The organism is Lysinibacillus sp. NPDC092081, assembly GCF_044755845.1.
GTDB lineage: Bacteria > Bacillota > Bacilli > Bacillales_A > Planococcaceae > Lysinibacillus.
Genome location: NZ_JBIVRU010000001.1, coordinates 518,073 through 748,758, shown reverse-complemented (window position 1 = coordinate 748,758; position 230,686 = coordinate 518,073). Strand labels below are relative to the sequence as shown.

Genomic DNA, 230,686 nt, shown 5'->3' with positions numbered 1-230,686 from the left:
GAAGAACGGTAGCCCTGTGCTAACTGTCCAGTGGCTTGAGCATCTTCTTTATAAACATACGTCTGGTGAAGACCTAAGGGTAGAAATACCTGTTCCCTCATAAAGTCTTCATAGCTTTGTCGTGATACAATCTCAATAACCAAACCCAATACGTCATAATTAACGGTTCCATAGTTATATTGTTCACCGGGAGAGAACGCCAATTCAGCATCTACCAGCGTTTCCACAGTCTTTTGCAACATATCAGGCGTATTGCCTTGTGGAATATTTTGAGTATGTCTAATATTTGTTAAGCCGCTGGTATGGTGAAGGAAGTTATTTAGTGTAAGGCTTTGCATATCAACAGGTTTACCTTGATACTTTAACGTAAACCAAGGTAAATATTTTTGGATAGGGTCAGTCATTGATAGCAGCCCTTGCTCTTCCAATAGCAGAATCCCCATACCAGTAAAAGCTTTACTCACCGAGGCCAACTCATAGAGTGTATTTTCACTTGCAGACAACCCCTTTTCAAGATCTGCATACCCAGAAGAAAAGTAGAACACTTCATCATTAGCAAGTATTGAGATTGACATTCCAGGCACACCTGATGTACGAGAGGCATCATCTAGCAACGCTTGTATTGCCACAGATTTCGAATCTGACAACGCATAACTTTGTGTTGCGAATCCCGAGAATAATATAAGTATCGTTAATACAAAAACAATAGTCTTTTTCATAAACTCTCCTTTTTGAAGAATTATAAGAGTATAAAAAACTTATTTTTATAACTATAAACTAAATTCTAATTTATATTTCTACTTAACTATATAATATCAAGTAATTGTGAAGAGTTACACTTAAACTAACGGGTGCTTTAATTGAATATTCGCATCCCGAAATAATCAAACTTTGTTTCAAAACAGTTGGTTTCTTTCTGTATAAAATCAGCGTTTGCAACTTACTTTTAATCGAACTTTATTAAAAAGCTACATCTATATAAAAAATAAAAGCAGAATTAGTCCTTCAACTAATTCTGCAAAAAGCTATTATAATGTGTAACATTCTATTTGTCATGTTGTTAAATCTTTAACAGTAGAAAATAACTTGACTTTTAATTAAAAGTTGTTCCTAAGCTTTTTTGTTTTCAATGAAAGAAAAGTTATGAATATAACATTGATTTTTTATGTATTTAAAAAGATTCCTTTGTTGGCGTTTGGTACACTGAAGATATGCATCAAAAGAATCTTTTTTTGTATTACAGATGGGGTTCCGAAAATAATTTTGAAGATAAAAAGGAAACAAAAAAACCCCAGTGTAATACTGGGGAGACGGTTAGTCAGGTAAATCATTTTTACTTTTCTGGATAATCTACATGTAATGGCGGTGGCACTAACCAACCTTTAGTTTTATTAAGACGTAGTAGTTTAGCGCCGAGTTGAGCTTTTGCTGTATGGAATTGACCATACATTAGTCCAATGTCTTCTCTAGTTGACATACCCATTACTTGGCTACATGTAACTAGACCAGCAGCAATGTCACCTGTTAGAGCAGCACTAATCTCTGGATCATTAAATTTTGCACCAGGAGGAATATCCTCAATTCGTGCAACAGGTCTCTCTGGTGGTGCAGGAGGCAGAGCAACGCCGTTAGTTTTTAATATTTTTTCTAACTGTTTTGCTTCTTCTCTACAAGTGTCGATGATATCTTCTATAATTTTTCTTAAATCTTCATCACCAGAATGGTTGTAAAATGTTTGATACCCAGCTATGAAGCCATAATTCACTGTAAGATGTGTCCAGATACTAAATACTTCACCGTAGTGTAATGGTTCGTCTTTAGGGTTTCCACTAAGTATTCCCATACTTGCACTTCCTCTCTTATTTGAACATTTTTAAACATGGATAGTATGGGTGTAAAATGAAAAATAATTCGTTTTTTAAGAAATAAAAAAGGGTCACTTAGAGTGTGACCAACTATAAATCAATAAAAGATTTATGTTTTGAGATGAAAAAGAAGTATTTGTACATATTACATTTATAAATGCAATAAAAAACTGCGGCGCTCGCCAACGCCACAGTCTTTAGTTAGTTTGATACATCTAAGACATTCTTAGAATGTACAGATTTAAGGGAATTTATTCATTTAAAAAAGCTACAGCGTGTGTTTCTGTACAATATGACGAAAAGCCGTGACGGTCAACCAACTCCACAGCCTTTATAAGTGCGTGCGATACACTCAATTTTAATGTATGCAAATTAAGGTTACCTATACATTAAAAAAGCCGCATCATCACACCCTACAGCTCGGAAAAATGTTTGGAAAGGTAATTATGTAATAGTGGGATAGCGTTGTGCATAACAACTTGGGGCGATGCAATGCAACAGGTTGCTATCCCGAAACTAATGTATGTAATGGGATTTTAAAATATTTATAACACTATAAAAATGTCAGAAAAGGACGAAAAAAAGAGCCATCTCCTTAAAAAGAAATGACTAAATAGTAATTATGGTGTGATCGCAATTGTGGGATTGCTAAGCGTATTTGCTTAACACTACTATTTATATGATTCGATAACTAAGTTTGTATAGTTAATTGACCTAAAAAATAAAAAAAGGATCACTGCTGGTCCTTCAGCGATCCTTCGAGGAGGGAAGCAATATGCCTCTTTTATACTCTTCTAGATATGATATATGTAGTTTGCATTTTGCACAAAGTGAACTGTCCATAGGAAAGAAAATGCATAGAAAGGAATGGTTCTTTATGCAACAAACAATTGATTATATAAATGGATTGATCGAAGAATTATCTGACGTTAGTTGGGGAAATTCTGCAATTGTAGACTATAAAGAAGTTAAAGAAGATGATGATGTTTACACTGAATTAACTGATGGTTCTACATTTAAAAAACAAGATGATTATTATATACAACAAACTCAACATTGTGATGATTGGTTTTCGGGAACAATTATTTATCCAATAAATGAAAATAAAGCTTTGCAAATTAATTACAGTTGTTAACACGTTTTAGAAAGAAAATATACAGGAAGGGTGCATAGATCTGAAAAGAAAAGAGGAGTAATTCCTGCGCTAGAGGTTAATCACTCCTAACTACAAAATCTATTCTTTTGAAGTTTTGAAACCAAGAGTATCTTTACTGTGTATTTTATCTCTAGACAATTGGACTTAACAATTTAAGGATAATAGAAGCATTTACGTTTATTTGTGTGCCGCCCGCCAAGGTTTGCAGGGTAACTGCTGCGGCAGAAGAATGATTCCTAAGTGTAAGAATATCGCCGGATGCTATAGAAATTAATGCCTGACCAGTGTTTTGTTGAGTGCCAGCCCCTGAGCCATAGACAGCATCCGTAACCGGTGCACCATTTAAGAATAGTGTGAATTGGTTAGGTTCAACACCTGATACGATGAAAGTAACCTCATAGATTCCTGGTGTGGTAACAAAAATTTGAGAGGTTCCAGGAACGTGCGTAATTCCAGGTGTAACTATGCCTGTTGAATCAAAAATAATATCAGCCTCTATAGCTACAACTTCAGCACTTAAATTATATATATATCCGTATTCGCATAATCCACTACATGTTGTGGGTGGTGTTACTGGAGTGGCGCCAGCAATTCCACAGAATTCGACAGCTGTGAAAGGCCCTATTTGGCTTCCACATAAGCAAGAACGTTTATTACAGTTACTACAGTTATCCATTTTTCCACCTCCATTTGTAGTATTTTATTCGTGCAAAAAATGGAGTAAAGGGCAATCGGCTACAATCTACTATTTAATCTATAAATATTAAGTTACTGCACATTTTGAGATTATTGTTCTGAGGAAGTGAGTCAAAAATGAACAAAGAAACAAGATGAAAATAAAAGAGATTCAAAGTACAATACTGCTTATTAAAAATTGCTAAATAAGTTAAACACCTTTACAATAGTGCTAATTAAATCCAATTCATGAGATGGTTTTATGTCTTAAGATGTTTATCAATATCTCATGTGACAAAGACCGCACCATAATGATGACTTTAAGATAGAGATGAAGAGTCAACCAAATGCTTAAAAACGCAAACAGTCAGGGTGAGGTATTGGATACTGAGAATATTTTAGGAAAATATAAGGAGAATATAGAATTAATTCTACAGTCATTAAAACAACTTGAGCTGGTTATTACTAAAATGCCAAGTGATGGATTGGTTGAAATTGAAAAGTTGGCTAAGGAATTAAGTATGTTGCAGAAACTCTCAACGAGTATAGAATTTAAAGCTAAGTGTCTTATTTGTAATAACGGTGAAACCATCGAGACATCAACACCTGAATAAAAATCTAGACCATACCACATCCAAATAGGTGTGGCTTTTTATTATGCATAAAGCAAAACAATCATTATGTATTTTTTTATTTAATGTGTGACAACACTTATTTCAAGTGTCGTCATCTTCTTAATTTTTATTAGAAGAAGAGAATTTTTACTAAAAGCAAAAGAATTATTAGCTGGTTAAAGGATGGTTTTATTACCAACTTTAAATTCATTTTTATCACCACCTTTTTATTATTCTGTGTGATGAGGGTAATTTATATTCCAATTATGAAAGTTGTGAAGGTGTAAGGAAGATTATCCTAATAAGTATGAGCATTAGAGGTGGTATTGGATTTTATGTATTCAAAAAGATACTTTTGTTACGCTCGATACACTAGGAGCATGAACCAAAGAACCTTTTTAGTTAGATATAATATGAAGCGGTGGAAACATTAATACATGCTATCCAGCTAATATAGCTGAGGAGCTTAATTACAGTCCAAGATATATCTACAACAAGCATGCTCAAATTAAACGTATGATTGAATATGCACACGACTTAGTAACTTAACATGATGTGTAGTTCAGTACAATGCATGTTAACTATTGAAAATCCGTTATATGATAGTAGTATCAAAAAGCACACGGAAATGCGTAAACAAAACTGCCTTATAAAAACAAACACGTTCGCTTGTACGTGTGTTTCGAAAACAAGTATGAGAGGCTACTAAATTGGTAGTCTCTTTTTGTAATGACAATCCGTTCCATTTATCCTATGATATAGGTAGATGGGAAATTAATAAATGGCATGTATACTTAAAGACACTAAGATATGTTAAAGCGAATAAGTAATACATAAAGGTCACACTCACAATGAGTCGTGGCTTTTTATTATACCTTAGGAGGTTGAGTTGAAATTGAAAGAGGAAAATTTAAAAGGATCACCCGGAGGATAGTGACCCTTAGTAAAGATTTGGAGGTGTAAGGTTAAATTGGTATTACCTTACAATGGTTATGAGCATTTTAGGCGATATTGGGTATTAATAACCTCTATTCATGAAAGTAGCGCCGACAATAATCAGAAGAATGAATAGAACAACGACTAAAGCGAATGGGTTTCGTTCGCGACGCTCTTCGCGAAATTCTCCGCAGTATTCCATAAAATATCCCTCCTTTCTATAATATATAATATGTATAGTTTTCAAAAAGGATTGCGATATTTATCTTAGGATGCGTTAGAAAAATGTTTAAAAATAAATATGTTAAAAATAGGTATACACTATCAAGAAAAAATAATAGATGTTAGCTAAGTCATATCCAATCGGGTATGGCTTTTTATTATGCTTAAAGGAAGGTGAATCAAATGGATACTGAATCTATTTTAAAATCAATCGAATGTTTTATTGAAGTAATTAAAGGTACTGAATATGAAGAACAGGCTTTACAAATGAAGAAAGAAATCGAAGATGCGATTGATGATTATAATCTTGACCTGAGGGCGGAAGCTGAAAGGGAAGATTATTATTCACAATGAGAATATTAGTCATGTTCATATGAGCGTGGCTTTTTATGATGCTTAAAATGGTTGAGCATGACATTGAAAGAGGAAAAATATTTAAAAGGGTCACACGGAGGATAGTGACCCTTAGTAAAGATTTGAAGGTGTAGGAGTACCCTAGTAATTATGAGCATTAGAGGCAGTATTGGGTATTAATAACGCATGAAAGTAGCGCCGATAATAATCAGAAGAATGAATAGAACAATAAGTAGCGCAAATGCTGAACCGCCACCCCAGCCACCATAACCACCATAACCACCAAATTCCTGAGACATAATAATTTCCCTCCTTTCTATAATCTATAATCTATAATATGAATAGTTGTCAAAAGGAATTGCGATATTTATCTATTTTACAAAAATAAAGTCTTATAAATTGGAAAAAATGTTATGACATTGAGAATACAACGAAGAACAGTCTGATAGACTTTCACCTGATTTCTAATCAATATCAGGAAGGTTAAAATGAAAAGGATCACTCTGGTAAAAGTGACCCTAAAAAAATAAGGAGGTGTATGGCTAATTAACTTTATCCTATTATTTATTCCTATGTTGTGAACAAAAGAGGTTTTGAGATTAATACAAGAAAGTAGCGCCGACAATAATTAAAAGAATGAATAGAACAACAATTAGGACGAATGAGGAACCGCCACCATAGCCATCGCCGTTATAACCTCCGTAACAACAATTGTTGTTGTAATTGCCTAAATTATTTCCGAAGTATCCCATGTATATACCTCCTTTCTATTTCTATAATATGTATAGTTATAGAAAGTGAAGGAGGTATTCATCCTATTGAAAATATTTTTAGAATTAGGATGGGATTGCTCCTTTTAATGATGTTAAAAATATTGTTAACTAAAGGTCATATCCAAAAGGGTATGGCTTTTAATTTTGCAATGGTGGGACAGCAATGTAAAAAAAAACATGGGCGAGGTGAGAGTTTGCTATCCCGAATCCATTGTATGTAAATAAACAAATAGATATTACAAAGTAAATTGTAGTGGGTTGAACAATGAGTAAAGAAGCGTGCAAAAAATTTATCACGTTCATTTAAAAAGGTAAAAATAAGTGCAATTTGTACTTCAAATACAATGGAAACACTTTCTATTATCAAGATATAAAACGTAAATAGGTTAAATGTGAGATTCTTTTGTAGGCGTTCGTTACACCGAGTGTTGGCAGACATATATGTAACTCAACAGGCAAGAGACTACCTAATAGTCCACAGCAGAAGATTTTTGTCTATTTGTAATATGGTAACTAAACAACAACACTTGGAAGAGTTTCAAAGTAACCAATGGGGTTACAAAGTTTGGTTATAAGTGAAATATAAAGCCATTCCTAAAATCCATTAGATTCTTAGGGGTTAGTGGATTTCTTATTGGATATTTATGTTAATATTACTTTAAAGATTGTGAAGAAATGTACTTAAACTAACGGAGCAGGTTTGTTCAATAAGAACCTGAGTAGGTTTTAACCCAATCTCGTATTTCGTAAAAGCATATTCTATAAGAAATAATGAGGTGATATTTTGTCTGAAAAAAAGAAAATCACTAGAATAAAACCTAACAGATTTTGTCCGTTGGTTAAGTACACAGCAATTGATGCTTGTTGTCCTTCAGTCCCAGCCTCTTCGTGTCTTTGTGACTGTTGTGTTTCTCCACTTCAGTCCGTCTTACAACAACTTGTTGGGCAAACTGTAATTCTTGGTACTATTGCAGATGCACCTAATGTACCTCCTCTCCTTTTTTTATTCACTATTGTTGAGGTGAATGATTTTTTAGTTACTGTTACAAACGGAACTACAACCTATGTAGTAAATATTTCTGATGTAACAGGGGTAGGTTTTTTCCCACCAGGACCTACTATCAATTTGTTGCCACCTGTTGATTCCGGATGTGAATGCAATTGTCGCGAACGGCCAATTAGACAATTGCTGAATACACTTATTGGTTCAACAGTAAATCTTTTGGCAAGTAATGGATCTACTGCGGTAGATTTTAACGTGGAACAAACAGGTCTTGGTATTGTGCTAGGTACTCTACCAATAAGCCCTAATCAGCCAATCTTTAGATTTGCAATTTCAACTTGCAAAATTGTAGCCGTAGGGCAGACAAATTAATTAGTAATGATTAAAACAAATATTTAAGTAAGTAGTTTATTCTTGAACTCCCATGAAAGAACTTAATTATCTTTCGTTTTCTGTGGTGAAGAGCTTATTTTTGCGCTTCATGGATGGCTAACGGGGTGCTTTACTTCAAGATGGGAATCCACAGAGATCCCATCTTTTTCTTCTTCAACTAACGGCGCAGTTTAGTTGAATAGTGTTATTTAACTTGTTGTTCAACAATCGGGCCATATTATTGAATAACTGTAGAATTGAAATAAAGTGTTGCTATGTTTATAAAAAAGATACGATGTTTAAAATAAAGTTGCGACGAAACACCCCCTTGAAACAGAATAGGAGAGCAACATTTCAAATAATGTTCCTTGATATAATTCTCTATGTAATATAACTATGTTTGAACAAGGAGATGGAAGCATGAGTAAGTTAACAGGTAAAATCGCTTTAGTTACAGGATCAAGTCGAGGAATTGGCCGTAGTATTGCATTGCGTCTGGCACAAGAGGGAGCCTTTGTAGTCGTTCATTACGGGAAAAGACGTAATGAGGCAGAAGCAGTTGTTCACCAGATCGAACAAAGCGGAGGAAATGCTTGCGCGATTGGTGCTGACCTTAGTACTCTAGATGGTATTCAAGATTTATTTACTACTTTGGATGATACTATTCGGGAATATATGGGCGGTGGCGGATTCGATATTCTTGTCAACAATGCTGGAATTGGTCAAATTATCAGTTTAGAAGAGACGACGGAAGAATCATTTGACGAGGTAATGAAGATTAATGTTAAAGCACCACTTTTTGTTACTCAGCAAGCTTTGCCACGTTTAAAAGATGGAGGACGTATTATTAATATTTCATCTTTTGTGACACGTGCAGCTTCGCCAAGTGTCTTCTCGTACAGTATGTCCAAAGGTGCTATCGATACATTTACGCGTCTTCTAGCCAAACAACTAGGGAGCCGTAATATTACGGTAAACGCCATCCAGCCTGGAATTATTAATACAGAGATGAATGCTGAGACTTTGGAAAACCTTGATGGACAAAAATATGCGGCTGGTCTTTCAATCTTCAACAGATGGGGAGAACCCGAGGATGTGGCAGATATTGCCGCCTTTCTTGCTTCCTCGGACAGCCGTTGGGTAACTGGTCAATTGCTTGATGCAAGTGGAGGATCTCATCTATAGCATCTGTAAGATAACGAATTTATAAGGAACTTCAAATGAAGTGACCCCAAAAAGTTAGACACATATTTTAAGCAGTTACTGAGGAATGAACTCTGTATTGGACAGGGCTCATTCCTTTTAATTTTCCTTTAATTGGTTTGTTATTGTAAATAGTAAATGTACTTCTCCACCTTCTCCAATTCTGAAATGAAATGTTCCATACTTTCAAATTTTTGATGATAAAATAGTTCAGATTTTAATAGTCCTTCATTACGGAAGAATGTTGAACGACTGGCTCCATTTACAGGGGAAAATCCAGTTCTGGATTACAAGAAACAGAATGGATTTATCTATTCCCATCAATCGGAAATATAATTATTTTTCAAACTTTGTACGGCATGGTCTTCCGCAATCGGGCGCTTTCCTGGAAAAAGGGGAAGGCCCCTTTTCTAATTTTAACTGGTTAAAAAGACTTTAGAAATTATCAATATCTTAGCTTATTGAATAATCACTGTATGAAAAAGCCTCTCTCTGAACATAATAGAATATAGAATACTAGATTTAACCTTAGAAGGAGAGTGAAAGATAAATGTTATTATCCGAGGCGTGGAAAAAATACCAACAAGATAAAAAAATCGAGGGATATTCAACACTTACATTAAAAACATATTGTTTTCAATACAATCTTTTATTGCGGTTTTTTGGTGATATTGATATGAACGGATTTAGTACAGAAAAATTAAAAGAATACTTAATACAGTCAGGAAATCACTTAAAGCCTTCTAGTTTAGGGCATAGGATTCGTTGTGTTAAATCACTATTTAGATGGTCACATGAAGAGGGATATATTCTAAAAAATCCTGCTGCTAAATTGAAAGAGCCGAAATTAGGTAAAAGAATTCCTAAGTTTCTCTCAGAATTAGAGATTGAACATCTAAGGGAAGCTTGCCAAACAACGATGGAAAATGCGCTATTTGAATTTATGTATTCAACCGGTTGCTGTATTGGGGAGGTAGTAAAATTAGATCGTGAAGATATTGATTTTCGAACAAATTCCGTCATTGTACAAGGGAAAGGTGATAAAGAAAGAGAAGTATACTTTAATACTCGCTGCTCCATTTGGTTAAAAAGGTATTTAGATGAACGAGAGGATGAAGATCCTTGTTTGTTTATTACGAACAGAAAGCCTAAAAGGCGTATGAGCATTGATAATTTAAGATATATTATTAAGCGCGTATCAAATCGGGCTGGAATAAAAAAGAGTATACGTCCGCATCAATTACGACACAGCTATGCAACGCATATGATTAATAACGGTGCGCCAATAGATGTCATCCAAAGTTTACTTGGGCATGAAAAGAGTGAGACTACAAAGATATATGCTCAGTTAAGCGGAAAACTAAGACAAGATTATTACAGTAAATACTTTTAAAATTAAACTCTTAGTAATTCAAGACACCCATGTAAAAGTGCGTGTCTTTTCTGTTATAAGGCCATATTCTTGCAATAAAGCAAACAGATATTTTATCGAGAATTTTAGTATGGCTTGTGCATTGTATTTTATATATATACATTTAAAGCAGCTTGTGATTTAAATTCACAAGCTGCTTTTTAGTTTTTATTAAATCGCCCAAATATCTCATTCGAAATATTTAATAACATTCGTATATCACCTTCATCTTTATCTTCTAGTGTATTAAATAAAATTTTTAAAAGTTCTTCTTTTATATTTTCTCGTTCTTCAGTTGTCTTACTACTATCAGGAATAAGGACACTACCTGGTTCTACTTGTAGAGCATCTAAAATTCTATTTAAAGTTTGCAAAGTAATATTTCTTTCTCCACGCTCAACATCTGATAAATATGGGGATTGAAAATCACATTTCTCGGCCAATTCATCAATCGTCATATTTTGAGATTTTCTTATTGTACGTATATTCATTCCCACTCTTTTTGTTAAATCCATATTTAATCACCTCACTTTTAGACTAGGTGAGGTTAAATAAACATCACATACCAATTAAATATAAAAAATATAACTTTTAAGTTAATTTTAATTGATTTATATCATCTTTTAGTATTAAAATGATGTTACTTTTAATAAAAGGAGTGAAAAAATGAGTAATAATTTACCATCTAATATTGCGATTGAAAATGTAATCCAATCTAAAATGCGTGGTAGAGTAGCCTATCAGGGATTTGTATCTTCACAGGTAGCAGTTACTTTTTCATATTCTAAGTTATATAATGATCCTTCTGGAAAGGGGTATCAGCGACCAATTAATAAGAAGCGTTGTTCAGATTTTGCAGATTACTTATCTAAAGGTGAAGATTCACTATATACACCAATCTTATTAAATGCAGCGGGTAATTGGGAATTTCATGCTTATGATAAACATCGCCCAAATCTCGGAAGACTAATTTGCAAGAAGAAGGCTACCTTAATGGATGGTCAACATCGTCTTGGTGGTATAAAAGATTATATTAGTGAGACCGACAGTATGTTAAACGTGCCTTTTCTTGCATTCCATTATTTAGATGACGATGAGGAAATAAAATTATTTGATGTCATTAATACAAAAGCTAAGGGAATCGGGACGTCATTAAGCCGTTATTTAAATCGTGATAATGATGATGTTAGTTGGGTTGCAACTAATTTGATTTTAAGACCTGAAAGCCCATTTTTTAGTAAAGGTACACTCACTGGGAAACGAAGTAAAGAAAAGAATATTACCTTGCAAAATTTGTATAGCATGGTCAAACTATTAACAAAAAAATCGCCACTTGAAAAAATTTCAAAAGAGAAAAAGCTTAATTTATGTCTATTTTATTTCAATACAATTAAAGAATTATTTCCTGATGAATGGGAAGACAATTCACTTTATCGTATGACCCATGTCACATGTTTAAATGCACTTGCCATAGTAGGTAATCAGATTATAAATGACAATTACTTAGTCAAATCTCAACAGCCCGATTCAGTAAAAATAGCTCAGATACTAATGAATTTAAAAGAGATTGATTGGTTTTCCAATGGTGATTTAAAATATTTAAAAGGTGCTGCTGGATCTAAGGTTTTAGCTAGTGATATCTTGAATTGCATAAAAAAATAGCATTTATTTTTGTAAAGCCTTAAAGCTGTAAATCCATTTTAAGGACAGGTCGGGTTATTAAAAAAGACATACTTAATAATGAGATATTTAGAGCAAAATTAATTAAAATATAAAATTAGAGTACACGCTATTTAGTTTTGTAGAGATAGCGTGTATTTTTTACTGTCATTACATATTCAAGAATTCTTCCGATATACTAGATAACAATATGTAACAGGATTTATTAGTGAACAATAAATCGAGTGATATGATTGAATAACAGAATTTCAATATTGAGTAATTAGGCATTTTAATTATGAAGAATTTTCACTGAGATATACTCATTTTCTTGAACTGCCCTTTTAAAGGAGAATTTAAATTATGTTGAGAATTTGCATTTTAGAGACTACTCTATTATATAGGAAGTAATTTTGGGGTGACTGCTCTCTTGATGGACCAGAAGTAAAATGAAGTTATTGAAATATCAAAAACAATAATATGGAGTATTTTAAAAAAGTTTTAAAAGGAACTATGTTGGAAAATCTAAGAACTAAATCATATTCTAGAATAGACATTTATCTTAGATACTTTAAGCAAAGTCATACATATTAGTATGACGAACAGTTCAATATTACCTGAGTTCAAGTAGTTATACTTAGACAAGTTTGAAATAACGTATTCAGACAAAAATTAGTAGATAGATTAGGTGGAAATCCTAAGGTATCAAATCTTTCGGGTAACTCAAACGATATGTGTATGAGTATAAAAAGTGAAATAAGGCGTGGACCGTTAGCGGGGCCAGTAGTAACGGCTGCTGTTATTTTACCTGCAAACTGTGAGGCTCTAGTCGGATTAAATGATTCAAAGCAATTATCAAAAGATAAACGCAATAACTATGCTGCTTTAATAAGGGAGCATGCATTAAGTTATTTTATCCATTTCCAATCAGCACAACAAATCGATGAATTAAATATTTACGAAGCGACGAAGCAATCGATGAAAACAAGTGTAGAATCGTTATCTATTAAACCTAATTATGTGCTAGTTGATGCTATGACGCTGCTAATCTCTATTCCGCAGGATTCAATAATTAAAGGGGATGCGAAAAGCTTGGCTATTGCAGCTGCATCAATATTGGCGAAAACAGCTCGAGATGATTATATGGATCAATTGGACGAAGAATTCCCTATGTATGGTTTTGCTCAGCATGCAGGGTATGGAACAAAGCAGCATTTAAAAGCACTTGAAGAGTTCGGTCCAACTACTCATCATCGCAAGTCATTTGAGCCGATAAAGTCAATGCTTTAACTTGTTTCAGCAATGTTTTATGTAGCGAAAGCAAAGCGACAGCTACAAATATTTATTGTGCAAATATCCGCTGAAATAAGTTAATGCTCCGCGGATGTCATTTTGAAAACATAATAGCAAATAAAAAAGGCACATCAGCAAAAGTTAGAAATGACATTTGTTAAAACGTATATCATGTGGATAAGTTGATTGGAGCGGAGACTGGGCGACTCCTTGCGGCTCATCGGACGCCCCCAGGAAAGCGCCCAGTCGGAGCGGAAATCAACCCCACGTTAAAAAAATCGAAGCCAATTACGCCAAGGAGTAATTGATGAAAGGAGTACGTATATGACAGCCACATCTGTTAATCCGATTCAAATGCAACAAACTGCATTAACCTCATCTAATCAGCCACTTACTTTAAAACAAGGACAAGTATTTCAAGGAACAATCAAACAATTATATCCAGATCAAATGGCGGAAATACAAGTTGGCCATCAGAAGTTTATTGCTAAACTCGAAGTTCCACTAAAAGCAGGCGATGCCCATTTCTTTCAAGTAACGGGTACAAGCCCACAAACAGAACTAAAAGTTGTTACAGGTCCCATGGCGCAAACGGCTTCCCAAGGTCAACAAATTAATCAGCTACTTGAATCAATGAATTTGCCAAAAACAACTGAAATGCAGCAGCTTTTAGCTCATTTTATGAAAGCACAGCTACCGATTTCAAAAGAGCAGCTGATGCAGGCGGAAATGTGGTTAAAGGCATTACCAGAGGGCGTTACTAAAATGGATGCCCTGTTAGCCATTCAAAAAATGGTGGAGTTTAAAATGCCGATGACAAATGATGTTTTTCAAGCTCTTATGAGTGGACAAAAAACTACTGGCATGAATTCTGTAATGGAAAACTTTACGCAGCTTTTAACGAAGGATATAGCTTTACCAGAAAACCTTAAGCAAAATCTAATGCAACAGGTACAGGCAATTGCAAAGCCTTTTGAAGTAGAAACAGGTAGTTTAGTACTTGCCAAGTCCATACAAATATTAACGAATAATGCGTCTTCTATGAGTGACAAGATTCAAGCCATGAATATTTTAAAGGAGGCAGGGATACTTCCTCAGCAGGCAACCTTGCAAAACTGGTCTAGCCTCAGCGATGTAAAGCCAATACAGTCAAATCAGCTTCAACAGGCTGGAGAGGTTATTCAAACTATTTTATCGACAAATTCTGACAATATAAATCATCTAGTTGACCAGCTTAAATCATGGACAGCGAATCAAAGCTTGTTAACCGATGAACAAAAGCAGTCATTAAATCAACTTATCGATCGATTTAATCAGCTACCAGCAACTAAACAAACGCTAGAGATTTTTGCAAAACAGATGCAAGAACAACTTATAAAAGCATTTGCAGAAAATTCTTCGGAGCGTTTGTTTACACAAGACGCCAATACTCTTTCGGTGAAGGACCATTTATTATCGCTTTTAAAGCATGAAGCCACTACGGCGCTACAAAACGAAGCATTCATGCGAAGCCTTATGAAAAATAGTGTTGAATCCCCGCGATCAATAATTCAGCAGATTGTTACGCAAGCAGATGCCCATGTACAAAATTCTATGGACAGTAAAGCAATGGAACATGCACTTAAAACGGTATTAAAAAATCTAGGAGTTAGCTATGAAGCGACACTTAGTAATAAGTCAGCAGATTTACAGCAGATTGCCCATCAATTAAAACCTCAGCTACATACATTATTGCAGGAAACACATGTTACTCCGCAGCTGAAGGAAGCTGCCGAAATGTTAATGGCGCGTATGAACGGCATGCAGCTAGCATCAGGGGAGAATGGCCATCAGCATCAGCTTATTATGCAAGTACCATTGGAATTCTTTGGCAAGAAAATGGATGCAACATTACAGTGGAATGGACGCATGAAGGAAGACGGTAAAATTGATGCCAATTACGCACGTATATTATTTTATTTGCAAATGGAATCTATGAAAGAAACGGTTATTGATATGCAGGTTCAAAATCGTGTAGTTTCTGTGACAGTATTTAATGAAAATAATGATATTATTCCGCTTGCAGAACCATTAAAAGCAGCATTAAAAATAGGCCTAGCTGAAAAAGAGTATCAACTTTCAGGTGTTTTTATTAAACAATATGAAAAAGTCCAACCTGAAAAAAAACCTGTAGTAGAACAGCAGGAGGAACATAGTGGGGTGGATTTTCGTATATGAGTGAAGAAAAATTTACTCGAAAAGAGGCTATTGCTCTCACGTATAAGTTAGGACGTTTTGATAGTCCAACAGTCGTAGCAAAAGGAAAAGGGAAAATAGCAGAAAATATATTAGCACGCGCGAATGAGCACGATGTCCCGATTTATGAGGATCCTAACCTTGTTCAATTACTTGGACAATTAGATTTAAATGAGTCGATTCCAGAAGAATTGTACGAAGCTGTCGCTGAGGTATTTGCATTTATATATCGATTAGATCAACAACATGCGCAAAAAAACAGAAAAAACGAAGAATTCTGATTTTCGCAAAACTCTGTTTTAGTACAAGAAACAGAAGAAAATGTCATATTAAAAGATAAAAAATGAATAAAAGACAAAGTGTAGACTTTATCAGAATCTTTAGTTAGAATAGATTATGTTAGTAAAACAATTTTATGCAAATGTTTGATGGGAGGATGTATTATGAATATCCATGAATATCAAGGGAAAGAGATTCTTAGAAAATATGGTGTAGCTGTACCAAACGGAAAAGTTGCTTTTTCCCCTGATGAAGCAGTGAAAGTAGCGAAGGAACTTGGCTCTAACGTGACAGTAGTTAAGGCGCAAATTCATGCAGGTGGACGCGGTAAAGCGGGTGGCGTAAAAATCGCTAAAAACCTTGACGAGGTGCGTACATATGCAAAAGAATTACTAGGTAAAATTTTAGTAACTCATCAAACAGGTCCTGAGGGAAAAGAAATAAAACGCTTATATATTGAAGAGGGTTCTGATATTCAAAAAGAATACTATTTAAGCTTAGTATTAGACCGCGCAACATCCCGTGTAACAATGATGGGGTCTGAAGAGGGCGGCATGGATATTGAGGAAGTAGCGGAATCACAACCAGAAAAAATCTTCAAAGAAGTTGTGGATCCTGTTGTTGGATTAACAGGTTTCCAAGCACGTCGCATGGCGTTTAATATGAATATTCCAGCTAACCTAGTAGGGAAAGCTGTTAAATTAATGCTAGGCTTGTATCAAGCATTTATCGACAAGGATGCTTCTATTGTAGAAATAAATCCGCTTGTTGTAACTGGACAAGGAGAAGTTGTGGCATTAGATGCTAAATTTAATTTCGATGCAAATGCGTTGTATCGTCATAAAGATATTGTCGAATTACGTGATTTTGATGAAGAAGATCCAAAGGAAATCGAAGCATCAAAATATGACCTTAGCTATATTTCTCTAGATGGTAACATTGGCTGTATGGTTAATGGAGCTGGTCTTGCTATGGCTACAATGGACACAATTAGCTATTATGGCGGAAGCCCCGCTAACTTCCTAGATGTAGGGGGCGGTGCAACGGCTGAAAAAGTAACAGAAGCTTTCAAAATTATCCTTTCTGATCCACATGTAAAAGGCATTTTCGTAAACATTTTTGGCGGAATTATGAAATGTAACATTATTGCTGAGGGTGTTGTAACAGCTGCCAAAGAAATTGGCTTAGCTGTGCCGTTAGTTGTACGTTTAGAAGGTACAAATGTAGAACTTGGAAAAGAGATTTTAAATGCATCTGGTTTAAACATCGTTGCAGCAGATTCAATGGCTGACGGTGCACAAAAAATTGTGGGACTAGTAGGCTAAGGAAGGCAGGGAGAACAATGGCTGTATTTATTGATAAAGATACGAAGGTAATTGTACAAGGGATTACGGGCGAAACAGCGCTTTTCCATACGAAGCAAATGCTTGAGTATGGTACTAAAATTGTAGCTGGTGTAACACCAGGTAAAGGTGGTCTTGAAATCGAAGGAGTGCCTGTATTTAACACTGTAGTTGAAGCTGTAGCTGCAACAGGCGCAACAACTTCAGTTATTTATGTACCTGCTCCATTCGCGGCAGACGCTATTTTAGAGGCTGTTGAAGCTGAATTAGAATTAACAATTTGTATTACTGAACATATTCCTGTCCTTGATATGGTTAAGGTTAAACGTTATATGGAAGGTAAAAAGACACGTCTAGTAGGTCCAAACTGTCCAGGTGTTATTACGGCAGATGAATGTAAGATTGGTATTATGCCAGGTTATATCCATACGAAAGGACATGTAGGAGTTGTTTCTCGCTCTGGTACGTTAACATACGAAGCCGTACACCAATTAACACAAGCTGGTATTGGTCAAACTACAGCTGTAGGTATCGGTGGAGACCCTGTCAATGGTACAAACTTTATCGATGTTTTGGAAGCGTTCAACAACGATCCCGAAACATATGCAGTTGTGATGATTGGGGAAATTGGGGGTACTGCTGAAGAAGAAGCGGCAGAGTGGATTAAAGCGAATATGACGAAGCCTGTCGTTGGCTTTATCGGTGGACAAACAGCGCCTCCAGGAAAACGTATGGGTCACGCTGGTGCTATTATCTCAGGTGGTAAAGGAACAGCAGCAGAGAAAATTAAGGCAATGAATGCTGCTGGTATTGAAGTAGCAGAAACGCCATCTGTCATTGGTGACACACTTATTAAAGTAATTAAAGAAAAAGGGCTATACGAAAAGTGTAAAACCCATTAAAATGGAAGATGTAGCACATTGTGGCTACATCTTTTTCTTTAACTTCTTTCAGCGGGTGTTTGGACACCCGCTGAAAGAAGTTAAAGCCTCCGGCAGATGTCATGGAATCAGAAAGGAGTTCTTAGAGGATGTTAGCCTAAAATCATCGCATCCATGCGATAACGGCTAACTGACCTGCATCGGTAAAAACGTCACGTCCTGTGACATTACCGAAATGACCAACATCGTGTTGGCCCTCGGTAAAAACGTCACGTCCTGTGGCATTACCGAAATGACCGACATCGTGTCGGCCCTCGTGCAGGCCTAAGCACAAAGCAGATTCCAGACGCAATTATGCCGAGGCATTGCTTTAGACACGGCTTTCAAATGCTTCTAACGGAATTGTGTTCAAGAGATGCAAAACTTCCTACTTACTTTTTAAAAGGACCTTTTCTAAAAAAGCTGTGTCATTAAAAATGCGGTCATTTAATTTCTTCTATTAAAAGGAGGTCTTTAAATGATTTTTTCAGTCGATACACAGAGATTACTAGCTTTACATTATATATACCCATTACCACTTCAAAAACTTCAGCAATTATTGTCCCCGGTGGATATACTAAGTTATTTTGAAGAAGCGCCCCCCTACGAGATTGCAAAAGCACTGGAAATATCATCACACAAAGCATTAGAGATATCTCGTAACTTTCGACAAAATATGACATTGTCGTTTGAAAAAGCTTATGAACGGGCCGATATTTTCCCTATACCTTTTCATCATCCTTTTTACCCGGCGCAATTATTTGAAATATCCAGTCCACCTACTGTATTGTATGTGAAAGGTCGGTATTCTCTATTAACGAACGAAAAACAAGTAGCTATTATAGGCTCTAGAAAGGCTACAACTTATACAAAAACTGCAATGGACCTAATTGTTCCGCCTCTTGTTGAACACGGATATACTGTTGTAAGCGGGCTTGCAAGAGGGGCGGATACGATAGCTCATGAGACAACTATAAAAGTTGGAGGTTCCACAATCGCAGTGCTTGGACACGGGTTTAATTATATATACCCTAAGGAAAACCAGTCTCTCGCTGGGCATATGGCGGAGCATCAGTTACTTGTCACAGAGTATCCTCCATATATGAAGCCTGAGAAATGGCATTTTCCTATGCGTAACCGAATAATTAGCGGATTGTCCAAAGCTTTAGTTGTAACCGAAGCAGCATTAAGAAGTGGCACGCTTATTACAACAGAATATGCATTAGAACAAGGAAAAGATGTATTTGTTGTACCGGGTCCAATTAATGCGGAGCAATCAAAAGGCACAAATAAACTACTATTAGAAGGAGCTATTCCAGTGTGCAATGGTCACGAAATCGTTGAAACACTTGCGCTCTTTTCTAACAAAAATTGAAAAAAAGTTGCATTATCTTAAAATCTGTTATACATTTTGCAACAGGTAACTTAAAAAAATTAGCAATAGACCTCGCTAAGGGGGAGACATAGATGGCGGATTATTTAGTGATTGTAGAATCACCAGCAAAAGCAAAAACAATTGAACGATATTTAGGGAAAAAATATAAAGTAAAGGCGTCTATTGGACATGTTCGTGATCTACCACGTAGCCAAATGGGCGTTAGTCCTGAAAATAATTATGAACCTAAATATATTACGATTCGTGGTAAAGGGCCTGTTTTACAGGACTTAAAGTCTGCGGCTAAAAAAGTGAAGAAAGTCTTTCTAGCAGCCGATCCAGACCGCGAGGGGGAAGCGATTGCTTGGCACCTTGCGACTGCGTTAAATATTGATATTCATTCAGATTGTCGTGTCGTTTTTAATGAAATTACAAAAGATGCGATTTTAGAATCTTTTAAAAATCCACGTCCTATTAATATGGATTTAGTAGATGCACAGCAAACACGTCGTATATTGGATAGACTTGTTGGTTATAACATTAGTCCGATTCTTTGGAAAAAGGTTAAAAAGGGATTATCAGCAGGACGAGTACAATCTGTAGCACTACGCATGATTATTGACCGTGAAAACGAAATTAAAAACTTCCAACCGGAAGAATATTGGACAATTGAAGGTTCTTTTGAAAAAGGTAAGAAAACGTTCGATGCACTTTATTATGGTGATGGCAAAGAAAAAATTAAATTAACAAATGAAGAACAAGTTAAATCTATTTTAAAAAATGTTAAAGGTACAAGTTTTGAAGTTGTCAATGTATCCAAAAAAGAACGTAAACGAAATGCAGCACCTGCTTTTACAACATCTTCTTTACAGCAAGAGGCCGCACGAAAGTTAAATTTCCGTGCTAAGAAAACGATGATGCTTGCGCAACAATTATATGAAGGTATTGATGTTGGTAAAAAAGAGGGGACAGTCGGTTTAATCACGTATATGCGTACCGATTCTACACGTATTTCGGATACAGCAAAAACAGAGGCAATTGCCTACATTGAATCCAAATACGGCAAAGAATTCATCTCCACAGAGACGAAGCAGGCTAAAAAAGCATCCAATGCACAAGATGCCCATGAGGCCATTCGTCCAACTAGTACGATGCGAACTCCAGATGAATTAAAAGCAGTGCTTAGTCGTGACCAATTGCGCTTATATCGTTTAATTTGGGAGCGCTTTATCGCTAGTCAGATGTCGCCGGCCGTACTTGATACAGTTGCCGTTGATCTACAAAATGGTGATGTTTTATTCCGTGCAAACGGCTCACAAGTTAAATTTGCGGGCTTTATGAAGCTATATATTGAGGGTACAGATGATCAAACAGAAGAAACAACCAAGCTTCTACCTGAAATGGAAGTTGGCGATCAAGTAAAATCTCTTGAAATTGAGCCAAAGCAACATTTTACACAGCCACCACCACGTTATTCAGAGGCGCGTCTTGTGAAAACAATGGAAGAGTTAGGTATAGGGCGCCCGTCCACATATGCACCGACCCTCGATACAATTCAGCGCCGTGGCTATGTCGTATTAGATGCAAAACGATTTATGCCGACAGAGCTAGGAGAAATCGTGCACCAACTCGTACTTGAGTTTTTCCCTGATATCATAAATATCGAATTCACAGCACAAATGGAGCAAGATTTGGATCATATTGAAGAAGGCGATCGTCAGTGGAAAGAAGTTGTACATGAGTTTTATAAGGATTTTGAGGTCCATGTAAAATATGCAGATGAGGCTATGGAAAAGGTTGTTATAAAAGATGAACCGGCTGGCGAGGATTGTGAGCTTTGTGGATCTCCAATGGTCTTTAAGCTTGGACGATATGGGAAATTTATGGCTTGTTCAAACTTCCCAGATTGCCGCAATACAAAAGCTATTATGAAACCTATTGGCGTAAAATGTCCTTCCTGTGAAACAGGCGAAATTGTAGAACGAAAGAGTAAAACAAAGCGTTTATTCTATGGTTGCAATCAGTATCCTGAGTGTGAATTTGTTTCTTGGGATAAGCCAATTAGTAGACCATGTCCGAAATGTAGTGCATTATTAGTAGAGAAAAAAATTAAAAAAGGTGTGCAAATTCAGTGTACGAAATGTGACTATGAAGAGACACCTACTCAATGATAGAAAGATGGTAAGAACATGACTGAACAAGTAGTAAATGTAATAGGCGCAGGTCTTGCAGGCAGTGAGGCTGCTTGGCAAATTGCTCAACGTGGTGTGAAAGTTAGACTTTATGAAATGCGCCCAGTAAAGCAAACACCAGCTCACCATACTGATAAATTTGCAGAGCTTGTTTGTTCGAACTCACTACGTGCAAATGGATTAACAAATGCCGTAGGTGTGATTAAAGAAGAAATGCGTATGTTAGATTCTGTTATTATGAAGGCAGCAGATGCATGTTCAGTACCAGCAGGCGGTGCATTAGCAGTGGATCGTCATGAGTTTGCAGGCTATGTGACAGACTCAGTGAAAAAACATCCTCTTGTGGAAGTAATTCATGAAGAAGTCACTGAAATTCCAGAAGGTATTACGGTTATTGCCACAGGTCCACTAACATCGAAAGCTTTAGCTGAAAAAATTCAAGGCTTAACAGGTTTAGATTATCTATATTTCTATGATGCAGCAGCACCAATTATTGAAAAAGATAGCATCGATATGGAAAAGGTTTATTTAAAATCTCGTTACGATAAAGGGGAAGCAGCTTATTTAAACTGTCCTATGACAAAGGAAGAATTTGATCGTTTCCGTCAAGCGTTAATCGAAGCAGAGGTTGTGCCATTAAAAGAATTTGAAAAGGAAATTTACTTTGAAGGGTGTATGCCAATCGAAGTAATGGCTGCTCGCGGGGAGAAAACAATGTTATTTGGGCCGATGAAGCCAGTAGGTCTAGAGGATCCAAAAACAGGGAAACGACCTTATGCTGTTGTCCAATTACGACAAGATGATGCAGCAGGAACTCTTTACAATATCGTTGGCTTCCAAACACATTTAAAATGGGGACCGCAGAAAGAAGTATTGCAATTAATTCCGGGATTAGAGAATGTTGAAATCGTTCGTTATGGAGTAATGCATAGAAACACGTTCATTAATTCGCCGAAGGTTCTAGAGAAAACTTATCAGCTTCGCGAGCAAAAAAATATTTTCTTTGCTGGTCAAATGACAGGTGTCGAAGGATATGTTGAATCAGCTGGAAGCGGATTAATTGCTGGTATTAATGCGGCTCGATTAGCATTAGGACAAGAACAACTTATCTTCCCATTCGAAACGGCTTTAGGAAGTATGGCGCGTTATATAACAGAAGCACAATCGAAAAACTTCCAGCCAATGAACGTTAACTTCGGCATTTTCCCTGAACTACCACCAGGACGTCGTTCGAAACCAGAGCGTGCAGAGATGCATGCTACACGCGCAATAAGTACAATTCGTAATTTTGTGAATTCACAAACAATTTGATTGCAAAAAGCCTCTAAAAGTTGATATACTCTTAGAGGCTTTTTCTTTTTGTAGGTAAAATGCTAATTTACACGTATTTTATTATTTTGTATGGAGATTTTCTCAAAATATAAACATTTCTACTTGCTATATGATGAAGATAGGTATAGTGTCAGTATGTATGTTTATCTACATTAACGATACCCAAAGTGACACACTAAAGAGGATAAACGAAATTGCACATCCTTTTATTGGAACGTGTAAGTAATTTTGGCTCATCAGCTGTAATTTGAGAAGGTTATTAATTATCATTTGGTGGTGAATCTTTTAATGTTAGTTTCGTCCCAAGATGCACTTGAGCAGTTTATGCTTTATATTCAAATTGAAAAAAACTTCTCTGTTCATACAGTGCGAGAATATGAATCGGACCTACTAGATTTTTTAGCGTTTTTGCAAGCGGAAGGTGTAAATGATTTAGCTAGTGTTGAGTATATACATGCACGTCTTTATGTAACAAAGTTGTACGATGAAAAAAGAGCAAGGTCATCTGTATCAAGGAAAATCTCCTCAATACGCTCTTTCTTTCGCTTTCTAAATAGACAGTACGGATTAGATGATGGGGCATTTCGATCACTTTATCACCCCAAAAAAGAATCACGCTTACCTAGTTTTTTCTACGAAGAAGAATTGAAGCAGCTATTTGATGCGAATGTTGGCGATGATTTGAAATCATTAAGAAATACGGCTATATTAGAGCTGTTATACGCGACAGGTATTCGTGTAAGTGAGCTTACCTCAATTCAAGTAGAAGATGTTGATTTCCATTATTCAATTATTAGGGTAATGGGAAAAGGGCGAAAAGAACGTATTATTCCATTCGGGCAATTTGCGAGTTTAGCTATGCAGGATTACATAGAGCAAGCTCGTCCACGATTGATGAAAAACACAAGTCATCAGCAATTGTTTGTCAACATGCGCGGTGGGGAACTTACTCCTCGAGGTGTACGTCATATTTTAACTGAAATGATTGACAAGGCCTCGCTCCATACGAAAATATATCCACATATGCTTCGCCATACTTTTGCTACACATTTATTGAATAATGGCGCAGATTTACGTACGGTGCAGGAGTTATTAGGCCACGCTCATTTAACTTCTACACAAGTTTACACACATGTAACAAAAGAGCATCTTCGTCAAACATATATGAATGCTCATCCAAGGGCATAATAAGCTAAGGAGGAAGGCAAATGGGACAAATTCATGCGACAACGATATTTGCAGTTCATCATAATGGAGGTTGCGCTATGGCAGGTGATGGTCAAGTAACCCTAGGGAATGCGGTTGTAATGAAGGGTACAGCAAGGAAGGTCAGACGTCTGTTTAATGGGCAGGTGCTTGCCGGATTTGCAGGATCGGTTGCCGATGCTTTTACACTTTTTGAAATGTTCGAAGGAAAGTTAAATGAATACAATGGTAACTTGCAGCGTGCAGCGGTAGAAGTTGCTAAGCAATGGCGCGGTGATAAAATGCTACGTCAATTAGAGGCCATGTTACTTGTAATGGATAAAAGTACACTCCTTCTTGTTTCAGGTACTGGTGAAGTGATTGAACCGGATGATGGAGTTTTGGCAATTGGTTCTGGGGGTAATTATGCATTATCAGCAGGTCGTGCTCTGAAAAAATATGCAGGTGATACAATGTCTGCTCGTGAAATTGCCGAGGCAGCATTAGAAACCGCTGCCGAAATCTGTGTGTTTACGAATCATAATATTATCGTGGAGGCGCTTAACTAATGACAAAAAATAATTTAACGCCAAGACAAATTACTGAGCATTTGGATCGTTATATCGTTGGACAAAATGAAGCGAAACGAGCGGTAGCTATTGCGCTACGTAATCGATATCGTCGCTCACTGTTAAGTGATGAGATGAAGGCTGAAGTAATTCCGAAAAATATTTTGATGATTGGACCTACAGGTGTAGGAAAAACAGAAATTGCTCGAAGAATTGCAAAGCTAACAAATGCACCATTTGTGAAAGTAGAAGCAACGAAGTTTACAGAAGTAGGGTACGTTGGACGCGACGTAGAATCAATGGTACGTGATGTAGTAGAAGCTTCTCATCGTCTTGTGAAAGAAGAAATGATGGAGTCTGTGAAGGACCAAGCAGAAGAATTAGCCAACGAAGCTATCGTTAAGTTATTAGTTCCTTCCTTACGAAAAAAACAGTCCATGCAAAATCCATTTGAAATGTTATTTGGTGGGAAAGAACAGCAAGCCAATGACGATTCCTCTGAAGAAACTGAAGTACGCTCCAAACGTGCGCAAATCGCTATCGATTTACGTAATGGTAAATTAGAAAATGAATGGGTTACAGTTGAGGTAACGGAACAAAATCCTTCTATTTTTGATGCGTTACAAGGAACGGGCATGGATATGTCTTCAAACAGTGGCATGCAGGATATGCTATCTAGTTTGATGCCTAAAAAGCATAAGAAACGCCGTGTACAAGTGAAAGATGCGCGCCGTATTTTAATAATCGAGGAAGCGAATAAGCTCATAGATGCAGATGAAGTTGCACAAGAAGCCATTTCAAGAGCTGAACAGTCAGGCATTATTTTTATTGATGAAATTGATAAAATCGCTAGTAAGGAAGGTAACTCTTCTGCGAATGTATCACGTGAGGGTGTACAACGCGATATTTTGCCAATCGTTGAAGGTTCTACTGTAACGACGAAGTACGGTGCTGTAAAAACAGACTTTATGCTTTTCGTTGCTGCAGGAGCATTTCATATGTCAAAGCCATCAGATTTAATTCCTGAATTGCAAGGTCGATTCCCGATTCGAGTAGAGCTTGAAAAATTAACGAAACAAGATTTTGTACGTATTTTGAAAGAGCCAGATCAATCGCTTATTTTGCAATACAAGGCATTATTAGAAACAGAAGGCGTGGAAATAAACTTTACAGAAGACGCGATTGAGCGAATTGCGGAAATTGCAACCGAGGTCAATCAGGAGACTGATAATATTGGAGCTCGTCGTTTGCACACAATTTTAGAACGTTTATTGGAAGAATTATCGTTTGAAGCTGCAGAAATTGCACCTGCAAATATTCCGATCAATGCTGCATATGTAGATCGAAAGCTTGCGGGTATAGTAAAAAACAAAGATTTGTCACAGTTTATATTGTAAGATAAGGCTGAATAGTTTCATTCAGTTGTAAAAAACTTTAGAATATTAAGTAAATACTCATCGGATTATTTATAGGAGGAACATATAATGAATTTATTAGAAAAAACACGTAAAATTAACTCGATGCTTCAAGCATCTGCTGGTAAGCCAGTAAACTTTAAAGAAATGGCAGATACATTAGGAGATATTATAGACAGTAATGTTTATATTGTAAGCCGTAAAGGGAAGCTTTTAGGCATTTCAATTCACCAACAAATTGAAAACGAACGTATGAAAAAGATGTTCGAAGAGCGTCAATTCCCAGAAGAATATACACATAGCTTGTTTACAATTTCTGAAACATCTTCAAACCTAGATATTCATGACGAACATACTGCTTTCCCAGTTGAAAACAAAGAGTTATTCCAAAATGCATTAACAACGATTGTACCAATTGTTGGTGGTGGTGAGCGTCTAGGTACATTAATTCTTGCTCGTTTATCTTCACAATTCGAGGATGATGACTTAATTTTAGCTGAGTATGGTGCAACAGTAGTTGGTATGGAAATTTTGCGTGAGAAATCTGAGGAAATTGAAGAGGAAGCACGTAGCAAAGCTGTTGTACAAATGGCAATTAACTCTCTTTCATACAGTGAGTTAGAGGCTATTGAACATATCTTTGAAGAGCTTGACGGACATGAAGGCTTACTTGTTGCTTCTAAAATTGCAGACCGAGTTGGCATTACACGTTCAGTAATCGTAAACGCATTACGTAAACTAGAATCAGCAGGTGTAATCGAATCTCGCTCTCTAGGTATGAAAGGTACTTACATTAAAGTGCTAAACGATAAGTTCTTAAATGCATTAGCTGAAATTAAAATGAAATAATATAAAACGTCCTTTGGGAACGGTGTAAGGCATCTGGAATAATTGTTCCAGATGCCTTTTAACTTATTTCAGCGGCTGTCCAAACATCCACTGAAATATAGGAACTCAGTCTAAGAACGCCACGTCCTGTGGCAACGACAGAGTGACCAACTTCATGCCGCTGACGCTACGCTTTCGCGCAATAAACATCTGTTTGCCTAAAGCCTCCGGCGGATGTCACGAAATCGGAAAGGAGTGATTAAAGGATGTTAGCCTAAAATCATCGCATCCATGCGATAACGGCTAACTGACCTGCATCAGTAATAACGCCACGTCCTGTGGCATTACCGAAATGACCAACATCGTGTTGGCCCTCAGTAATAACGCCACGTCCTGTGGCATTACCGAAATGACCGACATCGTGTCGGCCCTCGCGCAGGCCTAAGTACAAAACCGATTCCGGACGCAATTATGCCGAGGCATAATTGATAGTGTGTTGAAAAACAAAATGGCAAAGGAAATCTTTATGAATACTGTGGCCATTTTATTTCCGTTCCAGGTTGCTCACTTTCCTGTGACGAGCGCCGAGCAGCTTCCTCGTATTTTTGTCGCTACGTAAGCATTGTGCTTTCACACGTAAAACCCCTAGAAAAGCGCTCAGTCTGTACGGATATCTCCTCCTTCGTTTGCGCGAAAGGTTATACTTTATTTAATAAGATCCCTAAATTTCATAGGTAACATGTAGGCAGCTGGAATATTTGTGTTTCAGCTGCCTTTTTGAACTTTTTCATAATTCGACGAGGATTCGACAAAATTTCCAGCTGATTGACATTGCATCTAATTATGTCAAACTATGATATAGTACTAAACAGGGGGGAAGAATCATCTATGTTTTAATCTTTTTTCTCATCTCCTATAGGTAAGATTTCAATAATCGTAGACGCTATCATTATTGCTTTCTCCCTAGATTAGATTTTTAGAATACGAAGTACTTATTGCATAAATCAAAAAAACAGATACTCCTATTGTTGCTTGTAAGACAGTCTAGAATCTCTATTCAGAATTTTTTGTCACATTTCAAGCTCACTATAAGTAGTAAAAAGGAACTCTAATTTAGACACTGTGTCTACTGCTGTTTTGTTAATAAAAGGAAAAAAATCGATCCCGAAACCGTAAACACTGCCACAATAGTGTAAATTGACTAGAAGCAAGCTTGGTTGCTTGAAGCCATGCGGCACAAGGGATACGGAAGTATTGTCCTGGTTACTTGTGAATAAAAATAGGGCATATATACTACTAGAAAATGACAAAAGACAATAGACACTACGTATCATCTTAATTACAATTGTATTATTGGATAAAATAAGAAGTACATAAATGAGGTGAATGTTTTGGATTTGTTTGGAGGAACTATTAGTAGCCTGGAAAACGGACTTTCCTATGCAACTTTGAATCATAAAACAATCGCTAATAACATTGCGAATGTCGATACGCCGAACTATAAGGCGAAAAGTGTAAGTTTTAAAGATATGTTGGAGAAAGAACAACAAATGTCAATTTCGGCATATCGTACTGATAGTAGACATTATGATTTCGAGATTCGACAATCTACGCCTGGCGTGAATAATGTTAATGGCTTACGTTATCGAAATAACGGTAATGCCGTGGATATGGATGCTGAACAGGCGAAGCTTGCGGAAAATCAAATTTATTACAACGCATTAATTGAACGTATGAACGGTAAGTTAAATACTCTAAATACGGTTATTAAAGGAGGTAGGTAATAGATGTCTATTTTTCATGGAATGAATACCACTGCCTCAGCTTTAACAGCACAGCGTTTAAGAATGGATGTCATTTCTTCAAATATGGCAAACATGGATTCAACGCGTGCTAAACAAGTGAATGGGCAGTGGGAACCATATCGCCGGAAGTCTGTGACACTTACAGCGCAAGAGGGACAGTTTTCAAAGTTCTTTAATGTCGCACTTGGTAAAAACGCAAAAAGTGGCGTTGGCAACGGCGTAAAAGTTACACAAATAAAAGAAGATAGAGAAACACCTTTCAAACTTGTGTATGATCCAACTCATCCAGATGCAAATGCAGATGGTTATGTAAATATGCCAAATGTAGATCCATTAAAAGAAATGGTAGATTTAATGTCAGCCACTCGTTCCTACGAGGCAAACGTAACTGTATTGAATGCAAATAAATCAATGCTGACAAAGGCTTTAGAGCTTGGAAAATAAATAAGTAGAAAGGAAGATACATAATGACAATTTCGTCCGTTTCACAAATGACACCTATGCAGGTTGTAAATGAAACAAATAAACTTAACACGACACCTTATGAAGCACAACAGAGCTTTGCGAACTCGTTAAAAGAAGCAATATCAAAAGTTAATGATCAACAAATTACTTCTGACAATCTTACTCAAAAGTTAATTAATGGTGGAGATGTAGAGTTGCACGACGTGATGATTGCATCACAAAAGGCGAGCATTACATTAAATGCAACAATTGAAGTTCGCAATAAGGTGATTGAAGCTTACCAAGAAATAATGCGAATGAGTGTCTAACTTTATTTGAACAAGTGATACATTCACTATTGAAGTAAAGAATATATCCCATAATTTAAACTTTTTTAATTGAACGATTGATGTGGAGGCTAGGTGACTCTCTTTGGGGTCATGTTACTGATAATACTCAGGAGCGAGACAATAAAGAAATGAAGGTTAAAAGTATCACGTCCTGTGATAATACTTTCGTGGCCAACATCCTGATGGCCCCAAGTGGCTCATCGGAAAAAGCCTAGTCAAAACGAAAATCAACCTGTTATGGTGATGATAATGATTGAATGTTATGGGATATCACTGTTTTCGCGAATTATTAGATGGATAGGTTATTCACTATAACCGGAGGATTCATAATGAATGAACGATTGACGAAAATAAAAAACGACACCAGCCAATTTTGGACAAGTCGTAGTAGAAAACAAAAATTCGTAATGCTTGGTTCAGTAGTAGGGGTTATAGCACTTGCTACCGTTATTACACTTTTTGCTACAAAAATTACATATGTACCACTTTATAAAGATTTATCGACAAGAGAAATCGGTCAAGTGAAGGAAGCGTTGGACTCTCAAGGTGTAAAATATGAAATTGCACCAGGAGGGACATCGATTTTAGTACCTGAAGATCAAGTAGATTCATTGTTAGTGCAGTTGGCATCGGAAGGATATCCACAAACAGGATCGATTGATTACTCTTTTGCCAATAGTTCTGGGTTTGGTATGACAGATAATGAATTTAATCTATTAAAAAAAGCAGCAACTGAAACAGAAATTGCAAAGCTCATTAAAAATCTAGATGGTGTAAAAGATGCAAAGGTAATGATTAACCTTCCAGAAGAGGGCGTTTTCTTAAAAGATGTTAAAGATGAAGCGACGGCATCTATTGTTTTGAATACGGATCCTGGTTATAAATTTACGGAGCAACAAATTGCCACTATGTACAATTTAGTAGCAAAAAGTGTTCCGAATTTAAACACGGATAATATTGTTATATCTAACCAATTTTCTGATTTCTTTGATCTACATGCTGCGACTACTGATGGAGCTTCAACAACGACAGCTGAAGGCCAGTTACAAGCGAAGAAATTGATTGAGCGTGACCTACAACGTCAAGTTCAAAATATGCTAGGTACGCTTATGGGACAAGACAAAGTAATAGTTTCTGTGTCAACAGACATTGATTTCAAAAAAGAAAATCGTGAAGAAAACCTAGTTACACCTGTTGACCAAGAGAACATGGCAGGAATCGCGATTAGTGCACAACATATTACTGAGCAATATACTGGTACAGGAGCTGCAGCTGCTGGTACGCCTGAAGCTGAAACGACGACAGATAACTTCACAACTTATAACGAAGGTGCAAATGGTAATGGGGATTACGAACGTGCTGAAGACACAGTTAATAATGAAGTAAACCGTATACGTAAAGATATCCAAGAGGCACCATATAAAATTAAAGATATGGGTATCCAAGTAATTGTTGAACCACCGACAGGAGCTGACGCGGGAACGTTACCAAATGGGGTTCAAGAGGATATTCAGAAAATTTTAAGTACTATTGTTCGTACGACGATTTCTAAAGACGTAACAGCTGAACTTACTCAACAACAAATCGATGAAAAAGTAGCAGTTTCAGTGCATCCTTTAAATGGTAAAGCAACAGAGGTAGCTAGCGAAAAATCTGTTATTCCATGGTGGGTTTGGGTAATCGGCGGCATATTACTAGCTGTAATATTATTGCTTGCATTCTTCATTGTCCGTTCACGTAAACGTGCGCAGGAAGAAGAAGAACTTAGTATCCTAGATGAACAAGAAGAACTAATGATTGAAGATATTAATGAAGAAATTGAAACGGAAGCTACAATGCGTCGTAAACAGCTTGAAAAAATGGCAAAAGATAAGCCAGACGATTTTGCGAAGTTACTGCGTAGTTGGATTGCGGAAGACTAACTAGGAGGTTCGACTGTGTCCAAGAAAGATAAAGAATTAACCGGAAAACAAAAGGCCGCTCTCTTGTTAATTTCATTAGGGCCTGAGGTTTCAGCTTCTGTCTATAAACATTTAACAGAAGAGGAAATTGAACGTTTAACATTAGAGATTTCAAGCGTTAAAAAAGTAGAAGCAAATGTTAAAGAGGAAATTATTGAAGAATTCCACAATATTGCACTTGCGCAAGATTATATTACACAGGGTGGTATTGGTTACGCGAAGACAGTATTGGAGAAAGCACTTGGTGTAGAACAGGCGCAAACAATTATTAATCGTCTAACATCTTCTTTACAAGTGCGTCCCTTTGACTTTGCACGTAGAGCTGATCCAGCACAAATTTTTAACTTTATTCAAAATGAACATCCACAAACAATTGCCCTTATTCTATCTTATTTAGAGGCAGGGCAAGCGGGCGTTATTTTATCTTCATTGCCACAAGAAGTACAGGCTGATATTGCTAAACGTATAGCTGTAATGGAATCAACTTCACCAGAAGTTATTAGTGAAATTGAATCTGTTTTAGAGCGTAAATTATCATCAACTGTGACACAGGATTACACAGAAACGGGTGGCATTGATGCAGTTGTTGAAGTGTTAAATGGTGTAGACCGACAAACGGAAAAAACGATTCTCGATGCACTCGAAATTCAAGATCCAGAGCTTGCAGAAGAAATCAAAAAACGTATGTTTGTATTCGAGGATATTGTTACGCTCGACAACCGCTCGATTCAACGTGTTATTCGTGATTGTGAAAATGAAGACTTACTGCTTTCAATGAAAGTTTCAAGCGAAGAAGTAAAAGATATTATTTTCCGCAATATGTCACAACGTATGGCTGAGACATTTAAGGAAGAAATGGAAATTATGGGACCTGTACGTCTGCGTGATGTAGAGGAAGCGCAATCTCGAATTGTTGCGGTTATTCGTCGCTTAGAGGATGCAGGTGAGATTATTATTGCACGTGGTGGAGGAGATGACGTCATTGTCTAGAATCATCCGTTCTGTATATACACAGTCCAATGGCGATCATGTCAAAAAGATTCAAATTCGTGACATGTTTGAGATGCAAGAGGTAGAAAACGGAGAAGTTCCACCTCAAAAACAAATTACTATCGAAGAAGTGTTAGAAGAGCGCGAACGTTTACTTGCAGAGGCTAGAGCTACTATACAGGCTGAACGTGAGGCTTATGAACATGAGAAGCAAATGTTCTTTCAGGAAATAGAACATTTAAAGCAAGGTTGGGAAGAAGAACGACCTAATCGAGTGCAAGAAGCGTATGATGAAGGATTTGGTCAAGGCTATGAGGATGGTACAAACAAAGCTAATGTAGCGATGGCACAATCTCTCCAAACGGCCAATGAAATAATTATTCATGCGGGGGAGAATGCTCGAAAATATATTGAAGATCAAGAATCGATTATTTTAGAGCTAGGCTTAACCGCTGCAGAGCGAATTATTGATGCATCTTTAGAGCGAGACAATGAATTATTTGTTTCAATCGTTCGTAGAGGACTTAAAGAAGCGAGAGAAATGAAAGAAATAAAAATCTACGTTTCACCGATCTACTATGCATTAATTACTGCCAATCGAGATGAACTAGCTGAAATGTTCCCAACTGACGTACCATTTATGATTTTTGTAAATGAAGATTTAGAAAATGAAACAGATTGCTATATTGAAACAAATCATGGCCGTATTGTTGTAAGTATTGATGAGCAATTAAACGAACTAAGATTGAAGCTATATGAAATATTAGAAAGTAAGGAATGATCTAGATGAAAACGGCTCAATTAATCGAACAAATTCCTCAAATACCAACCTTTAAAAAATTTGGTAGAGTAACTAGAGTTGTCGGCTTGATGATTGAGTCGCAAGGTCCAGATAGTTCTATTGGTGACGTTTGTAAAATTCATGTAGAAACTTCTAAAAACGGTCATCAAATCATCTTAGCAGAGGTTGTAGGCTTCAAAGATGAAATTGTTGTCTTAATGCCTTTTACCTCTCTTCGAGAAATATCAATTGGCTGCCTAGTCGAAGGTACAGGGGCACCACTTGAGGTAAAAGTAGGTCCCGAGCTAATCGGTAAAGTACTTGATTCCATGGGAAATCCAATAGATGGAACTGTATTACCGAAAGGATTATTGACAGTTCCGACTGAGCAGGACCCACCGAATCCGCTAACACGCCCACCTATTAATGAAAGACTTGAAGTAGGTGTTAAAGCGATTGATGGCATGTTAACAGTTGGTAATGGACAACGTGTTGGTATTTTCGCTGGTTCTGGGGTCGGGAAAAGTACATTGCTCGGTATGATTGCGCGAAATACCCAAGCGGATTTAAACGTAATCGCGCTAATTGGAGAGCGTGGTCGTGAGGTTCGTGAGTTTATAGAGCGTGATTTAGGATCAGAGGGTTTAAGTCGATCTATAGTTGTTGCTGCCACTTCTGATCAGCCTGCATTAATGCGAATTAAAGGAGCCTTTACTGCAACAGCAATTGCCGAATATTTTAGAAACCGCGGCTTAAATGTCATGTTGATGATGGACTCTGTGACCCGTGTTGCTATGGCACAGCGTGAAATCGGTCTTGCAACAGGTGAACCACCAGCTCAAAAAGGATACACACCATCTGTATTTGCGATTTTACCTAAACTATTAGAACGCACAGGTACTAATGAGAAAGGCTCTATTACTGCCTTTTATACAGTATTAGTAGATGGTGATGATATGAATGAGCCAATTGCAGATACTGTGCGAGGGATTTTAGATGGTCATATAGTCCTTGATCGTAACCTTGCCAATAAAGGTCAATATCCAGCTATTAATGTATTAAAAAGCGTCAGCCGTTTAATGAATCATGTGGCAGAGCCGGAGCACAAAAAGGCTGCAGAACGGTTAAGGGAGCTCTATTATACATATGACAAGTCAGAGGATCTAATTAATATTGGTGCTTATAAGAAAGGTACATCAAAAGAAATTGATGAAGCAATTTACTATGAACCTCTCATTACCGCATATTTAAAGCAGGGCTATTTAGATAAAGTGACCCTTGTGGAAAGTATGAATGAGTTAATTTCATTATCGAACGGTGGTGGAAACTAGGATGGTCAGCTATATATATCGTTTTGAAAAAGTGTTAACCATTCGAGAACAGGAAAAAAATGAAACTGAAATTGCCTATAAAGAATCTGTACGTTCTTTTGAAGAGGTAGCAACTAAGCTATTTGATTTGTTAAAAAAGAAAGAAGATTTAATAGAGTTTCAGCAGGAGCGTTTAGCTGTAGGTTCATCAATAGAGGAGGTTCATCACTATGCACGATTTATTGATAGCCTCGAAAAAACAATTGTTGATGTACAGCAGAAAGTTGTTCAAGCTCGTGCAAAAATGAATTGGCACGAAGAAAAATTATTAGAAAAAAACTTGGAAGTACGTAAATTTGAAAAAATGCGAGAAAAAGATTTTAAGGAATTTCAGCAAGAGCAGGATCGTATCGAAAGCATTTTTTTAGATGAGATTTCATTGCTTACGTATAACAAGAGAGAAATCAGGTGATTTCATGGCAAAAACAGACAATCGACTTAAAACAGAATTAGTAGAACAACCGCCTAAACGTAAATCAGGAGGCTTTCGTAAGTTTTTTACGTGGTTTGTAATACCTATCATGTTTGTAGCGGCAGTTCTACTTGTTGTTGCAACCCTTATGAATACGAATGTCTTTGATTTAGGGAAGAAGGCAGTTCAAAGCTTACCATTCGTTCCTTCAGAAGAACAACAAGCAAAAGATGCTGTAGTTAATAATGATTCGAAGGTTGTAAATTTACAAGCTGAAGTACAAGAAAAAGATGCGGAAATCGCTCAGCTGCAAAAGAAAATGGATACGGCAACAACTGAAAAAGAAAAGTTAACAACAGAAAATGAACAGCTGAAATTTGAAATTGAAAAATTAAATAGGGAGCAAAGTGACGTAAAGCGTGACTTTACTGATATTCTAAAAACATTTGATAAGATGTCCCCTAAAGCAGCAGCGCCAGTTCTTATTAAAATGAGCGATACTGAAGCACTCCGTATTTTAACAAACTTAAAACCAGATAAATTAGCAGCGATTCTCGAAAAAATGAGTCCACAAGATGCTGCGAAATATACAGAAATGATGGCTAAGCAATAAGAAAATCTGAAAGGAGGTGAAACAGGATGGATGTGGCGATGATGCAAATGATGTCTAAGGCGATACCAACTAAAACAGCGGCTACAAAACCTGCAACACAAGGCGATTCCAATGTTAAAGCAAATGGATCGTCGAACAAAGAGAATTTAGCAACGTTTGGGTCTGTTTTTGGACAAATTATTTCTTCTTCAAATCAAATGCAGCAGCCTACACAGTCAACAGATACAAAAGATACCTCTGATATGGCGGCAGTTTTAAATGCTGATTCTATAGAAGACGTACTAGACTTACTGGGTATTCCACACGACGATGGCTTGTTAATGCTGCAAATTGGTGATGAAGGCAAAGCTGTTGCTATGGATGAAATGTTAAATCTTGATAACCTAATGGATGCATTAGGGATTGATACCGAGCAACTTCAAAAGTTAGTACAACAGTTGCTAGGGGAGGATAAAGAAGCAAGAGATGTATGGGAGCTTTTAGCACTAGTAGATGCTCAAGCACCGATGCTTCAAACTCAGATCGTAGCAGCTTTACAGGGTGAAGGACAAGTGACACCGAAAGAAGTAGCGCCATTGCTTCAAGTGTTAAAGTTAGCACAGCTAGTTGGACAAAAGACGGACTTAACAGCTTCACAAGAAAAATTGCTAACTAACATAAAGAGTCTTTTGACAACGATGCAAACACAAGTAGAGACAATTCAATCTGAACAGCAAGTAACAACTAAAACAACAATGACACTTCCGTTACAAGGCTTTCAGAAAGTAGTCCAACAAGTCCAAGTTACAAAACAGACAGATACAAGTGCTAATGAAATAGTGACTCCTAATACAGTCCAAACAAAAGCAGACACGTTCCAAGTAACACTGCCAGCGGCAAAACCAGCACAGTCTGAGGCATTTTTAAAAGAGATGCAAGCAATCATCAATAGAGCCCAAATTTCTAATGCACAAGGTATTACACGCTTAACATTGAAATTGTATCCGGAGAATCTAGGAACAATACGTATCGAGCTTGTGCAAAATGACGGTGTCCTCACAGCCCGTCTACTAGCTTCAACAGCTCAGGGACGTGAATTACTTGATAGTCAGGCACATCAATTAAAGCAAGCCTTTGTTCAGCAAAATATTCAAGTTGATCGTCTTGATATTGCTCAATCATTGCAAGACGCTGATCGCCAACAACGCGATCAAAGCTTCTTCAATAATTTCTTTAAGCAACAACAGGAAGATGAGCAGGAGCAAAAAAGCGACGATGACGATGAAGGTAAATCGTTTAGTGACTATTTAATTAATGAGGAGGTGTAAGGATGGCAGATGCAATTACGAATACAAAACCAGTAAATACAAAACCAGTAAATACAAATGTAACGGATGAACTTTATTTTTCCAATTATAAGAAGCCAACGAAGCAGACGGGTAATAGTGATCTAGGAAAGGATGCTTTCTTAAAATTATTAATTACTCAATTACAACACCAAGATCCAACAAATCCAATGGACGATCGAGAATTCATTTCTCAAATGGCACAATTCTCTTCTTTAGAGCAAATGCAAAATATGACAAAAGCGATGGAATCATTACTTGCTTCACAAAAGCAAACACAGCTTATGAATTATACATCATTTGTTGGTAAGGAAGTAAAATGGCATGAGTTAACAGATAAGCTAGATGAAAAAGGCAAACCTGTTATTAATGAAGGAACAGGCACAATTAAATCGGTGAAGTTTGTCGACGGTGATGCGGTGTTTGTACTAACTGATGGTAAGGAATTAACTCCTGGTAATATCTCAGCTATTTTAGGAGGTTCAAGTGATAATGGAGTAACAGAATCTCCACTTGTACAAGCAAGCAAACTAATTGGTAAAAATGTTACGTATATGGAAGGCGAGCAAGAACTAAAAGGACGTATCGTTTCTGTAACAACTAAAGATGGCGTAACGCATTATGTCTTAGACAATGACAAAAAATTAACAGATAAAGAATTTACCGTAATCAGCGAATAAAGGTGGTGAAGAAGGATGGATAAGTTTTCAATTCATCGTGTACCATTGCATCCATCTATTCGCCAGGCACAACCTAAGCCAATAAACGCACAGCAATCGTTTAAAGCTCATTTACAAGAAGCTACCAATCAACAAGAGTTAAAAGTGAGCAAGCATGCGCATGAACGTATTATCGAGCGTAATATAGCGATTTCTGAACAAGAATGGCAGGCTGTATCGGACAAGGTATTTGAAGCGCACTCAAAAGGTGTCAAACAACCATTAGTCTTGATGGAACAAGCAGCTTTAATTGTCAGTGCTAAAAACGCAACTGTCATTACAGCGATGGACCGCACGGAAGCAAAGCAGCAAATATTTACAAATATTGATGGCACAATCGTGCTATAAGGGCTGGACCTTTGAAAGGAAGCCTAGGGTGTGCTGATTGATAGATGCACACAATATAAATGAAGGGAGAACGACATTATGTTACGTTCTATGTATTCAGGTATTTCAGGTCTTAAAAACTTCCAAACAAAGTTAGACGTTATTGGTAATAATATTGCTAACGTTAATACAGTTGGTTTTAAAAAAGGACGTGTTAATTTTAAAGATTTAATGTCTCAAACAACAGCAGGCGCAGCTGGATCTACTGCAACGCGTGGAGGTGTCAACCCAAAACAAGTAGGTTTAGGTTCACAATTAGCTGCTATCGATACTATCCACGGTGGTGGATCCTTACAGGGTACAGGACGTGGACTAGATTTAGCTATTGAAGGCGATGGTTTCTTTATGGTAGCAAATGCTAATGGCGCTCCAGACGCAGATACTGGCTTTATTGATGAAGAAGGTTTCAATAACACGTTATTTACACGTAATGGTATTTTCTACATGGACAACAATGGCTACTTAGTTAATGCAGATGGAAAATATTTAGTTGGTGTAACGGCTGGTAGTGATATTGTTACCGAGAAGGATGATACAGGTATTTTACCGGATGATGCACCAAATGCATCTGGTGATGAAGGTGCTAATTTATTTGATGATGAAGGAGTATTAACACCTGATGATGGTACTGTAGGACCTATTCGCATCCCGACAACAGCTAAAGAGATAAATATTGGACCTGATGGTACTATTACTTATCAAGATTTAAATGGTGATCTACAGTGGGCTGGACAGTTGGTAATGGCTAAATTCCCGAACGCTGGTGGCCTTGCTAAAACAGGGGGCAATTATTATCAACAAACTACAAACTCAGGTGTAGCATATGCACAAGTAGCTACTGTAGCAGGTATGGGCCAAGTTGTTGCGGGTGCTGTAGAAATGTCTAACGTAGACCTTTCAGAAGAATTTACAGAAATGATTGTTGCACAACGTGGTTTCCAATCGAATACGCGTATAATTACAACTTCAGATGAAATTCTTCAAGAGTTAGTAAACTTAAAACGCTAGATTAAATGAATTATTTTTAGTTCTGTCGCTAAGAATATTTAAAAATGCTTCATAAACGCATATATTACTGGGACATCATCCTAGTGAGGCTAGTGTTCAGATTGCAAAAACATAATTTCATATGAGGGAGGGTCGGGCCGGCTCTCGTGCTAGACCCGGCCCTATTTCAATGATTGAACTAACACGTTTAAATGGCAAAGCATTTACATTGAATGCTTTATACATAGAAACGGTCGAATCTTTTCCAGATACGACCATTACATTAACGACTGGAACCAAAATCATTGTTTTACAAAGTGAAGATGAGGTGCGACAAAAGGTAACAGCCTTTTATAAAAATATACAAATACTATCAAACCCGCATCTACGAGGTGAAGAAGATGAAGAATAACAAAATGTTAACGATGATTATCATCGTACTAGTAGCAATCATACTTATCGGGGGTATTTGCTTTGTGTTGTTTACTCAATTTAATAAGCCGGCAAAATCTCTTGAACCAACCATTGATGAAATCGTTGAAGCTTCTGTTGAAATTCCGGAAATTACAACAAATCTAGCTGATAACAAAATTGTACGCTTTTCGTTAAAAATTCAAACATCAAGTAAAGATGCTGCTGCAGAATTAACGAAGCGTGATTTCCAAGTGAAAAATATTGTTATTGAAGAGCTTTCCGAAATGGAGCAAAAAGATTTAGAAGGTAAGCAAGGGAAACAAATTTTCCAAAAATCATTAAAAACAAAAATTAATGAATTGATGCAAGAGGGAGAAGTTCAGGAAGTTTATTTTACCTCCTTCATCACTACCCAATAAAACAGAAACTGCTTGAAATGGAGGTGGGCAAATGGCAGGAGATGTGTTATCTCAATCCGAGATAGATGCGCTGCTTTCCGCAATATCAACCGGGGAAATGTCAGCAGACGACATAAAAAAAGAGGACGAGGGGCGCAAGGTTAAAGTATATGACTTTAAACGAGCACTACGTTTCTCAAAAGATCAAATCCGAAGTTTGACCCGAATACATGAAAATTTTGCACGATTACTGACAACCTTCTTTTCTGCACAGCTGAGAAGCTATGTGCAGATTACTGTTGCATCAGTAGACCAAATACCATTTGAAGAGTTTGTACGTTCGATTCCGAATATGACACTCATTAATGTGTTTGAAGTGCCGCCATTAGATGGTAATATATTGATGGAAATAAATCCGAACATTGCCTACTCGATGTTAGATCGTTTAATGGGCGGTAGTGGGGCGAGTCATAGTAATGTAGATAACTTAACAGAAATTGAAACTAAAATTATGACAAACCTTTTTGAACGTTCATTCGACAATTTACGCGAGGCGTGGGAAAATGTTGCGGAAATTGATCCAATTTTAGTAGAGCTTGAGGTCAACCCTCAATTTTTACAAATGATTTCACCAAATGAAACGGTTGTCGTTATTTCCTTAAACACGATCATCGGTGAGACAAGCGGTATGATTAATATTTGTATTCCGCATGTTGTATTGGAGCCAATTGTTCCAAATCTTTCTGTTCGCTACTGGATGCAGACAAATACAAAAGAGATGTCTCCAGAGCAAACAAAAATGCTTGAAACACGTGTGAAACAAGCAAAACTACCGGTTTCTGTTGAACTAGGTATTACAGACATTACCATTGAGGATTTCCTCACAATGCAAGTTGGGGATGTCATTCAATTAGAACAGAAAATTGAGGATCCACTACTATTAAAAGTTGGAACATTACCGAAATTTACAGTTCAACCAGGAAAGCAAGGCAAAAAATTAGCAATCCAGATTATCGACCCTTTGAAAGGAGGAGACGAAGATGAGTGATGAAATGCTCTCCCAAGAAGAAATTGAAGCGTTATTAAGGGGCGAGACGCTGGAAGATAAAAACAGCGACACTGAAGCTTCAACAAAAGAGGATATTAATGATTTAAAAGTAGAGGATTACCTTGATTCGTTTGCGCAAGATGCGTTAGGTGAGGTAGGAAATATATCATTTGGTAGCTCTGCCACAGCCCTTTCAGCGTTATTAGGTCAAAAAGTAGATATTACTACCCCAAGTATTTCAATGATTAACCGTAATAAATTAGAAGAGGAATTTCCTCATCCTTATGTAGCCGTACAGGTTGAATATACAATCGGGTTAACAGGTATGAATTTACTTGTTATTAAGCAATCCGATGCAGCGATTATTGCTGATTTAATGTTAGGTGGAGATGGCTTAAATCCGAAACCAGACTTAGGTGAAATTCAACTAAGTGCTGTTCAAGAAGCTATGAATCAAATGATGGGTTCTGCAGCCACTTCAATGTCGACAGTATTTAATAAAAAAGTGGATATTTCTCCACCTACTATTGATTTAATGAATATTTCTCAAAATGAAGGACGAGAAAATATTCCTGAAGATGATTTACTCGTAAAAGTATCCTTCAGATTGAAAATTGGTAATTTAATTGATTCGAATCTAATGCAATTATTACCGCTGAAATTTAGCCAAAACATTGTAAAATCTCTATTAGGAGAAACGGAATCAATCGAGGAACCTGTGGCTGCAACAATAGCACCTGAAGCGCCAGTAGCACCGACGCCTGTACAACCACAGGCGTCTATGCAACCACAAGCACCTGTAACACCACCGCCTGTGCAGCCAGTATATCAACAGCAGGCAGCACCTGTGCAGCAACCAATGTATCAAGAGCAACAACAGATTCCACAAGCAACAAGACCTATTCAACCGGTCAATGTTCAACAAGCACAGTTTGCTAGTTTTGATCCAAATGTTATCTCGCAATCTGAAGCTAGAAATTTAAATATGCTACTTGATATTCCATTGCAAGTTACTGTAGAGTTAGGACGTACAAAGCGTTCTGTAAAAGAGATATTAGAACTATCTAGTGGTTCGATTATTGAATTAGATAAATTAGCTGGTGAACCAGTTGATATTTTAGTTAATAGCCGTTTAATCGCTAAGGGTGAAGTCGTTGTTATTGATGAAAACTTCGGTGTCCGTATTACAGATGTTTTAAGTCAAGCAGAGCGTTTAAATAATTTAAGATAGTTTCAATTGGAGGAGTTAACCATGTCTAAAAGAATTTTGATTGTAGACGATGCTGCATTCATGCGCATGATGATCAAGGATATTTTATCGAAAAATGGGTTTGAAGTTGTTGGAGAAGCAGCTGATGGTTTACAGGCTGTTGAAAAGTACAATGAATTAAAGCCAGATTTAGTAACAATGGATATTACAATGCCAGAAATGGACGGTATTGCTGCTCTTAAAGCAATTAAGAGTTCACATCCAAATGCAACTGTAATCATGTGTTCAGCAATGGGACAACAAGCAATGGTAATCGATGCAATTCAAGCTGGTGCGAAAGACTTTATTGTTAAACCTTTCCAAGCTGATCGTGTAATTGAAGCGATTCAAAAAGCTCTAGGATGATCGAATGAAAATGTTAAAATCATTTCGTCAAACGATGATTTTCGCATTTCTTGTATCCTTCCTGTTTTTGTACCCTACAACGACTCCTGTGTATGCAGAATCTAACACAAATTATGTAAACGACTGCATCAAAGGAGATTGCAAAGAAGATAGTACTCCAGCTGCTAAGAAAGATTCAGATATACAAGCGGCTGGAGACATATCTGCGTGGGAATACATAAAAATGGTTTTGGCGCTTATTTTTGTTGTAGCTTTATTTTATGGGTTAATGAAGTTTTTAAATAAGAGAAATTTAAACTTTCAACGTAATCAATTAGTACAAAATTTAGGCGGTTTATCGTTAGGTGCTCAAAAGTCAGTACAACTATTACAAGTAGGTAAAACACTTTATTTAGTGGGGATCGGTGAGGATGTCCAACTATTACGTGAAATTACTGATCCTGAGGAAGTTGCAGCGCTTTTAGCACTTTATAATGAACGACAAGAACTTGCAACAACATCACCGTATATTGCAGAAGTATTTTCTAAGTTTAAGAGAAAAAATAATGAGAGTTCACCAGCACAGCAAAAACAAGGCTCTTTTGGTGAGCTATTTGAAAAAAAGATTTCCGAAATTAAACAGGAGCGCAGTGAAGAACTGGGGAAATGGAAGCAAAAGGAGAATGATGATAAATGAATGATGTATTCAGTGTTTTTTCCAACAGCGATCCTACTAATGTCTCTAGCGCTGTTAAGCTTCTCTTGTTGTTAACAGTTCTATCACTAGCACCAAGTATTTTAATTTTGATGACATCGTTTACGCGTATTGTTATAGTGCTATCGTTTGTTCGTACTGCGTTGGCTACACAGCAAATGCCACCAAACCAGGTCATTGTAGGTCTTGCCTTGTTTTTAACTTTCTTTATCATGGCTCCAACATTTCAAGAGGTCAATAAAGAGGCATTGCAGCCATTATTTTCTGAGAAAATCGGAATTGAAGAAGCGTATGATCGTGCCAGTGTGCCGTTTAAAGAGTTTATGAGTAAGCATACAAGGCAAAAGGATCTTGATTTATTTTTAAAGTATAATAAGGCAGATAAGCCAGCATCTGTAGAAGAAATTCCTCTTACAATGCTAGTACCTGCTTACGCATTGAGTGAGCTTAAAACAGCGTTTCAAATTGGCTTTATGATTTTTATTCCATTCCTAGTAATCGACATGATTGTCGCAAGTACTCTAATGTCGATGGGGATGATGATGTTACCACCGGTTATGATTTCATTGCCGTTTAAGATTTTATTATTTGTACTCGTGGATGGTTGGTATCTAGTGATGAAATCATTACTACAAAGTTTTTAGGGGATGATACAGTATGACAGGTGAATTGGTTATTTCAATTGCAGAGCGTGCCATTATGATTATCCTTCTAACAAGCGGTCCGCTACTATTAGTTGCTTTAATCACTGGTTTAGCGGTAAGTATTTTTCAGGCAACAACATCGATTCAAGAGCAAACATTAGCATTCGTTCCAAAAATCATCGCTGTATTAGCGGCTATCATTTTTTTCGGTCCTTGGATGTTATCACAAGTGACTAGCTATGCGAGAGACATTTTTGAGAATTTAACGCGTTATATAGGGTGAGTAGATGAATGAATTAATCCCGCATTTTACTGTTTTCTTATTAGTACTTGTGCGCGTATCGGCATTTTTTGTCACTGTGCCTTTTTTCTCGTACAGAACGATTCCGCCACAAGTTAAAATAACTCTCGCATTAGTTTTAGCTTGGATGATGTATTATACAATTGACGTCGAACCATTTGTATTTAATGGTGATTACATACTTTTAGTGATGAAAGAAGCGCTCATTGGACTGTTACTCGGTCTAGTAGGCTATATCATCATGTCGGCAATTCAAATTGCCGGAAGCTTTATAGATTTTCAAATGGGTTTTGCCATTGCCAATATTATTGACCCGCAAACAGGTGCACAAAGTCCATTGATAGGACAATTTTTTAATACGCTAGCAATACTCTTTCTACTAGCTATAAATGGACATCATATGATTCTCGATGGAATTTATTATAGTTATCAATTCTTACCGATAAATCAAGGATTTCCTAATTTCGCAAATGACAATTATATAGAGTTTATCATGACAACATTTACGGCTGTTTTTGCGATTGCCTTTCAAATGGCTGCTCCTGTTGTAGCAACTTTATTTTTAGTCGATTTGGCGCTAGGAATCACAGCGAAAACTGTACCACAATTAAATATTTTTGTAGTTGGTTTTCCTATTAAAATTGGAGTTAGTTTTCTAGTGTTATTCACAATGATGGCTGTAATGGTTCAAGTGATACAAAAGCTAATTACCATTATGATTTATGCTATGCGTGACTTTATGGCTATTTTAGGTGGTGGATAAAATGTTGCTACTGCTGGATTTAGATTTACAGTATTTTGCGGGAGAAAAAACGGAAAAGGCGACGCCCAAAAAACGACAAGATGCTCGAAAAAAAGGTCAGGTTGTCAAAAGTCAAGATATTTCCAGTGCGATTGTCATGCTCATGGTATTTATCTTTTTATACTTCTTTGCAGGTTCACTGCGAGACGATCTTTTAGCTTTTTTTAGGCAAACTTTTATTCATAACATACGCGTAGAATCGCTAACAATTGATAGTGTGATGCGCCTATTTACAGAAACATTAGCGCAAATGGCTTTTGTTATTGTTCCAATTATGGGAATTGCATTTGTTGGAGCATTGGCAGGGAACTTTCTACAATTCGGTTTTCTATTTACATTAGAGCCGATGAAGTTTGATTTAAAAAAAATGGACCCGATTAAAGGGTTGAAAAAAATATTTTCTGTTAAAGCCATTATAGAGCTTCTAAAGTCAGTATTAAAGATTGGCTTCATCGGTGGCGTTACGACAATTATAGTTTGGACGAATTTACCAGAAGTTTTGGCGTTATCCTTTAAAAGCCCATGGATAACTCTTATTACAGTGGGTAAGCTTGTTGGTATCATGGGGATTGCTGCTTCTCTCGTCCTACTTTGTGTATCCCTTTTAGACTGGATGTATCAAAAACATGATTACGAAAAAAATCTTAAAATGTCTAAGCAAGATATTAAAGATGAATATAAAAATAGTGAGGGCGATCCGCTGATAAAATCGAAAATCAAGCAACGCCAACGCGAAATGGCGATGCGTCGAATGATGTCAGAGATTCCAAACGCCGATGTTGTCATAACAAACCCAACTCACTATGCGATTGCCCTCAAATATGATGAGGAAAATATGGATGCCCCACGCATCGTTGCTAAGGGTACGGACTTTATCGCTCAAAAAATTAAACTGATTGCAAAAGAACATGATGTGATTATGGTTGAAAACAGGCCATTAGCACGAGCAATGTACGATCAAGTAGAAATCGGCGATCAAGTACCAGAAGAGTTTTTCAAAGCAATAGCAGAAGTGCTTGCTTATGTTTATCGAATTAAGCGGAAAATTTAAAGCTTTTTGTAGGAGGGACACAAATGAAAGTTCGCGATATAGGGGTTTTAGGTGCGGTTATTTTAATCGTTGCGATGCTCATCATCCCTCTTCCTCCGTGGATGTTAAGTTTCTTAATCGTCATTAATATTACATTAGGATTAATAGTACTGTTAACAGCAATGAGTATGAAGGAAGCGTTAGACTTTTCTATTTTCCCCTCAGTTATTTTATTGTTAACTTTGTTCCGACTCGGACTGAGCGTTTCTACAACACGTGCCATTTTAGCTAAAGGTGATGCTGGTGCTGTTGTTGAAACGTTTGGTGACTTTGTAGTCGGTGGGAATGTACTAGTAGGTTTAGTTGTATTCTTAATTCTTGTGTTAATTCAGTTTATCGTTATTACAAAAGGAGCGGAGCGTGTAGCAGAAGTAGCAGCACGTTTTACACTTGATGCGATGCCGGGTAAACAAATGAGTATTGATGCTGACTTAAATGCAGGAGTTATTTCTGAACGGGAAGCACGTGAACGACGCGATAAAGTAGCGGGTGAAGCGGACTTCTACGGAGCGATGGATGGTGCCACAAAATTCGTAAAAGGGGATGCCATTGCCTCAATGGTCATGGTTATTATCAACTTATTATTTGGTATCATCATCGGTGTTGTGCAGATGGGTCTTCCATTTGCAGATGCAGCAAATCGTTTTTCTAAGTTAACGGTTGGGGATGGTATTGTATCGCAAATTCCTGCACTATTGATATCTACAGCGACAGGGATTGTTGTAACACGTGCATCCTCTAAAGGTAGTCTTGGTGAAGATATTACAGGACAGCTTTTTGCTCAAGCGAAACTGCTTTATGTAGCTGGTGGAACAATACTTTTACTTGGATTTTTCACACCTATACCTCTCTGGATAACAATTCCAATTGGTGGTTCACTAATTGCTGGTGCTTATATGATGGATCATAAAAAACCAGAGGATGAAGAAGAATTACTTGAAATTGAGGAAGAAGTGGCAACTGACGGCATGAAGAGCCCTGAAAACGTTGTGAATTTATTAAATGTGGACCCAATCGAGTTTGAATTTGGCTATGGTTTAATACCGTTAGTAGATGCTGCTCAAGGTGGCGATTTATTAGATCGAGTCATTATGATACGTCGACAGTTAGCATTAGAATTAGGGATTGTCATTCCGGTTGTCCGTATTCGCGATAATATTCAATTACAACCAAATGAATACCGAATTAAAATAAAGGGTAATGAAATGGCGCGTGGTGAACTTCTGCTTGATCATTATTTAGCAATGAGTCCAGGAGATGATGATTCCATCGAAGGAATTGACACGGTTGAACCGTCATTTGGCCTACCTGCAAAATGGATTACTGAGCAAGTTAAAGAGGATGCCGAAATGTTCGGTTACACAGTTGTTGACCCACCGAGCGTTGTGTCGACTCACTTAACGGAAATGATTCGTGCAAATGCTTATGAATTACTCGGTCGTCAAGAGACGAAGCAGTTAATTGATCATTTACGTGAAACGCATCCAATTTTAGTCGAAGAATTGACGCCTACACCGTTATCGACTGGGGAAATTCAAAAAGTACTGGGTAAACTTCTACGAGAAAATGTTTCAGTCCGAAACTTACCAATTATTTTCGAGACGCTAGCAGACTATGCAAAGTTAACGAGCGATACCGATATATTAACTGAGTATGTCCGTCAATCATTGGCACGTCAGATTACTTCTCAATACGTAGGGGATAGCACATCATTAAAGGTCATAACTGTTTCGGGTAAAGTAGAGAAAATGATTGCTGATAGTATTCAACAAACTGATCACGGAAATTACTTAGCGATGGATCCACAAGATTCTCAAACTGTCTTGGAGACTATTGCTGCAGAAGTAGAACGCGTTTCCTTTATGGAGCAATCTGCTATTATCTTATGCTCTCCAGCAGTTCGTATGTATTTACGTCAACTAACGGAGCGTTATTTCCCGCAAATTCCAGTTCTATCATACAATGAACTTGATGCTACAGTTGAAATTCAAAGTGTTGGGGTGGTGAATGTTGAATGAAAATGAAAAAATATTATGCATCCTCCATACCAGAAGCGATGAAGCTTGTGCGTGCTGAATTAGGTGAGGACGCTGTCATTTTGAATTCAAAAGTAGTGATTACAAAAAAGTTTTTTGGAATCATTAAAAAGAAAAGTTTTGAGGTTGTTGCAGGGATTGATTCAATGGAGCCAAGTAATGCGGCTCCAACACCTGCAGTTTTACCTATAACAACACCTAAAAAAGAAAATGTAAGGTTACAAGAGATTACGAATGCTGTGCAAGCTAAAGTACACCCAGTACAGCCACAGAATGATGTGCCCTTACATGAGGAAACTGGCATTTCTGAAGATTTGAGGAAGGAAATTGCAGATTTAAAATCTTTAATGCATTCCATGCATAAGAAGACTATCCAAGATCAATATCCCGATGAACTCTTACCCTTCATTGAATACTTAAGACAGCAGGAGCTAAGTGAGGAGCTCATCACAACGATTGGTGATGAGCTTTTTACTCATTTCAAAGAAGCGTCAGAAATCAATTTTTCTCAATGTAAGATGATTACGAAAAATTTATTGCGCAAAGAACTAGAGAATCTCCCAGTCAGGGGCTTATCCTATGAAAAAAAATATATTAATGTTTTAGGTCCAACAGGTGTCGGAAAGACTACGACCATTGCTAAAATGGCAGCTAGAGCAGTTTTAGAAAAAAAGAAAAAAATAGGATTTATCACGACAGATACTTACCGTATTGCCGCAATTGAGCAATTAAAGACGTATGCTGGACTGTTACAAGCTCCTGTCGAAATTGCCTATAATGCAACAGATTTTGAACAAGCAATCCACCGATTGGCCCATTTAGATTTAGTGTTTATAGATACAGCAGGCCGCAATTATAAAGAGGTAAAATATGTAGACGATTTACAGCGTCTCATAAAGTTTGATGATCAAGCAGAGTCCTTCTTAGTACTTGCTATGACAACGAAAGAAAAGGACATGGCAAACATAGTAGAGCAATTTAAGCAATTACCAGTTGAAAAATTCATTTTTACAAAGATTGATGAAACAAATTCTATTGGCACAATGATTAATTTAATGATTAAATATAATAAAGGACTTGCTTACTACACGAATGGTCAAGAAGTACCAGAAGATATTGAAGAAGCTGATCTAGAAGCAGTACTAAATTTATTTTTTCAAGGTGAAGAAAAATGAGAGACCAAGCTGAAACATTACGCTTGAAAATGTTGGGGCAGCAGGGCGAATTAGGTAGGGCAATTGCGGTTGTAAGCGGCAAAGGTGGGGTTGGTAAAAGTAACTTCACTATGAATTTTGCAACTACATTGGCCAATAAAGGGAAAAAAGTTGTCATCGTTGATATGGATATTGGTATGGGCAATATCAATATTTTAATTGGAAAAAATGTTTCTTATAGTTTAAAAGATTACTTGGAAGGAAATAAGTTACTAGATGAGGTAATATTTGAAGGTCCTTACGATTTACAGTATATTTCAGGTGGTTCTGGTATGTCGGGCGTCTTAGAATGGTCACAGGAACTGTTTGAACGACTCATTCTTGCATTTGAGCAGCTTCAAAAAAACTTTGATTACATCTTATTTGATATGGGAGCAGGGGCTACTAGCTGGTCATTAGATTTACTAGCCTCAATAGAAGAAATCATTGTTTTATCAACAGCTGAGCCAACTTCTATAACAGATGCATATTCAATGATGAAATACATTCATATGCGAGATCCGGACAAGCAGTTTTATATACTCTGTAACCGTGCTTATAGTAAAGAAGAAGGACTGGAAACCAATGAACGCCTAAAGCGTACGATGAAACGTTTTTTGGACAAAGAGGTTACGATATTAGGCTCATTACCTGAAGATTCTGTTGTGCGTAAGGCTGTGCGTGAGCAAGTACCTTTTTCACTTGCCTATCCAGACGCACTTATTACAAAGACACTTCAACTTATAGTGGCGCGTTTTATGGAACACCGTGCGGAGGAAGTTCATGCACATGATCAGTCAGCGGGTAAATTCTTAACTAAATTAAGAAGTATTTTTTCGAAAGGACGTGATTAATTGGACTTTTTACATAAAAGCAAGCTATTAGTTGTTGATGATTCTGCTTTTATGAGAAAGCTAATTAGTGACTTTTTTGTTGGCAACTCGAAGGTTGAAGTAGTTGGAACAGCACGAAATGGGAAAGATGCGATAAAAAAGATTCAATCATTGCAGCCAACAGTTGTGACAATGGATATTGAGATGCCTGAAATGAATGGGCTTGATGCTCTAAAAGAAATTATGACGATATGTCCAGTACCTGTTGTTATGCTCTCTAGTACTACTCAACGAGGAGCAGAAAATGCCTTATCAGCAATTGAATTTGGGGCAGTAGATTTTGTCGCGAAGCCTAGTGGAACGATTTCTCTTGATTTACATAAAATCCAAACCGAACTTGTCCACAAGGTTGAACAAGCATCATTGGTACCTATTTCAAAATTAAAGAAACCTTCTGGTAGTAAAAGACAACAAGAACAGACATTAAAAGCGAGTACCATTAGAAGAGAATCACTTAGTGAAGGCAGAGTGGCTCCTCCAGTCAATGTTTTTCCGACAAGGGCAGAACTATCAAAGCCACATGTGGAATGGAGTAAAGTAGGTCGGAAAATTGTACTGATAGGTACTTCCACTGGCGGACCTAGAGCATTACAAGAAGTAATTACAAAAATCCCAAAATCAATTCAAGCACCAATTTTAATTGTCCAGCATATGCCAGCAGGATTTACAAAATCTCTTGCTACTCGTCTGGATCAATTGAGTGAGATTGCGGTAAAGGAAGCTGAGCAAGGAGATATTCTCCAAAACGGAGTGGCGTATATTGCACCTGGTGGGTATCATTTAAAACTTAGAAAAGTAGGTACCTCCTTTGGCATAGTCCTTGATAATAATGAACCACCTAGATTTGGACATCGCCCTTCTGTAGATGTGATGTTTGAAGATGTGAGCCAATTTACAGATTTTGATAAAGTGGCAGTTATTATGACAGGTATGGGCCATGACGGCTCTAACGGACTAAAAGCACTAAAAAGTACTGGAAATGTGATTGCAATCGCTGAGTCAGCTGAAACTTGCATAGTGTATGGTATGCCGAAAGCGGCAGTGGAAACGCAACTTGTCGATGAAGTAGCAGATGTAGATGATATTGCACAAACAATAATGAAATATTTGCCTTAAAGGGGTGTCCTCTTATGGAAGTCAATCAATATTTAGAGATGTTTATTGAAGAAAGTAAAGACCATTTACAAGCATGTAGTGAACATTTATTAGAACTAGAAAAAAATCCAGATGATTTGGCGATTGTTGGAGAAATTTTCCGCTCTGCACATACATTAAAAGGTATGTCTGCGACAATGGGCTTTGAAGATTTAGCGGACTTAACTCATAAAATGGAAAATGTGTTGGATGCGATCCGAAACGAGAAAATCCATGTTTCTCCTGAAATTTTAGATGTTGTCTTTGAGTCTGTAGACCATCTAGAAGAAATGGTGATGGACATTGCGAATGGTGGAGATGGAAAACGTGATGTATCTTCTACTGTTGCTCAATTAAAGCGTATTGAATTAGGTGAGGAAGCGGCTCCTGAAGTAGTAGGAACTACTGAGACTCCAGCTACTGCTGTAGCAAGTATGTTAGAGTATGACGGCTTCGAACAAACAGTTATTTCACAATCTACTGAGCAAGGTTTCAATGCATTTGAAATTTCAGTGAAATTACGTGAGGACTGTCTTTTAAAAGCAGCACGAGTATTTATGGTGTTCGAGATTTTAGAAAAAGATGGGGAAGTTATTAAATCAAATCCATCAGTAGAAAAGCTTGAAGACGGACAGTTCGACCAACAATTTTACGTAGCTTTCGTAACAAAAGAATCTGCTGAAGATATGCAGAAAAAGATTATGAGAGTTTCAGAAGTTGAAGAAGTGATTGTCGCAACTATTGAGACACCAACTACTGCTGTAGCAAGTGTTTTAGAGTATGACGGCTTTGAACAAACCGTTATTTCACAATCAGCTGAACAAGGTTTCAATGCATTCGAAATTTCAGTGAAATTACGTGAGGACTGTCTTTTGAAAGCAGCACGTGTATTTATGGTGTTTGAAATATTGGAAAAAGATGGGGATGTCATTAAATCAAATCCATCAGTAGAAAAGCTTGAAGACGAACAGTTCGATCAACAATTTTACGTAGCCTTCGTAACAAAAGAATCTGCTGAAGATATGCAGAAAAAGATTATGAAAGTTTCTGAAGTCGAAGAAGTGATTGTCGCAACGATCGAACAAAAGCAACATAGTGAAAAAGAACAAGCAATGCAAGAAGTAGTGGCAACAGCAACGGTAGAAGTTGGGGCTCAACCTGCTACTGCACCTAAAACAAATACTGCAGCACCTACACCTGCATCTGCAAAGGCAGCGGCTCCTGCTAAGGCTGATAAAAGCCATGCGCCTGTTGGTAATAAAACAATTCGTGTGAATATCGAGCGACTTGATATATTAATGAACTTATTTGAAGAGCTTGTTATAGATCGAGGACGACTACAGTCTATTGCAACTGAGGTTAACCATGGAGAGTTAAATGAAACAGTAGAACGCATGAGCCGTGTCATGGGTGACTTACAAACGATTATTTTAACGATGCGTATGGTTCCAGTTGAAACAGTATTCAATCGCTTCCCGAAAATGATTCGTCAGTTATCTCGTGATCTAAACAAGAAAATTAACCTCGAAATTATTGGTGCTGAAACAGAACTAGATCGTACAGTAATCGATGAAATTGGGGATCCTCTTGTTCATTTAATTCGTAATTCTGTTGACCACGGTATTGAAAATCCTACGGCTCGTCTTGCTAAAGGTAAACCAGAAGAAGGAACAGTTGTACTGCGTGCTTATCATAGTGGTAACTATGTCTTTATTGAAATTGAAGATGATGGAGCAGGTATTAACCGTGAAAAAGTACTTGCGAAAGCTATTTCTAAAGGCATTGTTACACAAGAACAATCATATGCAATGTCAGATAAACAAATCAATGAGCTTATTTTAGCTTCTGGTTTCTCAACGGCAGATGTTATTTCTGACGTATCAGGCCGAGGCGTTGGATTAGACGTTGTTAAAACAACAATAGAATCATTGGGTGGAAATATTTCAATTGAATCTACACAAGATGTAGGCTCAGTATTCTCCATTCAATTACCACTGACATTATCGATTATTTCTGTCATGCTAGTAGAAATCGAAAAAGAAATTTATGCAATTCCACTTTCATCAATTATTGAAACTTCAATTATCCGTTCATCAGAAATTATGAATGCGCATAATCAAAAAGTAATCGACTTCCGTGGCAAAGTAGTACCACTAGTATTCTTAGAAGAAATCTTTGAGGTACCACGCAAAGAACTACAGGATGACGAATTCCATTCAGTGGTCATCGTTCGAAAAGGTGAAAAGCTTGCTGGTTTAGTTGTGGATTCATTCATTGGCCAACAAGAAATTGTGCTGAAATCATTAGGAAATTACTTAACGAATATCTTTGCAATTTCAGGTGCAACAATTTTAGGTAACGGGAAAGTAGCCTTAATTGTGGATTGTAACGCACTTATTAAATAAGGTGAATGAATAAGAGAGGTGTAAACAATGACAAACGTAGTGGAACAAGAAAGTATTAAAGTAATTGTTTTTCAATTAGCAGATAAAGAATATGCGATTCCGGTGTCACATGTACAAGGGATTGAAAAACTAATGCATATTACACGTGTACCGAAAACGGCGAAATATGTAAAAGGTGTTATTAACCTACGCGGTGTCGTAACGCCAATTGTGGATTTACGTGAACGATTTGAATTACCTGTCTCTGAGCATGAAGAAACAACACGTATTATCATTATTTCATTAGAAGATATGGAAGTAGGTTTCGTCGTAGACTCTGCAAATGATGTGTTAGACATCCCAGCTGACTCAATTGAACCACAGCCCGAAGTGGTAGGTTCACTGGAAGAAGAGTTTATTTCAGGAGTGGCTAAAATAGATAAACGATTATTAATTTTATTGCATTTAGAGAAAGTACTAAATCCACTAAAGTAGGGATCGATAATGACATATAATCAAAAGATTACATCACTACATTTAGATGTATTGAAGGAAATTGGTAATATAGGTGCTGCACATGCTGCGACTGCACTTTCCAATTTACTTGCTAAAAAAATTGATATGCGAGTACCAAAGGTTGAAATGGTGTCATTTAATGACATGATGGAGCTTGCTGGAGGATCTGAAAATGTCGTAGTTGGGATCTATCTACGCATTGAAGGTGATGCTGAAGGTAGTATGTTCTTTATCCTGCCAATTGAACAAGCAAATCGTTTTATTCGTCGTCTCATATTTGATGAATCATTCGACTTTAAAAAACGGCCTGTTTCAGAGTTAGGTTTATCAGCTATGCAGGAAATGGGTAATATTTTATCTGGCTCTTATTTATCGGCGTTATCTGACTTTACAAATTTAAAAATTTACCCAACTGTGCCAGGACTAAGTGTGGACATGTTTGGTGCTATTATTAGTATTGGCTTGATTGAATTATCACACGTTAGCGATAATGTTATCGTAATAAACACATCCATTTTTGAAGACGGTGTAGAGGATCAGGAAACAGTAAGAGGGCATTTCTTCTTATTACCAGATCCAGACTCATTTGATGCTATTTTTAAAGCATTAGGAGTTTCTTAGATGATACTAAACAGTAGTAATGGGCAAGTTATCAAAGTTGGAATTGCACAAATGGATGTAGTAAAGTTACCAAATACGATAAGAACATCAGGTCTTGGATCTTGTGTAGGTGTTATCTTATATGATGAATCAAAAAAAATTGCTGGTTTAATACATGTGATGTTGCCGGATTCGAGTTTAGGTAGACAAGAGTCAATAAATGTGGCTAAATTTGCTGACACAGGCATTGCGGCAATGATTGACTTATTAAAGTTAGAAGGCGTTCAAAAATTCAAACTAAAGGCAAAAATTGCGGGTGGTGCGCAGATGTTTCAATTCACTTCAGATAAAGACTCGATGCGCATCGGGCCACGTAATGTAGAAGCTGTGAAGCATGAGCTAAAGCGTCATGGAATTCGTTTAGTTGCCGAAGACACGGGTGGTAATAGTGGTAGAACAATTGAATTTAATCCTGCGACTTCGGCATTACATATTCGAACGGTTAACCAAGGAGTGAGCGAAATATAATGTTTGGTTCTATTTTTTATAACCTATGGGGAGCGTTAATAGCCTTTTCTATATATTTTTTTAGTACATTTCTAAAACCTTATACACCACTACGTATTATCATAGGGTCATTTGTGGCGGGAATATTTGTGTTTTTCGTCATGTATATTGTAAGGTTTTTAATTGCCTACGTTTTATTTACACCAGAGGGCGATGAAGAAGTCGTTGAAGGTGAGCATGAAGAAAATGAATCCGACAATCACGAGGAAGAAAATCAAGAAACACCAACGGCCAACTCTGCCGTTGAGTTTCAAGATGAAAGCTCAGATGAAATTGCTCAGGTTGTACGAACGATGATGAATCGTGAGGATGATCCGCAAGTAAATAATGCTTAAAAAAGGAGTCGCGAGTAGCGGCTCTTTTTTATAGTTATCTTAATTCTTTTGCATTAGTAAGTTTTGACTATATCCATTAAAAAATGCCCGACACATAAATGTAAAGAATCTGTGATAGAGTAGGAGAAACAAATGAAATTATAGTCGATTTTTGTTATAATATAGGAAAGAATTACAGAATGAACTATTTAAAAAACAACAAGGTAATATAATACAGTGGCAAACAGACGCGTAAATGCGTTTTTCTTAGAGAGGTGGATTACATGACACAACCAATTCTGAACGATGAACAAAAGCTGTGGAACCGCTGGATAAATGAACGTGATCCAGACGCTGGTGATTTACTTATAAAAAAATATATTTCTCTAGTATCTTATCATGTACAACGCATTGGAGCGAGCTTACCAAAGAATGTATCGCGAGACGATTTAACGAGCTTAGGTATGGTAGGTCTTTTTGACGCGTTGAATAAATTTGATATTAATAGAGACTTGAAATTTGATACATATGCCTCTTTTAGAGTAAGAGGAGCAATTATTGATGGTTTACGTAAGGAAGATTGGTTGCCACGCTCCGCACGTGAGAAGGCGAAAAAGTTAGATGCACAGATTGAACAGTTAGAACAAAAATATATGCGTCATATAACGCCTGAGGAACTTGCGGAACATATGGCTTTACCTGTTGAGGACGTTTACCAAACTGTACAAGAGCATTTCTTTTCAAATGTTCTTTCCATTAATGAGCAGCAAGATCAAGATGAGACTGATGGAAAGTCATTTGTTATTCGTGATGATACGACTAAAACACCTGAGCAAGCTGTCGTTAAGTCAGAATTGCTTGGGGATTTAGCGGAAAATATCCAAAAGCTCAATGATAAGGAGCAGCTGGTGCTTAGTTTATTTTATTCTGAGGAATTAACATTAACAGAAATTGGAGAAATGCTTGAATTATCAACATCACGCATTTCACAAATCCACTCTAAGGCGTTATTAAAGCTACGGAAATTATTATCCAATGAAATGATTAATGCATAATAATCCTTATATACATATCATTGAAGGAGGGAGTCACATGAGTTTAAAGGGTGTCGAATTGCAAATAGCTATTCCAAAAACGTTTGAAGCAGGAAAAATGGCTGATCAGGCACAACAACAAACTTTGGCTCAGCAAGCGCATGCAAATGAAGCGTTAAAAAAAGAAATAGAACGCAAGCAAAAAGTTGTGAATACTTCAGAAGGTATGGATGGGATTAGTGAAGATGAAGAAGCAGGTGGCGAGTATATAAAAGGTACTCGAAAAAAGAAAAATAAGGATGACGAGAAGCGAGAAAAGCAGGCGCAGCATCCGTTTAAAGGAAATTTCGTGGATTTTAGTGGATAGGAGTTTACTATGACAATCATACTAATTGCGGTTCTATTTATTTTACAGCTAATTTCATTTTATTTCCTTATTATATTAAATACGAAGCTAGCAAAATTTAAGGACTTAGAAAAGAAACAGGAGCGCTTAATGCGTGAAATGGATGATACCATCAGTGTCTATTTAGCTGATATGAAAGATGAAAATGATCGCCTAATTCAAGAGCTGCAAAGAGTTTCTAAGTCTGAAACTCAAACGAATGCTGTGAAACAGGAAGAACAGATTGTGAGACAAAAGGAGCAGGTGCAACCACCTTCTTTGACAAAGGAAGAAAGCACAGTAGACGGTTCTATTAGTTTAGATGAACAGCGTATTTATGTGCCCAAAAATATCGTAGCCAATGCTTATTCACGTCAGCAGCAAACTGGGGCTAAAGCTGAAGCGAAGGTGGTACATTCGGACCAACAAGCAACTGATGCAACCAAAAAGCAAGAAGCTAAGCCATTAACAGTGGAACAACAGGCTGTTGAATTAGCGAAACAAGGTAAAACAGCAGAAGAAATTGCCAAGCAACTGCAAAAAGGGAAAACAGAAATCGAGCTTTTATTGAAATTTCATCACTAAAACAGTTGCGAATGGGCTAAAGCTATGATATAGTTGCAAATGGTGTTATTAATACACACGCATTTTGATGTAGTAAGTGGTGCTCTAAGCTTAGGGTAGCTTGTTGCAAGTGATAAATGCGGAGGATAAAAACCAAACATACTAGGAGGAAATACACATGTCAGTAATTTCTATGAAACAATTACTTGAAGCTGGTGTACATTTCGGTCACCAAACTCGTCGTTGGAACCCAAAAATGAAGAAATATATCTTCGTTGAGCGTAACGGGATCTACATCATCGACTTACAAAAAACTGTTAAAAAATTAGAGGAAGCTTATGACTTCATGCGTCAAGTTGGTCAAGACGGTGGTAAAGTTCTTTTCGTTGGTACGAAAAAACAAGCACAAGAAGCGATCAAAGATGAAGCTGAACGTTCAGGCAACTACTACATCAACCAACGTTGGTTAGGTGGTACTCTTACAAACTTCGGTACAATTCAAAAACGTGTTGCACGTATGAAAGCAATCGAAAAAATGGAAGAAGACGGAACTTTTGAAGTTCTACCTAAAAAAGAAGTAATCCAACTTAAAAAAGAACACGAACGTCTAATCAAATTCTTAGGCGGTATCCGTGATATGCACGCTCTACCAGACGTAATGTTCGTGGTTGACCCACGTAAAGAACGCATTGCTGTTGCAGAAGCTATTAAATTAAACATCCCTCTAGTAGGTATTGTTGATACAAACTGTGATCCAGATGAAATCGACTACGTAATTCCTGCTAATGATGATGCTATTCGCGCTGTTAAACTTTTAACTGCTAAAATGGCTGACGCTTTAATCGAGTCAAAACAAGGTGAAGAAGAAGCTCCAGCTGTAGAAGCTGCTGCTGAGTAATTCACGTTTACAAAAAGGTGATAAGTGGCTCAGGACCCTTATCACCTTTTTTAGAACCTATCACTAAAATTTGTACAACCAATTTGAGGAGGAAACACTAAATGGCAAACATTACTGCACAATTAGTAAAAGAATTACGTGAAAAAACTGGCGCTGGAATGATGGATTGTAAAAAAGCGTTAGTACAAACTGATGGCGATATAGATGCTGCAATCGATTTCCTACGTGAAAAAGGTCTTTCTTCAGCTGCTAAAAAAGCTGACCGTATCGCTGCAGAAGGTACAACTTACATTTTAGAAAATGGTAACGAAGCAATCATCCTAGAAGTAAATGCTGAAACTGACTTCGTTTCTAAAAACGATAAATTCCAAGTATTAGTTGCTTCATTAGCTGAACAATTACTTGCTGCTAAACCTGCATCAATTGAAGCTGCATTAGAGCTTGCAAATGCTGAAGGTGTAAAAGTTGTTGACCAAATTTCAACAGCAATTGCAACAATCGGTGAAAAAATCACTCTTCGTCGTTTCGAAGTGAAAACAAAAACTGATGCAGATGCATTCGGTTCTTACTTACACATGGGCGGCCGCATCGGTGTATTAGTTGCTTTAGAAGGTTCTACAGATGCTTCTGCTGCAAAAGATGTTGCTATGCATATCGCTGCTATTAACCCTACTTATGTTTCTCGCGATGAAGTTTCTGCTGAAGAAGTTGAACGTGAGCGTAAAGTATTAACTGAACAAGCTCTTAACGAAGGTAAACCAGAAAACATCGTAGCAAAAATGGTTGAAGGTCGTCTTGGTAAATACTTCGAAGATGTTTGCTTACTTGACCAAACATTCGTTAAAAACTCAGATCAAAAAGTACGTGACTTCGTTGCTTCAACTGGCGGTTCAGTAAACGGCTTCGTACGTTACGCTGTAGGTGAAGGTATCGAAAAACGTGAAGATAACTTTGCTGAAGAAGTAATGAGCCAAGTTAAAGGTAACTAATTTAGCTTGCGTTTGATCCTAACCAAATAATATCTAGATTTTCTAGACAAAAAATGGGGAACACAACATAGCGTGTTCCCTATTTTTCCGAAATGAGCAAAAAAAGATATAATTGGTTCATCCACCAATAGTTGAGAATGAAATTGGTGATGAGCCATATAATTTCCTATTCTGCCTTATTCATAACTAGCAATTATTGTTATTTATACTATAATGGAAAAGAGAATAGAGATGTATTAAATAAAGTCTGACGGAGGTTTACAATGAGTGTGCCACAATATAAACGAGTAGTTATAAAATTAAGTGGTGAAGCGTTAGCTGGAGAAGCGGGCTTCGGTTTATCACCAAAAATAATCAAGTCTGTTGCAGAAGAAGTAAAAGAAGTAGTAGATCTTGATGTTGAAGTTGCTGTTGTTGTAGGTGGCGGTAATATATGGCGTGGAAAAATCGGTAGCGAAATGGGGATGGATCGTGCTGCAGCCGACTATATGGGTATGCTAGCAACGGTTATGAACTCTTTAGCGTTACAAGATGCACTAGAGAAATTAGGCATTGAAACACGTGTGCAATCTTCCATTGTAATGACACAAGTAGCAGAGCCATATATTCGCCGTAAAGCAGTTCGCCATCTAGAGAAAAAACGCGTAGTAATTTTTGCAGCAGGTACGGGTAACCCATTCTTCTCTACTGATACTACAGCTGCGTTACGAGCAGCTGAAATCGACGCAGATGCGATTTTAATGGCAAAAAATAATGTAGATGGTGTTTATTCTGCAGATCCGAAAATAGATGCAACTGCCGTTAAATATGATACACTCACATACTTAGACGTTATTCAACAGGGCTTACAAGTAATGGATTCAACAGCTTCTACTTTATGTATGGATAACGATATTCCGTTAATTGTCTTCTCAATTACAGAACCAGGTAATATTAAACGTGCCGTACAAGGCGAGAAAATTGGAACAGTTGTTAGGAGGAATGCATAATGTCTAAACAAGTTTTAGAACAAGCTAAAGAAAAAATGAACAAAACAATTGCTGCTTTTACACGTGAACTATCTTCAATCCGTGCAGGCCGTGCAAATGCTGCTCTATTAGATCGTATTATGGTTGAATATTATGGTGCACCAACACCAATAAATCAGCTTGGTGGTGTTTCGGTACCAGAAGCACGTTTATTAGTTATTACACCTTACGATAAAACAATTTTAGGTGAAATCGAAAAAGCGATTATGAAATCAGATATTGGTATTACACCAACAAATGATGGATCTGTTATTCGTTTAATGATTCCTGCTTTAACAGAAGAGCGTCGTAAAGATCTTGTGAAGCAAGTGAAAAAAGAAGCAGAGGATGCAAAAATCGCTGTACGTAATGTTCGTCGCGATGCTAATGATGATCTAAAAAAACTTGAAAAAGCTGGCGAAATCACAGAAGATGATCTACGTGGCTACGGTGAAGATATTCAAAAATTAACGGATGAATTCATTGTTAAAGTAGACCAAGTAATGAAAGATAAGGAAAAAGAAATTCTAGAAGTGTAAGCAATTACTCGCTTTGCATATCTATGATGGAACTTTTTGATGAGATAAAGGCGTCCTATAAATATCAGGACGTCTTTTCTCTTTACTTTTAAATTATTATGTAAAAGATGTAGTAAAGTCTTATACATTAAACTTTAACTGTTTTAGGGAAAATACCTTTCATCTATTTTTGCTTTCTTTTAAGATTAAGAAGAACTGTTCTTTACTTAAGCGAAATACATTATTGAAGATTGAACGAATAAGGGAAACACCTCTTAATATGTTTTCTAGCCTTTCTTTATAAAGGGATCATCACCAAAAGCTGGGGATGACATTTTGTTAAAACGTATGTCATAAGGATAAGTTGATTGGAGTGGAGACTGGGCGACTCCTTGGGGATTAGCAATAGAGGAACAAAGGCTAAAACCATCACGTCCTGTGATAATGCCTTCGTGACCAACATCCTGTTGCCCCGACGCCCCCAGGAAGCTCTGCTCTGCGCGAAAGCGAAGCTTCAGCGGCAAATGTTTTCTGTGCGAAAGCGAAGCGTCAGCAACAAATGTTTTCTGTGCGAAAGCGTAGCGTCAGCAACAAATGTTTTCTGTGCGAAAGCGAAGCGTCAGCAACAAATGTTTTCTGTGCGAAAGCGTAGCGTCAGCAACAAAGCGCCCAGTCGGAACGGAAATCAACCCCACGTTATGGTGAGAATCCAAAAATGTGTGTAGTTCTAAAATAAGATAGTTCATACATAGTCAATTTAGAGGGAAAAAAAAGACAAAAAGCGCTTTTGTTTGTTATGATAGGTTAGTATACGTCCGATTAGTTGTAGTGGGGGAGTTAGCATGTTTAAAAAGCTATTAGGTAAACAAATAAATATGGATTCACTATCATTGGAGGAACGTGTTGCCCTTGCTAAAAACGAGCCGATTCCTGCCCATGTAGCGATTATTATGGACGGAAATGGACGTTGGGCGAAGAAGCGTGCCATGCCACGTATTGCTGGGCACCATGAAGGTATGAAGACGGTACGAAAGGTAACTAGATTTGCATCAGATCTAGGTATTAAAGTTTTAACGGTGTATGCGTTCTCTACAGAAAATTGGAAGCGACCAAAAACAGAGGTCGATTTTCTAATGCGTTTACCTGTAGAATTTTTAGGTTCCTTTTTACCTGAAATGATGGAACGCAATGTACGTGTTGAAATGATAGGCGATCCATCTTTGTTACCAGCACATACGCAAAAAGCGTTGTACGAGGCAATGGAGGAGACGAAGCATAATACAGGATTAATTCTAAATTTTGCTCTGAATTATGGAAGTCGTTCGGAAATGGTTAGCGCCATGAAAATAATGCTTCAAAAGGTGCAGGACGGTCAATTAACGATGCAAGACATAACGGAAGAATGCTTGACATCTCATTTAATGACGGCTCATCTGCCAGAGCCAGATTTATTAATTCGTACAAGCGGTGAAGTGCGATTAAGTAATTTTATGTTATGGCAGCTCGCCTATACAGAATTTTGGTTTACAGATACATTGTGGCCAGATTTTAGTGCGGAAAACTTACTGGAAGCGGTGGAAAACTACCAGAAACGTAATCGCCGTTACGGTGGGTTGAAGGGAGAAGAAACAACTTGAAACAACGAATTATCACGGCAATAATTGCAGCAGCGCTATTTATTCCATTTGTTATCTATGGAAAAGTGCCATTTACAATACTTGTACTTGCAATGGCTGTTGTCGGCTTTTATGAAATACTAAAAATGAAAGGTATTTCACTTTTTACAGTGCCTGGTTTTTTAGGGCTACTAACATTAATACTACTTGTTATACCAAAGGACTGGTCGAGTAAGGTAGTAGATGCAATTGGCTATTCCTCCGATTTAATGGTTGTGTATGGTCTAATGATGCTATTGCTCATATACGTAGTCCTTGTGAAAAATAAAATTACATTCGATGAAGTTGCATTTATTTTATTAGGTGCGTTTTATGTCGGGTTAGGCTTCCATTACTTAATCGAAACACGAAGCTATGGTCTAGAGTTTGTTGTATATTGTTTACTTGTAGTTTGGACAACTGATTCAGGTGCATATTTTGTTGGAAGAAAGATAGGCAAAAATAAGCTATGGCCTGAAATCTCACCGAAGAAAACCGTGGAAGGTTTTGTAGGTGGAATTGTCATTGCAGTAATCTTTGCTGTTGGGATGCAGGTAATTTATCCATTTGCGAATGGTTATGTCTCACTTATTTTCATTACAATCTTTGCGTCAATTATTGGTCAAATGGGCGATTTAGTGGAATCAGCTATCAAGCGTCATTTTGACGTAAAGGATTCAGGCAAAATTTTACCTGGACATGGCGGTATTTTAGATCGCTTTGATAGTCTATTGTTCGTCGTGCCTTTACTACATTTTTTACATCTTTTTGGTAACTAGGAACAATAGCGGCTCATCGGTCGCCTATAGGAAAGCGTCCAGTCGGAACCGAAATCAACTCTACGTTATGGTGATGTGCCATAACAATAGCATTTTCCTCTAAACAGAGTGATAATAATCGTGCTATATCATTTGCTGAGATAGAAAAAGGGGACAATTTGTCGTGAAAAAAATTAGTTTACTTGGTGCAACTGGTTCAATTGGTTGGCAAACCTATGATATTTTAAAAGAACAACGCGATGCCTTTCATTTAGTGGCATTTTCTTCTGGAAAAAATATCGAAAAAACTCGTGAAATGATTGAAACTTTAAAGCCTGAGCTTGTATCTGTTCAATTAGAAGAAGATGCAATTATTCTCGCTAAAGAATATCCACAAGTACACTTTACGTTTGGTGCAAAAGGGCTTGTAGAGGTCGCTACACATCCTGATTCAACGGTGCTTGTAAACGCGGTTCTTGGAAGTGTTGGACTAGAATCGACATTAGCTGCAATTCGCATGGGCAAAACAATTGCCATCGCCAATAAAGAAACACTTGTAACCGCTGGACATTTAGTGATGGCTGAGGCCAAGAAATATAATGCAGCAATTTTGCCGGTTGATAGTGAGCATTCTGCGATTTTCCAATCGATGAATGGTGAGAATCCGAAAAATATTGAACGTTTAATTATTACAGCTTCTGGAGGTAGCTTCCGTGACAAAACACGTGAGGAATTGAAGCATGTAACGGTTGCGGATGCACTAAATCACCCGAACTGGTCAATGGGTGCGAAAATTACGATAGATTCAGCTACAATGATGAATAAAGGACTAGAAGTCATTGAAGCACATGTCTTATTTGATATGCCTTATGATAAAATTGATGTACTTTTGCATAGAGAAAGTATTATTCACTCCCTAGTTGAGTATCATGATACTAGTGTCATTGCACAGCTAGGTACGCCGGACATGCGTGTACCTATCCAATATGCATTAAGCTACCCAGATCGTATGCCGCTGCATAACGGACAACGACTTAATTTAGCACAAATTGGTCAGCTGCATTTTAAAGAAATGGATGTTGAACGTTATCCAGCATTGCGACTAGCATATGAGGCTGGGCGCACAGGCGGTACAATTTTAACAGCGATGAATGCAGCGAATGAAGCGGCAGTTGCGGCATTTTTACAAGGGAAAATAACATTCCTTGAAATTGACGAAACGATTGAGCGTGTAATGCAAGCACATAACAACATATTAGTGCCAGATTTGCAAACAATTTTGCATGCAGACAGTGAAACAAGAAAAACAGTGTTAGACATGGTAAAATAAAGAGAGAAGATATCGTTAACTATTCGCTTTTAAAGGTGGGGTATTATGCAAACAGCTATTGCTTTTATTTTAATATTTGGCCTACTTGTATTCTTCCATGAATTTGGTCACTTCTTGTTCGCAAAACGAGCAGGAATTATGGTTCGAGAATTTGCAATTGGTATGGGACCAAAAATTTATGGGAAAACACATGGTGAAACAATCTATACGATACGTTTATTGCCGATTGGTGGTTACGTTCGTATGGCTGGTGAGGACATGGATGGCACTGAATTACAGCCGGGCTATCGAGTAGGGCTTATTGTAGATGAAGATAATGTGGTAAAGAAAATTATTTTTAATCAAAATAATAAGCAATTACCAGATCTGTTATTTTTAGAAGTTGAGCGTGCCGATTTAGAAAAGGATTTGTTTGTAGAAGGCTATGATGAAGAAGAAAAATTAGTTCGTTATAATGTTGCAAGAGATTGTATTCTCGTAGAAAACGGTAAAGAAACGTTAATAGCACCATATGATCGTCAATTTAACGCTAAAACAGTCGGTCAACGAGCAATGACAATTTTTGCAGGCCCGTTATTTAACTTTATATTAGCTTTTATTATTTATATGCTGATTGGATTGATTCATGGTGTGCCTACGTATGAACCAATCATCACAGAAGTAGTAGAAAATGATCCAGCCGCACAAGCAGGAATGCTTGCAGGCGATAGAGTAACTGCAATCGATGGACAAGTAGTTAATAAATGGCAAGATTTAGCTGCTTTTGTACAAGATCATCCAAGTGAGGATATTACTGTAACGGTTGATCGAAATGGTCAACAAGTTAACCTAAATATGAAGGTAAAAGAAAAAATAGAACAAAATGGCGAAAAATATGGTCAAATAGGGGTTAAGTATGAAAGCCCGCGTGAATTTAATCCATTAAAGGCTGTTGTTTATGGCGCTCAAGAAACTTATAATATGACTGCTCGAATATTTGAATTGCTTGGTATGTTAATTACCGGTAAATTCACGATAGATGCTCTATCAGGTCCAGTAGGAATTTACAAAGCGACAGAGCAGGTAGCTCAATATGGATTCATCAATTTAATGAATTGGGCTGCGATGTTAAGTATTAACCTTGGAATTATGAACTTACTACCGCTTCCTGCACTTGACGGTGGTCGTCTATTATTCTTTGGCTTCGAAGCAGTAAGGGGTAAACCAATCGATCGTCAAAAAGAGGGTCTTGTGCATTTTGTAGGTATCGTACTATTGATGATCTTAATGGTCGTAGTTACATGGAACGATATACAACGATTTTTCTTTTAATTAAATGAAGTAAAGTTAAGTTAAGTTTTTCAAGTAAAACATATTTAGAAGAAGCCCTGGCGACTGTGCAATTACGCCAAGGTGAAAATTGATTGAAAAAACATAGCTTTGAACGCAATATTTTTGAAACATTGCGTTCAAAGCTAAATTTGTTTATGCTAATTAGAGTATAAAAACTTATCTATTAAAAAGGTGGAACACTGAATGAAGCAAAGTAAAACATTTATCCCAACGCTACGTGAAGTACCTGCTGATGCAGAGGTAAAATCACATAAACAATTACTACGTGCAGGGTTTATTCGTCAAAATACAAGTGGGGTATACTCGTATTTACCGCTTGCAAAACGTGTGTTAACAAAAATAGAAAACATTATTCGTGAAGAGATGGAAGCAATCAATTCAATTGAGCTTTTAATGCCTTCATTACAATCTGCGGAACTTTGGCAGGAATCTGGCCGCTGGGAAAAATATGGTCCAGAATTAATGCGTTTAAAAGACCGTCATGATCGTGATTTCGCATTAGGGCCAACACATGAAGAAGTGATTACAACTTTAGTACGCGATGAAATTAAATCATATAAAAAATTACCATTAACACTTTATCAAATTCAAACTAAATTCCGTGATGAAAAGCGTCCTCGCTTTGGTTTACTACGAGGCAGAGAGTTTATTATGAAAGATGCATACTCTTTCCATGCTTCGCGTGAAAGTTTAGATGAAACATATGATGATATGTATCGTGCCTATTCAAATATTTTCTCTCGTCTTGGTTTAAACTATCGTGCAGTTATTGCAGATGCAGGCTCAATTGGTGGGAAGGGTACACATGAATTTATGGTGCTTTCTGAAATTGGAGAAGATACAATTGCATACTCTGACACGTCTAATTATGCGGCAAACATCGAAATGGCAGAAGTTCTTGTAGACTACCAACCATCAGATGAAGCATTAAAAGAGCTTGAAAAAGTGGCAACACCAGACCAAAAAACAATCGAAGAAGTATCAGCTTTCTTAAATGTTGAGCCTTCAAATGTCATTAAATCATTAGTGTTTGATGTTGACGGTGAATTAGTTGTTGTACTTGCTCGTGGAGATCACGAAATTAATGATATTAAGCTGAAAAATGCGCTTGAAGCTGGTTCTGTTGAACTTGCTAGTGAAGCGGCAATCCGTGATTTATTAGGCTGTGGAGTTGGTTCAATCGGTCCTGTTAAATTACCGGTAGACGTAAAAGTAGTAGCTGATAATGCTATTAAATCTATTCGTAACGGTGTTGCTGGTGCGAATGAAGATGGATTCCACTTAGTAAACGTTAATCCTGAGCGTGATTTTGCAGTGAATGAATACGTAGATATTCGTTTTATTCAAGAGGGTGATCCATCTCCTGATGGACAAGGTACTATCAAATTTGCAGAAGGTATCGAAGTTGGTCATATTTTCAAATTAGGAACAACTTACTCTGCAAAAATGAATGGTACATTCTTAGACGAACAAGGTAAGGCACAGCCATTTATTATGGGATGCTATGGTATTGGTGTATCACGTATTTTAGCTGCTGTTGCAGAGCATTTCCAAGATGAAAATGGTTTTGTTTGGCCAACACAATTAGCTCCGTATGATATCCATGTTGTACCTGTTAATACAAAGGATGAAACACAGGTTGCCTTAGCTGATGAGCTTTATGGTTTATTGAAATCATACCGTTATGATGTGCTATTAGATGATCGTACTGAGCGTGCTGGGGTTAAATTTGCAGATGCTGATTTAATTGGCTTACCTGTCCGTGTAACAGTAGGTAAAAAAGCAACTGAAGGTGTTGTTGAAGTAAAATTCCGTCAAACAGGTGAAACATTCGAATGGAAAAAAGAAGAGGTCATTGATCGCTTAAATGAATTTTTTCGCAAAAATTAACCTTTAGAATGGCTTGTCCCAAAAAGGATGTAAATGGCATTAAATAGATAAAAGATTCGCGCCACTTCTCGGGGACAGCGAGCCAAGCATGAATTCATAGATTTTTTGGATTTGTGAGGCTTGACGGTCACCCGTGAAAAGGGAGCGAATTTTTTCTTTGATTCGTAAACGTTGGTGAGGAAATAAAACAAGGGGCTTTAAGACTGCCTCTTTCTGAAAGTAGGTGTCAATAGATTGGAACAGCAACAAGAAGCAAGAACGAGGTTTCAAATGCTCTTGCAACAACTAGAGTTAACAGATGATGTGTATATGTCCTTTTTTGAGGAAGGTGAATTATCACGGTTAACTGTACACAAAAAGAATAGGCTATGGAATTTTTCCATTAAATTACGAGATGTACTTCCTTTTCCACTATACCAACTTTTTCGTACTCGTTTGACTGAAAAATTTTCAACTATCGCTCAAATCCACACAACTTTTGATACGGTAGAGCAAAATGTTACGGAGGAACTTGTCCAACAATATTGGTTAACAGTAGTAGAGCAAATTGATGAGATGGCGCCACCTTTAAAACATTGCCTAGCATCGCAAATACCTATGTGGAATGGGCAAAAAATTACTTTATCCTGCATGCAAGAAATGGAATTTATGATGTTGAAAACAAAGTATGCAGAAAAGCTTTCCGAAAGCTATAGTCAATTCGGCTTTCCACATATTGTGATAGATTTTGTTCTTCAAGATCAATCGGAAGAAATGATTGCGGCACAGGAAGCTTTCATGGAACAGAAGCGTTTAGAGGAGGCAGCTTTATCCCAGCAAGCGATACAAGATTACCAAAAACGTGAGCAAGAGAAGAAAGAAAATCCAGCTCTTGCGAACCTTGGTGACCGTCCATTCCAGCTGGGTATGTTAATTAAAGACGATGAAACAATGGAAATTAAACGCATTGTTGAGGAAGAACGCCGTGTTATCATTGAAGGATTTGTTTTTGATACGGAAATTAGAGAGCTGAAAAGTGGTCGCTCTTTATTACAAATTAAAATTACCGACTATACGGATTCTATCGTAGTAAAAATGTTCTCACGCGATAATGATGATGCAGAGCTAATGCAGCATTTGAAAAAAGGTATGTGGGTTAAAGTTCGTGGTTCTGTACAAACTGATACGTTTATCCGTGATTTAATCGTGATGGCAAATGATATTAATGAAATAAAAAAAGCAACACGTCAGGACCACGCACTAGAAGGCGAAAAACGGGTGGAGCTACATCTTCATACACCAATGAGTCAAATGGATGCTGTGACACCAGTTGGTAGACTTGTTGAGCAGGCTGCAAAGTGGGGTCATCCAGCCGTGGCTATTACCGACCACGCTGTTGTGCAATCCTTCCCAGAGGCCTATGCAGCAGGGAAAAAGCATGGCATAAAGGTTATTTACGGCTTGGAAGCTAATTTAGTAGATGATGGTGTACCGATTGCTTATGCATCTGAGCACCGCTTATTAGCTGATACTACCTATGTCGTGTTTGACGTAGAGACGACAGGACTATCAACTGCTTACGATACTATAATTGAGCTTGCTGCGGTGAAAATTAAAGATGGAAATGTGATAGATAAATACGAAAGCTTTGCCAATCCACATCACCTACTTTCAGCAACAACCATTGAACTGACAGGCATTACAGATGATATGGTACGAAATGCGCCAGAAGTGGAGCAAGTCATTAAGGAATTTCATGCATTTATCGGAGATGGCATAGTAGTAGCCCATAATGCATCGTTTGATATGGGCTTTTTATACACAGGCTATAAAAAATTTGGGCTGGAGGAAACAATTCATCCAGTTATTGATACGTTAGAGCTTGCCAGATTGCTTTATCCAACGATGAAAAACCATCGTTTAAATACACTTTGTAAAAAATTCAATATTGATTTAACCCAACATCACCGAGCTATATATGATACAGAGGCAACGGGTTACTTACTTTTACAGCTGTTAAAAGATGCAGATGAATTAGCTATCAAATACCACGACGACTTTAATAAGCATATTGGTGGTGGGGATGCTTATAAAAAGGGACGACCAATGCACTGCACAATATTAGCAGTAGATAATGTTGGTCTAAAAAATTTATTTAAAATAGTCACCCACTCCCATACAAAAACTTTCTATCGTGTACCTCGTGTAACACGGGCAGTCCTAGAGCAATATAGAGAAGGGTTATTAGTTGGATCAGGTTGTAGTAATGGTGAATTATTTGAGACCATGATGAATAAATCCCCAGAGGAAGCAGAGCAAGTTGCAAGATTTTATGATTATATTGAGGTTCAACCTAAGGCAGTGTATGCACCGTTAATTGAGCGCAATGTAGTACGTGATGAATGGACGCTTGAAGATATTATTCGCAAGTTAGTAAAGCTAGGGAAGAAAATCGATAAACCTGTTGTAGCAACTGGTAATGTGCATTACTTAGATCCGACAGATGGAATGTTCAGACAAATATTAATTGGCTCTCAAGGTGGTGCCAACATATTAAATAGATCAAAGCTACCTGAGGTTCATTTTAGAACGACGGATGAAATGCTTAAAGAATTTGATTTTTTAGGACCAGATCTTGCGAAGGAAGTAGTTGTTACCAACTCTCAAAAAGTCGCAGATATGATTGGTGATGTTAAGCCAATTAAAGATGATCTATATACACCAAAAATTGAAGGCTCAGATGATGAGGTCACAAATTTAACCTATGAAATGGCTCATCGTATATACGGGGAAGAGTTGCCGGAAATCGTGAAGGCCCGAATTGAAAAGGAACTAAAGTCAATTTTAGGCCATGGTTTCGGAGTAATTTATTTAATTTCTGCGAAGCTTGTGAAAAAATCATTAGCTGATGGCTATTTAGTAGGTTCCCGTGGTTCTGTTGGGTCTTCATTAGTGGCGACATTTATGGAGATTACTGAAGTAAATCCACTTCCACCTCATTATGTTTGTCCAGATTGTAAGCATTCCGAGTTTTTTAATGATGGTTCAGTAAGCTCAGGCTTTGACTTACCAAATAAAGATTGTACGGAATGTGGAACACCATATAAAAAGGATGGGCAAGATATCCCATTCGAAACGTTCCTTGGCTTTAAGGGAGATAAGGTACCTGATATTGATTTGAATTTTTCGGGGGAATATCAACCACAGGCTCATAACTATACAAAGGTTTTATTCGGTGAAGATTATGTATATCGTGCCGGGACAATTGGTACTGTTGCGGAGAAAACAGCTTATGGCTATGTAAAGGGCTATGCAAATGATAACAATCTACATTTCCGCGGTGCTGAGGTAGATCGATTAGTGCAAGGCTGTACAGGCGTTAAACGTACATCAGGACAGCACCCTGGAGGAATTATTGTAGTACCAGATTATATGGATATTTATGACTTCTCACCAGTGCAATTTCCTGCGGATGCACAGGATGCAGAATGGCGTACAACGCACTTTGATTTCCATTCCATTCACGATAATATTTTAAAGCTTGATATTCTTGGGCACGATGATCCGACTGTGATTCGGATGTTGCAGGATTTATCAGGGATAGATCCAAAAACCGTTCCAACAGATGATCCAGTTGTTATGAATATCTTTAGTTCTCCAGAAACTTTAGGTGTAACAGAAAAACAAATTGGCTGTAAGACAGGAACACTTGGCATTCCTGAGTTCGGTACCCGTTTTGTACGCCAGATGCTTGAAGATACAAAGCCGTCAACATTCTCAGAGCTTGTGCAAATTTCAGGACTTTCACACGGAACAGACGTATGGCTTGGTAACGCACAAGAGTTAATTCAAAACGGTACATGTGTGCTGAAAGAAGTAATTGGCTGTCGTGACGATATTATGGTGTATTTAATTTATCAAGGTCTAGAACCGTCACTGGCGTTTAAAATAATGGAGTCTGTGCGTAAAGGGAAAGGTTTATCTGAAGAGTTTGAAGCAGAGATGCTAGCGAATAAAGTACCAGGCTGGTATATCGAATCATGTAAAAAGATAAAATATATGTTCCCGAAAGCCCACGCTGCTGCTTACGTGTTAATGGCAGTTCGTATCGCTTGGTTTAAGGTGCATTTCCCGATTCTTTACTATGCAGCGTATTTCACAGTACGTGCAGATGATTTTGACTTAATTGCGATGGTACAGGGCTCGCAAATGATTCGTGCAAAAATTGATGAAATCAATATAAAGGGCTTAGATGCTTCAACAAAAGAAAAAAACCTATTAACGGTGATGGAACTAGCACTTGAAATGTGTGAGCGTGGTATGAGCTTCCAAAAGGTGGACTTATATCGTTCGCAGGCTAGTGAATTTGTAATTGATGGGAACTCTTTAATCCCACCATTTGATGCGATTCCTGGACTTGGTACAAACGTTGCTAAACAAATTGTGACAGCACGTGAGGACGGAGAATTTTTATCGAAGGAAGATTTACAGCAACGAGGTCGAGTATCCAAGACATTGATAGAATACATGGATCAATTGGGTTGTTTAGAGGGAATGCCTGATGCTAATCAGTTATCTCTTTTCTAAAATAGGAAGGTTAGTCTGAAGGCATCATCAGCAAAAACGAATAACTTATCTGCCTTATGTTCAAATTAAGGCTTATAAAGTTGGGAATGACATTTGTTAAAATGTATACTATGTATATGAGTTGATTGAAGTGAAGGATACACTACTCCCGGAAAGCGGCCAGTCAGAACGGAAATCAGCCCCATGTTATGGTGATGAGCCTAATTTAAGCACAAACTTCAATTTCCAGACGCAATTATGCCGAGGCATAATTGATTAGATGTCTAGAAAAAGGAGATTTGCATTGTGCTGTAAACTATGCTATTCTTATGGTAATAATTTGTTGATATTTTTCCAGCAAAAGAGTGGGGCCTTCCCGCTCTTTTCTGTTGTTATACCGTAGCAAAACAAATTTTTGACTAACAGCAGGTAAGACCGTTAAATTTCACCAAAGCTACTGGTGGAATTTCTGTTTTATTACGCCAGATTTTGATAGATACAGGAGGAAACAATGAGCAAAGTACCATCTTTAATTGAGGAGCTCGCCAAACCGATTGTTGAAGAGTTGAATCTTGAGCTTGTAGATGTCGAGTTCGTAAAAGAAGGACGTAACTGGTTTTTACGTGTTTATGTGGATACACCTGAGGGTGGAATTGACATTGAACAATGTGCCCAAGTTAGTGAACGACTAAGTTTGCTATTGGATGAAAATGATCCAATTACACAAAACTATTATTTAGAAGTTTCTTCACCTGGAGCAGAACGTCCATTAAAAAAAGATACTGATTTTGAAAATGCGATTGGCAAATTTATTTATGTAAAAACCTATGAGCCCATCAAGGACATGAAGGAATTCCAAGGCTACTTAACGTCATACGATGAACATACATTAGTGATGGAAGTACGCATTAAAACGCGTAAAATTACAGTAACAATTGAACAAGAAAAAATCGCATTGGCACGACTTGCCATCGATTTTTAAGCATATTGCATATTTAGGAGTGAAAACAAAAATGAGTAGTGATTTGTTAGATGCGCTAAATGCGCTAGAAGAACAAAAAGGAATTTCAAGAGATGTGTTAATTGAAGCAATAGAAGCGGCATTAGTTACAGCTTACAAACGCAACTTCAATCAAGCACAAAATGTCCGTGTTGACTTAAATTTAGATAAGGGCTCAATTCGTGTCTTTTCACGTAAAGATGTTGTTGAAGAAGTAGAGGATGATCGTTTACAAATCTCTGAAGAAGATGCCAAGGAGATCAATCCTGCATATCAATTAGAAGATATCGTGGAGCAGGAAGTGACACCTCGAAACTTTGGCCGTATTGCTGCACAGACAGCGAAACAAGTTGTTACACAACGTGTGCGCGAAGCAGAACGTGGCCTAATTTACGAGCAATATGTGGACCGTGAAGATGATATCGTAACTGGTGTAGTTGAGCGTCTAGATGCTCGTAATATTTACGTAGGTCTAGGAAAAGTAGAGGCTGCATTACCACAAAACGAACAAATTCAAGGTGAAACATATCATCCACACGATCGCATCAAGGTCTATATTACAAAGGTTGAACGTACAACTCGCGGACCACAAGTAATTGTTTCACGTACACATCCTGGTTTATTACGCCGCTTATTTGAAATGGAAGTACCTGAAATCTATGAAGGTATTGTAGAAATTAAATCAATAGCTCGTGAAGCAGGGGATCGTTCTAAAATCTCTGTTTATGCACACAACGAAGAGGTAGATCCAGTAGGTTCATGTGTAGGAGCAAAAGGCGCTCGTGTGCAAACAATTGTAAATGAATTACACGGCGAAAAAATCGATATCGTTGAATGGTCAGAAGATCCAGTTGTATTTGTAGCAAATGCTCTTAGCCCATCTAAAGTTTTAGATGTTCAAGTCAATGAAGAAGAAAAATCTACTACTGTTGTTGTTCCAGACTATCAATTATCACTAGCAATTGGTAAACGTGGTCAAAATGCTCGTTTAGCTGCTAAGCTAACTGGCTGGAAAATTGATATTAAGAGTGAAACAGATGCTCGTGAGTTAGGTATTTATCCATCTGCTACAAGCACTTTCATACCTGCTGAGGATGAAGAAAGTGATTTTGATGATGTGGCAGTTGACTTATATCAAGACGACGAAGAATAAGTAAGAAAGCCCGTGTGACTAGTTGGCTGCCATTATTCAGTGGGCGTAGCCTAACGCCCACTGAATAATGGCAGAGCCTACAATGGAAGATATTACGGTATTGATTTCAAATCCAAGTTTATAACCAATGTAGGGCATGACTAGTCCACCTCTTACGACAAGCTTCAGAGAGGAAAGGTAATTCTTATGGCTATTAATAAAAAAGTACCTCTTCGAAAATGTGTAGCTACTGGAGAAATGCTACCAAAGAAAGAAATGGTTCGTGTCGTTCGTTCGAAAGAGGGCGAGGTAAGTGTTGATATCTCCGGAAAAAAACCGGGACGTGGTGCTTATGTCTCTAAATCGGAGGAGGCGATTGAAATCGCCCGTAAGAAAAATGTTTTAGGGCACCAACTTGATATGAAAATCCCTGAAGAAATCTACGATGAACTTATTTTGTTGATTCGTAGGGAGTCTATTATATGATCAATCAAGCAGTGCATAATTTGCTTGGAATAGCGGCAAGAGCCCGTAAAGTGATTTCAGGAGAAGAGTTAGTAGTAAAGGAAGTCCGTAATGGTAATGCTAAGCTAGTATTGCTTGCAAACGATGCTTCTAAAAACTCTAACAAAAAAATTCAAGATAAATGCACGTACTACAACGTTGAGTATCATGTAATTGGTGATCGTTATGATCTAGGACATGCTACAGGTAAGGAGGCCCGCGTGGCTTTGGCTATTACCGATAAAGGTTTTGCAAGCAAATTGTCTAGTCTACTCAACGAAAAATAATCGGGGGTGAGCAGATGACCAAAATCAGAGTTCATGAATATGCGAAACAAGTGAATAAAACGAGTAAAGAGGTTATTGAAGCACTAAATAAAATAAATGTTAGCGTAACAAACCATATGTCAATGTTAGAAAAAGACATAGTGGCAAAGTTAAACCAAACATTTAAAAATATAAAAGAAGTGAAGCAATCTACTCAAAACGTATCGCAAAAATCACAGCAATCGGTGAAAAAGCAAGACGGGCAAAAGCAGCAATCTGCTACTTCTAAGCCTAAAGCCAATAATCAGCAACAAACGCATCAAAACTCAAATTCGTCTAACGAAAAATCTAAGAATACAAAAGGTAGTCAAAATCGAAATATGACAAATAATAATAATAATAATAATAATAATAATAATCGCAGAGGTGGCGGAGGTTACAACCAACGTCCAAAACCAGGAATTCATGGCGGAAAACGTCGCCATCCAAAAACACATCAACCAAGTCTACCAGTGAAACAGAAGGAATTACCAGAAAAAATTACTTTTGTTGAATCACTTTCTGTAGCGGAATTAGCAAAAAAATTACACCGTGAGCCATCAGAAATTATTAAAAAATTATTTATGCTTGGTGTAATGGCAACAATTAACCAAGAATTAGATAAGGATGCAATTGAATTACTTTGCGCAGACTATGGTGTAGAAGTTGAAGAAGAAATTCGTGTAGATATTACGGATTTAGAAACACACTTCGAACAAACAGAAGAAGTTAACGAGGCGGACTTATCAGAACGTCCTCCTGTAGTAACAATTATGGGTCACGTTGACCATGGTAAAACTACATTGTTAGACTCTATTCGCAATACTAAAGTTACAGCTGGAGAGGCTGGAGGTATTACTCAGCATATCGGTGCTTATCAAGTAACTGAAGGCGACAAAAAAATTACGTTCCTAGATACACCAGGACACGCTGCGTTTACAACTATGCGTGCGCGTGGTGCGAAAGTAACAGATTTAACGATTTTAGTAGTAGCTGCGGATGATGGTGTTATGCCACAAACAGTAGAAGCGATTAACCACGCAAAAGCAGCAGAAGTACCAATTATTGTTGCAGTCAATAAAATGGATAAACCTTCAGCTAATCCAGACCGTGTGATGCAAGAGTTAACAGAGCATGGCCTAGTTCCCGAAGCTTGGGGTGGCGAAACTATTTTCGTACCAATCTCTGCATTAAAAGGTGAAGGCATTGACACATTACTTGAAATGATTTTACTTATCGCTGAAGTTGGAGAATTAAAAGCGAGCCCTAATCGCTTAGCACTTGGTACAGTAATTGAAGCACAGCTAGATAAAGGTCGAGGCTCTGTTGCAACGCTTTTAGTACAAGATGGAACATTAAAAGTAGGGGACCCAATTGTTGTCGGCCATACTTATGGACGTGTACGTGCTATGGTGAATGACAAAGGCCGTCGTGTGAAAGAAGCTGGACCATCAACGCCAGTTGAACTCACAGGTTTAAATGATGTACCACAAGCTGGCGACCGTTTCGTTGTCTTTGAAGACGAAAAAACAGCACGTCAAGTTGGAGAAACTCGTGCAATGACAGCGATTCAAGCACAACGTTCAGAAAAACAACGCGTAACGCTTGATAACTTATTCGAACAAATGAGTCAAGGCGAAATGAAGGAGCTTAACTTAATTGTTAAAGCTGACGTTCAAGGTACTGTGGAAGCTATGGCTGCATCATTAATGAAAATTGATGTTGAAGGCGTAAACGTGAAAATTATTCACACTGGCGCTGGAGCGATTACAGAATCAGATATTTCTCTTGCTGCGGCTTCTAATGCAATTGTTATCGGCTTCAACGTTCGTCCAGATGTCAATGCAAAACGTGCAGCAGAAGAAGAAGGCGTAGATATTCGTCTACACCGCATTATCTATAAAGTAATCGAAGAAATTGAACAAGCAATGAAAGGAATGCTTGATCCAGAATTCGTAGAAAAAATTATTGGTCAAGCAGAAGTTCGACAAACAATTAAAGTATCAAAAGTTGGTACAATTGCTGGTTCATACGTAACAGAAGGTAAAGTAACTCGTGATTCAGGCGTACGTGTGATTCGCGATAATGTAGTAATTTTTGAAGGTGAATTAGATACACTTAAACGTTTCAAAGATGAAGTAAAAGAAGTTGCCCGTGGTTACGAATGTGGTATTACAATTACAAACTTCAACGATATTAAAGAAGGCGACATTATCGAAGCCTATATTATGGAAGAAGTTAAACGTGCATAATGATTGTTTATGCAGAGGTTGAATTCATGATTCAAACTGCCCATTCGTTGAAGGAAAAACGTGCTGTCCTACAGCGTATGCTTACCCGCACGAAACAAAAATTTAATGTATCCATTGCTGAAATTGACCATCAAAATGTATGGCAGCGCACGAAATTAGCGCTTGTTGCTGTTTCTTCTTCAAAAGAAGCAGCCGAGCGTGAAATTAATCACGCGCTCCACTACTTACAGTCAAATCCATCTTGGGAACAGCTTAATGTGTGGCGAGACTATCTATAAGTAACATTAGAAGTTGTGTTGTTTGATTTAACCATACCTTGCATGAAAATAGATGTGTAAGTGAGGACACAACTTTCTGTACATCGAAATTGAGGTGACAAACTATGTCTCTACGCTCAAACCGTGTCGCTGAGCAAATGAAAAAAGAGCTTGGCGAGATTATTGGACGTAAAATTAAAGATCCGCGTGTTGGTTTCGTTACTGTTACTGGTGTTGAGGTGACAGGTGATTTACAACAAGCGACAATTTATATTACAACTCTAGGCAATGAACGTGAAAAAGAGGAAACACTAAAAGCTTTATTAAAGGCTTCTGGTTTCATTCGCTCAGAAATCGGTACACGAATCCGTTTACGTCGTACACCAGAACTAATCTTTGAATTCGATTCATCGATTGAATATGGGAATCGTATTGATTCATTGCTACGTGGTTTACACGAAGAATAAGCTTAACTAAAAAAGTCTGCCATATGCATGTTCATGCAGGCAGACTTTTTACATTCATCGGAAATGCAACAGAATATTTTGCTTGATTTTAGGAGGGAATTTATGAACGGTATTTTACCGCTTTGGAAGGAACGTGGCATGACAAGTCATGATTGCGTCTTTAAATTACGAAAAATTTTACGTACCAAAAAAGTTGGCCATACAGGCACACTTGATCCGGGTGTTGAGGGAGTTCTTCCCATTTGTATTGGTCAAGCAACACGCATCGCAGAATACTTAACTGATGCAGGAAAAACCTATGAAGCCGTTATTTCTATTGGCCGTACAACGACAACTGAGGATGCAGAAGGAGAAACGGTTGAGCAAAATAGTACCAATAAAAAGTTCACACGTACTCAATTGCTTGAGGTTTTAACCTCGCTAACAGGTGTTATTCAACAAACGCCACCGATGTTTTCAGCAGTTAAAGTAAATGGTAAACGTCTCTATGAATATGCTCGAAAAGGCGAAATTGTCGAAAGACCTACACGTCAAGTCAATATTTATGCATTAGAACTACTAGATGATACAGCAATATATGAAGGACAAGAAATTACATTCCCTGTTCGTATAGCGTGTAGTAAAGGGACGTATATTCGAACACTAGCTGTGCAAATCGGAGCGGCACTTGGCTATCCAGCACATATGAAAGAGCTCGTACGTACAGCCTCAGGTACATTTACACAAGAAAATTGCTTTACATTGGCACAAGTTGCTGAGCTGATGGAAGCTGAACAAATGGATACTTGCATTTTACCAGTTGAGTATGCATTAACAGATTATCCATATATTGAGATCACTTCTGCAAACGAAAAAGAAATTTTCAATGGACAAGTGCTTCCCGCAGATGCATTATTAAAGATACATGATAAAATTGTTTTTGGAATCAGTGGGAAAGCAATTGCGGTTTATCATGCCCATCCTACAAAGGAAGGGTTTATGAAGCCACATAAGATGTTTCCGACGATAGAGTAGGAGGATTTTTAGTATGGAGGTTATTCATTTAAAATACCCACACCAACTACAGCAACGAGAAAGCATGCAGCCATATTCATTGGCACTTGGTTTTTTTGATGGTGTACATAGAGGGCATCAGGAAGTTATTAGGGCAGCGAAGGAAGAGGGAGACAAACGTCAAATTCCAACGGCTGTTATGACATTCGATCCACATCCTTCTTTAGTGCTTGGCGGACGTAACGAAAAAGTATTTTATATAACGTTATTACAGCAAAAATTGCAGCTTTTTGAAGAACAAGGTGTTGATAAAGCATTTGTTGTACATTTCACATCTGATTTTGCAAAGCTTTCACCTGCTGCATTTATTGATACATTTATTCGTGGGTTGAACATTCAACATGTTACAGCAGGCTTTGATTATTCTTTTGGTGCATTTGGTAAAGGCACAATGGAAGATATGCGTGCATTGAGTAATGGAGATTACGGCGTAACGGTTGTTGAAAAGAAAACCGACGATATCGAAAAAATTAGCTCTACACGTATCCGTAAGCTTTTGCAAGAAGGAGATATGGAAGCAGCAAGATTGCTCCTTGGACGACCATTTGAAATTACGGGTATCGTTGTACATGGTGATAAGCGAGGACGCACAATAGGTTTCCCAACTGCAAATATCCAAGCGTTGGAGGGGACTTATATTCCAGCAAGCGGTGTATATGCGGTTCGATTACTTGTTCAAAATAACTGGTATGATGGTGTATGTAATGTAGGCTATAAACCAACATTTAAAGACCCAAATGACAAGCAATTATCCATCGAAGTCCATATATTAAACTTCGAAAAAAATATCTACGGTGAAGAAGTACATGTCGCTTGGTATAAACGTATAAGAAGTGAACGAAAATTCGATGGTATCGAAGCTTTGAAAGCACAAATCGAAAAGGATAAACAAGAAGCAATTGAATATTTTAAGGTTATTACCAAAAGTTAAAATGTATACCATGAATATAAGTTGATTGGATCAGCGATAGAGGAACGAAGGCTAAAACCATCACATCCTGTGATAACGCCTTCGTGACCAACATCGTGGGCCCAAGACCCTGGAGCGAAGCGAAGCGGGTAGGGGAACGAAGGCTAAATACATCACGTCCTGTGATAACGCCTTCGTGACCAACATCCTGTTGCCCCGACGCCCCCAGGTAAGCGCCCAGCTGGAACGGAAATCAACCCCACTTTATGGTGATGAACCAGATTTTATCGGGTAAATGCAAATTAAATATGCGTTAGCATTTGAATAGGCTTACGTTAACGCTTGCTTGACCTTTTGATTTATGGTAACATTCATAAGTGCATAATATGCTTAACCTTAGCTCGGTATATCGATGACTCCAACGTTTACTGTGCTAATGGGGATTAACAATTATTTAGGAGGTCCATACAAATGGCTATTTCAAAAGAACGTAAAAACGAAATTATTGCTGAGTACCGCACTCACGAAAGTGACACTGGTTCTCCAGAAGTACAAGTTGCAGTATTAACAGAGGATATTAACGCTCTAAATGCTCACTTACGTACACACAAAAAAGATTTCCACTCTGAGCGTGGTCTTCTTAAAATGGTAGGTCGTCGTCGTCACTTATTAAAATATCTTCGTGAGACTGACGTACAACGTTACCGTGAACTAATCACTCGTTTAGGCTTACGTCGCTAATTGTCAATCGAAAAGCGGGATTAATCCCGCTTTTTCTTTATGTTTATAAACATTAAGAAGACAGTAAGCTTTACTATTGAGAAAAAAAGCATATATGACATGAATTTCAAGCAAAAAAACATTGTTTCAATCAAAGATAGAAATAAATCCTAAATAAATTGGCAATAACTGAATTTAAATGTATGATTATTTAATGAAATATTTAGCATAGAACAAGCATTTTTGGTACACTTACTATTAGTACATACAGACGAAGTAAGTGTTTTTATAATAGAGAGGGGTTCATTGAATGAACGAAAAGAAAGTCTATTCCTATGAATGGGCTGGCCGTCCACTAGTAATCGAAGTTGGACAGTTAGCAAAACAAGCAAATGGGGCCGTATTAGTACGCTATGGTGATACATCAGTACTTTCAACAGCAACAATGTCAAAATCACCGAAACCACTTGATTTCTTCCCATTAACAGTAAACTATGAAGAACGTTTATACGCAGCAGGTAAAATTCCTGGTGGCTTTATTAAACGTGAGGGACGTCCATCTGAAAAAGCAATACTAGCAAGCCGTTTAATCGACCGTCCAATTCGTCCGATGTTCCCAGACGGTTTCCGTAATGAAGTACAAGCGATTTCAATGGTCATGTCTAATGATCCGGATTGCACGTCTGAAATGGCTGCAATGGTTGGTTCATCATTAGCGTTAGCTATTTCGGATATTCCATTTGATGGACCGATTGCAGGTGTACAAGTTGGATATATTGATGGTAAATTTATCGTGAACCCAACAGTGGAACAATCTAATCAATCAACAATCCATTTATCTGTAGCAGGTAACAAGGATGCTATCAACATGGTTGAAGCTGGTGCACTAGAAGTACCGGAAGAAGTAATGCTCGAAGCCATTATGTTCGGTCATGAAGAAATCAAAAAAATTATTGCTTTCCAAGAGCAAATTGTTGCAGAAGTAGGGAAAGAAAAATTACCTGTAACATTATTTGAAATTGATGAAGCGATTCAAGCAGATATAAAAGCAGCTTGTGAGACTGACATGCATGATGCTATTCAAACTGCTGAAAAACATGCACGTGATGAGGCTATTAAAGCGGTAAAAGATCGTATTATTGCTTCTTATGAAGAGCAAGAAGCGGATGAAGTAACAATGAAGCAAGTTTATACAATTCTAGATAAAATGGTTAAAGACGAAGTACGTCGTCAGATTACAGAAGATAAAGTTCGTCCAGATGGTCGTAAGTTAGACGAAATCCGTCCACTTTCTTCTGAAACAGGCTTATTGCAACGTACTCACGGTTCAGCATTATTTACGCGTGGACAAACACAGGCCCTTTCTATTTGTACATTAGGTGCACTTGGTGATGTGCAAATTATCGACGGTTTAGGCGTAGAAGAATCGAAACGCTTTATGCATCACTATAACTTCCCGCAATTCTCTGTAGGGGAAACTGGCCCAATTCGTGGACCAGGTCGTCGTGAAATCGGTCATGGTGCATTAGGAGAGCGTGCTCTTGATGCGGTTATTCCAGATGAATCTGTATTCCCATATACAATCCGTTGTGTATCGGAAGTACTTGAGTCAAACGGTTCTACATCTCAAGCTTCTATCTGTGCTTCAACGTTAGCGATGATGGATGCTGGTGTTCCATTAAAAGCACCTGTAGCAGGTATTGCAATGGGTCTTGTTAAAAAAGGCGAACATTACTCTATTTTAACTGATATTCAGGGTATGGAAGACCACCTTGGAGATATGGACTTTAAAGTTGCAGGTACAGCTAAAGGTGTAACAGCACTTCAAATGGACATTAAAATTGATGGTTTATCACGCAATATTTTAGAGGAAGCATTAACACAAGCTAAAATTGGTCGTATGCACATTTTAGAATCAATGCTTGCTACTCTTGCAGAACCACGTGAAAAATTATCTACATTTGCACCGAAAATTGTGATCGTGAAGATTAATCCTGATAAAATTCGCGATGTTATCGGACCTGGTGGTAAACAAATTAACAAAATTATTGAAGAAACTGGCGTAAAAATTGATACTGAGCAAGATGGTACAATTTACATCTCTTCTGCAGATGAAGAAATGAACGCTCGTGCAAAACAAATTATCGAAGACATCGTACGTGAAGCAAAAGTTGGCGAGTATTACTTATCAACAGTTAAACGTATTGAAAAATTCGGTGCGTTTTGTGAAATATTCCCAGGTAAAGATGGCTTACTTCACATCTCTGAAATTCAAGAGGAACGTACAAAACAAGTTGAAGATGTCTTAAAACTTGGCGATCAATTACTTGTAAAAGTTATTGAAATTGACAAGCAAGGTCGTGTGAATTTATCTCGTAAAGTAGTGATCCAAGAAGAAAAAGAACGCGCTGAGCAAGATAAATAATAAGTTGTAGAAAAGGCTGCGTATAATGCGCAGCCTTTTTTAAATCAGTTAAGGAATATGGTTCTATAATATTTGTGTGGAAGCTTCACATTGTGACTCACCCTTAGATATAGAACCAGAAATATAATTGGGGGAGATTTTTTGGTACAAGTACATACATGTCAGAATGGTGTGCGTATTGTGTCTGAGCAAATCGATCATGTAAGGTCTGTTGCGCTAGGCATTTTTGTTAATGCAGGATCTCGTTATGAGCTTCCTGAGGAAAATGGCATTACGCATTTTATAGAACATATGCTTTTTAAAGGGACAAAAACTCGAACAGCTCGCCAAATTGCTGAAGAATTTGACCGAATTGGTGGAGAGTTAAATGCCTTTACATCCAAGGAAAACACTTGTTATTATGCAAAGGTTTTAGACCATCATGCTGAGCTTGCAGTTGCAATATTAGCGGATATGTTCTTTAATTCTACGTTTGCAGAGGAAGAATTAGAGAAGGAAAGACAAGTTGTACTAGAGGAAATATTAATGAGTGAAGACGCACCTGATGACGATGTTCATGAAAAACTATGGGGAGTCATGTATCCAAATGATGCACTCGGTCGTCCAATTCTAGGAACTGCGACTACTTTAAAAACATTTACAGCTGATATTATACGTAACTATATGGCTAAACATTATGGTCCAGAATCAGTTGTTATTTCAATAGCGGGAAATATTTCTACAAAGCTTATGCAAACAATTGAAGACTTATTTGGCCAATATCAACCATCTCCACTTGTGGTTGAACCGGTACTATCGAATCCTTATTTTTATCCGGGAGAGATTTCAAAAACTCGCGATACAGAGCAAGCGCATTTAGCCATTTCCTATCCAGCAATTGGTGTAAAAGATCCAGATATGTATAGCTTTATTGCACTTAATAATATTATTGGTGGTAATATGAGCTCTCGTTTGTTCCAAGAAGTACGCGAAGAACGTGGTTTAGCATATTCAATATTTTCTTACCAATCTTGCTATGCTGATGTTGGAGCATTTACGATTTATGGTAGTACGAGTCGTCAGCAATTATCACAGCTTCAACATACAATTGATGCGACATTACTTGATGTCGTAGCAGGTGGCGTGACAGAGGAAGAACTTGATAATGCGAAAGAGCAGCTCAAGGGTAGTTTTGTACTCGGTCTAGAGGGGACAGGCGCTCGTATGAATCGCAACGGTACAAGTGAGTTAGTGCATCGTAATCATCGCTCAGTAGACGAAGTATTAGCGTCTATCGATGCCGTATCAATGGAATCGATCAATCGTTTAATAGCAAAAATCTTAAAAGCTGAGCCAGCTATTTCAATTATCGGCCCAGAAGCTTAAAAGTAAAGTAGGTTGCCCATTTAAGGCAGCCTATTTTTTATAGTGTTGAAACAAAATAATCAAGGTAATCTTTGTGAATGTTGTGGCGATTAGATGAAGGGGATTTCCGTGTCAGGCTTCTTCTGTGGGCGAGCGTCGAGCCGCTTCCTTCGCTTAAATTGTTGCTTCACTTTCGCAAAAAAATATCTGTTGCTGCCGCTGCCGCTTCGCTTTCGCGCAAAAACATCTGCCGCTGCCGCTTCGCTTTCGCGCAAAAACATCTGCCGCTGCCGCTTCGCTTTCGCGCAAAAACATCTGTGGCCCTAAAGCCTCCCGCCGATTAGGACACCTTAATCTCGTTGACATAATATTTTTCCTATTCAATTAACCTCTCTTGCTATATACAATGAAAGGCTTTGACGGAAAATTAATAGAGTAATGAGTATACTTATAATTGTAGGGATCAACATTACTAATAAATTTGCTACTACTTGTGATAAATAGTAATGGATAGGGAAATTTATTGCAAAAATAAGGATTATGGCTGTCATCATTCTAAAATAACGCATCTGCTTTGTCTCGACTAGATGATGGATATAAAATTGGATGGAGATGAGTAAAGAAGAACTGCTAATATAGGCGAAGTACATAGCAAAATGCTCTGAAAAATTATCGTCAGCTGCAGTTTGTGAAAAATAAGCAGGTGCTATTAGAACAAAAAGTAGTATCACGATACCGTGACTATATAGAAAATCAGTCTGTAGCTGTGTTTTTCTCGTCAAAGGTAGACTATTGACAGATAATTCCCAATTTACTTTTTGATCTTCCTCATAGATCCCTCCAACAATGGAAGCGGAAAAAACTACAACAAATATTCCTATTGAGGGAGTATTTAAAAAAGGTATTTCCATGTAACTAATGATTATACAAATAATAACTGCAAAAAAGATGGACCATTTTTGCACCATTATTCTTTGCAAAAGTAAAGCCTGCATTGTCTTTCCCTCCTAGAATTCTTTGTGTTGATATATAGCGGTTGAAATGAGAGAGGACAGCCATAAGATTAAAAGTCCGGCAAGCGGAGCTAAAAACATATACTGTTTTAAGTTGGATAATGATAATGTCATATCTGGGAAATACTCTTTTAAAAGACCAAATAAGAAGCCAGGTATAAAGCAAAGAGCAACTAGGGCAATTCTTCCCTTGATGGAGCCAAATTTAATGTAGATAGGTATTATTAATGCAAGTATACAAAATGACAATGTCACGGTAATATTAAAAGTTAGAAAAAATTCAGTTGAAGCCAAGTTATTCGTGAAGTAATTCATAAGAAAGACAATAGGTAGAGCAATGACAAGCCCGATGATCATGAGTAGGAAACTTAGCATGTATTTACTAAGCACAATATCTCCTTTAGAGATCGGTAAGGTGTTTGCGTATTTATCCCAGTTGCTGTGTTCGTCGTAGGTAATTGCAGTTGTCGCTTGAATGGTCACGATAAATACAACAACAGCTAAGAGCAATGAACCTTGTTGCATGAAAAATGCCGTAAAAAGGATGATAATTAAAAAAGATGCCTGTGATTTCATTTGACGCTGAATCGTCATGAAATCTTTTATTAGAAGAGCAGTCATTATAGAACATTACCTTTCACATAAAATAGCATAATGTCCTCAATCGAAGGTTTTTCAAGTGAAAATACTTTGTTTACTTTATTTTTATGAACTAGTACCTCTATACCGAATGCTCCATTACGCTTTTTTATAATGGCATTCTCAGGTATATCGCTTACTTCCTCATTACTTCCTTTAAATATGCCGTACTCATAGACAAGCACATCCTTGCTTTCGCTAAATAAAATTTCCCCATTATGAATGAATGTAATATAGTCAGCAATCTTTTCTAAATCACTTGTTATATGAGAAGAAAATAGAATGCTATGTGTTTCATCCTGCATAAACGTTGAAAATAAATCGAGAATTTCATCACGTATAATCGGATCTAGCCCACTCGTTGGTTCATCTAAAATTAACAGCTTTGGATGATGTGACATAGCTAAAGCAATGGACAGCTTCATCCTCATTCCTCGGGAGAAGTTTTTTACCTTCTTCCTCTCTGGAATTTTAAATTGTGCTAATCGCTCAAAATAATAGCTTGAATTCCATGTTTTAAATACTTTTTTCATGATTTTGTCGAGTTGCGTCGCATTAAGCGTTTCAGGTACATGTAAATCGTCAAAAACCACACCGATGTCGTTTTTTATCGATAATTCATGTTCGACAATATCTTTGCCGAATAACAAAATTTCGCCATATTCTTTTTTTAGTAAATTGAGTATGCATTTAATTGTAGTAGATTTTCCGGCACCATTTTCTCCTACAAAGCCCATAACAGTGCCTTGAGGTACTGAAAAACTTACATCATTAAGAGAAAACCCTTCAAAGCTTTTATGCAAATCATGAATTTCAATCGCATTCATTTAGTTGTCCTCCTCCAAAATTAATGAAAGTAACTCCTGTATGTCCTCTTTTGTTAGGCCTGCTGTTTTGGCCGTTCTAACCGCTTTCTGCATATGCTCTTCAACTTGACGTAATAATTCCTCGCGTAGAAAATCTTGATTTCGTTCTGTAACAAAGCTTCCTTTTCCAGCTACCGTTTCGATAAATCCATCTCGCTCTAAATCAGCATAAGCACGCTTCGTTGTCATAACGCTAATTTTTAAATCCTTTGCAAGTGCACGAATTGATGGTAGTGCGTCACCTGCTTGTAATTTATTGGCTAGTATCGCTTCCTTAAGCTGTACAGTTATTTGCTCATAAATGGGTTTGTCACTGGCGTTGCTTAAATGGATATGCACAAATTCTTCACCTCGCACAACTGTATATACACACTATACACAGTTATTTGGTTAAATGCAACATTTTCCTACTTTGGGTAAGGGTCACGAATTGCAAAAACTCGGCATATATTGGGGTAACGGTTCAAGGAGGGAGATGAGGCATGCTACTATCAGAGATGGTGGATAAAGAGTTAATTCAAATTGAGGGCGGCGTACATTTTGGTATATTGGCACATACAGAATGTCTATTAGATGTGCAAACAGGAAAGATTCATGGTTTTGAGATTGTTAAAGATAAATTGCCATTCCAAAAAAAGAAAGTAAAAGTTAGTGAAATGATACCTTGGCATGAAATTATACTAATTGGAGAAGATCGTATTTTATTTAACAAAACAACGACGGTACAGTCAGAATTTTTACAGTGAGGTGAGCTTTTGGAAAATGAAAAATGGCTTGTTATCGGTGAGGATCTAAGATTAAAGGAATTAGCTACAATGCTAAGAAGTCCATCGAGAACGGTATTTTATAAAAGAACATCAGTTTGGAACGAAGAGTTAAATAAGCTTGTATTAGAATTCCAACCAAATAGAATTATTCTTCCCATTCTTCCACTTAAAATTGAAGTGGAACAGCTTTATGGGATATCCCAAGTTAAGTTTTATACAGGGCGTTTGACTATGCATTGGAAGCAGTTGCTTGAGAAAAATGAAACAAATTGCTATTTACAACAAGAATCTTTTATTTGGCAAAACGCAAGATTAACAGCGGAAGGATTTATCGCCACGTTTTACGGACTCGAGCAAAAATGTATTTACGGACAAAACTTTACCATCGCAGGTTTTGGACGCACAGCCAAAATGCTCGCTTCTTTACTCGTCAAGATGGGCGCTAATGTCCATATTGTAGCGCGTTCAGTTGTACAAGTGAGTGAAGCTAAGGCTTATGGTTATAAAGCTACAGATTTAGATGACCGCAAATGGTCAATTAATGATGGGATTTTTATCAATACGATTCCAGCTAAATGGATTACAGAATCATTCCAAGATCATGTCCCAGCTGTCCTATATGATTTGGCTTCAGAGCCTGGATGTTTGGATATAGACACTGAGCAATTACAAACGTACGTACTATTGCCCTCATTACCTGGGAAATACTTTGCACATGATGCTGCTACAATATTGTGCAAGGCAATAGAGGAGGAAGAAAATTGCTAACGGGTAAACGAATTGGTTTAGGTATTACAGCCTCTCACTGTACGTATGAGGATGTAGTACCTAAAATTCAAAACTTTATAGATGCAGGAGCAACAGTTATTCCAATTATTACGCATTCCGTGTTACATGCGGCTACGCGTTTTGGTACTGGAGAGGAGTGGATTGCAAAAATAGAGGAATTGACTGGAGAAAAGGTAATTTCCTCTATTAAAGAGGCAGAACCATTCGGACCATCCAATCCATTGGATGCGATGGTTATAGCACCGATGACAGGGAATAGTATTAGTAGATTTGCTAATGCAGCAACAGATAGTCCGGTATTGATGGCTGCTAAGGCAACATTGCGTAACGGTTCGCCTGTTGTCCTGGGCATCTCAACAAATGATGCTCTTGGCTTAAATGGAATGAATATTATGAGGCTGCTAAATGCTAAAAACATTTACTTTATTCCATTCGGGCAGGATTCACCACATTCCAAGCCAAATTCCTTGATTGCTGATTTTGATCAAATGGTCGCAACTGTACATGAAGCGATTACGGAGAAAAAGCAATTACAACCACTGTTTATACAATATTTCAAATAATTCACGAATTACACACAATTTTCAGTATTTTTGTGATACAATAGCACACATTATGGAACATGTATTCAAGGAGAGATGACAGATGACAAAGCAGTTAACAGTTGCGGTTGTTGGAGCAACAGGGGCAGTAGGCACAAAAATGATGGAGCAGCTAATTAAACGGAATTTTCCTATCGGAGATATTAAGTTCTTAGCATCTGCACGTTCAGCAGGAAAACCAATCGAATTTAATGGTAAGACATATACAATTGAAGAAGCGACACCTGAAGCTTTTGAAGGCGTCAATGTCGCTTTATTCTCAGCTGGTGGTTCTGTATCAGCGGTGTTGGCGCCAGAAGCGGCAAAACGTGGTGCAGTAGTTATCGATAATACGAGCCATTTCCGCATGGATCCAGAAGTACCACTAGTTGTTCCGGAAGTAAATCGAGGCGATCTTGCTAAGCATAAAGGGATTATTGCGAATCCAAACTGCTCAACAATTCAAATGATGTCTGCACTTGAACCTATACGTAATACATTTGGCTTAACAAAAATTATTGTATCGACATACCAAGCAGTTTCAGGTGCAGGTATTTCTGCTATTCAGGAATTAAAGGCACAAAGTGCAAATTGGGATGCAGGTAAGGATGTAGAAGCAAATATTTTACCTTCTGGTAGCGACAAACGTCATTATCCAATCGCTCGTAATGTCATTCCACAAATTGATAAATTTACAGACAATGGCTTTACATATGAAGAAATGAAAATGATTAATGAAACGAAGAAAATCATGCATGCACCAGAGCTAAACGTAGCTGCAACTTGTGTTCGCGTGCCAGTTGTTTCAGGACACTCTGAATCTGTTTATATTGAAGTAGAAAAAGATGCAACGGTACAGGAGATTTTTGAAGTATTACGCAGTGCACCAGGTGTGGTATTACAAGATGATATCGCAACACAAACTTACCCAATGCCTATCTATGCAGAAGGGGAAGATGCTACTTTTGTAGGGCGTATCCGTCAAGATTTAGACAACAAAAAAGGATTCCACCTATGGATCGTTTCTGACAATCTTTTAAAAGGCGCTGCATTAAACTCTATTCAAATTGCAGAAGCAATGCTGGAGGATAACTTACTATAAGAGGGGTGTAAGGATGAATTTAGGGCGAATTGGAACGGCGATGATTACGCCGTTCAAAGAAGATGGCACGATTAATTATCCAGAACTAGAACGTATTATTAATCATTTGATTGATAATGGTACAGATTGTATTGTCGCATGTGGCACAACCTCTGAAAATCCAACTATGTCCACAGAAGAAAAAATTGAAGTTGTACGCTTTACAGTAGAAAAAGTAGCAGGTCGTGTACCAGTTATTGCAGGTACAGGGGATAACGAAACTGCTTACTCTATTGCAATGACGCACAAGGCTGAAGAAAATGGTGCAGATGGTATTATGCTTGTAGCACCATATTATAATAAGCCAAATCAACGCGGTATTTTTGCGCATTTTGAAACAATTGCAAAAGAAACTAGATTACCTGTCATGCTTTATAACGTGCCAGGACGTACAGGCATCAATGTAGCCTATGAAACTTCCGTTGCTTTAAGTAAAATTCCTAATATTTCATGGATTAAAGAAGCGAGTGGCAATTTAGATCAAATGGGCGATATTATTGAGAATGTTGATTCAGATGATAACTTTTTAGTGTATAGTGGGGATGATGGTTTAACACTTCCACTACTAGCAATCGGCGGAGCAGGAATTATTTCAGTTGCTGCTCATGTTGTTGGAAATGATATGCAATTAATGATTAAAGCGTTTGAAGAAGGAAATCACGAGCTAGCAGCCAAAATTCATCGAGCATTATTACCACTTGTACGTGCGTTGTTCGCACAGCCAAACCCATCGCCTGTAAAATACGCGATGACGAAATTAGGCTTTGATACACTTAATGTCCGTCTGCCTATGATGGAAATGACAGATGAAGAAAAAGCAAACTTCGATCGAATTTGGGATACGTATCAAGAAAAAGCGAGAAGTTTTAGAAAAATAAGTACCTTTAGTTAATTTAAACCTTCAGACCGTAAACAAACTCGAGATTTTTTAGTTTGTTTACGGTCTTTTTTGATTATATAGAAGAATAAGGTAGTTACTTTCCCAATTCGGGTAATTCGTAGACAAATATTCAATAAGAATGTCGGAACCTTTTCGTGAAATATCAGCATCATTTCTGAATTTATCGGATCATTTTCATAGTTTATCGGAATACTTTTTATCTCGCTCTATTAGCACACATGAGTTGTTTTGTAAAAAATTTCTGTTTCAACCATGAAAGATGTATTTTTAATTTGTGCAAAAGCTTTGCAAACCGTATAATGAATCTTAAGTGGTTGCTGTTCGGGATATTTTTTAGGAGGAAATAAATTGACAAAAAAGAAAAATGAATTAATTCGCATCATTCCACTTGGTGGCGTGGGCGAAATTGGGAAAGCAATGTACGTAGTAGAAATTGACGAAGAGCTATTTGTAGTGGATAGCGGCTTGATGTTCCCTGAAGACGAAATGCTGGGCATTGATATCGTAATTCCTGATATTACGTATTTAGAAGAAAATAAAGATCGTGTGAAAGGGATATTCTTAACACATGGTCATGAAGATGCAATTGGCTCGATTGCTTATGTACTTAAAAAAATAAAAGCGCCGGTGTACGGATCAAAATTAACAATTGCACTTGCAAAGGAGCATTTAAAAGAATTGCCTGCACCACATCAGGTGAAATTCTTTGAGGTTACGAACCGTAGTCGTATGAATTTTAACTCAACGTATGTGACATTCTTCCATACAACACATAGTATTCCCGATTCGTTAGGGGTAGTGTTCCATACATCTGAAGGAGCAATTGTTCATACAGGTGAGTTTAAATTCGATCAATCTGCGACAGGTAAATTTAAACCTGATTTAGCAAAAATGGCTCAGCTAGGGGAAGAAGGCGTATTTATTCTGTTATCTGAGTCGTGTGAAGCTGAGCGACCAGGTTATACGACATCTGAGATTGTGATTGAAGAGCAATTATCAAAAACATTCCATTCAGCACCAGGTCGTATTTTAGTTGCTGTATATGCATCGAATTTTATTCGTATTCAACAAGTATTTACACAAGCTCAAAAGTCGTTCCGTAAAGTAGTCATTGTAGGAAAACCTTTAGAAAAAGCTGTGGATTTAGGTGTACAGCTAGGCCACTTAGCGGTAGAGGAAGAAACAATCATCCCTATCTCAGAAATGCAAAAATATCAAGATGATGAGATTATTATTATTGCTACAGGTAATAAAGGGGAACCACTTGATGCATTAGAAAAAATCGTCCGCAAACATCACCGAGACATTAAAATGAAGAAAGATGATACAGTATTAATTACATTTACACCTTCTCCAGGTATGGAAGTACAGATGGCTAATACGATGAACTCTATCGCAAAAGCAGGTGCTGAAATTCTAACATCTAGCAAAAATGTACATGTGTCGGGTCACGGTAGCCAAGAGGATTTAAAATTAATGCTAAACTTAATGCAACCAAAGTACTTTATCCCTGTACAAGGTGAGTATCGCATGCTTATTGCTCACTCTAAGCTTGCTCAACAGCTAGGTATGCAAAAATCACAAATTTTTATCGCCGATAAAGGGGATATTGTAGAATATAAAAATGGTAAAATGCGAATGAGTGGCCGTGTACAAGCTGGTAATGTATTAATAGACGGCATTGGTATTGGCGATGTAGGTAACATAGTACTTCGCGATCGTAAGTTATTATCGCAGGATGGTATTTTCATTGTTGTCGTAACATTAAACCGTGCTCAGAAGAAAATTGCATCTGGTCCAGAAATTTTATCACGTGGTTTCGTATATGTACGCGAATCAGAAGAATTAATGGTGGAAGCTTCTGATATTGCGAGAAATGTTATTGAAAAATACGTTGGTAAAGATACATTTGAATGGACAAACATTAAACAAGAAATTCGAGATACACTGAATACGTATTTATTCCAAAAAACGAAGCGCCGCCCAATGATTATCCCGATCATTATGGAATATTAAAAATGAAAGCTCATCGTTAAATGAAAAAGGATTTTCTAGCCGAATGTGAACGGTGGAAAATCCTTTTTTTCGCTCAATCTCAAAAGTTGGGAATGACATATGTTGAAACATATGTCATGTATATAAAGTTGATTGGAGTGAAGGCTGGGCGACTCCTTGGGGATCGGCGGCTCATCGGACGCCCCCAGGAAAGCGCCCGGCCGGAACGGAGATCAACCACACTTTATGGTGATGAGTCTTTTTTTTGAAATAATCAAGTTCTACATGTTATTATTCGCTACATATAAAGAATGGATTACAAAAGAAGGTGAAATAGATGGCGACTAGTAAAAAAAGAAAAGTCACGAAAGGAAAAGCGACTACAGAAAAAAAAGAAATGCATCCGCTTATGTATGAAATTTTAGGGCTTATCTTAATTGCATTAGCGGTTATCATGATTTTTGAATATGGTATGACTGGACGTATTTTACAAACGATAGCAATGTTTCTTTTAGGGAATTTATATTTTGCTGTGCCATTTATGCTTATATTTGTTGCGTTGTTACTGATGATTGGGCAGAAAAAAGTAAGCATTTATGATCGTCTAATAATAGGCATGCTCCTCATTGTTATGAGTTTAACAATTTTTAGCCACGGTATTCTGTTTGAACAATTATCAAAATCTGGTGGTTTATTATCAGACTCTGTTTTGCGAGAATCTTGGCGAATTTTAATTAATTCAGAGGGTATTATCCATCGGAGTAATGCACTTGGCGGAGGTATGATTGGTGCACTGTTATTTAGTGCTCTACACGTATTATTTGAGGCAACAGGTGCGAAGGTCGTCGCATGGGTTATTTTCTTTATCGGACTAATTTTAGTAACAGGAAAGGCACTTGTACCATATTTAGCTGGAAAAATGCCCGACCTTTTTGGTAAATGGCAAAAGAAACATCGTGAAAAGAAAAAAAATGTGCCGAAAAAACCTAATAATCGCCGTTCAAAAGTAGAAAGCAAGGATGAAATTGCTGCTGTCGAGCAGGCGCCCGAGGTACAAGAGGAAGAAGAGACTTCTCATGAACCAATTATCTCTGCCTTTACTCAAAATGTGTCTCATGAACGAGAAGGATTTGCAGCAGCTGAAAATGAAGATATTGAACATGGGGAGATTGTTGATGATGTCCATATCGAAGGGGCAGATGCTGTAGAAAATGCAGATTATCAACTTCCATCTTATAATCTATTACAATTACCGCCACAGCATGACCAAAGTGGGGAGTATTCTGTCATTCAGGCAAATGCGAAAAAGCTTGAACAAACTTTGCAAAGCTTTGGTGTAAAGGCAAAAGTAACGCAGGTTCATTTAGGCCCAGCTGTAACGAAATACGAAATATTACCAGACATAGGCGTGAAAGTAAGTAAAATTGTAAACTTACAGGATGATCTTGCCTTAGCACTTGCTGCGAAGGATATTCGTATGGAAGCACCTATTCCTGGGAAATCAGCAATTGGCATTGAAGTACCAAATAGCGAGGTAGCTATTGTTACACTACGGGAAGTGTTAGAGTCTAAAGATGGTGCGAAGCCAGAAGCATTATTACAAGTCGCATTAGGCCGTGATATTACTGGACAAGCAGTCCTCGCTGAACTCAATAAAATGCCACATTTACTTGTTGCAGGTTCAACAGGGAGTGGGAAAAGTGTGTGTATAAATGGTATTGTCGTATCAATCCTAATGCGTACAAAACCACATGAGGTAAAGCTGATGATGATTGACCCGAAAATGGTGGAGTTAAATGTTTATAATGGAATTCCTCATCTACTGGCTCCAGTTGTTACAGATGCGCGTAAAGCGTCTCAGGCTCTAAAAAAAGTTGTGTCAGAAATGGAACGCCGCTATGATCTATTTTCTCATACAGGTACTCGTAATATCGAAGGTTACAATGGCCAAGTACAAAAAGTCAATGAACAAACGGGTGAAAAACAACCGAAATTACCTTATATTGTGGTAATTGTAGACGAGTTAGCGGACTTAATGATGGTTGCCTCAAGTGATGTAGAGGATTCTATTACACGTTTAGCACAAATGGCACGTGCAGCAGGGATTCATTTAATCATTGCAACCCAACGACCAAGTGTAGATGTGTTGACAGGTGTTATTAAAGCAAATATTCCTTCGCGCATAGCCTTTGCGGTGTCATCAGCAATCGATTCTAGAACGATATTAGATATGGGTGGAGCAGAACGTTTACTCGGTCGAGGAGATATGTTATTTTTACCAGCTGGTGCATCTAAACCAAAACGTGTGCAAGGTGCCTTTTTATCAGATCAAGAAGTTGAGTCAGTTGTTAACTTTGTTATAGAACAGCAAAAGGCACAGTATCAGGAGGAAATGATTCCGACCGAAGAAGAGGCAATTTTAGAGGAAACGGATGAATTATTTGATGAGGCTGTACAGTTAGTTGTAAGTATGCAAACGGCCTCTGTTTCGATGTTGCAGCGCCGCTTCCGTATCGGTTATTCGAGAGCTGCTCGTATTGTCGATCAAATGGAGCAACGCGGTATTGTCGGGCCTCCAGAGGGTAGTAAGCCTCGACAAGTACTCATTCATCAATACGATAATTAGTGCCAAAACAACGACAAAAAAATGAATAATGTTGAATACATTAAGTAGGCCCAAATTCATTTCAAAATTCGAAAGCAATTACGCTAAGGTGTAATTGCTTTCAGTCTATAAAAATGTTATATTTATGAACGATTAGTAGGAATGTTGTACATCAGATGTCTGATCTCTGATTTTGGTGGTGATATATATGACTATTAAAGCAGATCATCGTCATCTCTATCTTCAAGTAATTGATCGTTTAAAGTCTGACATTGAAATAGGCGTTTTTAAAGAAAATGAAAAACTGCCTTCAGAGTTTGAATTATCAAAATCACTAGGAGTCAGTCGAGCAACACTTAGAGAAGCGCTACGACTGTTGGAAGAGGAAAATGTTATAGTGCGTCGACATGGGGTGGGGACATTTGTCAACCCTAAGCCGGTGTTTACATCGGGTATCGAGCATTTATCGAGCATTTCTTCTATGATCGAGGCAGCAGGTATGGAACCCGGTTCCCGCTTTTTAAAGGCGACGGAAAGCATACCTTCTGAGGAAGATTTAAAACGCTTCCAATGTGATGGCGAAGATAAAATACTCACAATTGAACGTGTCAGAACAGCGGATGGTGAGCCGGTAGTATACTGCATAGACAGATTACCTGCAAGCTTCCTGCCAACTGACTTTGTAGAAAAAAAGGAAGTTTCACTTTTCTCTGCACTTGAACAATCCGGTAAAATTCATGTTGCCTATGCTGTTACGTATATTGATCCAATCGGGTATCATGAACAAGCTTCACCGATTTTAAATTGCGGGCGTGAAACAGCTCTTTTAGTATTAAAGCAGTTGCATTACGATGATCATGATCAAGTAGTGCTGTATTCAAAAAATTATTTCCGAGCTGATAAATTCAGCTTCCATGTAGTTCGTAAACGGGTGTAGAACATTTCTAATTTTTTCCTGCTAATTACAATACCTTTGGGGGGTTAATCAAATGAAAAAACGTAAATTTGGCTTAGTATTATCATCAGTTTTAGCTGCAAGTGCAATCTTAGGTGCATGTGGTGCGAAAGACGAAGAAAAACCTGCAAAAGAAAATGAAAATGCATCATCTGGCGAAAGCAACAAAGAAAAAGCATTCTCAGTAGCGATGGTTACTGACGTAGGTGGCGTTGATGATAAATCATTCAACCAATCTGCTTGGGAAGGTGTTCAAGCTTACGGTAAAGAAAATGACCTAAAAAAAGGTGAAGGCTTCGACTACTTACAATCAAAAACAGACGCAGACTATGAAACAAACTTAAACAGCTTAATACGTCGTAACTTCGATTTAGTTTATGGAATCGGTTTCATGATGGCTGACGCAGTTGAAGCTGTTGCTTCAGACAACCCAGAAAAACATTTTGCATTAATCGATGCTGAAGTAAAAGCAGACAACGTTGTTAATGTTCTTTTCAAAGAGCAAGAAGGTGCTTTCTTAGCTGGTGTAGCTGCTGCGAAAATGTCTAAATCAGGTAAAATCGGATTCGTGGGTGGCGTAGATATTCCAGTTATTAACCGCTTCGAGGCTGGATTCGTTGAAGGTGCAAAAGCTGTAAATCCAAAAATCGAAATCAAATCAAAATACACTGGTGCATTCGATAAAGCTGACCTTGGTAAAATTACTGCAAACAGCATGTACTCTTCAGGTGTAGATGTAATCTTCCACGCTGCTGGTGCAACTGGTAACGGTGTATTCTCTGAGGCAAAGGAACGTAAGAAAAAAGACCCTAATGCAAATGTATGGGTAATTGGAGTAGACGCTGACCAATACGCAGAAGGTAAAATAGACGATAAAACAAATGTAACTTTAACTTCTATGTTAAAAGGTGTTAATACAGCAGTTGTAGATATTTCAAATAAAGCGAAAAACGGTGAATTCCCAGGCGGCAAAACGCTTACTTATGGTTTAGCTGAAGACGGAGTGAAACTTGCAGATTCTCGTGGTGCAATCCCAGCAGATGTTCAAGCTGTCATTGACGAATATAAAGAGAAAATTGCTAAAGGTGAAATTAAAGTTCCAGAAAAAGTGAAAAAATAATTCATCTTTTGATCATCATAAGGGACTTTTAGAAGGCCCTTATGATGATTTTTCAATCTATCGTTATATTTTGACTATTTGCAATACTCTATTTGATTCTATTTATTTACCATAGAGGTAGTAATTTTTCTATGAGTTTATCGTAAGAATAGTAATGATGGTAACAAGTTAATAGAAGAAAGGTTTCTAACGATGACCTTTCCTGTATTAATTTATCTTCATTCAGAAGAATATCTACCTCTATTAGTGGGACAAGATATGCATGTATTTTTTGTTAATAGGGTACATGATGCCGCTGAACGAAGATGGAACATTAGGCTGAAGTCATTGCTGTGCTATGTGAAAAACGTTGAACTAACAGTGACTATAGCTAGTATTATTAACAGGACGTATTGTTTATCTGTGCGAAAGCGGAGTGTTAACGAAGCGTCAGCAACACATGTTTTCTGTAGCGAAAACAAAGCGACAGCAACACATATTTTCTGTGGCTAAAGCGAAGTAACAGCCACAAGGTGAAAATGATAAAAGTGCCTATTAAGGGAGTGACGAAATTGGAACACGTGATTGAGATGCTAGGAATCCGAAAAGAATTCGGTAATTTCGTGGCGAATAATAACATCACCCTCCAACTGAAAAAAGGCGAAATCCATGCATTGCTAGGTGAAAATGGTGCAGGTAAATCGACTTTAATGAACGTCCTTTTTGGTTTGTATCAACCAGAGGGTGGCGAAATTCGAGTTCGTGGGAAGGCTGTTAAAATTACAAACCCAAATGTGGCCAATGATTTAGGGATTGGTATGGTCCATCAACACTTTATGTTAGTGGAAAATTTTACAGTGACAGAGAACATTATTTTAGGTTCTGAACCTACAAAAATGGGGATTGTTAACATTAAAGATGCGGCGAAGAAAGTACAAGTACTTTCTGAAAAATATGGTTTAGATGTTGATCCATATGCCAAAATCGAGGATATTACTGTGGGGATGCAACAGCGTGTTGAAATTTTAAAAACACTATACCGTGGTGCAGAAATTTTAATCTTTGACGAACCTACTGCATCTTTAACACCACAGGAGATTACAGAGCTTATTCAAATAATGCGCCGCTTAATTGCAGAAGGTAAATCCATTATTTTAATTACCCATAAACTAAAAGAAATTATGGAAGTCTCTGACCGTGTGACGATTATCCGAAAAGGGGAAGGGATTGGAACAGTTATAACTGCTGACACAAATCCTAACCAATTAGCTGAAATGATGGTTGGTCGTCAAGTCGAATTTAAAACAGAAAAAACAGAAGCAAAACCAACTGATGAAGTACTTACAATCGACAATTTGGTTGTTACAGACTACCGTAATATCGATAAAGTAAAAGGCCTGAACTTAAAAGTACGCAAAGGTGAAATTGTTGGTATTGCAGGTATCGATGGTAACGGACAATCTGAGTTAATCGAAGCCATAACTGGTCTACGAAAAATAAAGAGTGGTACGGTTAAATTAAATGGCAAAGATATTACAAATATGAAACCTCGAAAAATTACTGAGGAAGGCGTTGGGCATATCCCACAAGATCGCCATAAGCATGGTTTAGTATTAGATTTCCCAATCGGTCATAATATCGCACTACAAACATATTATCAGTCTCCAATCGCTAAGGGCTTTGTCATGGACTACAAGAAAGTGTCTGAAAAAGCACGCCAAATCATTGAGGAATATGATGTGCGTACTGGTAATGGTGAAATGACTCCGGCACGTGCCCTTTCAGGTGGTAACCAGCAAAAAGCGATTATCGGTCGTGAAATTGATCGTAATCCAGATTTATTGATTGCTGCTTTACCGACACGTGGCCTTGACGTAGGTGCTATTGAATTTATTCACTCTCGCCTTATCGAGCAACGTGATAAAGGAAAAGCAGTACTGTTAATTTCATTTGAATTAGATGAAGTCATGAATGTTTCTGACCGTATCGCAGTTATTTATGATGGCCAAATTGTTGATGAGTTAAATCCAAAAGAAACAACAGAACAAGAGCTTGGTCTATTAATGGCAGGACAAAGTAGTAAAAATAACATGAATGATGCGAAGGAGGGGAACGACTAATGTCAAATCGTGTCATTAATATACTCGTTCCTATCATCTCTATTATTATCGGTTTAATTGTTGGTGCTATCGTAATGTTAGTCAGCGGCTATGACCCAGTACAAGGTTATAGCGCCCTTTGGACAGGTATTTTTGGAGATTCATATTCTATTGGGAACACAATCCGTCAAATAACACCGTACCTATTGGCGGGTCTTGCGGTAGCATTTGCCTTCCGCACAGGATTATTCAACATCGGTGTTGAAGGTCAGCTAATTTTAGGTTGGCTAGCAGCAGCTTGGGTAGGATATGCATTTGATCTACCTAAAATCATTCACTTACCATTAGCATTGCTTGCGGCAGCTGCTGCAGGTGCATTTTGGGCCTTTATTGCAGGTTTCTTAAAAGCGAAATTTAAAGTTCACGAAGTTATTGCGACAATTATGTTAAACTACACTGCGCTTTATATTGCGAATGCAGTGATTAAAAAATTGTCTGACGGTAGCTTTAAAACAGAACGCGTTCATGAATCAGCATCTTTGCGTTCTCCGTTTTTAAGAGAGCTTACAGACAATTCAAGTCTTCACTATGGGATCATAATTGCACTATTAATGGTAGTAGTGATGTGGTTCATTTTAGAAAAAACAACACGAGGATATGAGCTGAAAGCGGTAGGTTTTAATAAGCATGCTGCAGACTATGCTGGTATGAACGTTAACAAAAACATTATTTTAGCTATGACGATTTCAGGTATGTTCGCTGGTCTTGGTGGTGCAATGGAGGCACTAGGTACTTTCGGAAACGCCTCTATTAAACCAGGCTTTACTGGTATAGGTTTCGATGGTATCGCCGTTGCCTTACTTGGTGCCAACACACCACTAGGGGTTGTATTTGGAGCTTCATTATTCGGCTCACTAAAATACGGAGCGCTAAATATGCCAAATGCTGCGGGCATTCCAGAGGAAATCGTATCTATTATTATTGCGTTAATTATTTTCTTTGTAGCATCAGGCTATATCATACGAGTAGCATTACAAAAATTAAGCAAGAAAAAGGAGGGGCAATAACATGAGCTTTTTAGAAATGTTATATTTCATCATCCCTTCTGCAATTCTTTATGCAACACCTTTAATTTTTACGGCAATCGGTGGCGTATTCTCTGAACGTTCTGGTGTAGTAAACATCGGACTAGAAGGTTTAATGATTGTTGGTGCATTTGTTGGTATTTATGTAAACTTAGAATATGCTTCAACATTTGGTGCAGCAACAGTTTGGGTGGCAATGCTGGCAGCTGTCATTATTGGGGGAATCTTCTCACTTCTCCATGCAGTTGCGTCTATTTCCTTCCGTGCCGATCAAACGGTATCGGGGGTTGCCATCAATTTACTAGGTTTAGCGGTATCTGTATTCTTGGTGAAAATGATTTATGATAAAGGTCAAACGGATATGATTACTCGATCAATAGACCGTTTTGGCATCCCTTATTTACAGGATATACCGTTCCTTGGTCCATTATTATTCCGTGATGTCTATAGTACGTCAATTTTAGCTTTTGCAGTAGCTATTGGGGCATGGTTTATCATTTATAAAACACCTTTTGGATTACGCTTACGCGCTGTCGGTGAACATCCAATGGCTGCAGATACGATGGGCGTAAATGTTAATAGAATGCGCTATATTGCTGTTGTTATCTCTGGGGCATTAGGTGGTCTTGGTGGTGCAGTTTACGCACAATCAATTACACTTAATTTCTCACATGCAACAATTGCTGGTCAAGGCTTTATGGCCATTGCCGCAATGATTTTCGGGAAATGGCATCCAATTGGCGCTTTAGGTGCAGCATTATTCTTTGGAGTAGCGCAAACGTTAAGTATTGCAGGGAGCGGAATTCCTTATGTTCAAGACGTTCCTGCTGTATACTTGCAAATTTTACCTTATGTCTTAACGATTTTTGCATTAGCAGGATTTATCGGTAAAGCAAATGCACCAAAAGCTAGTGGCCAACCTTATATTAAGGGGAAACGCTAAAAAACAGACAATTGTCTACAGTAAAGACTGGGCGAAAATGCTCAGTCTTTTTCCTTGTACATATCTCAAGTGTTTGGGAAAATAATGGTTAGAGGTTAACCTTTACTTGCTAGTATGAATAGATTAATTAATCACCAAATGTAATTTCTCACTTTTCATATACATACTTTGGATTCTTTTTGCAATTATAGACAATAGACATGTATAGTATGTGTAGTACTTTGTTATATTAAGAAAGATAAGGAGGGTTCTATATATGTTTAAAACAATACCTTTTGCAAAAGGTGTCAATTTGCATATCCGACAAACGACCCAATTTAAAACCGTGAATTTTTCAATTAAATGGAGAAGAGCATTAACGGCCACAAATGCGTCTGAACGCACTGTGTTAACAAATGTATTGCAACACAGTAATGAAAAATATAAGACAACAGCTGCATTCCGCGGTTTCTTGGATGACTTGTATGGCACAGTGTTGTATTTTGACACATCTAAACGTGGTAATGAACATACAGTACTGATGAATGTAGAAGCCGTTAATGATCATTATTTGGCAAATACAAGTGTTTTAAATGAGGTACTCGGTTTATTGCACACAGCAATATTTGAACCGAATTTAGAAAACGGTGTATTTAAGGAATCTGTTGTAGAGCGTGAAAAGAAAACGGTCATTCAGCGTATTGAGTCTATTTTTGACGATAAATCTCGTTTTGCGCAGCAACGTCTTCAACAAATTTTACGTCCAAATGAACCAGCCTCTATTTCTGCTAACGGAACTGTCGAGGACATTCAAAAAATAACCCCTACATCATTATTTGAAGCATATCAATCCATGCTTGCTAATGATAAAATCGACATCTATGTCGCAGGTGATATCAATGAAGACGAAATCGTTGCGAACCTAAAAAAGGCGCTACCATTTACTGATCGTACACCTGAAAAAATTCCAGCTGTGCTTCCGCAACAGCATCCACAAAATGATTATGTACGTGAACAACAAGAGATGAAGCAAGGAAAGCTGCATATTGGCTTTAGTACACCAGTACGATTTGGTGACCCTGATTTCACTAAAATGCAAATCTTTAACGGCGTGTTCGGTGGTTATCCTCATGCCAAATTATTTATGAATGTTCGTGAAAAGGAAAGTTTAGCTTACTATGCGTCTAGCTCATATGCGTCACATTATGGCTTAGTCTTTGTTGTGTCTGGGATTGAACCAAAGAATGAAGAAAAAGCGCTCTCACTAATTAAGGAACAACTTACTGTTATGCAAGCAGGCGATATTACAGATTTGGAAATAGAGCAAACAAAGGCAATGCTGACAAATCAGCTAAAAGAAGCATTGGATTCTGCTCGAGGACAAATAGAAATTTTTGACCAATATAAAGATTTACCCGAGGAGTTTTCTGTTGCAGCTTGGGCAAATAAATGGAAAGCCGTGACCAAGGAAGATATTGTTGAAATGGCGAAGCAAGTACAGCTAGAAGCGGTCTATTTCTTATGTGGAAAGGAGCAAGCCGCACAATGAAAACAATTGAATTCAAGCAATTAGATGAAACATTGTATTATGAAAAATTAGAGAATGGCTTAGATGTCTATATTTTACCGAAAAAAGGCTTTTCAAAAACGTTTGTGACGTTTACAACTAAGTACGGTTCTGTTGATCGTACATTTGTGCCGATGGGTGAGACGGATAGCATTACAGTACCAGATGGCATTGCTCACTTTTTAGAGCATAAAATGTTTGAAAAAGAAGATGGCGATGTCTTCCAAAAGTTTAGTGAATTCGGTGCTTCAGCCAATGCCTTTACATCATTTACACGTACGGCGTATTTATTTTCTTCGACGAACAATATTTATAACAGCACAGAAACATTATTAAATTTTGTTCAAGAGCCTTACTTTACAGAAGCAACAGTCAATAAGGAAAAAGGCATTATTGGTCAGGAAATTACGATGTATGACGATCAACCAGATTGGCGGCTCTATTTTGGTACAATCGAAAATATGTATCATAATCACCCAGTAAAAATTGATATCGCCGGTACAATAGAGACGATTGATGGCATTACAGCGGACCATTTATACACGTGCTACAATACATTTTATCATCCGTCCAATATGTTATTGTTTGTCATAGGCGCAGTAGATCCTAATGAAATGATGACGTTTATTCGTGACAATCAAAACAAAAAAGAATTCCCTGAACCAACACCAATTCAACGCTTCTTTGATAAAGAGCCGGCTGAGGTTGCTATCAAAGAACGTGAGTTGCATATGGATGTACAAAAGCCTAAGGTCTATATCGGCTTAAAAGCAAAAGAAACAAATCTTTCTGGTCGTGACATGTTAAAACATGAGCTGTCTGTTCAAATTGCACTTGAACTTATTTTTGGACGTACATCTAAATTTTATGAGAGTGTCTACGAAGATGGCTTAATTGATGAAACGTATGCATTTGATTTCACGTTGGAAAATGGCTTTGGTTTTGCTATGATTGGCTCAGATTCTACAGAACCGGCTGCATTAGAAAAAGCAATTAAGGAAGAATTAGCAAAATATGATGGAGATGCACAATTTGAAAGTGCAGATTTAGAACGAGTGAAACGTAAAAAAATAGGTTTCTTCCTACGTGCACTTAATTCTATTGAATTTATCGCCAACCAATTTACACGTTATTCGTTTAATGATATGAATTTGTTCGATGTGGTGCCTGTACTAGAGGAACTAAAGATTGAAGATTTGAAAAAAGCATTTACTTCAATTCAAGGTGAATCTCAACAAACTGTCTTTAAAATTTTACCTACAGAGAAGGGCATACAGTGAAAAAGTTTGCCCTTGTGTTAGGTGCATCGGGTGGAATTGGCCGTGCTATTTGTCAGAGTCTGGCAGAGGACGGTTGGTCCATCTACATACACTTTTCAAACAATGAAACAGCAGCACAAGCTTTATACCGCTCTCTTTCAGAAAATTTCCCTGCACAGGAATTTATGCTTGTACAGGGAGATTTTTCGAAAGCATCCGGGGCACAATTGCTAGCATCGCAAATTTTTAATGTGCAAGCGATTGTCTTTGCAAATGGTCAAGCGCATTATTCTCTGCTTGAAGATACTGCAGTGGAGGATATGGATGCATTATGGCGTGTTCATGTGCAAAATCCAATGCGTCTGACGGCATTGCTGTCATCAAAGCTTCGCACTCATGATGTCAGCTATGTGCTTTTTATCGGTTCGATTTGGGGAGAGGCTGGATCGGCTGGCGAAGCACTTTACGCCGCCGTGAAGGGCGCCCAACATGCTTTTGTGAAGTCATATGCGAAAGAAGCGGCACTATCACGCATTCGTGTTAATGCCATTGCACCTGGCTTTATTAATACCTCGATGAACAATCATTTATGTGAAGAAGAGCTTGAATATATTTTAGAGGACATTCCGCTAGGTATAGTTGGACAAACAACGGATGTTGCTGAAATGGTACGTTTTTACCTTTCTGGAAAAGCAGATTATGTAACGGGACAAATAATTCGATTAAACGGTGGCTGGTACATATAATGTTCTTTTTCGCACATACTACATGTGTAAAGGAGGAGGAACATATGACCATTTTAGAAAACTGGCAAAAATGGACATCGTTTTTAGGTCAAAATGTTATGCAAGCAGAATCAAGCGGCATGCCAAAGAAAATGATTCAATCGGCTGCTGTACAAATTGGGGAATATTTGGCGACAAATGTCGATCCTAAAAATGAACAAGAACGAGTGCTGTCGGATTTATGGAGCGTTGCCTCTGAAGATGAAAAACATGCATTGGCGAATTGTGTCATTAAACTTGTACAAGATAAGCATGTGCAGTAAAAAAAAGAGGAGAACTATCTCCTCTTTTTTCTGTTTAAAAAGGAATTTTTTGCATTGAAAAGGGAACGTATGTAAGCCTATTTTGTATGTTCAAAAAAAAAATAGTAAGTTTTTAAAAATAACGCCATAATTCCACGTATTCTAACTTTCCATTACATAAAAAATCAGCTATGATGGAACTTATAAAGGATTTTTTACGTTAACTAATAGGAAGGGAACGAATGTGTTTGAGCGATTGGTACTTTGAATATGAAATTCAGGTGAATCGCCCTGGATTATTAGGAGATATTGCTTCACTTTTAGGGATGCTTCGTGTCAATATTATTTCAATAAGCGGTGTCGATGAGGATCGACGTGGTATGTTAGTGCATACAGACAACGATGAGACAATTGAGCGTTTTCGTACAATTGTTTCGACAATGGAACATATTAACGTGACCAAATTTCGACAACCTAAACTCCGTGATCGTTTAGCTATTAGGCACGGTCATTATATTCCTCGAGATGCAGATGAAAAAAACACCTTTCGCTTCGTACGAGATGAACTTGGTATTTTAGTTGACTTTATGGCTGAACTCTTTAAAAAAGAAGGTCATAAGCTCATCGGGATACGTGGAATGCCTCGTGTTGGAAAAACAGAATCGATCGTGGCGGCTAGTGTATGTGCCAATAAAAAATGGATTTTTTTATCATCTACAATGATTAAGCAGACTGTTCGCAATAAGCTCGCTGGTGATGAATTCAGTGACAATAATATTTTTATATTAGATGGCATTGTGACACGTCGTTCATCGGATGAGCGGCATTTGCAACTAGTGCGTGAAATGATGAGTATGCCTTCCATTAAGGTCGTCGAGCATCCAGACATGTTTGTTCAGCATTCAGAATATAAGATAGAGGATTTTGATTATATTATTGAATTACGTCATCACCCTGATGAAGAAATTACGTATGAAGTAATGGAAAAAAATCATATGATGTCCGAATCCAATTCATTTGGAGGATTTAATTTTTAATTTGATGTTAAAGTAGGTGTTATTAGTGGCAGAATTAGGGACTCGACTGAAAGAGGCGAGACTGTCTAAAGGCTACAGTTTAGACGATTTACAAGAAATAACGAAAATTCAAAAGCGTTATTTAATAGGTATTGAAGAGGGCAATTATTCGATTATGCCTGGTTCGTTTTATGTACGAGCTTTTATTAAACAATATGCTGACGCTGTCGGTTTGAACGCAGAGGAACTTTTAGAAACGTATAAAAGCGAACTACCAGGTACTCCAAACAATCAAGTAAGTCAATCGATGACGACTAGCCCAAGTAGAAGAAAAGTATCAAAGGGCCCTTCTAATAAAATGATGGAGGCAATGCCCAAAATAATCGTTGGTTTATTTATCATTGTCATTATTGTGGTAATCTGGGTGCTTATGCAGTCTAGAAATAGTGCAGGACCAAATGCTACAGACGATTCAGTTCCATCAGAAATAGAATATGATACAAAAGTAAAACCAATAGATACAGAAAAAGATAAAGAAAAAGAGCATAAAAAAGCTCAAACAAATGACAAACAAGAGTCAACAGATTCAAAAGATTCAACAAAGGAAACACCTGACGAAAAGCAAACTGAAGAGGTTAAGCAATCGATTTCAGCGGGGACTATTGAAGCGGATGGTGCTACAACTTCATATACGTTAAAAGATGCTAATACATTAAAAATACGTATTGAAGTATCTGGTCCTACATTTATCGGTATTCGAAACCAACAGCAACAAGAATTACTAACAGATACTCGTGTATATAATGCTGGAGAAGTAGTAGAATTCGACGCAACATCTCAAAATTACGCTCGTATCCGCTTAGGTAATTCAACGCAAGCTAAAGTATACATTAATGACGAGCCTTTAACGTATACACAGCAAATTGTAACGCAAAACATCGTCATCAATTTCAATAAAGAATAGTAGTCATCTAGTGATGACTACTTTCTTTCATCATGAAAGGTGTTAGAAAAATGAACATTCCAAATAAAATTACCATCTCTCGAATTTTACTTATTCCGTTCTTTGTCATTGTTATGATGTTTGATTTTGGCTGGGGAACAATGTCACTATTCGGTGCGGAGATGCCTGTTCATCATTTTGTAGGTGCACTCATTTTTATTATTGCTTCAACGACTGATTGGGTGGATGGTTTTTATGCACGTAAATATAATCTTGTGACAACATTTGGGAAATTCTTAGACCCTCTTGCTGACAAATTGCTAGTTTCAGCAGCTTTTATTTTAATGGTAGAGCTTAAAATGGCGCCTGCATGGATAATTATTATTATTATTAGCCGTGAGTTTGCAGTAACTGGCCTTCGTTTGATATTGGCAGGTGAAGGAGAAGTTGTTGCAGCGAACCAGCTTGGTAAAATTAAAACGTGGGCTCAAATTATGGCCATCGGAGCAGCGCTTTTACACAATACAATCTTTACACTTATTGGTATTCCATTTGATACAATCATGCTATATATCGCATTGTTCTTTACACTGTGGTCTGGATGGGATTATTTCTATCTAAATCGACGTGTCTTACTTGAGTCTAAATAAGAGAGGTCTTGAGGATCATGAATGCTGAAATTCTTGCAGTTGGCTCAGAGTTATTGCTTGGTCAGATTTCGAACACAAATGCGAGATTTATTTCTAGTCAGTTGTCCGAGTTAGGGATAAATGTGTATTATCACACTGTTGTTGGAGATAATGCAAAACGTTTAGAAGAGGCTATTTCCATTGCAGAGACTCGTGCTGATTTAATCATTTTCTCTGGTGGGCTTGGTCCTACAAAGGATGATTTAACAAAGGAAACAATTGCTCGCCATCTTGACGTACCTCTCGAATTTGATGATAGCGCACTGGCAAACATTGAACAATTTTTTGCAAAACGAGGACGTCCAATGACGGATAATAATCGTAAGCAGGCTTTAATATTAGCAGGTAGTGAGGTGCTTGTAAACCATCACGGTATGGCGCCTGGCATGATATTAACAAAGGGTGGGCGAACGTATATGTTGCTTCCAGGGCCACCTAAAGAGCTTGAGCCAATGTTCCAGTTTGAAGCAAAGCCAAAGCTCGGTGCGATGTTAAATGCTGGAGGGGTAATTACATCGCATGTTATGCGTTTTTATGGAATTGGAGAGGCGGAACTTGAAGTACGTGTCCAAGATATTTTAGATTCGCAAACAAACCCAACTGTTGCTCCACTTGCTTCTGACGGTGAGGTTACATTACGTGTAACTGCCAAAGCAGAAACGGAGCTAGAAGCGCAGCAGCTTATTGCCTCGAAGGTAGCAGAGATTCAAGCGCTTGTTGGGGACTATCAATACGGTAGAGATGATGATTCACTTGCCTCTAAAACAGTAGAGATGTTACTAGATAATAAGTTAACAATTTCTGCAGCAGAAAGTTTAACAGCGGGATTATTTCAGTCAGAGCTTGCTGAAATACCAGGTGTAGGGGATGCCCTTGTTGGTGGCGTTGTTACGTATACAGAAGAGGCTAAGATTAAGCAGCTTGGTATTGCGAAAGAATTATTAAATACACATGGGATTGTAAGCAGTGAATGTGCAGCGGCTATGGCTAGTGCTGTACGTAAAAAGTTTGATACGGATATTGGTATTGGATTAACAGGCGCGGCAGGTCCTACAGCCCATGATCATCAACCAGTAGGGACGGTTTGGATTGGTATTGCCATTGGCGATGAAAAACCGATAACGTATTTACTTCATTTATCGGGTATGCGTAATACAAATCGTCTTCGCGCGGCGAAATTTACTTGTCATTATTTAATGCAGCTTTTGGAAGAAAGAGGCTTTGAAAAACGTTATTAAATATATTTGAAAATAGAAATTTGGGTAATGGAAAGTTACCCAAATTTTTATTTTGAAGAAAAACGAATAAATGTTCGCTTTTTTCTTGCGTCTTCTCTTAAAAACAAGTATAGTAGAGATATAGAAAAAACAGTGAACAGTTTTCGAAGGAGGAAAATGAATGAGTGATCGTAAAGCTGCCTTAGAACAGGCGTTAAAACAAATTGAAAAGAATTTTGGCAAAGGTTCTATCATGAAACTTGGCGAAAAGACCGATTTAGAAATCGCTACATCTTCAAGTGGTTCGTTAGCACTTGATGCTGCATTAGGTGTTGGTGGATATCCACGTGGACGTATTATTGAAGTATACGGCCCTGAATCATCAGGTAAAACAACGGTTGCTCTTCATGCCATTGCAGAGGTTCAGGCAAATGGCGGACAAGCAGCGTTTATCGATGCTGAGCATGCGTTAGATCCAATCTATGCACAAAAATTGGGCGTCGATATTGATGAGCTTTTATTATCTCAACCAGATACAGGAGAACAGGCGCTTGAAATCGCAGAAGCATTAGTACGTAGTGGTGCTATCGATATCATCGTTATTGACTCAGTAGCAGCATTAGTTCCGAAAGCGGAAATCGAAGGAGATATGGGTGATTCGCATGTTGGTTTACAAGCGCGTTTAATGTCTCAGGCCTTACGTAAGCTTTCAGGTGCTATCAATAAATCAAAAACAATTGCTATTTTCATTAACCAAATACGTGAAAAAATTGGTGTTATGTTCGGAAACCCAGAAACAACACCTGGTGGACGTGCACTTAAATTCTATAGCTCCGTTCGCTTAGAAGTACGTCGTGCAGAAGCTATTAAACAAGGCAATGACATTATGGGTAACCGTACAAAAATTAAAATTGTGAAAAACAAAGTAGCACCACCATTCCGTACAGCTGAAGTTGATATTATGTACGGTGAAGGAATTTCAAAAGAGGGCGAAACAGTCGATTTAGGTGTTGAACTAGACATCGTTCAAAAAAGTGGCTCTTGGTATGCTTACGGTGATGAGCGCCTAGGTCAAGGTCGTGAAAATGCTAAACAGTATTTAAAAGAAAATCCAGCAGTACTTGACGACATCGCAAATAAAATCCGTGCTTCTTACGGTATTGCATCTTCATCTTACACAATTGCTGCGCATGATGAAGAGGAAGATATGGATGAGGAATTAAAGCTTCTTCTTGAAGATAAATAATATAAATGCATTGTTCCCACTCTTTATAGTGAGAGCAATGCATTTTTTTATTTACACATACTAGGGAATGTGGTTTTATAATATTTATTAGGGTATCCATATATTTAGTAGCGAAGGCAAATGTCCCGATCATTTCACCAAAAGTAACTAGTTCGTAAAAATACTTCCTAAGTACTGCTTCTACGTATAAATTTAATAAGTTACAATAAGCGTTAGTGTAAAAGCATTAGGTAATTAATTCTCTTAATGGATATGACTGACTTTTTTTCGTAGAAGGGCGAACATGTGCCCGACTATCCTTGACAGAGCTTGAGGCTAGCTATACAATTAAATATGTATAATTTCTGAATTATGACTTTAAATAGGCAGTACATTCTGTCTTCATTTAGTAGAGGCTTTTAAGAACTATTAAATAAAGATTGGGCCCTGGCGGATGTCATGGATTTTGAAAGAACTGAATATAAGAATGTTGGCCTAAAATCTTCGTATCCTGCGAAAATGGCTAACAAATCTGCATCGGTAAAAACGCACGTCCTGTGACTTTACCGAATGACCGACATCGTATCGGCCCTCGTGCAGACCTGAACACAATTCAAAATCCGGGACGCAGTTATTACGCCAAGGCGAAATTGATGTATGCGCCGACTGAAACTGTAATACCCAAATAGCAAGAGGAGGTGTTCATATGGATGGAATTACTATCATCTCCGCTTTGCTTGGACTCATCGTTGGTGCCGCTGTTAGCTATATCTACATGAAAAAAGTGAATGACTCAAAAATCACTGGTGCTAAACATGTCGCTGAAACAATCGTTGAAGAAGGAAAACGAGAAGCGGAGGCATTGAAGAAAGAAGCACTACTTGAAGCCAAAGATGAAACTCACAAATTTCGTACTGAAGCAGAAAATGACATTCGTGAACGTCGTTCAGAACTTCAGAAACAAGAGAACCGTTTATTGCAAAGAGAAGAGAATCTTGATCGCAAAGATGATGCTCTAAATAAGAGAGAAGCAGGCTTAGAGCGTAAAGAACAAGCTCTTAGCGAAAAACAACAGCATATTGAACAGATGGAAAGCAAAGTGGATGAGCTCGTTGCCATGCAAAAAGCGGAGCTAGAACGAATTTCTGCCTTAACTAGAGATGAAGCAAAAGCTATTATCTTAGGAGAAGTAGAAAAAGAGCTAGCAACTGATATTGCTGTGATGACGAAGGAAGCTGAAACACGTGCGAAAGAAGAATCAGATAAAAAAGCACGTGAAATTTTATCACTGGCACTACAGCGTTTTGCAGCAGATCATGTTGCTGAAACAACAGTATCTGTCGTGAACTTGCCAAATGATGAAATGAAAGGTCGTATTATTGGTCGTGAAGGTCGTAACATCCGAACTTTGGAAACGTTAACAGGTATAGATTTAATTATTGATGATACTCCAGAGGCGGTTATTTTATCAGGCTTTGATCCAATTCGTCGTGAAACGGCTCGACTTGCACTTGAAAAACTTGTACAGGATGGTCGCATTCACCCTGCTCGAATTGAGGAAATGGTGGAAAAATCTCGTCGTGAGGTGGATGAACAAATCCGCGAAACCGGTGAGCAAACAACATTTGAAATTGGCATTCATAACTTACATCCAGATTTAATGAAGATATTAGGCCGCATGAAATATCGTACAAGCTATGGACAAAACGTCCTAAAACATTCAGTTGAGGTCGCATATTTAGCAGGCTTACTCGCTGCTGAACTTGGTGAAGATGTAGCATTAGCTCGCCGTGCAGGCTTATTACATGATATTGGTAAGGCTATCGACCATGAAGTTGAAGGTAGCCACGTCGAAATCGGTGTGGAATTAGCAACAAAATACAAAGAACATCCGGTCGTTATCAACAGTATCGCTTCTCACCATGGCGATACAGAAGCAACATCTGTTATTGCCGTATTAGTAGCAGCAGCTGATGCATTATCAGCAGCTCGTCCAGGTGCTCGAAGTGAGACGCTTGAAAACTATATCCGTAGACTTGAAAAGTTAGAGGAAATTTCCGAAAGTTATGATGGTGTAGAAAAATCCTTTGCGATTCAAGCTGGTCGTGAAATTCGTATTATAGTACAACCTGAAAAAATTGATGATCTAGCTTCTCATCGCCTAGCGCGTGATATACGTAAGCGTATTGAAGAAGAACTTGATTATCCAGGTCATATTAAAGTAACGGTTATTCGTGAAACACGTGCAGTGGAATACGCGAAATAAAATCATTAAAAGATTTTATTTCATAAGAAAGAATAGAATTTTCGAGTCGATATGCTAGGTGGATATTTGCGCCAATAATCACAGGAAAACCTTGTCGCGAATTGCGGGCTCGAAATGTTTTTCTTATTAATGAGGACACTGAAAACTTTAGCAATTATAAAAATAAGTTAATTTCGCGAAAAAATAGGCAACTTCTTGTTCGGTTTCGAACAAAGAGTTGCCTATTTCTATTTGCTCTTTAGTTAGCCAATAACCACTTCCTTAATAGTACTCATAATATTTATAGATTGAGCATAATAAAAGCAATGGACCTTTTCTAAATAAATATTAGAGAGGAGGATATTGATGGTTGATATGCATAGTCATATCTTATGGAATGTAGATGATGGACCAAAAACGATGGCAGATACTATGCGATTGTTTGAACAAGCGGTTAAAGAAGGAATTAAAGAAATAATAGCCACTCCCCATTGCCATCACCCACAATATCATGCAAATTATAGCGCAGTGAAAAATCAAATTCACTTATTACAATCTGAACTCATAAAAAAAAGTATTCCTCTAACACTTTTTAGCGGACATGAAGTACGATTATCAGAAAAAATCATTCCACTCTATAAAACAAATCAAATCCACACATTAGCATGCTCTAATTATATGTTATTAGAATTACCGTCCTATACTGTACCGACTTATACAATAAAAATTATTCGTGCATTACTGTCTGAAGGAATTATCCCAATTATTGCGCATCCAGAACGAAATAAAGCCATTGTTGAAAGGCCTGTATACTTAGAACGATTAATTTGCGAAGGAGCAAAAGCACAAATAACTGCTGGAAGCTTAGCTGGTTATTTTGGTCGCACAATACAAAAGTTCTCACTTGAGCTAGTAAGGGCTAATTTAGTTCATACGTATGGATCGGATGTTCACAATCTATCATCTCGACCATTTTTTTTTGATGCAGGGCTCTGTTATTTAGAAAAGAAAAAAGAGTTAGATACCGTCGATATATTACTCGAAAATAATGCAAGAATAATTGAAAATCAGCCTTTTATTATACAAGAACCTTGTAAAATCGAAGTGGGGAAATGGTGGAAGATTTTTTAGGATTAAGAGAAAAGAAGTGTAAATATGTAAGTGAAAAATGCGGAAAGCTTTAATGTCATTATTGAAATCGTTGACGGTAAATAAAGCAATGAATACATTAGGTTAAAACTTAATTTGAAATGTGACTGACTAAAATATTCCTCGTTATTATAAAAGTGCTGAATTTTACCTAAAACCAGGTGTAAAAGTTAGCACTTTTATATTTTTCACCAATTAGTCAATTTGTTTACTTTCTCTTTTGAATAACAATTGAAAATTCTTCACCAAGTATAAAGAGAAATTCACCTTCATATAAGTAGTAAATAGCAAAATGTTTGTACAAACGAAGCTTATCGCAATGCAGTCATTCGTCATGTTCTCTATTCAAATGGTTATCAAATTGAAATGCTGACATCATTTGAACCAGCTCTTGCAAATTTCTACGATTGGTGAAAACGGTTGTTCGGTGGAAGTGAAGGAAAAAACAAAAAGGGCTTACATCCGACAACCGTAAACTTCTCTACTGATTTACATGCCATTAGACAATTCATTCAAGAAGGAAGCCCAATCATCTTTGAAACATTACTTTATTTTCATGATATTACGGACGATTGTCGTGTCCCAAATGAAGAAAAAAATGAGGACCAGCTTCATTACTTAAGCTCACGCACATTCAACGTAATGTGATCTCTAAGCAAGGACCAGCCCTTGCCCATGCAGAGAGAGGCGTGCCTATCATCCAGTTCGAATTGGCACGGCTCGATGGTTACCATCTCGGCTATCTCATTTATTCTATATGAAAGTTTGCGCAATGAGTGCTTATCTATTAAATGTAAATCCATTTGATCAACCAGGTGTCGAGGCGTATAAGAAAAAAATGCTTGAATTATTGAATGAACAGAAGGTGTCATATTGAGTATAGTAGAAGATCATTACAGGCAATGGATAAAGGAAACTGTTCCTTCCTATTTAAAAGAAGAATTACTAGCCGTTGTAAATGATGCATCACAAATTGAAGATCGATTTTATCAATATCTACAATTTGGCACAGCGGGTATGCGTGGTGTGTTAGGTGCAGGTACAAATCGTATGAATATTTACACTATTCGTAGAGCTGCATACGGATTAGCGCAGTATATCACAGAAAACGGGGAAGTAGCTAAACAGCGGGGTGTTGTCATTGCCTATGATACACGGCATTTCTCAAAGGATTTCGCTATTGAAACAGCTCAAGTGCTGGGAGCATTAGGAGTGAAAGTATTTGTATTTCGCGAAGCGCGACCAACACCTGAATTATCTTTTGCAGTAAGGTATTTAAACGCTTTTGCAGGCGTGGTCATTACCGCTAGTCACAATCCAAAACAATATAATGGTTTTAAAGTTTATGGGGAGGACGGGGCACAACTGACACCGTCTGCTATTCAAACCATCGTTGAAAAATTCGATGATGTCCAAAATGTTTTTGACATTCCAACAACATCATGGCACACATTAGAGCAGCATCGAACTGTAGAATGGATTTTACTTAATATTGACCAAGCCTATCAAGAAAAATTACACGGTTTAAAACAACGCACAAATATTGACTTCACTATCCCAATTGTTTACTCACCTCTACATGGTGTAGGGCTAGTACCGGTACAACAAGGTTTACAAGCATTTGGTTTTACAAACGTCCATATTGTAGAACAACAAGCTGTGCAAGATGGCGATTTTCCAACGGTACCATATCCAAACCCAGAGGAAGCGGCAGCCTTTACGTATGCCATACAAAAAGGGAAAGAAACAGGTGCGCAAATACTATTAGCAACCGATCCTGACGCAGATCGATTAGGTGTGGCAGTAAAAACAGAGCGTAGCTATCAATTATTAACAGGTAACCAGTTAGGTGCACTCATCTTACAGTATTTACTTGAGGCGAAAAAAGAAAAAAATGAGCTACCTGAAAATGGAGTTTTGCTCAAAACAATTGTTACTTCTGAACTAGGTGCTGTAATTGCTAAGCAATATGGAATTGAAACTGTGAATACCCTAACAGGCTTTAAATACATTGCAGAAAAGATTGCTGAGTACGACCAAACACAAGCAAAAACATTTTTATTCGGTTATGAAGAAAGTTATGGCTATTTAGTCCAAAGCTTTGTACGTGATAAAGATGCCGTCCAAGTTGCATTGGTAGTAGCAGAAATGGCGGCTTACTACGCAACAAAACAACAAACTTTATTAGATGTTCTAGACAGTTTATTTAATAAATATGGCTATTATCAAGAAGCATTACAGTCACAAACATTTGAAGGCATTACAGGTCAGAAGGAAATGCAAGCTTTACTACAATACTTTAGAGAAAATAGAATCATTGACATTGCAGGTCAAAAAGTAATGGTAATAGAAGATTACTTAACGCAACAAGCCATTTATCTAGATGGTTCCATTACAAAACTTAATTTACCAAAAGAAAATGTCTTGAAGTTCATATTAGAAGATCAATCATGGATAGCGATTCGCCCTTCAGGAACAGAGCCAAAATGTAAGTTTTACTTTGGTACAGTAGCTAGAACGAGGGAGCAAGCACAACGTAAGCTAAAACAATTACAGGTAGGCTTTATGACAAACAAGTAATTGAAGTACAGAGAAAGATGAAGAAAGTCAAAAAAGTAATCATCCCAGCAGCAGGGCTAGGCACACGCTTTTTACCAGCGATAAAGGCTATGCCGAAGGAAATGCTACCAAACGTTGATAAAACAACGATTGAATACATTGTGGAAGAAGCCATTGCATCGGGTATAGAAGATATTATTATCGTAACAGGTAAAGGTAAATGAGCTATTGAAGATCATTTCAATCGAAATTTTGAACTAGAAGAAAATTTAGCTTCAAAAGGAAAACTATATTTCCTAAACAAAATCAATCATCGAATGTAGAAATTCACTACATTCGTCAAAAAGAACCAAAAGGGTTGGGTCACGCAGTTTGGTGTGCTCGTAATTCATTGGTGAAGAACCTTTTGCCGTACTACTAGGTGACGATATTGTTCGTGCAGAACAACCTTGCACAAAACAACTGATTGAACAGTACGAAGCAACAGGCTCTTCAATCATCGGTGTTCAAACAGTAGCAGACAATGAAACACATCGCTATGGCATTATCGATCCAGTCACTTCAAGTGGAAGACTCTATGAAGTAAGAAACTTTGTAGAAAAACCAAAGCAAGGAACCGCACCTTCCAACTTAGCAATCATGGGGCGCTAAGTTCTAACACCTGACATTTTTGAGTTTCTTGACTTACAAGAAACAGGGGCTGGTGGAGTAATTCAGTTAACAGATGCCATTCAAAACCTTAATGAAAGACAAAATGTATATGCTTATGACTTTGAAGGTAAACGTCATGACGTTGGAAAATGATGAGATTAAAGATGATGAGTGTGTATCTGGTGGAAATCGTAGAGAATTTAAAAGTTAAATCGTAAATGCTAATTTTTAATGAAAAATTCTTTAATTGAATAATGCCTCCTTTACCTTTATCGAAAGAGGCAATTAATTTTGTTCTAGGTTGGGAAATTCGTTTTTTCAGAATTTATTTTCAAATGATCTTTAGTAAAGTATATATTACTAATCTAGTTATTGAATAATGAACTCCCACAACTAATTAACATATTAAAGGGAGAAATGAGTTTTATTGGTCCAAGGTCTTTACTTGTATAATATTTAGAACACTCTAGTGTTGAGCAAATGAGAAGACATGATGTTACCCCAGGTATTTCTGGATGGGCGTAGGTTAAAGGAAGAAATTCTATAAGTTAGGGAGAAAAAAATAAGCTAGATATATAGTATGTAGAAATATTAGTTTTTGGCTTGATTTAAAAATATTTTTTATGACTATAAAATCTGTACTTTTAAGAAAAGGAGTAAATAGACCAAAAGATGTTAATATGCCTTTGTTTATAGGGCAAGATGAAAAAAAGTTCCTATAATTAGCCTAAAAGGAGAAATGCCGGATGAATATTCTTATTAGCTGTCCTGGAAGAAGAGTAGAAATGTTAGAAGTGTTTAATCGTGAATTTGCGAAATTTAACATGGGGATAATAGCTACAGGTAATTCAAATATACTACCAGCCCTATATTCGGTGGAAAATTCATATATAGTACCATCGCTAGAAGATGATAATTATGTTGAAGAACTATTGGAAATTTGTAATGAGAATAATGTTAAAGCAATTCTAACTATGTTAGATAAAGATATAATGGTTCTCTCTAAAAATATTGATAAATTTAAAGGAATTGGGGTTATTCCAATCTTACCTAATTTAAGTATTGCAGAGACTTGTGATGACAAGTATTTAACGTATGAATTTTTGACAACAAATGGGATTCGTTGTGCAAAGTCATACAATGATTTAGAAACTTTTGAAGAAGATTATAGTAAAAATAAAATCTCGTTCCCTGTAATAGTCAAACCAAATAGTGCTGATGGTAGTAGGGGAGTTATTAAATGTACTAATATGAAAGAACTAGAAAAGAGTTTTCATAATGGACATAAAAATATAATACAGGAGTTTTTAAATGGTACTGAGTATGATATAGATGCATATATTGATATTTATTCACAAAAAATGGTATCAATATTTGCAAAGGAAAAACTCTCATTGACTATAGGTGGTGCTGATAAAGTCATTTCATATAAGGATCAGAAGCTATTTGACTTTATTGAAGATTTATCTAATAAACTCAATATTACTGGTCCTATTGATGTAGATGTGTTCAAGGTTAATGGAGAATATTATATAGGGGAAATCAATCCAAGGTTTGGTGCGAACTATATATGTGCTTACGGGTGCGGTGTAAACTTCCTCGAATTATTAATAAACAATATAAATGGTAAAACGAATGTGAAGGATATTGGTAACTACAGTGATGGTATTTTAATGATGAAATATGAAAGGATTATGTTTAAAGCACCAAACGAAATAATAGGTGTTTAGAATTAACAGAGAGGGAGCAGATGTTTTTCGTGTAAACTTATCCATGCTTATTTCCTTTATTTTGGATCTAGATGATTTACTACCACCCAACCATTATAAAGGCTTTTTTTATGTCTAGATAATATTGCAGAAATTTCGTTTCCAGAAACGTGTTGAATTATTTTAATGAGACGCTAGTGGAATAAAGTATAAACTTAATTCGTATATTAGGATAAATATCGAGTATACATTCCTGTTTTTGGTTTTATTAACGATTAATAGCTATAATGCAGAATTGATTAAATAATAAACAAATTATTACGAAAGAAGATTTTCAAATTGATGAAACTATAAGGATACAGTTATCTGCGATGTTAGATTAACGAATTAGAGGATGCCTTTTATAAGCATCTTGAATTTGGTGCAGGTGGAATGCGTGGTGAGCTAGGAGCTGGTTCGAATCGTATGAATGTATACACGGTGCGCCGAGCGTCAGAAAGATTAGCCAAGTATATTGTTACGAACGGTGCGGCTGCAAAAGTTAGGTGATGGTTCATGGCTTTGCCTTCGCCCATCGGGAACAGAGCTAAAAGTTAAAGTTAACTTCGGGTAGTATCCGATTCAATGGAAACAGGTAATTCAAAAATAATGAGCCCGAAAAGGTAAATGACGGTAAAGGGATATGGCATAAGCTAATCCCTTAGTAAGAGACGTATAGATTGAGAAAAAAACAGTCAGTTCTACAATCAGGGGGAGAAAATCAGGTGGGGAATATCTTGGTCAGTATTCACTGTCTCACGTATAATCACGAACAATATATAGCGGATGCGATTGATAGTTTTTTAATGCAAAAAACAAATTTCAAATTTGAAATATTAATACATGAGGATGCTTCGACAGATAGAACTGCAGACATTATTAGAGAGTATGAGAAGAAATACCCTAATTTGATAAAGCCTATCTATCAAACAGAAAATCAGTATTCCAAAGGTGTTTCGGTAAGTGCAATTAATATTAGCAGAGCAAGCGGGAAATATATTGCTATTTGTGAGGGGGATGATTATTGGATAGATCCTTATAAATTGCAAAAACAATTCGATTATATGGAGAAGCATCCTGAATGTAGCCTATGTGTTCATGGTGGAAATGTAGTAAATGCTTCTGATAAGAAATGTGTATTATTTAACCGTCTAAATAAAGGAGATAAGGAATTCTCAGTTGAAGAAGTAATTGAAGGAGGAGGAGGTCTTTTTTTAACAAATTCCATGTTTTATCCACTAAATCTTAGAAAAGAGAGACCAGACTTTCTTGTAAATGCCCCTGTTGGCGATTACCCTTTAGTTATTTATTTATCATTGCTAGGTACGGTGTACTATATGGATGAGTTGATGTCTTCGTATCGAATAGGAGATAGTACTTCTTGGACAGGCAGAACCTTTTCTGATATAGAAACAAAGAAGCAGCATTATCGTGAAATAGAAGATATGTTGGATGAAATAAATCTATATACGAACAATATATTTAAGGATGCTATTGATAGGAGAAAGAATAGTACTCAGTTTTTTCTTTTACTTGAACAGGGGAGATTTAAAGAAGCAAAAACAGGAGAATATAGAGAGCTATATTTAAAATTAGGATTAAAGAAAAAAACAATATTATTTATAGATCAATATAGTCCAAGCATCTCAAAGCTTCTTAGATTTGTTAAAAGGAGGATCATTAATTGGACGATGATATAACAAAATCTAAAGTCCTTTCTTCTCTATTATGGAAGCTGTTAGAACGTGGAGGGACGCAGGGAATTCAATTTATTGTGTTGATTGTACTAGCCCGTCTACTTCTTCCAGAGGACTTTGGGTTACTCGTTCTAGTCACCATTTTCATAACAATAGCTAGTGTGATATTGCAGAGTGGATTTAACACAGCATTGATACAAAAGAAAAAAGTGGATGAAGTGGATTATTCATCTGTATTTTATTTAAACTTGTTTGTTGCCATTAACCTGTATGTCATACTCTTTTTTGCAGCCCCTTTCATAGCCTCATTTTTTGCAGAACCCCAACTACTATCTGTCTTAAGAATTCTTTCCTTAACATTGTTTTTCGGTGCGTTTAATTCAATTCAACATGCAGTTATTGCGCGCAATATGCAGTTTAAAAAACTGTTCTTTAGTAGTTTGGGAGCCGTCATTATATCTGGTGTTGTTGGTATAACGATGGCCTATGCAGGATATGGTGTTTGGGCTTTAATTGGACATCAAATTACAAACCAGCTTATAGTAACGGTCATTTTATGGTTTACAGTAACTTGGCGGCCGAAGCTTATCTTTTCAATGGAGAGGCTCGGAAGTCTATTTGTGTTTGGATGGAAATTATTAGCTTCATCATTGATTGATACCCTTAATTCGAACATTCGAAATCTACTAATTGGTAAAATGTTTAGCCCTGCATTATTAGGTTTTTATAATCGGGGTGAGCAATTTCCTAGCGTAATTATTAACAACATTAATGGCTCCATACAATCTGTAATGTTTCCTACTTTATCCTTCCATCAAGATAATACAGAAAGAGTTAAGGTTATGGTACGTCGTTCAATCATTATGAGCTCATTTGTAATTTTTCCGATGATGTTCGGACTGGTAGCTATTGCTGAGCCTTTAGTTAAAATTTTGTTAACAGAAAAATGGCTACCTTCCGTGCCATTCTTACAAATTTTTTGTATTAGTTATGCATTATGGCCTATACATACTGCAAATTTACAAGCAATTAACGCTTTGGGACGTAGTGACATTTTTTTAAAACTAGAAATTGTGAAAACTATATTAGGATTGATTATTTTAGCTGTCAGTATCCCATTCGGTGTTCATATGATGGCTTTAGGAGTCCTCGGAGTTGGAATTTTATCGACTTTTATTAACGCATATCCAAATTTACAATTACTAAACTATAGCATTCAAGAACAGTGGAGGGATATAAAACCATCTTTGCTGACATCTTTAGTGATGGGGGCTATTGTTTATCCAATCCACTTGATTGGGTTGACTGAGATTGTAACGCTCGTTATTCAAATAATTGTAGGGATCGTTTTATATGTAGGGTTAGCAAAAGTATTTAATTTTGATGCCTTTACTTATTTACTATCGATTATAAAAGGTCTGTTTAGAAGGAATACAACTACTAAAATTGTTGTAAATGAGGAGGCCACAGAATGAAAAAATTATTAATGCTTGGTGGTGCACATTCTCAAATCCCAGCAATAAAAAAAGCAAGAGAAATGGGTCACTATGTTATTACTTGTGATTATATAAAAGAAAATCCAGGGCATCAATATGCGCACGATTACTATAATGTCAGCACTACAGATAAGGAAGGTGTCTTATCATTAGCAAAATCGTTAAACATTGATGGCATAGTTAGTTATGCATCTGATCCTGCAGCACCTACTGCAGCTTATGTTGCTGAAAGGCTGGGACTACCGTCACATCCTTATGAATCTGTAGAGATATTGTCAAATAAGGATTTGTTTCGGGAGTTTCAGAAGAAAAATAATTTTAACGTTCCAAGAGCAAAGGGCTATCGAGCAGTGGAAGAAGCTAATGCTGATTTTCATAATTTTAAAATGCCTGTAATGATAAAACCTGTTGATTCTTCAGGCAGTAGAGGAGTCTCGAAAATAGATTCCATTGACATTTTGCAGGGAAAAATAGAGTATGCTTTAAGTTTTTCGAAAGCGAAACGTTTTATTGTGGAAGAGTATATAGAAAAGCATGGTTATCATGTTGGGGGGGACGGTTTTTCTGTAAATGGAAAGCTTGTTTTTCGTAGTTTTACGAATGAGCATTTTCCGACAGTAGCATCACCAAATCCATTTGTTCCAGTTGGTTCAAGCTGGCCATGCAAAATGTCTGAGCATATTCAACAAAAAATTCATAAAGAGATTCAAAGAGCGTTGACTTTACTCAATATGAAAACAGGTGCCTATAATTTTGATATTCGAGTGGACGAACAAGAAAATGTTTATCTTATTGAGATAGCTGCCAGGAATGGTGGCGATTGGATTCCGCAAGTAACAAAATATGCAACTGGTGTAGATATGATCGAATATACAATTAAGGCGGCTTTAGGTGAGGATTGTAATGATTTGACTATGGTTGAACCACAAGGATATTGGTCGGTGTATGTATTGAATAGTGAAACTAGCGGAGTATTTATAAATGTGGAAATGCATGATGAAATAGAAAATGGCATTGTTGAATATGAATTGTTAGTTAAATCAAAAAGTCATATTAAAGCATTTTCAGGATCTAATGAAAAATTGGGCACTATGATACTAAAATTTCCTTCAGAAGATGACATGTTAGAGAAAATGGAGCATATCACAAACTTCGTGAAGGTAAATGTTGAGTATTCATTTGTGAAAGTAAATAACGTCAAGAAGGTGAATATATGAAGCCTATTCAAGTAACACAAACATCAATGCCTGGTTTTATGGAATTCTCTGAAGAAATTAGAGATCTTTGGGATAGTCGCTGGTTGACCAATATGGGTGTAAAGCATAATGCTTTAGAAGCTGAATTGAAACGGTATTTAAATACAAAAAATATTACACTATTTTCTAACGGGCACCTAGCATTAGAATACGCGATTGAAGCTTTTCAATTAACTGGCGAAGTCATCACCACACCTTTTACATTTGCATCTACAACGCATGCAATCGTACGAAAAGGTTTAACACCAGTTTTTGCTGACATTAATCTTAATGATTACACCTTAGAAACAGATAATATTGAAAGGTTAATAACAGATAAAACATCCGCTATTATAGCCGTTCATGTATACGGAAATATATGTAATATAAAAGAGATTGAAAGAATAGCAAGTAAATATAATCTTAAGATCATATTTGATGCTGCTCATGCTTTCGGGGTAACGGTAGGTGGTGAAAGTGTTGCAAACTTTGGTGATGCTTCCATGTTTAGTTTCCATGCAACTAAAGTTTTTCACACTATTGAGGGTGGAGCACTAACCATTAAAGATTCTAACATAAAAGACTTATTAAATATTTATAAAAATTTTGGTATTACTGGACCTGAAACAATTGAGTATACAGGTGGTAATGCTAAGATGAATGAATTTCAGGCAGCTATGGGTTTGTGCAACCTCCGAAATATAGATGAGGAAATAGGGAAGCGAAAGAAAGTATTTGAGAGATATGTTGAACATCTCAGTGGTATCAGAGGTATTAAATTATTGCCTCCTCCAAAAGATGTGTCGAGTAATTATGCATACCTCCCTGTTGTATTTGATGGTTTCCAACTTTCGCGGGATGAAGTGTATGAGAAATTAATGAAACATAATATTTTTTCCCGAAAGTATTTTTATCCTTTAACGAATAGCTTTGATTGTTTCAGAGAAAAGTTCAATGCTGAAGATACACCTGTCGCAAAATATATTGCAGAAAGAGTTTTAACATTACCATTGTATGGGGATCTCATGCTAGAAGATGTAGATAAAATTTGTATACTTTTAAAAGAATAGTGTAAAAGTTAACTTTAAAACGAAATTAGAAGCAGGGAATTATCATCATTGAAATGGAAGTGAACAAATTCTTTACTTCGTTACTCGAATCAGGAGAAGTATCTAAATGGCATATATTGCATTACGATATAAAAGAAGTTAGCTCACGATGGGAAAAAGGGAAAGGTTAAAAAAGATGATCTTTATGTTGTATTTTGTAGACACGGGGAAATTTACATGGAGTTAGAATTCCATGTTTATCAAGATACTTATTAGTAGTTTTATTAACCTATGAAGGGACACTTAGAATGAGGATAGCCTTAATGCAACCTTATTTTTTTCCGTATCTAGGATATTTCCAACTGATACACTCGGTAGATGAATTTGTCATTTTTGATCATGCTCAATATACGAGAAGAAGTTGGATAAATAGGAACCGAATCTTGAGTGAGCATGGAAAAAGTATATATTTCAATGTTCCAGTATGTAAAGCTCCTAGAGAAACTATAATTAAAGACATTGTCATAAATAGTAATATGAATTGGCAAGAAAAAATTCTCAATCAATTAATATTTTATAAAAACGCACCGTATTTTATGAATGTTATGGAATTCGTAACGGATTGTTTAACAAATAGTAGCAGCAATTTAAGTCAATTCATTACTGTAATTCTAAGAAAAACTTGCGCATTATTAGGTATAGAAACGAGTATTACTATTATGTCGCAAAAATTCCCTACTATTAAAGAGGCTAATGCAGCAGATGAATGGGGAATTAAAGTAACTAGGGCTTTAAATGCGACTACCTATATTAATGCGATTGGCGGCAAGGATTTTTACAATCAGCAAAAATATATAGACAATGATTTGGAAATTCAATTTATTCAACCAATACTGACACCATACAAACAATACTCAAATGATTTTATGCATGGTCTTTCAATAATTGATGTCATGATGTTTAACGATATTAGTAAAATTAAAGCAATGTTAGATATTCATGAATTAGTTAGATGATAAAAACGAAAGATAAAGATATTGATAAAATATTGAGCAATTAAAAACGAAAGAGGCGAAATTTGGTGAAAGGTATTATTTTAGCAGGGGGTTCAGGGACTCGACTTTATCCGTTAACAAAATCGATTTCAAAGCAAATGTTACCGGTTTACGATAAACCGATGATTTATTACCCACTTTCTGTCTTAATGCTTGCGAGTATTAGAGAGATATTAATAATATCTACACCTCGAGATCTTGAAGGATTTAAAGAGCTATTAGGTGATGGACGTCATTTAGGAATGCATTTCGAATATGCTGTTCAAGAATATCCCAATGGTCTTGCCGAAGCTTTTATTATAGGAGAAAAATTTATTGATAATTCCCCTGTAGTATTAGTATTAGGGGATAATATTTTTTACGGCTCAAATTTGAGTAATCGACTAAAAGAAGCCGCTTCTTTAACTAGAGGTAGTATTGTATTTGGCTGTTATGTCAAAGATCCACGTGCATATGGTGTAGTTGAAATAGATGAGCATATGAATGCTATTTCAATAGAAGAAAAACCGGAAAGACCGAAATCCTCATACGCAGTGCCAGGCTTATACTTTTTTGATCATAAAGTCGTTGAGATTGCCAAAAATGTAAAGCCATCAGTGCGCGGAGAAGTAGAAATCACCTCTATTCTTGAAGAATATTTACGAATGGGCGAATTAAAGGTCAAAATTGCGGGACGTGGTTTAGCTTGGCTAGATACAGGAACACATGAGTCTTTACTTGAAGCTTCTAATTTTGTTGAGGCGATTCAAAAGAGACAGGGGCTTTATATCGCATGTATTGAAGAAATTGCTTTTAGAAGCGGATATATTACAAATAAGCAATTGTTAGAACTTGCTCAACCTCTTATGAAAACAGAATATGGTAAGTATTTGCTGGAAGTACCTAATACCTTGGATCATTCACTTATAACAATACATTGAAAGAGGTTGGAATGATGGTAAAGAAAAAAATATTAATTACTGGCGGTGCAGGATTTATTGGAGGTAATTTTATCCAATATTTAATTTGTAAGTATCCTGCCTATGAAATTTATAATTTAGATTTATTGACGTATGCAGGTGATCTAGGTAAACATCGAGCATTCGAAACAAATGATAACTATACATTTGTAAAAGGCGATATTGTAAATCGTGAGCTGGTTATGACTTTTTTTAAGAAGGAACAATTCGATTATGTGGTTCATTTTGCAGCAGAAAGTCATGTGGACCGCTCAATTACAGATCCATCGGTATTTGTTCGAACAAATGTATTAGGGACACAAGTATTATTAGAAGCAGCGATGCAAGTAGGCATTTCAAAATTCGTCCATGTATCTACGGATGAAGTTTATGGGGAACTGGATTTTGAACTATCTACTTTTTTTACAGAAGAGACATCATTACTACCAAATAGCCCTTATAGTGCAAGTAAAGCTTCTTCTGATTGTTTAGTTCGTGCTTATTATAAAACATATGGATTACCAATGAATATTACGCGTTGTTCGAATAACTATGGACCATATCAGTTTCCAGAAAAATTAATTCCTTTAACTATTTCTCGTGTGTTAAAGGATGAAAAAATCCCTATATATGGTGACGGACAAAACATACGAGATTGGTTACATGTTTTTGATCATTGTACGGCCATTGATTTGGTGTTACATGAAGGTGTCAACGGAGAAATATACAATATTGGTGGGCATAATGAACACACCAATTTAGAAGTTGTTCAAACGATTATCAAGACATTAGGGAAATCGGAAAAACTTATAAAGTATGTAACAGATCGTTTAGCTCATGATAAACGCTATGCCATTGACCCTACTAAAATAGAGCGATCATTAGGTTGGAAGCCCATATACACATTTGAAACTGGCATTGCGCAAACGATTCAATGGTATGTTGAAAACAACACTTGGTGGGATCAAATAATAAGTGGACAATATCAACAGTATTTTGAAAAGCAATATTTAGGATGATGGAAGCTAGAAAAGCTCAGACGAAAATAACAAGATATATAAATCATATATTCTCCGTTCTAGAATGGTAGCTATTCAAGAAACTAGCATGTAAATGTAAATAGTACTCCTAGCTTTTGTGTAAAATAATTGGCTTTCGCGCAACTACCGCGATTTTTCAAAGCGCTTATTATTAGTAAAAGAAAAATGAAAATGTGAAATAAAGGGAGACAACCATTTGATATTAGTTATCGGTGGAGCGGGATATATAGGTAGTCATCTTGTAAAAGAGTTAGTAAAGAAAGAAGCTGTTGTTGTATTGGATAATCTTTCAACTGGTCACCAGGAGTCGATTGATGAAAAAGCGATTTTTGTGCAGGGTGATTTAGGAAAAAAAGGCGATTTGGAGCGTGTTTTTTCGCAATATTCCATTAAAGCAGTAATGCACTTTGCTGCGAGTAGCCTAGTCGGTGAATCTGTCGTAAATCCACAGAAATATTATGAGAACAACGTTATATCTACGTTAACTTTATTAAGTGTAATGTTAACGTATAACGTGAAAAATATTATATTTTCGTCAACTGCTGCGACTTATGGGGTTCCTAACCTAAACATGATTGATGAAACAATTGTGCCAAATCCAATAAACCCTTATGGAAGATCAAAGCTCATGATTGAACAAGTTCTCATGGATTATGCGACAGCCTATGATTTACGTTACGTAATTTTAAGATATTTTAACGCAGCCGGGGCCTATGAAACAGCGGAAATTGGCGAAAGCCATAACCCAGAAACTCATCTTATTCCAATAGTATTGCAACATTTAGTTGGTGATAGGGAAAAGGTGTGTATTTATGGTACAGACTATGAAACACCCGATGGGACATGCATTCGTGATTATATACATGTTACAGATTTAGCAATAGCACATATATTTGCCTTGAATTTATTACTTGAGAACAAAGCAAAAGAGGCAATATATAACTTAGGGAATGGTCTCGGCTATACAGTAAAAGAAGTAATAGAAACTTGCGAGGCGGTAACAGGTAAAAAGGCATATGTCGAACTCTCTGAAAGACGTGAAGGAGATCCTGCAAGACTAATTGCTTCATCTAAAAAGATTTTTGATGAACTTGGGTGGAAGGCAGAAAAAAGCTTAGTGGAAATTATTGAAGATGCTTGGAAATGGCATAGCAATCAAAGATACTGAACGGATTAAAACTTAATTTGAAATGTGACTGACTAAAATATTCCTCGTTATTATAAAAGTGCTGAATTTTACCTAAAACCAGGTGTAAAAGTTAGCACTTTTATATTTTTCCCCAATTAGTCAATTTGTTTGCTTTCTTTTTTGAATAACAATTGAAAATTCTTCACCATGTATAAAGAGAAATTCACCTTCATATAAGTAGTAAATAGCAATACAAACTAAGCTTATCGCGATGCAGTCATTCGTCACGTTCTCTATTCAAATGCTGACATTATTAACTAATGGGGATGTGTATAATGAAAGATTTAATTTCAGTAATAATGAGTACTTATAATGAAAAGATGGAATGGTTAAAAGCGAGTATTGAATCTATTTTGAATCAAACATATTCAAAAATTGAATTTATTATTGTATTAGATAATCCAGATAATACTATGATTAAAAGAGTTGTATCTGATTATGCAAATAGAGATGAGCGTATAATCGTGGTTGAAAATGATAAAAACATAGGACTAACAAACAGTTTAAATAAAGCTTTAGAATATTGTAAGGGTGAATATATAGCAAGAATGGATGCGGATGATATCTCAGATAATAACAGACTAGATAAGCAATTGTTTTACTTGGAAAAGCATAACTATGACTTAATTGGATCTAAAGTTAGAATAATTGATGAGAGTGGAAATGTTATACAAAAATCATCTAATCATCCTGTTTCTAATAATATTATTAATAGTATTTTGAAATATGATAATTGTGTTCCTCATCCAACATGGTTTGTCAAGAGAAAAGTGTATACTGACTTAAATGGATATCGGAATTTACACACTTGTGAAGATTATGATTTTTTATTGAGGTGCTCCCCAAAATATCGGATTGGTAATTGTAATGATGTAACGCTTACTTATAGGCTCAATTCTATTAGTATTTCAAGATCGAATGCCCTAAAACAACTTTTATCAGCGAAGTATTTACAAAAAAACTATAAAAATATTGATTTAATTAACCAATCAGAAATCGATATGTATATAAATAAGAGGACTACACTAAATACGGAAGAAAATTTTGATAAAGCACAACTCTATTTTAAGGAAGCATTAGTTTATAAAGAAAAAGGCGAATTCTTTAAAATGGTATTAAATTTAATTCTCGCATTAAAAGTTTCGAAATATTCCCTCGTAAGGTGTAAAAATATGTTATCTACTAGAACTATTAGACTGGTAAAAGGTGATAGTAATTACTGCTGAAAAGTTTAGGTTATATATTTTATTTTATTTAAGAGGATTAGTAATACTTATTTATTATTACCAGCCGTACACATTACACATGCACGGTTGGTGAGAGAGGACGAGTGCTCTAAAAATCATTCCCTTTCTCGCAATCAAGACCAGGTTTCGATACTTTTTATAAAATATTAATTGCTTTACGTACTGCGCATGAAAAAAGCGACGTGTTAGTCAGTTTTGAACCTGCTGGCATTATTGGATGAATTTCGCTGTTTATCTTAGTGTACGTGGAATTCCGTTTATCATGGTGAATCCTCATCATGTAAATCGTTCCAAAGAGCTAGATGACAATTTTTAAACGAAGAACGACCAAAAGGATGAGCTCGTCATTGCACGTTAAAAAGTGATGGACGATTTAATTACCTACTTATTCTAGAAGGCATGGAAGTTGAATTGCGAACGGCGCAACTTTGCGTGTGAAAATCCAAGAAGATTTAAATGCGCTTTAGAATCGATTGATTTGCTGGCTTGATCGTTTCTTCCCTGAATTTATGTCTATCTTTAAGTAATTTGGCAAGATAGCTTATGCAGTACTTGAAATGACACCATTGTCAAAAATTCAAGGAAAATCACCCGAAGAATTATTGTTTTTATACCGACAGATAAAACAATATCAAAGAGCCATGTTTTGAACGAAACAATCATTAAAGTTAAGTAGTAAATTTTTTACAATTGAGTTAATTTAAAATCCGTGCATTCTATTAATTAATTGTGGAAGGCTGCGACTCCTGCGATAAACGCTAAAATAAAATCAACAGATTTTGCTCATTTCATTTGAACACTTTTTCACCAATAAAGCCATTTTCTATAAAGAAATGGCGCAGATTCTTGACCTAAAAAAGCACTATTAGTTTGCTCTTAAAGAGGGGTAGTAAGGGGAGAGAAAAATGATTTGCGAAAAAAAAGTTTCAAATAATTATTTTCTAATATTTATTTTAGTATTCAGTGTTTTTTTAGGTAACCTGAATGTAAACATTGGTTTTGCGTTAAAACCACATATGGTATTAATGGTAGTAATTTTTATGCTTACCCTTAGTAAATTTGCTTTTCATAAGCCTCAAAGTCATGAAACTTTTATGATTTTCTTCTATGTTTTCTACTGTCTTACTGGAGTATTTTCTACATATCCGATAGCAAGTATTCGTTTGACTATTGCTATTTTAATCGGCCTTTTTTCTTACTTTATATATAAATTTCTATTTTCTAATATTACATTAAAAGAATTTGAGCGAATAATTGGGACAGTAGGGATATTATATAACGTAATTTCATTATTGTTTTATCTATTTGGTTTAATTTCTAATAAATTTAATTTTTATGGGAATGGCATTAGATTTTATGGCTTAATGCTAGATAGAAATATGCCTCGATTAATCGGTATATTATCAGACCCTAATATATTTGTTGTATCCAACTCGATCTTCTTGTTCTTTTTCCTAGCAAATATGAAAGACAAAAAAGGAAAGATTGGATTTGTTTTAGCTTTAATAACAACGATACTAACTTTTTCAAGGGGGGGCATATTAGCAACCTTAGTAGGGATTGTTATTACTATCGCTTTTTTTAGTGTAAAAACAAAAGTAAAAATTTTTTTTGTCGTACCTATAATTACATGGATAAGTTACTTTTCCGTATTAAAAGTTATGCATATCGATATCTATCAGATTTTGATAAAAAGAATGGAATCTGTTAGTAAGGATGGCGGTAGTGGCAGAATTGAAATATGGAACAATGGTCTGTCGCTCTTTTTAAACAATCCTGTACAAGGAATTGGTATATATAATTTTAGGGATTATAGTGCAGATTTTTTTGGTCAGGGAATTTATATGCACAATACTTTTTTAGAAATATTAGTTGAGTCGGGTGTAATTGGATCAGTATTATTCTTTGTATTTTGGGCTCTATTATTTTTTAGAATAATGTCAATTGTATGGATGGATAAATCAAAGGCTTTTCTCCTAGGGACTTATGTTTCAATTTCAATTTCTTTAATGTTCCTTTCACTAATTGCGAGTGAATATTTATTTTTATTTCTAGCGCTTATTTGGCGATACAGTATGACAGAAAAAGAATATCTGTACCGTGAACAGATTAAGTTAGAATGAAAATAAGATTATAAAATTAAGATTGGGGGAAACTATGAAGTTAGTCAGTGTCATTATTCCAATTTATAATGTAGAGCAATACTTACAAAAATGTGTACAATCAGTTCAAAATCAAACGTATACAAATCTAGAAATATTTTTAGTCAATGATGGTTCAACAGATAAATGTGGAAAGATGGTGGATGAATTAGCTGTCCAAGATTCACGGATTAAAGTAATTCATAAGCCGAACGGGGGTCTGTCTTCTGCTAGAAATGCTGCATTAGATAAGGCCAGTGGAGCATACATACTATTCGTGGACGCCGATGATTGGATAGAGTTGGATATGATTGAATCTATGGTACATGAAATGGAACAGCACGAAGCAGAATTAGTAGTATGTGATTATACGAAAGTGTACGAAGATAAAATAGAGAAGGATTTTTTAAAAATTAAGCAAGAGAAGATTGAGATTGGGAAATTAGGATTAAAAGGATACCTATATGAATATTTTTTTAACTACAAACATGGGGATGAAGTTTGTAATAAATTGTATAAAAATGTGATTATTAAAGAACATCATATACGATTTGAACCAAATAGTGAGATATTCTCAGAAGATAAGCTATTTAATCTATATTACTTAGTGCATATAAAAAAAATAATAAGTACCAATTCATCTTTTTATTATTATTTGCAACGAAATGGATCGCTCATGAAACAACCTAAACCTGAAATTATAGAACAGTACCTAAATTTAGCAGAAAAGTACATTGATTATTTAAAAAGGAATAATTCGAATATGACAAGTATATATTCTATCTTAGTATTTCATTTGTTTAATAGTTCACTAAAAAACTACGTCAAATCGGGTGCAGGCATTTCACAAATAACTGCGGCTATTGATAAAACGCAGAATAGAGATATCATGCAATTCATGGCTAATTTGAAGACCGATAAAGAAGTAATAGCATACTGTCAGAGTAATCGAACAAAATTATTGACACCTTTATTCGTCAAAATATATGCAGTTTGTTATACATTAAAATTTAATTTGATACTCGCCTATACATTTAAAAATATTATGAAATAGGATGGTGTATTGCATAAAAATAATTTGCTAGTATCAATTATTATGCCTGTTTATAATGCGGAAAAGTATGTTGGCCAATCCATTGAATCTGTTCTAAATCAAACGCACAAAAATTGGGAATTGATAATTATTAATGACAAGTCAACAGACAATAGTCAGCAAATACTACTAGGATATAAGGATAGTCGAATAAAGATTATTAATTTGACACAAAACGGTGGTGTTGCGAATGCCAGAAATGCTGGAATTGAAAAAGCAAAAGGACAATTTTTAGCTTTTCTTGATAGTGATGATTTGTGGCATCCTGAAAAATTATCCAAACAACTCGACTTTATGCTGGAACTTGATGTGGCATTTTCCTATACACAATATCAAGAAATAACAGAAAGTAATAAACGAACACGGAAAATCGTTAAGATATGCAAAGAACCAGTGGATTATAAAAAATTATTGCGTGCTAATTACTTTGGATGTTTAACAGTTGTATTAGATACACGTAAAATTGCTAAACCACTTTTCAAGAAGACTAAGCATGAAGATTATGCTCTTTGGCTAGATATTTTAAAAGATTATGAGATCAATGCTTACGGAATGAATGAAGTACTAGCCTATTATCGAATTACACCAGGTTCCATAAGCAGAAATAAATTCAAAGGTATAACGTGGAACTGGAAAATTTATAAAAATCACCTTGGCATGACAACGGTTCAAACTGTCTACCGGATGTGTATTTTCTTGCTTAACATTTCTATAAAATACGTTTCAACTAGATTGACAGGTTAAGAATGGTGAAAAGGCTATTGAACAGTTATAAAAGGCTTACGCACTGATTTAAAAAATGAGATAAATAAAAATAAATAAAACACCTTTCGTTGAAAAATGGGTATTGTACCTTATCAAATCAACGTGGAGGTGTTTTTCTATGGGGACAAGAGTGAATTATCCAGTAGAACTTTAGCGGGGATTCCTATAAAACAAGTAGTAGTGGAGTTAAATATTCGTAATTGTTCTCAACTGAAAAAATGGATGAAGTTGCGAATTACATTGTCTTGAACAGCCTGTAGGAAAACAATATACCTTTGGCAAAGGACCTGAATTTGAAAGTGAAACCGCTAAGTTGCAAGCTGAGAATCGTTATTAAAGCAACAGATTGAAGTTTTAAAAAAGTACGCAGAGTTGGAGAGGAAATGGTCCCAAAAGTTGTAGTTGAGCTAGTAGAGGAGTTAAAAGAAATCATACCGATTGGTGAAATTCGCCTTCATTTAGGCGTAGCTCGTTCGTCGTAGTATCGCTAGATGGCCAATAGAAATAAATTAAAATATCTCTTAGCCAAATGACATCCTCGACTTCGGATGACGAACAAGTATTAGTGAGAACGAAAAGTGAAAAGTGCTATCTTTTGTAATATTTACTGCATAAGGTAGCACTTTTATAATTACTAACTATCTTATTGGAAAAGATAATTACATATTTGAATAAAAAGTAATCGTTATTAATATATTGAGAAGTAAATTAACTTGCGAATTAATAAATAAACAATATGCCGTAGAAGTGGACTGCCTTATACGAAGGGAGATTAAATGGAAAGAATACGAAAAGCCATTATACCTGCAGCAGGATTAGGCACGCGTTTTTTGCCAGCTACCAAGGCAATGCCGAAGGAAATGTTGCCGATTGTCGATAAACCGACTATTCAATATATCGTTGAAGAGGCAGTAGCTTCAGGTATTGAGGATATCATTATTGTTACAGGTAAAAATAAAAGGGCAATTGAGGATCATTTTGATAATGCGTTTGAGCTTGAAGCAAATTTACTAGAAAAAGAAAAGTTCGATATGCTTGAGAAAGTAAAGGCCTCCTCTAAAGTAGATATACACTATATACGTCAGAAGGAACCTCTTGGTCTAGGTCATGCGATATGGTGTGCACGTAAGTTTATTGGGAATGAGCCTTTTGCGGTCCTTTTAGGGGATGATATTGTGAAAAATGAGATTCCATGTCTGAAACAATTAATCGAGCAATATGATCGAACGTATTCGAGTGTTATAGGTGTGCATAAGGTTCCGGATGAAGATGTTCATCGTTATGGAATCATTGACCCGATTTCTACAGAAAATCGTTTGATGGAAGTAAGGGAGTTTATCGAGAAGCCTGCTTTCGGAGATGCCCCCTCAAATTTTGCGATCATAGGAAGGTATATTTTAACACCAGAAATCTTCACTTTTTTAGATGAACAAAAAATAGGTAAGGGCGGTGAAATTCAATTAACAGATGCGATTGAAGCATTAAATGGTTCTCAGCGTGTATTTGCATTTGAAATAGAAGGAAGCCGCTATGACGTTGGTGAGCATATTGGCTTTATTAATACAATTATTGATTTTGCGTTGGATCGTGATGAGTTACATGAAGCGATTACCAGTTTACTGTTGAATAAAGTGAAGCAACTTAGGAAGAGCCACTTCGAACTAGAAAGGAATTCATTAAAATAATTTACGCCAGTAGGAATTCCAAATTATTAGAATGGAAGAGGTTATGATTTGATGATTCGTACTATTCAAATGAGCGTTTTCAATTTTGAAATGACTGAGCAGGATTGGTCAATATATGAGGCTGAGGTAGGGTGGATTCACCATCATTTAGCAGAGAGTAGCGAGATGTTAACGGGTTGGTTACATGTACCTCTTGAAGATCAGCGTGCTTTATTGCAGCGTATTGAGGATACTAAGCGAGAAATTCATAAGTATGCAGATGTACTTGTTGTTATTGGCGTGGGGGGATCATTTTTAGGGGCACGTGCCATCCAAGATGCGTTATCACCTTATTTTACTCTTCCTACTGATGGTATTGAAGTGATGTATGTTGGACAAAATATGAGTGGTTCCTATATTGATAGTTTGCTTCAATATTTAGCAAATAAAAGTGTATATGTGAATGTCATTTCAAAGTCTGGGGAAACGATGGAACCAGCACTCGCATTTCGTGTGTTGCGACAGTTTATGGAAAAACGTTACGGGGAAGAGGCCGTTGACAGAATTATTGTAACGACAGATGCGGAAAACGGGCGTTTGAAACAGATAGCAGATCGCACAGGTTATAGACAATTTACCATTCCAGCCGATATTGGTGGTCGCTATTCGGTGTTAACTTCGGTGGGGTTATTACCAGCAGCTGTTGCAGGTGTTGATATTCGGATGCTTATGGCAGGTGCTAGGGATGCTGCGTTAACATTGCAAGATGCAGCGCTGGAGCGTAATGAGGCTTATCAATATGCAGTGTTGCGACGTGTGATGTTTGAACGAGGGTATAAAGTGGAGTTACTTGCTTCATTTGAACCTGCATTATGTAAGTTCCATGAATGGTGGATGCAGTTGTTTGGCGAAAGTGAAGGGAAACAGCGAAAAGGTCTATTTCCTGCGACAGTTAATTATTCGACTGATTTACATGCTATAGGTCAGTTTATTCAAGAAGGAAGTCCAATCCTATTTGAAACGTTACTGCATTTTAACGAAATAGATAATGATTGTAAAGTGCCATATGATGTGCGAGATGAGGATGGTTTGAATTACTTATCGAAACGAACATTCAATGAAATTAATGGGGTTTCCATGAATGGGACAGCACTGGCTCATGCAGAGGGTGGTGTACCTGTCATTCAGTTGGTGCTCCCAAAACTAGATGCCTATCACATAGGTTATTTAATTTATTTTTTTATGAAGGCATGTGCAATGAGTGCAAGTCTACTAGGAGTAAATCCGTTTGATCAACCAGGTGTAGAAGCGTATAAACGAAAGATGTTAGAACTATTACAAACGTATAATAATTCCATCAAGATAGATTCATTAGGCATGGAACTACCAAAAAGTAGCGTTTATATTCGAAATGAATATTTATTGGGAAATGCAAATGAATAATCTATTGAAAAATATGATTAAATGCGCTTTAGTGATAATTTTCATATAAAAAGTAAAGGTTCAACATCGAAATCTATTCTTAACATAAAAAAGTACATGGAGCGAAAGATCGTGAGTGCGGCTGCGCCTTTCAATACAGAGCAAAGAATTCCAGCTGGACAGCAATGTTTTTCTCCGACTAAGTGTAGCGTCAGTCGTACAAGCTGACCCCAAGGATGGAGTGACGATGTTTGAAGCAGTGGCCAAGAATAACGTACATCCGTAGCGGAATGTACGGTCAAGCATATGTTTTGGTGAAAAGTTCAAAGTAAATGGAGCTATTAAAGTGGTGTGCAGAACAATACGAATAAATATAATCATTTAGTTGATTCATCGACAATGGTTTGACGAGGGAGGGCATTTAGGTGGAAGAAGTAATTGACTTGAAAAAACTATATAAAATATTGCGTAAACGTATATACCTTATTCTAAGTCTAACTATTGTTACGATTGGCATTACAGCTTCTCTAAGTTACTTTGTAATTACTCCTATCTATCAAGCACAAACACAAATTTTAGTGAATCAAAAAGTTAATGATCAAGAAGGGTATGCACAGGCACAACAGCTAGAAACGGATTTACAATTAATCAATACGTATAATGTCATCATTAAGAGTCCTGCCATTTTAAACAAAGTTATTGATAAGCTTGATCTAAACATTACAACAGAAATGTTGGCAGAGCAATTAATCGTATCTAGCGAAAGTAACTCTAAAGTGGTTAATATTAAAGTTTTAGATACAGATTCAGAAAAAGCAGTTACCATCTCGAATACAGTTGCCACTGTATTTAAAGAAGAAATACCCAAACTAATGAGTGTTGATAATATAAATATTTTATCAGTGGCAAAAATAAGTAAAGATGCTAGCCCCGTGAAACCAAATAAATTACTAAATATCGTCATGGGTGCCGTAATTGGGTTTGTAATTAGTGTAGGGTTTGCTCTATTGTTGGAGTTTTTAGATACAACAATAAAGACGGAGTCGGATATTGAAGATTTAGCATTGCCTGTTATGGGGTTGGTTGGTGCTTTTCCCACCGAAAAAAATAATAAATCCCGTAAAGCTAGGAGGACATAGAAATGCTTCGTTCCAAAAAGAAAAAGAACCAGAAACTATTAACAAAACCGCGTCAACTTATTACAGTTTCGGATGCAAAATCAATGATTTCTGAGCAATTTAAGACCGTTCGTACGAATATTATGTTTGCTATGCCAAAGCAAGGTCTTAAAACGATATTAGTTACGTCTTCTATACCAGGTGAAGGAAAGTCAACAAATGCTGCCAATCTTAGTGTTGTTTTTGCACAAGAAGGAAAACGGGTATTGCTCGTAGATGCTGATATGCGTAAACCGATGTTGCATAATATATTTAATATTATCAATTTATTTGGGTTATCATCAATATTAGAAAGAAAATGTCAGTATGATGAAGTATTACAGGAAACATCTGTGGAAGGGTTGTTTATCATTACAAGTGGACCAATCCCATCGAATCCAGCGGAATTACTGTTATCCACTACTATGGATAGATTTTTAGAAGAGGTGAATCAGAAATTTGATCTTATCATCTTCGATGGCCCCCCGCTATTACCTGTAGCTGATGCTCAAATTTTATCTAATAAATGCGATGGTTCCTTATTAATCGTGAGTGCGGGTGTTGTAGAAAAAGAGGAAGTAAGAAAAGCGAAAACACTTTTAACTGCTTCGAAAGCCAACATTATTGGTGTAGTGTTAAATAAATATAGAATGCCGAAAAGTCAATATTATTATCAATAAACAGATAATTGAAGTTTAATAACTTTCTTAGTCGCAAATCCAGGATGGATTTGCGTTTTATTTTGCGATTTACTAGGAGTAGGTGGTAAACTAAAAGGTGCTAATTAAAGAAAGAGTGGTCTTGCCAAATGAAAGTACTATTTATTGGAGATATCGTCGGTTCGATTGGCCGCGATGCAGTGGAAAAATATTTACCACGTTTAAAGAAAAAATTTAGCCCGGATGTTGTGATTGCGAATGGTGAAAATGCAGCAGCAGGTCGTGGTATAACAAGAAATATTTATAATGATTTACTACAAATGGGTGTGGATGTTATTACGATGGGCAATCACACTTGGGATAATAAAGATATTTTTGATTTTATTGATGATGCAGAGTATTTAATACGTCCGGCGAACTTTTCAAGTGAGGCCCCAGGTAAAGGTATGATGCAAATTTCAAAAAATGGCGTTACATTATCTGTTATTAATTTGCATGGTCGAGTATTTTTACCTCCTCATGAGGATCCATTTGCGATGGCAGAGAAATTAATCGAAGAAGCACATAAAACGTCCCCGCTTGTATTCGTGGATTTCCATGCTGAAGCGACAAGTGAGAAAATTGCCCTTGGATGGCATTTAGATGGAAAGGCCTCGGCAGTCGTTGGTACACATACACATGTGCAAACAGCCGATGCACGTATTTATCCAAATGGAACAGCCTATATTACGGACGTTGGTATGACAGGTCCATACGATGAAATTTTAGGGATGACGAAGGAAAGTGTCATTTATAAATTCCAAACAAACATGCCATCTCGTTTTGAAGTGCCTAAAAAAGGACGCGATGTGTTAAGTGGTTTCTTTGTAGAGATTGATGATAAAACAGGAAAAGCTCGACATTGTGAGCGAATTTATATAAACGAAGATTATCCGTTCCAAGCGTAAGAAGAGAAACTATTGTGTATTAAAAAATGCACAATAGTTTTTTTGTTTAATAATTGTTGTGTCAATAAAAATAAACTATCGTATTAAATAAATATGACTCTTCGGCAAAACGAGGGGTTGATTTCCGCTCCGACTGGGCGCTTTCCTGGGGGCGTCGGGGCAACAGGATGTTGGTCACGAAGGCGTTATCACAGGACGTGATGGTTTTAGCCTTCGTTCCCCTTGCCCGCTTCACTCGCGTTGCCCGCTTCCGTGCGAAAGCCAAGCGACAGCAGCGTAGCGGAGGAAGCGGCTCGACGCTCGTCCACAGGAAAGCGAGTAGCCTGGAACGGAAATCATCCCCTCGTTCTGCAAAGGAGCCCGAGTTAGTTAAAATGGCACCTTTATTTCATTGACAAAGTAATTTTCTAACAGGAATTTTCAGTCTTTTTTGATTCTTTCAATATATAAGAAATGAAAATAGTCTATTTTCTTCTCGCCGAGCATAAAATGACCTATCGACAATAACTTGAGGTCCAAACAAGGGGGACATGAGTTGTTGAGCGTAAACACTATTCGCGAAACGGGGAGGAATAATTGTGGATTCATTAAAAGTATCATCACGCTCTAATCCAAATTCAGTTGCAGGTGCATTAGTCGCGGTAATCAGAGAAAAAGGGCAAGCAGAAATGCAGGCAGTTGGGGCAGGGGCACTTAACCAAGCCGTGAAAGCAGTGGCCATTGCACGCGGATTTGTAGCGCCAAGTGGCACAGATTTAATTTGCGCACCGGCGTTTGCCGATATTTTAATTGCTGGTGAGGAACGTACAGCTTTAAAACTTCTTGTGGAAAAACGTGTTCGATAAAAAGTAATGAAGTAAAATGCCTTGCACATAATAAGCTGCAAGGCATTTTTTTCGTTTTAACTTCTTTCAGCAAAAAACATCTGCAGGCCTAAGCACAAAGCCGATTTCGGACGCAATTATGCCGTGGCATAATTGATTAGGTTGCGTAGTTCGTGCTTTACATATTCACATGTTAATGATTTATAACCGAAAAGTTAGGACCAATGTTTGTAAAACATATGTTATGTATAGAAGTTGTGAAGACTGATGACTCCTTGGAATTTTTAATCTATTTAGCAACTGTTTTTGTTGCTTAGCTGTTTGAAAATTACAACTTTTTGAACGGGATTTTCAGTCAAAGGTCTGATTTTCGTGTAAATCGGGGAATAACAATAGTGCAGACCGTTTCTTCGTGTTAAACTTATGAAGGAAAAATAATAGTATACACATTGGATCTAAGGAGTTGTTGACATGTTACATCAGCTTTCATGGAAAGTCGGTGGGCAACAGGGTGAAGGGATTGAAAGTACAGGCGAAATTTTCTCAATGGCAATGAATCGTTTAGGTTACTTCCTATACGGTTATCGTCATTTCTCTTCTCGAATTAAAGGTGGCCATACGAATAATAAAATTACAGTTCGTCCAACAGAAGTACGTTCAATTGCGGATGATTTAGATATTTTAGTAGCGTTCGACCAAGAAACAATCGACGTCAATTATAAAGAACTAACAGAAAAAGGCGTTATTTTAGCGGATTCAAAATTTGATCCAGTGAAGCCAGAAGATTCAAAAGCGCCATTATTTGCGGTACCTTTTACAGAGGTAGCGGCAGAGCTTGGCACTTCGTTGATGAAAAATATGGTGGCAATCGGAGCAACTGCTTCATTGCTAAATTTAGAGGACGAAGTGTTCCAAAATGTTGTAGATGATATTTTTGGCAAAAAAGGTGAAGAAGTTGTTCAGAAAAATATGGAGGCCATTGCTCGTGGTCATGAATTAATGAATGAGCTTTTAGGCGATCGTGTAGGTGAATGGGCTTTAGCACCAGCAGATGGTAAACGCCGTATGTTCATGATAGGGAACGAGGCAGTAGCACTGGGTGCACTTGCAGCTGGGACACGCTTTATGGCAGCCTACCCAATTACACCAGCTTCTGAGATTATGGAATACCTTATTAAAAAATTACCGAAATTCGGTGGTACGGTTATTCAAACAGAAGACGAAATTGCTGCAGCAACAATGGCAATTGGGGCAAACTTTGGTGGTGTTCGTTCCTTTACAGCTTCTGCTGGTCCTGGTCTTTCATTAATGATGGAAGCACTTGGCCTTTCAGGTATGACAGAGCAGCCACTAGTTGTTGTTGATACACAACGTGGTGGTCCATCAACAGGGTTACCAACAAAACAAGAGCAATCAGATTTAATGGCGATGTTATATGGTACGCATGGTGAAATTCCAAAAGTAGTAATTGCACCTTCTACAATGGAGGAAGCATTCTTTGACACAATCCAAGCATTTAACATTGCAGAGGAATTACAATTACCAGTTATTTTAATGACGGACTTGCAATTATCTCTTGGTAAACAATCTGTAGAGCCATTCGATTACAATAAAATTGAAATTCGTCGCGGTAAAATTGTTACAGGCGACATTGAAGAAGCGGCTGATAAAGCATACTTCAAACGTTATGAAAATACGGAAGACGGTATTTCGCCGCGTGTGCTACCTGGTACGTTGAATGGTATTCACCATGTAACAGGGGTTGAGCACGATGAAACAGGTAAACCATCTGAAGCAACTGGTAACCGTCAAGTACAAATGGATAAACGTTTCCGTAAGCTAGAGGCATTGAAATTTGAAAGTCCAGTATATTCAAATGCGCCACACGAAGAAGCCGATATTTTATTAGTGGGCTTTAACTCAACACGTGGAGCAATTGAAGAAGTACAAGAACGATTGAATGCTCAAGGTATGAAGGTGAACCATGCACATATTCGTTTAATTCACCCATTCCCATCTGCTGAGGTGGCACCACTTGTAGCAAAAGCGAAAAAAGTAATCGTTGTAGAAAATAACTACACAGGTCAATTAGCAAATATTATGAAGATGAATATTGGTGGTCACGATAAAATCGAGACTATTACAAAATATAATGGTACACCATTCTTGCCAGGTGAATTAGAAAATCGTGTGAAGGAGTTGACTCGCTAATGGCAACATTTAAGGATTTTCGTAATACAGTGAAACCAAACTGGTGCCCAGGCTGTGGTGACTTCTCTGTACAAGCAGCGATTCAGCGCGCCGCGGCTAACGTTGGTATTGAACCAAACGAACTAGCTGTTATCTCAGGGATTGGCTGTTCTGGTCGTATTTCAGGTTACATTAATTCATACGGTTTCCACGGTATTCATGGTCGTGCATTACCGATTGCGCAAGGCTTAAAAATGGCTAACCGTGATTTAAACGTTATTGCTTCTGGCGGTGACGGGGATGGCTTTGCGATTGGTATGGGTCATACAATTCATTCTATCCGTCGAAATATTGACATCACGTACGTTGTTATGGATAACCAAATTTATGGTTTAACAAAAGGGCAAACATCTCCACGCTCTGCGGCAGGATTTATTACAAAATCTACGCCAGGTGGTGCGATTGAACCATCATTAAAACCATTAGAAGTGGCTTTAACAAGCGGAGCTACATTTGTAGCACAAGGTTTCTCAACAGATATTAAAGAGTTAACAGCTATAATTGAAGCGGGCATTAATCATAAAGGCTTCTCATTCATCAACGTATTCTCACCTTGTGTTACTTATAACAAAGTGAACACGTACGATTGGTTTAAAGAAAACATAACGAAGCTTGCTGATATTGAAGGCTATGATAATTCTGACCGTGGTATGGCAATGCGTACAGTGATGGAGCATGAAGGTTTAGTAACAGGTATTATTTATCAAGATACTGAAACAGCATCATATCAAGAAAAAGTACCAGGCTATTCAGAGCTACCATTAACGGATATTGATATTAAAATGAGTGAAAATGATTTTAATGATTTAGTGAAAGAATTTATGTAAATCAAATTTTATCTAGCATGATAAAAGCATTTGGAATTCCTCCAAATGCTTTTCGTGTTTTTTATAGACTGTTATGTTAATGAAACTAAAGATCTCATATTAAATAAAGTATGGTTCTTCGGCAAAACGAGGGGTTGATTTCCGTTCCGACTGAGCGCTTTCCTGGGGGCGTCCGATGAGCCGCTTCACTCGCGCTGCTCGCTCCAGGGTCTCATCTGTGACGCTAATCCCCAAGGAGTCGCTCAGTCTCCACTCCAATCAACCACTTCACGTCGCATGTATCTACTGGTCATTTGTAGTGTGAAAACGAAACTTCAGCAAGATGTTTTTGTGCAAAAGCAAAGCGGCTTCTACAGCAATAGAACAGCTGATGAAAATCACATCACTGTTATAAGCTACCTGTTCGATTACGGTGAGTGGCCATAGCGTTACTTTTGAAATAAAAAAATTATAAAAGAGCTACTTTATCATTGATTTTCATTCTCCACAAGAGATTTCGAAATCCTTATAAAATCCTTATAATCATTTTCTACACTATAATCATCGAAAGGAAGATGATTATCAGATGGAAGATATTATTTTACAAACAGAAAATCTTAGTAAAAGTTTTAAAGGACAAAAAATTGTAGAGGATCTGTCGTTAACGATACCTCGCAATACTGTTTATGGTTTGCTCGGACCAAATGGTGCGGGGAAATCTACAACGTTAAAAATGATAACAGGTATGCTGCGTCCGAATGCAGGAAAGATACTTTTTAATGGACGTGAATGGAATCGTAATGATTTAAATGACCTTGGTGTATTAATTGAAACACCACCGCTTTATGAAAATTTAACGGCAAGAGAAAATCTCAAGGTTCGAACGATTGCCCTCGGATTGCCACAGTCACGTATTGATGAAGTATTAAGAATCGTAGACTTGACCAATACAGGAAAAAAACGAGCAGGACAATTTTCCTTAGGGATGAAACAGCGTCTAGGAATTGCTATTGCTCTATTAAACTACCCAAAGCTTTTAATTCTTGATGAGCCGACAAATGGTCTCGATCCAATCGGCATTCAAGAGTTTCGAAAACTGATTCGATCTTTTCCAGAGCAAGGGATTACAGTCATTTTATCTAGCCACATCCTGTCAGAGGTAGAGCAGGTTGTTGATGAAATTGGCATCATTGCAGGAGGAAAATTAGGCTATCAGGGAGTTGCCCCACAAGGTCAGGAATTAGAATCATTATTTATGCAAGTAGTGTCTGCTAATAGAAAGGCAGGCATGTAACATGATTTCAATAATGAAGGCAGAAAGATTAAAATGGAAAAAGACTTTTATTCCTAAATTAGTTTGGCTAGCACCCATTGTGGCGATATTACTAACTGCAGTATTAATGGGAGGAAAGTTTTTCCAAAGTGGTGCTTATAACTTTTGGTATACAATGCTCCTACCAGGTGCTCTGACGATATGTTGTACATTAGTGGTGGAAAAAGATGCCAAATTGAAATATCATAGTATTCTCGCAATGCCGATTGACCTGAAGAAGATTTGGTTTGGCAAAATACTAGCATGTAGTGCCTGGTTGTTATTAACTACGCTTATTTTCTTTGTAAGTATAACTGCTAGTGGAATACTTTTTGGCACTAGCTATTCTTTAACAAGTAGTCTTACAGGTAGCTCTTTAATTTTCTTAACGTTATTATGGCAAATTCCATTTTGTCTATTTCTTGCGACAAAATTAGGAACTTATATGGCTATTTTAATTAATTTAGTTGGCAATATTTTTGGCGTGGTTGCATTTGCTGATGGAGAGTTTTGGTATAGCGTACCTTATGCCATTACAGCAAGATTAATTTGTCCAACACTAGGGATATTACCAAATGGTCTGCTAGTGCCTGAAGGAAGTCCATTATTGAGTATGTCGGTTATAGTTCCGGGCTTACTGATTGCTTTAGCTTGGTTTGCGTTAATTAGCTACTTTACTGCACGTTGTTTTCAGAAAAGGGAGGCAAAATAGTGTATGGTAATGTTAAGATTACTTAGAGCAGAGTTTCTTAAAATAAAAAGAACGCCATTTTTACTAATTCATCTCCTTGTACCTATTATTATTTCTGGGCTGTTTTTAGCATACTACACATATTCGCCATGGGATTTCAATGGGAAAGTATCAGCTTATTTTCAGGCTCTCGCATGTGGATTTCCAATTATAATTGGATTAGTTTGTGCAATGGCAGCGGAGCAAGAAGCAAATGCAGGACATTTTCAGGAGATGCTGACAGCTTCTAAAACAAAAATAGTGGCCTATTTAAGCAAGTTGCTACTGTTATTATTATTTAGTTTTGGAGCAATATTACTGTCCATCGGTATTTTTAGTGTTGGTTTTATTGAGCTTTTACATGAGGATACCTTTAGTTTTCAATTTTATTTCATAGCTGGATGTATTCTATTTGTAAGCTTTGCATTTTTATATATTTTACATTTTTTTGTTAGTCTTCATTTTGGTAAAGGCGCCTCAATCGGATTAGGTATTGTGGGATCACTAATAGTAGCCTTACTACTCACTGGACTAGGTGATGGTATTTGGTCATTTATACCTTATGGTTGGGGTGGTCACTTTGTTTCATTATGGGCAATGAAGGCGTCGGGGCTTGACCTATCAACGGTGGAAATAGGACTACAGGAAGGTATTATTGCTTCAGTTTGTGGAACATTGCTAGCATTATTCCTATCTTGTTTGTGGTTTTGGAAATGGGAAGGAAGAAAGTCTGATAATTAGGGTATGAAGAAATGATGAGGGTAGATATATGGCAAAAATATTAGCAGTAGATGATGAAAAAGGTATTTTAGTATTGATAAAAAACGCATTACTAAAAGACGAACATTTAGTAACGGCAGTCTCAGATGCGACAGAAGTCAGTAAAATGGATCTGGGTGCCTTCGATTTAATTTTATTGGATGTGATGATGCCCGAATTAGATGGGTTTACATTATGTGGCCAAATCCGTCATGCTGTAGATTGTCCTATCCTTTTTTTAACGGCTAAATCATTGGAGGAAGATCTAATGTATGGTCTAGGTCTTGGCGCTGATGATTATATTATTAAGCCTTTTGGCATTGGAGAGCTACGTGCGAGAGTGAACGCACATTTGAGACGCGAAAAAAGAGAGAGACGTAGTATTCTATTTGTAGATAACATTCACTTCAATCTATCTGGCAAAGAGCTGTTTGTAAATGAGGAGAAGGTAATGCTGACAAAAAGTGAATATGAAATATGCGAATTTCTAGCACGAAATCGAGGACAAGTGTTTTCTAAAGAAAAGATTTATGAAACGATTTTTGGTTTTGATGGGAAGAGTGATAGTACGGCTATTACTGAGCATATTAAAAATATTCGTTCAAAGCTACATGCCTTTCATGTTGACGCCATTGACACTGTTTGGGGGATCGGATATAAATGGAGACAATAAAGCCTAATAAAGGAACACGTTTACATACTTTTTTTCTTCGATATCTCTTTTTCCTATGTATAGGCACAATTTTATTAGTAGTACTACTGTTTAGTATATTTTTATTCACTTTTTCTGCCAATATCGTTTTGCCCGCAAATTATGCAGAAACTCAGATTTCATTATCAAAGGAACGCATTGCGTCTAGTAGTTCGATTACAGCTGATATTATTCCAGACCTTGTTGACTACGCTGTTTTTTCTAAAGATGGACAATTTCTTGCAGGGAATCTTTCAGAAAAGGAAGCTTTTAAGGCATGGAATGTAATGAAAAAAGGAGAAACTTCAAATGGTTCCCAATTTTACTCGTTTATAGAGCGAGAAAATGAGATTTGTATATTACGATATTATTTAGTACCTCAGTATCGTTCAGAAATTTTAAGAAAATATTTGCCTAATCCACAACTATTAGAATTTCTATTGTTTATTATAGGGATAGTATCTTATGCAACTGTCCTTGCTATCTACTTTGGTAGAAGTCTTAAGAAAAAAATGTTTGGCTTGCAGGAAGCGATTGAAAAAATACAAAATCAAAATTTGGATTTTAAGATTAACCATTCTGGAATTCGTGAAATAGATGAAATATCGATTTCTCTTGAACAGATGAAAGAGGCATTAAACAACTCGTTAAAACAGCAATGGGAATCAGAACAGACCCGTAGAGAACAAATTTCTGCTCTTGCCCACGATCTGAAAACACCTCTTACAATTATTCGAGGGAATGCAGAGCTTTTACAGGATACTGTTCAAGATGATATACAAAGAGAATATAATGACTATATTCTGAAAAATACAATGGAAATAGAAAAATTTACGAAAGAGCTAATCGATTTATCGAAAATGGAGAAAAATATCGTTCGTAAAAAAACGAATGTTAAAATGGATAAAGTTATGACGGAAGTAGAACATCAAATGAGAGCTCTTTCGATGGAAAAAAAGCTTCAAGTAGATGTCCAAAAGGAAATGCTACCTGCACTTATATTTATCGATGAAGAGCAGTTCTATCGAGCGATTTTAAATGTCATTGCAAATGCTGTAGAGCACACTCCTGAAAATGGAAAGGTGACATTAATTGTTCAAGATGCCGCTGATTTTATTCAATTTACCGTTATTGATAGCGGCAGTGGATTTTCTCCGAGAGATTTAAATGAGGCTACCAAACAATTTTATCGCGGAGATCCAAGCAGAAATGCAGGAAATCATCATGGGATGGGACTTTATATTGCCCAATCCATTGTTCAGAGTCATGGTGGCACACTGCTAATTGGCAATGATTTAACAGCTGGTGGAGGAAAAGTGACCATTACAATCCCAATCAAAGAAGCGCCCAGCCAGAACGGAAATCAACCCCACGCTATGATGACGAGCCTTTAACTAATAAAAATGGTTGGTTAACACACCTGATAAAATATCTTGAGAAAAGAATGATTATGGCAAATTTGCTAATATCATTCTTTTTGTTTTGGTAAATGGAAAAAATGGGGAGTGTGTTCGGGCAATAGTATTGTAAAAAATGCTACAATAAAAGAAAAAAGAAGAGGCGATGCACGTGGATAACGTCATTGATTTTATTGCAAAGAAAAGAGAACGTGAAGAAAGACAACGTGCCCAAGAATTAGAAAGGTATGTTGCGACACAATGTAATTTTCAGCAACCAGAAAATATTGATGCACTTGTTGACGGAAAAGTGATTGAGGTCAAGGAACATACGTTGTTTTTAGGTTTTCTCTCGATATTAAAAGATGAAAAAATCGATCCACTTGATATTTTTCAGGATGTATTTACATTAGAACCTGCTCGCTTTGAAATGTCCTACAATATGAGATGGTGGTCAGTTGTACAGCTTGCATTTACATTTTTAACAATTTTAAAGGAAAACGAGCCGCATACATATGCAGATTTTCTTGGTTTATAAAATTAATCTAGAGTGTGTGCACGTCTTGGAAAGCTACATAAACGTGCGCATACAGAACTAGATTCCTACTTATTCCTCAAAAACTTTTACAATCCCCCTTCAATTAATAATCGTTCATAGATTTTCATAATTCCTTAATAATTTTTACTGAATATTTTAACGTCCTCCATACTTGCTTAATGTTTGTTTTCTAACATAAGTGTTGTAAGGCAAATGAAAACAAACATAAACAAATGGAGGTTCCAACTCATGGCAATTCAAAAGTTGTGGAAGAAAGGTCTAATCGGAGCATTAGCAATTTCAATGTTGGCAGCTTGTTCTGACGGCTCATCTAGTTCGAATGAAGTGAAAAGTGATTTGACTCTTGAAGAGATCACGAAAAAAGCAAAAGAAGAAGGAACTGTAAATTCTGTCGGTATGCCAGATACATGGGCTAACTGGGTAGAGACTTGGGGAGATCTTGGTACTGAATATAGCCTCAAACATAAGGATACAGACATGTCGAGCGCTGAGGAGCTAGCAAAGTTTGAGGCAGAAAAGGATGATGCCACTGCGGATATAGGTGACGTCGGAATTGCTTTTGGGCCGATTGCCAAGGACAAAGGTTTAACATTACCATACAAAACATCTTATTGGGATGAAATACCTGACTGGGCAAAGGATGATGAAGGACATTGGATCGTGGGTTATACTGGAACCATTTCATTTTTAACTGATAAAAACAACGTCAAAAATGCCCCGAAATCTTGGGAGGACATTAAAAACGGAAATTACACTGTCAGCATTGGTGATGCTTTAACAGCGAATCAAGCACAGTTTGCTATTTTAGCAGCTGCTATGGCATTTGGTGGCGATGAATCGAATATTCAACCGGGAATAGACTTTTTTGCAGACTTAGCAAAACAAGGGCGTTTAAAAGGAGATCCAACGGTAGCTAATTTAGAAAAAGGCGAAATTGACGTAGCCATCCTATGGGATTTTAATTCACTTGGCTATCGACACCAAATTGATGAGAAACGTTTTGATGTCGTCATTCCATCAGAAGGCTCTGTAACATCAGGCTATGCAACGATCATTAATAAATACGCCAAAAATCCTCATGCAGCAATGCTTACTCGTGAATACATTTTATCAGATGCAGGGCAAGAAAATTTAGCGAAGGGTTATGCTCGTCCAATTCGTGACAAGGTTCAATTGTCTCAAGATGTTCAGAAGCTATTATTACCTGCGGAAATGTACAAAAATGCACAGCCAGTAAAAGACCAAAAGAAATGGGAAGAAACAACAAAACAAATTCCACAACTATATCAAGAGCAGGTATTAATTCATGGGAAATAATAAGGTTGTCTTAATTGTCGTAGATGCACTTCGCTTTGATACAGCCTGTACCCATATGGGATTTATGCACCATTTAGTTGAACGTAAGATTGCAGCACGCTACAAGGTTTGCTCAGAGGTCCCGTCACTATCAAGGCCTTTATATGAAACGATTTTAACGGGGACACCTCCCATTGTACATGGAGTAACGAGTAATAGGACAGTGCGTTTATCCACGCAAAATAGTCTATTTCATTTAGCAAAAGAAAACGGTCTTTCTACAGCAGCGGCTGCCTATTATTGGGTTAGTGAGCTATACAATCGTGCACCATTTGTGCATATGGAGGACAGGCTACAATTAGATACTCAATTGCCGATTGAGAATGGATTATTCTACTTTGAGGATCACTATCCAGACAGTCATTTATTTGCTGAGGCAGCTTGGCTTATGGATAATAAGCAACCGGACTTTTTATATATTCACCCGATGAATGTAGATGATGATGGTCATAAATTTACAGCTGACTCGGCACAATATCGAAATCGTGTTTTAGCAGTTGATGCTTTATTATCTTTATTTATCCCAAAATGCCTTGCGCAGGGCTATGAAGTTATCGTGACAGCTGATCATGGGATGACGAGTGATGGTAATCATGGAGGCACAACAGCTGAGGATCGCCATGTGCCCATGTTTGTTTTTTCGAATCACGTTAAAGCAGGCATTAAGGATGAGATTGTATCACAGTTACAAATTGCTCCGCTGTGCTGTCATTTATTGAATATCGAACCCTCTGATGAAATGGTTCCTCTGTTATTAGAGGGGATGCATACTCTAAAAAATGTTTAATTATCAATATTAACTCAGGCGTGTAATTGGCTCATCACTAAGGGTTGGGGATAACATTTTAAAACGTATACCATGTATTAGTTAATTGAAGTGGAGGCTGGGCGACTCCTTGGGGATTAGCGGTAGAGGAACGAAGGCTAAAACCATCACATCCTGTGATAACGCCTTCGTGACCAACATCGTGTTGGCCCAAGCGGCTCATCGGACGCCCCCAGGAAGCTCTGCGCGAAAGCGAAGCGTCAGCGGCAAATGTTTTATCTGTGCGAAAGCGTAGCGGCAGCAGGAAAGCGCCCAGGCGGAACGGAAATCAACCCTACGCTATGGTGATGAGTCTTCTAATTGATAAAAGTGATTAAATCAGCATTAATCTATATGGCCGCTATTAACTATAGAAAGAAGTGATTGTTTTGATTTCGAAGCGGCAAACAGTTGCCTGGCTTTCTCCTTTTCTAGTACTTGTCTTGTTATTTTTCTTAGTACCGTTACTGTATATGCTAATCACAAGCTTTCAAAATAGTGAGGGTTTTACACTTGCACAATATCAATCTGTACTAACGAATGATTACATTTTACAAGGCTTTACAAATAGTATTACTCTGTCTGTTATTTCGGCAGTCATTGCCTTAATCGTTACCTTATTTGCGGTTTATGCGATTATGAGATTTTCTGAGCCAGTGCGTGAAAAGATTTTAATTCTGACAAACTTAACATCAAATTTTTCAGGTATTCCGTTAGCATTTGCGTTTATCGTATTACTTGGTAATAGTGGGCTCTTTACATTGCTATTTGATAAATGGGGTATTGGCACATTATCGTCCTTTTCTCTCTATAGCTGGGGTGGTTTGTTACTGATTTATATTTATTTTCAGCTACCATTAGCATTAATGCTTTTATACCCAATTTATGATGGAATTCAGCAACAATGGAAGGAAGCTGCGGCACTACTTGGAGCTTCTACGTGGCAGTTTTGGATGAAGATTGGGATCCCTGTTATGCTACCTGGGATTGTTGGAACATTTAGCGTATTGTTTGCCAATGCAATGGGAGCGTATGCCTCTGCCTACGCACTAACTAGTAGTAATTACAATTTAGTGGCCATTCGTATTGGTTCTCTTATTAAGGGAGATATTTTTGCTCAACCAGAGCTGGCAAGTGCAATTGCAGTAATTCTAGCAGTAACGATGGTGACGGCGATGCTATTAAGTGAATGGAGCATTTCAAAAACAAGGAGGAAGTTATAGTGAAAAAAAGAGGCTTTGCAGATTTATTTTTCCTCCTGTTAGTGGTGTATTTAGCGTTGCCAGTTGTTGCAACAATGCTTTATGCTTTTGCGACGAATTGGAATAAAACCATTTTGCCAGAAGGATTAACATTTAAATGGCTTGCTACATTATTTCAGGATGTCGAATTTATACAGGCGTTTGGACGTTCTGTTTTGTTGTCGGGTGGAGCTGTAATGATCGCATTGCTCGTTATCGTACCAGCCATATTCGTAATCGTGTTGTATTTTCCAAAATACGAAAAATGGATTCAGATGGCTGTTGTGATGGTGTATTCATTTCCAGGAATTATTTTAGCAGTCGGACTCATTCGTGTTTACAGTAAATTTGGTGTGCCGATGATTTTAGTAGTTTTAGGGGCATATGTTATCGGTATTCTACCATACATTTACCAAGGGACACGCAATAGTTTACGAAATGTCGATGCACGGCAGCTTTTAGATGCAGCGCAATTACTGGGAGCATCAAAATTGCAGGCATTTACTAAAATATTATTACCTACTGTTTACCCAGGCTTATTTGCAGGTGCATTATTATCGTTTTCCGTGCTTTTTGGAGAGTTTGTACTGATTAATCTTGTGGTCGGTTCTCGCTTTGAAACAGTGCAAATTTATTTAATGAAGAAGCTTAGTACAAGTGGACATATTGCCAGTGCAGTTGTCTTTATTTATATCGTTCTTATGGGCTTATTAACGTTTGCTATTGCAACATTAACGAAACGATCGAAAGGTGCTACAAATCTATGAGCTATATTGTGATTGAAGGACTTCATAAAAAGTATGGATTAACGACAGTTTTATCAAATATAGATATGAAGATTGAAAAAGGTGAATTTATAACTCTTTTAGGTCCAAGTGGCTGTGGTAAGAGTACCATTTTACGTATTTTAGCAGGCTTAACAGATGCATCTGCAGGAAAAATTATCATTGAAGGTAAGGATATGATTGGTGTTCAATCAAAGGATCGTCAGGTTGGTATGGTGTTTCAATCATATGCACTATTCCCAAATATGACGGTGAAAGAAAATGTAGCCTTTGGTTTACGCATGCAAAAAGTAAATACTGCTGAAGTGGACCAACGTGTTCAAGAAATGCTTGCGATCGTGCATTTAAGTGAAAAAGCCAACTCATATCCGAAAGAATTATCTGGCGGTCAGCAGCAACGTGTTGCCCTTGCTCGTGCTTTAATTGTACGTCCAAAGGTATTGCTGTTAGATGAGCCGCTCAGTGCGCTCGATGCCCAAATTCGTAAGAAACTACAAGCGGATTTACGAGACATCCAACAAAAGCTAGGTATCACGATGATTTTAGTTACGCATGATCAAGAGGAAGCGATGGCTGTTTCTGACAGAATATTTGTTATGAATAATGGGATGATTGCACAAAGTGGAACACCTACTGAGATTTATACAAGCCCTGAAAGTGAATTTATCGCTAATTTTATCGGACATTACAATGTTTTTACGCGTCAAGCTCTAGAGAAAATGATTGGCGAGACATTGCCAAAACAATACTCAAAATTTGCGATTCGACCAGAAGCCATTCATCTCGATCAGAGACGGGGGGATGTTTGTATTACTGGAGAGGCGAAGCAGTCACTAATGAGCGGCAATGTTATTCGAACAACGTTAGAGGGAGAAGGTCTCTTTACGATGGAGCAGCTACACCAACGAGGGCATTCGTTTGAGCTGGGTAAGAAATATATGTGTTATGTAGCGAAAGAAGATGTGATTGCATTATCATGACCTATGCAAAAATTGAACGTTTCGAATTTATTTTAAAACAGTTAGAGGTTGATGGGAAAATTGTTGTTGCCCATATTGCGGAAGAGTTACAAGTGGCACCAGAAACGATTCGTAGAGATTTTGATGAGCTAGAACAACAGCATTTATTAACGAGAGTACACGGAGGAGCTGTAAAGTATACGCACGTTAGAAATGAACCAGCATTTTTGCGGAAGCTTCAAATGCAAAAAGAGGCTAAACGCAATATAGCTCGTTTAGCAGCTAGACGTATATGTGACGGGGATACAATTGCGGTTGATACAGGCACAACGACGGTGCATATTGCAGATTTTTTATTGGCAGTCAATGATATAACTGTCGTAACCAATTCGATCGCTGCAGCTGTACAATTTAATTTGGCTATAGAAGAGCGGCGGATGACGGGGAAGGTCATATTACTTGGAGGAACGACAAATCCAAGGCAATCCTCAATAACAGGAGCAATGACGTTGGAATTATTAGGGAATATGAATTTTGATAAAGCATTTATATCGTGTGGTGGTATAAGTGAAGGTATCGTATACGATTATGATTTGGATGAATCGTTAATTTCTAAAAAAATGCGTGACCGTAGCAAGGTGAACTTTTTATTAGCGGATGCATCTAAAATAAACGGTACGTCCTTTTATCAAATATGTCACATAGAAGAGTGCTCAGAAATTCTTTGTGATATAGCTTGCCCATTGGAGTGGCAAGCGTATGAGGAAAAGTGGACAGTATGCAATGGAGGGAAATGCGGATGATTGATTATCATGTACATTTAGAGGAGGGCCCATACTCATTTCGTTGGCTAGAGCGTACTTCTCAGGCAATTAGACTTTTTAATGAAGATGAAGGAACAGCAAAAGGTTCTAAAGCATTTATAGAGTTGCAAATGCAGCAATTATCAAAGCGATTACAGAATGGCTGTTATAGTGAGGAATGGTTAGATTTATATTTACAACAGGCAAAGCAGCTCGGTTTGCGCGAGGTTGGAATTGTGGACCATCTCTATCGTTTCAAGGAGACGCGAGCATATTTTGAGCGTTATATGCAGTTAGATGACAGTGAAGTTGGTAGAGCTCAGCGTTACTGGCTTGATTGTGTGATGACGGATAGCATGGATGATTTTGTGTTAGCTATTAATCGAGCAAAGGAAAAGTGGAGTCGTCATGGTATCTCCTTAAAGCTAGGCATCGAGGCGGATTATTTTATCGGTGGTGAGGAAGAATTAGCATCATTACTAGAAGGGTATTCGTGGGATTATGTCATCGGATCTGTCCATTTTGTGGAAGGCTGGGGTTTCGATAACCCTCAAACACAATATATTTTTGAGGATATGGACGACGCAGCTTTACAGGAAAACTTTGCACGATTTTTTACTACGGTAGAAAAAATGATCCTCTCGAATATGTTTGATTTTGTGGCACATTTGGACAACTTTAAAGTGTTTGACTATCAAGTGAAGGACACGGCTTTTCTTGACTCTTGGTATGAAAGAATTGCAAAGGCACTCGTGACCACACAAACTGCCACTGAAATAAATGCTGGTTTATATTATCGCTATCCAGTAAAGGAAATGTGCCCTGGCCCCCGTTTCTTGCAAATTTTAATTGCACATGGTGTAGCCTTTACAGTTTCCTCAGATGCGCATTTCCCAGATGATTTAGGCAAATACACATTAGCGAATACAGAGTTATTAAAAAGCTATGGCGTTCAAACAATTATTGGGTTTGATCAACGCAAAAAACAATATATAGAACTATAATAAATGTCGCCGTTGATGGATGTCTTCGGTGATTTTTTATGTTAGAAAGAGTGATGGATGGGTTGAGCAAAGCGACGGAAATAAACGTTGAAGAGATGGAGAGAAAAGCCAAAGCGACGGAAATAAACGTCGAAGTGACGGATAGAACCGGCAAAGTGACGGAAAGAATGGTCAAAGTGACGGAAAGAATTCAAAGCGACGGAAATAAACGTCGAAGCGACGGATAGAACTGACAAAGCGACGGTATGAAATGTCAAAGTGACGGATAGAATCGGCAAAGTGACGGAAAGAATTCAAAGCGACGGATAGAACCGTCGAAGTGACGGAAAGAATAGGCAAAGTCGTGGATAGAACCATCGAAATGATAGATAGAATTTAAGGCGACGGAAAGAACCCTCAATGTGACGGATAGCCCCCTCCCGCCACCCCTCAATCTAACGAAAATATTCATCTAGCTAAGAGTAATTAAGTCTAAACCGCGACATTTAGTACGCAAACCTTGTAGGATGTTGCAATTATTCAGTATAATAGTAAAATGGGAATTCAAATGCATGGATTTCGTTTGAAAGGAGTTACCTGATTGCGATGAATGAGGAACAACGTTTAGCTAATCAACAAGTCAATCAACCAAAAAAAGAAGACAAGCCTGAAAAGGATTATAGTAAATATTTTGAAACGATCTTTACGGCACCTTCATTAAAAGATGCTAAAAAACGTGGGAAAGAAGAAGTTAAGTACCATAAGGACTTTAACATTGCAGAAGAGTTTGCAGGAATGGGCTCAGGGCGTACTTTTTATATTCGTACGTATGGCTGTCAAATGAATGAGCACGATACGGAAGTTATGGCTGGGATTTTTATGCAGCTAGGTTATACGCCTACAGATGTAATTGATGAGGCAGATGTCGTGCTACTGAATACGTGTGCCATTCGTGAAAATGCGGAAAACAAAGTATTTGGAGAGCTTGGCTTCCTACTAAAATATAAACGTAAAAATCCAGAAATGCTGATCGGAGTTTGTGGCTGTATGTCACAGGAAGAATCCGTTGTAAATAAAATTTTAAGAAGTTATCCACATGTCGATATGGTGTTTGGTACACATAATATTCACCGTTTACCGAACATTTTAAAAGAAGCATATATGTCTAAGGAAATGGTCATTGAGGTTTGGTCTAAAGAAGGCGATGTTCTCGAGAATCTGCCGAAAAAACGTCTTGGCTCCATCAAAGCTTGGGTAAATATTATGTACGGCTGTGATAAATTCTGTACGTATTGTATTGTACCTTATACGCGTGGTAAGGAGCGTAGTCGCCGTCCGGAGGAAATTATTGCTGAAGTTCGTGAACTAGCGGCTGCGGGCTATAAAGAAATTATGCTGCTGGGGCAAAATGTCAACGCTTACGGTAAGGATTTTGAGGATATTGAATATCGCCTTGGTGATTTAATGGATGAATTACGAAAAATTGATATTCCACGCATTCGTTTTACAACGAGTCATCCACGTGACTTCGATGATCATTTAATCGAAGTTCTTGCAAAACGTGGTAACTTAGTTGAACATATTCATTTACCAGTACAATCTGGTTCAAATGATGTGCTGAAAATTATGGCGCGAAAGTATACACGTGAGCATTTCCTTGGATTAGTAGCGAAAATTAAAGCGGCTATTCCGGAAGTAACACTAACGACTGATATTATCGTAGGCTATCCTAATGAAACAGAAGAGCAATTTGAAGAGACATTATCCTTGTACCGGGAAGTAGGTTTTGAAATGGCCTTTACTTATATTTATTCTCCTCGTGAGGGTACACCTGCTGCCAAAATGGTGGATAATGTACCTGAAGAAGTGAAAAAAGAACGTCTTCACCGTTTAAATGAGGTTGTAGGGGAATACTCTCGAAAAGCATTAGAGGTCTTGAAGGGTGAAATAGTAGAAGTATTAGTCGAAGGTACAAGTAAAAAACGCGAGGATGTGTTAGCTGGCTATACTCGTAAAAATCGTCTTGTAAACTTTAAAGCACCAGCAGATTTAATTGGTCAATTAGTGAAGGTAAAAATAGTTGAGGCTACTTCTTATTCACTAAGTGGTGAGTTCGTAGAAGTAGTAAAAAATGAAAAGGTGGAAGCGTAAATGTCACAAGTATTATATACAAAAGATGATTTAATCAAGAAGTCACACGAAATTGCGCATATGATTGCCAATACGCCAGAAGTTGAATTTTTCAAAAAGGCAGAAGCACAAATTAATGAAAACCAACAAGTACGTGAGCGTATTGCAAGTCTAAAAAGCCTACAAAAGCAAGCTGTTAACTTCCAACACTTAGGGAAAGAAAAAGCGCTTAAATTAATTGAAGATAAAATCGAAAAAATCGAAGAAGAAATCAACGCGATCCCTGTGGTTCAACAATTTAAAGAATCTCAAGGTGATGTAAATGATTTATTGCAATTAGTTTCAAACACAATTGCTAACAATGTTACAAATGAGATTGTTCGCTCAACTGGTGGGGATTTACTTCGTGGAGAAACTGGCTCATATGTAGCCAATACAACACCAGGCAGCTGCTCATAAACATAATAGAAGTAATAGCTCGAATGCTAGCATTCGGGCTATTTTTATGTGTTTAACTTCTTTCAGCGGGTGTCAAAACATCTGTACCTGTCGCTACGCTTTCGGCACAAAGACATTCGCTGAAATAGAGGAACTCAGTCTAAGAACGCCACGTCCTGTGGCAATTTATCTGCGCTTTCACGCAAAAAACATCTGTTGCTGCCGCTGCGCTTTCGCACAAAAAACATCTGTTGCTGCCGCTGCGCTTTCGCACAAAAAACATCTGTTGCTGCCGCTGCGCTTTCGCACAAAAAACATCTGCTGACCTAAGCACAAAGCAGATTCCGGACGCAATTATGCCGGGGCATAATTGATTAATCAATACTCGTAGAAATTAGCGCAATTCAGACAACATAGTATGAAAAAAGTCAGTAATTCGATTCTATAAAATATATGTTCACCCAATAGGCGCTACCTGCATATGATGGAGTGAAAAGAGTCAAAGGAGGAATTGCGCTGAAACGTTTACGACAAATCGTGACGAGAGCAGTAGTTGCCAAAGGGAAGAAGAGAACGGAAGAACGTGTAACATTAAGTCCATCAAATAAACCGACGAGTATTCTTGGTTGCTGGGTTATCAATCATACTTGCTCCGCGAAAAAAGTCGGTAAATTTGTAGAAGTATCAGGGAAATTTGATGTCAATGTATGGTATGCCTATAGTAGTCATTCGAAAACAGCAGTGTTTTCTGAAACGGTGCACTATAAAGACAAAGTGAAGCTTTCTTTTAGAGAAGGCGAAGTGAGTGTTGGTGATGATGTTCGTGTACGTGTTGTTCAAGAGCCAAACTGCATAGAGGCAATCATCTCTCCATGTGGTACGAAGTTTGAAATCGTAGTAGAACGTGAGGTCGTTGTAGAGGTAATGGGAGAAACGACGATTTGTATTAGTGTGCATCCACTAGATTTCGAAGAGGAATGGAACTTTGATGAGAGCTCATCCTCGTCTTCATCTAGCTCCAGTTCCAGCTCATCGTCTAGCTCAAGTGAAGAAGGCAGGTATGTTTTAGAGTCCTCATCGTTTCCTGATGAAAGACAAAGATAATACTAAAGATTTTATACATGCGAAGCGCTAGCATCTTAAAAAAGGTGAATTAAGCGTTTCGCATGTATCTTTTGTTATAATAAAAATATCTATATGGTTAGAGTGAGGGAATTTTTAAAATGACAACATATACACCAATGATGCAACAGTATTTGCAGGTAAAGGAAGATTACAAGGATGCCTTTTTATTTTTTAGATTAGGCGATTTTTACGAGATGTTTTTTGAGGATGCTATTAATGCCTCTCAACTTTTAGAAATTACATTAACGAGCCGAGATGCTGGTGCAAAAGAGCGTATCCCAATGTGTGGTGTTCCGCATCATTCGGCAAAAAATTATATTGAAACGCTTGTGCAAAAGGGCTATAAGGTTGCTGTTTGTGAGCAAACAGAAGATCCAAAGCAAGCAAAGGGTGTAGTGAGGCGTGAAGTTGTACAGCTTATTACACCGGGTACGATCATGGAAGGTAAGTCGCTTGATGGTAAAACCAATCATTTTATTGGTGCTGCGGAGCAATTCGACGATACGACATTTGGCTACGCTTATTTAGACTTATCTACAGGTGAAGCAGTAGCCTCCTCGATTGAGGGCGACGGTAAAGCACTTTTATTGCAAATGCAAGCATACGGTATTCGTGAATTAATTGTAACGGAAAGTTTGCAACTTCTATTAGCAGAGCATGCAGTAAATGCAGGTATCGTCCTTTCTATTGAAACAGGTGAAATGACATTAGATAAAGCTGCACATTATTTAGAAGCGGTGCCAAATGATTTACAGATTGCTTGCCTTCGTTTACTGGCTTATATCGATAAAACACAAATGCGCTCTTTATCACATATTCAAGCATTTACTTACAATGAAATGAAAAATTATTTACGTATTGACTCTAGCTCAAAGCGTAATTTAGAGCTTATTCAGTCTATTCGCGGAGGCGATCAAAAGGGCACACTTTTATGGTTGTTAGATGACACTGTCACTGCAATGGGAGGGCGAAAGTTAAAGCAAAGGTTACACCAACCTCTTGCTTCACGTGCTGCCATTGAAGAAAGACTAGCAACTGTCACTGATTTATTGGAGGAATATTTTGTAAGGTCAGAACTCCAAGCCTCTTTAAAACAAGTATATGATTTAGAGCGTTTAGCTGGGCGTGTAGCTTTTGGTAATGTTGGTGGACGTGATTTAGCGCAGCTACGTGATTCATTACGTCAAGTACCTGCTATTCAGCAACAATTACTTGGTGTCAATAAAGAAACGTTGCAAAAGCTTGGCGCAGCGCTTGATATGTGTGCGGATGTAGAGGCGCTGTTAGCTCGTGCTATTACAGACAATCCACCAATTACGATTAAAGAGGGTGACGTCATTCGCGATGGCTATAATGAGCGCTTAGATGAACTTCGCTATGCTTCTCGTAATGGGAAAGATTGGATTGCACAGCTCGAGCAAGAGGAACGTATAAAAACAGGCATTAAAAACTTAAAAATCGGCTACAATCGAATTTTCGGCTACTATATTGAAATTACGAAATCTAATATCCATTTAGCTGATTTAACACGCTATGAACGTAAACAAACTTTGGCAAATGCCGAGCGTTACATTACTCAGGAGCTTAAGGAAAAAGAAGCATTAATTTTAAATGCTGAGGAAGAAAGTTTAACGTTAGAATATAACTTATTTGTGGAAATACGTGAAGAATTAAAGGTGTTTATTCCACGTGTCCAAGCGTTAGCGGCAAGCATTAGTGAGCTAGATGTGCTATTAAGCTTTGCAAGTGTTTCGGAGAAATATCGTTTTACAAAGCCTGAGTTTCATGGAGGACGTTCGTTAGAAATTATTGAAGGGCGCCATCCGGTTGTAGAGAAAATGCTCAATAAGCAAATGTATGTACCAAACGATTGTGTACTTGAGGAAAATAACAATATGATGCTTATTACTGGGCCGAATATGTCCGGTAAAAGTACGTATATGCGTCAGGTTGCACTAATTGTTGTCATGGCACAGATGGGCTGTTATGTGCCTGCTGAAAAAGCTAGATTACCAATTACAGATCAGATCTTTACACGCATCGGTGCAGCGGATGATTTAGCTGCGGGACAATCAACATTTATGGTGGAAATGTTAGAATCTCAGCACGCGATTACGCATGCTACAAAAAATAGTTTAATGCTGTTTGATGAAATTGGTCGTGGGACATCTACTTATGATGGCATGAGTCTTGCTCAATCTATGATGGAATACATCCATGACAAAATTGGAGCAAATACACTGTTTTCAACTCACTATCATGAATTAACGGCACTGGAAACGGAGCTTCCTCGACTGCAAAATGTACACGTATCTGCTACTGAAAAAAATGGCACGGTTGTCTTTTTGCATAAGGTGAAAAAAGGAGCTGCCGATAAATCTTACGGCATTCATGTAGCACAGCTTGCACAATTGCCAGAGGAAATTTTAACAAGAGCACAAATGCTACTTGAAAACTTCGAGGCTGGAAATGAAGTAACCGTGGTACAGGAGGTTGTTGAAAAGCCAGTGCAAATGTCACTATTTACGGAAGAAGAACCAGTTTCTCCAGCAGAGACAGAGGTACTTAAAAACCTAGAAAAAGTAAATATTCTGGGCACTTCACCAATGCAAGCGATGAATATTTTATACGAACTACAGCAGCAACTAGTAAACGCAAAAAAGTAAAGGAGTGATGCGCTATGGGAAAAATACAAATTATGGACGAGTGGCTGTCCAATAAAATCGCGGCAGGGGAAGTAGTTGAAAGACCAGCCTCTGTAGTTAAAGAGCTTGTTGAAAACGCCATTGATGCAGGAAGTACGTCTATTGATGTTTTTTTACTAGAAGCGGGCCTCACTTCAATTCAAGTCATTGATAATGGTAGTGGTATGGATGAAGAGGATGCATTAATATCATACTCTCGCCATGCCACAAGTAAAATTCATCAGGAGCATGATTTATTTCGAATTCGTACACTTGGCTTCCGTGGTGAGGCATTAGCTTCAATTGCATCAGTATCGAAAATGACACTCATTACATCTAATGGTGAATCAGGAACGTATTTAGAGCTTGAGGGTGGGCATGTCGCTACACATAAACCTGGCCCTTTGCGCAAGGGAACAGATATTACAGTGGCACAGCTATTTTTTAATACACCTGCTCGATTAAAATATATGAAAACAATACAGACCGAGCTTGGACATACTATTGATTTGATGAACCGTCTTGCACTCGGTAATCCACAAATTGCGTTTAGATTACTGCATAACGGTCAGCAATTGTTACAAACAAATGGACGAGGTGACGTACAACAAGTATTAGCTGCCATTTACGGTGTGCATAATGCTAAGAAAATGGTGGCATTCTCTGGAGAGTCACATGATTATAAAATATCTGGCTTCGTATCATTACCTGAGGTGACCCGTGCTTCGAAAAACTATATGTCGTTGTTTGTAAATGGTCGCTGGGTAAAGCATTATTTAGTACAAAAAGCGATTGTAGATGCCTATCATACGTATTTGCCTATTGAACGTTTTCCAATTGTCGCACTCTTTATAGAGGGTGATCCTTATTTAACAGATGTCAATGTTCATCCTGCCAAACATCAAATACGTTTAAGTAAGGAGCCTGAGCTTCTAAAGTTAATTGAGGAAACAATACGAGAGAAAATCCGCCATGTTATTCGAGTACCGCTAATGGAAAAGAAGGAGAAAGTGGTAAAGCCTGCAACGGAGCAGTTAAATATTTGGAAACCAGCACCAAAGCTTAATGTGGAGAAAATGAATGCCATTGTAGAAAAGCTTTATGATGTGCAAACTGTTCAGGAGTCGAACACATTAGAGCCTATAGTGCCAGAACCTAAATCCGTTCCTACTGTTATTGAAAATAGCTGGCAACCGACACCAGTGATAGAAGTAAATCCTCCTGAAGAAGTGAAGCTAGAGGAGCCAGTAGTGGAAATTCTAGAAGATGAGCCAGCTAAAGAACCATTCCCTGCTCTTGAAGTGGTAGGACAAATTCACGGCACGTATATCGTTGCACAAATGGAAGATGGTTTTTATTTAATTGATCAGCACGCTGCTCAGGAGCGTATTAAATATGAATTTTTCCGTGAAAAGGTCGGTCAGGTTAACCCAAATGAGCGTCAGGCTTTATTGCTTCCATTGACCTTCCATTATGCTGCTGACGAGGCTCTTATATTAAGAGAAAATAGACAGGAATTAGAAGCTGTTGGCGTATTTTTAGAGGACTTTGGACAGGCTTCATTTGTCGTGAGAGAGTATCCTAGTTGGTTCCCTAAGGGAGAAGAACAAGAAATTATTGAGGACTTAATTGAACAGGTGCTGACAACCAAAAAAGCAGACGTCAAAAAGTTACGTGAGACGGCAGCGATTATGATGAGCTGTAAAAAGTCGATAAAGGCCAATCATTATTTAACGAAAGAACAAATGGACACTTTATTGCAAGATTTACGCAATGCAGACAATCCATTTACATGCCCACACGGACGTCCAGTACTTATTCATTTTACAACTTATGAAGTGGAAAAAATGTTTAAACGGGTAATGTAGTTGTAATGCCTAACAATTTATTATAAGAATAATCAAGAGCAACATGAACAGTCCATGCTGCATAAAAGGAAATTAGAACATAATACAAATGAAGTTAAAGTTTCTATGCATAAAGTTATTACTAGCTATACCGGCTGGCATACGCAATAGAGGTTACACGTATTTTCAAATTATAGCTAATGGGGGAGAAAGGTATGTTTTCATTTGAGCATCGTCCTAAAATCATGCAGTTTTTAGAGCAATATAGCTTTGACGTTTTAGTCATTGGTGGTGGCATTACTGGTGCTGGCATTGCACTTGATGCAGCATCTAGAGGGTTATCAGTCGCTTTGATTGAGAAGCAGGATTTTTCTGCTGGCACATCAAGCCGTTCAACAAAGCTTATTCATGGTGGACTTCGTTATTTAAAGCAACTTGATGTAGGTGTAGTAGCTGAGGTTGGGCGTGAGCGTGAAATTGTTTATGACAATGCCGTTCACGTGACAACGCCTGAAAAAATGCTACTACCTTTATATAAAAAGGGCTCACTTGGACCATTTACAACTTCAATGGCATTGAAGGTATATGATCGATTAGCAGGTGTTAAAAAGCATGAACGTAGAACAATGTTAAATGCTCAGGAAACGGCAGCGCTCGAGCCTTTACTCAATCGAGATGAGCTTATTGGTGGTGGCTATTACGTTGAATATCGTACAGATGATGCCCGTCTGACAATTGAAGTGCTGAAAAAAGCTGTGGAATATGGAGCGCTTTGTTTAAATTATGCTGAGATGACAGAATTTTTATATGAGAAGAAAAAGCTTGTTGGGGTACAAGTGAAGGATCATGTTACAGGGAAAATGATCGAAGTACATGCTGCGCAAATCGTCAATGCTACTGGACCATGGGTAGATGAGGTCCGCCAAAAGGATAAAGTAGTAGATAAAAAACAATTGCGTCTCACAAAAGGGGTCCATATTGTCCTTGATCAAAAGGATTTTCCATTACGGCAAGCAGTGTACTTTGATATAGTGGATGGGCGTATGGCCTTTGCAATTCCGCGTGATGGTAAAGCCTATGTAGGGACAACAGATACAGTTTACGAGGGAGACCCTGTACATCCTGTCGCTACCCAAGAGGATGTTGATTATTTAATTGCTGCTGCAAGAACTGTCTTTCCAACTGCAAATATTTCAAGAGATACGATTGAATCGTCGTGGGCAGGCGTGCGTCCACTTATTTTTGAAAAAGGGAAGGATCCATCCGAAATTTCACGCAAAGATGAGCTATGGACGGCTCCAAGTGGACTAATGACGATTGCGGGTGGCAAACTAACGGGCTACCGTCAAATGGCAGAAACAATCGTTGATAAAATTGTGAAAACTCATAAATATAAGCACGCAAGTCCATGTGTAACACGTGAGTTATCACTTTCTGGTGCAAAAGGCATTAATGCCATCAATTTCACTGATTATAGTACTTATAAAGCTAAAGAGGGCGTTCAGTATGGCCTAAATTATGATGAAGCAAAACAGCTTGTACAAAAATATGGCACAAATGTCGATGCATTATATAACCAGGTAAAATATTTGCATGAATATGGCAGTACGATGCCCCTGGTCCTACATGCAATGCTACTTTATGGTATAGAAGCGGAAATGGTATACACACCAAGTGATTTCTTTATCCGTCGAACAGGTTTATTATACTTTGATATTGATGCGGTAAAACGTTATAAACAGCAGGTCATTCAAGTTATGCAACAACATTTTAACTATACAGAGTCACAAAGAAATACTTATGTAGCTCAACTAGAGCAAGCTATTTTAGATGCAACAAATTTTGCGGAGGAAGGAGTGTAGGCAATGCGTTATATAGAAATGTCAGATGGCCATTTTCTGTTTACTCGAACATTAAAGCCATCGAAGCCATGTATTGGTCATATTCATATTCTACATGGTATGGCGGAGCATAGTGGACGTTATGTTAAATTTGCCAATAGCCTAAATGAAGCTGGCTATGCAGTGACAATGCATGATCATCGTGGGCATGGAGAAACAGCAGCCTATAATGGCACACTAGGTTTTTTTGCTGAACAAAATGGGTTTGATCGCGTTGTAGAGGATGCACATGAAGTAGTAACATTATTGCATGAACAATTTGCAGATGTACCTTTGATTATATTTGGTCATAGTATGGGATCATTCATTACTAGAAGATATATTCAATTGTACAGCGATCAAGTAGATAATGTGATTCTTTGTGGAACAGGAAACGTTACAGCATTGCATACGATGGGGAATTTAGTAGCAAAAGTATTGGCCAAACAACTTGGTAAAGAGACGGAGAGCAAGTTGTTAAATAAGCTGAGCTTTGGTAGCTTTAATAAACAGTTCCCAAATTCCAAGACTACGTATGATTGGTTATGTTCAGCAGAGGACGAGGTACAAAAATATATAGATGATCCGTATTGCGGCTTTATTCCAACAAATCAATTTTTTGTGGATTTAACAACTGGTTTTATGTCGTTAAATCGTAAAAAAGAGATAGCAAAAACAAAAAAAGACTTACCTATATTATTGATAAGTGGTAGTAAGGATCCAGTAGGAGAACAAGGCCAAGGAGTATACTCCGTTGCAGAACAATTTGCAGCAGCGGGTATACAGGATGTAACGGTTTACTTATTTGAGGATAAGCGCCATGAAATCCTAAACGAGGACAATCAAGAGGCAGTCTATCAAGTTTTATTACGGTGGTTAGAAAAATATGATACAAGATAAATTACAGCAGGCAGAGGTCGTAGCAATTGTAGGGCCTACTGCTTCTGGGAAAACGGCACTAAGCATTGAGTTAGCAAAAAAATATAATGGCGAAATCATCAATGGTGACTCCATGCAAATCTATCGAGGCTTAGATATTGGTACAGCGAAAATTACCGAGGAAGAGATGGAGGGTGTACCCCATCATTTACTAAGCTTCAAAGAGCCCACAGAGTCCTTTTCAGTAGCAGACTATCAAAAATTAGTGCGAGCTAAAATTGCGGAAATTCAAGCGCGAGGCAAGCTACCGATTATCGTAGGGGGCTCAGGTTTATATGTGCAGGCAGTACTCTATGATTTTCAATTTACAGAGGAGCAGGTAGATGAGGCGGCACGAAAAGCCTATTATGCAGAACTGGAGAAATTAGGTCCAGAGGCAATGCATGCTAAGCTTAAAAAACTTGATCCACAAACAGCTGAGACCATTCATCCAAATAATACGCGCCGTGTTATACGAGCGTTAGAGATGATTGAGCTTAGTGGCGTTTCAAAGGCATCCGAAGCACACAATCGTGGAGAAGTTCCACTTTACAATCATGTGATTTTAGGGCTTGGGCAAAATATGTCACGTGAAGAGCTCTATGATCGTATTAACCGCCGTGTTGATATAATGATGGAAAAAGGGCTTTTTGAAGAAGTAAAAGGCTTATGGCAGCAAAATATACGAGGTGTGCAGTCAATCCAAGCAATCGGCTACAAGGAATTATATGATTACCTAGATGGAAAATGCTCTTTAGAAGAAGCCATTGACAGTTTAAAGCAAAATTCTCGCCGCTATGCGAAAAGACAGCTAACATACTTCCGTAACAAAATGGATGTATATTTTGTTAATAATGACGAAAAACTTTAATTAATTCTTAAAAATCACTAATTGCTAAATTGGTAGAATATGCTACTATAGGAATGAAGAGGTAGAAAGAGAGTATAGGGAGGCATTTTGATGAAATCAATTAACTTGCAAGATACATTCTTAAACCATCTACGTAAAAACAATGTTTTTGTAACTGTGTTTTTATTAAACGGATTTCAGTTAAAAGGAACTGTGAAATCCTATGATAATTTTACAGTATTATTACTAGATGCTGAAAGCAAGCAACATCTCATTTACAAACACGCTATTTCTACATTTGTTCCAGCAAAGCAAGTAGATTTTTTAGAGACAGACGAATAGAAACAATAGAGTAAAACAGTTAGTGTTCATGACACTAGCTGTTTTTTTGCCTTCAGGCTATAATGTAAGAGGAAATCGATATAATCGACATATTGGAGGACTACACAGATGAAAACTATGGATACAACAGAAGTATTAGAACTATTAGATGCGAACGAAGACCTATACATTATTGATGTTCGTGAAGATGATGAGGTAGCACAAGGCATGATCCCTGGTGCTCAACACATTGCTCTTGGGACAATCCCTGAGCGCTTAGGTGAATTAGACGCTTCAAAGCCATACATTATCGTTTGCAAAGCAGGCGGTCGTTCAGCAAATGCTTGTGCATACTTAGAAGCGCAAGGCTTTGACGTAACAAACCTTGAAGGCGGCATGCTTGCTTATGATGGAGAGTTAGAATTTAAATAATTATCGATTAAAACCCTCGTTTTGAACTGCTCCCCAATTGTTAGACACATCTAACAATTGGAGGTGCAGTTTTTTTATGGTCAAATATACTGCCGAAGATAAATTACAAGCTGTTGAGCGTTATTTAAGTGGAAAGGAAAGTTCCTATGATTTAGCTAAATCTATGGGGACTGATAATAAAGCAATTCTTAAATGGGCTAAGCAATATGAATACAATGGTGTGGAAGCTTTTATTCAGCCATGTACAAATTACACTAACGTTTAAAATGGATGTACTAAATTTTATGATTGAAAATGGTACGTCCTTAAACGAAACGGCAGCGATTTTTAAGATACCTGCCCCTTCAACAATTAGTGTTTGGAGAAAGCAATATGAAACTCAAGGATTAGATGCCCTTCAATCAAAGAAAAAGGGGCGTCCATCCATGAAAAAAGAATTTAATAAACAATCGAAACAAGCACATACTAGGCGCTATTCTTTTACTCGGTGCAACATTTCTGAGTGAAATAGATAAAACAAAGTTGATATCACAGCAATAAACGGACAGGAAGCTCCCGAAAGCCTTTTTGGCATTAGGGAGCTTTTCTAGCAAAGAGGAATAGAATTAGTTTTATCCTCTAAAATCCGTTTAAATATTTCAAACTCTTTTGAAGAAAGCATTCTATTTATTTTATTTTCTTCAATTTTGGGAAACCGTTTGTAACCTGAATATACTAATAATGAATATTAGCTCTTGAGTTGATCTTTCTTCTGTAATAAAAGCAATTGCTCCTACAATCTAATTTTCTTTAATATTGTGCCAAGCACCATTCTTTAGTTTCTTGGTCGGCAAAAGATGCTTCTACACTATTTAAATAAATTTGCCGATAATCTTCTTCACTTAGATTAAATTCGTTGTTCACTAAATGGATTTCTTTTGCCATTGTAGTATCTGATACTGTTCGATTATCTGTATTAAATGTCACTTTTATTCCATCTTTATGAAACTTATAAATTGGATGTTCAGAGTAATTATAAACAGCTTTCGTCTGGACATTACTTGTTGGACACATTTCAAGTACTACTTGTCTTTCTTTCACAATTTTATAAGCCTCGGCACAATCTTTAATAAATACTCCATGTCCTATTCTTTCAGCACCCAACAGTTCTACAGCCTCTAGAACGTTTTTACCAATTCCCGTTTCACCGGCATGAATAGTGACTCTGTAGCCATATTCTTTGGCTAATGCTATTGGATCTACGAATCTTTCACAGAAGCCTTCTTCTTCGGATGCGCATAGGTCAATTGCCACCACACCTTTACCAAGGAACTTTTTCCCCTTTTCAACCACCTCAAATGCGCTTTCTACAGACATCGTCCTCATGCAAGACAAGATTATATTTCCCTTTATTTCGTAACAGCTTTCAGCATCCCTCATCCCCTCTATAACAGATTGAATAACTTCTTCAACACCAAGACCTTGTAATGTGTGAAGTAACGGGGCAAATCTGACTTCTAAATATTTCACATTTTCTCTTGTTGCATTCTCAAATAGCTCAAAAGTAATTCTTCTTAAGTTCTCCTTTGACTGCATGACCAAATTAGGAAGAGAAAATCTTTTTAAATATTCATCAAGGGATTCACATTCTAACGGAGCAATCAGCTCCTTTTGCAGTTCATCCTTATCAAAAGAGGGTAACGGAATACCTTCCTTCTGTGCAATATCGATAATAGTTTCAGCCCTTAAGCTTCCATCCAAATGACAGTGTAGTTCAATTTTAGGCAATGCTAAAAAGTTCATTTTTGACCTCCTGAAATAAATTATTAGATTAAAATACAAAAAAAAAATTCCTGACTACAAAGAAAATACAAATTTTGTACTTTCTTCGTAATCAGGAATTTAGGTTCCTGGTAGAGACCCCCAAACCATATTATTGGGGTTATACGAAATACTATTGAAATCATTAACGATTTTTAATATGATAATAAAAAAAATTCGGATTGTCAACATGGTTCCTAACACCGATAAATCATTGTGTTTATTCTAAAAACATATGCATAAGAAGTGATTGCTCTAATTGAACACGTAAGTTCAGTATCTATATGTAACTCAGAAACGTTGGAAAGAAATATACAATTTCACTAATATATTGACACAAAAACCACTTTGTCGTAAATTTAAAATAATTGCATAAAAGCATTAGGTGCCCATTGCGGGAGAATAGGGAATAAAGTGAAAAGCTTTAGCGGTCCCACCACTGTAAAAGGGAGTTTCATAGAGAATAACCACTAGCATCGTTCTGGGAAGGTTCTATGAAATGTTGAAATTGAGCCAGGAGACCTGCCTATTGCTTCGATTATATAGACGATGGAAAAGTCTGTAGTTTATTTGTTATGGAATAAACTACAGGCTTTTTATTTTTTTCTCTAAATCATTCTTCGAGTAATAAGGGCAAAAAAGAAAGGGGAAATTTTCATGCAATTATTACAACAGACGATTCAAAACATTCAAAGTGCCGACCACAAAATGATGGAGAAGGCAAGAGAACGCATAGATGCACTTTGCAAGCCTCCTAGAAGCTTAGGGAAATTGGAGACCCTTGCTGTGCAACTATCCGGTATTACAGGAGACCTATTCCCTGCGATTGATAATAAAGCAATTATTGTCTGTGCTGCAGATCATGGTGTTTGTGATGAAGGGGTGACATCTAATCCGCAAAATGTGACGGTCTTTCAAACATTAAATTTCCCTAGAGGAGGAACTGGTGTCTGTGCGATCGCAAAAATTACAGATGCAAAAATTGTCACAGTAGACGTTGGCGTAAAAGAGGACATTCCGCATAATGCTGGTGTCATCATAAAAAAAATTAAATATGGAACGGACAATATGGCAAAAGGTCCTGCTATGTCAAGGGAAGAAGCCATTCAATCCATTGAAGTAGGAATTGAAGTAGCTACGGAAGAAATAAGCAAGGGGATAAATGTACTCGGGACAGGTGAAATGGGGATTGGTAATACAACACCGAGTGCTGCCATATTATCGGTTCTTCGTGAATGTCATCCGAATGAAGTGACAGGCTTCGGTGCAGGTGTTGGACCAGGGGGGATAGCGCATAAAGTAGAAGTCATTCATGATGCTATTGCATTAAATAAACCAAACCGCGATGATGCTATTGATATTCTTGCAAAGGTCGGTGGGTTAGAAATAGGAGCTATGGCTGGGGTGATACTTGCAGCTGCCGCACATCACAAACCTGTTGTTATTGATGGCTTTATTTCTACTGTTGCTGCTCTTATTGCATACGAACTCGAGCCAAACGTCAAAGACTATATCATTCCTTCTCATGCTTCTGAAGAACCAGGTGCAAAAATTGCTGCTGAAATGCTCGAAATTGAACCGATGCTACAGATGAATATGCGATTAGGCGAGGGCTCTGGTGCAGCTTTAGCCTTTCCTATTTTGGACGCAGCTTGCTCTATGATGAAAAACATGGCTACATTAGAGGAATCTATGCTGCTGTTGAAAAAGTAACTTTATTAATCTTCAGGTGCTTATTGAGCGGTGTTTGTGATAAATAAGAAATTAAATTTAAAAATTTAAAACAAGCCCAAATTTGATAATTGGGCTTGTTATTATGCAACAGTATAGCTATGCTCGATTCAACCTCCGCAACGGTAACCGCCATTTCTTCATATATGAAAGTACTCTTAGTACTGTGATCACACCAAATAATACATATAAAAAGAGATCCCCTGAAAATAGTTGAAGTCCGATGATAAGCCCGGCAAGTGCTGCCCAAACACCATAGACTTCATCACGGAGGACTAATGGTTGTCGTCTAGCTAATAAATCGCGAACAATTCCACCACCAGATCCTGTTAAGACAGCAGCAACAATAACGGCACTAATAGGCATATCAAGCTTGACAGCATAAAGGGCACCTTGAATCGCAAATGCCGATAACCCAATAGCATCAGTGAAATTGCCCCAACGATGCCAATGCTGAATGAGCCGATGGGGAAATATGAAAAAAATTGTAATGGCTGCAATGGCAATTTGGAACATCATGTCCTGACCCCACAGTGTTGTTACAGGTAAACCTATAAGTAAGTTTCGTATAGCTCCACCACCGAAAGCGGTTACGATACCGAGTATATATACACCGAATAAATCGTATTCTTCCTCCATTGCAATTATTGCCCCGGAAATAGCGAAGGCAATTGTTCCAATAATACTAAAAAACTCCCAAGCCAACCCTGTCACCCCTTATGTGAATAAATCATTTCATGTTGTTGTAGATTACATACTAGAAAACATTAAAGTCTCCTTTTTGTATCTAAAATTTTTGCATAGTAAAGCATCGACTTATAGTTTGGAATTATCAGATATCAAATATCTTATTATAGCAGAATTAAATAGATTTAGTTCGTAATTAAGTTTAGCGCCTATTGCAAGTTTTGCAGGCAAGCTCACAAATTGTTAAGATAAGATTTGAACAAATGTGAAATGGAGAAGAATATAATGACTTTTACAACCAATTTAACAGAAGAAACACTAGCATTAGCTGCTAAAATAGAAGAAAAGGTACGCTCTTTTCATGCAAAGGTAGAAGACATGGCGTTCTTCAATCAACAAAAAGTGCTTGCTGCGTTCCGAAAGCATCAAGTAAGTGATTATCATCTGCACCCGTCTAATGGTTATGGCTATGATGATGAGGGGCGTGACAATCTAGAACGTGTTTATGCAGAGGTCTTTGGAGCGGAGGCTGCCATTGTACGTCCGCAAATTATTTCTGGTACACATGCAATCACACTTAGCTTATTCGGCGTGCTACGTCCTGGTGATGAATTACTTTATATTTCGGGTCAGCCGTATGATACATTGCAATCAATAGTCGATGGTGGCGACAAGGATACTGGCTCGTTAAAAGATTATAAAATCGGTTATCGCCATGTGGATTTAATCGATAATCAAGCGATTGATTGGGAAGGTGTTGCAGCTGCAATTACACCAAGCACTAAAATGATTGCGATACAACGTTCGAAGGGGTATGCAACACGCCCATCCTTTACCATTTCACAAATTACAGAAATGTGTGCAAAAATCCGTGAATTAGCACCAAATGCAGTTATTTTCGTTGATAATTGCTATGGTGAATTTGTTGAGGCACAGGAACCGACCGAGGTTGGTGCTGATTTAATGGCAGGCTCGCTCATTAAAAATCCTGGTGGAGGCTTAGCGAAAATTGGTGGTTATATTGCTGGTCGTGCAGATTTAGTAGAAAAATGTGCTTATCGTATGACATCACCAGGTATTGGTGCTGAAGCAGGAGCAACATTAAATACGCTCAGTGACTTCTATCAAGGATTTTTCCTTGCACCACATGTTGTATCTCAAGCGTTAAAAGGTGCCATTTTCACAGCTGCTATGCTAGGGGAAATTGGCATGAATACATCACCAAGCTATGATGCTAATCGTACGGATTTAATTCAATCGGTTTCTTTCCAAACCGCGGAACAAATGATTGCTTTTTGTCGTGAAATTCAAGCGAACTCACCAATTAATGCGCATTATGCACCAGAGCCAGCGTATATGCCTGGCTATGAGGATGATGTCATCATGGCAGCTGGAACATTTATTCAAGGTTCAAGTATCGAGCTCACAGCAGACGGTCCTATTCGTCCGCCGTTTACAGCATTTATTCAAGGTGGTTTAACATACGAACACGTAAAATTTGCTATTTGTAGTGCTGTTCAGAAAATCCAAAAATAGGTAACGTGAAACTATTCAAAACTTCCATTTTGAATAGTTTTTTTATTTATGGACGAAAAGTTGAAGGTGACCTTTGTTAAAACGTATATTAGGCGTAGCAGAAATCACCCCTACGTTAGGATCGTAAACTTAGTTTTTTACAATTTTTCGTCAGTTCAAAAAAATTATTTTATATCATGTTAGGAAACCTTACATGAGCGGTTGACAGTGTAATTTTTTCGTTATATTATTAGCAGGTATTGGAGGGGACTTAAATGAGTCGTGAAATTAGACGAACTATGCCGTTATTATCTATGAATATCGTAATGCAATTGACCGAGCTTTCGGCACGTCAGATTCGTTATTATGAAGAACACCATTTAATTGAGCCGCACCGAACAGAAGGCAACCGTCGAATGTTTTCATTAAATGACGTCGATATATTGCTGGAAATTAAAGATTACTTGGAACAGGGCATGAACATGGCAAAAATTAAAAAGCTGTTCGCTAAAAAGAATGAACCTGTTTCAACAGATGAACCTAATTTAAGTGACTCAGAATTACGTCGCGTCATGCGTGAGGAAATGCGTCAAGCGCAGCGCATGCAAAAATCATCCATCCGTCGTGGGGATTTATCTCGATTCTATTAATAAAAGGCAACATCATTAATTACTATATTAATAGGGTAGGGTAATGATAAAAAAGCTAGACAATTTATAGGAGTGTGGAAAACTGTGGGTAAATACACAAAAGAGGACATTAAACGTCTAATCGAAGAAAAAAATGTAAGCTTTATACGTCTACAATTTACGGATATTCTTGGCACAATCAAAAATGTTGAGATTCCTGTAAGCCAATTAGACAAAGCTCTAGAAAACAAAATGATGTTTGATGGCTCATCCATTGAAGGCTTCGTACGTATTGAAGAATCAGATATGTATTTATATCCTGACTTAGATTCTTTCGTAGTGTTCCCTTGGACTTCAGAAAAAGGGAAAGTAGCAAGATTCATCTGTGATGTATACACTGCTAAAGGCGAGCCGTTTGCTGGTGACCCACGAAATAACTTAAAACGTATCCTTAAGAAAATGGAAGAAATGGGCTTCACAAGCTTCAATTTAGGGCCTGAGCCAGAATTTTTCTTATTTAAATTAGATGCAAAAGGTGAACCAACATTAGAAGTAAATGACCACGGTGGTTACTTCGACTTAGCTCCAACTGATCTTGGCGAAAACTGCCGTCGTGATATCGTATTAGAGCTAGAAGAAATGGGCTTCGAAATTGAAGCATCTCACCATGAGGTAGCTCCAGGACAACACGAAATTGACTTTAAATATGCAAACGCAATTACAGCTTGTGACAATATCCAAACGTTTAAATTAGTTGTTAAAACAATTGCTCGTAAACACGGTTTACATGCTACATTTATGCCAAAACCATTATTCGGTGAAGCTGGCTCTGGTATGCACTTCAACGTTTCATTATTTAAAGGTAAAGAGAATGCATTCTACGATGAATCTACTGAACTGGGTCTTTCTGAAACAGCAATGCAATTCATGGCAGGTGTTCTTGCCCACGTTCAAGGCTTCACAGCTGTGACAAACCCAACAGTTAACTCTTATAAACGTCTTGTACCGGGTTATGAAGCACCATGTTATGTAGCATGGTCAGCTCAAAACCGTTCACCACTTATCCGTATCCCATCAGCACGCGGTCTTTCAACTCGTGTAGAAGTACGTTCTGTGGACCCATCTGCTAATCCATATTTAGCAATGGCTGTTATTTTAGAAGCTGGTCTTGAAGGTATTCGCCGCAACTTAACACCTCCAGCTGCTATTAACCGTAACATCTATGTGATGTCTGATGAAGAGCGTAAAGCGAATGGTATCGCAAACTTACCAGCAGCACTTGACGATGCTTTAGGATTACTTGCTAAGGATGAAGTAGCTCAAGCAGCTTTAGGTGAGCATATCTATGCAAACTTTAAAGAGGCAAAAGAAATCGAGTTTGACATGTATCGTACAACAGTACACCAATGGGAACGCGATCAATATTTAAAAATGTACTAATTAAAAGCGTTGGTGCCGTGAGGCTCCAACGCTTTTTGTGTGCACCTATTACCGAATGGGCCACTAGAATTATCCTTCAGTATAACCTTGGACTTGGCGGCGCATATGTAGTAACAATGTATAGCGGGGGGTAATAAATTTTTAAGCGACCCAAAACTTTGTATCAATTCAAGAATGGACTAATGACGAGATTCTAATCTACACTAATAGTAAGAAAGCGATAGGGAAGACAAGCCCCATCGCTTTCTTCTATTAACAGCCCATATGATGATGCCCCATATGGTGCCCCATATGATGGCCCATAGGATGGCACATATGATGCCCAATAGGATGATGGCCCATGTGATGGTGGCCCATGTGATGGCGATGGTGTCCCATATGATGATGATGCGGCATATGGCAAGGCTCAGGTGGCATTTCGCAAAGTGTATGAGTTTCGCAACATTCTTCCACTACACATTCAGTGCAAGGGAAATGATATTGATGATCAATCATATGTTTGTTAACGGTTGTAATATGTGCTGGTTGTATATGAGGTACGACCGTATGGATGTAATTAGTGCGTACATATTCCTCTGGTGGACAACAATGTGGTGGCTCAAATTGAGTTGGGCCCATTTGTGGTGGACAACAATGTGGACCTGCATGATGATGATGTTGCATATGTCTATGCATGGTAAAACCTCCTGTTTTGATAAGTTGTGGTTCATAATTAACATATGAGATGAAAGACAGTATGGTCTATTTGTATGCCTATTAAGGGCTAGTTAAATCTCTTAGGCAAACAAAATAGGTATGATTAACATTTCAGCCACTGTAAAATGGAGTTTTGTTGAAGGGTAATGATACAAAGAAGAAGTGCGAAAAACTAGAAGAGAATTATAACAATAACATTTTTTTGGATTGAATAAAAATTCATTTTGTTGTAGAATTAACCGATGTATTGTTGGTTTACGATATTTTATAGCTATGATTTAATGAATAGAAATTTTGCATTGCGGATGTTAATTATAAAAAAGTATGTTTGGACGTTCCTTTATTACTTTTTAGAGGGATGTTTTTTTATTTTATCCGTATTCCATTTTTATCTCGCATTAACGAACAGTAATTTATCTGTACCGAAACGGAAGCGTCAGGTACAATACTCCCGCCTCGAAATTCAGCGAAAGTAATAAAGTTAGGCGGGAGATTAACGGCTCGTAAATGCCTAATTGGTAAAGAATAATAATCAGTAAGGAATAAAGAAATTCCCACTGATTAAAGTACAGATATACATTTCTTGGCAGTTTAACTTCTTTCAGCGGGTGTCCAAACATCCGCTGAAAGAAGTTAAAGCCCCGGCGGATGTCACGGGATCGGAAAGGAGTTCATAAAGGATGTTAGCCTAAATTCATCGCATCCATGCGATAACGGCTAACTGACCTGCGTCGTGCAGGCCTAAGCACAAAGCCGATTCCGGACGCAATTATGCCGAGGCATAATTGATCAGTCCATAACTAACAAGCTTGATGTATAAAACTTCGAAAAAACCTAGAGAAATGAGGCTTTAAATTGTGAAAAAATATCCTACTTCTTCATACTTTTTCTTCATAATTCCGTCTCTTATTGGTGTCCTGTTATTCATGACACCAGTCTTAACGGAAGATGGATGGAAAGTTCCGATTGCTATTTTAGCAAATTTACTAGCTGGTTCTGTTGCTCCGGTTATTAGTTATTTTACTATAATCCTGTTTGCGATTTCGGCAATTGGTTCACTCATTGCCAAATTAATTCCTCGAAATAATACAAAAGAGCCTAGTATTTTAGATACATTATTTTATGTAAATTGGTTTTGGACAATTATAAGAGTCATCGGTTTAGTATTTGCCTCTATGGTTGTCTTTGATTTTGGACCATCTGCGATTAATAATGAAAATACTGGTGGATTATTAATGAACCCAGACGATGGTTTAGTAACATTTTTATTTACGATTTTCTTATTTGCAGGCCTACTATTACCATTTTTAACAAACTTCGGCTTGCTTGAATTTTTCGGAACGATGATGGTAAAAATCATGCGTCCTCTTTTTAAAAGCCCTGGTCGTTCATCGGTTGATGCACTTACATCGTGGGTTGGAGATGGAACAATTGGTGTTCTTATGACGAGTAAGCAATATGAAATGGGGAACTACACGAAAAAAGAGTCTGCCATTATTGCAACGAGCTTCTCTGTAGTATCCATCACATTCTGTATCGTAGTATTAGATACAGTGCATTTGTCACGCTATTTTATTCCATATTATTTAACAGTGGTCCTTTGTGGTCTTGTGTTAGCGGTAATTATGCCACGAATTTTTCCACTTGCTAACAAAGAAGATACTTATATCGACGGTACACCACTAGATTTATCGCGTGAGGAATTACCAGAAGGCTATAATTCTGTGTCCCATGGCTTAGAAAATGCTTTAGCGGTTGCGCATGAAAATCGTGATCCACGTCAATTTTTGAAAGATGGAACTAGAAATGTCTTGGATTTATGGATTGGAGTAGCACCGGTTGTTATGGCATTTGGTACGGTTGCATTAATGCTTGCTGAATTCACTAATGTTTTTGCATTTTTAGGAAAGCCGTTTGAACCTATTTTAACAGTGCTTGGTTTACCAGAAGCAGCTGAGGCAGCACAAACGATGGTGGTTGGCTTTGCTGACATGTTTCTACCTTCAATATTAGGAGCAGGAATTGAAGCTGACACTACACGATTTGTGATTGCTGTCGTTTCTGTGACACAACTTATCTATATGTCTGAGGTCGGTGGACTTATTTTAGGTACAAAAATTCCACTGAAATTTTTAGATCTAGTTGTTATTTTCTTAATGCGTACGATTATTTCACTACCAATCGCAGCATTAGTTGCACATATACTCTTTTAGATTAAAAAGGCAATTGTTCGCATTTACTAACGCGAACAATTGCTTTTTTCTTTATCAAAATCGCGCGTTAGTGGAGAATATCCGTGGAAAAAAGAATAAATAACTGTGAACATAATACAACTTGACACATAATTTCATTGAGTTGGGAAAAACTACACTTAAAGTGATACTGAGGTGATGAAATGGACAGAATTTTTTCTATCTGCTTAAGTTCCTGTTATTTATTATTTTCTCAACCAAGTGATGCCTATATCAATGATTCGCTCAGTCCTTATGAAGAAATTTATCCTGAAATAGGCTATAAAACGGTTGAAACAGCTGCCTCCGATTTTGAACGGCACTATCATCAAGGACTAAAGCTACCACTTCGAGTACCGCCTATTAGTTTTACACATCATTTTGGTCGGTTTAATAATCTTGATGGTGACATGAACGATTTTTTTGAAGTTACATTTATTAATAATCAACTCCCTGAGCATCATTATAAAATAACGGTTCGACCTATTCAGTTTAAGTACCCATCTGAAAGTATAGTAAAGACATTTGAATTGAAAAACGGAACGACTTCAATTTATATGGAAATATCAGGTTTCAATGTACTTGCTTTTGAAAGGGAAGATTGGCAATATATGCTGTGGATTGACAAAAGGGTTTCAAATAAGGTAACACCTGAAGTTTTAGTTGACATAGCCAATTCTATTGACTACACAACGCAAGAGGATGAACAGGGTTAATATAAAAATGCCAAGTCCTTTAATGTGGGCTTGGCATTATTTTCTTTTTGAAAGTATTCCGAATAGCCTCTAGAATTATGCTGCATTGACAGAAGCATTTCGAATCGCCATTGTTGTGATAAAGTAGAGTAATGCACTAAAAACAAATAAACTACTTAAAAGAGTAAAGGTAGATATATTTGATAGTAGGTCAAATAAAGAAGAATACCACTTGAAAATGATTGTAACAATTGAAATTATGACTAGTAACCCTATAAAACTGTAACCACCAAGAGTTCCTAAGCGATAAAAGACAACATTCAGCAAAAGGCCGGCTGTTAGGAAGAAAAGCAGTAAAATAGTATCCAATGCCATCGTTTGTAAAAATGATGGGGAATTAGTAAAAAATAAAATAGGATGAATAATGAATATGTTAGAAACGAAAGTAATTATTTTTTGTGTACAACCAATTATGAAGGCACCTACTAAGCTCCAACAGATGAAAAAGAGCCCCACATTGAACATAAATTGCAAGCGACATAAACCAAGCCTTAAAAAATAAGACAAGGTTTTATTTAGTAACTTTGCTGTCATGACACTGGAAAAGATGTAAACAGGTATAGAAATCATGATGGAAAAAGAATAAATATGCAGTTCAAAAAAAGTATCTATGAAAAGCGAAAATAGGACGATTGAAAATAAAATGCACCAAAAAGTTATAATTTGTTTTTTATAGCTTTGAAATAATACATACAAACTACCCTTTACTGTATTCATTTAATAGCCCTCGCTTTCTGCTGTTTACTTAAATACACCAACATATCTTGTAATGAAACACGTTCAAGCATAATATTCTGTCCTTCAATGGATTGGCCATCAGTGAAGACAATTGCAGTTAGCTCCTGCATAAACGTATGCTTATAAATACTCTTTAGACCATTAATTGCTTGCTCAACTTCAGAAGGACTACCTTTTACTGCAACAATATGCTCATGCCATTCCTCCGCTGTTTTCTGAAGCAGTAATTGTCCTTCGTGTAAAATAAGTATTTCTTCAAATAGCTCGCTTGCCTCATCAATTAAATGTGTAGACAAAATAAAAAGTCTTGGATTTTCGGTTTGTTGTTCAATCAATAAATCATAAAAAGTATTTCGGCCAGCTACATCAAGTCCAATATAAGGTTCATCAAAGATCGTAATTCCTGCATGGCTCGCAAAGCCTGTGATAATGCCTAACGCAGACACCATTCCTTTTGATAAACTGCGAACCTTATCTTTTGGATTTAGAGCAAAAACTTCTAGTAGCTCCATTGCAAGATTCTCATCCCATTTAGGATAAAAGAAGCTATTCGCCTTTAACGTTTGTGCAATGGTCATTTCCTCTTGAAAGTTTCCACTCTCAGCAACAAAACAAATATCACGTAGAGTTAAAGGTACATTAAATACATTTTCTCCATTGACAGTGATGTTCCCGTTAGTTGTAGTAATAAGTCCTGATAATAAATTTAAGAATGTAGTTTTGCCAGCGCCATTATGGCCCAAAAACCCAATGATTTTAGGTCCTTCAATTGTAAAAGTTATATTTTTTAAAGCTTCCTTATGTTTATATGATTTACTAACATTTTTCACTTCAATTTTCATAGGTTAACTCCTTTGAAACATATTTTGTAATTCTTCATCCGAAATACCTAATCTTATTGCTTCTTTTTTCAATGGCTCAATATGGTGCTTGAAAAAATTTTCCTTACGCTCCGCAATTAATATCTCACGAGCGTCAGTACTAACAAACATGCCGACACCGCGTTTTTTATAAATTACGCCTTTGTCCACTAATTCGTTCACTCCCTTTCCGGCTGTTGCAGGATTAATTTGATATTCCTTTGCAAATTCATTTGTGGATGGAATGCGATCTTCGGGTTGTAGGTGTCCATCTAAAATTCCATCCTCTATTCGCTCGCGAATTTGTTGGAAAATGGGCTTTTCATTGTTTAAAGAGTGAATCACAATCCACCTCCTTGTGTTGATTGGTTAATTACTTATGTAACTAACCATATAACGTAAGGATATTTTTGTCAATGCCATATTATGAAAAAATTAGTTGACTGAATGCATTCTTTAAGTTAATATAACTAGCGAATAAGAAAGAGGTTCATAGCGCATACCCTCTATAAAAAACTATGGATGACGTCATCTACGCCATATCCCAAAAATGCGGATATGGCTTTTTTTTATTAGGATTCACGCATAATGAACTTCTCACAATTTGAGGAGGCATTTTTATGGCAGGAAGAAATGAAGAACAAGGATTACAGGATTTAACACTCCTTGGCAACCAAAATACAAAGTATTTATTTGAGTATTCACCGGAAATACTCGAAGCAGTCGATAATTTACATACCAAAAACGATTTTTTTGTAAAATTTAATTGCCCAGAATTCACAAGTCTATGTCCTATGACAGGGCAGCCTGACTTTGCGACAATGTATATTTCTTTTATTCCGGATAAAAAGCTAGTAGAGAGTAAATCTTTAAAGCTCTATTTATTTAGCTTCCGTAATCACGGGGACTTTCATGAGGATTGTGTTAACATCATCATGAATGATTTAATTAAGCTGATCGAGCCACGCTATATTGAAGTATGGGGCAAGTTTACACCGCGTGGAGGCTTGTCCATTGATCCTTGGTGTAACTATGGTCGACCAGGCACGAAATATGAAAAAATGGCGGAGCATCGTTTGATGAACCACGATATGTATCCTGAAAAGGTGGATAATCGCTGATGCTTTACTATTTAAATGGATTGTTTGTTGGCTTTTTAATTTTAGCAAATGTTTTAGCTGTAAAAGTGTTTAGTATAGGTGAATGGATGATGCTTCCGGCAGCAGCGATTTTAATTATTTTCACGTACCCTCTTATAGATGTAATTTGTGAGGTATATGGCAAGGAAGCGGGGGGTCGCACGGTAAGAACAGGCCTTATGGCACAAGTATTTGCGGCATGCTTTATTGCTATTGCCATTGCACTACCACCTGCACAAGCCTTTGTTCATCAACAGGAGTTTGAGACAATTCTTGGTGGCAGTATGCGTGTTATTATTGCAAGTCTTGTAGCCTATTCGGTCAGTGTTAATTTAGATGTAGTCATATTTAGTAAGTTTAAAGAAAAGCATGGAAACGGTAAGCTTTGGCTTCGAAACAATGCGTCTACGATGTTAAGTCAACTCATCGATACGGCAATATTTATTTCGATAGCCTTTTATGGAATAATGCCAATGAAAGTGTTACTGACATTATTTATTACACAGTATTTATTTAAATTTTTGGCGTCCATTGTAGCAACACCACTTGTTTATGGACTAGTTTTCATTGCGCGAAAATTTGATAAACGTAAAGGCTTTGAACCATCTCATAACTGAGATATGAAGATTTATCGGAACAAAATCTTTATCAGACTCCTTTGACGCCCCCAGGAGAAATCAACCCTCATTTTGCCGAAAAGCTATACTTTATTTCATTAACATATTAGATTTTTAACATCAAAAAGCCATCTCAGTAATGAGATGGTTTTTATGATTTTTATAAAGAACATACAGACGATCAAGCTCGACTGAATGTTGATTTTATTGTAGAGAACGATAATCGTGTTCGTTAACTCTTGTAATTTATTATCAATGGGTTGCCGCAAATATTATTAATCGCCCTCAAAAAACTCTACTCATACACCATTTCAATCACCCACATTTACGCAAGCTTGAAGGCATTCATCAACAAGATGCACCCTAACTATTTATAGGAGTAAAGCATTCGAAGTAAAACATATTGATATATAGGTTTCAAAATTTTTAATAACTCATCTCGCCATGCAAATATAAGAATCCTTCTTATTCCACGTTTGTAGCTCCATTTTTGCATATGTGTCATGTTACGGCGAAGCATATACTGTGAATGAGAAGGAGGGAGGTGAGTATTTATGAGAATTAACTGGATGATCCGTTTTCAGCATAAACCATTTTTATTTGCGCTATTTTCGTTGATTTTGTTACTGGCACAGCAAGTAGCAACTATATTTGGTTATGACTTAACGAGTGCAATGAGTGAGCAGGCAACGCACATCTTAAATACAGTATTATCAATTTTGGTTTTAATAGGAGTTGTAGTAGATCCAACTACACGGGGAACCAGTGATAGTGAACGTGCTTTAATGTATAGAAGACCTAGATAAATAATGGAGTAAAAATAAATTAAAAGTGTAATTTTACAACAATAATAAATGTGTTATAATGTTAAAAAATTGGTAAAGTGGGGAGGATGATTGAATGTCGCTTGAAATGGAGCGGAGGGTTGCCAAGCTCGAGCAGGAAATGATGGATTTACGGCAGGAATTAGTGGGCTTAAAGCGTCAGGAATCTGTTGAAAAAACAAGTACATTGAGCCCTAGAAAATCCATTATTGAACAATCTACGCCAAAACCAGCGCAAAACCTAAAACCAAAGCCAACAATAACAGCTTCAGAAAAAAAGATGGAGCCACAGCGAACGTTGGAAGAGCGTATTATGTGGGCACTTCCAAAATTATTTATGGTAATTTTAGTGATGGGGGTGCTTTGGGGTCTTAAGCTTGTGAGTGATTATGGCTATTTATCGAATGAGGTTAAAATCATCCTCGCCTACGCATTATCGATTGCCTTAGTTGCAATAGCTTATGTGTTGGAGCATAAAAAAATAGGATCCTCAGCCATCACAATTTCTTTATACGGTGGGGCATTTATTGTTGGAATATTAACAACAGCCGCTAGTGCGATATTGTATGAAATCATCGGTTTAACGATGGCACTTGTTATTGCCGTCATTTATATCGGTTATGGTATTGCTATTAGTTATTTAAAGAAAAACGAAGTACTAACAATATTTGTAGCGTTTACTTCATTATTACTACCTTATTTACTAGAATATATGGATTTTAGTCCGATTATTATTTTAATCTATGTGGTTGTCCTGTTTACGATGCTGCAATTTGTCATTCAACAACACCAGCAGAAATTAGCTCTCTATATAGCAACCTTTTTCTCAGAGCTAGCTGTCAGCATTATAGCGTTTATGAACCATGACAATCGAGTTGTTTTTGCAATAGGTTTCCTAGTTGTTCTAACTATTTTTTACACGAGTTGGTGCCGTTTATATAATGCAGAGTCTAAATTGAAATATATTCATGTTGGGCTTCAATTTAGCCTAGGAGTCTTTAGTTTATTGCTCTTGAACTTTATTATTAGTCCAATTGAATATAGCGAAGCACTCTTACTCATATTAGTTTGCTTGTTCGCAGCTTTAGCGGGTTATGGCTATAAGCAAAAATGGCAGGAGGCATTTGATAGTGCTGTAACACTCGCATTTATTACACTATGTAATACGCTACTAGTTATGAATTTTCCAGAGAAAGTGGATCATTTGCTCATCCCATTCATCACCTTTGCAGGCGTTATGATGAGTTTACGTTTACGAATTAGTATGATGAAGGTTGTCAGCTCATTTTCATTGATGATTACACTCGCGTTAAGCTTTATAATTCATGAGCCAACACCACTTGTCAGCATAGATCATGCTAGCTTGATCATGCCGGGAATATATCTCCTGATTATTTATCTATACGCAAGACATCCAAAAGAGAAACTGACTGTATTTGAAAAGTTAATGCAGGATCTATATGTGATTGATTTTTTAGCAGTTATCACGACTGGCTATTTTTTAGCCTATATCGGAAAGCTGGATGGAACGTTCTTTGCAGGTGTTGGTAATATTCCACATCTGATGTGTATCATCCTTGCTTTACTTTTTGCTGGATCACTTTTAGTACCAACAAAATATAAAGGGCGTGCATTAACGCCAGTCCTTAGTGTATTTTTCATTCTCTTCACACTAATGCTTGAAGTTATTCCGTACAATATGCAAGGTGTCGAGTGGTTAAATATAGTAACGAGAATAATATATATCGCTGTTATCGTAGCAATTGTGATTGATTTACTGATGAATGGGCGCATTTGTCAAATCTATCAAGAGCAAATAGAGAAACTCTTGGACCCGATTGTAAGTGCAGGCGTTGTGCTTACATTGATATCTGTTTGGGGACTCATATCCCAGCTTACCTACAACAGTTTGCTTGATTGGAAGCTAAGCATTGCCTTCTCAACGATTACATTATTCCTAACAGCGAGTATTGCACTATGGATTAGCACCGTACGCAACTTACGAACAGTACGCATGACGGGTTTTGTCATCTTAGTCATTGCGTTTATTAAGCTTATATTCTTTGATTTGTCAGCGCTAGACTTATTAATACGAGCAGTCTTGTTTATCACGATCGGTGGGATAGGGTTGCTGTTGTCGGGTAGGTTGTTGCGGAAATAAAAAAAGAGTTATTTAGAGTATCATTACAAATACGGTACTCTAAATAACTCTTTATTGATTTGCTCTGTTAAGTTACATGTTGATTTTTTTGATAATATAAAGGAAGGCCTCCAATGAAAGACTTTCTTTATCCTTGATTAGCAAATTTTAATAGAAACCAATATCAGACTTCAGTTCAGAAACTGAGGTGAAATGAATTTAAATCGGAAAGCGAAACCATACATTGGAAACCAAAAGGAAGAAGGTTCTAACGATAGGTTTAAAGAAATACCACATTATTCGGCAACTATTAAATTAGGAATTGATTTTAAATTTTTTGCTTTATTTACGCTATATTACTATATATTAACACCTGAATTAGAAGAAGTGGATGCGAAAGAAAGCTCATAAAGTCTCCGATGGATGTCACGGAATCGGAAAGGAGTTCTTTGTACAAGCACAAGTATCATTGATTTGCGCCATACTTCAAATGTATGGGCATCTATTAGTATAGGAGGACATAAAAATGGAAATTGCTTATACAATTACAGTTTTAATTGTTGGGCTCGTTCTTGGCTCATTTTTTAATGTAGTTGGCTTACGTGTTCCTTTGAAGGAGTCCATTGTGCGTCCACCCTCGCATTGCACTTCTTGCAAGAGACAGTTGACGGCGCTTGATTTGATGCCTGTTTTGTCTTATGTATTTTTAGGAGGAAAATGCCGTAGTTGTGGGCAAAAAATTTCTTGGATTTATCCATTGATGGAACTTATAACAGGCGTATTATTTGCTTTTTCTTATTGGAAATTAGGCTTTAGTGCAGAGTTTTTTGTAGCGCTATTATTAATTTCATTATTAGTCATTATTGTTGTATCGGATTTTGCTTATATGCTTATTCCCGATAAGGTACTACTATTCTTTTTGCCATTACTAGTTTTAGGACGCGTGATATCTCCTTTGTCTCCGTGGTGGGACAGTATAGTTGGTGCTGTCGTAGGCTTTGGCATATTATATTGTATAGCTGTTCTATCAAGAGGTGGAATGGGTGGAGGCGATATTAAATTATTCTTTTTACTTGGTCTCGTACTCGGGACAATACATACAATTCTGACGCTATTTGTAGCGGCAGTGATTGGCATGATTGTTGGCATAGTTGTATTAAAGGTACGCAGGCAGGGAAGAAAAACGCCTATACCATTCGGACCTTCTATTGCTCTAGCAGCTATTATCATCTATCTCTATGGGGATGCGTTGATGGATTGGTATCTCGGGTTTTGGTAATTAATCAGTGGAGGAGTCCTTCAATGATTAATAGTCTTCACCAAGCGTGCTTTTACAAGTAGTTAATGAGAGAATCTGGTAGATCATGGAGGGGATAAGATGAAACCAATTATCGGTATAACGGCTTTTGCGGAGGATGATTTGTCCTCAAGATTAAATGCTGCTTATAGCAAAAGTATAATTGATGCTGGGGGTGTTCCACTTATAATTCCGCTTGGAGTTGAAGAGGATGTAGCACAAATTTTATCGTTGACGGACGGATTATTACTATCGGGTGGCTATGATGTACATCCATTCCTCTTTGATGCAGAACCTACACCAAAATTAGGGAAGGTTCATCCTGAAAGAGATACAGTAGAGCTTGCATTAATTAAAGCGGCTTATATTCGGCAAATGCCGATTCTCGGAATTTGCCGAGGGCTTCAAATACTGAATGTTGCGTTTGGAGGCACAGTCTATCAGGATATTGAAAGCGAGTACCATAGTCGAAAATTAATAAAGCACATGCAACAAGCGGCACGAGGCGTTACTACACATCATGTTAATCTAACACCTGATACATTATTAAAAACGATTATTGAGGAAGAAAAAATTGCTGTGAATTCATTTCATCATCAGGCAATAAACGTAGTAGCAGAAAAATTGGAAGTGGTAGCAAAATCAAGTGATGGTATCGTTGAAGCGGTAGTACACGAAGATTTACCATTTTGTCTAGCAGTACAGTGGCATCCTGAGGAGTTAGCTATTGCAGGAGATGAAGTATCAAAGAAACTATTTACTGCATTTGTAAAGGCAAGTTTGAAATTTAAGGTAGAGGCATAAAATTTTATAAGCATAGATTTTTTTATCAAGGGCAAGTGCTAAGTATAAGAATCCATTTTAAAGTGGGTTCTTTTTTAGTGAATAAAGTGGAAAAGATAAGAAAAAGAGGTATATGCTCTTACGTGAACATAAAATCCTCTTTTTATATTTTAATATTGAGATACTTTTAATGTACACGACGATATAGACCTACAACTTGCCCCAAAATAGAAACTTGGTCTACGATAATTGGCTCCATTGTTGAGTTTTCAGGTTGTAAACGGAAATGATTTTTTTCCTTGAAGAAACGCTTTACAGTAGCTTCATCTTCTTCAGTCATTGCTACGACAATATCACCATTATCAGCTGTTGCTTTTTGTTTAACAATAACTAAATCTCCGTCTAAAATACCAGCTTCAATCATTGATTCACCCATAATTTCTAGCATAAATAATTGATCTTCACTAGTACCATAAGTATCTGGTAGTGGGAAATATTCATCGATATTTTCAATAGCCGTTATCGGAGAACCTGCAGTAACCTTCCCAACAAGTGGGACATGTATAACATGTTGCTTTTGAATAGAATCCTCTGGCTCTAGAATTTCAATGGCACGTGGTTTAGTTGGATCGCGTCGAATCAAGCCTTTTTGCTCTAAACGAGATAAATGTCCATGAACTGTGGAGCTTGAAGCAAGTCCAACTGCTTCACCAATCTCACGTACAGAAGGTGGATACCCCTTTGCGCGCACTTCTTCTTTAATGAACTCTAATATGGCCTCTTGTCTTTTCGAAACTTTTTTCATGATTGCTCACCTCTTTTTTTCTAATCATTCTACTTATTAGTAGTATAACAGAATGCGAACACTTAAGCAAACATAGGTTCGAAAAGTGTTTGACAAAAACGTTTGTTCGCATTATTATAAGAACATATATTCCGAACAAACATTCTTGAAAAGGGGTTTTAAACATGAACTGGTTAAAGAAAAATCCACATATTACAACTTTATTAGGAGCTTGTCTACTTTTTGCAGCATACCTTTTTATAACAGACCCAGGCGATGTAACGTACACAGAAATTGAAATCGCACATGGTGATAGCTTATGGTCGTTAGCCGATCAATACCGTGGTAAAATGAAAACGGATGAATGGATTAAGCTTGTGAAAACAGAAAATGAATTATCGAACATACAAATTATTGCAGGTAAATCTCTAGTGATTCCAGTAGTGGGTGACCAACCCAACCCTATAAATTCAATTGAAATTGCGAGAAATGTAAAATGATTAATAATCAACAATCGGCTGTTGTCTATTGCCGTGTGAGTACAGAAAAAGAGACACAAAGTTCCTCGTTAGAACGTCAGCAAGAGGAGTTGATGCGCTATGCTAAAGAACAGGGCTACGAAGTGAAGCTTGTTTTTAAGGATAAGCATAGCGGCTATGATGTGGAACGTGAAGGATTATTAGAAATGCTCGATTTCATTAAAGAAAAAGAAATAGAAGCATTATTCGTGCAGGATGAAACACGCTTAGGACGTGGAAATGCTCGAATGGCAGTGTTGCATCTATTGCAGAAAACTGAAACGGATGTTTTTTCTATGCGAGACGAGGGACCTTTACAATTAAATGAAATGGATACGATGCTTCTAGAAATTTTAGCAATTGTAGAGGAGTACCAGCGCAGAATCCATAATGCTAAAATACGCCGTGGCATGCGTCGTGCAGTTGAAAATGGCTATCGTCCTGAAAAAAATTTATCCAATCGTGGAAATCCAAACGGTCAAGAACGTAAAGATGTACCTGTAGAAGAAATTGTAAAGCTACGTAATCGAGGCTTCACCTTTGAGGAAATCGCCATGACTCTTAGAGGTCTAGGCTTTGATGTAAGCAAAGCCACTGTCCATAGGAGATATCGGGAACATCAAGAGGGAAGCGGGCAAATAAAGTGACGTTTTAATCAGTGGGAGTATGTCGTCCCGCTGATTTTTTAATTTTTAAAGGTTCTAGATGGAGACGAAAGACCAAGAAGTGATGGTAAGCTCCCGAAGTGACGGATAGAACCCAATCGACGAATAGAATGAATCACTAAAATCCATTTACCATGTTTGATTAAGAGTGAACTATATCCAGTAGCCAAAAAAAAATAAGAGAAGTAGCGATTTCTACCTCTCTTCCTCATAAATTCTCTATAATGTTGAAAAACATTTATATCATCTATTACTGTAACTAAGGTTTCATATTAATTAGCGCAATTTTGTTATTCTCTGTACCAATTCTCATCAAAAGAGAGATGCAGGGCTTTTCCAAAAGTAATGCCAAATTGTATAAAACCTCTACCTCTTGCAGTGATTATGTTGCCATCTTGTACAACTAGGTCTTCAGAGAAATGACTAAGATCAAAGAAGCCTAACTTATTTATACCTTCCGGTGATAATCCTACAGTATATTTTTTGTTCTTTAATACTTCAGCTTTCGCTAAAAGAGATGGAGAGCTAGAGATACTTGCAATGATTACTCCTTTGGCATTCGCATTCCTAATAAAATCAATTAATTCTTGCTCATTTATTAGTAACGCTATATCCATACACCCTGGTAGCAACAAGCTATCGATTTCGTCAAGATTAACTTCACTTATTTGTGTATCGGCTATACAAGATAACCCAGATTCCCCTTTAATTTTTTCATCGTTTAACCCAACAGTAATAGTGGGTTTATTTCCTTGCATTAATATAGATAATGCTACGCTCAACTCATATTCACTAAATTGGGAATACAATAATATAGCGGTCTTTTTCATATCATTCTCCCATCTATTTTAAAACGAAGATTTAGAACTCGACATAGCAATCTAGTGAAAGTATCTTATGCCCATTCCTCATCTAAAACAGCATAGTAGTATTCGTCCCACCACTCATCTCCATTTGGGATGCACTTTTTAAAATAACCCTCGCGTCTCATGCCGATTTTCTCCATCACTCGATAGGATGGGATATTTTCTGGCTGGCATGTTGCAATAATTCTATGAAGTTTCATTTCTTTAAATCCGTAGTCCAGTACAGCCCTTGCTGCTTCAGAGGCATATCCATTATTGTAATAGTTCGGATTCAATACCCAGCCAATCTCATACGTATGGTCCCCAAAATATTGATGGAAAGTAATATGACCAATAACAATATTTTCGCTTAGTAAAATAATAGGGAAGTATTTTGCTTTTTCACCGCTATTTTCTGAAACAAATTTTTTTGCTTCTTCCTCATTAAAAACGCCCTCGGGAATATACTCCATTACAGTAGGGTTTGAAGTATATTCATAGACTGCTTGCCAATCTTGAATTTCAAATTCTCTTATTAATAGTCTTTTCGTTTTGATAAACAATTTATATTCCTCCAAGCATAAATCGATTATAGTTTTGGAACCCTATAAATTAGTTATACACTTGTATTTTCCTAAAGTCATGTAATTTATGGTATTTATTTCAAAAAATTAAGGGTACTAGAAAGGTTGGTATAACTGCATTTTAAGGGGAAACATGCTATACTTTGCATACCATATTCATTAAGATATGTATTGAAAGGTGTGTAACTATGTTATCAAAAGAAAAAATTAACCGAATCAATGAACTTTCTGCTAAGTCTAAAAGTGGTACATTAACCGAGGCAGAAGCTAAGGAACGAACAGCGCTTCGTAAGGAGTATCTAGATACATTTAGAGCAACGATGCGTGATACAATTGAAAACGTAAAAGTGGTAGATGCTGAAGGAAATGATGTAACACCAGAAAAAGTTAAACAAGCTAAACAAGCGAAAAAAAATAAATTTCTAAATTAATGTGACACATTTCTATAAAGTATGTAACAAAACGTTAATAGTATAACAAAAATATTGTTTTCTGAAGCAATGTTGACTAAACTGTATAAGAACAATATATAGGACGAGAAAGGATGTCACAAAATAATGACTCAACATGCGGATCAACTAGCGATTAATGCTATCCGAACTTTGTCAATCGATGCAATTGAAAAAGCAAACTCAGGTCACCCAGGTTTACCGATGGGGGCTGCGCCAATGGCTTATACGCTTTGGACAAAACAACTTCGCCATAATCCGGCTAATCCAAAATGGTATAACCGCGATCGTTTTGTACTTTCTGCAGGTCATGGCTCTATGCTTTTATACAGCCTACTTCACCTTGGGGGCTACGGCTTACCAATGGAAGAAATTCAAAACTTCCGTCAATGGGATTCATTAACTCCAGGACATCCTGAATATGGTCATACTGTTGGGGTAGAGGCAACGACAGGTCCTCTAGGTCAAGGTATTGCTATGACAGTTGGTATGGCAATGGCTGAACGCCATTTAGCAGCTACTTACAATAAACCAGGACATGACATCGTTGATCACTATACATTTGCACTTTGTGGCGATGGCGATTTAATGGAAGGTGTAGCAGCTGAAGCTATCTCATTAGCTGGTCACTTAAAACTTGAAAAGTTAATCGTTTTATACGATTCAAACGATATTTCTTTAGATGGTGATTTAGAAAAATCATTCTCAGAAAATGTCCAAAAGCGTTTTGAATCTTATGGCTGGAACTATTTAAAAGTTGCGGATGGTACAGATGTTGAAGCAATTAACACAGGTATCGAAGAAGCTAAAAAATCAACTGGCAAACCAACACTTATCGAAGTGAAAACTGTTATCGGTTTTGGTTCACCAAACAAATCAGGTAAAGCTGCTTCTCACGGTGCACCACTTGGTCAAGAAGAGGTCGTTTTAACAAAAGCAGCTTATGAATGGGCACACGAGCCATTCCAAATTCCTGCTGAAGCATATGATACATTCGCAGCAGCTGCTAAAGTTCAAGGGGCACAACCTGAAGAAGCTTGGAATGCTAAGTTTGAAGCATATAAGCAAGAGTTCCCAGAATTAGCAGTACAATTTGAAAATGCTATGAATGGTCAATTACCAGAGGATTTCGCTTCAGAATTACCAGTTTATGAAGCAGGTAAATCAGTAGCTACTCGTTCTTCTTCTGGAGATGCAATTAATGCCATTGCGAAGAAAACACCATCATTCTTCGGTGGTTCAGCTGACCTTGCTGGGTCAAATAAAACTACGATGAAAGATGCTGGAGATTTCTCTGCAGACGATTATGCTGGCCGTAATATTTGGTTTGGTGTACGTGAATTTGCTATGGGTGCAGCTATGAACGGTATGGCACTTCACGGTGGTCTTAACGTATTCGGTGGTACATTCTTCGTATTCTCTGATTATGTTCGTCCAGCGGTACGTCTTTCTGCATTAATGGGTCTTCCTGTTACTTATGTATTTACACATGACTCAATCGCTGTAGGGGAAGATGGTCCGACACATGAACCAATCGAGCATCTTTCATCTTTACGTGCAATGCCAAACTTATCTGTTGTTCGTCCAGCTGATGCAAATGAATCAGCAGTTGCATGGGAGCTAGCAGTAGCATCTGAAAAAACACCAACAGTTTTAGTATTATCTCGTCAAAACTTACCTGTACTTGACGCATCTATTGATACAGTACGTGAAGGTGTTACTAAAGGTGCTTATACAGTGTCTCCTGCTACAAAAGAAGTGGCAGATGCCATTTTAATTGCAACAGGTTCTGAGGTTTCACTTGCAATCGAAGCACAAAAAGCTCTAAAAGCTGATGGTATGGATGTAGCAGTTGTTTCAATGCCATCTATGGATCGCTTCGAAAAACAAGACGCAGCTTACAAAGAATCTGTTCTTCCAAAAGCTGTAACAAAACGTCTTGCAATCGAAATGGGCTCATCATTCGGCTGGCATAAATACACTGGTTTTGATGGGGACGTTCTTGCAATTGACAAGTTCGGCGCTTCTGCTCCAGGTGAAATAGTAATGGAAAAATACGGCTTCACAGTAGAAAATGTTGTAGCGAAGGTAAAAGCGCTATAATTAATAAAATACCGCAATACTCAGTAGGTTAAATCTCCTCTGAGTACTGCGGTATTTTTTCATGTTTAGAGGACTTCACTAAAGAAATCCAAATAGCTGCACAATGAATTAGAAGCATAACGACAAAACAGAAAAAGCCCTTGGTACTTCCTCCTAAATTTAGCTCATCTGCAATAATGCCACTAAACCAAAGCAGTTGACCTGTGACAATGACAGAGAGGCCTGCAAAAAGTAAACAAAACCAAATAGATACTTTTTTTATAATCACAATAATGAGTAGTAAAACAGCAAAAAGTAGGGTAACTTCAAAAATCGGATCCAGTAGTGAAAACACATTATCATTGACGAAATGCTTATAAGTGAATCGAGTATCCATATGACACCTCCTTAAAAACATTAACGATTTTGGTAATAAAAGGTTTCTGGTGGGTGTATAGAGACTTTTGTTAGTATTATTTCCCATTTGATATACAATGATAGTATGAGCTTTTAGAATATTTTAGCCATCAAAGGATGGATGATCGCAAAAGGGGTATTTAAATGAAGCTACAAACTATACTTACTCAAGTAAAGGGAACTTTCTCACAATTAGATTGTACAGGTGGCGGAGTTATTATTAATAAACATGGTCACACCATACTAGAAGAATATTTTGGTGTGCAAGGACAACAACAAGACGCGAAGAAGGTAGATCCACATACTCTTTTTCATCTCGCTTCAGTTCGCAAAACCTATGTAGGATTTGCTGTAGCATATGCGATTTATCATAACTATATAGTCTCAATAGATGATAGACTAAGTGATTATTTAAAAGATGAAAAAGTCTATGCAAATGTGTCGATTAGACATCTTCTAACACATACTCACGGTTTACGTCGGCAAAACGAAAAAGTAATAAAGGAATTCAAAGCAGGCTATAACTGGGCATATCGAGATATTAATGTAGAACTACTTGCCAAAATCATTTTTAAAGTCACAGGAAAAACAATTGCTGAAATTGTGGATGAGCAAGTATTTCAGACATTGTCTTTAACTGAAACGAATTGGTTTAGTGAAAAAAACGAACAACATATAGATGTAATACATAATGATAGTCCATTTTGGTATGAAAGTGATAAATGTGATGGCAGGCGCATCTTGATAAAGGGAGGTTACATGGAAAACAAATGATACCAGAAGAAATCATACAGTTATTAACGACAATACAATCCCCGAATACTAAACCAAAGAGCTTGCCAACTAACGGCTTTTTCTGGTTTGTTCAGCCACAACAGAGTGAAGGAATTACTGAGTTAAGCCCAATAGTACCACAAGGAAGCTTTCAACTACTTGGTTATACAAGTGTTGCTTTATTGGTAATTCCAAAAGAAAATATTGTGGCAGTCCGTGGATTTAACAGCTTTGGTTCACCTGAAGGGTTTGATTACATTAAGGATATTCATGATTTTGGTTCAACCGTATATCAATCAATAGTTTAAAGGAGAGCTAGTTATGAAAAAGTATCGTGTAGTTTTATTTGATTTAGATGGCACATTATCTGATCCTAAAATTGGCATAACGAAATCAGTTCAATATGCATTACAAAAGGCTCGTATCGAAGTAAGTAATTTAGATGAACTTGAAAGCTTTATAGGGCCACCATTACAAGTATCTTTTCGGGAAATTTATAGATTTAATGATATGCAAATTGAGCAAGCTATTAACGATTACCGGGAACGATTTACTGAAAAAGGGATGTTTGAGAATAAACTGTACGAAAACATTCCAGCTTTGTTAGCCAATTTAAAGCATCAGGGATACATATTAGCAATTGCGACATCTAAACCAACTGTATTTGCAGAACAAATTTTGCAACATTTCAACCTTGAACATTTTTTTGACTTTGTCGCAGGTAGCAATTTAGATGGTACACGTTCAGCAAAAGGGGAAGTCATCACATTTGCACGTGAACATTTTAGTGGAGTAAATATCGATCAATTTATAATGATTGGAGATCGTAAATACGATATTGTTGGGGCACATGAAAATCAAATGGATTCCATCGGTGTTACTTATGGCTATGGCTCACTTGAAGAATTAACGGATGCGCAAGCAACATACATAGTTAACAGTGTAAATGAGCTTCAAGAACTTCTGATTAGATTAGGTTAAAAAATACGAAACTGCATTTCTACCAATGCAGTTTCGTATTTTTTTTGTGAAAACAGCTATAATCACTGATAAATCAAATGACCCAAGAAAAAATTACTTCGCAAGCCCGTTTTGAAAGGCGTAGACAACTGCTTGTGTGCGATCTTGAACATCGAGCTTTGCTAGAATGTTGCTGACATGAGTTTTTACAGTTTTTAATGCAATGTATAAATCGTCGGCGATTTCCTGATTTGCCTTGCCTTTAGCCATTAGCAATAATACTTCCATTTCACGTTCGGTAAGTTGCTCATACAGTGGGGTACTATTGCCGTGACGCATGCGATGCATCATTTTTGATGTTACTTCTGGCTCTAAAACAGTTTCGCCGCCCATTGTTTTACGAATGGCATCAGCGATTTGCTTCGCATTAGATGTTTTTAAAATATAGCTGACTGCACCAGCCTCTAATGCAGGATAAACTTTGTCATCATCTAAAAAACTTGTCACCATCATAATTTTTGCTTCTGGCCATGCAGCTAAAATTTCAGCTGTTGCCTCAGCTCCTGTCATGACTGGCATTACATTATCCATTAAAATAATGTCTGGACGCAGCTCAAGAGCACGTTCCACTGCCTCTTTACCATTTTCAGCTTCACCTACAACGGTGATATCTGGTTGTGCTGACAAATAGGCAGAAACACCGATACGCACCATTTCGTGGTCATCCACTATTAACACTTGAATCATTCACTTCAACCTCCTTTTGTAGCGGAACTTTAACCTCTACAATTGTACCTTCTCCAGGCACAGATACAATTTTGTACGTACAGCCTATCTCTACAGCGCGTTCAGCAATATTTTGCAGTCCATAAGAAGTAGATTTATCGGCTTCGACATCAAAGCCGAGGCCATTATCCTGAATACGTAAAATGGCTAAATCATCGCGGGCAACGAGCAGTAATTCAACATCGCTAGCTTTTGCATGGCGTAGCGTATTCGATAACGCTTCCTGTGCAATACGGAATAAATGGTCCTCCTCCGCTTTGGATAATGACATTTCTTCAAGCTCATATTCAATATGAAAAAATACTTTTTGCTGCAGCTCAATAATTAGCTCCTCAAGCCCTTGTGCAAGTGTTTTATTGTGCAGAGCTACTGGACGTAAATGTAATAATAATGCGCGCATTTCAAGCTGTGCCTGTTGCACAACCTTTTCAACCTGCTTTAAGCTTGTAGCATTTTCATCGGTTTCGGTTAATGCGGATAGTAACATAGAAGCTGCGAATAATTGCTGTGATACAGAATCATGGAGCTCACGAGCAAGACGTTGACGCTCAGCAATTATGCGTTCTTGAATAATTTTATCATTAGCTTCTGCACGTTCATTGGATAAGCGCTGTAAGCTTTTTCGTTGAGTATCAATTAACTCACTTGTTTGAACTAAAGCTTTTTTCAAAGGTTTTGGTAAAGGCTGTTTTTTAGGTAATACAAAATCAGGTTCAACTAGCTGTTTTACGATGCGGGTTGCCTGAGCCTCTCTTGCACGGGCAGTCATACTAATCCAGCTTGCAATCAGTAAACTAAGCGCAAAAAGAATGACGACAATAAAACCACCGAGTGGGATATTATTATAATTCTGTTGCCATAAGGGCTCCCATGTTTTTTCGTTTGGCTCTCCCCAAACAACGACAAGGAGACCGAATGCAGCGCTCATCAAAATAAAAAGTAAGGTAAATATTCTTGAGATAAAGGCTATCATTTACGTAGCACCTCCAAATCCCCAAGCCATGTTGCAACATGTATTACAAGAGTACGCTTTGCATCCTCAGGGTTTCCATCTGAGAAACTTACACTTTCATTGAGTATACGTTGTGGACCAACATTTAGGCACTTTAATTCACCAAATAAGGTCGTATAGTGTAAACGGAATGGAATTTCATATGGGATATTAATTTGTACCTTACCAATCCCTTGTCGAATCGTAATAATACTTGTGCCGGCAGGTAAAATTGTTTGTGTTGTATCAATCGTAATGTCGCCTACAAGTCGCTGTATTTGGACATCTTGCCATTTATAAGCTTCCACTGGTGCAGACAATGTACCGAATATTTCATTCTTTGTAGCGGGAAGCTTTTCGAAAAGCTCCACACCAACAACTTTGGTTGCATTTTCTCTTTGTAAGTATTGATAGAGCATATATAAAAGAATGATGACGATAAATAAGCGTAAACTCCACATCGTAAAGAGTGCAATCGAGATAAAGAAAATTCCTGTCCATTTAAAGAAACGCTTTTTTTTCGAGAAACTTAAATAAAGAAGTCCTACCCCAATCAAAAGACAAAAGGCGCCACCGTTATTAAAAATTGTGAGCTCCACAAAAACGAGTAAAAAGAAGCATAGTACCCAAAATGTGAGCTTATTAGTTGTGAAATTTTGCAAGAGGGTCACCCTTCTTTCTACTAAGAGTATAAGAGAGGGAATGGGTCCCTCTATTTCAAAACGTGAAAGAATGCGCCTCTAAACATGGCGCATTTCTTTCATTATAACATGTTATTTGTTTTCAATTAGCAGTGGTGCGTTATCTTCTGTGACATTTTTTTCTAGCTGTGCAAGACGAGACTCGAAAGATGTAACTTCATGATCTTTGTCGATTTGGTAAGCAAGCTTATCGATATAGGATTCTAAATCTTCAAAGTTTGTTTTATTATTTTTAGCAATCATTCCGTCCATTTGATGGTGAGCGCGTGTGACGTTTTCTTTACCCATAAGCTGTAATTGACGCACTTTCATATCTTTAATTTTGTGTTTCATCGTTTCAAATTTGCGTTCAAGCTCGAAGTATTCACGTGTACTTGCCTCAATACTAGCTTGCAATGTATTGTTACGTGCTGTATAAGCAGCTACTTCGTCAGAGGCAAAATCGATTAAATCTTGCTCTCCACTAGTAGTAGCTAATTTAAGTTGAGCCTCACGTTTAGCTAGTAAATCTGCATTTTGCTTAAATTCTTGCTCTAGTTTTTCCTTTAATTGACCTTGACGCTCTAATAATTTACCAGTCTGCTCTGTTTGTTTTTCTGCCTCACGAATGTATTGATTTAACATCGCAATTGGATTTTTTTGTTCTTTCTTATCAAATGCATGATGTAAATCAGCCTCAATTGTATATTTAAAACGTTTAAATAAGTTCATTTAAATTCGCTCCCTTTATTTTGTTAAGTTAGACCATTCTTTTTCAAAGTTTGTAAACGGATCTTCTTCTTTAGCTTCAATCGTTGGGATTTTTACATCTTCGCCATTCCATTTTTTATAGATAACATAGATGACAGCGATTGCTGCTAAACCAACCATTGCAGGGATATTAGATACTGCTGATAGAACTCCAATCAGACCCACTGTAACCCATAGAATTTTGCCGAATGTCGATTTACTCGCAGTGTAGAAGTGCATACCGAGTGCTACAAACAATCCAGAAAATAGTAGACCTACAAGCGGTCCGGTTAAAGCAAGTGCAACACATCCTGCGATAAAGCCTCCGATTAGTAGAAAGAATTTTCTCATATGTTTTAGCTCCTTTCGTTGATACCTTTATATTACCTATTAGAAAGCTTTGCTAAAACGGACTGGGAATTGATTTTACTCTAGGTCTTGAGGCTGAGAGTATTCTAAGCACTATAGAAGAAGCTCAAATTGATAAAAACGCAAAGTATATGATTTCCTTTAACTTGCTAATACCACCATTTTTAATAATTTCAGCACTTTTGATTTATAAGGATAATAAACCAAGGCTGTTTTCTAAAAGATTGTTGCTGTTAAAACATAAAAACAGAGTTAATCTACAAAATGTGTAGAATCAACTCTGTTTTTATGTTTGATATTTCGTAAATCGAATATTTAACTAAAGCACCCCGTTAGTTTAATAAGAACAGAGACGCTTCTTCCACAATCGTGGAAGATCGTTATTTGAAGAAAAGGGCCAGTATCATTGATTTTTAAAATCAAATTTATCATTTGGCACATCTAACGTATGACCGTTTATTACCATTGTATTATTGTTTGTAGGGTATAACTGAGTTGTTTTTTGACACCGTAGTTACTTGTTCTAGGGTTTTCCATTCAACAATTTTTTCATATTCTTTTCCGTTGATACTAAAACTAATTTTTATTCTTCGTTCACTGTCTTCATTTACCTCTTCTCCTAATACTAATTTAAGCACAATTTTACCATCACCATCTATTTCTAAATCTTTTATATTTTTCAATTCTCCAACATCTGACTCACCATATATCCCTGATGACTTTAATGGGTCCGCACCAAAGAATTCATATTTTATACCATCTTCCTCGTATGTAATAGGCTTTTCATCTTTTTTTATCAACTTTATAGATTCTATTGTGACATGTGATTTTCCTGACCAATTAATTGGAACAACCAAATAATAAGTTTCTTTCTTCCAATCAGCGCCAAAGTTACCTAAAAGAAATTCACCGTTTACAGCCTTGTCCTGCTCGTTACATCCTACTACTGAAACCAAACAGAATAAGACACTAAAATATAATAGAAATTTTTTCATATAAATACTCCTTTAAAAATATTTTATTAATAAAATAATATTATAATACGACCAAAGAAAAAAACGTGAGAACTAGAATCGGTTTTCGATAACAAGCTTAACCATCTATCTGCTGGAATACGATATCTTACTATAAATAAGCACTAACCTGCCTCGTTAGTTTGAATCCCCGATTTTCTTAATACGTAATGGCATTACTTATTTATTACTTCCCTCATATTGTTTATTAGTTCGCTGTATCGTGTGACAACGTTGCGGCTTTTTATGTATTGAATAATTTATAAAGTTTGGTGGGTATTTTCCCACTAAAATTCTTTCTTTCCTCATAAAATACGTTACGAGGAAATCCAATGTGCATATTTTTTTGTTTATCATTGCTGCTTTCAACTTCTAGATTTTTTATCATTCTCTAGCGTATATTTTCATTAAACTAACGATTGGAGCAAATAAAAATGGATTTATATTTATGGATTACTGTTCTCACAGGTGCTTTTATTGCGATTTCCGCTTCTGATCGCAAATGTAAAAAGAATGATTGAACTTTTTTGTGTTGAATGAATGGAATGTAGCTAGTTAATTTCCGATAGCCATCTATAGGGAGTAAAATTCTATAATTGAATTAAGTTTAGAAACAAGAAACCGCTAGAGAGTGTAATTCTTCTATAGCGGTTTTATATCGTTCTGAAAGTTTAATCTTCAGCTAAACTGCCACGTTAGTTGAAGAGCAACAATCTTTACGAAAACAGCCTAAAACAAAAAGACATATTTTAATCATTTGGACTAAATCACTTTCTGTTTACACTTTTTTCATAAATATTATTTTCTCTATCTCTTTTCAAAGAAAAAGGATGCTTCAATTATTGAGGCATCCCTAACTTCTTATTTGTTTTCAATTAGCACTGGTGTGTCTTCTGTGACATTTTTTTCTAGCTGTGCAAGACGAGACTCGAAAGATGTAACTTCATGATCTTTGTCGATTTGGTAAGCGAGCTTATCGATATAGGATTCTAAATCTTCAAAGTTGGTTTTATTATTTTTAGCAATCATTCCGTCCATTTGATGGTGAGCGCGTGTGACGTTTTCTTTACCCATAAGCTGTAATTGACGCACTTTCATATCTTTAATTTTGTGTTTCATCGTTTCAAATTTGCGTTCAAGCTCGAAGTATTCACGTGTACTTGCCTCAATACTAGCTTGTAATGTATTGTTACGTGCTGTGTAAGCAGCAACTTCATCAGAAGCAAAATCGATTAAATCTTGCTCACCGCTAGTAGTAGCTAATTTTAGTTGAGCCTCACGTTTAGCTAGTAAATCTGCATTTTGCTTAAATTCTTGCTCTAGTTTTTCCTTTAATTGACCTTGACGCTCTAATAATTTACCAGTCTGCTCTGTTTGTTTTTCTGCCTCACGAATGTATTGATTTAACATCGCAATTGGATTTTTTTGTTCTTTCTTATCAAATGCATGATGTAAATCAGCCTCAATTGTATATTTAAAACGTTTAAATAAGTTCATTTAAATTCGCTCCCTTTATTTTGTTAAGTTAGACCATTCTTTTTCAAAGTTTGTAAACGGATCTTCTTCTTTAGCTTCAATCGTTGGGATTTTTACATCTTCGCCATTCCATTTTTTATAGATAACATAGATGACAGCGATTGCTGCTAAACCAACCATTGCTGGGATATTAGATACTGCTGATAGAACACCTATCAGACCCACTGTAAACCATAAGATTTTGCCGAATGTCGATTTACTTGAAGTGTAGAAGTGCATGCCGAGTGCTACAAACAATCCGGAAAATAGTAGACCTGCAAGCGGTCCAGTTAGAGAGAGTGCAACACATCCTGCGATAAAGCCTCCTATTAGTAGAAAAAATTTTCTCATATGTTTTAGCTCCTTTCGTTGATACCTTTATATTACCTATTAGAAAGCTTTGCTAAAACGGACTGGAAATTGATTTTACTCTAGGACTTGAGGCCGAGAATATTCTAAGTATTTTTAGAAGAAGCTCAAATTTGTAAAAACTCGAATAGCCATAAAATATTTGATAGAACCGAAAGTAGAAAGTTTTCGACAAAAATAGAAGATGAATCCCTCCTTCGTTTGACAAATTAAAGAGTTTGGATGAGCTATACTTATGAAAAAGAAATGAGCGAAGGAGGATTTCTAGTGAGAACCTATTCTATATATAAAATAAAAGAAGAGCATTTAACGTTTATTTTCGGCAGAGAGCGCAAGTTATTAGAAATGATGCAAGGCTGTGAAGACGCTAACGAGAAATCCTTAAAAGAGCTTGCATATATATGTGAAACCGTTCGCTTTGATGAGATAGCTACGATGCTAGAGGCGCAACTAGATTCCAAATATGCACATTTAGAAAGAGCTCGTAATGCTCTATTTTTAGAACATCCTATAAAAGGAAAAATGGCAATTTATTTAGTGGAACGCAAAATTTGTGTTTATTGTGAGGGTTCACGGATGCTTGATTTGGATCTATTCCAAATGCTTGCGAAGATGAGCGAGAGGTTTATTGCATTTAATAAACAAGATAATGAGTGTGGGTGGCTAAAGCCAATGAAGTATACAATGCATTAGTAAAATTCACTACAAAATATAGTAACACGCTAATATTTGGTGTATAATGGAGCGTGGAGAGTTTTTTTCTCGGTATATATTGTAGTGGAGGAGGTTGGTTGTATGCCTACATGGGGCTGGATTATTATTGTAATTATCGCATTAGCAGCGGGTGCGGCACTTGGGTTCTTTTTAGCTCGTCAAGCTATGATGAAATATTTAAAAGAAAACCCACCGATTAATGAGCAAATGATTCGTATGATGATGGCGCAGATGGGTCGTACGCCGTCTGAAAAGCAAGTACGCCAAATGATGTCACAAATGAATAAATTCCAAAAATAATTGGAATTTTTAAAAAGCAACTAGTCCAAGCCTGGGTTAGTTGTTTTTTTAACTTATTTCAGCAGATGTCTAAACATCCGCTGAAATAAGTTAAAAATCCGGATGCAATTTCGCCAAGGTGTAATTGACTTGTGTGAATTATATTCAGATAATTCGTAAAAAAATATATAATTCTATCGGGAAACTAGGTATAATAGAAATATTCTATATAAAGGAGTTGTTTGCATTGCAGAAAGAAAAAACAAATGTTGAAAGCTTTGATCTAGATCATACGAAAGTAAAAGCTCCATATGTACGTTTAGCTGGTGTTAAAACAGGAAAAAATGGCGATGAAGTATACAAGTACGATATTCGTTTTAAACAGCCAAATAAAGAGCATATGGAAATGCCTGCATTACATTCCTTGGAGCATTTATCGGCAGACATTATCCGTAATTACTCTGATCATATTGTTGATTTCAGTCCAATGGGATGCCAAACAGGCTTCTATGTATCGTTAATCAATCACAATGATTACGAAGACTTATTAAATATTTTAGAAAAAACGTTTGAGGATGTAACACAGGCCACTGCAGTCCCTGCGTGCAATGTAGTGCAATGCGGCTGGGCAGCTAGCCATAGTCTAGAAGGTGCACAAGCGTTAGCCAAAGAATTTTTAGCAAAACGTGATGAGTGGCATATTGTTTTTGCAGAATAAAAAATTTAGAAACCTTGCGTAAAGTACAGCAAGGTTTTTCTGTGGTATCGAAAAACAAAAATAGTCAAGGAAATATTTATAAAGATTGTGACGTTTTTTCGATTGGGATAAAGCCGTTTCGCTTTTGTACCAATATGAAGTTATTTTCCTTCATCACTATAAATTAGAGTAGCATGCCAGAATATTTGAATTGGTTGATTGGAGTGGAGACTGGGCGACTCCTTGTGGATTAGCGATAGAGGAACGAAGGCTAAAATCATCACATCCTGTGATAACGCCTTCGTGACCAACATCCTGTTGCCCCAAGCGGCTCATCGGACGCTCCCGGGAAGCTTTGCTCTGTGCGAAAGCGTAGCGACAGCAAATGTTTTATCTGTGCGAAAGCGTAGCGACAGCAACAACAACAACAATGCGCCCAGTCGAAATGGGAAATCAACCCCACATTTTGCAGAAGAACTTATTTATTTAAATGACTCTTTAGACATAACTAAAAATGAAATGGAATGACATTAGACGAAGAAGAATCACGATTAATTTTTTGATAGATGAAATTTTCTAAAAAGTCATGGATTAAATCCTCATATTCAGCCATATTTTCATTAAAGGACTGTGCATGAGCACCTTTATCAAATAACTTCAGCTTCTTAGGACCAGTTTTTTTATTGTATAAATCCAGTGACATAGAAGCTGGGATAAATGTGTCAGGAATACTATGGATAAAAAGTACTGGCTTTTCAATATTTGTTACAGCCTCAGAAGGTGTCACACTTTTAAAGGAATAACCGTCTCGCAAGCGGACAAAGAAATCCGCAAAACGAATTGGAATAATCGAGCCGTATTTAAATTCTGTCTTCGCAATCTGTTTAAGCAGCATTGAAAAATCAGAAAATGCACAATCAGAAATATAGAAATCCGCACCATCCTCTACAGTTCCTGCATATAGTAGCATTGTTGCGGCACCCATCGATTCACCATGTATACCAAGAATGGCGTCTTCACCAATCATTGCCTTTACAGTTTTGATAACTGCGTCAAGGTCATTTTTTTCATAATAGCCGTAACTAGTTGTTTTCCCACCTGTCTCTCCATGTCTACGATGATCAAAAATAACCGAATTGTAGCCAAGTCGTTCAAAAAGTCGAGCATATTTGACGGAGTTGATTTTATTTTCTGTTACCCCATGGCAAATAATGATGGTATTATTTGTTTCCAATGGCTGAAACATAATGCCGCGGATCGTATAGTCATTAGGAGAGTCAATATTTAATTCACATTTTAAATTTTTATTGTACCAAGCTTCGTCAAAACGTTTAGCAGTGGTTTCACGTTCACGAACAAATTCAGGATCCTTTTGCTTAATGTACATTAATTTATTGGAGAGCGCGAAGCCGAATAGACCAGTTGCTGCTGCGGCAATCGTCGTTGTTATACCTGAAAATAAAAGCATTTTCTTTTTCATTATTAGCACCTCCACGTCCTGTTTCTTTTGTTGTCTAGGCATACAAGCGACATCCATCGTATGTATGCACTCTTCTTATTTGTAATGTTCCCAACTGAGATTGTTTAAAACACGTCAACATTTTACAATATCTTTGGCAAAACTGCGATTATTTCTATTATCGAAAATCGTCAAAATATTTGTTAAAATAGATATATCTGCTAGTAGCATATGCATGCAGTGTTCATTTTTGAACGGTGAAAAGGGGAGAATGTTTATGACGAAAGAGGTAGTAATAGTAAGTGCTGTACGAACAGCTATTGGTTCATTCCAAGGAACATTAAAGGACGTACCAGCGACAAAGTTAGGGAGTATTGTTATTAAAGATGCATTAGCACGTGCTGGTGTAGCAGGCGAACAAGTCGACGAGGTCATTATGGGGAATGTCTTATCGGCTGGACTTGGTCAAAATCCAGCTCGTCAAGCAGCAATTGCAGCAGGCTTACCACATGAAGTATCTGCATTAACGATTAATAAAGTTTGTGGCTCAGGTCTAAAAGCAGTTCACTTAGCGACACAAGCCATTTTAGCAGGTGATGCGGATATTATCGTTGCAGGTGGCTTTGAAAATATGAGCCAAGCACCGTATGTCTTAAAAAATGCACGCGAAGGCTTCCGCATGGGGGATCAAAAAGTAGTCGATACGATGATTCATGACGGATTATGGTGTGCCTTCAATGACTATCATATGGGCGTTACAGCTGAAAATTTATGTGATGCCTATGAGATTTCTCGAGAGGAACAAGATGCCTTTGCAGCACGTTCACAACAGCGTGCAGAAGCGGCAATGGCAACAGGGAAGTTTAACGATGAAATCGTAGCGGTGGAAATTCCTCAACACAAGGGCGATCCTATTATTTTTGATAAAGATGAATTCCCGCGTCAAGGTGTTACAGCTGAGTCTCTATCAAAACTACGTCCTGCCTTTAAAAAGGATGGCTCCGTAACAGCAGCAAACGCATCAGGCATTAATGATGGTGCAGCGGCTGTCGTTGTCATGTCGAAAGAAAAAGCGGACGAGTTAGGCATTCGACCATTGGCATTAATTACAGCGAATGCAAGCGCGGGTGTTGACCCAGCTATTATGGGAACTGGCCCAGTAACGGCCGTAAAGAAAGCATTGGCAAAGGCTGATGTGACGTTAGATAATATAGATTTAATTGAAGCAAATGAAGCTTTTGCAGCTCAATCTATCGCTGTAGATCGCGAACTAGGCTTTAATCATGATAAACTAAATGTGAACGGGGGCGCAATTGCCCTTGGCCACCCAATTGGTGCAAGCGGAGCACGTATTTTAGTAACGCTTTTACATGAGATGGAAAAGCGTGATGCAAAAACAGGTCTCGCAACACTATGTATCGGTGGTGGGCAAGGTGTGGCAACAGTGGTCAAGCGCCCTTGAAGTAAATAAGAAGGTGAATTGCAATGGGAAAGAAACGAAAACAGCAGCAACGCGTAGAAAGTAGCGTGACAGCTAGTCTACCAAAGCAGGAGGCAGTTACATTAGCCGATCAGCTAGGCGGTGACGTGCTTGCCAAATTAAAAGCTGCCAAGCACGATTTAACAGCGAAAGAGCAGGCCGCAGAAGAAGAGCACCAAGCAAAGCTAGCCTTTGAGCGCAAACAACGCGAAAAAAACAAATCGTTTGAAGAACTACTAAACGAATACGGCGATAAAGGCTCAAAATTCTAAAAGAGAAACAGTGAATCCAATACGGGTTCACTGTTTTTATGTTTTATCGGAAAGATTACGAGATTTATCGGAATTATTTTTATTTTTATCAGAACATTTAGTCGTAAAGATGATATTGTTTATATACAAGGATAAGAGAGAGATATCCTAATAAAAAACGGGGGACGCTGCCAATACATATATCTCTTAATAGTTTTAATTAAATCTATGATAGGAGAGAAAAATATGATTGAATTAAGCACGAAAAGATTAAAATTAATCCCATTAAACGCAAAGTATTTAGACCTACTAATCAATGATGAACAGTCATTGGAAATAGAGTTGTCAGTAAGTAGTAAAGAAGTCTTTCTTGATGAAGAACTTAGACAAGCTTTGAAATTTAGACTATCGAAAGTATTAGAAAATGAAGAAAATTATATTTGGTACACGAATTGGTTAATTGTATCGAAAGAAGAAAACTGTATCGTTGGAGGCATTATGCTAAAAGGTCTACCGAATGAGCACGGTGAAGTCATAATCGGGTATTACATATTTCCTCCATACCAGGGAAAAGGATACATGACGGAAACTGTTAGGGCGATGAAAGATTGGTTACTGCGTCAATCAAATGTTAAGTATGTGGTTGCTGATACTGATAAAGATAATATTGCCTCGCATAAAGTATTACAAAAAGCAGGGGCAACGTTATATTCGGAATCTGAAGAACTATATTATTGGAGATTCATATAACGGCCGATACAGGAAGCGAATAAAAGACAAATTGATACTTTTTAACATTAAATTCAAGTAACTGTAGATGATGTTTGATTTACTCATAACTTGTTCATAGTGTTGCACATATAATGAAAATGTACATTACTAAAATAAATTTTAGTGGTGTGCATTTTTTATTTTGTTAAGAATCAAAGTATGTGATTTAATCAAGAATTCAAATTCAGATGATTTTCATTACATTTTTTGCTAAACAAACATCCTTTCCATATAACCCTTGATGTTGGTTTGAAATAATGTTTGAAAATTTATTATAAAGTTTAATCATTTTGAATTAAGTCCTATAATTTTCAAAACAAACGGGCCAGCTTGTTGAAGTTTTTATATGATTTTTTAACAAATCTAAGACTCGGCAGGTTTGAACACACAAACATTAGGAAGAAACAATTAAACCGCAAGATATATCAAAAAGTTCATGAAATATCTTGATATTCTAAAAATAAAGGAGGGAAGTTTGCATTGTATAACAACGAAATTGTAATTAAAAAAATTATTACGTATGTGGAAGAAAACTTGCATGAGCCTCTTACATTAGAAAAAATTGCGCGACAATCAAATTTTTCGAAATACCACTTTCATCGAATGTTCCAATCTTCGGTTGGCATGACGGTAATAGAGTACATTCGGATGAGAAGACTGGCCAATGCTTCTGCCGCCTTGCTTTACACAAGTGAACGTATTCTTGACATTGCTTTATATTATCAATTTGAATCACAAGAATCATTTACCAGAGCATTTAAAGAAATATACAAGCTGCCACCTGGCAAATATCGCAGAATGATGTCTGAAGTAATTAAAAACAAGGAGGAATCGAACATGGAAACAAAGATGAAGGGTTGGTTTTTGAGTGGATCAAATCCATTTAATTACGAAATGGGAATCGATCATGAAGTTGTTCATCAAGGAAAGACATCAGGTTATTTAATGTCAAAAACGGTGTTAGATTCAACTGAGTTCGCTACTATGATGCAAGCATTTAAGGCGAATCAATTTATTGGTAAGCGTATCCGACTTTCTTGTTTTATTCGCACAAAAGATGTAGACACGTACGCTGGAATGTGGATGCGAGTAGATGACACAATGGAAGATGTCCTTCAATTTGATAATATGAGTAACCGCCCAATTAAAGGAAACACAAACTGGAACCGCTATTCCATTGTTTTAGATGTTCCAGATCGAAGTGCTGTTATTTCATTTGGTGTCATTCTGGCTGGACAAGGTACGGTATGGGCAGATCAATTCACATTTGAAGAAGTGAACGAAAGTATTCCAACAACTAATTTGGAAGTGCATGGTGAGCTTCTTGATGAGCCAGTAAATTTATCATTTGATGAAGAAATATGATTTAGAGAGTGAGGATAACATGGCTAACTCAGGAAAGCAGACTATTGGGATAGTATCAAGCATTATAGTTATAGTCGCAATTGTGGCTATAAAGTTTGTAGGAATTAATACGCTTGTTCATTTCTTTAAATTTTGGTGAAGAAAGAATTACGTAATTATCCCATTCGGGCGCGATTGTTTACTAACAAAAAGTGATCAAACATTATTATAAAAATATATACTAATTAACAAGTGAAGAATCCATTTTGATAACTTTAAAGCTACACTTGATCTCAAAATAAAAGCTGAACTAAATTAAACAAATTAGTTCAGCTTAATATTTTATAAAAAATACGAGTGTATTAAAGATATTCCTTTAACTATTGACTATTAATAAAATTTTAAAGCACCCTTTGTCTTTTGAAAATTTTCCTCACCAACACTACAATCCCAACAAAAACAATCGCCCCAGCTGTATCCACAATAACATCCTGTCCGCTCATTGTGCGTCCTGGTGTAAAACTTTGACGAATTTCATCAAGCGTTGCTATTAGAGCTGTCCCGCCAATAGCGACACCTGCGGCGAACCGACGTTTTCCCCATGCAAAGAGAATACCAAGTGCAATGCAGCCGAATCCAACAAAATGCGTTAATTTCCGAATTAAAAATTCTACAAACTTAAAGTAACCACGTTCTTCCACAGAAACAACTGTGTCCCAATAAGGAATTTTTATAACGGATAATTGCTTTTCAAACGGTTTATTTGCTAATACTTGCTCCAATTCAGGAATGATAGACTGTTGTTCATAAGTCATACTAGAGGAAATCGCAAGTACTACTAAAAATGCTATTAAGATAAGCCATTTTTTCATCGGTGATCCATATATTGTTCGGCTTTTGTTAGCTCTTTTACTGCTTTAAAATCGGTTATCGAATTAACTTTTTCATAGTCAACGAGTGTTTGCGCTAGCTGTTCCTGTGAACTTGCGCCAATCACTGTGGAGGCTATAGTAGATTCCTTTAAATTAAAGGCGATTGCTAGTGCATGTAAATCGTCATAATGTGAAGATAAACCTGTTAATACTGCTGTTAATTCGTCCACTGTATATGTGTTATAGCCATTGACACGCTGTAAACGTTCTTTCCAGTTATTTGTTAGTAAACCCTTTGCAACAGTCCCACGTGTTACAACGGAAGCCCCCTCACTGGCGATAAAGTCGAACCATTCTTCCGGACGACGGTCTAAAGCACTATATTGCATCATGACACTTTTTGCAGAGCTTGCTGGTGAAAAACGCTTTAGTACATTTGGTCGAATAGAGGAAATGCCATATTCTCGAATCAATCCATCCTTTTTCAAATCTTCAAAAGTGTCGATAATGCCATCCCAATCGTCCTCAATAGTCCCACCGTGTAACTGATAAACATCAATATAGTCAGTTCCTAGTCGTTTCATGCTAGCGTGTAGAGCTTCCTTTATATAAGAGGGAGATGCATCCCAATGCCAGCCTTCTATACCCTCTGTCCATCGATTCCCAACTTTCGTAGCGACTATAACATCCTGACGTCGCTTCCCTAAAATAGTGCCAATAATTTCTTCGTTTGCCCCAAAATCATATAAATCGGCTGTATCGATGTAATTAATGCCAGCATCTAATGCCATATCAACGATTTCAGCAGCCTTTTTCTTATCTGTCGAAAGAGACATGCCCCCTAAACTAATTTCTGAAATAAACAATTCACTTGAGCCAAGCTGTCTTTTTTTCATGCCAATGCCCTCCTTCGATTTCTCTACTTGTAATGGTACAATGAACATATCTGAAGAACAAGCGAGGTTATAGTCAATGAAAAAGTTTGAAGAAAAAACGACAAAGACTACACCCATTTATGACGGGAAAATTGTAAAACTACAGGTTGATGATGTCACTTTACCGAATGGTAATGTTGCAAAACGAGAAATTATAAAGCATCCTGGTGCAGTTGCAGTTATTGCTGTTACCGATGAAGGAAAGTTAGTATTAGTAGAGCAATATCGCAAAGCTTTAGAACGTTCAATTATTGAAATTCCAGCTGGTAAGCTTGAACCTGGTGAGGAGCCAATAGTGACGGCGCGCCGTGAATTAGAGGAAGAAACAGGTTACGGTGCACAAAGCTTAACTTATTTACAAGCGTTTGCAACATCTCCGGGCTTCGCAGATGAGATCATCCATCTATTTGTGGCAAAAGATTTATATAAAATTGAAAACAAAGCAGATCTAGATGAAGATGAATTTGTCGAATTATTAGAAGTTTCGTTGGAAGAAGCGGGGCAAATGGTTGCAGATGAGCGTATATTTGACGCCAAGACAGCGTTTGCAGTACTTTGGTTTGCGGCACGATAAGAAAATAACCTTTAGCATAATAGAAGCGGACGAGCATAAGCTGTACAAACCTTGATAGAAAAGGAGCATGTTTATGTCTCGTACGGTGTCTATATTTTATCACGCTTCCATCATTGCTGTGAGTTTCGTTTGTGGCGTTATCTTATTTCATATTATTGGTGGGCCGAATGCAGAGCCTTTTATTTCATTTATAGAGCCTCGTTTAACAAATGGGGACAGGCATTCTCTATTTCGTTTAGTGTTACCTGTTGCTGTTTCAATAGCTCTTTTACTATTGCTGGCAACACATAGTGTCTTGAAAGTTTTAGTACGTGTAACAGTAGCGATACGTGCTACCTTTTTTGGCTTTAGCTCGGTTTTTTTATTACAAAAGCTTGAAGCTTTCTGGGTTTATACGATTTGGTGGTTTCCATTTCAGCTCATCTATTGTATATTGTTGCTAAACCTATGCAATTTACTTGTACCAGCTTGGTCAAAGAGAAAAATCGGGAAAATGATAGATGGACGGACAATTTTGTTGAATTTTATCGCATTTTTCATCATAATAGTGGCTGAGTTTATTGTGATTTCTTATGTATTAAATTGATTGAAACAATTCATGGAAATTTAGCTTCTTTCAGCGGGTGTCCAAACATCCGCTGAAATAGAGGAACTCAGTCTAAGAACGCCACGTCCTGACTGAGTGACCAACTTCGTGTTGGCCTACAGTCTCCGGACGTAATTATGCCGGGGCATAATTGAACATCAGGTAAAAACATACAAAAGCATATTCGAAATCTATTCATTATCTTGTAATAGGATTTACTCCTTTGGTATAATGGAAAGAGTTTAGGGGGGCGTCACATGGAGAGCCGAATTGATCGTATAAAAAAACAGTTGCATAGTGCTAGTTATAAGCTGACGCCGCAGCGAGAAGCAACAGTTGCTGTACTGCTTGAGCACGAGGAAGACCACCTAAGTGCAGAAGATGTTTACCTTTTAGTAAAAGAAAAGGCACCAGAAATTGGTCTTGCTACTGTCTATAGAACGTTAGAGTTACTAACTGAGCTCAAAATTGTCGACAAAATCAACTTTGGCGATGGCGTTTCGCGCTATGATCTACGCCAAGAAGGAGCTGCGCATTTCCACCATCATCTTGTTTGTATCGAATGTGGTGCTGTTGATGAAATTCAAGAAGATTTACTTGAAGATGTGGAAGCCGTTGTTGAAAAACGTTGGAACTTTATCATAAAGGATCACCGACTAACTTTCCACGGCATTTGCTGGCGCTGTCATGATAAAAACGACGAATTGAATGAAGAAAAATAACGAGAAGCTGTCTGTTTTAATCTTAAGTATAGATTGAATCGGGCAGTTTTTTGTTGTATTCGAATAAGATTTATTAGTACTAGGCATGTTGTTTGGGAAAAAAGGTTTGTAATTGCCCTTAAAGGATTTTTTATGGATATTTTGCTTATGTATGCCCATTTTTAGCTGATTGTAGCGGAGGGCTACTCGGCTCCCGCGAGAAAAGTGAGACAGACGAGACCCTGCAGCGGAGGAAGCGGCTCGACGCTCGCCCGCAGGAAAGCGAGTAGTACGTAGTAGAAATCAGCGTCTTTTATTTAATAGAAATAGATAAAAATAGTTATTCAACACTCCTGTTTTAGCACAATTCCAATAGCCGTGCTAAAATAGAGAATAATTGACAGTAAGGGGGCGCTGTGATGAATGAATTTCAATATGCAATAGAGGATTATATCCATTTTATCCAAGTAGAACGACAATTATCTGATAATACATTAGCATCCTATCGCCGAGACTTAGAAAATTACGTGAATTTTTTGCGGGAAGTGGAGGGAATGTCTGATTTTTGTAAAGTGGAAAGGACAACCATTTTACGTCATTTAGAGCAGTTACGTATGCAAGGAATGACAAGTCGTACTGTTGCCCGCCATATTTCCTCCATTCGTAGTTTTCATCAATTTTTACTCCGAGAAAAGCGAGCTGAAACAGATCCGACAGTCCATTTGGAGATGCCAATCATTGAGCAAAAGCTACCAAATGTCCTCTCTATTGAAGAAATTGAAGCTTTATTAGCGACACCAAATCGCAGCAAACCTCAGGGCATTCGGGATGTGGCAATGTTAGAGCTACTATATGGGTCTGGGATGCGCATTAGTGAACTGATTGCATTGGATTTAGCTGATATTCACCTAACGATGGGCTTTGTACGCGTTTTTGGTAAGGGAGGCAAGGAGCGTATCATTCCTCTTGGAAAAAGCGCTCTTTCTGCATTAAGTAATTATTTAGATGGCGCACGTAGTCAATTACAAGGGAAATATCCAAAAACAGATGCTTTTTTTATCAATCAAAGAGGGAAACGTTTAACAAGGCAAGGTTGTTGGAAATTAATGAAGGAGCACGCTTTAAAAGCAGGCATCCAACATGAATTAACGCCGCATACATTACGTCATTCCTTTGCAACACATTTAGTGGAGAACGGTGCGGATTTACGAGCAGTACAGGAGATGCTTGGACATGCCGATATTTCCACAACACAAATTTATACACATATTAGTAAATCCCGACTATCAGAAGTTTATAAACAATTTCATCCACGCGCTTAAGAGAGAAAATTATTTGTTAGTCGGAGGTCTGACCTTTATTTTTCGCTGTTTTTTGGTAAAATAGAGACATGAGATTAGGAGGCAAAATTATGAATAAACCATTTAATAAAATCCATGTAGTAGTATTGGACTCGGTTGGAATTGGTGAAGCTCCAGACGCAGCGAATTTTGGAGATGTAGGTTCACATACTCTCGGACATATCGCTGAAAAAATGAATGGGCTTACAATGCCACATATGGAGTCTTTCGGCTTAGCGAACATTGAACCATTACAAGGTATGCAAGCTACTGACAAAGCAAAAGCATACTACGGAAAAATGCAAGAAGCATCTGTTGGTAAAGATACGATGACAGGGCATTGGGAAATTATGGGGTTAAATATCGATAAACCGTTTAAAGTGTATCCAGAGGGATTCCCTGCTGAGCTTATTGCAGAGCTTGAAAAACGTACAGGCCGCAAAGTTCTTTGCAATGAACCTGCAAGTGGAACACAAGTAATCGAGGACTTTGGCAAGGAGCATATGGAGACAGGAGCGATTATTGTCTATACATCTGCTGACCCTGTTTTGCAAATTGCTGCACATGAAGAAATTATTCCATTAGACGAATTATATAAAATTTGTGAAATTGCTCGTGAGCTAACATTACAACCAGAATATTTAGTTGGTCGAGTTATTGCTCGTCCATTTATCGGCACACCAGGAAACTTCGCACGTACTTCTAATCGTCATGACTATGCGTTAAAGCCATTTGGTCGTACAACGATGAATGTCTTAAAGGATGCAAATTTAGATGTTATAGCAATCGGGAAAATTTCTGATATTTTCAACGGTGAAGGCGTCACTGATGCAGTACGTACGAAAAATAATACGGATGGTATGGATAAGTTTGCAGAGGTAGTGCGTCGTGATTTCCATGGTATCAGCTTCTTAAACTTAGTGGACTTTGATGCCAATTTTGGACATCGTCGTGACCCTCTAGGTTATGGTAACGCACTACAAGAATTTGATGCACGTTTACCTGAAATTACTGAGGCAATGACAGAAGATGATTTACTAATCATTACGGCGGACCACGGTAATGATCCAACATTCCCTGGGACAGACCATACACGTGAATATGTACCGTTAATTGTTTATTCACCACGCTTTAATGGTGGTAGTGAGCTAGCACTTCGTGAAACTTTTGCAGATATTGCAGCAACAGTTGCAGAAAACTTTAAAGTAGAAGCACCAAAGTTTGGTAAAAGCTTCTTAAATGATCTGAAGTAAGGGGGATTATTGATATGAATATGGCACAGCTGTTTGAAAAGAAAAAGCAAGGCAAGGAGCTATCACAGGCTGAAATTCAGTATTTTGTAGAGGGTTACACGACTGGTACAATTCCTGATTATCAAGCAAGTTCCCTACTAATGGCAATCCGTTTATTGGGTATGACATATGATGAAACATTTTATTTAACAAAGGCAATGATAGAATCTGGAGATGTTATTAATTTATCTTCTATTAAAGGTTTTAAAATTGATAAACACTCGACAGGCGGTGTAGGCGATAAAGTTACACTAATTGTCACTCCGATAATTGCTGCACTAGATATTCCGGTGGCGAAATTTAGTGGTAAGGGTCTAGGCATTACAGGTGGTACAATTGATAAATTAGAATCGATCCGTGGCTTTAAAACAGAGCTTACATCACAAGAATTTATCGACAATGTCAATAAATATAAAATTGCAGTTGCTGGTCAAACAGGCAATCTTGTACCAGCTGACAAAAAATTATATGCGTTGCGAGATGTGACGGGTACTGTCGATTCTATACCTCTTATTGCCGCGTCTATCATGAGTAAGAAAATAGCAAGTGGTGCAGACGGCATTGTACTTGATGTCAAATGTGGCTCAGGTGCATTTATGAAAACAGAAGAAGAAGCGCAAGTTTTAGCTGATACGATGACTGCAATCGGTGAAAAGCTAGGGCGTAAAGTAGTCGCGCATATTAGTGATATGGACAATCCACTAGGTAAAATGATTGGTAATAAGCTTGAAGTAGTAGAAGCATTTGCTCTATTAAAAGGACGTATGGACGAAACGCATGAGGATCTTCTAGAGGAATGTATTATTATCTCTTCACTTATGTACCAAGTTGCAGCAGGAGTAAATGAGACTGAAGCAACAGCAGCTGTTAAACGAGTATTAGAGGATGGTTCAGCTGCAGCAAAATTTGAGGAATTTATCGTAGCACAGGGTGGCGATTTAGCAGATATCTTGCAAAAAGACACAGCAAATAAAGTTGCTGTTAAAGCACCAATTGAAGGCACTGTAGGGACGATTAATGCATTATTAATCGGGGAAGCTAGCGTTGGTCTTGGTGCAGGTCGATTAACTAAGGAATCTGAGCTTGATTATGATGCTGGTATTCAATTGATTGCCAAAAAAGGCGACCATGTTCGTGCTGACGAGACGATTGCTTATTTATATTCAAATCGTCAAATCGATGAGGAAACAATCGAAAAAGTACAAAAGGCTTATACAATTGCATAAATAATACGAAGCGAGAACTCTCTTTAACAAAGGGGTTTCTTGCTTTTTTATGTTCTGAAAAACGAAGAGTCAGAGTGATGGGAAGAAGGATCGAAGTGATAGAAGCAAGAGCCAGAGCGACGGAAAGAAGGGCTGAAGCGACGGAAGAAAAAGCCAGAGCAACGGAAAGAATAGTCAAAGCGACGGAAAGAAATCAGAGCGACGGGAAGAAAGGCCAGAGCGACGGAAGAAAAGTCTGAACGACGGAAAGAAAGGCTAAAGCGACGGAAAGAAGGGCCGAGGCGACGGAAAGAAATCTGAGCGACGGAAAGAAAGGTCGAATCGACGGAAGAAAAAGCCAGAGCGACGGAAAGAAGGGCTGAAGCGACGGAAGAAAAAGCCAGAGCGACGGAAAAAAGGTCGAATCGACGGAAAGAAGACAAAGCGACGGATAGCCCCGCCAAAATCATGGATAGAACCGCAAGAAACGTGGATAGCTCTGCCGAAAACGTGGATAGAACCGCCAAAATCGTGGATAGCTCCGCCGAAAACGCGGATAGCCCCGCCAAAATCGTGGAAAGAACCGCCAAAAACATGGATAGCCCGCAAAAGCCATAGATACCCCTCGCCAAATCCACAAAAAGAACCTCTAAAGTCATGCAGACCTTTAACATAATAATAATTCTTATGAAAAGTGTCAGCTATGTTTAAAAAATGTTGATTTATCCCATACTGCAATTAACCTAAAAAGCTATAAGTATGTCGATTTGCCACTATTTCGGAAGACTTTGCACTAGTTCTGTCAGCTGCAAGGAATCACCACATTGAATGTGGAATTGCACGAGGAGGAGGCGATATTCATGCATTTTCAATTAGAGATGGTAACAAGAGAGACAGTAGTTATACGTTTATTTGGGGAGCTCGATCATCATGCAGTAGAGCAAATTCGAGCTAAAATTTCAACAGCAATTTTTCAAGGCACTGTAACGACCATTATTTGGAACTTAGAGGGGCTTTCCTTTATGGATAGTTCAGGTGTAGGTTTAGTGCTTGGTCGGATGCGTGAGTTAGAGGCAGTAGCTGGACGAACAATTTTATTGAATCCATCGCCGACAATGCGAAAAGTATTTCAATTTTCAGGTTTAGGGCCGTGGATGATGGATGCAACTGAAGAAGAAGCGATTGATCGAGTTAGGGGGATTGTAAATGGATAACGAAATGACATTAACTTTTTTAGCAATTAGTGAAAATGAAGCCTTAGCGCGTGTAGCGGTGACAGGTTTTATCGCACAATTAGATCCAACAATTGATGAGCTATCCGAATTTAAAACGGTTGTCTCAGAGGCTGTTTCTAATGCTATTATTCACGGTTATGAAGAGGATGGTAAAGGCGTTGTTACAGTTCATGCAAAACGTGAGGATGATATTGTAACTGTGTCTGTTATGGATAAAGGTATTGGTATTGAGGATGTAAGCCAGGCAATGGAGCCGTTATTTACGACGAAAAGTGCGATGGAACGTTCAGGTATGGGCTTTACTATTATGGATAGTTTTTCAGATCAGTTGACCGTAATGTCCAGATGGCAACAAGGTACAACTGTCACGTTTACGAAGAAATTTTACTCGGTTCGCACACCGGTAATGTGAGGATGCAATTTTGAAGCCGCTAGAACAGTCGTCCGATAAGCTATTGTCACAGGGAGAAATGCGAGATTTAATTGCACGTGCACAGCAGGGCGATCATGAGGCTCGTAAACGAATGATTGAAGGGAATACGAGGCTTGTGTGGTCGATCGTCCAACGCTTTACAAGTAGGGGCGTGGAGCTCGAGGATTTATTTCAAATTGGCTGCATAGGGCTCATGAAGTCTGTGGATAAATTCGATCTAACGTATGATGTTAAATTTTCGACATATGCGGTACCAATGATCATTGGAGAAATTCAGCGTTTTCTAAGGGATGATGGTATGGTGAAGGTTAGCCGATCTATTCGTGAGCTGAATTTTAAAATTCGTCATGCAACTGATGAATTCATTAAAAAAAATGAGCATCCACCAACCATTCATGAATTAGCACAGGTTCTTGGTGTCACAACTGAGGAAATTGTAACTGCTTCTGATGCATTAAGAGATCCTGCTTCCTTGCATGAACAATTGTATGAGAGCGAAGGAGATTCTATTACATTAATGGATCAGATGAAGGACGAAAAATCTGAGCAGCCATTTGACTATATACCATTAAAAGAAGTGCTCACAAGGCTTGAGCCAAGAGAGCAATCCATTATTTATTTACGATATTTCTCAGATTGTACCCAAACTGAAATTGCTAACAGGCTAGGCATATCACAAGTTCAGGTATCACGATTAGAGAAAAAAATTCTTGCTCAATTAAAAAATTGGATGGCCACAAGTGCCACAGTTGAAGAGGAAGAAGTAAAAAAAGACATCTAAGAAAATGGTGACAGCATGACAGAAAAAGATAAACTTTTTAACAGCTTAGAAGAAGCCGAAAATTTTCTTAAAGAACAATTTGGTGACGGCGAATCATTTGACGTTAGTGTTAAACATGTATTTGTCAAAGATTTGCCGGTTCTTTGTGCATATATAAGCGGGCTTGTGGATGGCATAGTGTTAACACAATTACTCTCTAATATGTTGCCTGATGAGGACATTGATATTGAGGATGAAAAGGAGTATTTTGAAGCCTATTTCAATTTCCAAGGACGTTCAGAGGAAACCAAACGTGAAGCCATTTTATTAGCCATATTAAGTGGACAGGTAGCCTTTATAACTAAAAGTGGTTACGGCTATGTTGCAGAGATACGAAGCTATCCAGGTCGTACACCTGAGGAGCCTGACAATGAAAAGGTTATTCGTGGATCTAGGGACGGCTTTATAGAAGGTATTTCACAAAATACTGCTTTGATTCGTCGGCGAATTCGCAATAGTAATTTACGTTTCGAGCTACATAAAATATCCGAAATCGGTCAAACCGATGTCGCGCTAGCGTTTATAAAGGGTATTGCAAGTGATGAAACGCTCGATAAATTGCGACAGCGCATTAAACAAATTCATCATGATGGCTTGACTATGACTGATAAATCACTAGAAGAATGGCTGTTTAAACAGAAGTTTCATCCAGTTCCTTTTGTACGTTATACGGAACGACCAGATATTACCGCAGCGCATTTACTTGAGGGACATATAGCTATTATTGTCGATACGTCGCCTTCTGTCATTATCGTGCCAGCAACAGCCTTCCATTTACTGCAGCACGCGGAGGAGTATAGGCAGGCACCATCAATCGGAACCTTCGTCCGTTTTATGCGCTATTTTGGAGCGATTATGGGTTTAGTATTATTGCCTATGTGGTATTTATGTGCAACGCACGGGATACATTTACCAGATGAGTTATCCTTTTTAGGGGCAAAGAAAAAATCACATATTCCTCTTTTACTACAAGTACTTATTGGAGATGTTGGGATAGAATTTTTGAGGATGGCCGCCATTCATACCCCATCACCATTATCCACTGCGATGGGGTTGGTTGCGGGTATAACTATTGGTCAGATTGCAATTGATGTTGGGCTATTCTCGTCAGAAGTAGTGTTATATACAGCCGTTTCTGCTATTCTGACCTTTATTATTCCTTCTTATGAGCTAGGTATCTCCATTAAACTCTTTAGAATATTGCTGTTAATAATGACTGGGATTTGGGGAGTTAATGGGTTATTTATTGGGATCTTTTTATTATTTACGTATTTATGTTCATTACGTCCGATGCAAGCGCCGTATTTATGGCCACTTATTCCATTCTTCCCAAATGCGATGCTTCGCGTACTTATCCGTTTCCCGATGACAGCAGATGCATTAAGACCTTATGTAGTCGATTCTGAACAACGAAAAAGATCATAAGAGCCGTTGCACTCGTTATTTTCATGTGATAAAGTTCACATATAGTATTTTGTGATTTTTGCGAAAATTGTCTTCATTCATCAAAAGGTTCACCACGACAAGTTGGCATATATGTGATATTAGCCCTCGTGTACTGTTCGTACCCTTGTTGAATACCTCTAAAAAGAATAGTAGCAATACTACATTTTATAATTGAGGTGCAATTTTTATCACAAGATGGAACGATGTGAAAAGGGAGAGATGCACATGCATTTATATGGAACACAAGCGATTTCTGAAGATGGTCATTTAACGATTGGACAGGTAGATACATTAGAGCTTGCAAAAGAGTATGGTACACCTTTGTTTGTGTATGATACGGCGCTTATTCGTAAGCGTGCACGCGGCTTTATTGATACGTTTAAAAAACTAGGTGTAAAAGCAGAAGTAGCTTATGCTTCTAAAGCATTTGCATGTGTAGCTGTGTACCAATTAGCGGCAGAAGAAAATCTATCTTTAGACGTTGTCTCTGGCGGAGAATTATTTACAGCTTTAAAAGCTGGATTCCCTGCTGAGCGTATTCATTTCCATGGTAATAATAAAAGCATTGCTGAATTAGAATTAGCCTTTGACTCGAAAATTGGTTGTATTGTTGTGGATAACTTCTATGAAATTCAACTTTTACAAGAAATCTCAGAACGCCGTCAACAAAAAATGCGTATTTTACTACGTGTCACACCAGGTGTCGAGGCACATACGCATGATTTTATTACGACAGGTCAAGCGGATTCTAAATTTGGCTTCGACTTAAATAATGGTCAAGCAGATGAAGCTTTCCAACAAACTTTTAACCATGAATACCTCGAGCTTCTAGGATTACACTGCCATATTGGCTCTCAAATTTTTGACACAGCGGGCTTTGGCTTAGCAGGAGAAAAACTAATTGATAAGATTTCTGATTGGAACAAGACTCACGATTTTACATGTACTGTGTTAAACTTAGGAGGGGGCTTCGGAATTCGTTATACTGAAGAAGATGCACCGCTTGAGCCACAAGTATATGTAGAGGATATGATTACAGTTGTAAAGAACAAAGCGACTGTACTTGGTCTAACTATGCCGGAAATTTGGATTGAACCAGGGCGCTCACTTGTAGGCGATGCAGGAACATCACTTTATACAATTGGTTCACAAAAAACAGTGCCTAATGTTCGCAAATATATTGCTGTCGATGGAGGAATGAGTGATAATATCCGTCCGGCATTATATGATGCGAAGTACGAGGCGGTCATTGCGAGTAAAGCAAATGAATCGAAAAATGAAACATATACAGTGGCTGGTAAACTTTGTGAATCGGGCGATAAATTAATTATTGATGCTAAGCTTCAGGAAGCAGCTTCTGGTGATGTGCTAGCAATCTTCTGTACTGGTGCGTATGGATATTCTATGGCGAGTAACTATAATCGTGTACCAAGGCCAGCAGTTGTATTTATAGAAAATGGCAAACATCAATTAGCAATTCGACGCGAAAGTTATGAAGATATTGTACAAAACGATCTCCCGCTAACGTTAAAAAAGGGTGAGTAAATATGAGAAAAAATAAATGGGTATTACTAGCGTCCATTTCAACTTTTGTTTTGTTGTGGGGCGTTTTCTATTGGGTATTGGCGTCTAAAGGTATTCTCGGACCTGGTTCGTAAGACAGAAATTGACTTGCGGTGAAAGTACAAATCGTGTAGGATAGTCAAAGATTATGTACAGCTAGAAAAAGAGGGAATAGACAAATATGTTAATTCGATATAAGAAAGCTTTCGAGAAAATAGCAATGGGGCTACTCTCGTTTATGCCTAACGAAAAAGACATAAAAAAGCTCACAGAGACAATCCACTCCTATGAAAATAATGATAATTGGGTTTTATATTTATGGAAAAAGAACGATGAGTATGTTGGTATTGTTGGACTTGTAACAGACAGTAATAATATAGCTACGATTCAACATGTTTCCGTTATCCCATCTTATAGAGGTGAAGGTGTTGCGAAGGAAATGCTACAGGAAGTAGCAGAACTTGGCCAGTACGAAAGTGTACGTGCAACGGAAGAAACGCGAAATTTTGTTCAAAAATGTATAAATTGTATCGATGAAGAAGCAGACGATCATTGACGTCTGCTTTTTCTTTGTTTGTTTTCTTGACGCTCTGCAAGAATATGTGAGCGATCTCGAAGCATATGTTTATGAAGAAGATAGTTAGAGGTACTTGATGGCAAAAGCTGTATGCGAGCAAATACTAATTCCTCCAATTTGGGTGAAAGAGTAAGTTGAAATGCTTGAAAGGACTTGCCCATTTGGATAGCAGAAAGTGCATCTGTTAGTTGTGTTAGTAGTATTTCGTAGTCGATTTCGTCAAAAAAGATGTGGCCTATATTATATTGAAAATTATTGAGTGCTTTTTCTAAGATTCGCGCAGCGCCAATATAATTGTCACGTCGATAATGATATAAACCTGTTGCGAGCTGTACGTATCCAACGAGAGGGTGCTTTTTATCACCTGGAGCAATATCCTTCCAGTATTCCTCAAGGACTTCATGGCATTCAAAAAAATCTTGATTACCATTAAAAAAAGCACAGTAGTCGATAAATAAAGTATGATGCTGTGGATGCATTTTGGACTCCTTTCTACTATACTAAAAGAACATATAATCTCAGGGTGGTAAAACAATGTCTTATGAAGTAAAATTAGAAGCCTTTTCAGGGCCTCTTGATTTATTATTGCATTTAATTCACAGATTGGAAATTGATATTTATGATATCCCAATGGCTGAAATAACTCAACAATATATCGACCATATACATGCTATGCAGGTACTGGAGTTAAATGAGGCTAGTGAATATTTAGTAATGGCCGCAACATTATTGGCCATTAAAAGTCGTATGCTCCTGCCAATTCATGAAGGTGAGCTTGAAGATGCCGAATTAGAAGTCGACGGCCCAGACCCTCGTGAAGAACTGGTGCAACGTTTAATAGAGTATAAGAAATACAAAGAAGCAGCAAGTAGCCTACAAGAGCTTGAAACAGATCGGGCACAGGTATTTTCACGGCCTCCAGCCGATTTATCTGAGTTAGCATCAGATGAGCAAATGGCATTATTTGATTTGAACGTCAACATCTATGACATGCTTGGGGCCTTTCAAAAACTGATGCGTCGAAAAAAATTAAAAAAACCACTAAAGACAACTGTAGCGAGACAGGAACGCTCAGTGAAAGATCAAATGCGTTCGGTTGTCGATTCATTACGATCTACAGGTGGACGTGCATCATTTTCCGAGCTTTTTCCCTATGAAGATAAGCCAACGCTTATTCTGACGTTTTTATCCATTCTGGAACTGATGAAACGTCAGATCGTCAGCGTAGAGCAAGATGGTAACTTTGAAGAATTAACAGTTACATTACAGAAGGAGGAATGGGATGATGATGAAAACAATGACGCTACAGAGTAGAATAGAATCCTTATTATTTGTCGTTGGAGACGACGGCTTAACTATTAAACAATTGTCACAACTTTTAGGTGAACCGGAAGAGTTAGTCGAACAGACAATGGAAGTGTTGAAAACAACATATGAAGAAGATTTAGCTAGAGGCCTTACAATAAAAGAAATAGCGGGAGTTTATCAGCTTATAACAAAATCTGAACTAGCTGATACCATTCAAAGATTAGTAGAAAATCCAACTGTTCAATCATTATCGCAAGCCTCACTTGAGGTATTGGCTATTGTGGCATACAAACAGCCAATTACACGTGTAGCAATTGAAGATTTACGCGGTGTGAAATGTGAAAGACCAATACAAACGCTCGCTTCGAGAGGGTTAATTAAGGAAGTTGGTCGCTCAGAAGGGACAGGACGTGCAATTTTATATGGTACAACAAAAGAATTTTTAAACTACTTTGGTTTAAATAGTATAGAAGAAATGCCGCCTTTACCTGATGATGAGCTAGTTGAAACAGAGCAAGAAACAGATTTATTTATGACGAAATTCCAAGAAACCTTTAGTGGAGTAAAGTAAATAAGCAATGCGTAATTTAAGGTATAATGCTTTGTTTGAAGCATAAATATAATCTATATTTTCCTATTACTTTTAATAAGGAGTGGCTCGTTGCTTCGGTTAGTACGTTTAATATTGTTCATGATAGTTGTGGTAATGTTAATACTGCCTCAAAGCAGTTTAGCACGGGGGGGGAGCGGATATGCTGTCTTAGATGGTGATACAGGACGTGTTTTATTCGAATCAAATAGTAATGCACGGTTACCAATTGCTAGCTTAACAAAAATTTGGACAGCACTCGTTGCTATTGAAAATAGCAATCTTCAAGATGAAGTGGTTATTTCACCGAGGGCTGCAACTGCTGAGGGCTCGTCAATTTACTTGCAGGCAGGGGAAAAAGTTACGGTAGAAACACTGTTATATGGTTTGATGTTACGATCAGGAAATGATGCAGCAACAGCTTTAGCAGAGAATGCAGGTGGATCAGTTGAAGGGTTTGTCAAGTTAATGAATGAGCGGGCTATTGTTGCGGGTCTCACAAATACAGTATTTATGAATCCGTCTGGCTTGCACCATGATGAGCATTTATCGTCAGCAAGAGATACTGCTGAAATGTTGAGAATTGCTCTTCAAAATAAAACTTTCAAGAAGATTGCCTCCACAGTTCTATTTCGTGCCAATACTGAAAACGGGATGTTATGGGAAAATAAGCACCGTTTATTACGAGAAGGATCAGGGGTTGCCATCGAAATAGGTGATGAGACACGACTACCCGTTAATGCATTAAAATCAGCAAAAGGTTCAGCATTCGCCGGAAAGACAGGCTTTACAAAGGTGGCTGGTCGGACCCTTGCAACCGCCTTCCAAAAGGACGGGCAAACATGTATTGTCGTCACTTTGAATGAATCCGATGACTGGAATGTGCATCGGGGTTTAGCGAACAAGGTTTGGCAAGATTACAGCCTTGAAACAGTGGTGGAAAAAGGTAAATATAAAGTCAATAAAAACCTTTCCATTCGTTTAGAGCAACCAATTCGTTTGCAGTTAAATAAAGAAGAAAAAGAAAGTGTAAGGCAAGTGTTGCATGTTTCACGAAAACGTAAGGAAGGTGTACTATCCCTCTTTATCGGTGAAGAGCGTATATATGCAGTGCCAGTAAAAGTTGAATCAGCGGATCGTTAAAGGCGATTCGCTGATTTTTTATTTATGAACCACATTTAGGTTAACGTTTGTGGGCGACGACAGTACCTTTCGAGCATATTACGATAGTGTGTGAATGAATTTGTATTTTTTAACAAGTGATAAAAAAATTGGTAAAATTAATTTGAGTGGTATTTAATTGAATTTTTTGAATGTTTGAGGAGGTGGAAGTATTTATAACCACTGAATCAAACAGTAAGCAATATCAAGTAGGGGTAATAATAATTATTCTTATCAAGCTTTATCGCTCCCATTATCTTTTTATATCCTATTCAAGAGTTGTTCTATCGACCTAAGGAATACTACTTTTTTGATCCTTTTTTACAGCCTATATTATAATGATGGTTGTATTACTCATGTTGCAGTCACGTTATCAGTCAATTTTTTAGTGACTCCTAAAACAAAAAAAGAAGACTATTCAACGAGGAATCATGGGAACATCGTTTGTAATTGCTGGTGCATTGATATTTTTATGTGTTAATAACTATCAATATATTGATACAAAAGGAATTCATATGAATCTTTTTTTTAGTTTGCATGAAGATCATACAAGCTGGGAAGATATTGTGAAGGTTGAACAGACAATTGTGAAAAAAATGGTGTGAGTTTACCCGATAAATTGATTTTTACATTAAAAGATGGTTCAACAATTGAACAACCTTTAACAGAAAAGTTATCAAGCATGAAGCAATTTATTAATAAAGAATTAAGTAACTATGGACTTACAATCGAAAATAAATATAGTGAAAATTAATTTTGAAAGGCTGCCGAAAACGGTGGCTTTTTATGTTTTATAAAAAAATTGAAAAGCATTGCTATTTGATGAAAAGGAATAAGAGAATTTGATTAAAAATGAATCATCATCAAAAAATGGGGATGACATTTGTTAAAACGTATCCCAGCGCATTAAGTTGATTGGAGTGGAGACTGGACGACTCCTTGGGGATTAGCAATAAAGGAACGAAGGCTAAAACCATCATATCCTGTGATAACGCCTTCGTGACCAACATCGTGCTGCTGCCGCTTCGCTTTCGCGCAAAAAACATCGTGCTGCTGCCGCTTTGCTTTCGCGCAAAAAACATCGTGCTGCTGCCGCTTCGTTTTCGCGCAAAAAACATATGTTGCCCCGATGCCCCTGGAAAGCGCCCAGTCGGAACGGAAATCAACCCTACGTTGTGGTGAGGATCCTTAAAATTCAAGTGAAATTATCCAAAAACTAGTTGATAAAAACTATTTCAAATCATTTAATTATTTATCCATAATTAGTTTTTCTTTAATAATGTATAAAAGTATGACATAATTTTCACAGATTAGCGGGAAAAATAACCTTATTCATAATGTGCGAATGAGGTTTAATGCTTGGTGTCAAACCAAGGTGAATGAAAATTAGAGGTGAAAGAATGGAAAGATTACAAAAAGTCATTGCGTATGCTGGTGTGGCGTCTAGACGTAAGGCAGAACAATTGATTGTAGAAGGTAAAGTTAAAGTGAACGGAGTCGTAGTGCGTGAGTTAGGTACAAAGGTTTCCAACTCAGATACGATAGAAGTAGAAGGCGTGAAGCTTGAGAAAGAGGATAAGGTTTATTATTTACTATATAAACCACGTGCAACGATTTCAGCTGTAACAGACGACAAAGGACGCAAAACTGTCACAGATTTGTTTAAGCATATCCCGCAACGAATTTTCCCAGTTGGCCGTCTCGACTATGATACATCGGGCTTATTGCTATTGACAAATGATGGTGAATTTTCTTATATGCTGACGCATCCGAAGTTTAAAATCGACAAAACATATATTGCTCGTGTTAAAGGTGTTCCAACGATTGAAGGTTTAAAAAAGCTTCAACGAGGAATTAAGTTAGAAGATGGCAAAACAGCTCCTGCCATGGTTAGTATGACTTCATTTGATGAAAATGCAGGTAAGGCAATCTGTGAAATTACGATCCATGAAGGGCGAAATCGTCAAGTACGTCGCATGTTCGAGGCGATCGGTACTCCTGTTGTTAAACTAAAACGTGAACGCTTTGCCTTTTTAGATTTATTCGGACTAACTCCGGGGGAATATCGTGAACTAACAAAGCATGAAGTGAAGCAATTGCGAGTGTTAGCGGAGACAGGAAAACTCGGATAAATGAGTAATTACTAAGAGAAAGTGAAATACATCTATGTGCAATAGTAAAGTATTCACTTTCTTATTAGTGAAATCGTTCATAAATCATTCATAATTATTAGCTAAGCGTTTGTGTATCATTTTGCTATAATAGGTAAGAATAGCTCACCTAGATTAGTTTCATCCTGATGAAATCGGTTTCATCATTTATCAGGTGGTGTTTGACGCATAGCTGAATGACAAATATAAAATTTGACAATCATAAATGTTGTAAATCAGAAGGTAAAATCTATACATATGAATGTTTGTATGAAAAGCCTTAGCGTCATTAGGAGTTACTTTAAGCCGTAATTGATAGGGGGGTATTAACTTGGAAAAAAAGAAAAGACGTCTCGTCATTCGTACCATTATTTTGGCAGTCTTAGTCTTAGCTATTGGTTACACGGTATACGGAACAGCAACAAAGGATAAAGTAGAGTTAATAAAGGTGGGCTCTAAAGCACCAGACTTCACGTTAGTAGATTTAAACGGTGAGAAACATAAGCTGTCTGATTATAAAGGGCAGGGAGTATTTTTGAACTTCTGGGGAACTTTTTGTCCGCCATGTGAAAAGGAAATGCCTGCAATGGACCGTCAGTATAAAGTCTATAAAGACCAGGGTGTACAAACATTGGCTGTCAATGTTGCGCAAACAGATTTTGAAGTACAAAATTTTGTCGATAGACACGAGTTAACGTTTCCAGTAGTTATTGACAAAACGAAAAGCGTTACGACTACCTACAATGTAGGTAATTTACCTGCAACTCTCC

At 37.3% G+C, this 230,686-nt stretch carries 229 protein-coding genes, 6 pseudogenes and 2 riboswitches (2 of these 237 only partly in view); of the genes and pseudogenes, 198 read left to right on the top strand and 37 right to left on the bottom strand.

Annotated features, from left to right (window positions below):
- Both ACIQLB_RS03860 and ACIQLB_RS03855 read right to left on the bottom strand, forming a co-directional pair.
- On the bottom strand, positions 1-719 hold the start of the coding sequence (locus ACIQLB_RS03860; protein WP_058844397.1) for a serine hydrolase domain-containing protein. 742 nt of this gene lie to the left of the window's left edge; only the first 719 of its 1,461 coding nucleotides appear in the window; its start codon is at positions 717-719; the stop codon falls past the left edge of the window.
- 614 nt (positions 720-1,333) lie between these two features.
- Positions 1,334-1,843 (bottom strand): DUF3231 family protein, encoded by a 510-nt coding sequence (locus tag ACIQLB_RS03855; protein ID WP_400721118.1) that lies wholly within the window; start codon positions 1,841-1,843, stop codon positions 1,334-1,336.
- 797 nt (positions 1,844-2,640) lie between these two features.
- On the opposite strand from ACIQLB_RS03855, the gene ACIQLB_RS03850 reads away from it, so the two are divergent.
- The gene (locus ACIQLB_RS03850; protein ID WP_400721115.1) at positions 2,641-3,000 is read left to right on the top strand and encodes a hypothetical protein; all 360 of its coding nucleotides are present in this window, start codon (positions 2,641-2,643) and stop codon (positions 2,998-3,000) included.
- Between the two features lie 151 nt (positions 3,001-3,151).
- Here ACIQLB_RS03850 and ACIQLB_RS03845 read toward each other — a convergent pair whose 3' ends face one another.
- The gene (locus ACIQLB_RS03845; protein WP_400721113.1) at positions 3,152-3,697 is read right to left on the bottom strand and encodes a collagen-like protein; all 546 of its coding nucleotides are present in this window, start codon (positions 3,695-3,697) and stop codon (positions 3,152-3,154) included.
- Positions 3,698-4,043: 346 nt separating this feature from the next.
- Between ACIQLB_RS03845 and ACIQLB_RS03840 the strand changes: the two genes are divergently transcribed.
- Positions 4,044-4,310 (top strand): hypothetical protein, encoded by a 267-nt coding sequence (locus tag ACIQLB_RS03840; RefSeq protein ID WP_400721110.1) that lies wholly within the window; start codon positions 4,044-4,046, stop codon positions 4,308-4,310.
- Positions 4,311-5,328: 1,018 nt separating this feature from the next.
- Here the strand turns inward: ACIQLB_RS03840 and ACIQLB_RS03835 are convergent.
- A complete protein-coding gene (locus tag ACIQLB_RS03835; RefSeq protein ID WP_400721107.1) occupies positions 5,329-5,448 on the bottom strand; it encodes a YjcZ family sporulation protein in 120 nt (39 codons plus the stop codon).
- Between the two features lie 203 nt (positions 5,449-5,651).
- On the opposite strand from ACIQLB_RS03835, the gene ACIQLB_RS03830 reads away from it, so the two are divergent.
- Positions 5,652-5,822 carry a hypothetical protein gene (locus ACIQLB_RS03830; protein ID WP_400721104.1) on the top strand — a complete coding sequence of 57 codons (171 nt, stop codon included), beginning with the start codon at positions 5,652-5,654 and terminating at the stop codon, positions 5,820-5,822.
- A 176-nt stretch (positions 5,823-5,998) separates the two neighbouring features.
- Here the strand turns inward: ACIQLB_RS03830 and ACIQLB_RS03825 are convergent, their stop codons facing one another.
- Positions 5,999-6,121: a YjcZ family sporulation protein gene (locus ACIQLB_RS03825; RefSeq protein ID WP_400721101.1), complete on the bottom strand. Its 123-nt coding sequence runs from the start codon at positions 6,119-6,121 to the stop codon at positions 5,999-6,001.
- Between the two features lie 300 nt (positions 6,122-6,421).
- Entirely contained in the window at positions 6,422-6,574 is a 153-nt protein-coding gene (locus ACIQLB_RS03820; protein WP_400721098.1) for a YjcZ family sporulation protein, read from the bottom strand.
- A gap of 910 nt (positions 6,575-7,484) precedes the next feature.
- On the opposite strand from ACIQLB_RS03820, the pseudogene ACIQLB_RS03815 reads away from it, so the two are divergent.
- Together ACIQLB_RS03815 and ACIQLB_RS03810 are read left to right on the top strand one after the other, a co-directional pair.
- A pseudogene (locus ACIQLB_RS03815) lies at positions 7,485-7,970 on the top strand (bclA protein); the annotation flags it as partial.
- A 420-nt stretch (positions 7,971-8,390) separates the two neighbouring features.
- Entirely contained in the window at positions 8,391-9,155 is a 765-nt protein-coding gene (locus ACIQLB_RS03810; protein ID WP_400721095.1) for an SDR family NAD(P)-dependent oxidoreductase, read from the top strand.
- 67 nt (positions 9,156-9,222) lie between these two features.
- Here ACIQLB_RS03810 and ACIQLB_RS03805 read toward each other — a convergent pair.
- Positions 9,223-9,400 (bottom strand): annotated as a pseudogene (locus tag ACIQLB_RS03805) (IS3 family transposase); the annotation flags it as partial.
- 323 nt (positions 9,401-9,723) lie between these two features.
- Between ACIQLB_RS03805 and xerA the strand changes: the two are divergent.
- Positions 9,724-10,566, top strand: a complete 843-nt coding sequence (gene xerA / locus ACIQLB_RS03800) for a site-specific tyrosine recombinase/integron integrase (protein ID WP_400721092.1) — start codon at positions 9,724-9,726, stop codon at positions 10,564-10,566.
- 179 nt (positions 10,567-10,745) lie between these two features.
- Here xerA and ACIQLB_RS03795 read toward each other — a convergent pair whose 3' ends face one another.
- Positions 10,746-11,099, bottom strand: a complete 354-nt coding sequence (locus tag ACIQLB_RS03795; RefSeq protein WP_400721089.1) for a helix-turn-helix domain-containing protein — start codon at positions 11,097-11,099, stop codon at positions 10,746-10,748.
- 151 nt (positions 11,100-11,250) lie between these two features.
- On the opposite strand from ACIQLB_RS03795, the gene ACIQLB_RS03790 reads away from it, so the two are divergent.
- The 6 genes and pseudogenes from ACIQLB_RS03790 (at position 11,251) to sucD (ending at position 18,295) form a co-directional block, all read left to right on the top strand.
- Positions 11,251-12,246 carry a DGQHR domain-containing protein gene (locus ACIQLB_RS03790; RefSeq protein ID WP_400721086.1) on the top strand — a complete coding sequence of 332 codons (996 nt, stop codon included), beginning with the start codon at positions 11,251-11,253 and terminating at the stop codon, positions 12,244-12,246.
- Between the two features lie 750 nt (positions 12,247-12,996).
- Positions 12,997-13,533, top strand: a pseudogene (locus ACIQLB_RS03785) (ribonuclease HII); the annotation flags it as partial.
- 327 nt (positions 13,534-13,860) lie between these two features.
- Positions 13,861-15,753, top strand: coding sequence for a hypothetical protein (locus tag ACIQLB_RS03780; RefSeq protein WP_400721083.1), 1,893 nt, complete (start codon positions 13,861-13,863; stop codon positions 15,751-15,753).
- A complete protein-coding gene (locus ACIQLB_RS03775; protein WP_400721080.1) occupies positions 15,750-16,052 on the top strand; it encodes an EscU/YscU/HrcU family type III secretion system export apparatus switch protein in 303 nt (100 codons plus the stop codon). The genes ACIQLB_RS03780 and ACIQLB_RS03775 overlap by 4 nt, the downstream gene beginning before the upstream one ends.
- A gap of 162 nt (positions 16,053-16,214) precedes the next feature.
- Positions 16,215-17,375, top strand: a complete 1,161-nt coding sequence (gene sucC, locus ACIQLB_RS03770) for an ADP-forming succinate--CoA ligase subunit beta (RefSeq protein ID WP_400721077.1) — start codon at positions 16,215-16,217, stop codon at positions 17,373-17,375.
- Positions 17,376-17,392: 17 nt separating this feature from the next.
- Positions 17,393-18,295 (top strand): succinate--CoA ligase subunit alpha, encoded by a 903-nt coding sequence (gene sucD / locus ACIQLB_RS03765; RefSeq protein WP_400721074.1) that lies wholly within the window; start codon positions 17,393-17,395, stop codon positions 18,293-18,295.
- A 142-nt stretch (positions 18,296-18,437) separates the two neighbouring features.
- Here the strand turns inward: sucD and ACIQLB_RS03760 are convergent, their stop codons facing one another.
- Positions 18,438-18,608, bottom strand: coding sequence for a hypothetical protein (locus tag ACIQLB_RS03760; protein WP_400721071.1), 171 nt, complete (start codon positions 18,606-18,608; stop codon positions 18,438-18,440).
- Positions 18,609-18,791: 183 nt separating this feature from the next.
- Here ACIQLB_RS03760 and dprA point away from each other — a divergent pair, with 183 nt between their 5' ends.
- The 7 genes from dprA to codY all read left to right on the top strand — a co-directional run bounded on the left by dprA (position 18,792) and on the right by codY (position 27,230).
- Positions 18,792-19,688 carry a DNA-processing protein DprA gene (dprA, locus tag ACIQLB_RS03755; RefSeq protein ID WP_400721068.1) on the top strand — a complete coding sequence of 299 codons (897 nt, stop codon included), beginning with the start codon at positions 18,792-18,794 and terminating at the stop codon, positions 19,686-19,688.
- A 92-nt stretch (positions 19,689-19,780) separates the two neighbouring features.
- Positions 19,781-21,859, top strand: coding sequence for a type I DNA topoisomerase (topA, locus tag ACIQLB_RS03750; protein WP_400721066.1), 2,079 nt, complete (start codon positions 19,781-19,783; stop codon positions 21,857-21,859).
- Between the two features lie 18 nt (positions 21,860-21,877).
- On the top strand, positions 21,878-23,191 hold the full coding sequence (trmFO, locus tag ACIQLB_RS03745) for an FADH(2)-oxidizing methylenetetrahydrofolate--tRNA-(uracil(54)-C(5))-methyltransferase TrmFO (RefSeq protein WP_400721063.1): 1,314 nt from the start codon (positions 21,878-21,880) through the stop codon (positions 23,189-23,191).
- Between the two features lie 309 nt (positions 23,192-23,500).
- A complete protein-coding gene (gene xerC / locus ACIQLB_RS03740; RefSeq protein ID WP_400721059.1) occupies positions 23,501-24,400 on the top strand; it encodes a tyrosine recombinase XerC in 900 nt (299 codons plus the stop codon).
- Between the two features lie 20 nt (positions 24,401-24,420).
- The gene (hslV, locus tag ACIQLB_RS03735; RefSeq protein WP_049668432.1) at positions 24,421-24,966 is read left to right on the top strand and encodes an ATP-dependent protease subunit HslV; all 546 of its coding nucleotides are present in this window, start codon (positions 24,421-24,423) and stop codon (positions 24,964-24,966) included.
- Entirely contained in the window at positions 24,966-26,363 is a 1,398-nt protein-coding gene (gene hslU / locus ACIQLB_RS03730; RefSeq protein ID WP_400721056.1) for an ATP-dependent protease ATPase subunit HslU, read from the top strand. Before hslV ends, hslU begins: the two co-directional genes overlap by 1 nt.
- 87 nt (positions 26,364-26,450) lie before the next feature.
- A complete protein-coding gene (gene codY, locus ACIQLB_RS03725; protein WP_370042872.1) occupies positions 26,451-27,230 on the top strand; it encodes a GTP-sensing pleiotropic transcriptional regulator CodY in 780 nt (259 codons plus the stop codon).
- Positions 27,231-27,489: 259 nt separating this feature from the next.
- Here the strand turns inward: codY and ACIQLB_RS03720 are convergent, their stop codons facing one another.
- Positions 27,490-27,660: a hypothetical protein gene (locus ACIQLB_RS03720; RefSeq protein ID WP_400721053.1), complete on the bottom strand. Its 171-nt coding sequence runs from the start codon at positions 27,658-27,660 to the stop codon at positions 27,490-27,492.
- A 940-nt stretch (positions 27,661-28,600) separates the two neighbouring features.
- Between ACIQLB_RS03720 and flgB the strand changes: the two genes are divergently transcribed.
- The 58 genes from flgB to ACIQLB_RS03430 all read left to right on the top strand — a co-directional run bounded on the left by flgB (position 28,601) and on the right by ACIQLB_RS03430 (position 85,614).
- The gene (gene flgB / locus ACIQLB_RS03715; RefSeq protein ID WP_400721050.1) at positions 28,601-28,993 is read left to right on the top strand and encodes a flagellar basal body rod protein FlgB; all 393 of its coding nucleotides are present in this window, start codon (positions 28,601-28,603) and stop codon (positions 28,991-28,993) included.
- A gap of 3 nt (positions 28,994-28,996) precedes the next feature.
- Positions 28,997-29,458, top strand: a complete 462-nt coding sequence (gene flgC, locus ACIQLB_RS03710) for a flagellar basal body rod protein FlgC (protein WP_400721047.1) — start codon at positions 28,997-28,999, stop codon at positions 29,456-29,458.
- 23 nt (positions 29,459-29,481) lie between these two features.
- Positions 29,482-29,787, top strand: a complete 306-nt coding sequence (gene fliE, locus ACIQLB_RS03705) for a flagellar hook-basal body complex protein FliE (RefSeq protein WP_387079978.1) — start codon at positions 29,482-29,484, stop codon at positions 29,785-29,787.
- A gap of 350 nt (positions 29,788-30,137) precedes the next feature.
- Positions 30,138-31,730, top strand: a complete 1,593-nt coding sequence (fliF, locus tag ACIQLB_RS03700) for a flagellar basal-body MS-ring/collar protein FliF (RefSeq protein ID WP_400721044.1) — start codon at positions 30,138-30,140, stop codon at positions 31,728-31,730.
- Positions 31,731-31,745: 15 nt separating this feature from the next.
- The gene (fliG, locus tag ACIQLB_RS03695; RefSeq protein WP_053594207.1) at positions 31,746-32,759 is read left to right on the top strand and encodes a flagellar motor switch protein FliG; all 1,014 of its coding nucleotides are present in this window, start codon (positions 31,746-31,748) and stop codon (positions 32,757-32,759) included.
- Positions 32,752-33,540 (top strand): flagellar assembly protein FliH, encoded by a 789-nt coding sequence (gene fliH / locus ACIQLB_RS03690; protein WP_400721040.1) that lies wholly within the window; start codon positions 32,752-32,754, stop codon positions 33,538-33,540. Before fliG ends, fliH begins: the two co-directional genes overlap by 8 nt.
- 5 nt (positions 33,541-33,545) lie before the next feature.
- Positions 33,546-34,871: a flagellar protein export ATPase FliI gene (fliI, locus tag ACIQLB_RS03685; protein ID WP_400721037.1), complete on the top strand. Its 1,326-nt coding sequence runs from the start codon at positions 33,546-33,548 to the stop codon at positions 34,869-34,871.
- Between the two features lies 1 nt (position 34,872).
- Positions 34,873-35,322, top strand: coding sequence for a flagellar export protein FliJ (fliJ, locus tag ACIQLB_RS03680; protein ID WP_400721034.1), 450 nt, complete (start codon positions 34,873-34,875; stop codon positions 35,320-35,322).
- 4 nt (positions 35,323-35,326) lie between these two features.
- Positions 35,327-35,935, top strand: coding sequence for a MotE family protein (locus ACIQLB_RS03675; RefSeq protein WP_400721031.1), 609 nt, complete (start codon positions 35,327-35,329; stop codon positions 35,933-35,935).
- Between the two features lie 26 nt (positions 35,936-35,961).
- The gene (locus ACIQLB_RS03670) at positions 35,962-37,242 is read left to right on the top strand and encodes a flagellar hook-length control protein FliK (RefSeq protein WP_400721028.1); all 1,281 of its coding nucleotides are present in this window, start codon (positions 35,962-35,964) and stop codon (positions 37,240-37,242) included.
- A 2-nt stretch (positions 37,243-37,244) separates the two neighbouring features.
- Entirely contained in the window at positions 37,245-37,940 is a 696-nt protein-coding gene (gene flgD / locus ACIQLB_RS03665; protein ID WP_400721025.1) for a flagellar hook assembly protein FlgD, read from the top strand.
- A gap of 15 nt (positions 37,941-37,955) precedes the next feature.
- Positions 37,956-38,327: a TIGR02530 family flagellar biosynthesis protein gene (locus ACIQLB_RS03660; protein ID WP_400721022.1), complete on the top strand. Its 372-nt coding sequence runs from the start codon at positions 37,956-37,958 to the stop codon at positions 38,325-38,327.
- A gap of 78 nt (positions 38,328-38,405) precedes the next feature.
- Complete coding sequence (gene flgG, locus ACIQLB_RS03655; RefSeq protein WP_400721019.1) at positions 38,406-39,374, top strand: flagellar basal body rod protein FlgG; 969 nt, start codon at positions 38,406-38,408, stop codon at positions 39,372-39,374.
- A 169-nt stretch (positions 39,375-39,543) separates the two neighbouring features.
- Positions 39,544-39,765, top strand: coding sequence for a flagellar FlbD family protein (locus tag ACIQLB_RS03650; RefSeq protein WP_049668748.1), 222 nt, complete (start codon positions 39,544-39,546; stop codon positions 39,763-39,765).
- Positions 39,755-40,186: a flagellar basal body-associated protein FliL gene (gene fliL, locus ACIQLB_RS03645; protein WP_400721014.1), complete on the top strand. Its 432-nt coding sequence runs from the start codon at positions 39,755-39,757 to the stop codon at positions 40,184-40,186. The genes ACIQLB_RS03650 and fliL overlap by 11 nt, the downstream gene beginning before the upstream one ends.
- 31 nt (positions 40,187-40,217) lie before the next feature.
- Positions 40,218-41,213, top strand: coding sequence for a flagellar motor switch protein FliM (fliM, locus tag ACIQLB_RS03640; protein WP_400721012.1), 996 nt, complete (start codon positions 40,218-40,220; stop codon positions 41,211-41,213).
- Positions 41,206-42,444 carry a flagellar motor switch phosphatase FliY gene (fliY, locus tag ACIQLB_RS03635; RefSeq protein WP_400721009.1) on the top strand — a complete coding sequence of 413 codons (1,239 nt, stop codon included), beginning with the start codon at positions 41,206-41,208 and terminating at the stop codon, positions 42,442-42,444. Before fliM ends, fliY begins: the two co-directional genes overlap by 8 nt.
- A gap of 21 nt (positions 42,445-42,465) precedes the next feature.
- Positions 42,466-42,828, top strand: coding sequence for a response regulator (locus ACIQLB_RS03630; protein WP_400721006.1), 363 nt, complete (start codon positions 42,466-42,468; stop codon positions 42,826-42,828).
- Positions 42,829-42,832: 4 nt separating this feature from the next.
- Complete coding sequence (locus ACIQLB_RS03625) at positions 42,833-43,504, top strand: flagellar biosynthetic protein FliO (RefSeq protein ID WP_400721003.1); 672 nt, start codon at positions 42,833-42,835, stop codon at positions 43,502-43,504.
- The gene (fliP, locus tag ACIQLB_RS03620) at positions 43,501-44,166 is read left to right on the top strand and encodes a flagellar type III secretion system pore protein FliP (protein ID WP_400721000.1); all 666 of its coding nucleotides are present in this window, start codon (positions 43,501-43,503) and stop codon (positions 44,164-44,166) included. The genes ACIQLB_RS03625 and fliP overlap by 4 nt, the downstream gene beginning before the upstream one ends.
- 13 nt (positions 44,167-44,179) lie before the next feature.
- Positions 44,180-44,449, top strand: a complete 270-nt coding sequence (fliQ, locus tag ACIQLB_RS03615; RefSeq protein WP_400720997.1) for a flagellar biosynthesis protein FliQ — start codon at positions 44,180-44,182, stop codon at positions 44,447-44,449.
- A gap of 4 nt (positions 44,450-44,453) precedes the next feature.
- Entirely contained in the window at positions 44,454-45,230 is a 777-nt protein-coding gene (fliR, locus tag ACIQLB_RS03610) for a flagellar biosynthetic protein FliR (protein WP_400720995.1), read from the top strand.
- A gap of 1 nt (position 45,231) precedes the next feature.
- Positions 45,232-46,320, top strand: coding sequence for a flagellar biosynthesis protein FlhB (flhB, locus tag ACIQLB_RS03605; protein ID WP_400720992.1), 1,089 nt, complete (start codon positions 45,232-45,234; stop codon positions 46,318-46,320).
- Between the two features lie 23 nt (positions 46,321-46,343).
- Positions 46,344-48,377: a flagellar biosynthesis protein FlhA gene (flhA, locus tag ACIQLB_RS03600; RefSeq protein WP_400720989.1), complete on the top strand. Its 2,034-nt coding sequence runs from the start codon at positions 46,344-46,346 to the stop codon at positions 48,375-48,377.
- Positions 48,374-49,570, top strand: coding sequence for a flagellar biosynthesis GTPase FlhF (gene flhF, locus ACIQLB_RS03595; RefSeq protein WP_400720987.1), 1,197 nt, complete (start codon positions 48,374-48,376; stop codon positions 49,568-49,570). The genes flhA and flhF overlap by 4 nt, the downstream gene beginning before the upstream one ends.
- Entirely contained in the window at positions 49,567-50,442 is an 876-nt protein-coding gene (locus ACIQLB_RS03590; protein WP_400720984.1) for a MinD/ParA family protein, read from the top strand. The genes flhF and ACIQLB_RS03590 overlap by 4 nt, the downstream gene beginning before the upstream one ends.
- A complete protein-coding gene (locus ACIQLB_RS03585; RefSeq protein WP_400720981.1) occupies positions 50,443-51,597 on the top strand; it encodes a protein-glutamate methylesterase/protein-glutamine glutaminase in 1,155 nt (384 codons plus the stop codon). It abuts the gene before it with no gap.
- A gap of 14 nt (positions 51,598-51,611) precedes the next feature.
- Complete coding sequence (locus tag ACIQLB_RS03580) at positions 51,612-54,020, top strand: chemotaxis protein CheW (protein WP_400720979.1); 2,409 nt, start codon at positions 51,612-51,614, stop codon at positions 54,018-54,020.
- 27 nt (positions 54,021-54,047) lie between these two features.
- Positions 54,048-54,494 carry a chemotaxis protein CheW gene (locus ACIQLB_RS03575; RefSeq protein WP_400720976.1) on the top strand — a complete coding sequence of 149 codons (447 nt, stop codon included), beginning with the start codon at positions 54,048-54,050 and terminating at the stop codon, positions 54,492-54,494.
- A gap of 9 nt (positions 54,495-54,503) precedes the next feature.
- Positions 54,504-55,136 carry a chemotaxis protein CheC gene (locus tag ACIQLB_RS03570; protein WP_400720973.1) on the top strand — a complete coding sequence of 211 codons (633 nt, stop codon included), beginning with the start codon at positions 54,504-54,506 and terminating at the stop codon, positions 55,134-55,136.
- Positions 55,137-55,643, top strand: a complete 507-nt coding sequence (locus tag ACIQLB_RS03565; protein ID WP_400720971.1) for a chemotaxis protein CheD — start codon at positions 55,137-55,139, stop codon at positions 55,641-55,643. It abuts the gene before it with no gap.
- Entirely contained in the window at positions 55,643-56,017 is a 375-nt protein-coding gene (locus tag ACIQLB_RS03560) for a hypothetical protein (protein WP_400720968.1), read from the top strand. Before ACIQLB_RS03565 ends, ACIQLB_RS03560 begins: the two co-directional genes overlap by 1 nt.
- A gap of 263 nt (positions 56,018-56,280) precedes the next feature.
- A complete protein-coding gene (locus tag ACIQLB_RS03555; protein WP_400720965.1) occupies positions 56,281-57,051 on the top strand; it encodes a FliA/WhiG family RNA polymerase sigma factor in 771 nt (256 codons plus the stop codon).
- A 37-nt stretch (positions 57,052-57,088) separates the two neighbouring features.
- The gene (locus ACIQLB_RS03550) at positions 57,089-57,397 is read left to right on the top strand and encodes an RNA polymerase subunit sigma (RefSeq protein WP_370042844.1); all 309 of its coding nucleotides are present in this window, start codon (positions 57,089-57,091) and stop codon (positions 57,395-57,397) included.
- A gap of 9 nt (positions 57,398-57,406) precedes the next feature.
- Positions 57,407-58,000 (top strand): hypothetical protein, encoded by a 594-nt coding sequence (locus ACIQLB_RS03545; RefSeq protein WP_400720962.1) that lies wholly within the window; start codon positions 57,407-57,409, stop codon positions 57,998-58,000.
- 157 nt (positions 58,001-58,157) lie between these two features.
- Positions 58,158-58,877 (top strand): 30S ribosomal protein S2, encoded by a 720-nt coding sequence (rpsB, locus tag ACIQLB_RS03540; protein WP_049668466.1) that lies wholly within the window; start codon positions 58,158-58,160, stop codon positions 58,875-58,877.
- 101 nt (positions 58,878-58,978) lie between these two features.
- Positions 58,979-59,866, top strand: a complete 888-nt coding sequence (gene tsf / locus ACIQLB_RS03535; RefSeq protein ID WP_400720959.1) for a translation elongation factor Ts — start codon at positions 58,979-58,981, stop codon at positions 59,864-59,866.
- Positions 59,867-60,129: 263 nt separating this feature from the next.
- The gene (gene pyrH, locus ACIQLB_RS03530) at positions 60,130-60,855 is read left to right on the top strand and encodes a UMP kinase (protein WP_376069197.1); all 726 of its coding nucleotides are present in this window, start codon (positions 60,130-60,132) and stop codon (positions 60,853-60,855) included.
- The gene (gene frr, locus ACIQLB_RS03525) at positions 60,855-61,412 is read left to right on the top strand and encodes a ribosome recycling factor (protein WP_400720955.1); all 558 of its coding nucleotides are present in this window, start codon (positions 60,855-60,857) and stop codon (positions 61,410-61,412) included. Before pyrH ends, frr begins: the two co-directional genes overlap by 1 nt.
- An 821-nt stretch (positions 61,413-62,233) precedes the next feature.
- Positions 62,234-63,028, top strand: a complete 795-nt coding sequence (locus tag ACIQLB_RS03520; RefSeq protein WP_400720953.1) for an undecaprenyl pyrophosphate synthase — start codon at positions 62,234-62,236, stop codon at positions 63,026-63,028.
- Positions 63,025-63,825, top strand: coding sequence for a phosphatidate cytidylyltransferase (locus tag ACIQLB_RS03515; RefSeq protein WP_400720950.1), 801 nt, complete (start codon positions 63,025-63,027; stop codon positions 63,823-63,825). The genes ACIQLB_RS03520 and ACIQLB_RS03515 overlap by 4 nt, the downstream gene beginning before the upstream one ends.
- A gap of 163 nt (positions 63,826-63,988) precedes the next feature.
- On the top strand, positions 63,989-65,134 hold the full coding sequence (gene dxr, locus ACIQLB_RS03510) for a 1-deoxy-D-xylulose-5-phosphate reductoisomerase (protein WP_400720948.1): 1,146 nt from the start codon (positions 63,989-63,991) through the stop codon (positions 65,132-65,134).
- Between the two features lie 45 nt (positions 65,135-65,179).
- Positions 65,180-66,445 (top strand): RIP metalloprotease RseP, encoded by a 1,266-nt coding sequence (gene rseP / locus ACIQLB_RS03505; RefSeq protein WP_400720945.1) that lies wholly within the window; start codon positions 65,180-65,182, stop codon positions 66,443-66,445.
- A gap of 204 nt (positions 66,446-66,649) precedes the next feature.
- On the top strand, positions 66,650-68,356 hold the full coding sequence (locus ACIQLB_RS03500; RefSeq protein WP_400720942.1) for a proline--tRNA ligase: 1,707 nt from the start codon (positions 66,650-66,652) through the stop codon (positions 68,354-68,356).
- Between the two features lie 234 nt (positions 68,357-68,590).
- Positions 68,591-72,922 (top strand): PolC-type DNA polymerase III, encoded by a 4,332-nt coding sequence (locus tag ACIQLB_RS03495; RefSeq protein WP_400720939.1) that lies wholly within the window; start codon positions 68,591-68,593, stop codon positions 72,920-72,922.
- A gap of 490 nt (positions 72,923-73,412) precedes the next feature.
- A complete protein-coding gene (gene rimP / locus ACIQLB_RS03490; protein ID WP_142507439.1) occupies positions 73,413-73,883 on the top strand; it encodes a ribosome maturation factor RimP in 471 nt (156 codons plus the stop codon).
- Between the two features lie 31 nt (positions 73,884-73,914).
- A complete protein-coding gene (gene nusA / locus ACIQLB_RS03485; RefSeq protein WP_400720935.1) occupies positions 73,915-75,054 on the top strand; it encodes a transcription termination factor NusA in 1,140 nt (379 codons plus the stop codon).
- Between the two features lie 186 nt (positions 75,055-75,240).
- Positions 75,241-75,519 carry an RNase P modulator RnpM gene (gene rnpM / locus ACIQLB_RS03480; RefSeq protein WP_400720933.1) on the top strand — a complete coding sequence of 93 codons (279 nt, stop codon included), beginning with the start codon at positions 75,241-75,243 and terminating at the stop codon, positions 75,517-75,519.
- Positions 75,516-75,824, top strand: a complete 309-nt coding sequence (locus ACIQLB_RS03475; protein WP_400720931.1) for a YlxQ family RNA-binding protein — start codon at positions 75,516-75,518, stop codon at positions 75,822-75,824. Before rnpM ends, ACIQLB_RS03475 begins: the two co-directional genes overlap by 4 nt.
- Before the next feature lie 14 nt (positions 75,825-75,838).
- Positions 75,839-78,094 (top strand): translation initiation factor IF-2, encoded by a 2,256-nt coding sequence (infB, locus tag ACIQLB_RS03470; RefSeq protein ID WP_400720928.1) that lies wholly within the window; start codon positions 75,839-75,841, stop codon positions 78,092-78,094.
- Entirely contained in the window at positions 78,094-78,372 is a 279-nt protein-coding gene (locus tag ACIQLB_RS03465) for a DUF503 domain-containing protein (protein ID WP_249073091.1), read from the top strand. Before infB ends, ACIQLB_RS03465 begins: the two co-directional genes overlap by 1 nt.
- Before the next feature lie 104 nt (positions 78,373-78,476).
- Positions 78,477-78,818: a 30S ribosome-binding factor RbfA gene (gene rbfA, locus ACIQLB_RS03460; protein ID WP_400720925.1), complete on the top strand. Its 342-nt coding sequence runs from the start codon at positions 78,477-78,479 to the stop codon at positions 78,816-78,818.
- A gap of 102 nt (positions 78,819-78,920) precedes the next feature.
- Entirely contained in the window at positions 78,921-79,832 is a 912-nt protein-coding gene (gene truB / locus ACIQLB_RS03455; protein WP_400720923.1) for a tRNA pseudouridine(55) synthase TruB, read from the top strand.
- Between the two features lie 13 nt (positions 79,833-79,845).
- Positions 79,846-80,802, top strand: coding sequence for a riboflavin biosynthesis protein RibF (gene ribF / locus ACIQLB_RS03450; protein ID WP_400720920.1), 957 nt, complete (start codon positions 79,846-79,848; stop codon positions 80,800-80,802).
- A gap of 450 nt (positions 80,803-81,252) precedes the next feature.
- Positions 81,253-81,522 (top strand): 30S ribosomal protein S15, encoded by a 270-nt coding sequence (gene rpsO / locus ACIQLB_RS03445; RefSeq protein WP_370042827.1) that lies wholly within the window; start codon positions 81,253-81,255, stop codon positions 81,520-81,522.
- 289 nt (positions 81,523-81,811) lie between these two features.
- Positions 81,812-83,926, top strand: coding sequence for a polyribonucleotide nucleotidyltransferase (gene pnp, locus ACIQLB_RS03440; protein ID WP_400720916.1), 2,115 nt, complete (start codon positions 81,812-81,814; stop codon positions 83,924-83,926).
- Positions 83,927-84,067: 141 nt separating this feature from the next.
- On the top strand, positions 84,068-85,291 hold the full coding sequence (locus ACIQLB_RS03435; protein ID WP_400720913.1) for a M16 family metallopeptidase: 1,224 nt from the start codon (positions 84,068-84,070) through the stop codon (positions 85,289-85,291).
- A 77-nt stretch (positions 85,292-85,368) separates the two neighbouring features.
- Positions 85,369-85,614, top strand: a complete 246-nt coding sequence (locus tag ACIQLB_RS03430; protein WP_400720910.1) for a hypothetical protein — start codon at positions 85,369-85,371, stop codon at positions 85,612-85,614.
- Between the two features lie 36 nt (positions 85,615-85,650).
- Here ACIQLB_RS03430 and ACIQLB_RS03425 read toward each other — a convergent pair whose 3' ends face one another.
- The 4 genes from ACIQLB_RS03425 to ACIQLB_RS03410 are packed head-to-tail and all read right to left on the bottom strand — an operon-like array spanning position 85,651 to position 88,127.
- Positions 85,651-86,265: an ABC-2 transporter permease gene (locus ACIQLB_RS03425; protein WP_400720907.1), complete on the bottom strand. Its 615-nt coding sequence runs from the start codon at positions 86,263-86,265 to the stop codon at positions 85,651-85,653.
- Between the two features lie 12 nt (positions 86,266-86,277).
- The gene (locus tag ACIQLB_RS03420) at positions 86,278-86,904 is read right to left on the bottom strand and encodes an ABC-2 transporter permease (RefSeq protein ID WP_400720904.1); all 627 of its coding nucleotides are present in this window, start codon (positions 86,902-86,904) and stop codon (positions 86,278-86,280) included.
- Positions 86,904-87,749 carry an ABC transporter ATP-binding protein gene (locus tag ACIQLB_RS03415; protein ID WP_400720901.1) on the bottom strand — a complete coding sequence of 282 codons (846 nt, stop codon included), beginning with the start codon at positions 87,747-87,749 and terminating at the stop codon, positions 86,904-86,906. Before ACIQLB_RS03415 ends, ACIQLB_RS03420 begins: the two co-directional genes overlap by 1 nt.
- On the bottom strand, positions 87,750-88,127 hold the full coding sequence (locus tag ACIQLB_RS03410; protein ID WP_400720898.1) for a GntR family transcriptional regulator: 378 nt from the start codon (positions 88,125-88,127) through the stop codon (positions 87,750-87,752).
- 143 nt (positions 88,128-88,270) lie between these two features.
- Here ACIQLB_RS03410 and ACIQLB_RS03405 point away from each other — a divergent pair, with 143 nt between their 5' ends.
- From ACIQLB_RS03405 to ACIQLB_RS03040, 74 genes and pseudogenes are all read left to right on the top strand, one after another.
- Positions 88,271-88,534 (top strand): YlmC/YmxH family sporulation protein, encoded by a 264-nt coding sequence (locus ACIQLB_RS03405; RefSeq protein WP_132357391.1) that lies wholly within the window; start codon positions 88,271-88,273, stop codon positions 88,532-88,534.
- 9 nt (positions 88,535-88,543) lie between these two features.
- Positions 88,544-89,323, top strand: coding sequence for a dipicolinate synthase (locus ACIQLB_RS03400; protein WP_400720893.1), 780 nt, complete (start codon positions 88,544-88,546; stop codon positions 89,321-89,323).
- Positions 89,317-89,907: a dipicolinate synthase subunit B gene (locus ACIQLB_RS03395; RefSeq protein ID WP_400720890.1), complete on the top strand. Its 591-nt coding sequence runs from the start codon at positions 89,317-89,319 to the stop codon at positions 89,905-89,907. The genes ACIQLB_RS03400 and ACIQLB_RS03395 overlap by 7 nt, the downstream gene beginning before the upstream one ends.
- Before the next feature lie 82 nt (positions 89,908-89,989).
- The gene (locus ACIQLB_RS03390) at positions 89,990-91,027 is read left to right on the top strand and encodes an aspartate-semialdehyde dehydrogenase (protein WP_400720888.1); all 1,038 of its coding nucleotides are present in this window, start codon (positions 89,990-89,992) and stop codon (positions 91,025-91,027) included.
- 13 nt (positions 91,028-91,040) lie between these two features.
- Complete coding sequence (gene dapA, locus ACIQLB_RS03385; protein ID WP_400720885.1) at positions 91,041-91,958, top strand: 4-hydroxy-tetrahydrodipicolinate synthase; 918 nt, start codon at positions 91,041-91,043, stop codon at positions 91,956-91,958.
- A gap of 357 nt (positions 91,959-92,315) precedes the next feature.
- Complete coding sequence (locus ACIQLB_RS03380) at positions 92,316-93,983, top strand: ribonuclease J (protein ID WP_400720882.1); 1,668 nt, start codon at positions 92,316-92,318, stop codon at positions 93,981-93,983.
- A 316-nt stretch (positions 93,984-94,299) separates the two neighbouring features.
- Positions 94,300-96,588 (top strand): FtsK/SpoIIIE family DNA translocase, encoded by a 2,289-nt coding sequence (locus ACIQLB_RS03375; RefSeq protein ID WP_400720880.1) that lies wholly within the window; start codon positions 94,300-94,302, stop codon positions 96,586-96,588.
- Positions 96,589-96,775: 187 nt separating this feature from the next.
- Positions 96,776-97,504 carry a GntR family transcriptional regulator gene (locus tag ACIQLB_RS03370; protein WP_400720877.1) on the top strand — a complete coding sequence of 243 codons (729 nt, stop codon included), beginning with the start codon at positions 96,776-96,778 and terminating at the stop codon, positions 97,502-97,504.
- Between the two features lie 52 nt (positions 97,505-97,556).
- Complete coding sequence (locus tag ACIQLB_RS03365) at positions 97,557-98,642, top strand: BMP family lipoprotein (RefSeq protein ID WP_400720874.1); 1,086 nt, start codon at positions 97,557-97,559, stop codon at positions 98,640-98,642.
- Positions 98,643-99,193: 551 nt separating this feature from the next.
- Positions 99,194-100,741 carry an ABC transporter ATP-binding protein gene (locus ACIQLB_RS03360; protein WP_400720871.1) on the top strand — a complete coding sequence of 516 codons (1,548 nt, stop codon included), beginning with the start codon at positions 99,194-99,196 and terminating at the stop codon, positions 100,739-100,741.
- Positions 100,741-101,787, top strand: a complete 1,047-nt coding sequence (locus ACIQLB_RS03355; protein WP_400720868.1) for an ABC transporter permease — start codon at positions 100,741-100,743, stop codon at positions 101,785-101,787. The genes ACIQLB_RS03360 and ACIQLB_RS03355 overlap by 1 nt, the downstream gene beginning before the upstream one ends.
- A gap of 1 nt (position 101,788) precedes the next feature.
- Positions 101,789-102,748 carry an ABC transporter permease gene (locus ACIQLB_RS03350; RefSeq protein ID WP_400720866.1) on the top strand — a complete coding sequence of 320 codons (960 nt, stop codon included), beginning with the start codon at positions 101,789-101,791 and terminating at the stop codon, positions 102,746-102,748.
- A gap of 256 nt (positions 102,749-103,004) precedes the next feature.
- Complete coding sequence (gene yfmF / locus ACIQLB_RS03345) at positions 103,005-104,276, top strand: EF-P 5-aminopentanol modification-associated protein YfmF (protein ID WP_400720863.1); 1,272 nt, start codon at positions 103,005-103,007, stop codon at positions 104,274-104,276.
- A complete protein-coding gene (yfmH, locus tag ACIQLB_RS03340) occupies positions 104,273-105,574 on the top strand; it encodes an EF-P 5-aminopentanol modification-associated protein YfmH (protein WP_400720860.1) in 1,302 nt (433 codons plus the stop codon). The genes yfmF and yfmH overlap by 4 nt, the downstream gene beginning before the upstream one ends.
- Positions 105,571-106,299 (top strand): elongation factor P 5-aminopentanone reductase, encoded by a 729-nt coding sequence (gene ymfI, locus ACIQLB_RS03335; protein WP_400720857.1) that lies wholly within the window; start codon positions 105,571-105,573, stop codon positions 106,297-106,299. Before yfmH ends, ymfI begins: the two co-directional genes overlap by 4 nt.
- A gap of 44 nt (positions 106,300-106,343) precedes the next feature.
- Positions 106,344-106,601 carry a DUF3243 domain-containing protein gene (locus ACIQLB_RS03330; RefSeq protein ID WP_370042801.1) on the top strand — a complete coding sequence of 86 codons (258 nt, stop codon included), beginning with the start codon at positions 106,344-106,346 and terminating at the stop codon, positions 106,599-106,601.
- 227 nt (positions 106,602-106,828) lie between these two features.
- Positions 106,829-107,617 (top strand): DUF3388 domain-containing protein, encoded by a 789-nt coding sequence (locus ACIQLB_RS03325; protein WP_370042922.1) that lies wholly within the window; start codon positions 106,829-106,831, stop codon positions 107,615-107,617.
- 16 nt (positions 107,618-107,633) lie between these two features.
- Positions 107,634-108,560, top strand: coding sequence for a helix-turn-helix domain-containing protein (locus ACIQLB_RS03320; RefSeq protein ID WP_400720854.1), 927 nt, complete (start codon positions 107,634-107,636; stop codon positions 108,558-108,560).
- 50 nt (positions 108,561-108,610) lie between these two features.
- The gene (gene pgsA, locus ACIQLB_RS03315; protein ID WP_400720851.1) at positions 108,611-109,189 is read left to right on the top strand and encodes a CDP-diacylglycerol--glycerol-3-phosphate 3-phosphatidyltransferase; all 579 of its coding nucleotides are present in this window, start codon (positions 108,611-108,613) and stop codon (positions 109,187-109,189) included.
- Positions 109,190-109,206: 17 nt separating this feature from the next.
- Positions 109,207-110,466 (top strand): competence/damage-inducible protein A, encoded by a 1,260-nt coding sequence (locus ACIQLB_RS03310; RefSeq protein ID WP_400720848.1) that lies wholly within the window; start codon positions 109,207-109,209, stop codon positions 110,464-110,466.
- 160 nt (positions 110,467-110,626) lie between these two features.
- Positions 110,627-111,691, top strand: coding sequence for a recombinase RecA (gene recA, locus ACIQLB_RS03305; protein ID WP_386846775.1), 1,065 nt, complete (start codon positions 110,627-110,629; stop codon positions 111,689-111,691).
- Positions 111,692-112,376: 685 nt separating this feature from the next.
- Positions 112,377-113,936: a ribonuclease Y gene (gene rny, locus ACIQLB_RS03300; RefSeq protein ID WP_400720844.1), complete on the top strand. Its 1,560-nt coding sequence runs from the start codon at positions 112,377-112,379 to the stop codon at positions 113,934-113,936.
- Between the two features lie 345 nt (positions 113,937-114,281).
- Positions 114,282-115,046 carry a tyrosine-protein phosphatase gene (locus ACIQLB_RS03295; RefSeq protein ID WP_400720841.1) on the top strand — a complete coding sequence of 255 codons (765 nt, stop codon included), beginning with the start codon at positions 114,282-114,284 and terminating at the stop codon, positions 115,044-115,046.
- 438 nt (positions 115,047-115,484) lie between these two features.
- Positions 115,485-115,712 (top strand): hypothetical protein, encoded by a 228-nt coding sequence (locus ACIQLB_RS03290; protein WP_400720837.1) that lies wholly within the window; start codon positions 115,485-115,487, stop codon positions 115,710-115,712.
- Positions 115,713-115,937: 225 nt separating this feature from the next.
- Positions 115,938-117,644 (top strand): phospho-sugar mutase, encoded by a 1,707-nt coding sequence (locus tag ACIQLB_RS03285; RefSeq protein WP_400720834.1) that lies wholly within the window; start codon positions 115,938-115,940, stop codon positions 117,642-117,644.
- Between the two features lie 17 nt (positions 117,645-117,661).
- Positions 117,662-118,424: pseudogene (galU, locus tag ACIQLB_RS03280) on the top strand (UTP--glucose-1-phosphate uridylyltransferase GalU); the annotation flags it as partial.
- 222 nt (positions 118,425-118,646) lie between these two features.
- The gene (locus ACIQLB_RS03275) at positions 118,647-118,727 is read left to right on the top strand and encodes a sugar transferase (protein ID WP_400721683.1); all 81 of its coding nucleotides are present in this window, start codon (positions 118,647-118,649) and stop codon (positions 118,725-118,727) included.
- Positions 118,728-119,020: 293 nt separating this feature from the next.
- Positions 119,021-120,004, top strand: a complete 984-nt coding sequence (locus ACIQLB_RS03270) for an ATP-grasp domain-containing protein (protein WP_400720831.1) — start codon at positions 119,021-119,023, stop codon at positions 120,002-120,004.
- A 363-nt stretch (positions 120,005-120,367) separates the two neighbouring features.
- Positions 120,368-120,529: pseudogene (locus ACIQLB_RS03265) on the top strand (phospho-sugar mutase); the annotation flags it as partial.
- A gap of 173 nt (positions 120,530-120,702) precedes the next feature.
- Positions 120,703-121,722, top strand: coding sequence for a glycosyltransferase family 2 protein (locus ACIQLB_RS03260; protein WP_400720828.1), 1,020 nt, complete (start codon positions 120,703-120,705; stop codon positions 121,720-121,722).
- Positions 121,707-123,194, top strand: coding sequence for a lipopolysaccharide biosynthesis protein (locus ACIQLB_RS03255; protein ID WP_400720825.1), 1,488 nt, complete (start codon positions 121,707-121,709; stop codon positions 123,192-123,194). The genes ACIQLB_RS03260 and ACIQLB_RS03255 overlap by 16 nt, the downstream gene beginning before the upstream one ends.
- Positions 123,191-124,432, top strand: coding sequence for an ATP-grasp domain-containing protein (locus tag ACIQLB_RS03250; RefSeq protein ID WP_400720822.1), 1,242 nt, complete (start codon positions 123,191-123,193; stop codon positions 124,430-124,432). The genes ACIQLB_RS03255 and ACIQLB_RS03250 overlap by 4 nt, the downstream gene beginning before the upstream one ends.
- A complete protein-coding gene (locus ACIQLB_RS03245; protein ID WP_400720819.1) occupies positions 124,429-125,520 on the top strand; it encodes a DegT/DnrJ/EryC1/StrS family aminotransferase in 1,092 nt (363 codons plus the stop codon). Before ACIQLB_RS03250 ends, ACIQLB_RS03245 begins: the two co-directional genes overlap by 4 nt.
- Positions 125,521-125,822: 302 nt before the next feature.
- Positions 125,823-126,515 carry a WbqC family protein gene (locus ACIQLB_RS03240; RefSeq protein ID WP_400720816.1) on the top strand — a complete coding sequence of 231 codons (693 nt, stop codon included), beginning with the start codon at positions 125,823-125,825 and terminating at the stop codon, positions 126,513-126,515.
- Between the two features lie 65 nt (positions 126,516-126,580).
- Complete coding sequence (gene rfbA / locus ACIQLB_RS03235) at positions 126,581-127,474, top strand: glucose-1-phosphate thymidylyltransferase RfbA (protein WP_400721680.1); 894 nt, start codon at positions 126,581-126,583, stop codon at positions 127,472-127,474.
- Between the two features lie 14 nt (positions 127,475-127,488).
- Positions 127,489-128,511 carry a dTDP-glucose 4,6-dehydratase gene (gene rfbB / locus ACIQLB_RS03230; protein WP_400721677.1) on the top strand — a complete coding sequence of 341 codons (1,023 nt, stop codon included), beginning with the start codon at positions 127,489-127,491 and terminating at the stop codon, positions 128,509-128,511.
- Between the two features lie 217 nt (positions 128,512-128,728).
- Positions 128,729-129,700, top strand: coding sequence for a UDP-glucose 4-epimerase GalE (gene galE, locus ACIQLB_RS03225; RefSeq protein WP_400720813.1), 972 nt, complete (start codon positions 128,729-128,731; stop codon positions 129,698-129,700).
- 296 nt (positions 129,701-129,996) lie between these two features.
- Positions 129,997-130,947 (top strand): glycosyltransferase family 2 protein, encoded by a 951-nt coding sequence (locus ACIQLB_RS03220; RefSeq protein WP_400720810.1) that lies wholly within the window; start codon positions 129,997-129,999, stop codon positions 130,945-130,947.
- A gap of 926 nt (positions 130,948-131,873) precedes the next feature.
- Entirely contained in the window at positions 131,874-133,091 is a 1,218-nt protein-coding gene (locus ACIQLB_RS03215) for an O-antigen ligase family protein (protein ID WP_400720808.1), read from the top strand.
- Between the two features lie 34 nt (positions 133,092-133,125).
- Positions 133,126-134,163 (top strand): glycosyltransferase family 2 protein, encoded by a 1,038-nt coding sequence (locus ACIQLB_RS03210; protein ID WP_400720805.1) that lies wholly within the window; start codon positions 133,126-133,128, stop codon positions 134,161-134,163.
- Positions 134,164-134,172: 9 nt separating this feature from the next.
- A complete protein-coding gene (locus tag ACIQLB_RS03205; protein ID WP_400720802.1) occupies positions 134,173-134,946 on the top strand; it encodes a glycosyltransferase family 2 protein in 774 nt (257 codons plus the stop codon).
- 797 nt (positions 134,947-135,743) lie between these two features.
- Positions 135,744-136,652: a UTP--glucose-1-phosphate uridylyltransferase GalU gene (gene galU / locus ACIQLB_RS03200; protein WP_400720799.1), complete on the top strand. Its 909-nt coding sequence runs from the start codon at positions 135,744-135,746 to the stop codon at positions 136,650-136,652.
- A gap of 51 nt (positions 136,653-136,703) precedes the next feature.
- Positions 136,704-138,074, top strand: a complete 1,371-nt coding sequence (locus tag ACIQLB_RS03195) for a glucose-6-phosphate isomerase (protein ID WP_400721675.1) — start codon at positions 136,704-136,706, stop codon at positions 138,072-138,074.
- 404 nt (positions 138,075-138,478) lie between these two features.
- Complete coding sequence (locus ACIQLB_RS03190; protein ID WP_400720797.1) at positions 138,479-139,192, top strand: YveK family protein; 714 nt, start codon at positions 138,479-138,481, stop codon at positions 139,190-139,192.
- A gap of 2 nt (positions 139,193-139,194) precedes the next feature.
- On the top strand, positions 139,195-139,890 hold the full coding sequence (locus ACIQLB_RS03185; RefSeq protein WP_400720794.1) for a CpsD/CapB family tyrosine-protein kinase: 696 nt from the start codon (positions 139,195-139,197) through the stop codon (positions 139,888-139,890).
- Positions 139,891-140,018: 128 nt separating this feature from the next.
- Positions 140,019-140,816, top strand: a complete 798-nt coding sequence (locus ACIQLB_RS03180) for a TIGR00282 family metallophosphoesterase (protein WP_400720792.1) — start codon at positions 140,019-140,021, stop codon at positions 140,814-140,816.
- A gap of 578 nt (positions 140,817-141,394) precedes the next feature.
- Positions 141,395-141,661: a stage V sporulation protein S gene (locus ACIQLB_RS03175; RefSeq protein ID WP_010858535.1), complete on the top strand. Its 267-nt coding sequence runs from the start codon at positions 141,395-141,397 to the stop codon at positions 141,659-141,661.
- Between the two features lie 450 nt (positions 141,662-142,111).
- On the top strand, positions 142,112-143,851 hold the full coding sequence (locus tag ACIQLB_RS03170; protein ID WP_400720787.1) for a 2-oxoacid:acceptor oxidoreductase subunit alpha: 1,740 nt from the start codon (positions 142,112-142,114) through the stop codon (positions 143,849-143,851).
- Complete coding sequence (locus tag ACIQLB_RS03165; protein ID WP_400720785.1) at positions 143,851-144,717, top strand: 2-oxoacid:ferredoxin oxidoreductase subunit beta; 867 nt, start codon at positions 143,851-143,853, stop codon at positions 144,715-144,717. Before ACIQLB_RS03170 ends, ACIQLB_RS03165 begins: the two co-directional genes overlap by 1 nt.
- Before the next feature lie 565 nt (positions 144,718-145,282).
- Positions 145,283-145,990 carry a lantibiotic protection ABC transporter ATP-binding protein gene (locus ACIQLB_RS03160; protein ID WP_400720782.1) on the top strand — a complete coding sequence of 236 codons (708 nt, stop codon included), beginning with the start codon at positions 145,283-145,285 and terminating at the stop codon, positions 145,988-145,990.
- 1 nt (position 145,991) lies between these two features.
- Entirely contained in the window at positions 145,992-146,720 is a 729-nt protein-coding gene (locus tag ACIQLB_RS03155; protein ID WP_400720779.1) for a lantibiotic immunity ABC transporter MutE/EpiE family permease subunit, read from the top strand.
- A 3-nt stretch (positions 146,721-146,723) separates the two neighbouring features.
- Entirely contained in the window at positions 146,724-147,479 is a 756-nt protein-coding gene (locus ACIQLB_RS03150) for a lantibiotic immunity ABC transporter MutG family permease subunit (RefSeq protein ID WP_400720777.1), read from the top strand.
- 28 nt (positions 147,480-147,507) lie between these two features.
- Entirely contained in the window at positions 147,508-148,170 is a 663-nt protein-coding gene (locus ACIQLB_RS03145; protein WP_400720774.1) for a response regulator transcription factor, read from the top strand.
- Positions 148,158-149,582 carry a sensor histidine kinase gene (locus ACIQLB_RS03140; protein WP_400720771.1) on the top strand — a complete coding sequence of 475 codons (1,425 nt, stop codon included), beginning with the start codon at positions 148,158-148,160 and terminating at the stop codon, positions 149,580-149,582. Before ACIQLB_RS03145 ends, ACIQLB_RS03140 begins: the two co-directional genes overlap by 13 nt.
- A 169-nt stretch (positions 149,583-149,751) precedes the next feature.
- Positions 149,752-150,123, top strand: a complete 372-nt coding sequence (locus tag ACIQLB_RS03135; protein WP_400720768.1) for a 2-oxoglutarate ferredoxin oxidoreductase subunit beta — start codon at positions 149,752-149,754, stop codon at positions 150,121-150,123.
- A 249-nt stretch (positions 150,124-150,372) separates the two neighbouring features.
- On the top strand, positions 150,373-151,461 hold the full coding sequence (locus ACIQLB_RS03130) for an ABC transporter substrate-binding protein (RefSeq protein ID WP_400720765.1): 1,089 nt from the start codon (positions 150,373-150,375) through the stop codon (positions 151,459-151,461).
- The gene (locus ACIQLB_RS03125; protein ID WP_400720762.1) at positions 151,451-152,287 is read left to right on the top strand and encodes an alkaline phosphatase family protein; all 837 of its coding nucleotides are present in this window, start codon (positions 151,451-151,453) and stop codon (positions 152,285-152,287) included. Before ACIQLB_RS03130 ends, ACIQLB_RS03125 begins: the two co-directional genes overlap by 11 nt.
- A 398-nt stretch (positions 152,288-152,685) precedes the next feature.
- Positions 152,686-153,528 (top strand): ABC transporter permease, encoded by an 843-nt coding sequence (locus ACIQLB_RS03120; RefSeq protein ID WP_400720759.1) that lies wholly within the window; start codon positions 152,686-152,688, stop codon positions 153,526-153,528.
- Complete coding sequence (locus tag ACIQLB_RS03115) at positions 153,528-154,313, top strand: ABC transporter permease (protein ID WP_400720756.1); 786 nt, start codon at positions 153,528-153,530, stop codon at positions 154,311-154,313. The genes ACIQLB_RS03120 and ACIQLB_RS03115 overlap by 1 nt, the downstream gene beginning before the upstream one ends.
- Complete coding sequence (locus ACIQLB_RS03110; RefSeq protein ID WP_400720753.1) at positions 154,310-155,311, top strand: ABC transporter ATP-binding protein; 1,002 nt, start codon at positions 154,310-154,312, stop codon at positions 155,309-155,311. Before ACIQLB_RS03115 ends, ACIQLB_RS03110 begins: the two co-directional genes overlap by 4 nt.
- Entirely contained in the window at positions 155,308-156,093 is a 786-nt protein-coding gene (locus tag ACIQLB_RS03105; RefSeq protein WP_400720750.1) for a DeoR/GlpR family DNA-binding transcription regulator, read from the top strand. Before ACIQLB_RS03110 ends, ACIQLB_RS03105 begins: the two co-directional genes overlap by 4 nt.
- Positions 156,090-157,097, top strand: a complete 1,008-nt coding sequence (locus tag ACIQLB_RS03100) for a histidinol phosphate phosphatase domain-containing protein (protein ID WP_400720747.1) — start codon at positions 156,090-156,092, stop codon at positions 157,095-157,097. Before ACIQLB_RS03105 ends, ACIQLB_RS03100 begins: the two co-directional genes overlap by 4 nt.
- Before the next feature lie 38 nt (positions 157,098-157,135).
- Positions 157,136-157,324 carry a hypothetical protein gene (locus tag ACIQLB_RS03095; protein WP_400720744.1) on the top strand — a complete coding sequence of 63 codons (189 nt, stop codon included), beginning with the start codon at positions 157,136-157,138 and terminating at the stop codon, positions 157,322-157,324.
- 358 nt (positions 157,325-157,682) lie between these two features.
- Entirely contained in the window at positions 157,683-159,227 is a 1,545-nt protein-coding gene (gene miaB / locus ACIQLB_RS03090; protein WP_400720741.1) for a tRNA (N6-isopentenyl adenosine(37)-C2)-methylthiotransferase MiaB, read from the top strand.
- On the top strand, positions 159,228-159,665 hold the full coding sequence (locus tag ACIQLB_RS03085; RefSeq protein WP_400720738.1) for a YlbF/YmcA family competence regulator: 438 nt from the start codon (positions 159,228-159,230) through the stop codon (positions 159,663-159,665).
- Between the two features lie 468 nt (positions 159,666-160,133).
- On the top strand, positions 160,134-160,748 hold the full coding sequence (cotE, locus tag ACIQLB_RS03080) for an outer spore coat protein CotE (RefSeq protein ID WP_400720736.1): 615 nt from the start codon (positions 160,134-160,136) through the stop codon (positions 160,746-160,748).
- 119 nt (positions 160,749-160,867) lie between these two features.
- Complete coding sequence (gene mutS, locus ACIQLB_RS03075; protein WP_400720733.1) at positions 160,868-163,435, top strand: DNA mismatch repair protein MutS; 2,568 nt, start codon at positions 160,868-160,870, stop codon at positions 163,433-163,435.
- Between the two features lie 14 nt (positions 163,436-163,449).
- A complete protein-coding gene (gene mutL, locus ACIQLB_RS03070; protein WP_400720730.1) occupies positions 163,450-165,321 on the top strand; it encodes a DNA mismatch repair endonuclease MutL in 1,872 nt (623 codons plus the stop codon).
- Positions 165,322-165,515: 194 nt separating this feature from the next.
- Complete coding sequence (locus ACIQLB_RS03065; RefSeq protein WP_400720727.1) at positions 165,516-167,162, top strand: glycerol-3-phosphate dehydrogenase/oxidase; 1,647 nt, start codon at positions 165,516-165,518, stop codon at positions 167,160-167,162.
- A 3-nt stretch (positions 167,163-167,165) separates the two neighbouring features.
- A complete protein-coding gene (locus tag ACIQLB_RS03060) occupies positions 167,166-168,080 on the top strand; it encodes an alpha/beta fold hydrolase (RefSeq protein ID WP_400720724.1) in 915 nt (304 codons plus the stop codon).
- The gene (gene miaA / locus ACIQLB_RS03055; RefSeq protein WP_400720721.1) at positions 168,067-168,969 is read left to right on the top strand and encodes a tRNA (adenosine(37)-N6)-dimethylallyltransferase MiaA; all 903 of its coding nucleotides are present in this window, start codon (positions 168,067-168,069) and stop codon (positions 168,967-168,969) included. Before ACIQLB_RS03060 ends, miaA begins: the two co-directional genes overlap by 14 nt.
- A 90-nt stretch (positions 168,970-169,059) precedes the next feature.
- Positions 169,060-169,290, top strand: coding sequence for an RNA chaperone Hfq (hfq, locus tag ACIQLB_RS03050; RefSeq protein WP_053483204.1), 231 nt, complete (start codon positions 169,060-169,062; stop codon positions 169,288-169,290).
- Positions 169,291-169,398: 108 nt separating this feature from the next.
- Entirely contained in the window at positions 169,399-169,701 is a 303-nt protein-coding gene (locus ACIQLB_RS03045) for a rhodanese-like domain-containing protein (RefSeq protein ID WP_400720717.1), read from the top strand.
- Positions 169,702-169,777: 76 nt separating this feature from the next.
- Positions 169,778-170,162: pseudogene (locus ACIQLB_RS03040) on the top strand (helix-turn-helix domain-containing protein); the annotation flags it as partial.
- Between the two features lie 328 nt (positions 170,163-170,490).
- Here the strand turns inward: ACIQLB_RS03040 and add are convergent.
- Positions 170,491-171,483: an adenosine deaminase gene (gene add, locus ACIQLB_RS03035; protein ID WP_400720714.1), complete on the bottom strand. Its 993-nt coding sequence runs from the start codon at positions 171,481-171,483 to the stop codon at positions 170,491-170,493.
- A 68-nt stretch (positions 171,484-171,551) separates the two neighbouring features.
- A riboswitch (purine riboswitch) is annotated at positions 171,552-171,650 on the bottom strand.
- 217 nt (positions 171,651-171,867) lie between these two features.
- A riboswitch (cobalamin riboswitch) is annotated at positions 171,868-172,045 on the top strand.
- Positions 172,046-172,158: 113 nt separating this feature from the next.
- On the opposite strand from add, the gene cobT reads away from it, so the two are divergent.
- Entirely contained in the window at positions 172,159-173,214 is a 1,056-nt protein-coding gene (cobT, locus tag ACIQLB_RS03030; RefSeq protein WP_400720711.1) for a nicotinate-nucleotide--dimethylbenzimidazole phosphoribosyltransferase, read from the top strand.
- A gap of 117 nt (positions 173,215-173,331) precedes the next feature.
- Here the strand turns inward: cobT and ACIQLB_RS03025 are convergent, their stop codons facing one another.
- Complete coding sequence (locus tag ACIQLB_RS03025) at positions 173,332-173,937, bottom strand: trimeric intracellular cation channel family protein (RefSeq protein WP_400720708.1); 606 nt, start codon at positions 173,935-173,937, stop codon at positions 173,332-173,334.
- Between the two features lie 267 nt (positions 173,938-174,204).
- On the opposite strand from ACIQLB_RS03025, the gene ACIQLB_RS03020 reads away from it, so the two are divergent.
- The 3 genes from ACIQLB_RS03020 to glnA all read left to right on the top strand — a co-directional run bounded on the left by ACIQLB_RS03020 (position 174,205) and on the right by glnA (position 177,503).
- Entirely contained in the window at positions 174,205-175,455 is a 1,251-nt protein-coding gene (locus tag ACIQLB_RS03020) for a methionine gamma-lyase family protein (RefSeq protein ID WP_400720706.1), read from the top strand.
- Between the two features lie 254 nt (positions 175,456-175,709).
- On the top strand, positions 175,710-176,084 hold the full coding sequence (locus ACIQLB_RS03015; RefSeq protein ID WP_400720703.1) for a MerR family transcriptional regulator: 375 nt from the start codon (positions 175,710-175,712) through the stop codon (positions 176,082-176,084).
- A gap of 84 nt (positions 176,085-176,168) precedes the next feature.
- Positions 176,169-177,503, top strand: coding sequence for a type I glutamate--ammonia ligase (glnA, locus tag ACIQLB_RS03010; protein WP_400720700.1), 1,335 nt, complete (start codon positions 176,169-176,171; stop codon positions 177,501-177,503).
- A gap of 252 nt (positions 177,504-177,755) precedes the next feature.
- Here the strand turns inward: glnA and ACIQLB_RS03005 are convergent, their stop codons facing one another.
- Positions 177,756-178,178 (bottom strand): hypothetical protein, encoded by a 423-nt coding sequence (locus tag ACIQLB_RS03005; protein ID WP_400720697.1) that lies wholly within the window; start codon positions 178,176-178,178, stop codon positions 177,756-177,758.
- Positions 178,179-179,056: 878 nt separating this feature from the next.
- Here ACIQLB_RS03005 and ACIQLB_RS03000 point away from each other — a divergent pair.
- Positions 179,057-180,412, top strand: coding sequence for a YjiH family protein (locus ACIQLB_RS03000; RefSeq protein ID WP_400720694.1), 1,356 nt, complete (start codon positions 179,057-179,059; stop codon positions 180,410-180,412).
- A gap of 182 nt (positions 180,413-180,594) precedes the next feature.
- A complete protein-coding gene (locus tag ACIQLB_RS02995) occupies positions 180,595-181,146 on the top strand; it encodes a hypothetical protein (RefSeq protein ID WP_400720691.1) in 552 nt (183 codons plus the stop codon).
- A 75-nt stretch (positions 181,147-181,221) separates the two neighbouring features.
- Here the strand turns inward: ACIQLB_RS02995 and ACIQLB_RS02990 are convergent, their stop codons facing one another.
- From ACIQLB_RS02990 to ACIQLB_RS02980, 3 genes are read right to left on the bottom strand one after another with little or no spacing between them, the layout of a single operon-like run.
- A complete protein-coding gene (locus ACIQLB_RS02990; RefSeq protein ID WP_400720688.1) occupies positions 181,222-181,902 on the bottom strand; it encodes a hypothetical protein in 681 nt (226 codons plus the stop codon).
- Positions 181,899-182,765, bottom strand: coding sequence for an ABC transporter ATP-binding protein (locus tag ACIQLB_RS02985; RefSeq protein WP_400720685.1), 867 nt, complete (start codon positions 182,763-182,765; stop codon positions 181,899-181,901). The genes ACIQLB_RS02990 and ACIQLB_RS02985 overlap by 4 nt, the downstream gene beginning before the upstream one ends.
- Positions 182,766-182,768: 3 nt before the next feature.
- Positions 182,769-183,128, bottom strand: a complete 360-nt coding sequence (locus ACIQLB_RS02980; RefSeq protein ID WP_400720682.1) for a GntR family transcriptional regulator — start codon at positions 183,126-183,128, stop codon at positions 182,769-182,771.
- 275 nt (positions 183,129-183,403) lie between these two features.
- On the opposite strand from ACIQLB_RS02980, the gene queF reads away from it, so the two are divergent.
- From queF to ACIQLB_RS02945, 7 genes are all read left to right on the top strand, one after another.
- Positions 183,404-183,904: a preQ(1) synthase gene (queF, locus tag ACIQLB_RS02975; protein WP_049668571.1), complete on the top strand. Its 501-nt coding sequence runs from the start codon at positions 183,404-183,406 to the stop codon at positions 183,902-183,904.
- Complete coding sequence (locus ACIQLB_RS02970) at positions 183,904-184,539, top strand: queuosine precursor transporter (RefSeq protein WP_400720677.1); 636 nt, start codon at positions 183,904-183,906, stop codon at positions 184,537-184,539. The genes queF and ACIQLB_RS02970 overlap by 1 nt, the downstream gene beginning before the upstream one ends.
- Positions 184,540-185,093: 554 nt before the next feature.
- Entirely contained in the window at positions 185,094-185,345 is a 252-nt protein-coding gene (locus ACIQLB_RS02965; protein ID WP_400720674.1) for a phage holin, read from the top strand.
- Between the two features lie 94 nt (positions 185,346-185,439).
- Positions 185,440-187,524: a DUF2339 domain-containing protein gene (locus ACIQLB_RS02960; protein ID WP_400720671.1), complete on the top strand. Its 2,085-nt coding sequence runs from the start codon at positions 185,440-185,442 to the stop codon at positions 187,522-187,524.
- Between the two features lie 192 nt (positions 187,525-187,716).
- Complete coding sequence (locus ACIQLB_RS02955; RefSeq protein WP_400720668.1) at positions 187,717-187,914, top strand: hypothetical protein; 198 nt, start codon at positions 187,717-187,719, stop codon at positions 187,912-187,914.
- Positions 187,915-188,029: 115 nt separating this feature from the next.
- Complete coding sequence (locus ACIQLB_RS02950; protein WP_400720665.1) at positions 188,030-188,782, top strand: prepilin peptidase; 753 nt, start codon at positions 188,030-188,032, stop codon at positions 188,780-188,782.
- Positions 188,783-188,881: 99 nt separating this feature from the next.
- On the top strand, positions 188,882-189,604 hold the full coding sequence (locus ACIQLB_RS02945) for a gamma-glutamyl-gamma-aminobutyrate hydrolase family protein (protein WP_400720662.1): 723 nt from the start codon (positions 188,882-188,884) through the stop codon (positions 189,602-189,604).
- 166 nt (positions 189,605-189,770) lie between these two features.
- Here the strand turns inward: ACIQLB_RS02945 and lexA are convergent, their stop codons facing one another.
- Positions 189,771-190,388, bottom strand: coding sequence for a transcriptional repressor LexA (gene lexA / locus ACIQLB_RS02940; RefSeq protein WP_053483178.1), 618 nt, complete (start codon positions 190,386-190,388; stop codon positions 189,771-189,773).
- 164 nt (positions 190,389-190,552) lie between these two features.
- Here lexA and yneA point away from each other — a divergent pair, with 164 nt between their 5' ends.
- Positions 190,553-190,867, top strand: a complete 315-nt coding sequence (yneA, locus tag ACIQLB_RS02935) for a cell division suppressor protein YneA (RefSeq protein WP_400720658.1) — start codon at positions 190,553-190,555, stop codon at positions 190,865-190,867.
- Positions 190,864-191,532, top strand: coding sequence for a YneB family resolvase-like protein (locus tag ACIQLB_RS02930; protein ID WP_400720655.1), 669 nt, complete (start codon positions 190,864-190,866; stop codon positions 191,530-191,532). The genes yneA and ACIQLB_RS02930 overlap by 4 nt, the downstream gene beginning before the upstream one ends.
- Positions 191,533-191,840: 308 nt before the next feature.
- On the opposite strand, the gene ACIQLB_RS02925 is transcribed toward ACIQLB_RS02930, so the two are convergent.
- Positions 191,841-192,380 carry a DJ-1/PfpI family protein gene (locus ACIQLB_RS02925; protein WP_400720653.1) on the bottom strand — a complete coding sequence of 180 codons (540 nt, stop codon included), beginning with the start codon at positions 192,378-192,380 and terminating at the stop codon, positions 191,841-191,843.
- 65 nt (positions 192,381-192,445) lie between these two features.
- Positions 192,446-192,958, bottom strand: coding sequence for a GNAT family N-acetyltransferase (locus ACIQLB_RS02920; RefSeq protein ID WP_400720650.1), 513 nt, complete (start codon positions 192,956-192,958; stop codon positions 192,446-192,448).
- A gap of 209 nt (positions 192,959-193,167) precedes the next feature.
- Between ACIQLB_RS02920 and ACIQLB_RS02915 the strand changes: the two genes are divergently transcribed.
- Entirely contained in the window at positions 193,168-193,410 is a 243-nt protein-coding gene (locus tag ACIQLB_RS02915; protein ID WP_400720647.1) for a DUF896 domain-containing protein, read from the top strand.
- A gap of 126 nt (positions 193,411-193,536) precedes the next feature.
- Positions 193,537-195,531 carry a transketolase gene (tkt, locus tag ACIQLB_RS02910; protein WP_400720645.1) on the top strand — a complete coding sequence of 665 codons (1,995 nt, stop codon included), beginning with the start codon at positions 193,537-193,539 and terminating at the stop codon, positions 195,529-195,531.
- A 28-nt stretch (positions 195,532-195,559) separates the two neighbouring features.
- Here the strand turns inward: tkt and ACIQLB_RS02905 are convergent, their stop codons facing one another.
- Complete coding sequence (locus tag ACIQLB_RS02905) at positions 195,560-195,907, bottom strand: hypothetical protein (RefSeq protein ID WP_400720643.1); 348 nt, start codon at positions 195,905-195,907, stop codon at positions 195,560-195,562.
- 164 nt (positions 195,908-196,071) lie between these two features.
- On the opposite strand from ACIQLB_RS02905, the gene ACIQLB_RS02900 reads away from it, so the two are divergent.
- From ACIQLB_RS02900 to ACIQLB_RS02890, 3 genes are read left to right on the top strand one after another with little or no spacing between them, the layout of a single operon-like run.
- On the top strand, positions 196,072-196,701 hold the full coding sequence (locus tag ACIQLB_RS02900) for a serine hydrolase domain-containing protein (RefSeq protein ID WP_400720640.1): 630 nt from the start codon (positions 196,072-196,074) through the stop codon (positions 196,699-196,701).
- Complete coding sequence (locus tag ACIQLB_RS02895) at positions 196,698-197,009, top strand: hypothetical protein (RefSeq protein ID WP_400720638.1); 312 nt, start codon at positions 196,698-196,700, stop codon at positions 197,007-197,009. Before ACIQLB_RS02900 ends, ACIQLB_RS02895 begins: the two co-directional genes overlap by 4 nt.
- A gap of 13 nt (positions 197,010-197,022) precedes the next feature.
- Positions 197,023-197,682, top strand: a complete 660-nt coding sequence (locus ACIQLB_RS02890) for an HAD family hydrolase (RefSeq protein ID WP_400720635.1) — start codon at positions 197,023-197,025, stop codon at positions 197,680-197,682.
- Between the two features lie 93 nt (positions 197,683-197,775).
- Here ACIQLB_RS02890 and ACIQLB_RS02885 read toward each other — a convergent pair whose 3' ends face one another.
- The 8 genes from ACIQLB_RS02885 to ACIQLB_RS02850 form a co-directional block, all read right to left on the bottom strand.
- A complete protein-coding gene (locus tag ACIQLB_RS02885; RefSeq protein ID WP_370075069.1) occupies positions 197,776-198,408 on the bottom strand; it encodes a response regulator transcription factor in 633 nt (210 codons plus the stop codon).
- Positions 198,383-199,420, bottom strand: a complete 1,038-nt coding sequence (locus tag ACIQLB_RS02880; RefSeq protein WP_400720631.1) for a sensor histidine kinase — start codon at positions 199,418-199,420, stop codon at positions 198,383-198,385. Before ACIQLB_RS02880 ends, ACIQLB_RS02885 begins: the two co-directional genes overlap by 26 nt.
- The gene (liaF, locus tag ACIQLB_RS02875) at positions 199,417-200,109 is read right to left on the bottom strand and encodes a cell wall-active antibiotics response protein LiaF (RefSeq protein ID WP_400720628.1); all 693 of its coding nucleotides are present in this window, start codon (positions 200,107-200,109) and stop codon (positions 199,417-199,419) included. Before liaF ends, ACIQLB_RS02880 begins: the two co-directional genes overlap by 4 nt.
- 102 nt (positions 200,110-200,211) lie before the next feature.
- Complete coding sequence (locus ACIQLB_RS02870; RefSeq protein WP_400720625.1) at positions 200,212-200,850, bottom strand: PspA/IM30 family protein; 639 nt, start codon at positions 200,848-200,850, stop codon at positions 200,212-200,214.
- A gap of 15 nt (positions 200,851-200,865) precedes the next feature.
- Positions 200,866-201,219, bottom strand: coding sequence for a lmo0954 family membrane protein (locus ACIQLB_RS02865; RefSeq protein WP_400720622.1), 354 nt, complete (start codon positions 201,217-201,219; stop codon positions 200,866-200,868).
- Positions 201,220-201,707: 488 nt separating this feature from the next.
- A complete protein-coding gene (locus tag ACIQLB_RS02860) occupies positions 201,708-202,232 on the bottom strand; it encodes a hypothetical protein (RefSeq protein WP_400720620.1) in 525 nt (174 codons plus the stop codon).
- Positions 202,233-203,111: 879 nt separating this feature from the next.
- The gene (locus ACIQLB_RS02855; protein WP_400720617.1) at positions 203,112-203,747 is read right to left on the bottom strand and encodes a PspA/IM30 family protein; all 636 of its coding nucleotides are present in this window, start codon (positions 203,745-203,747) and stop codon (positions 203,112-203,114) included.
- 15 nt (positions 203,748-203,762) lie between these two features.
- Positions 203,763-204,116, bottom strand: a complete 354-nt coding sequence (locus tag ACIQLB_RS02850; protein ID WP_400720614.1) for a lmo0954 family membrane protein — start codon at positions 204,114-204,116, stop codon at positions 203,763-203,765.
- Positions 204,117-204,401: 285 nt separating this feature from the next.
- Here ACIQLB_RS02850 and sirA point away from each other — a divergent pair, with 285 nt between their 5' ends.
- The 3 genes from sirA to ACIQLB_RS02835 all read left to right on the top strand — a co-directional run bounded on the left by sirA (position 204,402) and on the right by ACIQLB_RS02835 (position 205,845).
- Entirely contained in the window at positions 204,402-204,827 is a 426-nt protein-coding gene (sirA, locus tag ACIQLB_RS02845; protein ID WP_053483154.1) for a sporulation inhibitor of replication protein SirA, read from the top strand.
- A 102-nt stretch (positions 204,828-204,929) separates the two neighbouring features.
- Positions 204,930-205,148: a YneF family protein gene (locus ACIQLB_RS02840; protein WP_049668607.1), complete on the top strand. Its 219-nt coding sequence runs from the start codon at positions 204,930-204,932 to the stop codon at positions 205,146-205,148.
- A gap of 226 nt (positions 205,149-205,374) precedes the next feature.
- Positions 205,375-205,845, top strand: a complete 471-nt coding sequence (locus ACIQLB_RS02835; RefSeq protein ID WP_400720609.1) for an S-ribosylhomocysteine lyase — start codon at positions 205,375-205,377, stop codon at positions 205,843-205,845.
- Between the two features lie 487 nt (positions 205,846-206,332).
- On the opposite strand, the gene ACIQLB_RS02830 is transcribed toward ACIQLB_RS02835, so the two are convergent.
- Positions 206,333-207,304 carry an alpha/beta hydrolase gene (locus ACIQLB_RS02830; protein ID WP_400720607.1) on the bottom strand — a complete coding sequence of 324 codons (972 nt, stop codon included), beginning with the start codon at positions 207,302-207,304 and terminating at the stop codon, positions 206,333-206,335.
- A gap of 256 nt (positions 207,305-207,560) precedes the next feature.
- On the opposite strand from ACIQLB_RS02830, the gene ACIQLB_RS02825 reads away from it, so the two are divergent.
- The 4 genes from ACIQLB_RS02825 to ACIQLB_RS02810 all read left to right on the top strand — a co-directional run bounded on the left by ACIQLB_RS02825 (position 207,561) and on the right by ACIQLB_RS02810 (position 211,150).
- Complete coding sequence (locus ACIQLB_RS02825) at positions 207,561-208,745, top strand: acetyl-CoA C-acetyltransferase (RefSeq protein ID WP_400720604.1); 1,185 nt, start codon at positions 207,561-207,563, stop codon at positions 208,743-208,745.
- A gap of 23 nt (positions 208,746-208,768) precedes the next feature.
- Entirely contained in the window at positions 208,769-209,035 is a 267-nt protein-coding gene (locus ACIQLB_RS02820; protein ID WP_400720601.1) for a YqkE family protein, read from the top strand.
- Positions 209,036-209,260: 225 nt separating this feature from the next.
- Positions 209,261-209,764: a GNAT family N-acetyltransferase gene (locus tag ACIQLB_RS02815; protein ID WP_400720598.1), complete on the top strand. Its 504-nt coding sequence runs from the start codon at positions 209,261-209,263 to the stop codon at positions 209,762-209,764.
- A 501-nt stretch (positions 209,765-210,265) separates the two neighbouring features.
- On the top strand, positions 210,266-211,150 hold the full coding sequence (locus tag ACIQLB_RS02810) for a helix-turn-helix domain-containing protein (protein WP_400720596.1): 885 nt from the start codon (positions 210,266-210,268) through the stop codon (positions 211,148-211,150).
- Between the two features lie 380 nt (positions 211,151-211,530).
- Here ACIQLB_RS02810 and ACIQLB_RS02805 read toward each other — a convergent pair whose 3' ends face one another.
- Together ACIQLB_RS02805 and ACIQLB_RS02800 are read right to left on the bottom strand one after the other, a co-directional pair.
- On the bottom strand, positions 211,531-212,001 hold the full coding sequence (locus tag ACIQLB_RS02805; protein WP_400720593.1) for a VanZ family protein: 471 nt from the start codon (positions 211,999-212,001) through the stop codon (positions 211,531-211,533).
- Positions 211,998-212,897 (bottom strand): aldo/keto reductase, encoded by a 900-nt coding sequence (locus tag ACIQLB_RS02800; protein WP_400720589.1) that lies wholly within the window; start codon positions 212,895-212,897, stop codon positions 211,998-212,000. Before ACIQLB_RS02800 ends, ACIQLB_RS02805 begins: the two co-directional genes overlap by 4 nt.
- A gap of 76 nt (positions 212,898-212,973) precedes the next feature.
- Here ACIQLB_RS02800 and ACIQLB_RS02795 point away from each other — a divergent pair, with 76 nt between their 5' ends.
- The 6 genes from ACIQLB_RS02795 to ACIQLB_RS02770 all read left to right on the top strand — a co-directional run bounded on the left by ACIQLB_RS02795 (position 212,974) and on the right by ACIQLB_RS02770 (position 218,655).
- On the top strand, positions 212,974-213,510 hold the full coding sequence (locus ACIQLB_RS02795) for an NUDIX domain-containing protein (protein ID WP_400720586.1): 537 nt from the start codon (positions 212,974-212,976) through the stop codon (positions 213,508-213,510).
- Positions 213,511-213,583: 73 nt separating this feature from the next.
- Positions 213,584-214,096 carry a hypothetical protein gene (locus tag ACIQLB_RS02790; RefSeq protein WP_400720583.1) on the top strand — a complete coding sequence of 171 codons (513 nt, stop codon included), beginning with the start codon at positions 213,584-213,586 and terminating at the stop codon, positions 214,094-214,096.
- A 257-nt stretch (positions 214,097-214,353) separates the two neighbouring features.
- Positions 214,354-214,818 carry a ferric iron uptake transcriptional regulator gene (gene fur / locus ACIQLB_RS02785; protein WP_400720580.1) on the top strand — a complete coding sequence of 155 codons (465 nt, stop codon included), beginning with the start codon at positions 214,354-214,356 and terminating at the stop codon, positions 214,816-214,818.
- A 398-nt stretch (positions 214,819-215,216) separates the two neighbouring features.
- Entirely contained in the window at positions 215,217-216,119 is a 903-nt protein-coding gene (gene xerD / locus ACIQLB_RS02780) for a site-specific tyrosine recombinase XerD (protein ID WP_400720577.1), read from the top strand.
- Positions 216,120-216,208: 89 nt separating this feature from the next.
- The gene (gene deoB, locus ACIQLB_RS02775; RefSeq protein WP_400720574.1) at positions 216,209-217,390 is read left to right on the top strand and encodes a phosphopentomutase; all 1,182 of its coding nucleotides are present in this window, start codon (positions 216,209-216,211) and stop codon (positions 217,388-217,390) included.
- 14 nt (positions 217,391-217,404) lie between these two features.
- Complete coding sequence (locus ACIQLB_RS02770) at positions 217,405-218,655, top strand: thymidine phosphorylase (RefSeq protein ID WP_400720571.1); 1,251 nt, start codon at positions 217,405-217,407, stop codon at positions 218,653-218,655.
- A gap of 47 nt (positions 218,656-218,702) precedes the next feature.
- Here ACIQLB_RS02770 and ACIQLB_RS02765 read toward each other — a convergent pair whose 3' ends face one another.
- A complete protein-coding gene (locus ACIQLB_RS02765; RefSeq protein WP_400720568.1) occupies positions 218,703-219,293 on the bottom strand; it encodes a hypothetical protein in 591 nt (196 codons plus the stop codon).
- A 201-nt stretch (positions 219,294-219,494) separates the two neighbouring features.
- On the opposite strand from ACIQLB_RS02765, the gene spoIIAA reads away from it, so the two are divergent.
- The 6 genes from spoIIAA (at position 219,495) to ACIQLB_RS02735 (ending at position 224,687) form a co-directional block, all read left to right on the top strand.
- Positions 219,495-219,848, top strand: coding sequence for an anti-sigma F factor antagonist (gene spoIIAA / locus ACIQLB_RS02760; RefSeq protein WP_249075721.1), 354 nt, complete (start codon positions 219,495-219,497; stop codon positions 219,846-219,848).
- Entirely contained in the window at positions 219,841-220,281 is a 441-nt protein-coding gene (spoIIAB, locus tag ACIQLB_RS02755) for an anti-sigma F factor (RefSeq protein WP_400720564.1), read from the top strand. Before spoIIAA ends, spoIIAB begins: the two co-directional genes overlap by 8 nt.
- A gap of 10 nt (positions 220,282-220,291) precedes the next feature.
- Positions 220,292-221,083 carry an RNA polymerase sporulation sigma factor SigF gene (gene sigF, locus ACIQLB_RS02750; protein ID WP_400720562.1) on the top strand — a complete coding sequence of 264 codons (792 nt, stop codon included), beginning with the start codon at positions 220,292-220,294 and terminating at the stop codon, positions 221,081-221,083.
- A 15-nt stretch (positions 221,084-221,098) separates the two neighbouring features.
- The gene (locus ACIQLB_RS02745; RefSeq protein WP_400720559.1) at positions 221,099-222,547 is read left to right on the top strand and encodes a spore germination protein; all 1,449 of its coding nucleotides are present in this window, start codon (positions 221,099-221,101) and stop codon (positions 222,545-222,547) included.
- A 246-nt stretch (positions 222,548-222,793) separates the two neighbouring features.
- Positions 222,794-224,113, top strand: a complete 1,320-nt coding sequence (gene lysA / locus ACIQLB_RS02740) for a diaminopimelate decarboxylase (protein WP_400720556.1) — start codon at positions 222,794-222,796, stop codon at positions 224,111-224,113.
- A gap of 199 nt (positions 224,114-224,312) precedes the next feature.
- Positions 224,313-224,687 carry a GNAT family N-acetyltransferase gene (locus tag ACIQLB_RS02735; protein WP_400720553.1) on the top strand — a complete coding sequence of 125 codons (375 nt, stop codon included), beginning with the start codon at positions 224,313-224,315 and terminating at the stop codon, positions 224,685-224,687.
- Here ACIQLB_RS02735 and ACIQLB_RS02730 read toward each other — a convergent pair.
- Positions 224,681-225,187, bottom strand: coding sequence for a DUF309 domain-containing protein (locus tag ACIQLB_RS02730; RefSeq protein ID WP_400720550.1), 507 nt, complete (start codon positions 225,185-225,187; stop codon positions 224,681-224,683). The two genes, ACIQLB_RS02735 and ACIQLB_RS02730, sit on opposite strands and share 7 nt — an antisense overlap.
- Positions 225,188-225,242: 55 nt before the next feature.
- Between ACIQLB_RS02730 and ACIQLB_RS02725 the strand changes: the two genes are divergently transcribed.
- The 8 genes from ACIQLB_RS02725 to resA all read left to right on the top strand — a co-directional run.
- Entirely contained in the window at positions 225,243-226,022 is a 780-nt protein-coding gene (locus tag ACIQLB_RS02725; protein ID WP_400720547.1) for a segregation/condensation protein A, read from the top strand.
- Positions 225,994-226,587 (top strand): SMC-Scp complex subunit ScpB, encoded by a 594-nt coding sequence (gene scpB / locus ACIQLB_RS02720; protein ID WP_400721672.1) that lies wholly within the window; start codon positions 225,994-225,996, stop codon positions 226,585-226,587. The genes ACIQLB_RS02725 and scpB overlap by 29 nt, the downstream gene beginning before the upstream one ends.
- A 90-nt stretch (positions 226,588-226,677) precedes the next feature.
- A complete protein-coding gene (locus tag ACIQLB_RS02715; protein ID WP_400720544.1) occupies positions 226,678-227,748 on the top strand; it encodes a D-alanyl-D-alanine carboxypeptidase family protein in 1,071 nt (356 codons plus the stop codon).
- Positions 227,749-228,197: 449 nt separating this feature from the next.
- Positions 228,198-228,371 carry a hypothetical protein gene (locus ACIQLB_RS02710; protein ID WP_400720541.1) on the top strand — a complete coding sequence of 58 codons (174 nt, stop codon included), beginning with the start codon at positions 228,198-228,200 and terminating at the stop codon, positions 228,369-228,371.
- Positions 228,368-228,520, top strand: a complete 153-nt coding sequence (locus ACIQLB_RS02705) for a hypothetical protein (protein ID WP_400720538.1) — start codon at positions 228,368-228,370, stop codon at positions 228,518-228,520. Before ACIQLB_RS02710 ends, ACIQLB_RS02705 begins: the two co-directional genes overlap by 4 nt.
- A gap of 185 nt (positions 228,521-228,705) precedes the next feature.
- Entirely contained in the window at positions 228,706-228,948 is a 243-nt protein-coding gene (locus ACIQLB_RS02700) for a hypothetical protein (RefSeq protein WP_400720535.1), read from the top strand.
- Between the two features lie 218 nt (positions 228,949-229,166).
- On the top strand, positions 229,167-229,898 hold the full coding sequence (locus ACIQLB_RS02695; RefSeq protein WP_400720532.1) for a pseudouridine synthase: 732 nt from the start codon (positions 229,167-229,169) through the stop codon (positions 229,896-229,898).
- Positions 229,899-230,247: 349 nt separating this feature from the next.
- On the top strand, positions 230,248-230,686 hold the 5' portion of the coding sequence (gene resA / locus ACIQLB_RS02690; protein ID WP_400720529.1) for a thiol-disulfide oxidoreductase ResA. The gene runs 95 nt beyond the window's last position; the window shows 439 of its 534 coding nt (coding positions 1-439); its start codon is at positions 230,248-230,250; the stop codon falls past the right edge of the window.

Bases quoted from the DNA above. Each gene is read 5' to 3' on its own strand.
- rpsO (WP_370042827.1), top strand. From the start codon at position 81,253: ATGGCTATTTCAAAAGAACGTAAAAACGAAATTATTGCTGAGTACCGC.
- fliJ (WP_400721034.1), top strand. From the start codon at position 34,873: ATGGTCAGCTATATATATCGTTTTGAAAAAGTGTTAACCATTCGAGAA.
- ACIQLB_RS03270 (WP_400720831.1), top strand. From the start codon at position 119,021: ATGAATATTCTTATTAGCTGTCCTGGAAGAAGAGTAGAAATGTTAGAA.
- ACIQLB_RS03465 (WP_249073091.1), top strand. From the start codon at position 78,094: ATGATTGTTTATGCAGAGGTTGAATTCATGATTCAAACTGCCCATTCG.
- galU (WP_400720799.1), top strand. From the start codon at position 135,744: ATGGAAAGAATACGAAAAGCCATTATACCTGCAGCAGGATTAGGCACG.
- ACIQLB_RS02725 (WP_400720547.1), top strand. From the start codon at position 225,243: ATGTCTTATGAAGTAAAATTAGAAGCCTTTTCAGGGCCTCTTGATTTA.
- ACIQLB_RS03855 (WP_400721118.1), bottom strand. From the start codon at position 1,843: ATGGGAATACTTAGTGGAAACCCTAAAGACGAACCATTACACTACGGT.
- flgC (WP_400721047.1), top strand. From the start codon at position 28,997: ATGTCTATTTTTCATGGAATGAATACCACTGCCTCAGCTTTAACAGCA.
- ACIQLB_RS03140 (WP_400720771.1), top strand. From the start codon at position 148,158: ATGGAGACAATAAAGCCTAATAAAGGAACACGTTTACATACTTTTTTT.
- ACIQLB_RS03005 (WP_400720697.1), bottom strand. From the start codon at position 178,178: ATGCATAGACATATGCAACATCATCATCATGCAGGTCCACATTGTTGT.
- rny (WP_400720844.1), top strand. From the start codon at position 112,377: ATGGATGGAATTACTATCATCTCCGCTTTGCTTGGACTCATCGTTGGT.
- ACIQLB_RS03155 (WP_400720779.1), top strand. From the start codon at position 145,992: ATGATTTCAATAATGAAGGCAGAAAGATTAAAATGGAAAAAGACTTTT.
- ACIQLB_RS03150 (WP_400720777.1), top strand. From the start codon at position 146,724: ATGGTAATGTTAAGATTACTTAGAGCAGAGTTTCTTAAAATAAAAAGA.
- ACIQLB_RS02840 (WP_049668607.1), top strand. From the start codon at position 204,930: ATGCCTACATGGGGCTGGATTATTATTGTAATTATCGCATTAGCAGCG.
- hfq (WP_053483204.1), top strand. From the start codon at position 169,060: ATGAAATCAATTAACTTGCAAGATACATTCTTAAACCATCTACGTAAA.
- rnpM (WP_400720933.1), top strand. From the start codon at position 75,241: ATGGCTATTAATAAAAAAGTACCTCTTCGAAAATGTGTAGCTACTGGA.
- fur (WP_400720580.1), top strand. From the start codon at position 214,354: ATGGAGAGCCGAATTGATCGTATAAAAAAACAGTTGCATAGTGCTAGT.
- yneA (WP_400720658.1), top strand. From the start codon at position 190,553: ATGAACTGGTTAAAGAAAAATCCACATATTACAACTTTATTAGGAGCT.
- ACIQLB_RS02930 (WP_400720655.1), top strand. From the start codon at position 190,864: ATGATTAATAATCAACAATCGGCTGTTGTCTATTGCCGTGTGAGTACA.
- ACIQLB_RS02710 (WP_400720541.1), top strand. From the start codon at position 228,198: ATGGGAACATCGTTTGTAATTGCTGGTGCATTGATATTTTTATGTGTT.
- fliR (WP_400720995.1), top strand. From the start codon at position 44,454: ATGAATGAATTAATCCCGCATTTTACTGTTTTCTTATTAGTACTTGTG.
- xerD (WP_400720577.1), top strand. From the start codon at position 215,217: ATGAATGAATTTCAATATGCAATAGAGGATTATATCCATTTTATCCAA.
- ACIQLB_RS03375 (WP_400720880.1), top strand. From the start codon at position 94,300: ATGGCGACTAGTAAAAAAAGAAAAGTCACGAAAGGAAAAGCGACTACA.
- ACIQLB_RS03105 (WP_400720750.1), top strand. From the start codon at position 155,308: ATGACCTATGCAAAAATTGAACGTTTCGAATTTATTTTAAAACAGTTA.
- ACIQLB_RS02895 (WP_400720638.1), top strand. From the start codon at position 196,698: ATGATACCAGAAGAAATCATACAGTTATTAACGACAATACAATCCCCG.
- ACIQLB_RS02800 (WP_400720589.1), bottom strand. From the start codon at position 212,897: ATGAAAAAAAGACAGCTTGGCTCAAGTGAATTGTTTATTTCAGAAATT.
- fliP (WP_400721000.1), top strand. From the start codon at position 43,501: ATGAATGATGTATTCAGTGTTTTTTCCAACAGCGATCCTACTAATGTC.
- ACIQLB_RS03630 (WP_400721006.1), top strand. From the start codon at position 42,466: ATGTCTAAAAGAATTTTGATTGTAGACGATGCTGCATTCATGCGCATG.
- ACIQLB_RS02965 (WP_400720674.1), top strand. From the start codon at position 185,094: ATGAGAATTAACTGGATGATCCGTTTTCAGCATAAACCATTTTTATTT.
- ACIQLB_RS03500 (WP_400720942.1), top strand. From the start codon at position 66,650: ATGAAGCAAAGTAAAACATTTATCCCAACGCTACGTGAAGTACCTGCT.
- xerC (WP_400721059.1), top strand. From the start codon at position 23,501: ATGTTAGTTTCGTCCCAAGATGCACTTGAGCAGTTTATGCTTTATATT.
- ACIQLB_RS03355 (WP_400720868.1), top strand. From the start codon at position 100,741: ATGTCAAATCGTGTCATTAATATACTCGTTCCTATCATCTCTATTATT.
- ACIQLB_RS03160 (WP_400720782.1), top strand. From the start codon at position 145,283: ATGGAAGATATTATTTTACAAACAGAAAATCTTAGTAAAAGTTTTAAA.
- ACIQLB_RS02795 (WP_400720586.1), top strand. From the start codon at position 212,974: ATGAAAAAGTTTGAAGAAAAAACGACAAAGACTACACCCATTTATGAC.
- ACIQLB_RS03625 (WP_400721003.1), top strand. From the start codon at position 42,833: ATGAAAATGTTAAAATCATTTCGTCAAACGATGATTTTCGCATTTCTT.
- ACIQLB_RS02915 (WP_400720647.1), top strand. From the start codon at position 193,168: ATGTTATCAAAAGAAAAAATTAACCGAATCAATGAACTTTCTGCTAAG.
- ACIQLB_RS03310 (WP_400720848.1), top strand. From the start codon at position 109,207: ATGAATGCTGAAATTCTTGCAGTTGGCTCAGAGTTATTGCTTGGTCAG.
- ACIQLB_RS03825 (WP_400721101.1), bottom strand. From the start codon at position 6,121: ATGTCTCAGGAATTTGGTGGTTATGGTGGTTATGGTGGCTGGGGTGGC.
- ACIQLB_RS03370 (WP_400720877.1), top strand. From the start codon at position 96,776: ATGACTATTAAAGCAGATCATCGTCATCTCTATCTTCAAGTAATTGAT.
- ACIQLB_RS03565 (WP_400720971.1), top strand. From the start codon at position 55,137: ATGATACTAAACAGTAGTAATGGGCAAGTTATCAAAGTTGGAATTGCA.
- ACIQLB_RS03810 (WP_400721095.1), top strand. From the start codon at position 8,391: ATGAGTAAGTTAACAGGTAAAATCGCTTTAGTTACAGGATCAAGTCGA.
- scpB (WP_400721672.1), top strand. From the start codon at position 225,994: ATGATGAAAACAATGACGCTACAGAGTAGAATAGAATCCTTATTATTT.
- ACIQLB_RS03170 (WP_400720787.1), top strand. From the start codon at position 142,112: ATGTTACATCAGCTTTCATGGAAAGTCGGTGGGCAACAGGGTGAAGGG.
- ACIQLB_RS02770 (WP_400720571.1), top strand. From the start codon at position 217,405: ATGAATATGGCACAGCTGTTTGAAAAGAAAAAGCAAGGCAAGGAGCTA.
- ACIQLB_RS03295 (WP_400720841.1), top strand. From the start codon at position 114,282: ATGGTTGATATGCATAGTCATATCTTATGGAATGTAGATGATGGACCA.
- ACIQLB_RS02955 (WP_400720668.1), top strand. From the start codon at position 187,717: ATGAATTTAAATCGGAAAGCGAAACCATACATTGGAAACCAAAAGGAA.
- ACIQLB_RS02885 (WP_370075069.1), bottom strand. From the start codon at position 198,408: ATGATTCAAGTGTTAATAGTGGATGACCACGAAATGGTGCGTATCGGT.
- ACIQLB_RS03820 (WP_400721098.1), bottom strand. From the start codon at position 6,574: ATGGGATACTTCGGAAATAATTTAGGCAATTACAACAACAATTGTTGT.
- hslV (WP_049668432.1), top strand. From the start codon at position 24,421: ATGGGACAAATTCATGCGACAACGATATTTGCAGTTCATCATAATGGA.
- add (WP_400720714.1), bottom strand. From the start codon at position 171,483: ATGAACTTTTTAGCATTGCCTAAAATTGAACTACACTGTCATTTGGAT.
- ACIQLB_RS03790 (WP_400721086.1), top strand. From the start codon at position 11,251: ATGAGTAATAATTTACCATCTAATATTGCGATTGAAAATGTAATCCAA.
- deoB (WP_400720574.1), top strand. From the start codon at position 216,209: ATGAATAAACCATTTAATAAAATCCATGTAGTAGTATTGGACTCGGTT.
- ACIQLB_RS03245 (WP_400720819.1), top strand. From the start codon at position 124,429: ATGAAGCCTATTCAAGTAACACAAACATCAATGCCTGGTTTTATGGAA.
- ACIQLB_RS02805 (WP_400720593.1), bottom strand. From the start codon at position 212,001: ATGAAAAAATGGCTTATCTTAATAGCATTTTTAGTAGTACTTGCGATT.
- ACIQLB_RS03580 (WP_400720979.1), top strand. From the start codon at position 51,612: ATGGAAGTCAATCAATATTTAGAGATGTTTATTGAAGAAAGTAAAGAC.
- ACIQLB_RS03475 (WP_400720931.1), top strand. From the start codon at position 75,516: ATGATCAATCAAGCAGTGCATAATTTGCTTGGAATAGCGGCAAGAGCC.
- ACIQLB_RS03350 (WP_400720866.1), top strand. From the start codon at position 101,789: ATGAGCTTTTTAGAAATGTTATATTTCATCATCCCTTCTGCAATTCTT.
- ACIQLB_RS03570 (WP_400720973.1), top strand. From the start codon at position 54,504: ATGACATATAATCAAAAGATTACATCACTACATTTAGATGTATTGAAG.
- ACIQLB_RS03420 (WP_400720904.1), bottom strand. From the start codon at position 86,904: ATGACTGCTCTTCTAATAAAAGATTTCATGACGATTCAGCGTCAAATG.
- ACIQLB_RS03550 (WP_370042844.1), top strand. From the start codon at position 57,089: ATGAGTTTAAAGGGTGTCGAATTGCAAATAGCTATTCCAAAAACGTTT.
- ACIQLB_RS02825 (WP_400720604.1), top strand. From the start codon at position 207,561: ATGACGAAAGAGGTAGTAATAGTAAGTGCTGTACGAACAGCTATTGGT.
- ACIQLB_RS03835 (WP_400721107.1), bottom strand. From the start codon at position 5,448: ATGGAATACTGCGGAGAATTTCGCGAAGAGCGTCGCGAACGAAACCCA.
- ACIQLB_RS03085 (WP_400720738.1), top strand. From the start codon at position 159,228: ATGTCACAAGTATTATATACAAAAGATGATTTAATCAAGAAGTCACAC.
- ACIQLB_RS03670 (WP_400721028.1), top strand. From the start codon at position 35,962: ATGGATGTGGCGATGATGCAAATGATGTCTAAGGCGATACCAACTAAA.
- lysA (WP_400720556.1), top strand. From the start codon at position 222,794: ATGCATTTATATGGAACACAAGCGATTTCTGAAGATGGTCATTTAACG.
- ACIQLB_RS03135 (WP_400720768.1), top strand. From the start codon at position 149,752: ATGCACGTGGATAACGTCATTGATTTTATTGCAAAGAAAAGAGAACGT.
- flhA (WP_400720989.1), top strand. From the start codon at position 46,344: ATGAAAGTTCGCGATATAGGGGTTTTAGGTGCGGTTATTTTAATCGTT.
- ACIQLB_RS03145 (WP_400720774.1), top strand. From the start codon at position 147,508: ATGGCAAAAATATTAGCAGTAGATGATGAAAAAGGTATTTTAGTATTG.
- ACIQLB_RS03215 (WP_400720808.1), top strand. From the start codon at position 131,874: ATGATTTGCGAAAAAAAAGTTTCAAATAATTATTTTCTAATATTTATT.
- nusA (WP_400720935.1), top strand. From the start codon at position 73,915: ATGAGTAGTGATTTGTTAGATGCGCTAAATGCGCTAGAAGAACAAAAA.
- ACIQLB_RS03240 (WP_400720816.1), top strand. From the start codon at position 125,823: ATGCAACCTTATTTTTTTCCGTATCTAGGATATTTCCAACTGATACAC.
- mutS (WP_400720733.1), top strand. From the start codon at position 160,868: ATGACAACATATACACCAATGATGCAACAGTATTTGCAGGTAAAGGAA.
- fliL (WP_400721014.1), top strand. From the start codon at position 39,755: ATGAAGAATAACAAAATGTTAACGATGATTATCATCGTACTAGTAGCA.
- rseP (WP_400720945.1), top strand. From the start codon at position 65,180: ATGCAAACAGCTATTGCTTTTATTTTAATATTTGGCCTACTTGTATTC.
- ACIQLB_RS03390 (WP_400720888.1), top strand. From the start codon at position 89,990: ATGACAAAGCAGTTAACAGTTGCGGTTGTTGGAGCAACAGGGGCAGTA.
- fliY (WP_400721009.1), top strand. From the start codon at position 41,206: ATGAGTGATGAAATGCTCTCCCAAGAAGAAATTGAAGCGTTATTAAGG.
- infB (WP_400720928.1), top strand. From the start codon at position 75,839: ATGACCAAAATCAGAGTTCATGAATATGCGAAACAAGTGAATAAAACG.
- mutL (WP_400720730.1), top strand. From the start codon at position 163,450: ATGGGAAAAATACAAATTATGGACGAGTGGCTGTCCAATAAAATCGCG.
- ACIQLB_RS03830 (WP_400721104.1), top strand. From the start codon at position 5,652: ATGGATACTGAATCTATTTTAAAATCAATCGAATGTTTTATTGAAGTA.
- miaA (WP_400720721.1), top strand. From the start codon at position 168,067: ATGATACAAGATAAATTACAGCAGGCAGAGGTCGTAGCAATTGTAGGG.
- ACIQLB_RS03545 (WP_400720962.1), top strand. From the start codon at position 57,407: ATGACAATCATACTAATTGCGGTTCTATTTATTTTACAGCTAATTTCA.
- frr (WP_400720955.1), top strand. From the start codon at position 60,855: ATGTCTAAACAAGTTTTAGAACAAGCTAAAGAAAAAATGAACAAAACA.
- ACIQLB_RS03095 (WP_400720744.1), top strand. From the start codon at position 157,136: ATGTTAGAAAGAGTGATGGATGGGTTGAGCAAAGCGACGGAAATAAAC.
- ACIQLB_RS02765 (WP_400720568.1), bottom strand. From the start codon at position 219,293: ATGACTTTAGAGGTTCTTTTTGTGGATTTGGCGAGGGGTATCTATGGC.
- ACIQLB_RS02960 (WP_400720671.1), top strand. From the start codon at position 185,440: ATGTCGCTTGAAATGGAGCGGAGGGTTGCCAAGCTCGAGCAGGAAATG.
- ACIQLB_RS03425 (WP_400720907.1), bottom strand. From the start codon at position 86,265: ATGCAGGCTTTACTTTTGCAAAGAATAATGGTGCAAAAATGGTCCATC.
- ACIQLB_RS03130 (WP_400720765.1), top strand. From the start codon at position 150,373: ATGGCAATTCAAAAGTTGTGGAAGAAAGGTCTAATCGGAGCATTAGCA.
- ACIQLB_RS03405 (WP_132357391.1), top strand. From the start codon at position 88,271: ATGCTACTATCAGAGATGGTGGATAAAGAGTTAATTCAAATTGAGGGC.
- ACIQLB_RS02890 (WP_400720635.1), top strand. From the start codon at position 197,023: ATGAAAAAGTATCGTGTAGTTTTATTTGATTTAGATGGCACATTATCT.
- fliE (WP_387079978.1), top strand. From the start codon at position 29,482: ATGACAATTTCGTCCGTTTCACAAATGACACCTATGCAGGTTGTAAAT.
- spoIIAA (WP_249075721.1), top strand. From the start codon at position 219,495: ATGCATTTTCAATTAGAGATGGTAACAAGAGAGACAGTAGTTATACGT.
- fliI (WP_400721037.1), top strand. From the start codon at position 33,546: ATGAAAACGGCTCAATTAATCGAACAAATTCCTCAAATACCAACCTTT.
- ACIQLB_RS02815 (WP_400720598.1), top strand. From the start codon at position 209,261: ATGATTGAATTAAGCACGAAAAGATTAAAATTAATCCCATTAAACGCA.
- tkt (WP_400720645.1), top strand. From the start codon at position 193,537: ATGACTCAACATGCGGATCAACTAGCGATTAATGCTATCCGAACTTTG.
- pnp (WP_400720916.1), top strand. From the start codon at position 81,812: ATGAACGAAAAGAAAGTCTATTCCTATGAATGGGCTGGCCGTCCACTA.
- ACIQLB_RS03675 (WP_400721031.1), top strand. From the start codon at position 35,327: ATGGCAAAAACAGACAATCGACTTAAAACAGAATTAGTAGAACAACCG.
- ribF (WP_400720920.1), top strand. From the start codon at position 79,846: ATGGAGGTTATTCATTTAAAATACCCACACCAACTACAGCAACGAGAA.
- ACIQLB_RS03560 (WP_400720968.1), top strand. From the start codon at position 55,643: ATGTTTGGTTCTATTTTTTATAACCTATGGGGAGCGTTAATAGCCTTT.
- ACIQLB_RS02855 (WP_400720617.1), bottom strand. From the start codon at position 203,747: ATGAACTTATTTAAACGTTTTAAATATACAATTGAGGCTGATTTACAT.
- dprA (WP_400721068.1), top strand. From the start codon at position 18,792: ATGATTTTTTCAGTCGATACACAGAGATTACTAGCTTTACATTATATA.
- pyrH (WP_376069197.1), top strand. From the start codon at position 60,130: ATGAGTGTGCCACAATATAAACGAGTAGTTATAAAATTAAGTGGTGAA.
- yfmH (WP_400720860.1), top strand. From the start codon at position 104,273: ATGAAAACAATTGAATTCAAGCAATTAGATGAAACATTGTATTATGAA.
- ACIQLB_RS03185 (WP_400720794.1), top strand. From the start codon at position 139,195: ATGCTTCGTTCCAAAAAGAAAAAGAACCAGAAACTATTAACAAAACCG.
- dapA (WP_400720885.1), top strand. From the start codon at position 91,041: ATGAATTTAGGGCGAATTGGAACGGCGATGATTACGCCGTTCAAAGAA.
- xerA (WP_400721092.1), top strand. From the start codon at position 9,724: ATGTTATTATCCGAGGCGTGGAAAAAATACCAACAAGATAAAAAAATC.
- ACIQLB_RS02970 (WP_400720677.1), top strand. From the start codon at position 183,904: ATGCTTTACTATTTAAATGGATTGTTTGTTGGCTTTTTAATTTTAGCA.
- ACIQLB_RS03210 (WP_400720805.1), top strand. From the start codon at position 133,126: ATGAAGTTAGTCAGTGTCATTATTCCAATTTATAATGTAGAGCAATAC.
- yfmF (WP_400720863.1), top strand. From the start codon at position 103,005: ATGTTTAAAACAATACCTTTTGCAAAAGGTGTCAATTTGCATATCCGA.
- ACIQLB_RS03845 (WP_400721113.1), bottom strand. From the start codon at position 3,697: ATGGATAACTGTAGTAACTGTAATAAACGTTCTTGCTTATGTGGAAGC.
- ACIQLB_RS03125 (WP_400720762.1), top strand. From the start codon at position 151,451: ATGGGAAATAATAAGGTTGTCTTAATTGTCGTAGATGCACTTCGCTTT.
- ACIQLB_RS03065 (WP_400720727.1), top strand. From the start codon at position 165,516: ATGTTTTCATTTGAGCATCGTCCTAAAATCATGCAGTTTTTAGAGCAA.
- miaB (WP_400720741.1), top strand. From the start codon at position 157,683: ATGAATGAGGAACAACGTTTAGCTAATCAACAAGTCAATCAACCAAAA.
- codY (WP_370042872.1), top strand. From the start codon at position 26,451: ATGAATTTATTAGAAAAAACACGTAAAATTAACTCGATGCTTCAAGCA.
- flgG (WP_400721019.1), top strand. From the start codon at position 38,406: ATGTTACGTTCTATGTATTCAGGTATTTCAGGTCTTAAAAACTTCCAA.
- ACIQLB_RS03590 (WP_400720984.1), top strand. From the start codon at position 49,567: ATGAGAGACCAAGCTGAAACATTACGCTTGAAAATGTTGGGGCAGCAG.
- ACIQLB_RS03775 (WP_400721080.1), top strand. From the start codon at position 15,750: ATGAGTGAAGAAAAATTTACTCGAAAAGAGGCTATTGCTCTCACGTAT.
- rpsB (WP_049668466.1), top strand. From the start codon at position 58,158: ATGTCAGTAATTTCTATGAAACAATTACTTGAAGCTGGTGTACATTTC.
- ACIQLB_RS03180 (WP_400720792.1), top strand. From the start codon at position 140,019: ATGAAAGTACTATTTATTGGAGATATCGTCGGTTCGATTGGCCGCGAT.
- queF (WP_049668571.1), top strand. From the start codon at position 183,404: ATGGCAGGAAGAAATGAAGAACAAGGATTACAGGATTTAACACTCCTT.
- trmFO (WP_400721063.1), top strand. From the start codon at position 21,878: ATGACTGAACAAGTAGTAAATGTAATAGGCGCAGGTCTTGCAGGCAGT.
- ACIQLB_RS02990 (WP_400720688.1), bottom strand. From the start codon at position 181,902: ATGAATACAGTAAAGGGTAGTTTGTATGTATTATTTCAAAGCTATAAA.
- ACIQLB_RS02820 (WP_400720601.1), top strand. From the start codon at position 208,769: ATGGGAAAGAAACGAAAACAGCAGCAACGCGTAGAAAGTAGCGTGACA.
- ACIQLB_RS02830 (WP_400720607.1), bottom strand. From the start codon at position 207,304: ATGAAAAAGAAAATGCTTTTATTTTCAGGTATAACAACGACGATTGCC.
- ACIQLB_RS02880 (WP_400720631.1), bottom strand. From the start codon at position 199,420: ATGATAGCCTTTATCTCAAGAATATTTACCTTACTTTTTATTTTGATG.
- flhB (WP_400720992.1), top strand. From the start codon at position 45,232: ATGTTGCTACTGCTGGATTTAGATTTACAGTATTTTGCGGGAGAAAAA.
- sucD (WP_400721074.1), top strand. From the start codon at position 17,393: ATGGCTGTATTTATTGATAAAGATACGAAGGTAATTGTACAAGGGATT.
- fliM (WP_400721012.1), top strand. From the start codon at position 40,218: ATGGCAGGAGATGTGTTATCTCAATCCGAGATAGATGCGCTGCTTTCC.
- ACIQLB_RS03575 (WP_400720976.1), top strand. From the start codon at position 54,048: ATGACAAACGTAGTGGAACAAGAAAGTATTAAAGTAATTGTTTTTCAA.
- rbfA (WP_400720925.1), top strand. From the start codon at position 78,477: ATGTCTCTACGCTCAAACCGTGTCGCTGAGCAAATGAAAAAAGAGCTT.
- flgD (WP_400721025.1), top strand. From the start codon at position 37,245: ATGGCAGATGCAATTACGAATACAAAACCAGTAAATACAAAACCAGTA.
- ACIQLB_RS03110 (WP_400720753.1), top strand. From the start codon at position 154,310: ATGAGCTATATTGTGATTGAAGGACTTCATAAAAAGTATGGATTAACG.
- ACIQLB_RS02860 (WP_400720620.1), bottom strand. From the start codon at position 202,232: ATGAAAAAATTTCTATTATATTTTAGTGTCTTATTCTGTTTGGTTTCA.
- ACIQLB_RS02735 (WP_400720553.1), top strand. From the start codon at position 224,313: ATGTTAATTCGATATAAGAAAGCTTTCGAGAAAATAGCAATGGGGCTA.
- flhF (WP_400720987.1), top strand. From the start codon at position 48,374: ATGAAAATGAAAAAATATTATGCATCCTCCATACCAGAAGCGATGAAG.
- lexA (WP_053483178.1), bottom strand. From the start codon at position 190,388: ATGAAAAAAGTTTCGAAAAGACAAGAGGCCATATTAGAGTTCATTAAA.
- ACIQLB_RS02865 (WP_400720622.1), bottom strand. From the start codon at position 201,219: ATGAGAAAATTCTTTCTACTAATCGGAGGCTTTATCGCAGGATGTGTT.
- ACIQLB_RS03100 (WP_400720747.1), top strand. From the start codon at position 156,090: ATGATTGATTATCATGTACATTTAGAGGAGGGCCCATACTCATTTCGT.
- rimP (WP_142507439.1), top strand. From the start codon at position 73,413: ATGAGCAAAGTACCATCTTTAATTGAGGAGCTCGCCAAACCGATTGTT.
- ACIQLB_RS02850 (WP_400720614.1), bottom strand. From the start codon at position 204,116: ATGAGAAAATTTTTTCTACTAATAGGAGGCTTTATCGCAGGATGTGTT.
- ACIQLB_RS03415 (WP_400720901.1), bottom strand. From the start codon at position 87,749: ATGAATGCGATTGAAATTCATGATTTGCATAAAAGCTTTGAAGGGTTT.
- ACIQLB_RS03840 (WP_400721110.1), top strand. From the start codon at position 4,044: ATGCTTAAAAACGCAAACAGTCAGGGTGAGGTATTGGATACTGAGAAT.
- ACIQLB_RS02790 (WP_400720583.1), top strand. From the start codon at position 213,584: ATGTCTCGTACGGTGTCTATATTTTATCACGCTTCCATCATTGCTGTG.
- ACIQLB_RS02730 (WP_400720550.1), bottom strand. From the start codon at position 225,187: ATGCATCCACAGCATCATACTTTATTTATCGACTACTGTGCTTTTTTT.
- ACIQLB_RS02985 (WP_400720685.1), bottom strand. From the start codon at position 182,765: ATGAAAATTGAAGTGAAAAATGTTAGTAAATCATATAAACATAAGGAA.
- ACIQLB_RS02995 (WP_400720691.1), top strand. From the start codon at position 180,595: ATGGACAGAATTTTTTCTATCTGCTTAAGTTCCTGTTATTTATTATTT.
- ACIQLB_RS03060 (WP_400720724.1), top strand. From the start codon at position 167,166: ATGCGTTATATAGAAATGTCAGATGGCCATTTTCTGTTTACTCGAACA.
- ACIQLB_RS03430 (WP_400720910.1), top strand. From the start codon at position 85,369: ATGTTGTGGCGATTAGATGAAGGGGATTTCCGTGTCAGGCTTCTTCTG.
- ACIQLB_RS03330 (WP_370042801.1), top strand. From the start codon at position 106,344: ATGACCATTTTAGAAAACTGGCAAAAATGGACATCGTTTTTAGGTCAA.
- ACIQLB_RS03165 (WP_400720785.1), top strand. From the start codon at position 143,851: ATGGCAACATTTAAGGATTTTCGTAATACAGTGAAACCAAACTGGTGC.
- hslU (WP_400721056.1), top strand. From the start codon at position 24,966: ATGACAAAAAATAATTTAACGCCAAGACAAATTACTGAGCATTTGGAT.
- ACIQLB_RS02950 (WP_400720665.1), top strand. From the start codon at position 188,030: ATGGAAATTGCTTATACAATTACAGTTTTAATTGTTGGGCTCGTTCTT.
- ACIQLB_RS03195 (WP_400721675.1), top strand. From the start codon at position 136,704: ATGATTCGTACTATTCAAATGAGCGTTTTCAATTTTGAAATGACTGAG.
- ACIQLB_RS03850 (WP_400721115.1), top strand. From the start codon at position 2,641: ATGCCTCTTTTATACTCTTCTAGATATGATATATGTAGTTTGCATTTT.
- spoIIAB (WP_400720564.1), top strand. From the start codon at position 219,841: ATGGATAACGAAATGACATTAACTTTTTTAGCAATTAGTGAAAATGAA.
- ACIQLB_RS03660 (WP_400721022.1), top strand. From the start codon at position 37,956: ATGGATAAGTTTTCAATTCATCGTGTACCATTGCATCCATCTATTCGC.
- ACIQLB_RS02945 (WP_400720662.1), top strand. From the start codon at position 188,882: ATGAAACCAATTATCGGTATAACGGCTTTTGCGGAGGATGATTTGTCC.
- rfbB (WP_400721677.1), top strand. From the start codon at position 127,489: ATGGTAAAGAAAAAAATATTAATTACTGGCGGTGCAGGATTTATTGGA.
- fliF (WP_400721044.1), top strand. From the start codon at position 30,138: ATGAATGAACGATTGACGAAAATAAAAAACGACACCAGCCAATTTTGG.
- ACIQLB_RS03020 (WP_400720706.1), top strand. From the start codon at position 174,205: ATGACTTTTACAACCAATTTAACAGAAGAAACACTAGCATTAGCTGCT.
- ACIQLB_RS03780 (WP_400721083.1), top strand. From the start codon at position 13,861: ATGACAGCCACATCTGTTAATCCGATTCAAATGCAACAAACTGCATTA.
- ACIQLB_RS03365 (WP_400720874.1), top strand. From the start codon at position 97,557: ATGAAAAAACGTAAATTTGGCTTAGTATTATCATCAGTTTTAGCTGCA.
- ACIQLB_RS03555 (WP_400720965.1), top strand. From the start codon at position 56,281: ATGACACAACCAATTCTGAACGATGAACAAAAGCTGTGGAACCGCTGG.
- pgsA (WP_400720851.1), top strand. From the start codon at position 108,611: ATGAACATTCCAAATAAAATTACCATCTCTCGAATTTTACTTATTCCG.
- ACIQLB_RS03220 (WP_400720810.1), top strand. From the start codon at position 129,997: ATGAAAGATTTAATTTCAGTAATAATGAGTACTTATAATGAAAAGATG.
- fliQ (WP_400720997.1), top strand. From the start codon at position 44,180: ATGACAGGTGAATTGGTTATTTCAATTGCAGAGCGTGCCATTATGATT.
- ACIQLB_RS03795 (WP_400721089.1), bottom strand. From the start codon at position 11,099: ATGGATTTAACAAAAAGAGTGGGAATGAATATACGTACAATAAGAAAA.
- sucC (WP_400721077.1), top strand. From the start codon at position 16,215: ATGAATATCCATGAATATCAAGGGAAAGAGATTCTTAGAAAATATGGT.
- ACIQLB_RS03250 (WP_400720822.1), top strand. From the start codon at position 123,191: ATGAAAAAATTATTAATGCTTGGTGGTGCACATTCTCAAATCCCAGCA.
- ACIQLB_RS02925 (WP_400720653.1), bottom strand. From the start codon at position 192,380: ATGAAAAAGACCGCTATATTATTGTATTCCCAATTTAGTGAATATGAG.
- ACIQLB_RS03520 (WP_400720953.1), top strand. From the start codon at position 62,234: ATGTTTAAAAAGCTATTAGGTAAACAAATAAATATGGATTCACTATCA.
- topA (WP_400721066.1), top strand. From the start codon at position 19,781: ATGGCGGATTATTTAGTGATTGTAGAATCACCAGCAAAAGCAAAAACA.
- ACIQLB_RS02745 (WP_400720559.1), top strand. From the start codon at position 221,099: ATGACAGAAAAAGATAAACTTTTTAACAGCTTAGAAGAAGCCGAAAAT.
- ACIQLB_RS02905 (WP_400720643.1), bottom strand. From the start codon at position 195,907: ATGGATACTCGATTCACTTATAAGCATTTCGTCAATGATAATGTGTTT.
- ACIQLB_RS02695 (WP_400720532.1), top strand. From the start codon at position 229,167: ATGGAAAGATTACAAAAAGTCATTGCGTATGCTGGTGTGGCGTCTAGA.
- ACIQLB_RS03015 (WP_400720703.1), top strand. From the start codon at position 175,710: ATGAGTCGTGAAATTAGACGAACTATGCCGTTATTATCTATGAATATC.
- ACIQLB_RS02900 (WP_400720640.1), top strand. From the start codon at position 196,072: ATGAAGCTACAAACTATACTTACTCAAGTAAAGGGAACTTTCTCACAA.
- cobT (WP_400720711.1), top strand. From the start codon at position 172,159: ATGCAATTATTACAACAGACGATTCAAAACATTCAAAGTGCCGACCAC.
- ACIQLB_RS03045 (WP_400720717.1), top strand. From the start codon at position 169,399: ATGAAAACTATGGATACAACAGAAGTATTAGAACTATTAGATGCGAAC.
- ACIQLB_RS02870 (WP_400720625.1), bottom strand. From the start codon at position 200,850: ATGAACTTATTTAAACGTTTTAAATATACAATTGAGGCTGATTTACAT.
- truB (WP_400720923.1), top strand. From the start codon at position 78,921: ATGAACGGTATTTTACCGCTTTGGAAGGAACGTGGCATGACAAGTCAT.
- tsf (WP_400720959.1), top strand. From the start codon at position 58,979: ATGGCAAACATTACTGCACAATTAGTAAAAGAATTACGTGAAAAAACT.
- ACIQLB_RS03650 (WP_049668748.1), top strand. From the start codon at position 39,544: ATGATTGAACTAACACGTTTAAATGGCAAAGCATTTACATTGAATGCT.
- recA (WP_386846775.1), top strand. From the start codon at position 110,627: ATGAGTGATCGTAAAGCTGCCTTAGAACAGGCGTTAAAACAAATTGAA.